The sequence below is a fragment of the Cytobacillus sp. FSL W8-0315 genome (assembly GCF_038002905.1).
Lineage (GTDB): Bacteria > Bacillota > Bacilli > Bacillales > Cytobacillaceae > Cytobacillus > Cytobacillus pseudoceanisediminis.
Window position 1 is genome coordinate 1,211,545 of record NZ_JBBOOC010000001.1, and the last position, 230,686, is coordinate 1,442,230.

Annotated in this window: 235 protein-coding genes, 1 tRNA gene, 1 other RNA gene, 2 pseudogenes and 7 riboswitches (2 of these 246 running past the window's edge); of the genes and pseudogenes, 177 read left to right on the top strand and 62 right to left on the bottom strand. The window is 42.6% G+C overall.

The genetic code is table 11. The features are described from left to right. From MKY20_RS06215 to hpf, 16 genes are all read left to right on the top strand, one after another. Positions 1 to 131 carry the end of a TIGR03826 family flagellar region protein gene (locus MKY20_RS06215; RefSeq protein ID WP_251266843.1) on the top strand. Its footprint begins 301 nt before the window's first position, so only the last 131 of its 432 coding nucleotides appear in the window; its start codon lies beyond the left edge, outside the window; it ends in the stop codon at positions 129 to 131. Between the two features lie 143 nt (positions 132 to 274). Then, a complete protein-coding gene (gene flgM, locus MKY20_RS06220; RefSeq protein ID WP_019380809.1) occupies positions 275 to 541 on the top strand; it encodes a flagellar biosynthesis anti-sigma factor FlgM in 267 nt (88 codons plus the stop codon). Between the two features lie 15 nt (positions 542 to 556). Beyond that, a complete protein-coding gene (locus MKY20_RS06225) occupies positions 557 to 1,036 on the top strand; it encodes a flagellar protein FlgN (RefSeq protein ID WP_217026393.1) in 480 nt (159 codons plus the stop codon). 18 nt (positions 1,037 to 1,054) lie between these two features. Further along, positions 1,055 to 2,617 carry a flagellar hook-associated protein FlgK gene (flgK, locus tag MKY20_RS06230; RefSeq protein ID WP_217026395.1) on the top strand — a complete coding sequence of 521 codons (1,563 nt, stop codon included), beginning with the start codon at positions 1,055 to 1,057 and terminating at the stop codon, positions 2,615 to 2,617. A gap of 13 nt (positions 2,618 to 2,630) precedes the next feature. Then, positions 2,631 to 3,491, top strand: coding sequence for a flagellar hook-associated protein FlgL (gene flgL, locus MKY20_RS06235; protein WP_251266844.1), 861 nt, complete (start codon positions 2,631 to 2,633; stop codon positions 3,489 to 3,491). Between the two features lie 55 nt (positions 3,492 to 3,546). After that, on the top strand, positions 3,547 to 4,110 hold the full coding sequence (locus MKY20_RS06240) for a DUF6470 family protein (protein ID WP_251266845.1): 564 nt from the start codon (positions 3,547 to 3,549) through the stop codon (positions 4,108 to 4,110). A 15-nt stretch (positions 4,111 to 4,125) separates the two neighbouring features. Continuing rightward, on the top strand, positions 4,126 to 4,566 hold the full coding sequence (fliW, locus tag MKY20_RS06245) for a flagellar assembly protein FliW (protein WP_251266846.1): 441 nt from the start codon (positions 4,126 to 4,128) through the stop codon (positions 4,564 to 4,566). After that, positions 4,566 to 4,796: a carbon storage regulator CsrA gene (gene csrA, locus MKY20_RS06250; protein WP_251266847.1), complete on the top strand. Its 231-nt coding sequence runs from the start codon at positions 4,566 to 4,568 to the stop codon at positions 4,794 to 4,796. The genes fliW and csrA overlap by 1 nt, the downstream gene beginning before the upstream one ends. Positions 4,797 to 4,943: 147 nt before the next feature. Continuing rightward, positions 4,944 to 6,185, top strand: a complete 1,242-nt coding sequence (locus MKY20_RS06255; protein ID WP_251266848.1) for a flagellin N-terminal helical domain-containing protein — start codon at positions 4,944 to 4,946, stop codon at positions 6,183 to 6,185. Positions 6,186 to 6,334: 149 nt separating this feature from the next. Continuing rightward, positions 6,335 to 6,694 (top strand): flagellar protein FlaG, encoded by a 360-nt coding sequence (gene flaG, locus MKY20_RS06260; RefSeq protein ID WP_251266849.1) that lies wholly within the window; start codon positions 6,335 to 6,337, stop codon positions 6,692 to 6,694. Between the two features lie 14 nt (positions 6,695 to 6,708). Beyond that, entirely contained in the window at positions 6,709 to 8,832 is a 2,124-nt protein-coding gene (fliD, locus tag MKY20_RS06265) for a flagellar filament capping protein FliD (RefSeq protein ID WP_251266850.1), read from the top strand. An 18-nt stretch (positions 8,833 to 8,850) separates the two neighbouring features. After that, entirely contained in the window at positions 8,851 to 9,252 is a 402-nt protein-coding gene (fliS, locus tag MKY20_RS06270) for a flagellar export chaperone FliS (protein WP_251266851.1), read from the top strand. Beyond that, a complete protein-coding gene (locus MKY20_RS06275) occupies positions 9,252 to 9,596 on the top strand; it encodes a flagellar protein FliT (protein WP_009331962.1) in 345 nt (114 codons plus the stop codon). Before fliS ends, MKY20_RS06275 begins: the two co-directional genes overlap by 1 nt. A gap of 43 nt (positions 9,597 to 9,639) precedes the next feature. Next, entirely contained in the window at positions 9,640 to 9,993 is a 354-nt protein-coding gene (locus MKY20_RS06280; RefSeq protein ID WP_251266852.1) for a hypothetical protein, read from the top strand. A gap of 35 nt (positions 9,994 to 10,028) precedes the next feature. Then, positions 10,029 to 10,229, top strand: coding sequence for a YjfB family protein (locus tag MKY20_RS06285; RefSeq protein WP_251266853.1), 201 nt, complete (start codon positions 10,029 to 10,031; stop codon positions 10,227 to 10,229). A gap of 228 nt (positions 10,230 to 10,457) precedes the next feature. Further along, the gene (gene hpf / locus MKY20_RS06290) at positions 10,458 to 11,015 is read left to right on the top strand and encodes a ribosome hibernation-promoting factor, HPF/YfiA family (RefSeq protein WP_009331959.1); all 558 of its coding nucleotides are present in this window, start codon (positions 10,458 to 10,460) and stop codon (positions 11,013 to 11,015) included. A 214-nt stretch (positions 11,016 to 11,229) separates the two neighbouring features. Here hpf and MKY20_RS06295 read toward each other — a convergent pair whose 3' ends face one another. From MKY20_RS06295 to MKY20_RS06310, 4 genes are all read right to left on the bottom strand, one after another. Then, positions 11,230 to 12,891, bottom strand: a complete 1,662-nt coding sequence (locus tag MKY20_RS06295) for a methyl-accepting chemotaxis protein (protein WP_251266854.1) — start codon at positions 12,889 to 12,891, stop codon at positions 11,230 to 11,232. Between the two features lie 13 nt (positions 12,892 to 12,904). After that, positions 12,905 to 13,879: a BMP family lipoprotein gene (locus MKY20_RS06300; RefSeq protein WP_251266855.1), complete on the bottom strand. Its 975-nt coding sequence runs from the start codon at positions 13,877 to 13,879 to the stop codon at positions 12,905 to 12,907. Positions 13,880 to 14,009: 130 nt separating this feature from the next. Continuing rightward, positions 14,010 to 14,288: a YkvA family protein gene (locus MKY20_RS06305; RefSeq protein ID WP_009331956.1), complete on the bottom strand. Its 279-nt coding sequence runs from the start codon at positions 14,286 to 14,288 to the stop codon at positions 14,010 to 14,012. A 236-nt stretch (positions 14,289 to 14,524) separates the two neighbouring features. Next, positions 14,525 to 14,914: a sporulation protein gene (locus MKY20_RS06310; protein ID WP_251266856.1), complete on the bottom strand. Its 390-nt coding sequence runs from the start codon at positions 14,912 to 14,914 to the stop codon at positions 14,525 to 14,527. A gap of 478 nt (positions 14,915 to 15,392) precedes the next feature. Between MKY20_RS06310 and MKY20_RS06315 the strand changes: the two genes are divergently transcribed. The 6 genes from MKY20_RS06315 (at position 15,393) to prfB (ending at position 23,976) form a co-directional block, all read left to right on the top strand. Next, positions 15,393 to 17,003, top strand: coding sequence for a gamma-glutamyltransferase family protein (locus MKY20_RS06315; RefSeq protein ID WP_251266857.1), 1,611 nt, complete (start codon positions 15,393 to 15,395; stop codon positions 17,001 to 17,003). A gap of 158 nt (positions 17,004 to 17,161) precedes the next feature. Continuing rightward, positions 17,162 to 17,737, top strand: coding sequence for a chromate transporter (locus tag MKY20_RS06320; protein WP_019380010.1), 576 nt, complete (start codon positions 17,162 to 17,164; stop codon positions 17,735 to 17,737). Next, positions 17,734 to 18,264: a chromate transporter gene (locus tag MKY20_RS06325; RefSeq protein WP_009331952.1), complete on the top strand. Its 531-nt coding sequence runs from the start codon at positions 17,734 to 17,736 to the stop codon at positions 18,262 to 18,264. The genes MKY20_RS06320 and MKY20_RS06325 overlap by 4 nt, the downstream gene beginning before the upstream one ends. 326 nt (positions 18,265 to 18,590) lie before the next feature. Then, positions 18,591 to 19,646, top strand: a complete 1,056-nt coding sequence (locus MKY20_RS06330; RefSeq protein WP_251266858.1) for a YecA family protein — start codon at positions 18,591 to 18,593, stop codon at positions 19,644 to 19,646. A gap of 358 nt (positions 19,647 to 20,004) precedes the next feature. Beyond that, the gene (secA, locus tag MKY20_RS06335; RefSeq protein WP_251266859.1) at positions 20,005 to 22,515 is read left to right on the top strand and encodes a preprotein translocase subunit SecA; all 2,511 of its coding nucleotides are present in this window, start codon (positions 20,005 to 20,007) and stop codon (positions 22,513 to 22,515) included. A 347-nt stretch (positions 22,516 to 22,862) separates the two neighbouring features. Then, positions 22,863 to 23,976 (top strand): peptide chain release factor 2 gene (prfB, locus tag MKY20_RS06340; RefSeq protein ID WP_251266860.1). Its coding sequence is split into 2 segments (ribosomal slippage): positions 22,863 to 22,934 and positions 22,936 to 23,976, totalling 1,113 coding nucleotides; the frame shifts between segments, so codons are not numbered across the junction. A gap of 180 nt (positions 23,977 to 24,156) precedes the next feature. Here the strand turns inward: prfB and MKY20_RS06345 are convergent. Continuing rightward, complete coding sequence (locus MKY20_RS06345) at positions 24,157 to 24,645, bottom strand: hypothetical protein (RefSeq protein WP_251266861.1); 489 nt, start codon at positions 24,643 to 24,645, stop codon at positions 24,157 to 24,159. Between the two features lie 293 nt (positions 24,646 to 24,938). Between MKY20_RS06345 and MKY20_RS06350 the strand changes: the two genes are divergently transcribed. From MKY20_RS06350 to MKY20_RS06370, 5 genes are all read left to right on the top strand, one after another. After that, positions 24,939 to 25,805 (top strand): YitT family protein, encoded by an 867-nt coding sequence (locus tag MKY20_RS06350; RefSeq protein ID WP_251266862.1) that lies wholly within the window; start codon positions 24,939 to 24,941, stop codon positions 25,803 to 25,805. A 52-nt stretch (positions 25,806 to 25,857) separates the two neighbouring features. Next, a complete protein-coding gene (gene cccB, locus MKY20_RS06355) occupies positions 25,858 to 26,211 on the top strand; it encodes a cytochrome c551 (protein ID WP_019383351.1) in 354 nt (117 codons plus the stop codon). Between the two features lie 589 nt (positions 26,212 to 26,800). After that, complete coding sequence (gene ftsE / locus MKY20_RS06360; RefSeq protein WP_009331896.1) at positions 26,801 to 27,487, top strand: cell division ATP-binding protein FtsE; 687 nt, start codon at positions 26,801 to 26,803, stop codon at positions 27,485 to 27,487. Continuing rightward, complete coding sequence (gene ftsX / locus MKY20_RS06365) at positions 27,477 to 28,370, top strand: permease-like cell division protein FtsX (RefSeq protein WP_009331895.1); 894 nt, start codon at positions 27,477 to 27,479, stop codon at positions 28,368 to 28,370. Before ftsE ends, ftsX begins: the two co-directional genes overlap by 11 nt. Positions 28,371 to 28,528: 158 nt before the next feature. After that, complete coding sequence (locus MKY20_RS06370) at positions 28,529 to 29,878, top strand: murein hydrolase activator EnvC family protein (protein ID WP_251174155.1); 1,350 nt, start codon at positions 28,529 to 28,531, stop codon at positions 29,876 to 29,878. Positions 29,879 to 29,961: 83 nt separating this feature from the next. Here MKY20_RS06370 and MKY20_RS06375 read toward each other — a convergent pair. Then, positions 29,962 to 30,766, bottom strand: a pseudogene (locus MKY20_RS06375) (manganese catalase family protein). A gap of 198 nt (positions 30,767 to 30,964) precedes the next feature. Between MKY20_RS06375 and MKY20_RS06380 the strand changes: the two are divergent. From MKY20_RS06380 to mgtE, 4 genes are all read left to right on the top strand, one after another. Beyond that, the gene (locus MKY20_RS06380; RefSeq protein WP_251174154.1) at positions 30,965 to 32,416 is read left to right on the top strand and encodes a S41 family peptidase; all 1,452 of its coding nucleotides are present in this window, start codon (positions 30,965 to 30,967) and stop codon (positions 32,414 to 32,416) included. A gap of 176 nt (positions 32,417 to 32,592) precedes the next feature. After that, positions 32,593 to 33,786 carry a PDZ domain-containing protein gene (locus tag MKY20_RS06385; protein WP_251266863.1) on the top strand — a complete coding sequence of 398 codons (1,194 nt, stop codon included), beginning with the start codon at positions 32,593 to 32,595 and terminating at the stop codon, positions 33,784 to 33,786. A gap of 336 nt (positions 33,787 to 34,122) precedes the next feature. After that, a complete protein-coding gene (locus tag MKY20_RS06390) occupies positions 34,123 to 34,722 on the top strand; it encodes an undecaprenyl-diphosphatase (RefSeq protein ID WP_019383347.1) in 600 nt (199 codons plus the stop codon). Between the two features lie 103 nt (positions 34,723 to 34,825). Then, positions 34,826 to 34,991, top strand: a riboswitch (M-box (ykoK) riboswitch). A gap of 200 nt (positions 34,992 to 35,191) precedes the next feature. Next, entirely contained in the window at positions 35,192 to 36,550 is a 1,359-nt protein-coding gene (mgtE, locus tag MKY20_RS06395; protein ID WP_251266864.1) for a magnesium transporter, read from the top strand. A 178-nt stretch (positions 36,551 to 36,728) separates the two neighbouring features. Here mgtE and MKY20_RS06400 read toward each other — a convergent pair whose 3' ends face one another. Further along, positions 36,729 to 37,976 (bottom strand): MFS transporter, encoded by a 1,248-nt coding sequence (locus tag MKY20_RS06400; RefSeq protein ID WP_251266865.1) that lies wholly within the window; start codon positions 37,974 to 37,976, stop codon positions 36,729 to 36,731. Positions 37,977 to 38,724: 748 nt separating this feature from the next. Here MKY20_RS06400 and MKY20_RS06405 point away from each other — a divergent pair. The 3 genes from MKY20_RS06405 to MKY20_RS06415 all read left to right on the top strand — a co-directional run bounded on the left by MKY20_RS06405 (position 38,725) and on the right by MKY20_RS06415 (position 41,345). Beyond that, the gene (locus MKY20_RS06405; RefSeq protein ID WP_192907887.1) at positions 38,725 to 39,510 is read left to right on the top strand and encodes an alpha/beta fold hydrolase; all 786 of its coding nucleotides are present in this window, start codon (positions 38,725 to 38,727) and stop codon (positions 39,508 to 39,510) included. 434 nt (positions 39,511 to 39,944) lie between these two features. Beyond that, on the top strand, positions 39,945 to 40,631 hold the full coding sequence (locus tag MKY20_RS06410) for an MBL fold metallo-hydrolase (protein ID WP_009331883.1): 687 nt from the start codon (positions 39,945 to 39,947) through the stop codon (positions 40,629 to 40,631). A 180-nt stretch (positions 40,632 to 40,811) separates the two neighbouring features. After that, the gene (locus tag MKY20_RS06415) at positions 40,812 to 41,345 is read left to right on the top strand and encodes a helicase (RefSeq protein ID WP_251156254.1); all 534 of its coding nucleotides are present in this window, start codon (positions 40,812 to 40,814) and stop codon (positions 41,343 to 41,345) included. 234 nt (positions 41,346 to 41,579) lie between these two features. On the opposite strand, the gene MKY20_RS06420 is transcribed toward MKY20_RS06415, so the two are convergent. Further along, on the bottom strand, positions 41,580 to 43,136 hold the full coding sequence (locus MKY20_RS06420; RefSeq protein ID WP_217026448.1) for an amidase family protein: 1,557 nt from the start codon (positions 43,134 to 43,136) through the stop codon (positions 41,580 to 41,582). Positions 43,137 to 43,584: 448 nt separating this feature from the next. Between MKY20_RS06420 and MKY20_RS06425 the strand changes: the two genes are divergently transcribed. From MKY20_RS06425 to MKY20_RS06435, 3 genes are all read left to right on the top strand, one after another. Continuing rightward, positions 43,585 to 44,052 (top strand): hypothetical protein, encoded by a 468-nt coding sequence (locus tag MKY20_RS06425; RefSeq protein ID WP_251266866.1) that lies wholly within the window; start codon positions 43,585 to 43,587, stop codon positions 44,050 to 44,052. Positions 44,053 to 44,365: 313 nt separating this feature from the next. Beyond that, positions 44,366 to 44,995 (top strand): TetR/AcrR family transcriptional regulator, encoded by a 630-nt coding sequence (locus MKY20_RS06430; protein WP_009331878.1) that lies wholly within the window; start codon positions 44,366 to 44,368, stop codon positions 44,993 to 44,995. 21 nt (positions 44,996 to 45,016) lie between these two features. Beyond that, on the top strand, positions 45,017 to 45,190 hold the full coding sequence (locus tag MKY20_RS06435; RefSeq protein ID WP_019383338.1) for a hypothetical protein: 174 nt from the start codon (positions 45,017 to 45,019) through the stop codon (positions 45,188 to 45,190). Positions 45,191 to 45,454: 264 nt separating this feature from the next. On the opposite strand, the gene MKY20_RS06440 is transcribed toward MKY20_RS06435, so the two are convergent. Continuing rightward, complete coding sequence (locus MKY20_RS06440; protein ID WP_252245522.1) at positions 45,455 to 45,592, bottom strand: hypothetical protein; 138 nt, start codon at positions 45,590 to 45,592, stop codon at positions 45,455 to 45,457. A 263-nt stretch (positions 45,593 to 45,855) separates the two neighbouring features. Here MKY20_RS06440 and MKY20_RS06445 point away from each other — a divergent pair, with 263 nt between their 5' ends. Continuing rightward, a complete protein-coding gene (locus MKY20_RS06445; RefSeq protein WP_009331877.1) occupies positions 45,856 to 46,956 on the top strand; it encodes an AI-2E family transporter in 1,101 nt (366 codons plus the stop codon). Positions 46,957 to 47,175: 219 nt separating this feature from the next. Next, entirely contained in the window at positions 47,176 to 47,931 is a 756-nt protein-coding gene (locus MKY20_RS06450) for an NRDE family protein (protein WP_251266867.1), read from the top strand. Between the two features lie 30 nt (positions 47,932 to 47,961). Here MKY20_RS06450 and MKY20_RS06455 read toward each other — a convergent pair whose 3' ends face one another. Together MKY20_RS06455 and MKY20_RS06460 are read right to left on the bottom strand one after the other, a co-directional pair. Then, complete coding sequence (locus MKY20_RS06455; protein WP_019383335.1) at positions 47,962 to 49,377, bottom strand: PAS domain-containing sensor histidine kinase; 1,416 nt, start codon at positions 49,375 to 49,377, stop codon at positions 47,962 to 47,964. A gap of 125 nt (positions 49,378 to 49,502) precedes the next feature. Further along, on the bottom strand, positions 49,503 to 50,927 hold the full coding sequence (locus tag MKY20_RS06460) for an aminotransferase-like domain-containing protein (RefSeq protein WP_217026074.1): 1,425 nt from the start codon (positions 50,925 to 50,927) through the stop codon (positions 49,503 to 49,505). A gap of 131 nt (positions 50,928 to 51,058) precedes the next feature. Between MKY20_RS06460 and MKY20_RS06465 the strand changes: the two genes are divergently transcribed. From MKY20_RS06465 to MKY20_RS06485, 5 genes are all read left to right on the top strand, one after another. Then, positions 51,059 to 51,973, top strand: a complete 915-nt coding sequence (locus tag MKY20_RS06465) for a DMT family transporter (RefSeq protein ID WP_435370411.1) — start codon at positions 51,059 to 51,061, stop codon at positions 51,971 to 51,973. 74 nt (positions 51,974 to 52,047) lie between these two features. Beyond that, positions 52,048 to 52,147, top strand: a riboswitch (SAM riboswitch). Positions 52,148 to 52,248: 101 nt separating this feature from the next. After that, positions 52,249 to 52,349: riboswitch (SAM riboswitch) on the top strand. 109 nt (positions 52,350 to 52,458) lie between these two features. Continuing rightward, the gene (locus MKY20_RS06470) at positions 52,459 to 53,490 is read left to right on the top strand and encodes a methionine ABC transporter ATP-binding protein (RefSeq protein WP_009331872.1); all 1,032 of its coding nucleotides are present in this window, start codon (positions 52,459 to 52,461) and stop codon (positions 53,488 to 53,490) included. Next, the gene (locus MKY20_RS06475; protein WP_071156401.1) at positions 53,480 to 54,130 is read left to right on the top strand and encodes a methionine ABC transporter permease; all 651 of its coding nucleotides are present in this window, start codon (positions 53,480 to 53,482) and stop codon (positions 54,128 to 54,130) included. Before MKY20_RS06470 ends, MKY20_RS06475 begins: the two co-directional genes overlap by 11 nt. 18 nt (positions 54,131 to 54,148) lie before the next feature. Further along, positions 54,149 to 54,976, top strand: coding sequence for a MetQ/NlpA family ABC transporter substrate-binding protein (locus tag MKY20_RS06480; protein WP_009331870.1), 828 nt, complete (start codon positions 54,149 to 54,151; stop codon positions 54,974 to 54,976). Positions 54,977 to 55,003: 27 nt separating this feature from the next. Next, positions 55,004 to 56,212, top strand: a complete 1,209-nt coding sequence (locus MKY20_RS06485) for a M20 family metallopeptidase (RefSeq protein WP_251175530.1) — start codon at positions 55,004 to 55,006, stop codon at positions 56,210 to 56,212. 159 nt (positions 56,213 to 56,371) lie between these two features. Here MKY20_RS06485 and MKY20_RS06490 read toward each other — a convergent pair whose 3' ends face one another. Beyond that, positions 56,372 to 56,647, bottom strand: a complete 276-nt coding sequence (locus MKY20_RS06490) for an alpha/beta-type small acid-soluble spore protein (protein ID WP_009331868.1) — start codon at positions 56,645 to 56,647, stop codon at positions 56,372 to 56,374. A gap of 149 nt (positions 56,648 to 56,796) precedes the next feature. On the opposite strand from MKY20_RS06490, the gene MKY20_RS06495 reads away from it, so the two are divergent. The 9 genes from MKY20_RS06495 to MKY20_RS06535 all read left to right on the top strand — a co-directional run bounded on the left by MKY20_RS06495 (position 56,797) and on the right by MKY20_RS06535 (position 66,240). Next, a complete protein-coding gene (locus tag MKY20_RS06495) occupies positions 56,797 to 57,033 on the top strand; it encodes a DUF2198 family protein (RefSeq protein WP_009331867.1) in 237 nt (78 codons plus the stop codon). A gap of 394 nt (positions 57,034 to 57,427) precedes the next feature. Beyond that, positions 57,428 to 59,407, top strand: a complete 1,980-nt coding sequence (uvrB, locus tag MKY20_RS06500) for an excinuclease ABC subunit UvrB (RefSeq protein WP_009331866.1) — start codon at positions 57,428 to 57,430, stop codon at positions 59,405 to 59,407. A gap of 7 nt (positions 59,408 to 59,414) precedes the next feature. Next, entirely contained in the window at positions 59,415 to 62,291 is a 2,877-nt protein-coding gene (gene uvrA / locus MKY20_RS06505; protein WP_251175531.1) for an excinuclease ABC subunit UvrA, read from the top strand. Between the two features lie 132 nt (positions 62,292 to 62,423). Next, on the top strand, positions 62,424 to 63,137 hold the full coding sequence (locus MKY20_RS06510) for a DUF459 domain-containing protein (protein ID WP_251175532.1): 714 nt from the start codon (positions 62,424 to 62,426) through the stop codon (positions 63,135 to 63,137). A 207-nt stretch (positions 63,138 to 63,344) separates the two neighbouring features. Beyond that, the gene (locus MKY20_RS06515; RefSeq protein ID WP_009331863.1) at positions 63,345 to 63,689 is read left to right on the top strand and encodes a hypothetical protein; all 345 of its coding nucleotides are present in this window, start codon (positions 63,345 to 63,347) and stop codon (positions 63,687 to 63,689) included. A gap of 355 nt (positions 63,690 to 64,044) precedes the next feature. Then, positions 64,045 to 64,359, top strand: coding sequence for a DUF4870 domain-containing protein (locus MKY20_RS06520; RefSeq protein ID WP_217026078.1), 315 nt, complete (start codon positions 64,045 to 64,047; stop codon positions 64,357 to 64,359). A 23-nt stretch (positions 64,360 to 64,382) separates the two neighbouring features. Next, complete coding sequence (locus tag MKY20_RS06525) at positions 64,383 to 65,492, top strand: DUF4097 family beta strand repeat-containing protein (protein ID WP_009331861.1); 1,110 nt, start codon at positions 64,383 to 64,385, stop codon at positions 65,490 to 65,492. 190 nt (positions 65,493 to 65,682) lie between these two features. Next, complete coding sequence (locus MKY20_RS06530; RefSeq protein ID WP_009331860.1) at positions 65,683 to 65,877, top strand: PspC domain-containing protein; 195 nt, start codon at positions 65,683 to 65,685, stop codon at positions 65,875 to 65,877. A gap of 3 nt (positions 65,878 to 65,880) precedes the next feature. Continuing rightward, on the top strand, positions 65,881 to 66,240 hold the full coding sequence (locus MKY20_RS06535) for a phage holin family protein (protein ID WP_009331859.1): 360 nt from the start codon (positions 65,881 to 65,883) through the stop codon (positions 66,238 to 66,240). A gap of 39 nt (positions 66,241 to 66,279) precedes the next feature. On the opposite strand, the gene MKY20_RS06540 is transcribed toward MKY20_RS06535, so the two are convergent. From MKY20_RS06540 to MKY20_RS06570, 7 genes are all read right to left on the bottom strand, one after another. Next, positions 66,280 to 66,945, bottom strand: coding sequence for an N-acetylmuramoyl-L-alanine amidase (locus tag MKY20_RS06540; RefSeq protein WP_251175533.1), 666 nt, complete (start codon positions 66,943 to 66,945; stop codon positions 66,280 to 66,282). Between the two features lie 107 nt (positions 66,946 to 67,052). After that, a complete protein-coding gene (locus MKY20_RS06545; RefSeq protein ID WP_009331857.1) occupies positions 67,053 to 67,784 on the bottom strand; it encodes a GntR family transcriptional regulator in 732 nt (243 codons plus the stop codon). 32 nt (positions 67,785 to 67,816) lie between these two features. Beyond that, positions 67,817 to 68,551, bottom strand: coding sequence for a glucosamine-6-phosphate deaminase (gene nagB / locus MKY20_RS06550; protein WP_251175534.1), 735 nt, complete (start codon positions 68,549 to 68,551; stop codon positions 67,817 to 67,819). Further along, positions 68,548 to 69,738, bottom strand: a complete 1,191-nt coding sequence (nagA, locus tag MKY20_RS06555) for an N-acetylglucosamine-6-phosphate deacetylase (protein ID WP_009331855.1) — start codon at positions 69,736 to 69,738, stop codon at positions 68,548 to 68,550. The genes nagB and nagA overlap by 4 nt, the downstream gene beginning before the upstream one ends. Positions 69,739 to 69,924: 186 nt before the next feature. Then, positions 69,925 to 70,830, bottom strand: coding sequence for an N-acetylmuramic acid 6-phosphate etherase (gene murQ / locus MKY20_RS06560; RefSeq protein WP_251156261.1), 906 nt, complete (start codon positions 70,828 to 70,830; stop codon positions 69,925 to 69,927). Positions 70,831 to 70,832: 2 nt separating this feature from the next. Continuing rightward, positions 70,833 to 71,900, bottom strand: coding sequence for a DUF871 domain-containing protein (locus MKY20_RS06565; RefSeq protein WP_251175535.1), 1,068 nt, complete (start codon positions 71,898 to 71,900; stop codon positions 70,833 to 70,835). A 464-nt stretch (positions 71,901 to 72,364) separates the two neighbouring features. Further along, complete coding sequence (locus MKY20_RS06570; protein ID WP_251175536.1) at positions 72,365 to 73,744, bottom strand: PTS transporter subunit EIIC; 1,380 nt, start codon at positions 73,742 to 73,744, stop codon at positions 72,365 to 72,367. 358 nt (positions 73,745 to 74,102) lie between these two features. Here MKY20_RS06570 and hprK point away from each other — a divergent pair, with 358 nt between their 5' ends. The 13 genes from hprK (at position 74,103) to hisIE (ending at position 85,206) form a co-directional block, all read left to right on the top strand. After that, the gene (gene hprK / locus MKY20_RS06575) at positions 74,103 to 75,038 is read left to right on the top strand and encodes an HPr(Ser) kinase/phosphatase (protein ID WP_009331851.1); all 936 of its coding nucleotides are present in this window, start codon (positions 74,103 to 74,105) and stop codon (positions 75,036 to 75,038) included. 291 nt (positions 75,039 to 75,329) lie between these two features. Further along, positions 75,330 to 76,154 carry a prolipoprotein diacylglyceryl transferase gene (gene lgt / locus MKY20_RS06580; protein ID WP_009331850.1) on the top strand — a complete coding sequence of 275 codons (825 nt, stop codon included), beginning with the start codon at positions 75,330 to 75,332 and terminating at the stop codon, positions 76,152 to 76,154. A 19-nt stretch (positions 76,155 to 76,173) separates the two neighbouring features. Further along, entirely contained in the window at positions 76,174 to 77,121 is a 948-nt protein-coding gene (locus MKY20_RS06585) for a nucleoside recognition domain-containing protein (protein ID WP_009331849.1), read from the top strand. Beyond that, positions 77,111 to 77,758, top strand: a complete 648-nt coding sequence (gene ppaX, locus MKY20_RS06590) for a pyrophosphatase PpaX (RefSeq protein ID WP_019383318.1) — start codon at positions 77,111 to 77,113, stop codon at positions 77,756 to 77,758. Before MKY20_RS06585 ends, ppaX begins: the two co-directional genes overlap by 11 nt. Next, positions 77,755 to 78,306, top strand: a complete 552-nt coding sequence (locus MKY20_RS06595) for an acyltransferase (protein WP_251175538.1) — start codon at positions 77,755 to 77,757, stop codon at positions 78,304 to 78,306. Before ppaX ends, MKY20_RS06595 begins: the two co-directional genes overlap by 4 nt. 271 nt (positions 78,307 to 78,577) lie before the next feature. After that, on the top strand, positions 78,578 to 79,762 hold the full coding sequence (locus tag MKY20_RS06600) for an ATP phosphoribosyltransferase regulatory subunit (protein WP_251175539.1): 1,185 nt from the start codon (positions 78,578 to 78,580) through the stop codon (positions 79,760 to 79,762). Continuing rightward, positions 79,759 to 80,403, top strand: coding sequence for an ATP phosphoribosyltransferase (gene hisG, locus MKY20_RS06605; RefSeq protein ID WP_341000784.1), 645 nt, complete (start codon positions 79,759 to 79,761; stop codon positions 80,401 to 80,403). Before MKY20_RS06600 ends, hisG begins: the two co-directional genes overlap by 4 nt. Before the next feature lie 162 nt (positions 80,404 to 80,565). After that, positions 80,566 to 81,837, top strand: coding sequence for a histidinol dehydrogenase (hisD, locus tag MKY20_RS06610; protein WP_251175541.1), 1,272 nt, complete (start codon positions 80,566 to 80,568; stop codon positions 81,835 to 81,837). 15 nt (positions 81,838 to 81,852) lie between these two features. Then, on the top strand, positions 81,853 to 82,440 hold the full coding sequence (hisB, locus tag MKY20_RS06615; protein ID WP_009331843.1) for an imidazoleglycerol-phosphate dehydratase HisB: 588 nt from the start codon (positions 81,853 to 81,855) through the stop codon (positions 82,438 to 82,440). After that, the gene (gene hisH, locus MKY20_RS06620; RefSeq protein WP_009331842.1) at positions 82,441 to 83,079 is read left to right on the top strand and encodes an imidazole glycerol phosphate synthase subunit HisH; all 639 of its coding nucleotides are present in this window, start codon (positions 82,441 to 82,443) and stop codon (positions 83,077 to 83,079) included. Next, on the top strand, positions 83,076 to 83,813 hold the full coding sequence (gene hisA, locus MKY20_RS06625; protein WP_009331841.1) for a 1-(5-phosphoribosyl)-5-[(5-phosphoribosylamino)methylideneamino]imidazole-4-carboxamide isomerase: 738 nt from the start codon (positions 83,076 to 83,078) through the stop codon (positions 83,811 to 83,813). The genes hisH and hisA overlap by 4 nt, the downstream gene beginning before the upstream one ends. Then, complete coding sequence (hisF, locus tag MKY20_RS06630; protein WP_009331840.1) at positions 83,807 to 84,565, top strand: imidazole glycerol phosphate synthase subunit HisF; 759 nt, start codon at positions 83,807 to 83,809, stop codon at positions 84,563 to 84,565. The genes hisA and hisF overlap by 7 nt, the downstream gene beginning before the upstream one ends. Next, positions 84,562 to 85,206: a bifunctional phosphoribosyl-AMP cyclohydrolase/phosphoribosyl-ATP diphosphatase HisIE gene (gene hisIE, locus MKY20_RS06635; RefSeq protein WP_019383313.1), complete on the top strand. Its 645-nt coding sequence runs from the start codon at positions 84,562 to 84,564 to the stop codon at positions 85,204 to 85,206. The genes hisF and hisIE overlap by 4 nt, the downstream gene beginning before the upstream one ends. Positions 85,207 to 85,251: 45 nt before the next feature. Here the strand turns inward: hisIE and MKY20_RS06640 are convergent, their stop codons facing one another. The 4 genes from MKY20_RS06640 to MKY20_RS06655 all read right to left on the bottom strand — a co-directional run bounded on the left by MKY20_RS06640 (position 85,252) and on the right by MKY20_RS06655 (position 88,778). Then, entirely contained in the window at positions 85,252 to 86,490 is a 1,239-nt protein-coding gene (locus MKY20_RS06640; protein ID WP_217026091.1) for an NAD(P)/FAD-dependent oxidoreductase, read from the bottom strand. Continuing rightward, positions 86,487 to 86,819 carry a (2Fe-2S)-binding protein gene (locus MKY20_RS06645; RefSeq protein ID WP_217033779.1) on the bottom strand — a complete coding sequence of 111 codons (333 nt, stop codon included), beginning with the start codon at positions 86,817 to 86,819 and terminating at the stop codon, positions 86,487 to 86,489. The genes MKY20_RS06640 and MKY20_RS06645 overlap by 4 nt, the downstream gene beginning before the upstream one ends. Next, positions 86,812 to 87,087: a (2Fe-2S)-binding protein gene (locus tag MKY20_RS06650; protein ID WP_071156423.1), complete on the bottom strand. Its 276-nt coding sequence runs from the start codon at positions 87,085 to 87,087 to the stop codon at positions 86,812 to 86,814. Before MKY20_RS06650 ends, MKY20_RS06645 begins: the two co-directional genes overlap by 8 nt. A gap of 77 nt (positions 87,088 to 87,164) precedes the next feature. Then, a complete protein-coding gene (locus MKY20_RS06655) occupies positions 87,165 to 88,778 on the bottom strand; it encodes a sigma-54 interaction domain-containing protein (protein WP_341000798.1) in 1,614 nt (537 codons plus the stop codon). A 215-nt stretch (positions 88,779 to 88,993) separates the two neighbouring features. Here MKY20_RS06655 and MKY20_RS06660 point away from each other — a divergent pair, with 215 nt between their 5' ends. From MKY20_RS06660 to MKY20_RS06720, 13 genes are all read left to right on the top strand, one after another. After that, positions 88,994 to 90,169: an NAD(P)/FAD-dependent oxidoreductase gene (locus MKY20_RS06660; protein WP_341000801.1), complete on the top strand. Its 1,176-nt coding sequence runs from the start codon at positions 88,994 to 88,996 to the stop codon at positions 90,167 to 90,169. Beyond that, complete coding sequence (locus MKY20_RS06665; RefSeq protein ID WP_251175544.1) at positions 90,169 to 91,206, top strand: proline racemase family protein; 1,038 nt, start codon at positions 90,169 to 90,171, stop codon at positions 91,204 to 91,206. The genes MKY20_RS06660 and MKY20_RS06665 overlap by 1 nt, the downstream gene beginning before the upstream one ends. Then, positions 91,203 to 92,156 carry a proline racemase family protein gene (locus MKY20_RS06670; protein WP_251175545.1) on the top strand — a complete coding sequence of 318 codons (954 nt, stop codon included), beginning with the start codon at positions 91,203 to 91,205 and terminating at the stop codon, positions 92,154 to 92,156. Before MKY20_RS06665 ends, MKY20_RS06670 begins: the two co-directional genes overlap by 4 nt. A gap of 31 nt (positions 92,157 to 92,187) precedes the next feature. After that, positions 92,188 to 93,081: a 4-hydroxy-tetrahydrodipicolinate synthase gene (gene dapA / locus MKY20_RS06675; protein WP_009331831.1), complete on the top strand. Its 894-nt coding sequence runs from the start codon at positions 92,188 to 92,190 to the stop codon at positions 93,079 to 93,081. A 20-nt stretch (positions 93,082 to 93,101) separates the two neighbouring features. Next, the gene (locus MKY20_RS06680) at positions 93,102 to 94,604 is read left to right on the top strand and encodes an aldehyde dehydrogenase family protein (protein WP_071156429.1); all 1,503 of its coding nucleotides are present in this window, start codon (positions 93,102 to 93,104) and stop codon (positions 94,602 to 94,604) included. A gap of 164 nt (positions 94,605 to 94,768) precedes the next feature. Further along, complete coding sequence (locus MKY20_RS06685) at positions 94,769 to 96,232, top strand: alanine/glycine:cation symporter family protein (protein ID WP_009331829.1); 1,464 nt, start codon at positions 94,769 to 94,771, stop codon at positions 96,230 to 96,232. Positions 96,233 to 96,703: 471 nt separating this feature from the next. Beyond that, positions 96,704 to 98,203, top strand: a complete 1,500-nt coding sequence (locus tag MKY20_RS06690; RefSeq protein ID WP_071156431.1) for a tetratricopeptide repeat protein — start codon at positions 96,704 to 96,706, stop codon at positions 98,201 to 98,203. 129 nt (positions 98,204 to 98,332) lie between these two features. Further along, positions 98,333 to 99,283 (top strand): thioredoxin-disulfide reductase, encoded by a 951-nt coding sequence (gene trxB, locus MKY20_RS06695; RefSeq protein WP_071156433.1) that lies wholly within the window; start codon positions 98,333 to 98,335, stop codon positions 99,281 to 99,283. Positions 99,284 to 99,667: 384 nt separating this feature from the next. Next, positions 99,668 to 100,126, top strand: a complete 459-nt coding sequence (locus MKY20_RS06700; protein ID WP_019383301.1) for an 8-oxo-dGTP diphosphatase — start codon at positions 99,668 to 99,670, stop codon at positions 100,124 to 100,126. A gap of 28 nt (positions 100,127 to 100,154) precedes the next feature. Beyond that, positions 100,155 to 101,048, top strand: a complete 894-nt coding sequence (gene rapZ, locus MKY20_RS06705) for an RNase adapter RapZ (protein WP_009331825.1) — start codon at positions 100,155 to 100,157, stop codon at positions 101,046 to 101,048. Continuing rightward, on the top strand, positions 101,045 to 102,022 hold the full coding sequence (locus tag MKY20_RS06710) for a gluconeogenesis factor YvcK family protein (RefSeq protein WP_009331824.1): 978 nt from the start codon (positions 101,045 to 101,047) through the stop codon (positions 102,020 to 102,022). The genes rapZ and MKY20_RS06710 overlap by 4 nt, the downstream gene beginning before the upstream one ends. Before the next feature lie 119 nt (positions 102,023 to 102,141). After that, entirely contained in the window at positions 102,142 to 103,092 is a 951-nt protein-coding gene (gene whiA, locus MKY20_RS06715) for a DNA-binding protein WhiA (protein WP_009331823.1), read from the top strand. A 29-nt stretch (positions 103,093 to 103,121) separates the two neighbouring features. Then, positions 103,122 to 103,379, top strand: coding sequence for an HPr family phosphocarrier protein (locus MKY20_RS06720; protein ID WP_009331822.1), 258 nt, complete (start codon positions 103,122 to 103,124; stop codon positions 103,377 to 103,379). Positions 103,380 to 103,422: 43 nt separating this feature from the next. Here MKY20_RS06720 and clpP read toward each other — a convergent pair whose 3' ends face one another. Next, the gene (clpP, locus tag MKY20_RS06725) at positions 103,423 to 104,028 is read right to left on the bottom strand and encodes an ATP-dependent Clp endopeptidase proteolytic subunit ClpP (RefSeq protein ID WP_009331821.1); all 606 of its coding nucleotides are present in this window, start codon (positions 104,026 to 104,028) and stop codon (positions 103,423 to 103,425) included. 305 nt (positions 104,029 to 104,333) lie between these two features. Here clpP and MKY20_RS06730 point away from each other — a divergent pair. The 9 genes from MKY20_RS06730 to eno all read left to right on the top strand — a co-directional run bounded on the left by MKY20_RS06730 (position 104,334) and on the right by eno (position 113,900). Further along, positions 104,334 to 104,405, top strand: a tRNA-Arg gene (locus MKY20_RS06730). Between the two features lie 359 nt (positions 104,406 to 104,764). Continuing rightward, entirely contained in the window at positions 104,765 to 106,096 is a 1,332-nt protein-coding gene (gene rpoN / locus MKY20_RS06735) for an RNA polymerase factor sigma-54 (RefSeq protein WP_071156640.1), read from the top strand. Positions 106,097 to 106,113: 17 nt separating this feature from the next. After that, positions 106,114 to 106,362: a glutaredoxin family protein gene (locus MKY20_RS06740; protein WP_251175546.1), complete on the top strand. Its 249-nt coding sequence runs from the start codon at positions 106,114 to 106,116 to the stop codon at positions 106,360 to 106,362. Positions 106,363 to 106,497: 135 nt separating this feature from the next. Continuing rightward, the gene (locus MKY20_RS06745; protein WP_009331818.1) at positions 106,498 to 107,520 is read left to right on the top strand and encodes a sugar-binding transcriptional regulator; all 1,023 of its coding nucleotides are present in this window, start codon (positions 106,498 to 106,500) and stop codon (positions 107,518 to 107,520) included. Positions 107,521 to 107,565: 45 nt separating this feature from the next. Then, on the top strand, positions 107,566 to 108,573 hold the full coding sequence (gene gap, locus MKY20_RS06750) for a type I glyceraldehyde-3-phosphate dehydrogenase (RefSeq protein WP_009331817.1): 1,008 nt from the start codon (positions 107,566 to 107,568) through the stop codon (positions 108,571 to 108,573). Positions 108,574 to 109,036: 463 nt separating this feature from the next. After that, positions 109,037 to 110,221, top strand: a complete 1,185-nt coding sequence (locus MKY20_RS06755; protein ID WP_009331816.1) for a phosphoglycerate kinase — start codon at positions 109,037 to 109,039, stop codon at positions 110,219 to 110,221. A 62-nt stretch (positions 110,222 to 110,283) separates the two neighbouring features. Beyond that, positions 110,284 to 111,045: a triose-phosphate isomerase gene (tpiA, locus tag MKY20_RS06760; RefSeq protein ID WP_009331815.1), complete on the top strand. Its 762-nt coding sequence runs from the start codon at positions 110,284 to 110,286 to the stop codon at positions 111,043 to 111,045. Beyond that, entirely contained in the window at positions 111,038 to 112,573 is a 1,536-nt protein-coding gene (gpmI, locus tag MKY20_RS06765; protein WP_009331814.1) for a 2,3-bisphosphoglycerate-independent phosphoglycerate mutase, read from the top strand. The genes tpiA and gpmI overlap by 8 nt, the downstream gene beginning before the upstream one ends. A 31-nt stretch (positions 112,574 to 112,604) precedes the next feature. Then, positions 112,605 to 113,900: a phosphopyruvate hydratase gene (gene eno / locus MKY20_RS06770; protein WP_019383296.1), complete on the top strand. Its 1,296-nt coding sequence runs from the start codon at positions 112,605 to 112,607 to the stop codon at positions 113,898 to 113,900. A gap of 124 nt (positions 113,901 to 114,024) precedes the next feature. Here the strand turns inward: eno and MKY20_RS06775 are convergent, their stop codons facing one another. Together MKY20_RS06775 and MKY20_RS28650 are read right to left on the bottom strand one after the other, a co-directional pair. After that, a complete protein-coding gene (locus tag MKY20_RS06775; RefSeq protein ID WP_192907868.1) occupies positions 114,025 to 114,486 on the bottom strand; it encodes a hypothetical protein in 462 nt (153 codons plus the stop codon). Positions 114,487 to 114,637: 151 nt separating this feature from the next. After that, positions 114,638 to 114,838, bottom strand: coding sequence for a nuclease-related domain-containing protein (locus MKY20_RS28650; protein WP_083390467.1), 201 nt, complete (start codon positions 114,836 to 114,838; stop codon positions 114,638 to 114,640). Positions 114,839 to 115,159: 321 nt separating this feature from the next. On the opposite strand from MKY20_RS28650, the gene secG reads away from it, so the two are divergent. The 9 genes from secG to MKY20_RS06820 all read left to right on the top strand — a co-directional run bounded on the left by secG (position 115,160) and on the right by MKY20_RS06820 (position 123,379). Continuing rightward, the gene (gene secG, locus MKY20_RS06780; protein ID WP_009331810.1) at positions 115,160 to 115,393 is read left to right on the top strand and encodes a preprotein translocase subunit SecG; all 234 of its coding nucleotides are present in this window, start codon (positions 115,160 to 115,162) and stop codon (positions 115,391 to 115,393) included. A 210-nt stretch (positions 115,394 to 115,603) separates the two neighbouring features. Next, the gene (locus tag MKY20_RS06785; RefSeq protein ID WP_009331809.1) at positions 115,604 to 116,350 is read left to right on the top strand and encodes an alpha/beta hydrolase; all 747 of its coding nucleotides are present in this window, start codon (positions 115,604 to 115,606) and stop codon (positions 116,348 to 116,350) included. A gap of 36 nt (positions 116,351 to 116,386) precedes the next feature. Further along, positions 116,387 to 118,711 (top strand): ribonuclease R, encoded by a 2,325-nt coding sequence (gene rnr / locus MKY20_RS06790; RefSeq protein ID WP_341000835.1) that lies wholly within the window; start codon positions 116,387 to 116,389, stop codon positions 118,709 to 118,711. Positions 118,712 to 118,867: 156 nt separating this feature from the next. Beyond that, positions 118,868 to 119,335 (top strand): SsrA-binding protein SmpB, encoded by a 468-nt coding sequence (smpB, locus tag MKY20_RS06795; RefSeq protein ID WP_009331807.1) that lies wholly within the window; start codon positions 118,868 to 118,870, stop codon positions 119,333 to 119,335. A 143-nt stretch (positions 119,336 to 119,478) separates the two neighbouring features. Further along, positions 119,479 to 119,838, top strand: a transfer-messenger RNA (tmRNA) gene (ssrA, locus tag MKY20_RS06800). Between the two features lie 551 nt (positions 119,839 to 120,389). Next, positions 120,390 to 121,106 carry an MOSC domain-containing protein gene (locus tag MKY20_RS06805; RefSeq protein WP_251175548.1) on the top strand — a complete coding sequence of 239 codons (717 nt, stop codon included), beginning with the start codon at positions 120,390 to 120,392 and terminating at the stop codon, positions 121,104 to 121,106. Between the two features lie 209 nt (positions 121,107 to 121,315). Next, a riboswitch (Fluoride riboswitch) is annotated at positions 121,316 to 121,376 on the top strand. Between the two features lie 60 nt (positions 121,377 to 121,436). Continuing rightward, a complete protein-coding gene (locus tag MKY20_RS06810; RefSeq protein WP_192907863.1) occupies positions 121,437 to 121,814 on the top strand; it encodes a fluoride efflux transporter FluC in 378 nt (125 codons plus the stop codon). After that, positions 121,811 to 122,179: a fluoride efflux transporter CrcB gene (crcB, locus tag MKY20_RS06815; RefSeq protein WP_192907862.1), complete on the top strand. Its 369-nt coding sequence runs from the start codon at positions 121,811 to 121,813 to the stop codon at positions 122,177 to 122,179. The genes MKY20_RS06810 and crcB overlap by 4 nt, the downstream gene beginning before the upstream one ends. Positions 122,180 to 122,278: 99 nt before the next feature. Beyond that, the gene (locus MKY20_RS06820) at positions 122,279 to 123,379 is read left to right on the top strand and encodes a mechanosensitive ion channel family protein (protein ID WP_192907861.1); all 1,101 of its coding nucleotides are present in this window, start codon (positions 122,279 to 122,281) and stop codon (positions 123,377 to 123,379) included. A 34-nt stretch (positions 123,380 to 123,413) separates the two neighbouring features. On the opposite strand, the gene MKY20_RS06825 is transcribed toward MKY20_RS06820, so the two are convergent. Further along, a complete protein-coding gene (locus MKY20_RS06825) occupies positions 123,414 to 123,953 on the bottom strand; it encodes a flavodoxin family protein (protein ID WP_009331802.1) in 540 nt (179 codons plus the stop codon). 179 nt (positions 123,954 to 124,132) lie between these two features. On the opposite strand from MKY20_RS06825, the gene MKY20_RS06830 reads away from it, so the two are divergent. The 4 genes from MKY20_RS06830 (at position 124,133) to MKY20_RS06845 (ending at position 130,168) form a co-directional block, all read left to right on the top strand. Beyond that, positions 124,133 to 125,509: an alkaline phosphatase gene (locus MKY20_RS06830; RefSeq protein ID WP_192907859.1), complete on the top strand. Its 1,377-nt coding sequence runs from the start codon at positions 124,133 to 124,135 to the stop codon at positions 125,507 to 125,509. A gap of 66 nt (positions 125,510 to 125,575) precedes the next feature. Continuing rightward, positions 125,576 to 126,211 (top strand): DUF4352 domain-containing protein, encoded by a 636-nt coding sequence (locus MKY20_RS06835; protein WP_251175549.1) that lies wholly within the window; start codon positions 125,576 to 125,578, stop codon positions 126,209 to 126,211. A 222-nt stretch (positions 126,212 to 126,433) separates the two neighbouring features. Continuing rightward, entirely contained in the window at positions 126,434 to 126,883 is a 450-nt protein-coding gene (locus tag MKY20_RS06840) for a MarR family winged helix-turn-helix transcriptional regulator (RefSeq protein ID WP_009331792.1), read from the top strand. Between the two features lie 156 nt (positions 126,884 to 127,039). After that, the gene (locus MKY20_RS06845; RefSeq protein ID WP_251175550.1) at positions 127,040 to 130,168 is read left to right on the top strand and encodes an MMPL family transporter; all 3,129 of its coding nucleotides are present in this window, start codon (positions 127,040 to 127,042) and stop codon (positions 130,166 to 130,168) included. Positions 130,169 to 130,277: 109 nt separating this feature from the next. On the opposite strand, the gene MKY20_RS06850 is transcribed toward MKY20_RS06845, so the two are convergent. Beyond that, positions 130,278 to 130,994, bottom strand: coding sequence for a 3-ketoacyl-ACP reductase (locus MKY20_RS06850; RefSeq protein WP_009331790.1), 717 nt, complete (start codon positions 130,992 to 130,994; stop codon positions 130,278 to 130,280). A gap of 141 nt (positions 130,995 to 131,135) precedes the next feature. On the opposite strand from MKY20_RS06850, the gene MKY20_RS06855 reads away from it, so the two are divergent. After that, positions 131,136 to 132,143, top strand: a complete 1,008-nt coding sequence (locus MKY20_RS06855; protein WP_071156648.1) for an LLM class flavin-dependent oxidoreductase — start codon at positions 131,136 to 131,138, stop codon at positions 132,141 to 132,143. A gap of 229 nt (positions 132,144 to 132,372) precedes the next feature. On the opposite strand, the gene MKY20_RS06860 is transcribed toward MKY20_RS06855, so the two are convergent. Then, the gene (locus MKY20_RS06860) at positions 132,373 to 133,065 is read right to left on the bottom strand and encodes a C39 family peptidase (protein ID WP_251175552.1); all 693 of its coding nucleotides are present in this window, start codon (positions 133,063 to 133,065) and stop codon (positions 132,373 to 132,375) included. Between the two features lie 127 nt (positions 133,066 to 133,192). Then, positions 133,193 to 134,047 (bottom strand): LiaG family protein, encoded by an 855-nt coding sequence (gene liaG / locus MKY20_RS06865; protein WP_251175553.1) that lies wholly within the window; start codon positions 134,045 to 134,047, stop codon positions 133,193 to 133,195. Positions 134,048 to 134,317: 270 nt separating this feature from the next. On the opposite strand from liaG, the gene MKY20_RS06870 reads away from it, so the two are divergent. The 5 genes from MKY20_RS06870 to MKY20_RS06890 all read left to right on the top strand — a co-directional run bounded on the left by MKY20_RS06870 (position 134,318) and on the right by MKY20_RS06890 (position 138,167). Further along, positions 134,318 to 134,860, top strand: coding sequence for a GNAT family N-acetyltransferase (locus tag MKY20_RS06870; RefSeq protein WP_251175554.1), 543 nt, complete (start codon positions 134,318 to 134,320; stop codon positions 134,858 to 134,860). Positions 134,861 to 135,363: 503 nt separating this feature from the next. Then, complete coding sequence (locus MKY20_RS06875) at positions 135,364 to 136,854, top strand: potassium/proton antiporter (RefSeq protein ID WP_251175555.1); 1,491 nt, start codon at positions 135,364 to 135,366, stop codon at positions 136,852 to 136,854. A 234-nt stretch (positions 136,855 to 137,088) separates the two neighbouring features. Further along, entirely contained in the window at positions 137,089 to 137,280 is a 192-nt protein-coding gene (locus tag MKY20_RS06880; protein WP_009331775.1) for a helix-turn-helix transcriptional regulator, read from the top strand. Then, positions 137,273 to 137,851, top strand: a complete 579-nt coding sequence (def, locus tag MKY20_RS06885) for a peptide deformylase (protein WP_019383279.1) — start codon at positions 137,273 to 137,275, stop codon at positions 137,849 to 137,851. The genes MKY20_RS06880 and def overlap by 8 nt, the downstream gene beginning before the upstream one ends. A 103-nt stretch (positions 137,852 to 137,954) precedes the next feature. Next, a complete protein-coding gene (locus MKY20_RS06890) occupies positions 137,955 to 138,167 on the top strand; it encodes a hypothetical protein (RefSeq protein WP_071156650.1) in 213 nt (70 codons plus the stop codon). A 252-nt stretch (positions 138,168 to 138,419) separates the two neighbouring features. Here MKY20_RS06890 and MKY20_RS06895 read toward each other — a convergent pair whose 3' ends face one another. Beyond that, on the bottom strand, positions 138,420 to 138,551 hold the full coding sequence (locus MKY20_RS06895; RefSeq protein ID WP_019383278.1) for a hypothetical protein: 132 nt from the start codon (positions 138,549 to 138,551) through the stop codon (positions 138,420 to 138,422). A gap of 128 nt (positions 138,552 to 138,679) precedes the next feature. On the opposite strand from MKY20_RS06895, the gene MKY20_RS06900 reads away from it, so the two are divergent. The 5 genes from MKY20_RS06900 (at position 138,680) to MKY20_RS06920 (ending at position 142,756) form a co-directional block, all read left to right on the top strand. After that, positions 138,680 to 139,507, top strand: a complete 828-nt coding sequence (locus MKY20_RS06900; protein ID WP_009331772.1) for a DUF2935 domain-containing protein — start codon at positions 138,680 to 138,682, stop codon at positions 139,505 to 139,507. A gap of 106 nt (positions 139,508 to 139,613) precedes the next feature. Next, on the top strand, positions 139,614 to 140,435 hold the full coding sequence (locus MKY20_RS06905; protein WP_009331771.1) for an amino acid ABC transporter substrate-binding protein: 822 nt from the start codon (positions 139,614 to 139,616) through the stop codon (positions 140,433 to 140,435). Next, positions 140,422 to 141,123, top strand: a complete 702-nt coding sequence (locus MKY20_RS06910) for an amino acid ABC transporter permease (protein ID WP_009331770.1) — start codon at positions 140,422 to 140,424, stop codon at positions 141,121 to 141,123. The genes MKY20_RS06905 and MKY20_RS06910 overlap by 14 nt, the downstream gene beginning before the upstream one ends. Positions 141,124 to 141,141: 18 nt before the next feature. Further along, complete coding sequence (locus tag MKY20_RS06915) at positions 141,142 to 141,876, top strand: amino acid ABC transporter ATP-binding protein (protein WP_019383276.1); 735 nt, start codon at positions 141,142 to 141,144, stop codon at positions 141,874 to 141,876. Positions 141,877 to 142,120: 244 nt separating this feature from the next. Then, positions 142,121 to 142,756: a histidine kinase gene (locus MKY20_RS06920; protein WP_009331766.1), complete on the top strand. Its 636-nt coding sequence runs from the start codon at positions 142,121 to 142,123 to the stop codon at positions 142,754 to 142,756. 31 nt (positions 142,757 to 142,787) lie between these two features. On the opposite strand, the gene MKY20_RS06925 is transcribed toward MKY20_RS06920, so the two are convergent. From MKY20_RS06925 to spoIIP, 3 genes are all read right to left on the bottom strand, one after another. Next, positions 142,788 to 143,534, bottom strand: coding sequence for a (S)-benzoin forming benzil reductase (locus MKY20_RS06925; RefSeq protein WP_019383275.1), 747 nt, complete (start codon positions 143,532 to 143,534; stop codon positions 142,788 to 142,790). Positions 143,535 to 143,601: 67 nt separating this feature from the next. Further along, complete coding sequence (locus MKY20_RS06930) at positions 143,602 to 143,784, bottom strand: hypothetical protein (protein WP_019383274.1); 183 nt, start codon at positions 143,782 to 143,784, stop codon at positions 143,602 to 143,604. Beyond that, on the bottom strand, positions 143,771 to 144,904 hold the full coding sequence (gene spoIIP, locus MKY20_RS06935) for a stage II sporulation protein P (protein ID WP_071156654.1): 1,134 nt from the start codon (positions 144,902 to 144,904) through the stop codon (positions 143,771 to 143,773). The genes MKY20_RS06930 and spoIIP overlap by 14 nt, the downstream gene beginning before the upstream one ends. A gap of 301 nt (positions 144,905 to 145,205) precedes the next feature. Here spoIIP and MKY20_RS06940 point away from each other — a divergent pair, with 301 nt between their 5' ends. From MKY20_RS06940 to rodA, 3 genes are all read left to right on the top strand, one after another. Further along, a complete protein-coding gene (locus MKY20_RS06940; protein WP_157380177.1) occupies positions 145,206 to 145,970 on the top strand; it encodes a FixH family protein in 765 nt (254 codons plus the stop codon). A gap of 783 nt (positions 145,971 to 146,753) precedes the next feature. Then, a complete protein-coding gene (locus tag MKY20_RS06945) occupies positions 146,754 to 147,536 on the top strand; it encodes a DUF4931 domain-containing protein (protein ID WP_341000853.1) in 783 nt (260 codons plus the stop codon). Positions 147,537 to 147,788: 252 nt separating this feature from the next. Further along, complete coding sequence (rodA, locus tag MKY20_RS06950; protein ID WP_009331760.1) at positions 147,789 to 148,961, top strand: rod shape-determining protein RodA; 1,173 nt, start codon at positions 147,789 to 147,791, stop codon at positions 148,959 to 148,961. A 33-nt stretch (positions 148,962 to 148,994) separates the two neighbouring features. Here rodA and MKY20_RS06955 read toward each other — a convergent pair whose 3' ends face one another. From MKY20_RS06955 to MKY20_RS06970, 4 genes are all read right to left on the bottom strand, one after another. Next, positions 148,995 to 150,053 (bottom strand): Ger(x)C family spore germination protein, encoded by a 1,059-nt coding sequence (locus tag MKY20_RS06955; protein WP_251175018.1) that lies wholly within the window; start codon positions 150,051 to 150,053, stop codon positions 148,995 to 148,997. Next, positions 150,050 to 151,150, bottom strand: coding sequence for a GerAB/ArcD/ProY family transporter (locus tag MKY20_RS06960; protein WP_009331758.1), 1,101 nt, complete (start codon positions 151,148 to 151,150; stop codon positions 150,050 to 150,052). The genes MKY20_RS06955 and MKY20_RS06960 overlap by 4 nt, the downstream gene beginning before the upstream one ends. 35 nt (positions 151,151 to 151,185) lie before the next feature. Next, complete coding sequence (locus MKY20_RS06965) at positions 151,186 to 152,679, bottom strand: spore germination protein (RefSeq protein WP_009331757.1); 1,494 nt, start codon at positions 152,677 to 152,679, stop codon at positions 151,186 to 151,188. A 225-nt stretch (positions 152,680 to 152,904) separates the two neighbouring features. Further along, positions 152,905 to 153,873: an ABC transporter substrate-binding protein gene (locus MKY20_RS06970; RefSeq protein WP_251175019.1), complete on the bottom strand. Its 969-nt coding sequence runs from the start codon at positions 153,871 to 153,873 to the stop codon at positions 152,905 to 152,907. A 224-nt stretch (positions 153,874 to 154,097) separates the two neighbouring features. Here MKY20_RS06970 and MKY20_RS06975 point away from each other — a divergent pair, with 224 nt between their 5' ends. From MKY20_RS06975 to MKY20_RS06995, 5 genes are all read left to right on the top strand, one after another. Then, positions 154,098 to 155,099 carry a FecCD family ABC transporter permease gene (locus tag MKY20_RS06975; RefSeq protein ID WP_192907844.1) on the top strand — a complete coding sequence of 334 codons (1,002 nt, stop codon included), beginning with the start codon at positions 154,098 to 154,100 and terminating at the stop codon, positions 155,097 to 155,099. Continuing rightward, entirely contained in the window at positions 155,099 to 156,154 is a 1,056-nt protein-coding gene (locus tag MKY20_RS06980) for a FecCD family ABC transporter permease (RefSeq protein ID WP_009331754.1), read from the top strand. The genes MKY20_RS06975 and MKY20_RS06980 overlap by 1 nt, the downstream gene beginning before the upstream one ends. An 88-nt stretch (positions 156,155 to 156,242) precedes the next feature. Continuing rightward, the gene (locus MKY20_RS06985; protein ID WP_009331753.1) at positions 156,243 to 157,067 is read left to right on the top strand and encodes an ABC transporter ATP-binding protein; all 825 of its coding nucleotides are present in this window, start codon (positions 156,243 to 156,245) and stop codon (positions 157,065 to 157,067) included. Continuing rightward, complete coding sequence (locus tag MKY20_RS06990) at positions 157,064 to 157,813, top strand: IucA/IucC family C-terminal-domain containing protein (protein ID WP_251175020.1); 750 nt, start codon at positions 157,064 to 157,066, stop codon at positions 157,811 to 157,813. Before MKY20_RS06985 ends, MKY20_RS06990 begins: the two co-directional genes overlap by 4 nt. Before the next feature lie 55 nt (positions 157,814 to 157,868). Continuing rightward, positions 157,869 to 158,114 (top strand): DUF2573 family protein, encoded by a 246-nt coding sequence (locus tag MKY20_RS06995; protein ID WP_019383264.1) that lies wholly within the window; start codon positions 157,869 to 157,871, stop codon positions 158,112 to 158,114. 64 nt (positions 158,115 to 158,178) lie between these two features. Here the strand turns inward: MKY20_RS06995 and MKY20_RS07000 are convergent, their stop codons facing one another. The 3 genes from MKY20_RS07000 to MKY20_RS07010 all read right to left on the bottom strand — a co-directional run bounded on the left by MKY20_RS07000 (position 158,179) and on the right by MKY20_RS07010 (position 159,103). Continuing rightward, positions 158,179 to 158,526: a spore coat protein gene (locus MKY20_RS07000; protein ID WP_009331750.1), complete on the bottom strand. Its 348-nt coding sequence runs from the start codon at positions 158,524 to 158,526 to the stop codon at positions 158,179 to 158,181. Between the two features lie 15 nt (positions 158,527 to 158,541). Beyond that, complete coding sequence (locus MKY20_RS07005; protein WP_009331749.1) at positions 158,542 to 158,814, bottom strand: hypothetical protein; 273 nt, start codon at positions 158,812 to 158,814, stop codon at positions 158,542 to 158,544. 157 nt (positions 158,815 to 158,971) lie between these two features. Further along, positions 158,972 to 159,103 carry a YuzL family protein gene (locus MKY20_RS07010; RefSeq protein ID WP_019383262.1) on the bottom strand — a complete coding sequence of 44 codons (132 nt, stop codon included), beginning with the start codon at positions 159,101 to 159,103 and terminating at the stop codon, positions 158,972 to 158,974. 266 nt (positions 159,104 to 159,369) lie between these two features. On the opposite strand from MKY20_RS07010, the gene MKY20_RS07015 reads away from it, so the two are divergent. The 26 genes from MKY20_RS07015 to MKY20_RS07140 all read left to right on the top strand — a co-directional run bounded on the left by MKY20_RS07015 (position 159,370) and on the right by MKY20_RS07140 (position 186,760). Next, on the top strand, positions 159,370 to 161,751 hold the full coding sequence (locus MKY20_RS07015; protein ID WP_034296266.1) for a 3-hydroxyacyl-CoA dehydrogenase/enoyl-CoA hydratase family protein: 2,382 nt from the start codon (positions 159,370 to 159,372) through the stop codon (positions 161,749 to 161,751). 40 nt (positions 161,752 to 161,791) lie between these two features. Then, positions 161,792 to 162,967: an acetyl-CoA C-acetyltransferase gene (locus MKY20_RS07020; protein WP_009331747.1), complete on the top strand. Its 1,176-nt coding sequence runs from the start codon at positions 161,792 to 161,794 to the stop codon at positions 162,965 to 162,967. A gap of 65 nt (positions 162,968 to 163,032) precedes the next feature. Further along, positions 163,033 to 164,817: an acyl-CoA dehydrogenase family protein gene (locus MKY20_RS07025; RefSeq protein ID WP_251175021.1), complete on the top strand. Its 1,785-nt coding sequence runs from the start codon at positions 163,033 to 163,035 to the stop codon at positions 164,815 to 164,817. A 213-nt stretch (positions 164,818 to 165,030) separates the two neighbouring features. After that, positions 165,031 to 165,390 (top strand): arsenate reductase family protein, encoded by a 360-nt coding sequence (locus tag MKY20_RS07030; protein ID WP_026041835.1) that lies wholly within the window; start codon positions 165,031 to 165,033, stop codon positions 165,388 to 165,390. 88 nt (positions 165,391 to 165,478) lie between these two features. Then, complete coding sequence (gcvH, locus tag MKY20_RS07035; protein WP_251175022.1) at positions 165,479 to 165,862, top strand: glycine cleavage system protein GcvH; 384 nt, start codon at positions 165,479 to 165,481, stop codon at positions 165,860 to 165,862. A gap of 556 nt (positions 165,863 to 166,418) precedes the next feature. Then, positions 166,419 to 166,658, top strand: a complete 240-nt coding sequence (locus MKY20_RS07040; protein ID WP_009331743.1) for a YusG family protein — start codon at positions 166,419 to 166,421, stop codon at positions 166,656 to 166,658. A 517-nt stretch (positions 166,659 to 167,175) separates the two neighbouring features. After that, positions 167,176 to 167,529: a toprim domain-containing protein gene (locus tag MKY20_RS07045; RefSeq protein WP_034296067.1), complete on the top strand. Its 354-nt coding sequence runs from the start codon at positions 167,176 to 167,178 to the stop codon at positions 167,527 to 167,529. Between the two features lie 15 nt (positions 167,530 to 167,544). After that, positions 167,545 to 167,853, top strand: a complete 309-nt coding sequence (locus MKY20_RS07050; RefSeq protein ID WP_217033893.1) for a thioredoxin family protein — start codon at positions 167,545 to 167,547, stop codon at positions 167,851 to 167,853. Between the two features lie 152 nt (positions 167,854 to 168,005). Next, the gene (locus tag MKY20_RS07055) at positions 168,006 to 169,277 is read left to right on the top strand and encodes an MFS transporter (protein WP_251175023.1); all 1,272 of its coding nucleotides are present in this window, start codon (positions 168,006 to 168,008) and stop codon (positions 169,275 to 169,277) included. Positions 169,278 to 169,478: 201 nt separating this feature from the next. After that, on the top strand, positions 169,479 to 169,817 hold the full coding sequence (locus MKY20_RS07060; RefSeq protein WP_217026113.1) for an SCP2 sterol-binding domain-containing protein: 339 nt from the start codon (positions 169,479 to 169,481) through the stop codon (positions 169,815 to 169,817). Between the two features lie 51 nt (positions 169,818 to 169,868). Next, positions 169,869 to 169,970, top strand: a riboswitch (SAM riboswitch). A 152-nt stretch (positions 169,971 to 170,122) separates the two neighbouring features. Further along, complete coding sequence (locus tag MKY20_RS07065) at positions 170,123 to 171,439, top strand: O-acetylhomoserine aminocarboxypropyltransferase/cysteine synthase family protein (RefSeq protein ID WP_251266884.1); 1,317 nt, start codon at positions 170,123 to 170,125, stop codon at positions 171,437 to 171,439. Positions 171,440 to 171,578: 139 nt separating this feature from the next. Continuing rightward, a riboswitch (SAM riboswitch) is annotated at positions 171,579 to 171,682 on the top strand. A 153-nt stretch (positions 171,683 to 171,835) separates the two neighbouring features. After that, complete coding sequence (locus MKY20_RS07070; protein WP_009331737.1) at positions 171,836 to 172,861, top strand: methionine ABC transporter ATP-binding protein; 1,026 nt, start codon at positions 171,836 to 171,838, stop codon at positions 172,859 to 172,861. Beyond that, the gene (locus tag MKY20_RS07075) at positions 172,854 to 173,522 is read left to right on the top strand and encodes a methionine ABC transporter permease (protein WP_009331736.1); all 669 of its coding nucleotides are present in this window, start codon (positions 172,854 to 172,856) and stop codon (positions 173,520 to 173,522) included. The genes MKY20_RS07070 and MKY20_RS07075 overlap by 8 nt, the downstream gene beginning before the upstream one ends. A 12-nt stretch (positions 173,523 to 173,534) precedes the next feature. Next, on the top strand, positions 173,535 to 174,380 hold the full coding sequence (locus MKY20_RS07080; protein ID WP_009331735.1) for a MetQ/NlpA family ABC transporter substrate-binding protein: 846 nt from the start codon (positions 173,535 to 173,537) through the stop codon (positions 174,378 to 174,380). A gap of 221 nt (positions 174,381 to 174,601) precedes the next feature. Continuing rightward, positions 174,602 to 174,973: a carboxymuconolactone decarboxylase family protein gene (locus MKY20_RS07085; protein ID WP_009331734.1), complete on the top strand. Its 372-nt coding sequence runs from the start codon at positions 174,602 to 174,604 to the stop codon at positions 174,971 to 174,973. A gap of 290 nt (positions 174,974 to 175,263) precedes the next feature. Beyond that, complete coding sequence (locus tag MKY20_RS07090; protein WP_009331733.1) at positions 175,264 to 175,416, top strand: hypothetical protein; 153 nt, start codon at positions 175,264 to 175,266, stop codon at positions 175,414 to 175,416. Between the two features lie 335 nt (positions 175,417 to 175,751). Then, a complete protein-coding gene (gene sufC, locus MKY20_RS07095) occupies positions 175,752 to 176,537 on the top strand; it encodes a Fe-S cluster assembly ATPase SufC (RefSeq protein WP_009331732.1) in 786 nt (261 codons plus the stop codon). A gap of 17 nt (positions 176,538 to 176,554) precedes the next feature. Beyond that, positions 176,555 to 177,865, top strand: a complete 1,311-nt coding sequence (sufD, locus tag MKY20_RS07100; protein WP_009331731.1) for a Fe-S cluster assembly protein SufD — start codon at positions 176,555 to 176,557, stop codon at positions 177,863 to 177,865. Then, the gene (locus MKY20_RS07105; protein ID WP_251175025.1) at positions 177,865 to 179,094 is read left to right on the top strand and encodes a cysteine desulfurase; all 1,230 of its coding nucleotides are present in this window, start codon (positions 177,865 to 177,867) and stop codon (positions 179,092 to 179,094) included. The genes sufD and MKY20_RS07105 overlap by 1 nt, the downstream gene beginning before the upstream one ends. Further along, positions 179,084 to 179,533, top strand: coding sequence for a Fe-S cluster assembly sulfur transfer protein SufU (sufU, locus tag MKY20_RS07110; protein WP_009331729.1), 450 nt, complete (start codon positions 179,084 to 179,086; stop codon positions 179,531 to 179,533). Before MKY20_RS07105 ends, sufU begins: the two co-directional genes overlap by 11 nt. A 108-nt stretch (positions 179,534 to 179,641) precedes the next feature. After that, a complete protein-coding gene (gene sufB, locus MKY20_RS07115) occupies positions 179,642 to 181,039 on the top strand; it encodes a Fe-S cluster assembly protein SufB (protein ID WP_009331728.1) in 1,398 nt (465 codons plus the stop codon). Positions 181,040 to 181,236: 197 nt separating this feature from the next. Further along, on the top strand, positions 181,237 to 182,082 hold the full coding sequence (locus MKY20_RS07120) for a DUF72 domain-containing protein (protein WP_009331727.1): 846 nt from the start codon (positions 181,237 to 181,239) through the stop codon (positions 182,080 to 182,082). A gap of 77 nt (positions 182,083 to 182,159) precedes the next feature. Next, entirely contained in the window at positions 182,160 to 182,462 is a 303-nt protein-coding gene (locus MKY20_RS07125; RefSeq protein ID WP_009331726.1) for a YunC family protein, read from the top strand. Positions 182,463 to 182,825: 363 nt separating this feature from the next. Further along, on the top strand, positions 182,826 to 183,920 hold the full coding sequence (locus MKY20_RS07130; protein ID WP_009331725.1) for an HD-GYP domain-containing protein: 1,095 nt from the start codon (positions 182,826 to 182,828) through the stop codon (positions 183,918 to 183,920). A 71-nt stretch (positions 183,921 to 183,991) separates the two neighbouring features. Beyond that, positions 183,992 to 184,738 (top strand): sporulation protein YunB, encoded by a 747-nt coding sequence (gene yunB, locus MKY20_RS07135; protein WP_009331724.1) that lies wholly within the window; start codon positions 183,992 to 183,994, stop codon positions 184,736 to 184,738. A gap of 65 nt (positions 184,739 to 184,803) precedes the next feature. Then, a riboswitch (Lysine riboswitch) is annotated at positions 184,804 to 185,010 on the top strand. 172 nt (positions 185,011 to 185,182) lie between these two features. Beyond that, positions 185,183 to 186,760, top strand: coding sequence for a Na+/H+ antiporter NhaC family protein (locus MKY20_RS07140; protein WP_341000854.1), 1,578 nt, complete (start codon positions 185,183 to 185,185; stop codon positions 186,758 to 186,760). 88 nt (positions 186,761 to 186,848) lie between these two features. On the opposite strand, the gene MKY20_RS07145 is transcribed toward MKY20_RS07140, so the two are convergent. Beyond that, a complete protein-coding gene (locus MKY20_RS07145) occupies positions 186,849 to 187,730 on the bottom strand; it encodes a YsnF/AvaK domain-containing protein (protein ID WP_251175027.1) in 882 nt (293 codons plus the stop codon). A 463-nt stretch (positions 187,731 to 188,193) separates the two neighbouring features. Between MKY20_RS07145 and MKY20_RS07150 the strand changes: the two genes are divergently transcribed. Together MKY20_RS07150 and MKY20_RS07155 are read left to right on the top strand one after the other, a co-directional pair. Continuing rightward, complete coding sequence (locus MKY20_RS07150; protein WP_251175028.1) at positions 188,194 to 189,711, top strand: sodium-dependent transporter; 1,518 nt, start codon at positions 188,194 to 188,196, stop codon at positions 189,709 to 189,711. Then, a complete protein-coding gene (locus MKY20_RS07155; RefSeq protein ID WP_019382719.1) occupies positions 189,711 to 189,818 on the top strand; it encodes a methionine/alanine import family NSS transporter small subunit in 108 nt (35 codons plus the stop codon). The genes MKY20_RS07150 and MKY20_RS07155 overlap by 1 nt, the downstream gene beginning before the upstream one ends. Positions 189,819 to 189,873: 55 nt before the next feature. Here MKY20_RS07155 and MKY20_RS07160 read toward each other — a convergent pair whose 3' ends face one another. Next, on the bottom strand, positions 189,874 to 190,866 hold the full coding sequence (locus tag MKY20_RS07160) for a M23 family metallopeptidase (RefSeq protein ID WP_009331719.1): 993 nt from the start codon (positions 190,864 to 190,866) through the stop codon (positions 189,874 to 189,876). Positions 190,867 to 191,179: 313 nt separating this feature from the next. Between MKY20_RS07160 and lipA the strand changes: the two genes are divergently transcribed. After that, entirely contained in the window at positions 191,180 to 192,097 is a 918-nt protein-coding gene (gene lipA, locus MKY20_RS07165; RefSeq protein ID WP_192907833.1) for a lipoyl synthase, read from the top strand. A gap of 56 nt (positions 192,098 to 192,153) precedes the next feature. Here the strand turns inward: lipA and MKY20_RS07170 are convergent, their stop codons facing one another. Continuing rightward, the gene (locus MKY20_RS07170; RefSeq protein WP_009331717.1) at positions 192,154 to 192,840 is read right to left on the bottom strand and encodes a YhcN/YlaJ family sporulation lipoprotein; all 687 of its coding nucleotides are present in this window, start codon (positions 192,838 to 192,840) and stop codon (positions 192,154 to 192,156) included. 167 nt (positions 192,841 to 193,007) lie between these two features. Here MKY20_RS07170 and MKY20_RS07175 point away from each other — a divergent pair, with 167 nt between their 5' ends. Next, positions 193,008 to 193,283: a YutD family protein gene (locus MKY20_RS07175; RefSeq protein WP_009331716.1), complete on the top strand. Its 276-nt coding sequence runs from the start codon at positions 193,008 to 193,010 to the stop codon at positions 193,281 to 193,283. A 65-nt stretch (positions 193,284 to 193,348) separates the two neighbouring features. Here the strand turns inward: MKY20_RS07175 and MKY20_RS07180 are convergent, their stop codons facing one another. Continuing rightward, the gene (locus MKY20_RS07180; protein WP_009331715.1) at positions 193,349 to 193,636 is read right to left on the bottom strand and encodes a hypothetical protein; all 288 of its coding nucleotides are present in this window, start codon (positions 193,634 to 193,636) and stop codon (positions 193,349 to 193,351) included. 99 nt (positions 193,637 to 193,735) lie between these two features. After that, entirely contained in the window at positions 193,736 to 194,002 is a 267-nt protein-coding gene (locus tag MKY20_RS07185; protein ID WP_009331714.1) for a DUF3055 domain-containing protein, read from the bottom strand. A gap of 233 nt (positions 194,003 to 194,235) precedes the next feature. Here MKY20_RS07185 and MKY20_RS07190 point away from each other — a divergent pair, with 233 nt between their 5' ends. The 5 genes from MKY20_RS07190 to MKY20_RS07210 all read left to right on the top strand — a co-directional run bounded on the left by MKY20_RS07190 (position 194,236) and on the right by MKY20_RS07210 (position 197,941). Beyond that, on the top strand, positions 194,236 to 195,552 hold the full coding sequence (locus tag MKY20_RS07190; RefSeq protein ID WP_009331713.1) for an EAL domain-containing protein: 1,317 nt from the start codon (positions 194,236 to 194,238) through the stop codon (positions 195,550 to 195,552). A gap of 15 nt (positions 195,553 to 195,567) precedes the next feature. Then, positions 195,568 to 196,008 (top strand): DUF86 domain-containing protein, encoded by a 441-nt coding sequence (locus MKY20_RS07195; protein ID WP_009331712.1) that lies wholly within the window; start codon positions 195,568 to 195,570, stop codon positions 196,006 to 196,008. 202 nt (positions 196,009 to 196,210) lie between these two features. After that, the gene (locus MKY20_RS07200; RefSeq protein ID WP_071156680.1) at positions 196,211 to 196,423 is read left to right on the top strand and encodes a hypothetical protein; all 213 of its coding nucleotides are present in this window, start codon (positions 196,211 to 196,213) and stop codon (positions 196,421 to 196,423) included. Continuing rightward, positions 196,374 to 197,000 (top strand): helix-turn-helix transcriptional regulator, encoded by a 627-nt coding sequence (locus MKY20_RS07205; RefSeq protein ID WP_009331711.1) that lies wholly within the window; start codon positions 196,374 to 196,376, stop codon positions 196,998 to 197,000. The genes MKY20_RS07200 and MKY20_RS07205 overlap by 50 nt, the downstream gene beginning before the upstream one ends. A gap of 173 nt (positions 197,001 to 197,173) precedes the next feature. Beyond that, positions 197,174 to 197,941 carry a TIGR01457 family HAD-type hydrolase gene (locus MKY20_RS07210; RefSeq protein WP_071156718.1) on the top strand — a complete coding sequence of 256 codons (768 nt, stop codon included), beginning with the start codon at positions 197,174 to 197,176 and terminating at the stop codon, positions 197,939 to 197,941. A 31-nt stretch (positions 197,942 to 197,972) separates the two neighbouring features. Here the strand turns inward: MKY20_RS07210 and MKY20_RS07215 are convergent, their stop codons facing one another. Beyond that, entirely contained in the window at positions 197,973 to 198,476 is a 504-nt protein-coding gene (locus MKY20_RS07215; RefSeq protein ID WP_009331709.1) for a phosphatidylglycerophosphatase A family protein, read from the bottom strand. A 256-nt stretch (positions 198,477 to 198,732) separates the two neighbouring features. On the opposite strand from MKY20_RS07215, the gene yutH reads away from it, so the two are divergent. The 5 genes from yutH (at position 198,733) to thrB (ending at position 204,270) form a co-directional block, all read left to right on the top strand. Beyond that, positions 198,733 to 199,740, top strand: a complete 1,008-nt coding sequence (gene yutH, locus MKY20_RS07220) for a spore coat putative kinase YutH (RefSeq protein WP_009331708.1) — start codon at positions 198,733 to 198,735, stop codon at positions 199,738 to 199,740. Between the two features lie 72 nt (positions 199,741 to 199,812). Further along, entirely contained in the window at positions 199,813 to 200,775 is a 963-nt protein-coding gene (locus tag MKY20_RS07225) for a 2-hydroxyacid dehydrogenase (RefSeq protein WP_009331706.1), read from the top strand. A 206-nt stretch (positions 200,776 to 200,981) separates the two neighbouring features. Continuing rightward, on the top strand, positions 200,982 to 202,280 hold the full coding sequence (locus tag MKY20_RS07230; protein WP_019380026.1) for a homoserine dehydrogenase: 1,299 nt from the start codon (positions 200,982 to 200,984) through the stop codon (positions 202,278 to 202,280). After that, on the top strand, positions 202,277 to 203,338 hold the full coding sequence (gene thrC / locus MKY20_RS07235) for a threonine synthase (protein ID WP_217026122.1): 1,062 nt from the start codon (positions 202,277 to 202,279) through the stop codon (positions 203,336 to 203,338). Before MKY20_RS07230 ends, thrC begins: the two co-directional genes overlap by 4 nt. Beyond that, positions 203,335 to 204,270 (top strand): homoserine kinase, encoded by a 936-nt coding sequence (thrB, locus tag MKY20_RS07240; protein ID WP_217026123.1) that lies wholly within the window; start codon positions 203,335 to 203,337, stop codon positions 204,268 to 204,270. The genes thrC and thrB overlap by 4 nt, the downstream gene beginning before the upstream one ends. A 46-nt stretch (positions 204,271 to 204,316) precedes the next feature. Here the strand turns inward: thrB and MKY20_RS07245 are convergent. Continuing rightward, positions 204,317 to 204,538: pseudogene (locus tag MKY20_RS07245) on the bottom strand (NifU family protein); the annotation flags it as partial. Between the two features lie 182 nt (positions 204,539 to 204,720). Between MKY20_RS07245 and MKY20_RS07250 the strand changes: the two are divergent. Then, positions 204,721 to 205,044 carry a YuzD family protein gene (locus MKY20_RS07250; protein ID WP_009331693.1) on the top strand — a complete coding sequence of 108 codons (324 nt, stop codon included), beginning with the start codon at positions 204,721 to 204,723 and terminating at the stop codon, positions 205,042 to 205,044. A 253-nt stretch (positions 205,045 to 205,297) separates the two neighbouring features. Here MKY20_RS07250 and MKY20_RS07255 read toward each other — a convergent pair whose 3' ends face one another. Then, positions 205,298 to 206,365 (bottom strand): NAD(P)/FAD-dependent oxidoreductase, encoded by a 1,068-nt coding sequence (locus tag MKY20_RS07255; RefSeq protein ID WP_009331691.1) that lies wholly within the window; start codon positions 206,363 to 206,365, stop codon positions 205,298 to 205,300. 276 nt (positions 206,366 to 206,641) lie between these two features. Here MKY20_RS07255 and MKY20_RS07260 point away from each other — a divergent pair, with 276 nt between their 5' ends. Next, on the top strand, positions 206,642 to 206,881 hold the full coding sequence (locus tag MKY20_RS07260; RefSeq protein WP_009331689.1) for a YuzB family protein: 240 nt from the start codon (positions 206,642 to 206,644) through the stop codon (positions 206,879 to 206,881). Between the two features lie 104 nt (positions 206,882 to 206,985). On the opposite strand, the gene MKY20_RS07265 is transcribed toward MKY20_RS07260, so the two are convergent. Beyond that, positions 206,986 to 207,681 carry a DUF2225 domain-containing protein gene (locus MKY20_RS07265; RefSeq protein ID WP_009331688.1) on the bottom strand — a complete coding sequence of 232 codons (696 nt, stop codon included), beginning with the start codon at positions 207,679 to 207,681 and terminating at the stop codon, positions 206,986 to 206,988. 194 nt (positions 207,682 to 207,875) lie between these two features. Here MKY20_RS07265 and MKY20_RS07270 point away from each other — a divergent pair, with 194 nt between their 5' ends. After that, positions 207,876 to 208,238: a HesB/IscA family protein gene (locus tag MKY20_RS07270; RefSeq protein WP_009331687.1), complete on the top strand. Its 363-nt coding sequence runs from the start codon at positions 207,876 to 207,878 to the stop codon at positions 208,236 to 208,238. Between the two features lie 164 nt (positions 208,239 to 208,402). On the opposite strand, the gene MKY20_RS07275 is transcribed toward MKY20_RS07270, so the two are convergent. Beyond that, the gene (locus MKY20_RS07275; RefSeq protein ID WP_009331686.1) at positions 208,403 to 209,401 is read right to left on the bottom strand and encodes an NAD(P)/FAD-dependent oxidoreductase; all 999 of its coding nucleotides are present in this window, start codon (positions 209,399 to 209,401) and stop codon (positions 208,403 to 208,405) included. 384 nt (positions 209,402 to 209,785) lie between these two features. On the opposite strand from MKY20_RS07275, the gene MKY20_RS07280 reads away from it, so the two are divergent. From MKY20_RS07280 to MKY20_RS07300, 5 genes are all read left to right on the top strand, one after another. After that, positions 209,786 to 211,003, top strand: a complete 1,218-nt coding sequence (locus tag MKY20_RS07280; protein WP_009331685.1) for an NAD(P)/FAD-dependent oxidoreductase — start codon at positions 209,786 to 209,788, stop codon at positions 211,001 to 211,003. Between the two features lie 102 nt (positions 211,004 to 211,105). Next, positions 211,106 to 211,597: an NUDIX domain-containing protein gene (locus MKY20_RS07285; RefSeq protein WP_071156686.1), complete on the top strand. Its 492-nt coding sequence runs from the start codon at positions 211,106 to 211,108 to the stop codon at positions 211,595 to 211,597. Positions 211,598 to 211,753: 156 nt separating this feature from the next. Continuing rightward, positions 211,754 to 211,879, top strand: a complete 126-nt coding sequence (locus MKY20_RS07290) for a YuiA family protein (RefSeq protein ID WP_019380032.1) — start codon at positions 211,754 to 211,756, stop codon at positions 211,877 to 211,879. A 235-nt stretch (positions 211,880 to 212,114) separates the two neighbouring features. Further along, the gene (locus MKY20_RS07295; protein ID WP_009331683.1) at positions 212,115 to 212,438 is read left to right on the top strand and encodes a YuiB family protein; all 324 of its coding nucleotides are present in this window, start codon (positions 212,115 to 212,117) and stop codon (positions 212,436 to 212,438) included. Positions 212,439 to 212,631: 193 nt separating this feature from the next. Next, entirely contained in the window at positions 212,632 to 213,348 is a 717-nt protein-coding gene (locus MKY20_RS07300; protein WP_009331682.1) for a 3D domain-containing protein, read from the top strand. Between the two features lie 51 nt (positions 213,349 to 213,399). Here the strand turns inward: MKY20_RS07300 and MKY20_RS07305 are convergent, their stop codons facing one another. The 3 genes from MKY20_RS07305 to MKY20_RS07315 all read right to left on the bottom strand — a co-directional run bounded on the left by MKY20_RS07305 (position 213,400) and on the right by MKY20_RS07315 (position 215,470). Further along, entirely contained in the window at positions 213,400 to 214,185 is a 786-nt protein-coding gene (locus MKY20_RS07305) for a cobalamin-binding protein (RefSeq protein WP_009331681.1), read from the bottom strand. Between the two features lie 14 nt (positions 214,186 to 214,199). Next, positions 214,200 to 214,676 (bottom strand): divergent PAP2 family protein, encoded by a 477-nt coding sequence (locus MKY20_RS07310; protein WP_251175029.1) that lies wholly within the window; start codon positions 214,674 to 214,676, stop codon positions 214,200 to 214,202. Between the two features lie 128 nt (positions 214,677 to 214,804). Further along, positions 214,805 to 215,470 (bottom strand): hypothetical protein, encoded by a 666-nt coding sequence (locus tag MKY20_RS07315; RefSeq protein WP_071156688.1) that lies wholly within the window; start codon positions 215,468 to 215,470, stop codon positions 214,805 to 214,807. Between the two features lie 135 nt (positions 215,471 to 215,605). On the opposite strand from MKY20_RS07315, the gene MKY20_RS07320 reads away from it, so the two are divergent. The 4 genes from MKY20_RS07320 to MKY20_RS07335 all read left to right on the top strand — a co-directional run bounded on the left by MKY20_RS07320 (position 215,606) and on the right by MKY20_RS07335 (position 219,872). Further along, positions 215,606 to 215,983: a DUF309 domain-containing protein gene (locus MKY20_RS07320; protein WP_009331678.1), complete on the top strand. Its 378-nt coding sequence runs from the start codon at positions 215,606 to 215,608 to the stop codon at positions 215,981 to 215,983. Positions 215,984 to 216,074: 91 nt separating this feature from the next. Then, positions 216,075 to 217,577, top strand: a complete 1,503-nt coding sequence (locus MKY20_RS07325) for a leucyl aminopeptidase (RefSeq protein WP_009331677.1) — start codon at positions 216,075 to 216,077, stop codon at positions 217,575 to 217,577. Between the two features lie 292 nt (positions 217,578 to 217,869). Continuing rightward, positions 217,870 to 219,180: a Na+/H+ antiporter family protein gene (locus MKY20_RS07330; protein ID WP_009331676.1), complete on the top strand. Its 1,311-nt coding sequence runs from the start codon at positions 217,870 to 217,872 to the stop codon at positions 219,178 to 219,180. A gap of 95 nt (positions 219,181 to 219,275) precedes the next feature. Beyond that, on the top strand, positions 219,276 to 219,872 hold the full coding sequence (locus tag MKY20_RS07335; RefSeq protein WP_026041571.1) for a sulfite oxidase-like oxidoreductase: 597 nt from the start codon (positions 219,276 to 219,278) through the stop codon (positions 219,870 to 219,872). A gap of 41 nt (positions 219,873 to 219,913) precedes the next feature. Here the strand turns inward: MKY20_RS07335 and MKY20_RS07340 are convergent, their stop codons facing one another. From MKY20_RS07340 to MKY20_RS07360, 5 genes are all read right to left on the bottom strand, one after another. Further along, positions 219,914 to 220,435, bottom strand: coding sequence for a MerR family transcriptional regulator (locus MKY20_RS07340; protein WP_019380038.1), 522 nt, complete (start codon positions 220,433 to 220,435; stop codon positions 219,914 to 219,916). Positions 220,436 to 220,536: 101 nt separating this feature from the next. Continuing rightward, positions 220,537 to 221,067 (bottom strand): phosphatase PAP2 family protein, encoded by a 531-nt coding sequence (locus tag MKY20_RS07345; protein WP_019380039.1) that lies wholly within the window; start codon positions 221,065 to 221,067, stop codon positions 220,537 to 220,539. 331 nt (positions 221,068 to 221,398) lie between these two features. After that, entirely contained in the window at positions 221,399 to 222,424 is a 1,026-nt protein-coding gene (locus MKY20_RS07350; RefSeq protein ID WP_251175030.1) for an alpha/beta fold hydrolase, read from the bottom strand. Continuing rightward, complete coding sequence (locus MKY20_RS07355; RefSeq protein ID WP_019380042.1) at positions 222,425 to 222,826, bottom strand: hypothetical protein; 402 nt, start codon at positions 222,824 to 222,826, stop codon at positions 222,425 to 222,427. It abuts the gene before it with no gap. A 39-nt stretch (positions 222,827 to 222,865) separates the two neighbouring features. Next, the gene (locus MKY20_RS07360; RefSeq protein ID WP_009331670.1) at positions 222,866 to 223,639 is read right to left on the bottom strand and encodes an SDR family oxidoreductase; all 774 of its coding nucleotides are present in this window, start codon (positions 223,637 to 223,639) and stop codon (positions 222,866 to 222,868) included. 179 nt (positions 223,640 to 223,818) lie between these two features. Here MKY20_RS07360 and MKY20_RS07365 point away from each other — a divergent pair, with 179 nt between their 5' ends. Beyond that, positions 223,819 to 224,070 (top strand): hypothetical protein, encoded by a 252-nt coding sequence (locus tag MKY20_RS07365; RefSeq protein WP_009331669.1) that lies wholly within the window; start codon positions 223,819 to 223,821, stop codon positions 224,068 to 224,070. Positions 224,071 to 224,128: 58 nt separating this feature from the next. Here MKY20_RS07365 and MKY20_RS07370 read toward each other — a convergent pair whose 3' ends face one another. Further along, complete coding sequence (locus MKY20_RS07370; RefSeq protein WP_009331668.1) at positions 224,129 to 225,538, bottom strand: alanine/glycine:cation symporter family protein; 1,410 nt, start codon at positions 225,536 to 225,538, stop codon at positions 224,129 to 224,131. Positions 225,539 to 225,817: 279 nt separating this feature from the next. On the opposite strand from MKY20_RS07370, the gene MKY20_RS07375 reads away from it, so the two are divergent. From MKY20_RS07375 to MKY20_RS07385, 3 genes are all read left to right on the top strand, one after another. Next, positions 225,818 to 227,074, top strand: coding sequence for a PucR family transcriptional regulator (locus tag MKY20_RS07375; RefSeq protein ID WP_251156291.1), 1,257 nt, complete (start codon positions 225,818 to 225,820; stop codon positions 227,072 to 227,074). A 116-nt stretch (positions 227,075 to 227,190) separates the two neighbouring features. After that, positions 227,191 to 228,321 (top strand): alanine dehydrogenase, encoded by a 1,131-nt coding sequence (gene ald / locus MKY20_RS07380; protein WP_019380047.1) that lies wholly within the window; start codon positions 227,191 to 227,193, stop codon positions 228,319 to 228,321. A 580-nt stretch (positions 228,322 to 228,901) separates the two neighbouring features. Next, positions 228,902 to 229,144: a hypothetical protein gene (locus MKY20_RS07385; RefSeq protein ID WP_019380049.1), complete on the top strand. Its 243-nt coding sequence runs from the start codon at positions 228,902 to 228,904 to the stop codon at positions 229,142 to 229,144. 46 nt (positions 229,145 to 229,190) lie between these two features. On the opposite strand, the gene MKY20_RS07390 is transcribed toward MKY20_RS07385, so the two are convergent. Continuing rightward, entirely contained in the window at positions 229,191 to 229,607 is a 417-nt protein-coding gene (locus tag MKY20_RS07390) for a hypothetical protein (RefSeq protein WP_009331663.1), read from the bottom strand. 273 nt (positions 229,608 to 229,880) lie between these two features. Between MKY20_RS07390 and MKY20_RS07395 the strand changes: the two genes are divergently transcribed. Next, the gene (locus MKY20_RS07395; RefSeq protein ID WP_009331662.1) at positions 229,881 to 230,504 is read left to right on the top strand and encodes a DedA family protein; all 624 of its coding nucleotides are present in this window, start codon (positions 229,881 to 229,883) and stop codon (positions 230,502 to 230,504) included. Between the two features lie 37 nt (positions 230,505 to 230,541). On the opposite strand, the gene MKY20_RS07400 is transcribed toward MKY20_RS07395, so the two are convergent. Next, positions 230,542 to 230,686, bottom strand: the 3' portion of a protein-coding gene (locus MKY20_RS07400) for a hypothetical protein (RefSeq protein WP_009331661.1). It continues 38 nt past the right edge of the window; only the last 145 of its 183 coding nucleotides appear in the window; its start codon lies beyond the right edge, outside the window; the stop codon is at positions 230,542 to 230,544.

A 230,686-nucleotide genomic window follows, 5' to 3' on the forward strand; every position in this document is an offset into this window, starting at 1 on the left:
GCTGTGCGGGTGATCTGAGGAAAGATCTTCAGCAGTTTACCGCTGAGGAAGAACGAAGAAAAGAAGCAGTCCAAAGAGAGAAACACGGTACTTATTTTGCCGTCAATGAAAAAATTAATAGTCGTTTCTAAGCTATGTGTCTCATTCACATAGCTTTTTCTATAGGCTTATAGATGTATTTTTTCCCAAACTTAAATTAACATTTAAACATACCGCCACATTAGCCGATAATAGACTTAGGTTAAATCGACCGGAAAGAAAGTGAGGGGTACACATGAAAATCAATAACTTTGGTCCTTCAGGCGTGAACCCATACAAACGCCAAATGAATAAGCTTGAACATGCAGGAAAGCCAGCCAGAACGGCATCAGATAAAATTGAAATCAGCTCTACTGCAAAGGAAATGCAGCAGGTATCCCAGCTAAGCGAAAACCGTAAAGCAAAAGTAGAAGAGCTTAAAATTCAGGTAGAGAACGGGACTTATAAAATTAATCCAAAAGAAGTGGCGAAAAGCATCGCTGATTTTTATACAAAAAAATAATGAGGAGGGATTGGCATGTCAGCCGAAGCACTTACTGCAACGATGGAAAAGCTGCTAAAGCTTCATAAAAGCCTATATGAACTCGCAGTTAAAAAGACAGACATTATTAAGACCGGCGACATGGACGGCCTGAATCAGATGCTGAAGGATGAGCAGGCTCATATTGCGGCTATCAGCAGATTGGAAAACGAGCGGGAAAAGGCAGCAAATTCGATCGCACCCATGCTGGAAAGCCCTACAGTATCAGATTGTTTAAATATCCTTACGCAGCCTGATCGCCTTAGGCTTGAGGCCATCACGAAGGAGCTTGCTGAGCTGGTATATGAACTGAAAGAGCAGAACTTCCTAAACCAGCAGCTTGTCCATCATTCCCTTCAGTTTGTAAATGTATCTATGAATCTTTTACGGCCGCAGCCTGAATCGATGAACTACGGCCCGCCAGCCAATAAGAAATCGGAAAAGATGAATCCAGGAATTTTCAACTCGAAAGTGTAGCAGAACGGAGGAACAAACATGCGTTCAACTTTCATGGGACTTGAAACAGCCCGCCGCGGCATGTTCACCCAGCAAAGTGCTTTATATACAACCGGACATAATATTTCAAATGCGAATACGCCAGGATACACCAGGCAGCGGATTAATTTCGCGCAAACCGAGCCTTATCCAGGCGTTGGTATGAATCGTCCGCAGATACCCGGACAAATGGGAACAGGTGTCGAAGCGGGGACAGTCCAGAGAATAAGAGAATCATTTTTAGACCTGCAATATAGAACCGAAAACACAAAAATGGGTTACTATGGAGCCATGAGCGAGTCTCTGACTAAGATGGAAGAAATCATGAATGAGCCGTCAGAGAATGGATTGCACAGTACCCTGGAAAAGTTCTGGAACGCCCTGCAGGATTTATCAAGCCACACCGAAAATACCGGAGCCAGGGATGTAGTAGCTGCTACTGGTCAGATGGTTGCGGATACACTGAATTATTATCATAATTCCCTGTCGCGGGTTCAAGAGGATATCGGCAATCAGGTTGATGTGAAGGTTGATGAAATTAACGCAATCGTCGCGCAGATTGACCATCTGAATAAGCAGATCGCCTCTGTTGAGCCGCACGGATACCTCCCAAATGACCTTTATGACGAGCGGGATTTATTGGTAGACAGCCTTTCACAATTGGTTAACGTGAAAGTGACCAGTGTGGTCCCGAATACATATGGAGATGCCAAACCGATGGCATCGGGCCTTTATAATATCGAGATTGTCCAAAAGGATGGAAAATCCTATAATCCGCCTATTAACCTCATATCTGCTACAAAAGAGAGCGGCATTGTTGGCACAAACAAGGTGGAGCTTGAAAAAAGCGAAGAGAGCGGACTTGTAACAGGACTAAAGATCGGATCCACTTCCTTTACGCAATTTGAGACTTTATCCGGTGAACTTACCGGTTTAATTAACAGCTATGGTTATGAAGCAGGCGGTTCTGCTAAGGGTGCTTATCCTGAAATGCTGGAGAAGCTGAATAGAATGACAGCTGCTTTTGCCAAGGAATTCAATGAAATTCATAAAAACGGGTATGCCTTGGGAGCGGATACAATCTCAGGCCTGGACTTTTTCCAGTTTGATGAGGATAATCCTGCACAAAGCATTAAAGTAAATCAAGAGCTGCTGGATGACTCTTCTAAAATTGCCGCAGCTGCAGAAAAAGGCGGAGCTTCCGGAGATAACCACAATGCTCAGCTTTTGGCTGATTTAAGAAAGAAAAGCTTTAGTGATTACACCTCCTTGTCTGATGATGAAAAATCAAAGCTGAACGGAAGCCTTGATTCCTATTATTCCGGAATCATTGGACGATTAGGCGTAGACTCTCAGAGTGCCAAAAAGGACCTGAAAAACTCCCTTGTGCTGGCAGATTCAGTAGACCGGAACAGGCAATCGGTGAGTGCCGTGTCATTAGACGAAGAAATGACCAATATGATTAAATTCCAACATGCATACAATGCTTCAGCAAGAAACATAACTGTGGTTGATGAAATGCTCGATAAAATCATCAACGGCATGGGCGTTGTAGGCAGATAAAGGGTGAAATAAAGTGCGCGTAACACAATCAATGCTATCAAATAACATGCTTCGCAATTTAAGCAACAGCTACAGCAGGCTGGACAAGCTGCAGGATCAAATTTCTACGCAGAAGAAATTTACCAAGCCGTCGGATGATCCGGTTGCTGCGATGATGGGAATGAACTATCGTACGGATTTGAACCGGATTCAGCAGTTTACCCGCAACATCGGGGAAGTGAGAAATTGGGTTGATAGTACGGATGATGCCCTGGATAAGGGTGTTTTGGCTCTGCAGCGAATTAGGGAGCTGACTCTCCAGGCAAGCAATGGCACACTGGAAGAAGATCAGCGCAAAGCGGTTGCTGAAGAGGTCAAACAGCTTAAAGAGCACTTACAGAATATCGGGGATACACAAGTTGGCGGTAAGTATATTTTCAATGGCAATCAGACAAATGTACGGCCATCTGAATCAGGTTTTCAAAGCGGAACCATCGAGCTTGAGGTTTTTTCAGGCATCAAGATCCCTGTCAACACGGAAGGAAAAGCTTTATTTGGGGACATGCTCAGTGACGAAGGCGATATCCAAAAGCTAATCACAGCACTTGAAACGAATGATCCAGCCGTTGGGGATATGCTAGAGAATGTTGATAAAAACATAGATAATTTCTTGTCTGCACGTGCCCTAATTGGGGCCAAGCAGAATCGGGTCGAACTGATGGAGGACCGTCTTTCCCAGCAGGAAGTCTTCTCAACCAGAATTCTTTCCGATAATGAAGATATTGATTTGGAAAAAGCCATTATCGAGCTGACAACCCAGGAAAGCATCCATCGTGCCGCACTAAGTGTTGGGGCAAGAATCATTCAGCCGAGCTTAACCGACTTTTTAAGATAATCAGTGAAAAGCTATCCATCAGTGATAGCTTTTTTTCATAAGAGAGGTGTCTAACATGAATGTTCCGCAAATCAGACTTGAATCCAACTTTATCAAGATCGGATTAAAGATAGAAAAGCCGGTTCAGGAAATCGAACAGCCCCCTGCCGTCCAATCCATCCAGCAGCCTAAAGCCATACTGGAAATCGATACAATCCCAGGAAAGCTGACGATCGACCAGACCAAAGCACGCGAAGACGTCGACCTGAAAAGTGTCGGCAGAAGAATAGAGGAGTTTGCCCAAAATGGGTACCAGGATTGGTTAAAAGGGATGGAGAGAAGAGCTGCACAGGGAACAGAACTTATGAAAATTGAAAACGGCGGCACTCCAATCGCCTATCAGGCAAAGGAAAACAGTGAAGGTCCTCCCAAGCAGTTCAATATTGGCTGGGTGCCATCTCATAATAGTGTAAAGATTCAATACGAACCTGCCAAAGTCAACATTGAAGCTCAGCCGCAAAAGCCGAAGATCGAGATGGAAATCAGAAAGCCGATTCATACCTATACACCTGGAAATGTCAGCACAGAAATTCTTGAGAAAAACAGCCTTAATATTGATTTTATCAATCTAACCATATAGCAATGAGGTGAAAAGATGAATATCCAAACAAAGTTTCACGGTGTGCAGGAAATAAATCAGGATGATATTATTAATTTTCCATCTGGGATTCCGGGTTTTTTAGAGGAAAAGGAGTTTTATATATTACCTCTTGAAGGGACAGACTTATTTGTACTTCAGTCAGTAAAAACACCTGAGGTAGCTTTTATCGTGACAGATCCATTTGCTCTTTTTCCTCAGTATGAGTTTGATTTGACAGAAGAGGCATTAGAAAAATTAGAAATCCAATCAGATAAAGATGTGGCTACCTTTGCGATTTTGACAGTAAGGGATCCATTTGAGGAAACAACCGTTAACCTGCAGGCCCCTTTGATCATTAACCAAACAAAAAAAATAGGCAAACAAATTATACTTAATCAAACACCTTACCAGACCAAGCATAAAATCATAACACCTCAAGAACAGGGGGAGAGATAATGCTTGTACTTACAAGGAGACTTAAAGAATCGATCATGATTGGTGACGATATTGAAATCTCAATCCTCTCTATTGATGGTGACCAGGTAAAGCTAGGCATCAGCGCGCCAAAAAATGTGGATATTCATAGGAAAGAAATATACTTATCTATTCAGCAGGAAAACAGCAGCGCAACTCAAACTGAAGCAAGTGCAATCGAAAGCCTAAGCAGCTTTTTTAAAAAGAAATAAAAAATTTTTCCAAACCATTAAACACCTGTCAAAATAAGTCGATATAACCAGTGTAAAGCTGAACAGCAAAAAGGCGGCCGACTTTTCTGCTGGTTAGTAAAGTAAACCACATGGATGTGGGATATATACTCAAGGAGGAAATTAATAATGAGAATTAATCATAATATTGCAGCATTGAATACTTACCGTCAGTTGAATAGTGCTTCAACAGCTCAAAGCAAATCAATGGAGAAATTATCTTCTGGTCTACGTATTAACAAAGCTGGAGATGACGCAGCAGGTCTTGCAATCTCTGAAAAAATGCGTGGACAAATTCGCGGATTAGACCAAGCATCTAAAAACTCTCAAGATGCAATCTCTTTAGTTCAAACAGCTGAAGGTGCTCTAAATGAAACTCATGATATTCTTCAACGTATGCGTGAATTAGCGGTACAAGCTGGTAATGATACAAACACTACTTCTGACCGTGAAGAAATCCAAAAAGAAATCAACCAAATGACATCTGAAATTAACCGTATTGGTAATACAACTGAGTTTAATACTCAAAAATTATTAAACGGCTCAAAAGATGTAGCAACTACAGCTGTTGCTGCAAGTGCAACAACAGCAATTGGAGGGGTTGCAGGATTCAATATTAGCGCAGGTGCAGCTAATACTACTTTAGCAAACGGAATAAACATTACTTTTACTAAAGGTGCTACTGCTGGTGCTGCTTTTAATGCGGCTGGTGATACACTAACAGTTACCCTTGACCAGGCTGATGCAACTATTGCAGCAAGTGACATTGAAGCCTTAATTCAAGGGACTACTACTAATGTGCCTACTGGACTTGATATGTCGGAGTTTACAGTTACTGGTGGAGCTAACATCGATGGTACTGCTGCAACTGTTAATGAAACAACTTCTTTAGCTGGAGGAAGTGATGCAGGTGCATCTCTTCAATTTCAAATTGGTGCTAATGAAAACCAGAGTTTAACACTAGATATTTCTGATATGAGAGCAAAGGCTTTAGGTATTTCTACTGAAGGTACAGCTGATGCAAAACGTGCTGTTACTGATGGAACTAGCAGTACAACGACTGAACAAGCACTTAGTGTTCTTACACATGAGGATGCAGCAGCAACTGTAACAACTATTCAATCAGCAATCGATAAAGTTTCTGCTGAACGTTCTAAACTTGGTGCTAATCAAAACCGCTTAGAGCACACTATCAACAACCTAAGTACATCTTCAGAAAACCTAACTGCTGCTGAATCTCGTATCCGTGACGTAGACATGGCGAAAGAAATGATGAATCAAACTAAGAATTCTATTCTTTCTCAAGCTGCACAAGCAATGTTGGCTCAAGCGAATCAACAACCACAAGGAGTATTACAGCTTCTTCGTTAATATAAGTATAATTGAAAGGGACTCTAGCCTTGCTAGGGTCTTTTATATATACACATAAACTTCCTTCCCTGCTAAACTCCTCCTTAACTATTCTAAAATTATTCCGATATATAAACTAAAGAAGAAATTTATATAGGTAGGAGATTAAAATGATAGATCATATATCATCTAAAAATATTTCTCTTCCAACTAGAACAGTACATACAAATGAAAATTCAAGTGAGTTCCGCATTCAAGAAGTAAATAAAGACGTGCCTGTTCAGCCAAAACTGACTGGCCAAATAAAGGAAGAACAGCTAACAGAGGTAGTCGATAGCATGAACGAGTTCCTACAAGCTTCTCACACCTCATTAAAGTTTGTTCTCCATGAAGAGCTAAATGAATATTACGTAACTCTAGTTGATGATCTAACCCAGGAAGTCGTAAAGGAAATTCCATCAAAAAAAATGCTGGATATGTATGCAGCAATGACAGATTTTGTTGGACTAATGGTAGATAAGAAGATTTAAAGGAGGAGTTCTCATTGGTTAGAATCGGAGGTCTGGCGAGCGGGATGGATATTGACCAGCTTGTATCAGATCTAATGAAGGCAGAACGGATGCCTCTAGATAAATTAAAGCAGAAGAAACAAGTATTGGAATGGCAGCGGGATGATTACCGTGCAATGAATTCATTACTATTGGATTTTCGAAGTGAATTGACGCAGATGAAGCTGACTACACGTTATCGTGCCCGCTTGGTAACTTCTTCAAATGAAGCAATGGTTACTGCTACAGCAAGCGGTGCAGCCAGCCAGTCTTCTTACTCGATTTCAAAAGTAACACAGCTGGCAAGTGCGGAGACCCGTGTAAACGGCGGCAGTATTTCTGCGGATGGAAAGTCCATAGACCCAAGCAAAAGCCTTTATGCACAGGAAAGCAGCTTTATGTATAAAGGCAATCATACAGATTCAAATGGAAGCACTGTCGCTAGTGCTTGGAAAAATGGTGCCGTTTTAAGTAAAAATATTGATGTGACCGATCCGGCAGCCATTAGCTTCGGAGATATGTCCAAGGTGGATCTAAGTGAACTTAGCTCCTGGAGTGTAAAGGTTAATGGAGTAGGATTTAATGCGATCAGTGAGGCAGAACTGAGTGCGGCGAACCGTCCCTTAAAAGAGAATGAAGTGCTGGTAAAAGAAGATGGAACGCTGCAATTCGGCAAGGAACCTGCAAAGGGAAGTGTCATTAAGATTGATTATGTGGCTACTGAACGGACTGGTTCACACGCTATTACAAGCAGCACTTCCTCCATTCAATTGGCTCAAGGTGCCCTGAATGAAGTGAAAAGCATTAAGATAAAGGAAACAGCGTCCGGAACGACCACTGAGAAAACTTTTTCAATGGGCAATATCGTGAATGGGGAAAGAGAAATACTCGATGATGCCAATAAAGTGGTAGGCACCATTAACTACGAAACAGGGAAAATCACATTTAATGCTGATATGCAAAAGCCGGCAGAGGGATCTAATACAACGATGAGCATGGAGATTGCCTATGACCACAAATACACTGCTTTTTCAGTAGATACCTCAACTTCTAAAGGGGAGCGTCATGATTCTTTCCTTATTTCAGGCAGTGAGTCTCTCAATAATGTCATCAGTAAAGTAAATGCTTCAAGCGCTGGTGTGAATATGTTCTTTGACAGTGCTACTGGCCAAATGACGATGACCCGCACAGAGACGGGTGATTTTAATAAAGGCGGGGCTGAAATCACGACAAGCGGCAGCTTTCTGAATGATGTTCTGCGCTTTAAAGGGGCTGCGGTCAAAGAAGAAGGAAGAAATGCTGAATTCATGATTAATGGATTGGCTACTAATCGGAGCTCAAACACATTTGAAGTGAACGGCGTTACCTTTACTCTTAAGCAGACGTTTGAAGATCAGCCGGTCAGCATCAATGTCAGCAATGATTCCACAAAGGTTTTTGATAATATTAAGGCATTTGTGGATAAATACAATGAAATGATCGATAAAATCCAGAAAAAAACCGGTGAAGAACGCTATAGAAGCTACACCCCATTAACAGATGAACAGCGTGAGCAGTTATCGGACAAGCAGCAGGAGCAATGGGAAGAGAGAGCTAAAAGCGGTCTCTTGCGCAAGGATTCTACGCTTCAGTCTGTCTTATCTGGGATGCGGATGAACTTTTACCAGCCCGTAACGAATGATCTGGTTTCTCCGCTTTATAATCAGCTGGCCAGTATCGGCATTAAAACGACCAGCAATTATTTAGAAGGCGGTAAGCTGGAAATTGATGAAGCCGCCCTGAAAAAGGCAATCGAAGATGATCCTGTGTCTGTTGAGAATCTTTTTAGAGGAGAAGGACAGACAGACGGGCAAAGAGGGATCGCCCACAGGCTTTATGATACCGTGAACGCTGCAATGGACAAATTGAAGACAAAAGCCGGAAACAGCTTTTCAACCAACCAGCAGTTCACTATCGGCAGGGAATTGAATGATGTAGGCAAGCGGATTGATAGCTTTGAAGATAAATTAAAGCAGGTTGAAGACCGCTACTGGCGGCAGTTCACCGCCATGGAAAAAGCGATTCAGCGTTCCAATGAGCAATCCATGTTCCTTATGAACCAATTTGGCGGCGGCATGTAATAAAAAGGAGTGTTACAAATGGCAGTAAGCAATCCATACCAATCTTATCAGCAAAACTCAGTGAATACAGCATCTCCTGGAGAGCTGACACTAATGCTATATAACGGCTGCCTGAAGTTCATCCATCAGGCGAAAAAAGCCATCATGGACAAAAACATTGAGGCGAAAAACACTAATATCCAAAAGGCGCAAAATATTATTCAAGAGCTGATGGTGACGTTGAATATGGATGTAGAGGTATCTCAAAACATGATGTCTTTATATGATTATATGAACCGGAGACTGATGGAGGCGAATATCAAGAATGATACAGGTATTCTTGATGAAGTCGGGGGCCTTGTAACCGAATTCCGAGACACATGGAAGGAAGTCATTCAGGTCAATCGCCAGAAGCAATTCTCCCAAGGCGGTACAGTGTAGTGAGTTCGGTTCAAAGGTTTTATGATTTAACACTTGAGCTAATCAAAACTCTGGAACATACTAAGCTTGACCGTGATGCGAAAATGAATGCCGTCGAAATACTGCTTGAAAAACGCCAGCAAGAAATGACTGGCATGGCTCCTCCATATTCAGACGCTGAAAAGGATCTGGGAGCCAGGCTGATCAGCCTCAATGCAAAAGTCACCCAGCTAATGACAAGGGAAAAGCTGTTTATTCAAAAAGACATCAAAGACTTAAGCGTTAAAAAGGAATCAACCGGAAAATATGCTAATCCCTATCAATCCATGGCAACGGACGGTATGTTTTACGATAAAAGAAAATAGGTGACTAATGTTGATGACCCTGACCGAAAAGCAGTACCTTTTTATGAAGGATTACAGCGATCTTTTATATACCATTGATGAAGCGTTTGATTATATAGTAAAAAGCTTTAGTGATTTCAGTAAAACAGAGGGAGATCGCCTTCTTAGTGATGTTTTTCAGGCGTTCCCTCAAGTCGCTTCAGCTCATGAACAGCTTAGCCATCTTGTTCAAGGCAATCACACGATGCTAAAGGCTATTGCTGATATTAGTGCAGTAGCCGATCAGGCTGAACTGCTTATTCAGAACTTTGACGATCTTCCTGTTAGACAGGAGATCATTTCGAAAAAGCTCTATCCTGCATTTGCAGGGTGGCATAAAAATATTCAGCAGGAATTAAATCCATATATACAGTCCTAAATAGGATCAGGCTTAAATAGCCAGGAGGTGTTCCCTTGGATATCCCATTAATGTCCATGGTCTTATCCCAAGGGCAGGTCCAGCGGCAGGCATCCATCTCAGTCATGAAGAAAGCCATGGATCAAGCGGAGGGAAATGCAGAATTTATTCATAAGATGATGAGCGGGTCTCAGATACAGGCCCTCCAGCACGCAGCCCAGCCCCACTTGGGCGGCAATATTGATATAAAAGGATGAGCAGCCAAAGAAGCTGCTCGTTTTTTTATATACGTCACCAATTCGACAAATATTCTCAATCTTTTTACCAGTTTCAGCAGGAGTTTTTAGGGGTAAAATAGAAATATAAATACATAGTCTTAATATACTTTTAAGACTAGGCATTCCTTTTCAGACATTACTGGTGATTTTCACAGTAAACGCTAATGAAAAGGCTGTCATTGTATAATGAGAAGGAGGAGTTCACGTATGAATTACAACATTCGTGGTGAAAACATTGAGGTAACTCCAGCAATTAGAGAGTACGTAGAGAAGAAAATTGCTAAGTTAGAAAGGTATTTTACTGAAACTCCTGATGCAAATGTACATGTAAATTTAAAAACGTATAATAATAACCGTTCTAAAGTGGAAGTAACGATTCCGATGCCGAATCTGGTACTTCGTGCAGAGGAAGATCATGATGATATGTATGCAGCGATTGATCTGATCACAGATAAATTGGAGCGCCAAATCCGCAAGCATAAAACAAAAGTGAACCGCAAATTCCGCGAAAAAGGCAATCTGACTGCTGTTTTTGCAGCGTTGGAAAATGAGATAGAGGCGCCAGAAGCGGAAGAGGAGGATAACGACCTTGAAGTTGTCCGCCAAAAGAGCTTCGATCTGAAGCCGATGGACAGTGAAGAGGCGATCCTGCAGATGAACATGCTGGGCCACAGCTTCTACGTGTTCACGAATGCAGAATCTAACTTAACAAATGTAGTGTACAAGCGTAAAGATGGCCGCTATGGTCTGATTGAAGCGCAATAATAAAACGTGAAAACCCCGCTGCTGAGGCGGGGTTTTCGTTTGTTTGGGTTCACTATTGGGCTATTTGCAGGAATTGGTCTGCTATTTGCAAATTCGCCGTTTTATTTGCAGAAATGCCGAAGTTATTTGCAAGAATTATACTTCTATTTGCAGGTTTTCCCGACCTAATTGCATCGTTCACAATTTCAGTAAAACGACACCTCCAAAAATCCGCCTAAACCGTAAACTTCTCCAATTCCCTCTCCATAACACCAGTCATTTCTTTCAGCTGTTCCACCTTCACCATAACCTGCTCAAACGCGCGAAGCTGTTCCTCCGTAGAAGCGGAGATTTCTTCAGTTCCGGCAGCCGTTTCTTCTGTTACGGCCGAAATATTTTCCACAGCGCTAATGACCTGCTGGCTCATATCACTGGAGGTTTTCATATCTTCAACCAATCTTTCCAGATGACTGTGAATGCCGGACACATGCTCGGAAATGGTTTCAAAAACTTGTTCCGTCTCGCTCATCGATTGGGATTGCTCTTTTGAAAGTGCATGTCCCTGTTCAGTAGCTGTGTATATATTGCTGATCCCATTTTGGATATTGCTGACCATCGAGGCGATCAAATCTGTTGCTTTTGAAGAAGAATCGGCGAGCTTCCGTACTTCTTCTGCCACAACCGCAAATCCTTTTCCGGCTTCACCGGCACGGGCTGCTTCAATAGCCGCATTTAAGGCAAGCAGATTGGTTTGATCCGCAATATCTTTAACCGTGTTGGCTGCCCCTTCAATTTCCTTGGTGAACTGGGCAAATTCACTGACTGAACTTCTAATATGGTTCGACGAACTGGAGATCTCTTCAGCAAGTTTCATTTGTTTTTCTAAAGACACTCTGCCTTGATCAACAGATTCCAATGCTTGTGTGCTTTGTGTGGCACTTTGCTCGCTGGAATGATGGACCGCTGAAAATTGCTCCCCCATTACGCTCATTAACTCAGCGGTAGCCTGGACGTCTTCAGAGATGGCCTGGCTGCCTCTCGCCAGTTCATCAGTTGAAACAGCCACCTGGCTGCTGCTTTCATTTAAGCTGGTCATATAAGAAGCCACATCTTCGGCAAATCCTTTTACATTTTGGCTGACTTCTTCAATGGATTGCACGGTTCCTTTTAGATTCACAACCATTTTTGAGAAAGCTTCCGTTAGTTTATCCACTTCATATCGGCTGTTCTCTTTAAAAGTAAGCTGCGATAGGTCTGCTGTTAAGTCTCCCTCTGAAATTTTCTCTGCTTTATCCACGATCGCATTAATTGGTTTTGTAATCTTTCTCGCAGCCATCCATGAGAAAATAGCTGATAACAAGATTAGCAGTACGCTTCCTATTAGGGAGGAATTCGTGATAAAGGCGATTTTCTGGCTGGTTTCCTGAAGAATGCCTTCATACCATTCATTTGTGCGCTTCTTTAAAAGGTGCATATCATTTAAAATACCGGATATTCTTATACTCTGGCGCTTGATTTCCGCTTTGTTTCCTTTTTCAAAGGCTTTGGTGGATACATCCGACAGCTCTGCATATTTTCCTTCAATGCTGCCGATAATTTTTTTATGCCCGGGAACTGAGGCAACCGAAGAGAGGGCAGCCAGGTTTTTCTGGACTTCTGTCATCATGGTTAGTGCCTCGTCTTTGTTGGCATCACTGGAATTATAGGTATAATTGGCAAGTGACTGGCTTGTCACAACAAGGCTTTGCTCCAGGTCCTTCACTTTCAGTAAAAGGTCCACATCATCTTTAGCGGAGCTTTGAATGTGTAACGTTTGGTATATGATAAAGCCTATCATGCTGACTGATAGCACAAGTGGGATCAGCGTGACAATAATAAGGCGGTTTCGTAATGTCATCTTGGATGCTCCTTTATTCAGCTGTTACTGTGATTTTTCCATTGATTATGTCTTCAGTTGCTTTTTTCATTGCTGCTTTCTGCTCCTCTGTTAAGGAAATGACGCGGATTTCAGAAAGACCGACACCGTTTTCTGCCAGTCCCCATACATAGGATGAAGCTTCGATTTTTCCGCTCTCCGTCAATTCTTTTGCCAAGTTAAAAACAGCAATATCGATGTTTTTGACCATCGATGCGGCAACGGCTTTTTCGGCAACAAAATACTGGTCGGAATCGACACCGCCGGCAAGCACGCCTTTTTCTTCGGCTTTTTTCAGTGCGCCAAAACCGGTGAATCCGGCAGCAGGGTAGATAAAATCAGCACCTGCCGCAATTTGCTTCTCGGCGACTTTTTCACCGAGAGCCGCATCCCCAAAGGTTCCGGTATATTCTGTTAAAATTTCTATTTTCGGATTGAAGTGCTTGGCGCCTTGAATGAATCCATTTTCAAAATGATGGATGACAGGTACATCAACACCGCCGATAAATCCCAGCTTGTCTGTTTTGCTTGTCATGGCAGCGAGCATCCCGACAAGGAAGCTGCCTTCATGCTCCTTAAACGTAAGTGAGACCACATTATCAAGCTCGGAAACGGCATCAATCAGCAAAAACTGCTGCTGGGGATATTTCTTTGCCGTCTTTTCGAGTGCTTCCTGTGCGGAAAAGCCCAGCCCGATGACAAGGTCATTATTTTCTTTGACAAGCTCTTCAAGAGGCTTTTCAAAATTTCCGTCGGGGGCTTCTTTATAATCAAAAAGAATGCCCAGCTCATCACGCGCTTTCTCAAGTCCCCGGAAGGCAGAGTCGTTGAAAGACTCATCCCCCAGGCCTGTATCAGATAGGAGAATGCCAATTTTATATTCTTTATTTTGGTTTGTGCTTTGTTCAGAGGCAGAGCAGGCTGCCAGAAGTAGACTGAATAGAAGCAGAATAGGTAGTAGTTTTTTCAAGGTAGACCTCCATGTTGTTGTATTTCGCCTTACCTATTATCGGCAGAAAGGCGGAGGTCTTAAGTCTGAAGTCAGACCCTGACTCGAAAAAATGGCAAAATAAAAAAGCCTGCATTCGCAGGCTTCAACATCATTCCTCCAGGACCTTATATTTTCGCTTCAATGATTCCGGTGCCATTTTCACCATTTGCTGAAGAACAAACGATGTAATCACAATATCGTCCGTAAAGCCGAAGATCGACAGGAAGTCGGGTACAAGATCGAGCGGCAGAAGGATATAAAGAAGTCCGGCCGCAACAGGGAAAAGCTTTTTACCGGCCGTTACTTCCGGTGATAGAAAGTAATCCTTTAAGAAGGGCAGGAACTTCCAAAATTTTAATACAAATTTGATGCGTTTGAGAAACTTCATTTAGTTCACCTTTTTCTAGTTCATTCGCTGAATGGGAACTGACACCTGAATGCGCGGCGGGTTTTTCACCTCAAGTGTGGCAGCTGATAGATAGCTTGTTTCAAGTATGCTTCAAAAAGTAAATAAAATTAGCCACTTTTGCAAAGTGTTCAATTAGGTATGAATCTCCTCTTTTTATAAATTTCTATAGGTTAAGAGGGGATATGTTACACTCGTTTCTTCCTCCTTAGGATTGGTTATCGAATAATAGTGATTTTATCCAAGTCGGCGCTTTTGACGCCTTCGTTAAAAATCAGTCTTGTTTTAAATTGAAAAATCCGGTCTGGTGCAGAGCAGGGAATGTCTTCAGGAAGCTGGAAGTTAAAGTCCATTTTGTTGGTTTCTTCTGATTCAATGACCTTGGTGGATAGAATGGTCGATGTCCCGATCACTTCCTCCTTCTCTTCTTCAAGCGACGCCATGACCAGGTCACACTCAATCCGCTTAATCTGCTGATCAATGGTTCCTCCTTCAATCAGGAAGATTCCGCTCACATTTTCCCCTGGCGTATATTGAAGCTTTGGCAGCTGCAGATCAATTTTTGCAGAGCCTATTCCAAGCATTGACATGTATTTTCGTAAAATCAACAAAGATCTCTCCTCTAATTTTTTAGGGGGAGCTGCTCGCTCACACCACAGTTTTGCTGTTTCCTTCTTTACGTGCTACTCATGATAAAGTTTCAAGAAATTTTCCTTCTACCTATTCCTCCATTTTATAAAGTAAAACGTGTGGCGGTGCGGGCCTGTATATAAAAAGGGCCTTTACCGCGGTGGTAAAGGCCCATAAATAAAGACCTCTACCGAATTTGGTAAAGGTCTTGCTAACAATTGTTTAGATTGCCAACAAAGCCGAGAGCATTTGCTCCGTAATGACGACTCTGCTGTAAAAGCTACTCCCCTTTAGGAGAAACTATTCAATTTATAGCTAAATCATATTGTATACCCCGGACTTTGTCAATATTTCATCATTAATTTAGTTTTCCGAAATAAATACTAACATAATATTTATATAATTTGATATAATCAGAATTAATTATTTTAACACTCTAATACAGAGGTGAACTCCATGAACTTTGATTTCCACAGCCACCCATACACATCACAGCGAACGACCGTCATGGCGAATAACGGCATGGTGGCTACTTCCCAGCCGCTTGCTGCACAGGCTGGATTAGATATGATGAAAAAAGGCGGAAATGCCATAGATGCAGCAATTGCAACAGCGGCTGCTCTTACCGTGGTTGAACCGACATCAAACGGAATCGGCGGCGATGCATTTGCACTAGTCTGGATAAAAGGGAAACTGCATGGATTAAATGCAAGCGGCCCTGCTCCAAAGTCCATTTCCATAGAAGCATTAAAGGAAAGAGGCATCGAAAAAATGCCGACGCACGGCTGGATGCCGGTTACGGTGCCTGGTGCTCCATCCGCGTGGGCTGAGCTTTCCAGGCGTTTTGGCAGGCTTCCGTTAAAAGATGTCCTCCAGCCCGCAATTGATTATGCTGAAAAAGGCTATCCGTTAACACCGATACTCGGCAAGTACTGGCAGTATGCTTATAATAGGTTTAAACAGATTCTGACGGATGACCAATTCCAGCATTGGTTTGAAACCTTTGCTCCAGATGGAAGGGCTCCTGAAATTGGAGAGATCTGGCGCTCTGAAGGGCATGCAGCCACTTTAAGAGCCATTGGCGAAACAGATGGCGATAGCTTTTACCGCGGGGAAATTGCTGAAAAAATCGATGCTTTTTCAAAAAAATACAATGCATTCCTATCCAAGGAAGACCTCGAAGATTACAAGGCGGAATGGGTTGATCCCATCAAAGTTCATTACCGCGGATATGATGTCTGGGAAATCCCTCCGAACGGCCAGGGTCTCGTCGCTCTCTTGGGTTTAAATATAGCAAAAGGGTTTGAATTCCGCGATAAAGACACGGTGGATACATATCACAAACAAATTGAAGCGATGAAGTTAGCTTTTACAGACGGCAAGGCATTTATTACAGATCCTGCGGAAATGAAAGTGACAGTTGAAGAACTGCTCTCAGAAGAATACGGTGAATCGCGCCGCAGTGAGATTGCCGGCGAAGCTCTGACACCTGAGCCTTACCAGCCGCCACGTGGAGGTACTGTTTATCTGGCGACAGCAGACAGCGAAGGCAATATGGTTTCCTTCATCCAAAGCAATTATATGGGCTTTGGATCCGGTCTTGTCGTTCCTGGAACGGGAATTGCCCTTCAGAATCGCGGACACGATTTCTCTCTTGATCCGGAGCACCATAATGCACTGAAGCCCGGCAAGAAAACGTACCACACGATAATCCCTGGATTCCTGACAAAAGACTGCGAAGCGGTTGGGCCGTTCGGTGTGATGGGAGGCTATATGCAGCCGCAGGGGCATATGCAGGTGGTCATGAATACAGTGGATTTCCACTTGAATCCGCAGGCAGCCCTTGATGCGCCAAGATGGCAGTGGATTGAAGGGAAAAAGGTTCAGGTTGAACCGCACTTCCCTAATCATATTGCCCAGGCTTTGGTGCGCAAAGGCCATCAAATCGAGGTAACCGTTGATACAGGCGGATTCGGACGCGGCCAGATTATCTGGCGTGATCCAAAAACAGGCGTGCTCATGGGCGGAACGGAAGCCCGAACAGACGGATCGATTGCCGCCTGGTAATAAAAATTGAGGAAAGCAGCACGCATATTAGAGTAAAATAACCATATAAAAGATACTGGGGAGCGGAAAAAAATGGCCGCTCCTTCATCTGCTTTTTCGGATGCAAGATGAAAAGGGGCATGGCTTGTCTCTGCAATTGGTGAAGAGGATGTGAACACATGAAACAAAAGGAGATTTTCATTGCGTTTTTTCGGTCCGGCATTTTGGGTTTTGGCGGCGGGCCTTCTGCCATTCCGCTGGTCCATAAAGAGGTTGTGGATACCTTTAAATTTATGGATTCAGACGAGTTTGGAGATATATTAGCCCTCGCCAATGCGCTGCCTGGACCTATTAATACAAAAATGGCGGGATATATCGGCTATCGGGTAGGCGGGTTTCTGGGAATGCTGAACGCACTGATAGCTACAATGGTTCCAACCATCATCCTTATGATTGTTCTTTTAACGGCATTAAATAACTTAAAGGATCAGCCATGGGTTGCCGGCATGACGAAGGCGGTCGTTCCCGTTGTTGCTGTTATGCTTGCTACTTTAACTTGGGATTTTATTAAAAAGTCTACAAAGTCATCACTCGGCTGGGCTTGGACATTTCTTTTTGTAGCGGCCAGCCTGGTTCTTATCGAATTTGTGAATATTCATCCTGGAATTATTATATTTATTGCACTCGTGACTGCCCTTCTGAAAAAGGATGCTGCAGAAAAAAATGAAGCTAAAAAGGAGAGGAACCCCGCATGATATATGTGCAGATTTTCCTGGCATTTTTCATCCCCGGGATCCTTGGATACGGCGGAGGACCTTCATCCATTCCCTTGATTGAACATGAAGTGGTAGATAATTATGAATGGATGACAACGAATGAATTCAGTGAAATGCTGGCAATGGGCAATGCCCTGCCAGGTCCGATTGCAACAAAAATGGCAGGCTATATTGGCTATGAGCAGGGAGGGGTTCTTGGATCTATAATTGGTGTATTTGCAACAGTAGCACCTTCCATGATCTTAATGCTCGCTCTGCTTGGGCTGCTGATGAGGTATAAAGAATCCCCCCGTGTTAAACGGATGACCAATTATATTCGGCCGATTATCGCTGTTTTGCTGGGCGTTATGACTTATGATTTCCTATTTTCATCCTATGATGGAATTGGGATCTGGCAGACGCTTTTCATTGGGCTGCTTAGTTTTTTCCTTTTGGAAAAACTAAAAGTGCATCCCGCTTTTGTCATTGCAGGAGCGCTTGTTTATGGGGGGATTTTCTTAGCATAATCGGCAAAAAAATAAAATGAACGAAAACGGTGAGTTTTGTGGACTCTCCGTTTTTTTTATTTTGGCCTGATGGAAAGCTGTTAGGACGTGAACTGACCGATAAAATGGAAAATGTGACCGATATCCATTGAAAGTGATCGATAAAATAAAAAAACTGACCCGATAAAACTGATGAAGTAACCGAAATCGGCTAACCCATACAAAAAAGCACGCAATCCCGGCTTCCTTAACCTGCCAAATGTTTAAATCCGCTGGATTAATGCCTAAACTGCTGATAAATGTTAGGATAGTAGAGTTAAACGAATTTTGTAGGAGAGATTTAGAAGATGTCAACAGTAAAAGTAAGCAGAAACGAACCGTGTCCATGCGGGAGCGGAAAAAAATATAAAAAGTGCTGCGGCAGCAAAGATGCTGTATCAATTAAGGATGTTTTGAATCACGAAGTTCTTGAGCTTCAAAAGGAAGTAAGGGCCTATGCGCTTACTCATTTTGCAGATGACATGAAAGAAGATTTCATGGATCTTCTGGATATCCTTGAAGACATTGAACCAGAAGAAAAAGAGTTTTATGAATTTGTACACTCTTTCTGGTACATTCTATTTGGAACGCTGGAAGATATGGACTCCATTATGGATGAGTTCATTCATGCAAAATTCCCGGCCGTTGCTCGCCCGCGCTTAAAAAACATCTTAAAATCGTGGGGAGACAGCAAAGCGGCAGCTGGGATACTGACCGAGGTGACTGAAGATAAAGCAGCCATTAAAGATTGCCTGACCGGGAAGGTTTACAATATCTCCCTATTTGGTGATATGGACGTTCATGAAGAAAACTTTGCCTTTGCCATGCTTCTTCCTTATGGAGAAGAATATGTAGCGTTTCCGGCGATTTTCGACCTGCCAGGAGAAAATGCTGCAAAGTTTGCAGACTATATTCAGTATTCCTTCGAAGATGCAAAATACGATGATCCTGAAGAATACCTGGCTGAATACTTCATTGACCTCATGAATGACACACCAAAATCATTGGCAGTTCCATCTATGGACAATTTCGATTGGCCATCCAAGGGTGCAGAGCAGGTTGCCAACATGTTCCGGGACGACATGACAGAAGCCGGCGAAGAACCATGGCTGATCGGTATGGGGATTTCACTCTGGATGGAGTATCTGACGAAAACGGGCAAACAGGTCAAAAAGCCTGACAACTATGTTGCGGGTCTTCGATACCTTGTGAGCACGATAGCGCCAACTAAGGAAAATCTCACTCAGAAGGAATTCGGAGAGAAATACGGAATCAATGCGAACCGTGTCTCTGCTTATTATGGTGAAATTTATGATGCAGTTGAGAAAACCATTATTGAACTGATTGAATCGTCGAATTCATAAAAAGGAGAGCATTTTTGCTCTCTTTTTTTTGCATAATGTGGATCAGGCGCGGACTGACCGGTAAAGCGGATAGCTAGGCAGTATTCAAAAAAGAGAAGAGTGTATTTACCGAAACCCAACTATCAGCAAATTAAAGATCTGGAATGGCGCGCATGCGGCATAAGTTGTCACCCCCCTCCCAAAGTGGTAATATTAATAAGAAATAATGTGAATTTTCATGGGAGGATTCCGCCGGGAAAGAGCGAATCTTTAACTACCTATGCTTAAATAGACTTTGAAATTAGATATGCATAGTTCCGGGCCTTGAGTCATCAACAAGGCACTTGTGCTGTCATATCCAACATAAAGGAGCGTTTTTATGCTTGGGATTTTAAATAAAGTGTTTGATCAAAATAAACGCGAATTAAAACGCCTCACCAAAATGGCAGAACAAATTGATGCACTTGCATCTGATATGGAAAAATTATCGGACGAGCAGCTGCGCGAGAAAACGGAAGAATTCAAAGCCCGCTACCAAAAGGGCGAGACAGTCGATGATATGCTGACTGAAGCTTTTGCGGTTGTCCGCGAAGCAGCAAAGCGCGTTCTTGGCTTATATCCTTATCCGGTTCAGTTAATGGGGGGTATTTCCCTTCATGACGGAAATATTTCTGAGATGAAAACGGGTGAAGGTAAAACGCTGACTGCAACTATGCCGGTTTACCTCAATGCCCTAACCGGCAAAGGCGTTCACGTTGTAACGGTCAACGAATACCTTGCGAGCCGTGATGCCACTGAAATGGGCCAGCTTTACGAATTCCTTGGACTGACTGTCGGCTTGAACTTAAATGGGCTTTCCAAAGAAGAAAAGCAGGCAGCATATGCTGCGGATATCACATACAGCACAAACAACGAGCTTGGATTCGATTACCTTCGCGATAACATGGTTCTCTACAAAGAGCAGAAGGTTCAGCGTCCGCTGCACTATGCCGTAATCGATGAAGTGGACTCCATCCTCATTGATGAAGCTCGTACACCGCTGATCATTTCAGGTTCAGCACAAAAGTCCACTCAGCTTTATATCCAGGCTAATGCCTTTGTCAGCCGCCTGAAAAAAGATGAAGACTTCACATATGATGAAAAAACAAAAGGGGTACAGCTGACAGAAGAGGGGATGACCAAAGCAGAGAAGGCTTTTGGAATCGATAACCTTTTCGATATCTCTCATGTTGCACTTAACCACCATATTACACAGGCATTAAAAGCACATTCCAGCATGCATCTGGATGTCGATTACGTTGTTCAGGAAGGCGAAATCGTCATTGTTGACCAATTTACCGGCCGTCTGATGAAGGGCCGCCGCTACAGTGATGGACTTCACCAGGCTATCGAAGCTAAGGAAGGCCTGGAAATCCAGAACGAAAGCATGACACTTGCAACGATCACATTCCAGAACTATTTCCGTATGTATGAAAAGCTTGCCGGTATGACTGGTACGGCGAAAACGGAAGAAGAGGAATTCCGCAATATCTATAATATGAACGTTATTGTGATCCCGACAAACCGCCCGATCGCCCGTGATGACCGTCCGGACTTAATTTATGCAACAATGGATGGGAAATTCCGTGCGGTTGTGGAAGATATCGCTGATCGCCACAAAAAAGGACAGCCTGTGCTTGTCGGTACAGTGGCTATCGAAACATCTGAAATCATTTCTAAATACCTGACCAAAAAAGGTGTTCCGCATAACGTCCTAAATGCGAAGAACCACGGCCGTGAAGCAGAAATCATCGCGGACGCAGGTAAGCCGGGTGCCGTGACAATCGCGACTAACATGGCAGGGCGCGGTACGGATATCAAGCTCGGAGAAGGTGTGAAGGAACTTGGCGGCCTATGCGTTATTGGTACAGAACGCCATGAAAGCAGACGTATCGATAACCAGCTCCGGGGACGTTCCGGACGTCAGGGAGACCCTGGTGTCACGCAATTCTATCTTTCCATGGAAGATGAATTGATGCGCCGCTTCGGTTCTGACAATATGAAATCGATGATGGAGCGCCTTGGAATGGATGACACTCAGCCAATCCAGAGTAAAATGGTTTCAAGAGCCGTTGAATCTGCACAAAAACGCGTTGAGGGCAACAACTTTGATGCTCGTAAGCAGCTTCTTTCTTACGACGATGTTCTCCGTCAGCAGCGTGAGATTCTTTACGGTCAGCGTAATGAAGTTCTGGAGTCTGAGAACTTGAGAGAAATTGTTGAAAAGATGATCATGACCAGCATCCAGCGTAATGTGGAAGGGTATGCACCTGGACATGAAGACGAGGAAAACTGGAACCTGCAGGGCATCATTGACTACGTAAATGGAAACCTTCTAAATGAAGGCGACCTAACCGTAAATGATATCCACGGCAAGGATACGGAGGAAATTGCCGAAACCATTTTTGCCAAGGTTAAAGAACGCTACAATGAAAAAGAGGAAATGCTTAGCCCTGAGCAAATGCGTGAATTTGAGAAAGTCATCGTGCTTCGTGCGGTTGACTCCAAATGGATGGATCACATTGACGCAATGGATCAGCTTCGTCAGGGAATCCACCTGCGTGCGTATGGCCAGACAGATCCGCTGCGCGAGTACCAGGGAGAAGGCTTTGCAATGTTTGAAAACATGATCGCTTCCATCGAAGAAGATGTTGCGAAGTACATCATGAAAGCCGAAATCCGCAACAACCTCGAGCGCCAGGAAGTGGCCAAAGGCCAGGCCGTCAACCCGAAAGAAGACGGTGAAAAGGTTAAGAAAAAGCCTGTCGTCAAGCAGATGGACGTTGGACGCAACGACCCATGCATCTGCGGCAGCGGCAAGAAATATAAAAACTGCTGTGGTGCAGAATAAGAAAAGCGGAAGCGCCTTGCCCTCGAAGGAACGCAGACTAAGAACGCCACGTCCTGTGGCAACGTCTGCATGACCCCCATCCTGGGGGCCCCAAGCACAAGACGAGCCTCCCGGAAGGCGTTCTTTGCCTTTTTGGGAGGATTGGCTTGTGACCTCGAGGGGGTAGGCGCTGGAGCTAGACAATTATCGACGTTAAAAGTTTATTTATCACTTAAAATAAACAATTGAGCCGGCAACAGCTTTGCCGGCTTCTCTCTTGGAGAAAATTGAGATAAACCTAATAGGAAACTTGGTTTTACAGATAATCAAGCTATAATATGAAAAAAATAATTTTTGAGGTGACGGAAATGGAATTAGCAGATATTCGCAATGAACTTGAAAAAACAGCTAAGATTTTAGCGGACTTTAGGGGGTCTCTTTGACTTAGAAAACAAAGAGGCGCGCATCGCTGAGCTTGATGATGTCATGCTGCAGCCTGGATTTTGGGATGACCAGCAGGCGGCACAAGTCGTTATCAGCGAATCAAACTCACTGAAAGAACAGGTAGTTGAATTCCACGATTTATACGAAACGTTTGAGAATCTGGAATTAACTTACGAGCTAGTAAAAGAAGAGAGTGACGCAGAATTGCAGGCAGATCTTGAGGAAGAACTCAAGGACTTGGTTAAGCGTCTGAACGATTTCGAGCTTCAGCTTCTTTTAAGCGAGGAATACGACAAGAACAATGCCATTCTTGAACTGCATCCGGGTGCAGGCGGAACCGAGTCACAGGACTGGGGCAGCATGCTGCTTCGTATGTATACACGCTGGGCAGAGAAGAAAGGCTTCAAAGTTGAAACACTTGATTACCTGCCAGGAGATGAAGCGGGCATCAAGAGTGTTACCCTTAGCATTAAGGGCCATAACGCATACGGCTACCTAAAGGCGGAAAAAGGTGTACACCGTCTGGTAAGGATCTCGCCATTTGATTCATCAGGACGCCGCCATACTTCATTCGTTTCCTGTGAAGTGATGCCGGAATTCAATGATGAAATTGAAATCGACATCCGTACCGAAGATCTGAAAATCGACACATACCGTGCAAGCGGAGCAGGCGGTCAGCATATCAATACGACTGACTCTGCTGTCCGTATCACTCACTTGCCGACCAATGTCGTGGTAACCTGCCAGACAGAGCGTTCCCAGATCAAAAACCGCGAACGTGCCATGAAAATGCTGCAAGCTAAGCTTTATCAAAAGAAAATCGAAGAGCAGGAAGCAGAATTGGCTGAAATCCGCGGTGAGCAAAAAGACATCGGCTGGGGAAGCCAGATCCGCTCCTATGTCTTCCATCCGTATTCCATGGTAAAAGACCACCGCACCAACACTGAAGTCGGCAACGTCCAGGGAGTTATGGACGGTGACCTGGATATGTTTATTAACGCATATTTGCGTTCGAAATTGATTTTTCCTCAGGATTAATGCGTAAAATAGCCTATGCTGGCATAACCGGCATAGGCTTGTTTTTTTATGGAATTATAACTGAGCTAGCCGGTGAATGGGGAGTGCTCTAGGAGTGGATGCGCTTTTTGAGCTGGTTTATTTCCATTTCTTGAACCCCGCTCTTTTCACTGAGGTGAACGATATCAATTTTTGTGCCTTTTATTGCGTCAGAGATGACTTAAAAGTCTCTTCATGCTGTTCTAACTTCGTTTCAATATGCTTAAAATGACTTCTGAATTCTGTGGCATTGCTCTCAATCTGTTCAGAAAGTCTTTCAATTCTATTTCCAACAATTCCCAGATCATTATCAACAGTATCTATACTGTTTTCAACGTTCCCAAGCCTGCTATTAACATCAGAAATATCATGATCAATGGAATCAAATCTCTGATCAATGGAATCGAACTTCTGATCAGCCGAATCAAATCTCTGATCAATGGAATCAAACTTCTGATCAACCGAATCAAATCTCTGATCAATGGAATCAAACTTCTGATCAACCGAATCAAATCTCTGATCAATGGAATCAAACTTCTGATCAACCGAATCAAACTTTAGATCAATGGAATCAAACCTCTGATCAACCGAATCAAATCTCTTTGAATGTTCCTTTAAGGTACTTAAAATTTCATTAAGTATCTTCTCCATTTTTCTCACCTCCTTTTCGACATTATACCACATGCCGCTGTATTTCATGCTGCTGAGAAAGCAGTACAAATGGACCCCGGAACCAAGCTTATAAACATTTCATACAAAAATCGGCATGATAAATTGACTGTTTTTGTCACAACATAATGAAAGGCAGAGGTAGGGAACTACAGTCTTTTAATACGGCAGTTTAATGGCATTTACAGGCTCAAGACTCCATGCTATACTCACTGACGGTAAAAATGGAATATGACTTAATTCTGTATAGATCGGGGACACCGGAGGGAGAAGAAATGGGCAAGAATAGAAGAGGATATACTTATAGTAAAAAAGCGGAGAGATTGCTGGAGTACATATATGTTTTAATAGGATCTGGAATTGTCGCCATTGCATTTAACGTGTTTTTGCTGCCCAATCGAATTGCATCAGGAGGGGTGAGCGGGATCAGTACGATCCTGGATGCGGTTGCTGGCTGGGAGCCCGCATACGTGCAGTGGGCATTTAATATACCGCTTTTTATTGCAGGCGTACTTTTGCTCGGCAAACAATTTGGGGCAAAAACGCTGGCAGGAACAATCTTTCTGCCCTTAGTTGTTTTCCTTACAAAAGAATATGAGCCATGGACATCAGATCCGCTGCTGGCTTCTCTGTTTGGCGGAATTGGCGTTGGCCTGGGTTTAGGCATCGTTTTCCGGGGTAAAGCATCAACAGGAGGGACAGACCTTGCAGCACAGATTATTAACAAGTATACAGGTTTGTCTCTTGGAACCTGTGTTGCGATAATCGATGGATTGATCGTACTGTCAGCTGCGATTATTTTCGACATAGAGCAGGGGCTGTATGCCTTAATTGCTTTATATGTAACAAGCAAAACAATCGATCTCATACAGCTTGGATTCAGCCGGACAAAGATGGCTTTAATCATTACTGAAAAACAAAATGAAGTTCGTGAAGGAATTTTGAATAAAATTGACCGAGGTGTGACAAAACTATCAGCATACGGTGGTTATACTGACCATGAACGCCCAGTCCTCTTGTGTGTGGTGGACCAGACGGAGTTCACAAAATTGAAACAACTGGTTCAAACCATTGATCCTACTGCATTTATCATTGTTACGGATGCTTCCGAGGTGTTGGGCGAGGGTTTCAAACGAGCATAGTGTTGGTATAATATAGCTGTACTTAGTATTTTTTCCTGAGGGGGAATTATAGGTGAAAAAGAAGCTACTAGCATTACTGATGGGTACATCTTTAGTTCTTGCAGCCTGCGGCGGCGGAGACGATGCTGCTGAAGACAAGGACACTGCTACAAACGGCGGCGGTGAAACAACGACTGATACTGCTGATGCTGGTGATGCACAAAAGCTTTATGAACAGAAATGTTCAAGCTGCCACGGTGCAAACCTTGAAGGCGGTGTAGGACCTGCACTAGATAAAATTGGTGCCAGCCTATCACAGGAAGATATTGAAAACACAATTGCTAACGGTAAAGGAGCTATGCCTAAAGGATTGCTTCAGGGAGAAGAAGCTTCTGCAGTAGCATCCTGGCTAGCAGGCAAGAAATAATAGGGTTCTAAATAAAAACGTTCTGTTCAGCAGGGCGTTTTTATTTTTTCTGTTATCGTTAGGTATGCTGTTACTGATTTGATTGGAGCGGAAGGTGCGAGACTCCACGGAGCAGCGGGACAGAAGATGAGACTCCAAGACGAGAAACGCCGAAGATGCTCAGCGCCCGCCCCACGGAAAGCGAGCATACTGAAGCGCAAATCAACGGACTGCACTAAGGTGCAAAAACAACGAGGCTATTTTCTTTACAGCTTGGCTGAGGAAAGACAATATGTGACAAATATCGAGTGAATGCAATATGCAAAAAGAAGGAAAAATTCTTCGATTGAGCGAATAAAACCCAAGAATATTAATGAAACTCAGGAAAAAAGTAACAATAGTTAAGGGATTGAAAAGAAACTGTAATAATTTTTTCCGTTATTTTGACAACTTATGATGTTATAATGGGTTGTGTGAGAATTTTAGATGGCTAATTAGGCAGTATTTACAAGTATTTTGTCATCCTCTATGTCGAAAGGATGTCGTTTTTTAGCGAAAAAAGCCGTCTGTTATTTAATTCTTAATACACACTAGATGCTAGGTGATATATATGATCGATATGAAAGACGTCTATAAGAGATACCCCAATGGCGTTACAGCAGCCAGCGGGATTGATGTGCATATCAAACAAGGTGAGTTTGTTTATGTAGTAGGACCGAGTGGTGCCGGTAAATCCACTTTTATCAAAATGATGTACCGGGAAGAAAAGCCTTCGAGTGGAACGATAACTATTGACGGAGTAAATCTGGCTACATTAAAGAATGCAAAGGTACCGCTAATGCGACGTAAAATCGGTGTCGTTTTCCAGGACTTTAAGCTACTCCAGACACTGACTGTCTATGAGAATGTTGCTTTTGCTCTTGAGGTTATTGAAGAGCATCCGAAGAATATTAAAAAACAAGTCATGGAAACTTTGGACCTTGTAGGTTTAAAGCATAAGGCAAGAATGCTTCCGACCGAATTATCAGGCGGGGAGCAGCAGCGTGTTTCCATCGCCAGATCCATCGTAAATTCTCCAAAGGTCGTGATTGCGGACGAGCCTACAGGAAACCTTGACCCGGATACTTCATGGGAAATCATGAACATTTTCGATGAAATCAACACGAGAGGAACGACTGTGGTCATGGCAACTCATAATAAAGAAATTGTTAACACGATTAAGCACCGCGTAATTGCCATTGAAGGCGGAAGGATTGTGCGTGACGAGCAAAGAGGTGATTACGGCTATGAAAGCTAGAACATTGGGCCGGCACTTCCGTGAAAGCTTTAAGAGCCTCGGACGAAATGGATGGATGACGTTTGCTTCGGCAAGTGCGGTGACAGTAACGCTCATTTTGGTTGGCGTATTTTTCGTCATTATGATGAATCTCAACAAGGTGGCTACAACCATTGAAGAGGACGTGGAAATCCGCGTTCACATCGATGTTGCTGCAAATGAGCAGGATCAGGAAGTTTTACGGCAAAAAATCGAAGGAATATCCGAAGTTAAAACAGTTGAATATTCAACTAAGGAAAAAGAGCTTGATAGTTTAATAGACAGCCTTGGTGAAGAAGGAGAAGCCTTCAAACTGTTCGAACAGGATAATCCGCTGAACGATGTATTTATCGTAAAGACGAAAAACCCGGCAGATACAATGAAGGCTGCGAAACAGATTGAAAAAATGGAATATGCCGCAAAAGTAAAGTATGGCCAGGGGCAGGTTGAGAAGCTATTTAACTTTATCAATGCCGGCCGAAATGTTGGCCTTGTATTGATTATCGGCCTATTATTTACTGCTATGTTCCTGATTTCAAATACGATTAAAATTACGATCATGTCTCGAAGAAAAGAAATTGAGATTATGAGATTGGTAGGAGCAACCAATTCCTTCATCAGATGGCCATTTTTCCTGGAAGGCTTATGGCTTGGATTGCTTGGATCGATTATTCCGATTGCACTTGTTTCGACAGCCTACTATTATGCCTTTGATTATTTGGCGCCAAAGCTTGAAGGACACTTTATCAAGCTGCTGGAATTTAGTCCGTTTGTCTATCAGATCTCCGGACTTATTATCCTGATGGGTGCACTTATTGGTGTATGGGGAAGCTTGATGTCAGTCAGAAAGTTCCTGAAAGTATAAAACCAGCTTAGAAGGCCCTGCGGGGGGAACCTGTCCAGGCGCCTTCAAGCCTCATAATAATAGACGATTCAGCAGTGTTAAATGTTTCAGAGATAGTTAAAAAAAATAGAACGATTGACCTGTACATATGGTGTTCATTGAAAGGAGAAATCGGAAAATTGAAGAAATCCATCATCACATTATCATTGGCTGCCATTTTGGGATTTGGCAGCGCAACAGTCGGACTGCCTCTTGAAAAGGCGTCTGCAGAAAATAAACTAAACGATCTAAACAGCCAAAAGGACAAAATTAACCAGCAGCGTTCAGGAGTAGAATCGAAGATTACTGATACAGATAAAAAGATTAACGAAAATCAGGGCGAGCAGCAGTCTGTACAAAGTGAGATTGAGCGCCTTGATAAAGCGATCAGTGATGCTTTAGCAAAGATTGAAGAGAAAAACGGCCAGATTGCAGAAACAAAAAAGGAAATTGAAAAATTAGAAGCCGAAATTGAAGTATTAGTAGAGCGCATCAAAAAGCGAAATGAACTATTAAAAGATCGCGCCCGCAACTATCAGGAAACTGGCGGAATGGTGAGCTATATTGATGTTTTAATGGGCGCGCAAAGCTTTGGAGACTTTGTTGAGCGCGTTGGAGCAGTTGCAACAATCGTAGAAGCTGACCAGGATATTCTAAAAGCGCATCAGGCGGATAAAGACGAGCTGGAGAAAAAACAGGCTCAGGTAAAAGAAGAGCTTGCCTCTTTAGAAAAGATGCGTGCCGAGCTTGAAGGCATGAAAAAAAGCTTAAATGCCCAAAAGGCAGAGAAAGATAAACTGCTTAAATCCCTAAAGCATGAAGAAGAGGAAATGCATGCTCATAAACTTGAATTAGCAGAAGAAAATGAAATTCTTGCAGCCCAGGAAGCAGCAATTCAAAAAGCGATCAAGCTTGAGCAGGAAAGACAAGCTGAGGCAGCAAGACAAGCTGAATTGGCAAAACAGAAAGCTGCTCAGGAAGCGGCTAAAAAGAGCAGCTCTTCATCAGCAGGAAGTTCATCAGCAGGAAGCGGCTCATCATCTGACAGCGGTTCATCAAGCAGCCCGCAGGTTACACCACCTTCAGTATCAAGCGGAGCCTGGACAAAACCGGCTGCAGGAAGACTTTCTTCAGGTTTTGGCGGACGTTCATTAGGTGAGCACTATGGTGTTGATATTGCTGCAGGCGGAACAGTACCGATCGTGGCAGCGGCAGACGGTGTTGTAATCCGTTCATACTACTCCAGCAGTTATGGAAATGCGATATTTATTGCTCATTCTATTGGCGGACAAACTTACACAACTGTATACGCTCATATGAGAAGCCGTTCTGTAGGCTCTGGCCAGACTGTTTCTAAAGGCCAGCAAATCGGCATCATGGGTAATACTGGACAATCTTATGGCCAGCATCTGCACTTTGAACTTCACAGAGGTTCTTGGAATGCAGCAAAATCAAATGCGATTAATCCTGTAGGCATTGTGCCTCTATAAAAAATAGTGAAAGTGGAAGGAGCTAAGCTTCTTCCACTTTTCTTTTACCCGTAAAGCAGGTCTTTAATCCTATTATCAGCGTTTTATTTTACGCTTGGAGGAGTGTCATGAATATATGGAGGAGCCGGCTTCAGCTTAGGTGCTGGAGCAAAAGGCGGAACTTCCTGCTTGTATTGGAAGGTTCCCTGGCCATCCATGTTCCGACCTTGAGCCCATCGGCCCTGGCTGCTTTCATCTCCTCTTGAAAGGTTCATAAATACATAGGAAAACTCTTCTTTTTCAACCTCCTTCGGGAATGTGCTTGGCACGGTTTTCCCTTCCTGGGCTTCAAGCTCTTTTATCGCAGCAAGCCATTGGTTTTGATGCATGCGGTCACGGGCAATTAAGAAGTCCAGCATGTCCTTGACACCGCGGTCATCAGTCATTTCATACAGACGGACAGCCTGCAGACGTCCCCGGGACTCGGCATTCAGGTTTGCACGAAAATCAGCCAGCAGGTTTCCGCTGGCTACGATGTAACCACCCTGCCAAGGGACCCCGACACCACTGACAGGCATGGCACCATGACCGGAAACAATCACATGCTGCGGGTTCATTCCGCCCAAAATCGCAGCAAGAAGCGGATCCTGGACAGCTTTTTCCTGCTCTTTTTTACAGGAGCGCCATCCATCAGGAGGGCAATCATGGTGGCAAGCATTTCAATATGGGCCAATTCTTCGGTCCCCGTATCCATTAATAAATCCCGATATTTACCATACTTTCGTGCACCCCAGCCCTGAAATAAATACTGCATGGCCACAGACATTTCCCCAAATTGTCCGCCAATCAGCTCCTGGAGCTTTTTAGCATACACCAATTATATTGAAGTTCTTTGATGGGATAGAACATTTGCACACACCCTTTATGTGAAAATCCCCTTAATATATTCTTAAATTGAGATATTGTGCATATGCCTAACCTGATTATTGAAAACATAACTTGTCCTTATCCTGCATAGGATGTGATGAGCAAGGTCATTCATCATTCATGATGGAAAGTTACTATAAAGGCCTAAGAGACCGCTGCAAAATAGAAAGGGAGATGAAGATGAGCAGAAAATGGATCGCCGTTCTGATGACGGGATCTTTGCTGACAGGAGCTGGCGGTACATATGCAGGCATGCAGTGGCTGGCAAAGGAAGCTCCGCAGACAGGGGCAGGAAATCAATTAATAGATTCTAAGGAAAACGGAACACAAATTGAAAAAGAGAAAATCGAAAAGATGGAAACGGCCTATCAGTTAATCTTAAATAGCTATGTGGAAAAAGTAGAGGAAAAGCAGCTCGTGGAGGGAGCCATCCAGGGCATGCTTGCAACCCTTGAAGATCCTTACTCTGTTTATATGGATGAAGAAACAGCAAAACAATTCAGTGATACACTGGAATCTTCTTTTGAAGGAATCGGGGCAGAAGTCAGCATGGTGGAAGGTAAGATCATCATTGTTGCACCGTTTAAAGATTCACCAGCTGAAAAAGCAGGGCTTAAGCCAAAAGATGAAATTTTAAAAGTGGATGGGGAAAGTGTGGAGGGTCTTGATTTATATAAAGCTACCATGAAGATTCGCGGGAAAAAAGGAACAAAGGTAGAGCTTGAAATTGCTCGCCAGGGACTGAAGGAACCTTTAAAGGTAGAGGTAAAAAGAGATGAGATTCCACAAATTACAGTATACTCGGAAATCAAGAAGCAAAGAGGAAAGAATGTAGGATATTTGGAAATCACCTCCTTTTCCGAAGAGACATCCAAGGAATTTGCCAAACAGCTGAGTGAAATGGAGAAAGAGGGAATTGATGGCCTTGTAATCGATGTGCGCGGAAATCCCGGAGGCCTCCTGACATCAGTACAGGAAATCCTGAAGGAATTGGTTACAGCTGATAAGCCATATCTGCAGATAGAAAAACGGGATGGAGAAAAAATGAGGTATTTCTCCACGCTTGAAAAGCCTAAAAGCTATCCGATTGCTGTACTTGTTGATAAAGGGAGTGCATCTGCATCGGAGATTCTTGCCGGCGCTTTAAAGGAAGCTCAAGGGTACGCCATAATCGGTGAGAATTCATTTGGGAAGGGCACTGTTCAGCAGCCTGTTCCGATGGGAGATGGCAGCAATATCAAGCTCACTTTGTTTAAATGGCTGACACCTGACGGAAACTGGATCCATAACAAGGGAATCAAGCCAACTCTCGAGGTTAAACAGCCAGACATCTACCAAACACATCCTTTGCAGGTGGAGAAGCCTTTGGCAATCGATATGAATAATGAAATGGTGAAGAATGCACAGGGAATTCTGGCGGGCCTTGGATATGCTCCAGGAAGGACAGATGGCTACTTCAATGATTCCACTGCAGCCGCTGTAAAAGCATTTCAGAAGCAAAAAGAGCTTGAAGCATCCGGCCGGATAGACAAGAAAACAGCAGCAGCGCTTGAACAGGCCGCCATCGAGGAAATGAGGAAAGAGCAGAATGACCTTCAGCTGCAAACGGCTCTGAGATATATTGCAAGATAGCGAATTTTGTAGAATGTAAACTTTCATTAGCAGGAGGGATTTTCCTTCTGCTATTTTTGTATTTGAGCCAGATTGTGATAGGTTTTGGAAGACGCTTTTGGTAGAATATAGAGTAATAGAGTTTTCTGTTTGTTACATAATTCATGAGAATTTATTAATAGAGGCTGGTGGCAAGTTTGATAGAGGAGTGGATTTTTGAGTTTTTAAAAGGAACAGGAAAGCTACTGCTGAATCCGGTATTTTATTACCTGTTTTTTGTAGCTGCATTTTTGGGGGTTTCCCGTGTAAGGCGTGAGCGCAAAGACTTTTCTGTTCGTGCGGAAAATGCTTATTTTGAGCTGAGGCAGCTGCTGCCTCTGGGTATCCTGGCAGGTCTATCAGTGAGTGTTGTGATGGTTGGAGCAGGACTTGTCGTACCAGTGGAAACGATTGTTCTTACTGCTGCTCTTACGTTCCTGTGGAGCTTTACGGCAAAAGTGAGATGGATGGCGCCTGTTTATACGCTGGGCTTTGCATTTTTCGCAACAATGTTTGCTGCTGAACAGAAATGGCCATTGCCATCATTCGCCCAGTCGGCAGCGGACCTTGACTCTTCCATCTTTCCGTCCATCGCTGTTCTCCTGGCTCTTCTTGTTATTGCAGAAGGCTTCCTGATTATAAGAAACGGCCGGAAAGGGACATCTCCCAGGCTTGTAAAGAGTAAACGGGGCCAGACGATCGGCATTCATGAATCAAAAAGAATCTGGATGGTGCCTGTGTTTTTGCTTATTCCCGGTCAGGCACTGCAGCTGCCATTTGATTGGTGGCCAGTGATTCCAATCGGCGGGGAAACGTATTCGCTCATTCTTGTCCCTTTTTCGATAGGCTTTTACCAGCGGATTCAGGGCACGCTTCCTAAAGCGGCAACAGCATTGCTCGGACAAAGAATCTGCGTGTTTGGCGTACTTCTTTTGCTGATTTCATCTGCAGGCTACTGGTATCCGCTTGCTTCTGTGGGTGCAGCCGCACTGGCTATCATCGGGCGTGAATTCATCTCTCTCCGCCAGAGAATGGCAGAGGACCAGGCACCGTCTTACTTTTCCATGCGCAATCAGGGAATCATGGTGCTTGGAGTAGTTCCGGATTCACCAGCTTATAAAATGTCTCTGCAAGTGGGAGAGGTTGTTACAAAAGTCAATGGTGTGAAGATCCATAATGAAAAAGGCTTCTATGAAGCGCTGCAAAAGAACGGGGCTCACTGCAAACTTGAGGTTCTTGATGTGAACGGCCAGGTGCGGTTCGTCCAGCGCGCTCTTTATGAGGGCGACCATCATGAACTTGGATTGCTTTTTGTGCAGGAAGAGAAGAAATGGGATAGTGAAGCGGTGTAAGTGTTACTTTTCATTAACAGCCGGAATACGCACTTAATCCTCCGGAAAGATTTTCATAACATTTATAGAGACCCTTCATTAATTATATTGAAGGGTCTTTTTTGATTAAAAAAATGTGAAGTTTTCTGAAACTCACGGGGCGGTTAGATAAATAACTAGAAGAGACTTTACTCAAAACGTTTTGTTTTGATCATCCCTAAAGTCCAGTTCACTGACTTCAGCAGCTGCTTTCATATTACATAATTGTTAGATTCATGTAAGATAAATCGATTTTTAACTAATAAAAGATTGTCTATACTTCTTTCATAGTGATAAAACAGGAAGGGAGTATATATTATGGATTTATCTCAAATGAACGTGGAACTGTTTAGGATCATTAATGACTTTGGTAAAGAACATACATATTTAAACCATACTTTCATATTTTTAGCCGAGTATATGGTATTTGTCCTTGGATTAATGGCTTTAATTTTCTGGTTTACCAGGAGAAAAGAAAATAGGTTTATGATCATCTCGGCTGCTGCCGCCTTTATCATGGCTGAGATTATCGGTAAAATTGCTGGAAAGTTGCATTCAAACAATCAGCCATTTGCAGAATTGTCTAATGTAAACAAATTAATAGAGAAAGCAGTAGATAATTCCTTTCCAAGTGACCATACCATTTTATTCTTTGCATTTTGTACGACTTTTTTCATCTATCAAAAAAGATGGGGATACCTTTGGATCATCATTGCCCTTTTGGTTGGCGTTTCCCGTATATGGGTGGGGGTACACTATCCTGCAGATGTCTTGGCTGGAGCGCTAATAAGCATTGTTTCGGCAATAATCGTTTCTTACATTGTCCCCCGTCTCAACTTTATAAGAAAGTTTCTATTGCTTTATGAAAAAGGGGAAAAATATATTTTTCCTGGCAGGGACAGGTCCAGAGAATTATAAAAGAATGCTATGATACGCTCAATTAGAAAGAATTAGAAACAGATAATTTTATAAAAAGTGTTTACTTTTAATGAAAAATCCATTAGATTGAATTTTGTAAACTGAATATCCTCGTTAGGTGAGGCTCCTGTGTTGGAGATATGCTGCTGCCCAAAAATGTCGAAAGACGCCAATGGGTCAACAGAAACCATCGACTTAAGGTGGTTTTTAATGTAGCTGGCTTTGTCCTATGCCACACAGTGCTAAAGCTCTACGAATGGAGGAACAGAATAACCAGGTTTGTTATTCTTATTTTTGTCATCTTTAAACCTGCACCTTCATTCGAAAATGAAGGTGTTTTTTTATCTTTCCGGGAGGTGAGGAGTAATGGAAAATGACCCCTGCTCAAAACATCATGAAAATAGAATGCATCTAACAGAATATGATAAGGGACATGATCCCTTGTTCCTTACAGAAGGAGTGACAAAAAATGAAGATAAATATGCCAGCAGATCAAATAACTCTTCAAATCATAAAGTCTTTAAAAGAAGGAAAAAAGGAAGAATTTCATGGAATCTTAGAAGAACTCCAGCCTTATGATATTGCAAGAGTATTCGAGGGACTCCCAGAAAAACATCACACACGCTTCCTGTTATTGCTTTCTCCTAAACAAATCGCTGACTTAATACAGGAGCTGGAAAAACCATATCAGCTGGAGATTCTCACTAAATTAGGATTAGAAAAGTCAGGGCACGTTATGGACTTAATGGAAAATGATGATTTGGCTTCTTTACTTGAAGACTTATCCCCTGACAAATTAGAGGAACTCCTTTCAGGTATGAAGGAGGAAGAGTCCCAAATTGTTCAAAACATCATGAACTATCCTCCTGAAACGGCAGGGCGATTGATGACTAACCGTTTTGTCTGGATACCTCAGCATTTCACTGTTCGAGAAACAGTAGACAAACTTAAAGTGTTTGCTGAGTACTCAGAAACCATAAATTACTTATATGTCATTGATCACGATAAGAAGCTTGTTGGAGTTGTATCCTATCGGGATTTAATCCTGGCCGATGAAAAGGAAAAAATTCACGATATTATGTATAGCCGAGTCATTTCTGTTTCAGCGGATTCTGACCAGGAAGAAGTAGCCCGCATGATTGAGCGATATGATTTTTTGGCAATTCCTGTTGTGGAAAGTAATAACCAGCTGGTAGGGATTGTGACAGTAGACGATATTATTGATGTGGTTATAAGAGAGGCAAATGAAGATATTGAGAAGCTTTCAGCATCAGGTAAAGCCATTGATTTTGAGACGAAGGCATTTGTTGCTGCCTATCGCCGTCTTCCCTGGCTCATTTTACTTTTATTTATTGGTATAGTTTCCGGAACAATAATTAGCGGTTTTGAAGAAACGCTGTCAAAAGCGGTGGCTTTAGCATTCTTTATGCCCATGATAGCAGGTATGACAGGAAATACAGGCACCCAATCTTTAGCTGTTGTCGTAAGAGGGCTGGTTTCCCGTGATATTGACAAAGGGGTGGTTTTCAGGCTTATTTTTAGAGAGTTAAAAGTCGGTCTGATCATTGGATTTACTTGCGGAACATTAATATCCATCATTGCACTCGTTTGGCAAGGAAATGCCGTTTTAGGGGTAGTGGTTGGAAGCTCTTTGGTTATGACACTGATCATTGGAACTTTAGCTGGCACTATCATACCAATCATTCTTTATAAATTAAATATTGACCCTGCCGTGGCTTCAGGTCCATTGATTACAACACTAAATGACATACTCTCGTTACTCATTTACTTTGGAATTGCCACAATGTTTATATCAAAATTGATGTAGGTAAATGCATTGTCAATTCAAGATCAGCTGCCGAAACAGGTAGCTTTTTCTTATTCTATAAAAGGGGCAGGTTAGCGAAAAAATCAAAAGCCAATAATGAATAAGTTACGAATAAAAACTTGTTTATATTAATCGATGTTTTATATTTTTATTATGTAGTCAGTCAAATCTTCTTATTTTAATGCATTTTAATTTCGTCATCTTCTATTCGAGCATTTCGCATCGATGAAAGACTGAACCACAGTCCGCATAAAGCTAGTCCAGCTATTGAAATCCATAAAGCCGTTATGAAACCTAGTCCGTCAGCGAGGGTACCTCCTAGTGGAGCGCCGATAACGACTGCACTACGATTGATGGATCGAAGTGTGGCATTCATACGACCTTGCAGGTGAGATGGCGTGACATACTGTCGATATCCCATTTCAAGAGGACCTTCGATTCCCATGGCAAAGCCGTAAAAGAACTGCCCAACAATCACAAAAATGAGAGCTATGTACTGCGAGTCGGAGTTGTTAGTTGCTGGAGCTAGAGCCATCAAGATAACTGCTGGAGCATAGAGAATTCGAGAAAAAGCCATTGCACGTCCGACGCCAAAGCGCACGCCGGCTTGAGGAGATAAAGAGTTTCCTGCGACAGCACCAACACCTGCAGCGGCGAGGACATACCCAAGGAGTGAGGCATCGAAGCCAAGCTCAATTAAAAAAATGGATACTAGGATCGTCATGGTCATGCTATGAAAGAGAAACCAGGCGTGCGTGTTTAAAGCGAGTGTATGAAGGTATTGGTGTTGATAGACCCATCGCAAACCTTCCTTGATTTGCTGACCAAGTGGTCCAGTCTTCACTTTTTTTGAGGGCTGGTGTTTAATCGATGCCATTAATACACCTGAAAACAAATATGATAAGGCATCAAAAAGAAGGGCAAATGGTGCACCGATCAATGAGACGAGTCCACCTCCAATGGCTGGACCGCTCGTTTCCGCGACAGCTGAGCTTTGTTCTAATCGTGCATTTGCACGTGTTAATAAATGACGAGGGACGATTTGTGGCACAAAGGACTGGTAGGCAGTATCATTAAAAAGAGACAAAGCACCAAAGAGCACCAGCAGGAACATTAGCCAGCCAATACTGATTACTCCTGTGATAGACATTAAGCAAATGAAGACAAGTATAATGCTGCGCCCCATATCTGTTACCGCCAATACAGTCTTTCGATGAAAGTGATCAACCAAAACCCCCGCTATTAATCCCAACAGTACATACGGAAGCCATCTAGATGCTGAAACCCAGCCAACATCAACAGCACTGCCTCCCATATTACCAACCACTAATACCTGAAGAGCGAGAGTTGTAATATATGTGCCAAAGCTTGAAGTTGTCGAGGCAATCCAAAAACGAACAAAGCTTCTGTGCTCCCTTAATTTCATCGGGCTTCACCTCTTTTGCCAATTTATACAACTTATAAATATAGTAACTATACTGACTTTCAAAAAAGTGTAAACATAGAGTTTTATATGGGACGGACCTTGGGGGAGTAGTGGAAGGCTAACATTGGTTATTTATAAAAAAATCTTAACAAAGAGATGAAAAGAACAAAATCGAAATGGTCAATGACATGAAGGGAAAATTAGGAGTCAAGGTTCTTAAATTTTTTTCTATAAGAAGGGTAATTCTCTATTTATCACAAAAATCCTCTATAAGGCTGCCATTCTCTAAGGCAGCTTTCTTCATGTCAAACGGGGCAGTTTAGCGGAAGAATAATGTTATAATTTGGATGTGAAATATGTGTCTACTTAAACAAACAGAGATTTAGTGAATGAAATGAATGGACTATTGCTACTCACTGAGGGTGTATAAAAAGGAGTTGAGGGGTCTTGATATTTTATGCAGAAATCTTACGTACAATTTCCATTGTAATACTTATTATTAGTTCTTCTATCTACCTTCGGCTTTTGGAAAAACCAAAAAACAAAGGAAACTTTCATCCTATGAACTTACAATGTATACCATCACCCAGATAGCATATATCTTCTTTGCAATTAGTTTATTGATTCCTATATTTGTGTAATTGAGAAGTGGGCTTATGTTCAAGTTCAGCTGCTAATCGAGCAGCTTTTTTCTTCTTCAAATTAAAAGAGCAGGATGAGCAATATTCATTTAGAGAGGTGGATACGTTTGAGTCTATATTATCACGAGTATGGAGATAAAAATGCCTCATTAATGGTCTTTTTGCATGGAGGTGGTGTAAGTAGTTGGATGTGGAATAAACAGATTAAACACTTTAGTCATTATCATTGTCTTGCAATAGACTTACCAGAACAAGGGAAAAGCAACGATGATAATATAGGGAATTTTACTATTAAATATAGTGCTGAGAGGGTTATTGAAATAATAGAAAAAAAGGCTTTTGAAAAAGAGGTAATTGTCATCGGATTCTCTTTGGGAGCACAAGTTATAGTTCAGATGCTGAGTATGAAACCCAATATGGTTAATTATGCAATCATAAATAGTGCGTTAGTTAGGCCTTCTCCATATATAAAAACAATGATTGCTCCTTCAATTAAATTAACATTTCCACTCATTAAGAATAAATTATTTTCAAAACTTCAAGCTAAAGCACTTTATCTCGATGAAGAATATTTTGAAACCTATTATAAAGAAAGTTCTTTAATGAAATCAGGTACACTTATTAGGATATTGGAAGAGAACATGTCTTTTGAGATACCAAGAGGCTTCGAAAAAGCGGAGTGTAAAATATTAGTGACTGTTGGTGAAAGAGAAAAGGCAATAATGAAAAAATCAGCAGCAGACATTGTTTTACATAATTCTAATTGTGAAGGAATAATCATACCTAATGCTGGTCACGGAATCTCATTAGCTAATCCTGATTACTTCAATGGAATAATTGAAAATTGGATTCAGGATGGCGTTCTGCCACTAGATGTAATGCCAATTAAGTGAAGAAAGCGGCAGGTTAGTGGAAAAAGGGATTGTTTTAAAGAGAGAAGAATTATTAATCTTGATAGATAAAAACTTCAATTATAAAGGGGAATAATATGAATACCAGTCCATTTAAAGAGACAAATAAAGATTTTCTTTTAAGTCTTTCAACACGATTTGCCTATTAGGTTGGCTTGATGCTCAAAAAAATGGAGAAGGCAGAAGAATGGGCGCATCAAAAAGGTACAATAAACTCGCCCTAAACTTTGCCAGGGATCATAGTGCAGTAAATTGCTATAAGCATTTTACTGCGAAACTGAAGTTCTAAAAATGGTAAAAGAGATTTAGTGCCAGGGCTGTACTAAAGAATTTCACTTCCAGAAATAAGAAGTGACCGGCTTGAGTTAACGAGGGAGAAAAGATGAAATTATATAGGAAACTATGGAGGAAGAAAAATGAAGATAATAGAACTACCAATTGAATTTGAATCTAATGGGCAAAAAAATTACATTTATCCTAGCTTAATTATATTGAATAATGAACTAACCTTGGTCGATACAGGGTATACAAATTTTTTTACCTTAATTGAAAATGAAATTTTAAAAAATAGACATGAAATAAAGAATTTAAAGAATATAATCATTACTCACTACGATGATGATCATATAGGTTCTTTATATGATTTTAAAGAAAGGTGTCCTTGGATTAACATTATAGCTAGTGAAATTGAATCAAAGTACATTAGTGGTGAAATAAAGTCAGAGAGATTGGTTCAAGCAGAAGAAATGCTAGAAAACATGCCAAATGAAGAAATGGAATTTGGTAAATGGTTTATACAGCAATTAAAGAATTTAAAGCATGTTTCAATTGATGAAAAGGTAAATGATGGTGATATGATTTTAGATAATAAATGTAAAGTAATATCAACACCAGGGCATACTTCAGGGCATATTTCATTATATTTTCCAAGTTTAAAAAGTGTAATTACAGGTGATGCAGCTGTTAAAGAGAATGATGAATTAGTCATTGCTAATCCACAATTTTGTTTAAATGTTGAGAAAGCAGAACAGTCTTTGACAAAGATTAAAAATCTTAAAGCTGAAAATTACTATTGTTATCATGGTGGGAAATTAACTTTATAATTGAGGGCTAAACACAAATATTCGAATTTACACTCATTAATTCTTTATTTTATCGGAGATTTTCAAGGGGTTAGACATTTGTACTTCACAACGGGAACCGGTTTATTTAGGAAATTTATTGGTGATTGCAGAATATTTATATGTTCTTCAAATGTGCCAATATGATAGGAGTGACTGCGATTGCGTTTTGAAAATGAGAAAATACACTCTAAAGTTATTACCAGAAAAATAGAAGTTGGTGGACTTACGAAATCGCAGCTTATCCAGAAATTGCAACAATACTCTATCTTGATGAATGAGTATGCAGAAAAACTATTAGCTGATGATAAATTTACTACCTCTGATACAAAGTACAACCTTCAGACCGTAGAACTAACGGCAGGCAATCTTGGCTTCCCTGATGGAGCTACTACGGATCAACTCTTTAAAAAAGCAAACAAACTAGGTTTGGAATTGTGTCCGCTTGAACTGGGACCTTATCTAAGACTGGAATATCTGGATCAGCCTGAGGGTTATTCGGGGAATTCTTTGCAGCGGAATGAAGCTCCATCTGGCTCTATCACAATAGCCTCGGAGACACTATCTGAAGACGCTGATTTTCCAAAAGGCTTTTATCTTAGACGAATTAACGGCGTGTTGTGGCTGCGTGGGTACAATGCAGATTATCTGCACGTTTGGAATCCTAATGATCATTTTATCTTTTGTCAAACTTAGATCAAAGAGGGATCTTTTTTTAATTGAAGGGCAGTATACCCTGGTGCTTACGTTCATGATCAGCTGCTAATCAGGCAGCTTTTACCTCGATTATTCAATAAGAATGAGCGCCTTTTCCTTATTCAACGGGTGCTAATGTTAAGAGAAGGGGGATCGCTGCAGCAATCCCTATTCTTATGTTTAGGAAAAAGCGATTCTTCTTTATTGAAGATAGCCTCTTTTCTTTGAAGATTCTTATTTTAGTTCAGGCGCTATTCGATGGTTAGTTCCTTCTTGATAAGCATAGGCTAGTTTAATCAAAGTTGGCTCGTCGAATTCTTTTCCTAGCAGCTCTAGCCCGACTGGAAGGCCGTTGTCACTGAAGCCGGCAGGAACCGAGATTGCAGGAAACCCTGAATAAGGACTTAAGCGATTAGCATTCCCTGCACCTTGGCTTTTGCCCACCTGTGCCGGTAAAGCACTCGAAGTTGGATAGAGTAGTGCATCAAGGTCATGTTCATTAAACGTTACCATTAAGCTTTCCCTTGCCATTTTAGGACGATTGGTAATAATGTCATGGTATTCCTCATTATTCTCTAATGATTCTCTTTCATTTCGGGATTTTAATCCACTTTCCAAACTTGGATGGAACTTCCCGCTTTCGATAATATCTGATAAGGTTCTTACAGGTGCATCCGGCCCAAGGGTAGCCAAATAATCATTTAACTGAAATTTAAATTCGTATCCGCTTAAGCTTGGATACGAAAGAATTGGACTAAGACTGGGAACTGTTACCTCGAACACTTCTGCTCCAAGCGCTTCCATGTCCGCAATCACTTGATCCATCACTTTATTGACTTCAGGATCATTCCCAAACAGGTCGCGAATAACGCCTATCCGAGCTTTCTTTAATCCATTTTTCTTAAGATAATGAGTATAGGTTTTTGGAACTTTCCCGATACTCGCTTCAGTAACTGGATCTGCTGGGTCATAGCCAGCAATTGCATCGAGCACAACAGCCACATCTTCAACCGTACGTCCCATCGGTCCGCCGACATCCTGTGATAGTGCAAGTGGAATGATTCCATCTCGGCTGGCAAGTCCCATAGTAGGGCGAAGTCCAACCAGATTATTAAAGGACGATGGTATTCGGATGGATCCACCAGTGTCTGTCCCTAATCCGACAGCGGCAAAGTTGGAAGCAACCGCTGCTGCCGTACCACCGCTTGAACCACCTGGGTATCTTGTTAAATCATATGGATTATATGTTTGTCCACCAAGGGAACTAATTGTTTGGAATCCGAAAGCAAATTCATGCAGGTTCGCTTTCCCTAAGATGATTGCACCTTGATCTCTTAATCTTTTTGTTTGATAGGCATCCTTTAGAGGGATGGAACCTTCAAGTGACAGGGATCCTGCAGTGGTTTGCATATCGTATGTATCATAGTTGTCTTTTAATATAACCGGAATTCCATGCAAGGGACCGCGAACGTTTCCCGCTTTACGCTCTTTATCTAGTTGTTTCGCTTCCTCTAATACATTTTCGTTAACCGTAATGATGGAGTTAATGCTGTCATCGTACTCCCCAATTCGATTGAGATAGAATTGAACCAATTCCTCAGAGGTTAACTCCTCCTTCTGCATCTCATGCTGCAATTCAAATATCGTCGCTTCCTCAATCTCAACAGATAAACCTCTTTCAGCGACGGGGCTCGCTAAATTAGAAACAGCACCTGCTGGATCTGCGTACAGTCCCAAAGCCATTACTAGAGCAGTGAAGAAAACTATAAATTTGTTATACCATTTTTCCATTTCGAACCCCTTTCATTTTTTGGAATAATTTGAATATACCAATCTATATTTATACTGTATATAAGAGGAATGTCATGAAAGACTAGGTTATATAGGGAGTATTAACCAATTAGAAGGTTTCATTTTATTCCACTTGAACAAGCAGTATAATTTCCGGTGCCTGGAACCGCTTTAAGTTAAGGTTCTTAATGATACAAGTTGGAAAAATTGGTAGAATTAGGGGTGTTCAACATTTAATTGACATAAATATTCGCTAGTGGATTTGATTAAACTACATAACTGTACTCATGGAGACATGGAGAGCACGAGTATATTGGAAGCCTATATTCCTTATTTAACAACAGGGGCAGGCTTGTTGAAGAGTGTTGTTTTTCTTAATTCCACAATCGGACCATTTTCTGAGATAGTATTCGATAAGGAATTTGAATAGGTAGAGGAGAAATTTTCAATGAAGTATTTTGTAGATGATGACCATTGGGATGTAATGGGCTATGTTAAGGAATTAAAAAGACTATTACCCAGATTTAATAAAGAGACATCAAATTTTTTAAAAAACCACTCATTCCATGATGGTAAAGTAGTTTCTCTTACGGTTTTGAATCAAGAGAATGGGAAAACAAAGGACCCGACCACAATTAAAATGGTCATTGAGCAATATGAAGAGGGTGCGGGGATATATGAAATACAATGGTTAAACGTTCGTAAGTTCTTAATGGATTTTGATATTAAAAGAAATGTTGATGGTAATAAGCCTAATGAAATTGTCTTCGGTGGTAGAAAAGGACTTGATGATTGGGGCTACGATGAAATCCTTCCATTGAGTAAAAGGAAATTGCAACATGAAATTCTTTTATTTTCACAAACAAAGATACTTATACATTGCTCGGATATTAAGATTAGAAAAATAAAAACTTAGAAAACAAGATGATATAAGATATTTCCTTCCAGACAAGAAAGGTAAAATTATTTAATTGTAAAGAAGTGTACTTAAACTATTTGGTGCTTATATACAAGATCAGCTGCTGAATCGGTAGTTTTTCTTATTCCATAAAAGGGTCAGTTTAGTTGAAGATCGATGTTCAACTTGTGTTCAACAATCGGGCCAGATTATGGAGTAAGGTATTATTGAACTAATGGTGCAGGATATTTGCATAAAACCATTTAGATAATCTTCAACTAAATGGTTTTTTTTGTTTGAATTGTTTGTACGACTGTACTAAAATAAGTACATGAGTAAAAAAAACAAACCAACTAACCAAAAAGAATTATCATTCATCGAAAAAGCCCGCAGAGCTCAAATTGTGGAATGTGCGATTGAAACAATCGCAGAAGTAGGTTACGCTCAAGCCTCTATAGGACAAATTGCAAAGCGTGCAAATATCAGTAAGGGGGTTATTTCTTATCACTTTGCAAATAAAGAGGACTTATTGGAGCAAATACCTATCGAATACTATTTGGCTTGGCAAGCCTATATTGCTCCAAGAATAGAAGCTCAAAAGTCTCCTAAAGACATGCTTCGGGTGTATATTGAATCCAACCTTACATTTATAGATGAAAATCGCCAGCATGTTTTCGCTGTTATTGAAACGGTTTCAAATAAGAGAACTGCTGATGGTAAACTTCAGTTTGCAGCAGACCATGATGAAGCTATTCTACTTCCGATTGAAAATATTCTTACCCTAGGGATGCAGGAAGGAGTTTTCAGAGAATTCACCAGATCATCAGCAAGGGTGATGGCGTTAACAATAAGAAGTGCCATTGACGGGTTCACCCTTGAATTAACGAGAAAGCCTCATTTAGATGTTCAGGAATATACTAGGGAATTGGTTACAATCTTCGATAAATCAACTAAAAAGTAATGTGTCGCTTAGGAGGATTTAATGATTTACTATGAGGTACTTTGTTATAGTTGTAAAAGGATTTTCAGAGTATACGAAGGTTCACTAAATTATAAACAATTTAAGGAAAATAAAGCTAAGATTTTTTGTTGCGAGGATTGTAGTCATAAGATACGTATGGATGCAATTAAAAATTTCTTTAGATACTTAAACTAACGGTTGAAGAAGGTTGTTACTAAAGGTTTATTCCGTTTCTTTTTGACAAACTATTTGATCCAAGTTACAGGTATCTAATTCCGCGAAATTAAGAAAAACGATATAATATAAAACAGGGATATTATAGGGGCCATTCCGGGAAATGCCAGGAAATTAAAGTAAGCTTGAAGATAACTTCTAAAACCAGTATTTCAGCCAATGGATGCTGGTTTTTTGTTCTTCAAGTGAGGAAAGAAAGCAGCTGGAATCTAATTTATGAGCAGATTAAAGTAAGTTCTGGACTGCATTCTGGATGAGAAGGATATCATTAAAAATTTGTTTTTTTATCTTTTCATTCTTACAGCGATTCATTTCGCTTTTCAGTAATAGGAGTTCCTTCTTGAAAATGTCTATTGTACTCATGTGTCTGTTCACTCCTGGCTTTAAGAGGGGAAAAGCTTGTTATTTATAGTCTTTTATACCCTGTATGGGATTGATGAAACCAAAAAATGAGATATTTATGAGTAAATATATCCACTTGCGGATTGTGTGATTTTTAATTATATGGATTGTTTTTTCCGAAACCTTTTCAATTCCGAATCGTAATAGAAGTAGCATCTTCTTAGGAGTAAACACACGAATATGGTATTCTTTAGTTAATCCAATTCAAAGAAAAAGGTGACATTGTGGCAAAGAAAAAACTGCAATACTGGACTTTGCAATTGCTGCTTATCTTAACAATTATTTATGTATCAACTAAAATTTCTTTTTTGTTTGAACCAGTGGGCATTTTTGCATCAACATTATTTTTTCCAATTATTATTTCAGGATTTCTCTATTTCCTATTGAACCCGCTGGTAAGATTGCTGCAGCGCTACAAGGTGCCGAGAACGGCAGCGATATTGATCATCTATGCAGCTGTTATCGGTTTAGTAATGCTGATTATTGGCAACATTGCTCCGCTTATCAGCAGACAGGTGACTGAATTATTCAACGACCTGCCGGGGTATGCGAAGACGACAAGAGACTTTGTTAACTCCATGTCCAGCACCGAAGAGTTCAAATGGTTTTTGGAGCAGGACTACATATCGATTGAAGAAATTGAAGCACGCATTATGGAATATGCCAATACCCTGCCAAGCCGTGTGACACAGGGGGTAGCTGGAATAGTCAGCCTGGTCACCAATATTGCGATTACAATAGTAACGGTGCCATTCCTGCTTTTCTATATGTTTAAAGACGGAGATAAGTTCCCTGCTGCCGTTTCGAAGTTCCTTCCTGCTTCTTACAGGGAAGAGGGGGTTAAAACGCTTAAGGAAACAGGAGAGACACTTTCTTCCTACATTCAGGGGCAGATTACAGTAGCATTATTTGTTGGGACACTTTCATTTATTGGCTATTTAATCATCGACTTGCCATATGCGCTAGTCATGGCGCTTATTGTTGCCATAACCAATATCATTCCTTATGTTGGGCCGTTTCTGGGCGGTGCACCTGCCGTAATCGTTGCACTTTTTGACTCGCCGACTAAAGCCTTTCTGGTGGTCGTAGTCATTGTGATTGCTCAGCAGATTGAAGGAAATGTGCTGTCGCCGCTGATTCTCGGAAAAACCTTGAACACACATCCGGCCACCATCATCATCCTATTGCTGGTTGCAGGCAATCTTGCCGGTATCCTCGGCATGATTCTGGCAATACCTACCTATGCTGTGACCAAAACGATCGTCTTAAATACAGTTAGATTTTTAAGGGCGAGGAAGACAGCGAGGGAAGAAGCGGTTACTTAAATTGAAAAAGCTCCTTTTAAAAAAAGGGGCTTTTTCTATTGCTGAATTTATTTAACATAATTCATCAAATAGGTTACAGCTTGTTGGGCTTTTCTAGCCTTTAAAAAGATTAAGGCATGATCCCTTCTTATCTAACATTTCACATAATTAAAGCGGGTATTTTTTGTTTTTCCCTCCCGAAAAGTTAAAATAATAAATAAAACGAAAGCAGTGATCCGAATGTGTTTAATCCTTTTCGCATATAAGGTTCATCCGGCATACAAGCTTATCGTTGCTGCCAATCGCGATGAATTTTATGGGCGCCCGACTGCACCGGCCCATTTTTGGGAGGACCATCCTGCCATTCTGGCTGGACGTGATTTAAGCAAGATGGGGACATGGATGGGTGTCACAAAGAATGGACGATTTGCAGCTCTTACAAACTACCGTGATCCGAACGCAGTGACAGATGGCAAAAGATCAAGAGGAGATCTCGTAGCGGATTTCTTGAAAGGCAGTGCTTCGCCTTCTAGATTTATGAAAATAGCATCTGAACACCGCAACAGCTATCCCGGATACAATCTGCTTGCGGGCAATTTGGAGGAGCTCTTTTATTACTCGAACGTGGAAGATAGAATAGAACAGCTTGGACCAGGAGTGTACGGGGTGAGCAATCATGTGCTGAATACCGAGTGGCCAAAGGTGAAAAAGGGGAAGGAAGGGTTATCTAAGATAATAGATCATGCAGCAGGGGATTTTACGGAAGCCTTGTTCACACTTCTCCAGAATGCAGACCCTGCCCCTGATGACATGCTTCCGAAAACAGGAGTTTCACTGGAGTGGGAGCGGATGTTGTCTCCTTTATTTATCAGAAGTGAAGGCTACGGAACCAGGAGTTCAACTGTGATGCTGATGTCAGAGGATGAGATTTTTTATAAGGAAAGGGTACATATAGGGGATAGCCCGCAGGAACAGGAGTTTATTATTCAAAAATAAGAAGCCAGTTCAGGCATCTGGCTTCTTTCATTAGGCAAGCGGTAAAGTAATCCGCACCGTTGTTCCTTCATTTTCCCTGCTGTGGATGTAAAGATTTCCGCCATGGTTTTTAATGATTTTTTTGCAGATCATGATGCCAAGGCCTGTGCCTTTTTCTTTTGTGCTGTAAAACGGCTCTCCCAGTTTGGCGAGGCGTTCTTCGGGTATGCCAATTCCCTCATCCTCGACACTGATGATGACAGAATGGTCCTCCTGGCGGATATCCACGTTTATTTTTCCGCCCGCCGGCATGGCTTCAATCGAGTTCTTAATGATGTTAATCAGCACCTGTTTAATTTTATCTTTTTCACATTTCACATAAAACTCGCCTGGTGACTGTGTTAGTTCGATCACGATATTCTCCATAACAGCCTGGCTGTTTAAGAGAGTGATTACACTTTTTACAACGTTTGTCAGGCAGGTTTCTTCCATTTCGGTTATTTGAGGTTTGGCGAGAACGAGCAGGTCATTGACGATGCCTTCAATCCGTTCCAGCTCACTTAGGATGACCTCCGCGAAATCTCCTTTATGTTCTTCATATAATAACTGTGTAAAGCCTTTTATGGCTGTAAGCGGGTTGCGGATTTCATGGGCAATGCCTGCGGCAAGCTGACCGACAACGGAAAGTTTTTCGGCATTCTGCAGCTTTTCCTCTGTCTTCTTTTGTCCGGTCACGTCTTTAATAATGATTTGGTAGACCTTTCTGTTCTTGAAAGTGGTTGGAATCAGCTGGACTTCGGCTTTTCTCGTTTGTCCGTCAGTCCGGATCAGATTAAGCTCAAAATTCACACTTAGCTTTGTTTGCAGAAAATCATCGAGAGTGGAATGTTCTGAAGGAGGAATGTAGTCGTGGAGGGAGGTGCCGATCATCTCTTTGATGCTCGTGAATCCAAAAAGCTTTTTTCCTTCATTATTGATGTAGGTCCAAATCCCCTTTTGTGTGACCATTCCTATCGTATCCTTGGAGAACTCCACCAGAAAGCGGTACTTCTCCTGTGTTTCAAGAATCTCCTCTTCCATGATAATTCTCTGTGTCATATCCCGGATGATGCACATCATTTCTTTATCGTCATTAATGACTGAAAAATTGGCTTCAAGCCACAGATAATGCCCCTCCTTATGCCTGAAGCGAAAGGTCTCCCGTTTATGCGGAAGCTGTTCAAGCTCGGCCAAAGCATCTCTTAAGAGGTCCCGGTCATTTGGATGGCAGTATGTATAAAGGCTGCTTCGATAAAAGTCCTGCTGTGAGTACCCCAGCATCGGCAAGCAGGAAGGGGAGACATATAAAGCAATGCCTTCTTTGGTTACTCTTGCAATCACATCGCTGGAATGCTGAATGGCCAGCTGCAGATTCCTCGCTTCGACTTTATCCGCGAATAAATCTGCGGGATTCTCGGTCATGATCATTTTCTGTCCCTCCTTTTTGAAAAATGGCACTTTTCCATCATTATACAATACATGTTTGGATTGACATATAGGATAAATTTCACTCTATGCAAACTGTGAAAAGGATCCCTTGTCAGGTATCAAACTCATAGGAGCTTTCTAATTTCCTCTCCAAGGATGAATATGCCTTCCTGCAGTTCCCCCAGCGAGGCATAAGCATAGGAAATTCGTATAAAATGATTCGGCCCGTCACTGTATATGCTGCCGGGATTAATCAGCAGTTTTCTTAAAATAGCCTGCCGATAGAGGCTTCGAATTGGAATACTGGACGGTACTTTCAGCCATATAAAAAAACCTCCTTCCGGAGAATTCCATTCTGCTATCCCGGACAAGTGAGCATCTAATGTATTCAGGGCAGTATTACGACGAATTCTCAGCTGCTCACGTACCCTTTCCATATGCTTTTGATAGAGGCCGGTGGACAGCCATTTTTCAGCTACCCTTTGTGAAAGTGAACTTGAACCATAGTCAGTCTGCATTTTAAGATCTGCAAGCCGGTCGATAACAGGTTCAGGTGCTGCTACCCAGCCTATTCGAAGTCCGGGACTCAATGTTTTTGACAAGCTTCCCATATAAAGGACCTGGCCGTTTTTGTCCATTGCTTTTAATGGTGGAGGGGGCATTTCATCAAGCCATAGCTCACGATAAATATCGTCTTCCACAATTGGCAGCTGTTCTATTCTGCAAACATCAAGCAGTTCCCTCCGTCTTTTTTCTGTCATTAAAATTCCAGTCGGGTTATGGTAGGAAGGAATCGTATATAAAATGGATTTCCCTTTTTCATATTTCTTCAAAGAGATGCTTTTCGTGATAACTCCCTCTTTATCCATCGGCAATCCTTTTAAATTCATGCCTGATGACCGGAAAAGCTGTAAAGAATATAAGTAAGAGGGCTTTTCCAGAAATACGGGTGCCCCTCTTTGCACAAGGCCCAATGAAACAAGCTGCAGGGCTTGCAGCCCTCCAGAAACAATAAGTATCGAGGAAGGAGAAGCGTCTATTCCAGATGCTGCCAAATATTCACTAACTGCCTGTCTTAATGGCAAATACCCCTTTGGTTCCTCATAACCGAGTTCACTCAATTCATCAGCAGCTTCCTTTAGAACTTTCTGCATCGTTTGCACAGGGGAAATCTCAGGGGAAAGCTCTCCTTTGCTGAGCTGTATAAAAGCGGGATCCATTTCTAAGTCATTAATTTCCTGAACGATTTTTTCGCTGGCTCTGTGTATCCCTGTATCGATATATTCACTCCAGTTGGCAGACTGCCTTGAAGCGAGCAGAGTCCAAGTATTATTAATAACCTTAGTGCCAACTCCCGTTTTCCCTTCTATTAGTCCATCTGCAGAAAGTTCTTCCAGAGCAGTGATAATTGTGCTTCGGTTTACTCCAAACTCCTCAGCCAGTTTCCGCTGGCTTGGAATTTTACTTCCGATTGGCCATTCCCCTTTGGAAATCTTTCCTTTAATAGTCTCAATAACTCGCTGATATTTTGGCAATTGTGCTGTATCCATCCATATAACCGCCTTTATGAAAATTGGCTGGCAAAATTCTTTCCTAATTGGTTGAGGACATTGTATCAGTTATTGATTATCCTGAAAAGCAGCACAGATAATGGCTGGAAATGTTGATAAGGGGGATGAAGTTGGCAAATAAGAAATTTATGATTATCGGGGCGCATAGTTCTATCATCATTCTTTGGGCATCCGCATTCCCGGGAATTCGGGCTGGGCTTGAATCGTACTCCCCTGAGCACCTTGCCCTTTTTAGACTTTTAGTTGGTTCGGCTGCACTTGGTGTCTTAGCACTGCTGACAAGGATGCGTCTTCCGGATATAAAAGATCTTCCTGCTATTTTTATGCTTGGATTCCTTGGTTTTACGGTTTATCATACAGCTCTCAACATTGGGGAAAAAACAGTAAGCGCCGGACCGGCAAGCTTGATTGTATCAATGACTCCGATCTTTTCGGCTGCTTTGGCTGCTTTATTTTTAAGGGAAAGGTTTGGAAGGGTCAGGTGGACTGGTTCAGCAGTCAGTATTGCTGGTGCCGCACTTATTTCGCTTGGTGCAGGAGGAGGGTTTGAAATCCAAACCGGTATTTTATTTGTCCTGCTTGCTTCCATTTCAGAAAGCATCTATTTCGTGTTTCAGACTAAATACTTTAATAAATACGGATTTTTGTCATTTACATCCTATACGGTATGGGCAGGGACTGGTTTTATGCTGATTTATCTTCCTGGGCTTGGTAATGAGATCTTTCATGCATCGGCCGAATCCACTTTAAGTGTCATCTATTTGGGGATTTTTCCAACGGTAATTCCATATATTGCCCTAGCTTTTCTTGCGTCCATAGGAGGGACTTCTGAAGCGACAAGCTCTCTTTATCTGACACCAGCAATAGCATTTGTCATTGCTTGGGTTTGGCTGGGAGAGGTGCCGACTATGTTATCCATTGCGGGTGGTATAATCGCTCTGGCAGGTGTGATGATTATTCACCGTAAAGACAGCTCTGTTAAAGTAACGGAAATTTTTGAAAATGGCCCAAGTGAAAATATTTGAAAAATAATGATTGACATCCTTTTCTTTATGGTGGTAAAGTAATAAGCATATTAAACAACCGAATAATAAAAATCTTCTTATCCAGAGAGGTTGAGGGACTGGCCCTATGACACCTCGGCAGCGGACAAAAGTGTACCGTGCCAAATCCAGCAAGCGTAGCTTGAAAGATAAGAAGAGGACCATTGATAAATGCCGCCCTCTTCTTTCTTTAGAAGAGGGTTTTTGTTTTTATCCGAAAAAATGCATCAAGATTCTATTCATAAACATATGAATAATTCTTATCGAGAGAAGCAGAGGGACCTGGCCCAATGAAGCTTCGGCAGCAGGCAGACTGCACTGTGCCAAATCCAGCAGGCGATAGCCTGAAAGATAAGGAGGGGACTTCAAAAAACCTCTTCTGTTAGAAGGGGTAAATTTCAGGATATAATTCTTAGTTTTCCCATGGGATTAATTATATATAACATTTAGAAAAGGAGAGATGCTGAATGATAGAGTTTCAGAATTTAAAGAAAATCTATGAAAGCGGAGGACAGCAGGTAGCTGCTTTAAATGGAATAGACTTAAAGATTAACAAAGGTGAGATTTTCGGTGTGATCGGCTTCAGCGGTGCGGGAAAGAGCTCTTTGATCCGCTGTGTCAATTGGCTGGAGAAGCCGACTTCAGGAAAGGTCATTGTCAGTGGACATGATCTGACGGCTTTATCTGTAAGAGAAATTCGCGAAGTGAAAAGAAACATCGGGATGGTCTTTCAGCATTTTAATCTTTTAAATTCGAAAACAGTGTTTGCCAATGTGGCGATGCCGCTCACACTGGCTAAGATCCCTAAAGATGACATCAAAAAGCGTGTCCATGAACTATTAGAATTCGTGGGGCTTGCAGACAAGGCAAACAGCTATCCCGATCAGCTGTCAGGCGGGCAAAAGCAGCGGATCGGAATTGCCAGGGCGCTGGCGACCCAGCCTTCCATTCTATTATGTGATGAAGCAACTTCAGCGCTGGATCCGCAGACAACCAGCTCTATCCTGCAGCTGCTGAAAAAAATAAATAAAGAATACAACATTACTATACTGATCATTACCCATGAAATGTCTGTAATCAGAGAGATCTGTGATCGTGTCGCTGTAATAGAGGCAGGAAAAATTATCGAAGAAGGAACCGTCTTCAATGTCTTTTCATCACCAAAGACACAAACAGCGAAAAACTTTGTCAGCACTGTCATGAATGATCAAATACCTGACTCCATTAAAGAAGTGATTGAAAAACAGCAAGGGCTTCAAAAGGTATTTAGAATCAACTTTGTTGGAAATTCTGCCGGGCAGCCGCTCCTCTCGCAGGTTGCCAAAAAGTTTAATATCGACTTCAACGTCCTGTTTGGAAATATTACTGAACTTCAGGGAACACCGTTTGGCAACCTGATTGTCGAATTCCAGGGTCCGGACAGTGAAATCAGACGTGCTATACAGTACATCAGCCAGGAAAAAGTTTCAATAAAGGAAGTGACAACACGTGCTAGTTAATCAGGAAAAAATCATCGAAGCCTTAATCGAAACGGTTCAAATGGTGGCATTCTCATTGCTGTTTTCAGCTATTATCGGACTGCCGCTTGGTATATTGCTTGTCGTAACAAGGAAAGGGCATCTGCTGGAAAACCTCGTTGTTTTTAATATCATAAACAGCATTATTAATATTTTCAGATCAGTTCCCTTCATCATTTTAATGGTGGCCATTATCCCCATTACCAGGCTGATTGTCGGAACATCGATAGGTACGGCTGCAGCCGTAGTGCCGCTAGTCTTTTATGCCGGGCCATATATTGCAAGATTAATAGAAAACTCATTGCTTGAGGTAGATCCGGGAGTCATAGAAGCTGCAGAAGCAATGGGAGCAACACCAGGCCAGATAATATTAAAATTCCTGATTCCGGAAGCACTTAGTTCGCTGGTATTAGGCTTTACAATTGCAACAATCGGATTGGTCGGAGCATCAGCCATGGCCGGGGCAGTCGGAGGCGGCGGGCTTGGTGACCTCGCCATTACCTACGGCTACCAGAGATTCGATACAACAGTCATGCTGATTACCGTTGCGATCTTAGTTGTCATGGTTCAGGGCCTGCAGTCATTCGGAAATATCTTATCCAAAAAAATCAGAAGAAGATAAATAAGGAGGAAATACATCATGAAAAAACTATTCTTAACATTCATTATTTTAGCATTGGGTGTGTTCACTGCAGCATGCTCAAGCACAACTGGAGGAGAAGAAACAAAGAAGATTAAATTAGGTGTAAGCGGTTCTGATACACGCATCTGGGACTTTATTGCAGAAAAGGCTGAAAAGGAAGGCATTGAAATTGAAGTTGTGACATTCTCTGACTATGTGCAGCCAAATGTTGCCCTTGCAGAAGGCGATCTTGATGTGAATGCATTCCAAACAGTCGCTTATTTTGACACTTTTATTAAAGAGCATAATATGGATCTTACCCCAATAGCGACAACTGTTTTAGCACCAATGGGGCTTTATTCTGAAAAAGTAAAATCGGCAGAAGACATTCCGGAAGGCGGCAAAATTGCCATTCCAAATGATGCTTCAAATGGCGGAAGAGCCCTTCTTTTACTGGAGGAAGCCGGCCTGATTAAATTATCCGAGGACTATGACGGAAACCTGGACTTGAATAAAATCGTTGAAAATCCGAAGAACCTTGAATTTGTAGAAATGGTATCAGCGCAGACACCGCGTGCACTTCCGGATGTCTCTGCTTCTGTAATCAATAACGGAATTGCCGTAGATGCAGGCTTTAACCCAACTAAGGATTCAATTTTTATTGAAAGTGAAACCGCTACTCCATACGTAAATATCATTGCTGTCCGAACAGAAGACAAGGATAACAAAACGCTTAAGAGAATTGCTGAACTTTACCAGGAAGATGATGTAGCTGATTTCATTACGAAGGAATATGACGGAAGCATGATCCCGACTTTTATTCCTTTAAGTGATATTGGCTGGTAAAAAATTATTTATAAAGGAGGAACAATGATGGCGGCACCTGTAAAAGCACTATCTGAACTGAAAGAAGCAATCAAGAAAAATGTTGAGGGAAATAAAGAACTTTATCTTTCCGCAAGCCACCGGATCCATGCGACCCCGGAAATAGGAAATGAGGAGTTTTTTGCCTCTGGCTTGCTTTCAGGCATCCTTGAGAAGGAAGGTTTTGAAGTTGAGCGGGCAGTGGCCGGGCATGAAACAGCTTTCCTTGCCCGGAAAAAATCCGATAAACCAGGGCCGTCTATTGCATTCCTTGCAGAATATGATGCCCTTCCCGGGCTGGGTCATGGATGCGGCCACAATATCATTGGCACAACAAGTGTGGCAGCAGCCATTGCATTGAGCAAGGTTATTGATGAGACCGGAGGAGAGGCAGTAGTATTTGGAACCCCGGCAGAAGAAGGCGGGCCAAATGGAAGTGCAAAAGGCAGCTTTGTGAAGCATGGCTTACTTGAAGGCATTGACGCTGCCCTAATGGTTCATCCATCAAACCATACCCGCCTGACCAGTTCATCACTGGCAGTTGATCCGCTTGACTTCGAGTTTATCGGTAAGCCTGCCCATGCGGCAGCTTCACCGGAGGAAGGAATCAATGCCCTTGATGCAGTTATTCAGCTATTTAACGGAATTAATGCCCTTCGTCAGCAATTAAAGGATGATGTACGAATCCATGGCATTATTACTCATGGCGGGGATGCTCCAAATATTATCCCTGAGTATGCAAAAGCCAGATTCTTCATCCGTGCTACAACCAGAACCAGTCTTAATGAGGTAACACGGAAGGTTAAAGCTGTCGCTGAAGGCGCCGCATTGGCAACCGGAGCAAAGCTCAATGTTATTGCTTTTCAAAATGAAGTTGATAACCTGCTGTTAAACAAGACATATGACCAAGTGTTTAAAGAAGTGATTGAAGACTTGGGAGAAACGGTCGTTGAAGGGGACAGAGATGGAATCGGCTCGACGGATGCAGGCAACATCAGCCAAGTGGTGCCAACCATTCATCCTTATATTAAAATTGGTGCAGATGATCTTGTTGCCCATACAGTTCCGTTTCGTGAGGCTGCAGCATCTGTAAAAGGAGACGAAGCACTGATAACCGGGGCAAAAGGGCTCGCACTCACTGCCTTCCAGCTGGTAACAGACCAGGAGCTGCTTAAATCCATTAAACAGGAATTTCTAGAGCGGAAAGCCGCTGAATAAGAACAAAAGCTATCCTCTTTGCGGGATAGCTTTTCCTTATTCAGTGAGTCTTTTCCTCAAATTGGAGGTTTCTTTCCCTAATTTGCTGAATAATATTTTCCGTAAATTTAGTCTGCGTTTCCCCAATTTTCTCATTCTTTTCCCGAAGTTCACGATTACCTACTGTTCCTTCATCTGTTCCTGTGCCATCCGAATAAGCTCCTTCACCATACTTCCGCCAATCTTCCCGCCCACTGTTCCTGCCTGTTTGGATGTAAGACGGCCGTTATATCCCGGCTTCAATGGCACACCGGCCTCCTCGGCAATTTCATATTTCACGACATCGGGATTTTCATTGTCAACATGGTATCCCTGGTTTGCCATTACCTGATTTTTAAGCTGGTCTAATGCCGCTCTTGATTCCGGCACAAGCGGGCGTCTTTTTCTTCTTGCCATGATGCATTCCTCCATAATAAGTACTTTTTCTTATTATGTGATAGAACATAGGGAATAACACTGAAAAAACTTGTACATCTTCTTATGAAAAGATATTCTAATGTTAGAAACCCTGAATCATTGTGAATAAACAAAAGAAGGTGTTTTGGTTGGCATTAAAATACTTGTCAGCTCTGCTGCTGCCCGGCCTGCTGGTTTTGCTCTTTACGAGAGTAAGCTATAATCGTGTGATTGGGCTTGTATTGACGGTGGGACTGATTGCTGCTTCTGTCTATAAAGGGTATACAAATTCATTTGCCTTGATTGTTATAGACGCACTTTCATTGACTGTCGGGTTTTGGTACGCTCAAAAACTGAAGCCCAAAACAAAGCCAAGTGCGGAATAATTTTTGCGGAACCTGTCGATCAAACGTATCGACAGGTTTTTTGTAAAATGAAATTTCAGCTGTATTTTTGCTCGCATAAAATCAGCTATTAATCAATATCAATCAAACGTTTGATTTAATTTCAGGAGGTTAATCAAACGTTTGATTAACCTTGCTTCGACACCACCCTCAAGAATTCGGCATATTTCCCAAGCAATATTTACCCGGCAAAAATAAAAAAACGAATATCCGTTCGTATATTGTTGGTTTGTTTTAGGCTCTTTGTGGTAGAATGATGATATGAGTTTTGAGTAAAAAACTGACAAATCAGCCATGCATCCCGGATCTTAAATTCTTTCAATGCTGGTTTGTGATTAATATATAGATAAAAGTAATTTGAACGGGAGGCTTATAGGTGAAGGATCAATTTGAATTAGTCTCAAAATATTCCCCTCAGGGCGATCAGCCTGGGGCAATCAAAAAAATTGTGGAGGGAATTAATTCCGGCAAGAAGCACCAGACGCTTTTGGGTGCAACAGGAACGGGAAAAACCTTCACAGTTTCAAATGTTATACAAGAGGTTAACAAGCCGACGCTAGTCATTGCGCATAATAAGACACTTGCAGGGCAGTTATACAGTGAATTTAAGGACTTTTTTCCAAACAATGCTGTTGAGTATTTTGTCAGCTATTATGACTACTATCAGCCGGAGGCATATGTGCCTTCTACAGATACCTTTATTGAAAAAGATGCAAGCATCAATGATGAAATTGATAAGCTCCGCCACTCGGCGACTTCTTCATTATTTGAGCGCAAAGATGTCATTATAATTGCCAGTGTGTCTTGTATATATGGTTTGGGTTCTCCTGAAGAATACAGTGAAATGGTGCTATCCCTCAGAACCGGCATGGAGATTGAGAGGAACCAGCTTCTTCACAGGCTCGTTGACATTCAGTATGAACGCAATGATATCGACTTCCAGCGCGGCACCTTCCGTGTACGCGGGGATGTAGTAGAGATTTTCCCGGCATCACGGGATGAGCATTGTATCCGTGTAGAGTTTTTCGGGGATGAGATAGACCGGATCCGTGAAGTAGATGCCCTCACCGGAGAAATTATGGGTGAACGTGAGCACGTTGCGATCTTCCCGGCATCCCACTTCGTAACGCGTGAAGAAAAAATGCGGATCGCCGTCCAGAACATTGAAAAAGAACTGGAAGAGCGCCTTGCTGAATTAAGAGAAAACGATAAGCTGCTTGAAGCCCAGCGCCTCGAGCAGCGGACCCGCTATGACCTTGAGATGATGAGGGAGATGGGTTTTTGTTCCGGCATAGAAAACTACTCCCGCCACCTTACATTAAGGCCGCCTGGTTCAACACCGTATACCCTTCTGGATTATTTTCCGGAAGACTTTCTAATTGTGATTGATGAGTCGCACGTAACTCTGCCGCAAATCCGCGGTATGTTCAATGGTGACCAGGCAAGAAAATCCGTGCTTGTGGACCATGGTTTCCGTTTGCCTTCAGCCATGGATAACAGGCCGCTTACGTTTACCGAGTTCGAAAAGCATGTGAAACAGGCTGTCTTTGTTTCGGCAACACCTGGCCCTTATGAGCTTGAGCATACACCGGAAATGATTGAGCAAATTATCCGCCCAACCGGTTTGCTTGATCCTACTATTGATGTCCGTCCAATCGAAGGGCAAATTGATGACCTAATCGGTGAAATCCAGGATCGCATTCAGAAAAATGAACGTGTGCTTGTCACTACATTAACAAAGAAAATGTCTGAGGACTTGACAGACTACTTAAAAGAAATCGGCATTAAAGTGCAGTATCTGCACTCAGAGGTAAAAACGCTTGAGCGGATTGAGATTATCAGAGAGCTTCGTCTAGGTAAATACGATGTGTTAGTCGGAATCAACCTTCTAAGGGAAGGACTTGATATACCGGAAGTGTCTCTCGTTACTATACTTGATGCTGATAAGGAAGGTTTCCTCCGTTCGGAACGTTCACTCATCCAGACGATTGGACGTGCAGCGCGTAATGCGAATGGCCATGTCATTATGTACGCAGACCGGATCACTGACAGCATGGAAAAAGCCATCAGTGAAACAAAGCGCCGCCGGTCCATTCAGGAAGAGTACAATAAGAAGCATGGCATCACGCCAATGACTATACAGAAGGATATACGCGATTCAATCCGTGCAACACATGCGGCAGAAGAGCAGGAAGAATACCAGCCGTCAGCAAAGCTCGGCAAGCTGAACAAGAAGGAGCGCGAGAAGCTGATCGGCGATATGGAAAAAGAAATGAAGGAAGCGGCCAAATCCCTGAATTTCGAAAGGGCTGCCGAGCTTCGTGATCTAATATTAGAGCTGAAAGCGGAAGGATGACGTAAAAATGGCGATGGATAAACTGATTGTAAAGGGTGCCAGAGCCCATAATCTGAAAAATATAGATGTCACCATTCCGAGAGATAAGCTTGTCGTCCTGACAGGACTTTCAGGTTCAGGAAAGTCCTCACTGGCATTTGATACGATTTATGCAGAAGGGCAGCGCCGCTATGTGGAATCATTATCTGCTTATGCCCGGCAATTCCTCGGCCAGATGGATAAGCCTGACGTGGATGCGATCGAAGGTCTGTCTCCTGCCATTTCAATTGACCAAAAGACGACAAGCAGAAATCCTCGTTCCACAGTGGGAACGGTGACAGAAATTTATGATTATCTGCGATTATTATTTGCAAGGGTGGGGCGTCCAACCTGTCCGATTCACAATATTGAAATCTCCTCACAGACCATAGAGCAAATGGTTGACCGGATTATGGAGTACCCTGAAAGAACAAAACTCCAGGTTATGGCTCCGCTTGTATCCGGCCGAAAAGGGACACATGTAAAAGTGTTTGAAGATGTCAAAAAGCAGGGGTTTGTCCGTGTCCGTGTCGACGGAGAAATGATGGATCTCGGTGATGAGATTGAGCTGGAAAAAAATAAAAAGCACTCTATAGAAGTAGTAATCGACCGGATTGTCGTAAAAGAAGGCGTAGCACCAAGGCTTGCAGATTCATTGGAAACCGCGTTGAATCTGGGCAATGGCAAGGTGCTTGTGGATGTAATCGGGGAAGAAGAACTGCTGTTCAGCGAGAACCACGCATGCCCTCAATGCGGGTTTTCAATCGGCGAACTTGAGCCAAGAATGTTCTCTTTTAATAGTCCGTTTGGTGCCTGTACGGAATGTGACGGATTGGGCTCAAAGCTGGAGGTAGATATTGATCTGGTCATACCCAATAAGGATCTTTCATTAAAGCAAAATGCTATTGCCCCATGGGAACCGACCAGCTCTCAATATTATCCTCAGCTGCTGGAGGCGGTATGCAATCATTATGGAATTGATATGGACGTTCCGGTTAAGGATATTCCTGAACACTTGCTTGAAAAAGTTTTATACGGATCCGCCAAGGACAGCATTTATTTCCGATATGAAAACGATTTTGGCCAGGTGCGGGAGAATTATATCCATTTTGAAGGTGTCATCCGCAATGTGGAGCGCCGCTATAAAGAAACAAGTTCTGATTATATCCGGGAGCAAATGGAAAAATACATGGCCCAGCATCCATGTCCTTCCTGTAAAGGCTACCGTCTGAAGCCGGAAACGCTTGCGGTGCTTGTATCAGGAAAGCATATCGGCCATGTGACAGAATATTCGATTGAGGAAGCATTCAGCTTCTTTGAGAATCTGACACTGTCTGAAAAAGAAATGAAGATTGCCAAACTCATTTTCCGTGAGATTAAGGAGAGGCTAGGCTTCCTCATTAATGTCGGGCTGGATTACCTGACATTAAGCCGGGCAGCGGGAACTTTGTCCGGCGGTGAAGCCCAGCGTATCCGCCTGGCCACACAAATCGGTTCGCGCCTGACAGGTGTACTCTACATTCTGGATGAGCCTTCCATTGGTCTCCATCAGCGTGATAATGACCGCTTGATTGATACACTGAAAAATATGCGGGATATCGGCAACACCCTGATCGTGGTGGAACACGATGAAGATACAATGGTGGCAGCTGACTATTTAATTGATGTAGGTCCGGGAGCAGGGGTTCATGGCGGACAAATCGTTTCAGCTGGTACCCCTCAGGAGGTAATGGATGATCCAAACTCCCTGACAGGGCAATATTTGTCAGGCAAGAAATTCATTCCGCTTCCAATTGAGCGCCGCAAGAATGACGGGCGCTTTATCGAAATTAAAGGGGCTAAAGAAAACAATCTTAAAAATGTGAATGTTAAGTTCCCGCTCGGTACTTTTATTTCCGTTACTGGTGTATCAGGTTCGGGCAAGAGTACATTGATTAATGAAATTCTTCATAAAGGGCTTGCCCAAAAGCTTCATAGAGCCAAATCAAAGCCGGGTGAGCATAAAGAAATTAAAGGTGTGGATCACCTCGACAAAGTCATTGATATCGACCAATCTCCAATCGGACGGACACCTCGGTCCAACCCGGCAACATACACCGGAGTGTTTGATGATATTCGTGATGTATTTGCTTCAACCAATGAAGCAAAAGTTCGAGGCTACAAAAAGGGGCGCTTCAGCTTCAATGTAAAAGGCGGACGATGTGAAGCATGCCGCGGAGACGGGATCATCAAGATTGAAATGCACTTCCTGCCTGATGTGTATGTGCCATGTGAAGTATGTCATGGCAAACGCTATAACAGGGAAACACTTGAAGTGAAGTATAAAGGGAAGAATATTTCGGAGATTCTCGATATGACAGTGGAAGATGCACTGGAGTTTTTCGAAAATATTCCTAAAATCCGCCGCAAGCTGCAGACGATTTATGATGTTGGCCTGGGCTACATCACTTTGGGACAGCCTGCGACAACATTGTCCGGCGGTGAAGCGCAGCGTGTCAAACTTGCTTCCGAATTGCACCGCCGTTCAACGGGCCGCTCCCTGTACATTCTTGATGAACCGACAACAGGTCTTCATGTAGATGATATCTCAAGACTGCTCGTGGTCCTTCAGCGTCTTGTTGAAAATGGAGACACGGTACTGGTTATTGAGCATAATCTTGATGTCATCAAGGCAGCCGACTATATAGTGGACCTGGGACCTGAGGGCGGAGATAAGGGAGGTACCATCTTAGCAGCCGGTACACCGGAAAAAATTGCCGAAGTCCCGGAATCCTACACAGGCAAATACCTCAAACCAATCCTGGAAAGAGACCGCCTGAGAATGAAACAGCAAATTGAAGAGAAAGAGGGCGTGACAAACGCTTAATTAGGAGGAAGCAGTACCGTTTTGGTACTGTTTCTTTTTTATGTAAAAGAGATTAATTCTTCTGGATGAGGGGTATAGAACATGCGTCTGCAGCAACCCTCAATAATCTCAACCAAGAAAGGAACATTCACTATGAAAAATAAAATCTACCTTTTGGCAGGCCTTATTTTGCTTGGGTTCGGCATCTATCTATCCATCACATTTCTTGGAGAGGAAAAAAAGGCTGAAAGCAATCAATCGATTGTAGCTTTTGGCGATTCGCTCACCTACGGATATGGAGATGAAACTGAGGAGGGGTACATTGGCAGGCTGCAGAGCAAACTGGATCGGACATTTCCGGAGAAGAATTATACAATAACAAATCATGGAGTGTATGGCTTTAAATCTTCGGATGTCCTTCAGCAAATGCTCAAACCGGAAGTGGCACAGGATATTAAAAATGCAGATATGTTTATCGTATATATTGGAACAAACGATTTGCTGAAAAGCAACGGAGGGGATCTTTATCCGCTCCATCACGAAAAACTGGTTGAAGCTAAAGACATTTATGAGGATAAACTGAATGGAATCCTGGAAACACTGGAAACCGCCAACAGTGATGCACCTGTTATCCTTCTCGGACTATACAATCCCTATCAGGACGGTGACCAGATTGAAAAATATATTGACCATTGGAACAATTCCATAAGAAAAAAAGCAGCGGAAGATAAAAATATCACCTACATTTCTACCAATGAACTATTCAAGGGAAAAAACAAGAAACAGTACTTCGCTGATTCCCTTCATCCGAACGGAAAGGGATATGAGATGATTGCGGATAGGATTATGGAAGGCTTTTCTTTTTAATAAAATTTAAAGCTTACTAAATTGATTTTAGCACCCTGTTGCCTGGAGCGGAAATCAACAGGTCAAATCAAAAGAACCATTTGAAGTTCCTTCCTTTCTGACCATTTGATAACACAATGTAATGTTCCAGCAAAATCGATGTAACCAAGCAGCGTTATACTCCTATATAAGGGAAGCTATTGCCTGGAAACAGAAGGGGAGGTCATTATGGAGGATTATTTAGAGAAGTCTCTGGAAGAATGGAAAGAAGATATTTCTGAGGTTTTGGATCAGATTAATAATGAATATGAGGATGTTAAAAAAGAGCTTAAAGTATATTCCTACAAATATGGAATTACAAAGCAGGTTATCCAGTCTACTGTGAACGAAGAGATTATTGATAATATCCGCGAAATGTATCATAAGCCTTTTGAAGAGAAGTATAACGAATTGAAAGAATACATACGTGATTTGGATGAAAAACGAAAAGTTTTCCAAATGTTTGTCAATAAAATCGACGAAGTGAAAAAGAAGGAAGCGCCTCGCACTGACCTGGCAGCTGCCTATAAATAGGACATAATCATAAAACCGTCTTTTCAAGAAAGGCGGTTTTTAATATAGAAAAAAGCTATGCGACTTGAGGCTATGGAACCCCTCAGCCTGCAGATGTATTTTTAGAAATATGAAGGAAAATACTCCTTTGATTTTCTATAATGAAGAAGAGGCTGAAACTTTTAGCGCTCCATTTCCGTATGACAGATAAGGTGAAACTTCAATCAGTGGGGTTTTTTTATCCCCATTGATTGTTAGTTGAACCAATCGGGCCTTTACGGGCAGTTTGCCCCCCCACTTATCCTCCATTGGTTTCTCTGAGTCTTGAAGTGGGGGTCTTACTGCCCGTTAGACTGCGATAAAGGAGCTGAAAACAATGGAAACAAGAAAGGTTCTGTCTGCCTTAAGCTATTTTAGCATTATGTTCGCAGGATTTATTTTTCCGCTCATTGTATTTTTTGCATCAGAAGACACGGAAGTGAAGCGGCATGCCAAGAGTGCATTCTTATCACATTTGATTCCGCTGGTTCCTGTTCCGTTTATTGTTTTTGCTGGGGTGACCCAGTTCACAGTAAATGATCAGGAAATCCCGGTCCTATTTCTTGCAGCTGTGGGCATCACGATCATTCTGCTATTAATTGTACTTATCTGGAATATCATTAAAGGGGTAAAAGTCCTGATGCAAGAATAGAAATAATAGAGGAGGGCCAAAGAATGAAAGAGGAACGCAAACGTATTTTGAAAATGGTCGAGGATGGAAAGCTTACGGTTGACGAAGCTTTAACTCTGCTGGAGCAGCTTGAAAAAACAAACCAGACGATGGAACAGAAGCAGGAGGATTTAATTAAGGAGCTATCTGCTGAGGTTAAGTTTGAAGAAGCTAAAAAGGGTGAGCCATACAGCTCAAAGCAACAAAGTGCCAAGGAAAAAATCATTGATTTTGTAGATTCAGCATTTAAGAAAGTGAAGGATCTCGATCTTGATTTTAATTTTGGGAAAAGTGTTGAGATCTCTCATATATTTCAGCATGCAGACGCATACTTAAAAGATCTGGACATTGATGTTGCCAATGGGACAGTTAAGGTGATTCCATGGGAGCAAAGTGATGTCCGCGTTGAATGCAAAGCTAAGGTCTATCGTGTGGATAATCAGGATGAAGCACGCAGAAATTTCCTGAAGGATGTTATTTTTGCCATTGAGGGGCAAAGGCTGAGATTTTCCAGTCAGCAAAAGTGGATGAAGCTTGAAGCAGTCATCTATATTCCAAGATCTGAATATGAAAATGTGAAAATCCGCATGTTTAATGGCCCGATTGAAAGTCAAAACTTAACAGTGGAAAACTTTAAAGCGAAAACGGCCAATGGAAAGATTACGGTTAGTGATTTAAACAGTAAAAATGTTGAGGCTGAAACCGCCAACGGGCAGATTACCATTCAAAAAAGCCGAATTGATCATGTAGAAGCCGAAACGTTGAATGGTGCAATTCTGGCTGAAGGAGACTTCAAAAAAGCCGAACTCCAATCGTTTAATGGAAATGTAACATGCAGGGCAGAAAATGAACGCTGCGAATGGATCGAAGCGAAGGCAGCGACGGGCAGCATCGACTTGTTTGTTCCGGATTTCGCTGCTGTCAGCGGAGAACTTCGCACCAATCTGGGCAGTTTCCACCCTGATATTGAGGGTATTGAAGTTATAGAAGAAAAGAGCGAAGTGATTCAGAAAATGCTGCGCTTCAAGTCTGTAAAAGAAAGCGGCAGCGGACTCAAGCTGAGGGCTGACTCAAAAACAGGTACGATCACGATCAAGCGGTCAACTGCCTGGTAAAGCGTAAGGAATTTGGCTGTTGATAGATAGTATAAAATTTTGAACATTACTGTCTAGCTCCACAAGGAACGCTCGACAGCTTTATCATCGCACGACTAAAAGCGCCAGCTTTTTAGGAGGAGCGCCTGCCCCCTCGAGGGGTCTGGGGTGGGCAAGGGGCTTTCGCTTTTCTTGATAGGAGGGATTCTTTGTGAATAAATTGGTTCGCTCCCGCAGCAACCGGAAATTAGCGGGGGTATTGGGCGGCTTATCAAAATCGATCGGTATAGATCCTACCGTACTCAGGGTGATTTTCATTGTTTTATTATTTACAACAGGCGTTTTTCCAATGACACTCATTTATGCTCTGCTTGTGTTCTTGCTTCCTAATGAAGAGGTGCTGTAGAAAATGAGATGGATTCTGGGAATATTGATTAATGCGGTCCTATTTGTAGCGATCGCCGGTTTTTTTAAGGATTCGTTTTACTTATCGGGATTTGGGGCTGCCATCGGTGCCAGCTTCATGCTTTCCATCCTGAACATTCTCGTGAAACCAATCCTGATTATATTAACTCTGCCAGTCACTGTTTTAACGCTCGGTCTGTTTTTGTTCGTCATCAATGCTGTTACATTAATGATTACAGATGGCTTTATGGGGGATTCTTTTGAAATTGACGGGTTTGGCACAGCGATTCTTGTGTCTGTGATTATGTCAATTGTTAATCTGATCATTCAAAAAGCGATCCTCGAACCGGCAAGGGAAAAGTAAATGCGTTAAAAAGCCAGCATCCGTGATGCTGGCTTTTTTCTATTCAATGATGGTGGCATTAAAGCCGTCCCTCTTCAGACTCCCGGCAAGTTTCTCGGCAAGCTGCTTTTCTGAAAATGCAACTTGAACTTTATATTGTTTGATTTTATCATTCTTTCTCAAGCCGTATTGTTCGGCGATTGCTTTTACTATGGCTTGTGCACAGCGTTTTCGATAGAGAGGGGTCCGGAGAAGGGAAGCTTCTTCTTTATTGGTCATAAACCCGCATTCCACAAGTACAGCAGTCATTTTTGTCTCACGAAGAACCTGGAATTCAGCTGTTTTGACTCCCCGGTCCCGCAAGCCTGTAGAACTGATTAAGTTTCGCTGTATCTTTTGGGCTAATGCCAGCGCTTCCCGAGGTTTTGAAGGGTAGACATATGTCTCAATTCCGCCTGCACTGTTCCATCCGCCTGTTCCGTAAGCATTGGCATGGATGGACACATAGCAGTCCGCGTTTTGTTTATTTGCCAGCTCGGTCCTTTCGGCAAGCGGCACGTCCCGTACATCCGAGTGTGCAAAGGAAACCACTGTGGTTTGATAGCTTTCCAGCATCTCCTTTGCTAGTTCGGCAACAGCCCGATTGAATTCATATTCTCTCATTCCGTTAGGGCTCCGTTTGCCGGAGGTGCTGTATCCATGCCCGGCATCCAGTATGATTTTCATCTAATCGCTCCTTTCAATAAAAAATATTCTCATGTATATAATATGGACAAACCTTCCAAAAGGACATGGTAAAATGAAAATAGGAGAAAACCCTGATGGGCTTTCTCCTATTTTGCGGCGCGCTGCATCGTATGAACAAATTTATAGCGGTCTGCGCGGTATGCTGATTTGACAAGCTCAAAAGGCGTGCCATCCTCTAAAAAGGAAGTTCGGACAATAAGCAGTACAGGCGATCCGGATTCGACCTGCAAGTGGTTTACTTCCGTTTCCTTAGCGATGGAAGCTTCAATTTGCTGGGTTGCTTCACTGATGGTCAGGGACAATTTTTCTTCAATATGCTGGTAAAGGGACTTGTTGATGATTTCTTCTGTAAGCCCTTTAACGAGATTAGCAGGCAGGCAGGTAGTTTCCAGCGCCATTGGCAGATTATCTGCCATACGCACCCGTTTAATTTCATAAACAGGTGTGTTTTCTTTTATATCAAGCTTTCTCGCCAGCTGCGGCTCGGCCGGGATGATTTCAAATGAAATCAGACGGCTGCTCGGCACCATGCCGCGCTCTTTCATATCTTCAGTAAAGCTGGTCAATCCCTGAAGCTTTTGTTCGACCTTCTGCTTGTTGACGAAAGTTCCGCGCCCTTTTTGCCTGTATAGATAGCCATCATTGACAAGGTTGTTTAATGCCTGTCTGACTGTCATGCGGCTAATCTGGTATTGCTCAGAATACTCGCGCTCAGAAGGGATTGCTTCATCAGGCTTTAATTTGCCGCTTTCTATTAATTGTTTAATATACTCTTCCAATTGGTGATATATCGGGATGGGTGATTGCTTATCGATCATGGGAATTCTCCTATCACTATTAGTAGTGCTCATCAATCCTTACTGACAAGACTAAGTGCTTCTTCATCGGCTATGATTGTCACATTCTCATGAAGCTTCAAAGCTGATGCGGGGAACTGTTCATCAGGTTCTCCATAAACCAGTTGCCTGATAGCTTCTGCCTTGGCTGAACCTGAAGCGAGCAGGATGATTTCCCGGCTATCAAGAATCGAAGCGATTCCCATAGTAATCGCTTGGGCTGGAACGTCTTCAATAGAATTGAAAAACCTTGCGTTCGCCTTACGTGTACTTTCAGCCAGGTCCACGACATGCGTACGGCTTTGAAAAGACGTGCCGGGTTCATTGAAGCCGATATGTCCATTGCGTCCAATTCCCAGCAGCTGCAGATCGATATCTGCCAGATCCTTGATCAGCTGCTCATACCGTTCGCATTCCTGTGGCATATCTTCTGCTGCTCCTTTTGGAAGGTGAGTGTTTTCCAGCCGGATGTCCAGATGATCAAATAGTTCACTATTCATGAAATGCCTGTAGCTATTAGGGTCGAAAGGAGGCAGGCCGATATATTCGTCCAAATTAATCGTCGTGATTTTATCATAAGAAGTGCCATTTTTTTGATGATCTTTAAAAAGTTCAGCATAAACTCCTTTTGGTGTGCTGCCGGTTGCAAGCCCTAATGTCAGATCCGGCTGCTGCCGGATTTTTTCAATCATCATCTGGGCAGCTTTTTGGCTCATATCGTTATAATTGGCTGTTCGAATGATTTTCAAGGTCTTTTCACCTCGCGTTCAAAGGCTTTGACGCCTCTGCAGAAAGTCATGGCAACCTCAAGGTTCTCATCGAGTACAACCAGGTCGGCATCCTTTCCTTCCGAAATGCTGCCTTTCCGGTCAAATATATTGAGCTGTCTGGCCGGGTTGCTGCTTGCAAGCTGGACAGCTTCAGACAGCTGAATATCAGTAAAATCAATCATATTTTTAATGGAATCTTTCATTTTCAAAATACTTCCAGCCAGTGTGCCGTCAGCAAGCAGTGCCTGGCCATTTTCAACCTTTACATCCTGTCCGCCAAGATCATAATGGCCATTTTTCAGGCATTTTGCTCTCATGGAATCGGTTATCAGGATCATTCCATCCGGGCCCTTGGCGTTTAGTGCAAGCTTGATCATTTCAGGCCGGACATGGATTCCATCAGCAATCATTTCAACTATCAATTCTTTGAATAAAAGCGAAGCGCCGGCTACTCCAGGTTCACGGTGATGCATGCCTCTCATTCCGTTAAAAAGGTGAGTCACCTGCTTAGCTCCCGCCTGAACAGCTTTCTCCATTTCTGTAAAAAGGGCATCGCTATGGCCGATTGAGGGGACAACACCGTTTTCACTCAAGTAGCGGATAAATTCATAGCCATTTGCTTTCTCAGGTGCAAGTGTAATCAGCTTGATGGTTCCATTTGCTGCTTCCTGCCAGCGCTTAAAAAGTTCAATATCAGGCTCGAGTATATGATCCTTCGGCTGGGCTCCGCCTCTTGCTTCGTTAATAAACGGGCCCTCCAGGTGGATTCCGATTACTTCCGCCTGGCCAGGAGTATTTTGTTCTTTTTGAAAGTGGGCTGCATTGATCAGCGCGCCTTCTATTTTTTCCTTTTCCTGTGTGATAGTCGTGGCCAGGAAGCTGGTGGTCCCTTCTTCAGGCAGCACGCTGGCCATCGTGTTAAGTGCTTCAAATGTTGCATCCATTGTATCGGCACCGCCAGCGCCGTGAATGTGAACATCAATAAACCCCGGACTGATTGTATGCTCAGGGGAAAGTTCTATGATTTCTGTATCCTGGCCGATGGCAGGAAGCTCCTCCAAAGTTCCAGTTTTTAAGATTCGGTCTTTCTCTATTAGAATAAACCCTTGATCAATCATGCTGTTTTCCAGAATAATTCTAGCGTTTTTCAGTAATAGACGGCTCATTTTAGTTCATCTCCGTTTGAATGATACTTTTATTATAAAAGGTTTGTGTTTAGATGTCTATACCAGTTGGGATAATTAACTCTATCTGGTGTTTTGGTCTATACAACTAAAATAGGATAGAAGGCGGGTGGACGCTTTCTATCCTATTAATTTGAGTTTTAAGGGAATTTCATACAATATATCTGATTATTTAGTATGATATTCCGCAATGGCTTCCCGTAAATAACCATTATGCTTTTTCAGAAGCCTGGCGGCTGCTTCACCTTTTAATCCTGTTAAAATTTGAAGAATCGCAGCCTTTGTATTATGGTTTTGTTCTTTGAGAGCGGCCTGGGCTTCTTCATCAGATGCACCTGTGGCCATTTTGACGATATTTTCAGCACGTTTAAACAGCTTCTCATTTGTCATCTGCACATCCACCATCAGATTGCCGTATACTTTTCCGAGTTTGATCATGGAAGCTGTTGTTAACATGTTCAGGACGAGCTTTTGTGCAGTGCCTGCTTTCATTCTTGTAGAGCCTGTAACCACTTCGGGCCCTGTGATAGGTGCTATCGTATATTTTGCAATTCTCCCCATTTCGGAGTCTTTAGTGCAGGCAACAGCAACAGTAACAGCACCGACTTCATTTCCATATTGAAGAGCACCGATCGTATACGGCGTACGGCCGCTCGCTGCAATGCCGACAAGCACATCCTTGTCCGACAATTGAATATCTGCGACATCCTGGCGTCCCTGTTCACTGTCATCCTCGGCGCCTTCAACTGCCTCGGTCATGGCTTCTTTGCCGCCGGCAATAATGCCGACAACCATTTCCGGGTCCGTTCCATAAGTGGGCGGACATTCTGAAGCATCGATAATGCCAAGGCGTCCTGAGGTGCCTGCACCAACGTAAATCAAGCGGCCTCCTTTTTTAAAACTATCCGTAATTTCATCCACCACTTTTACAATGTGAGGAATTTCTCTTGCAATGGCATTTGGAACAATCGCATCTTCCTGGTTTATGATTGTAATAATTTCTTCGGTTGTCATTAAATCTACTTCCATTGTTTTAGGGTTTCGCTGCTCGGTATTTAGCTTTGTAATATTCATTGTTAATCCCTCACTATTAATTGAAATTTAGTTCCTGCCTTGATCTGGTCAAGGAGTGGCAGATCCTCATCCATAACTCTTGCGATCACATTCACGCGTTCATCCCGGGGGAGATCTGCTAAAGTAATCTGCATCTCGCCTGCGTAGCGGCCGTATAGGATATTATCAACTGTGACACTCCCTTTTTTACGTTCCAGCTGGTTCATAGGTTCCCATTTATTTGATCCCTGGCCAGCATATGACCTTGATTCCACTGACCTTACAACATCCCGGGCAGGATCCATCCGATTTGTATGAGGTTTGTTAAAAAGCTCCTCATAGGTTTGTCCGCCAATTAGCTCGATTCGGAGAGGCACAGTAGCATTGGCGATTTTCGCCAGTTGTGCAAGAGTCCCGTCTTTTACTGAATGATCACCGATCAGCACCTTGTCTGTATAGCAGCTGTTCATCAATTCAGCCGCCGCCGCAGCGGGTGGATAGCCCCGGTGCTTCTCAAGAGTAGGAAGCCCTGCGAAAATGGGTCCGCGATGTTCAGCGTCACCAGGCGCAAACGCCATGGTGGTTATCCCCATGCTTTTAAGGAACCGATTTCGCTCTATAAAAAAGTCTTTATCCAAACCCGTTTCAGGCCGCGGATAAAAATTATGCCAGGCTTCAACATTATGGGCGTTTAATCCCGCTTCCATCCACTCCTGCAGTTCTGCAGCAGAGATAGTGCTCGCATTGATTCCAAGTTTCATTTTTTTAGAGAGTTCAACAATCTGCTTAGAAGTAAAGCCGTAGTCTGCCCGGATTCCGGAGAGACCCCATTCAAGAAGAGTATCGAGCGTTCCCCAGTCCAATCCTAGATGGTCCAATGACTGAGGGGAAACGTCGGCGAGGAGTTCCATTTGATGCTGCTTTGCAAGAGCACCGAGGTTCTGAAGCAATTGTTTATATGTGCTGTGGTCATCTTCGGGAATATGGAGGGAAGTGAAGATGGATGTGAAGCCGTGAGAAGCCGCCCGCGCAATCCATTTTGCATTTTGAAGCTGGCGCTCCTCTGATAGATAAACTGATATTCCAAGCATCATAGTCACCTCTATAAGTCTGAATTTTTCAAAAATGCGACTTCATAAGTAAAGAAGGAGGAATGCTCCTCCTTCTCCTAAATTAGAAAATATAAAATCTTGAATATAGATAACTGCCTAGCTCCAGCGCCTACCCCCTCGAGGTCACAAGGGCTCCTATGGACTCGGGTCATAAGCCGTTTCCTTTCAGAAGGAAGAACGCCTACTTACAGAAACCGTCTTATGCCTGTCGTCCCTGGGCTGTCACCTCCACATTTCTGGCAATCCTCCCAAAAAGGCAAAGAGCGCCTTTCCGTGAGGCTCGTCTTGTGCTTGAGGCCCCCAGGACAAGGAAGGCCTCGTCAGCATAAACATCGCACGACCGAAAGCGACAGCTTTTGGGAGGAGGGGGGCATGCAGACGTTGCCACAGGACGTGGCGTTGGTTAGTCTGCGTTCCTCTGTGGACAAAGCGCTTCCGCTTTTCTATATGTTTTTAGCCATTTCCTCTTTGAATCCGAACATCCATGTGAACAGGAAGCCAAACGCATAGGCAATTAAAAGGCCGATCAGATACAGTACGATTTGATTTGTGTGAACGAGGAAGGCAAGCGGTATGCCGGAAACCCCGATGGCTACTGTAGCAATCTTGAAGAACGCCTGGAAAGCACCGCCCACAGCAGCTCCTAGACATGCTGTTAAGAAAGGACGTCCCAGCGGCAGTGTCACCCCGAAAATAAGCGGCTCACCAATACCGAGCATTCCAACCGGAAGTCCGCCTTTAATCACTTTCTTCAGACGGGCATTTTTTGTTTTGAAGTAGATGGCGAATGCCGCACCTACTTGGCCGGCGCCTCCCATTGCAAGAATCGGCAGGAGCGGATCGTCACCGATTGAGTTAATTAATTCCATATGAACTGGAGTTAAACCTTGATGCAGCCCAGTTACAACAAGCGGAAGGAAGGTTCCGGCAAGTACTAAGCCAGCCAGGATGCCGCCAACATCCAGAACGCCAAGGAGACCTTTTGTGATAATGTCAGACAGGAATCCGCCAACAGGCTGCAGGACAAAGAATGTCGCAAAGCCTGTAATTAATAATGCCAGTGTCGGTGTTACAATAATATCAATTGCTGATGGAACGACTTTGCGGATTCTTTTTTCCAAAAAGGCCACAAGCGCAGCAGCGAGCATGACTCCAATCAAGCCGCCCCGGCCTGGCACCAATGCTTCACCGAAAAGAGTTATATTGGCAAGGCCGGGATTGATTAATAGAATACCGGCTGCACCGCCTAGAGCAGGAGACCCTCCAAACTCCTTCGCTGTGTTAATACCTACAAACACGCCCAGGTAACCGAATAAACCCCAGCCAATCAAATCAAGCATTTGAACGAGCGTGGATTCCGGGTCTCCGCCTGATTTGATGATTACATTATTGATCCCTGCAATCAAACCGGAAGCAACGATAGCTGGAATCAGCGGGATAAAGATACTTGCAATTTTTCTTAAAAATAACTTGAAAGGAGTAGCGTTTTTCTCATTGAGTCCGGCTTTCGTCCGGGCTGCCAGTCCTTCCAATGAAGTGTCAATCTCTTCATCATCATCAATGGATGAAACATTTTTGCCTGTCATCCTGGAAACTTCGTCAGCTACCTTGGTGACGATCCCGGGTCCGAGGATGATTTGGAGTGTTTCTGCTTCCACCACACCCATAACGCCATCAATATCCTTGATGCCATTCAGGTTGACTTTGCTTTCATCGACCGGCTTCACGCGAAGGCGGGTCATGCAGGAGGCCAGTTCCGCGATATTGCCGGTGCCGCCCAACTGCTCCGTAATCTCTTTCGCCAAGCGTTCTTCTTTACGCATGAGTTTTTCCCCCTCTTTTTTTAAAAATGAATGAACGTAATAAAAGCTAAAAAATGTAAATGAATTCGCTTACATAATCATATTACCAAGGTTTAGTATAGTTGTCTATACCATCTGAATATTTTTACAAAAAGCATATCATCATATTTATACGCAGAATATCCCTGAAAATTGTCCCTGTCGAGAAGGATTAAGCATATGGGCCTAGTGTTAATTTTGTAAAAATCGTTTTCAGAAATTTGGTTCTGCGTTAAAAAGTGCTAAAATAGAGTGAAACTTCAGAGTGAATTTTTTAGAAATTATAAGTTACATATAAAGAGATCATCCAGAAGTGCCAGCATTAAAGGAGGAACCTATTTTGGTAAAAGTGCGCACAAAAGATATTATAGAAAAATTTGGGCTCGAATTGATTGCCGGAGAGGAAGGCATTAACCGGCCGATTACGACGAGTGATATTTCCCGTCCGGGCCTGGAGATGGCTGGTTATTTTGATTACTATCCGGCTGAACGTATTCAATTGGTCGGGAAAACCGAGCTGTCTTTTGTTGAAAAGTTAAATAATTCCGAGCGGGAGATCCGGCTTGAACGGCTCTGTACAGATATTACACCCGGCATAATCGTCACGAGAGGACTGGATATACCTGACGAACTGATTGAAGCGGCAGAGAGAGAATCGGTTCCGCTGCTCCGCTCCAAACAGAAAACGACTCGTTTTTCCAGTTTGCTGACCAATTTTCTGGAAAGCAAGCTTGCTCCAACCACAGCTGTACATGGCGTCCTTGTCGATATTTATGGGGTAGGGGTACTGATAACTGGAAAAAGCGGAGTTGGTAAGAGTGAGACGGCGCTTGAGCTAGTTAAGCGGGGACACCGCCTTGTTGCGGATGACTGCGTGGAGATCAGGCAGGAAGATGAAGATTACCTGGTCGGAAACTCACCGGAATTGATTGAACATCTGCTTGAAATCCGCGGCCTCGGCATTATCAATGTCATGACCCTGTTTGGTGCTGGAGCAGTCCGCAGCTATAAGAAAATCTCTGTGGTCATGAATTTGGAGCTGTGGGATCCGAAAAAGCAGTACGACCGTCTTGGCCTTGATGAAGAAAAGATGAAAATCATCGATACAGAAGTTACAAAGCTGACCATTCCGGTAAGACCCGGACGAAACCTGGCTGTCATCATTGAAGTGGCTGCCATGAATTTCCGATTAAAAAGAATGGGGATGAATGCAGCGGAACAGTTCACGAACCGCCTGTCGGATGTGATTGAGGACGGAGACCATGATGATCGTTAAAGAGGGCAAAACACTTTCAATCAAACGTTTGATTGAAAGCTGATAAGCCTGACTAGCTTAGGATCTATAGCGCGTGTGGCAAAAACCACCCCAGAGGTGCATGCGCTTTTCTTGCAATAATAGAATTTATATCTTTGAACTTAGATAACTGTCTAGCTCCAGGCGCCATCGGCTCTCAGGTCTAAGCCAATCCGTCACAAAGGTTAAAAAACAGCCTTCATGCCGGCTTGTCTTATGCTTGCCGCCGATGAGCGGGCGCCTTGCGCTTTTCGATGAGAAGGAGAAGTGATCATGGAAAAAAATATTCAGCCGTTAGATCCGATTGCCATATCCCTTGGGCCAATTCAGGTCCACTGGTACGGCCTGATTATCGGTGTTGGCATTGCACTTGCACTCATTATCGCGATGAGAGAAGGGGAGAGAAGGGGACTCCCTAAAGATATTTTTGCCGATTTGATGCTGTGGGCCATTCCCATTGCGATTATTTCTGCAAGAATCTATTACGTTATTTTTCAATGGGATTTTTACTCGCAGAATCCGGGTGAAATCATTAAAATTTGGAATGGCGGAATTGCCATTCATGGAGCTTTGATTGGTTCTGTCATCACAGCTTATGTTTTTGCAAAGAAAAGGAAGATATCGTTCTGGAAGCTGGCTGATATTGCAGCGCCAAGCATCATCTTAGGGCAGGCAATCGGGCGCTGGGGCAACTTCATGAACCAGGAGGCTCATGGCAGGGAAGTCAGCCGGGCATTCCTGGAAAATATGTATTTGCCTGAATTTATCGTTGACCAGATGTATATTAACGGTGCCTATTATCATCCGACGTTTTTATATGAATCAATCTGGAATATCATTGGGTTTATCATTCTTATATTATTAAGAAGAGCAAACTTAAGGCGCGGGGAACTTTTCCTCTCGTATGTAATCTGGTATTCGATCGGCCGTTTCTTTGTAGAAGGCCTGCGGACCGACAGCCTGATGCTTACTGAGAATTTAAGGATTGCTCAGACGATATCTATCGTTCTTATTATTGGTGCGCTAGTCCTGATTTTTTATAGAAGAGCAGAGGGTCTTGCCAAAGCTCGTTATTTGGATAAAGCCGAGGGGAAATAACGGACAGGGGAGAGTAGAGATGCTGGTTGAATCTTGCAAACGGGGGCTGATGGCCGGCTTAAAGACAACATGGACACTCGGGAAAGTCATTTTCCCGGTCACGCTGATTGTGGCACTGCTTCAGCATACGCCAGTGCTTCCATGGGTAATCAAGCTGATCACGCCCCTTATGAATCTGATTGGGCTGTCAGGAGATGCAGCCATACCGCTTGTATTGGGGAACTTCTTAAATTTGTATGCGGGGATTGGAGCCATTTTAACGCTCGATCTCTCGGTTAAAGAAGTATTTATTATTGCCGTCATGCTGTCTTTTTCACATAATATGCTGATTGAAACCGGAGTGGCATTGAAGGTCGGCGTTAAGCTTTGGGTCGTTCTGGCAGTACGCATCGGACTGGCGCTTTTAAGCGCGATTGTGATCAACCTTGTTTGGCAGGGAGGATCCGAAACTGCTAAGTACGGATTTATTCCGGCAAAAGAAGAGCTGGTATCCGGTGCATTGCCCATCCTGCTGGATGCACTGCAGACTGCATTGCTCGGTATTCTCCAGCTTGCCATCATCGTCATTCCACTGATGATTATTATTCAAATCTTAAAAGATAAGCAATGGCTTGCTGTTTTTTCAAAATGGATGGCGCCTGTGACCAGGGCACTTGGAATGAAAGAAAATACGTCTACAACTCTTGCAGCCGGCTTGCTGATTGGCCTTGCCTATGGGGCGGGCGTCATGATTCAGGCAGTAGAGGAAGATGGCGTCAGTAAACGAGATGTAACGATCGCATTTATTTTCCTCGTTGCCTGCCACGCAGTCGTTGAAGATACTTTGATTTTTGTGCCGCTTGGCATTCCGGTGTTACCGCTTCTGCTGATTCGCCTGGGTGTGGCAATTATCCTGACATTGGCAGTGGCAGCGATCTGGAAGCGTGCTGATCTGGCAAAAAGAAAGGAAGCAACATATGAGCATTAACACACTATTATTTGACTTAGATGGAACATTGATCGACACAAACGAATTGATTATTTCCTCATTTTTGCATACGCTGGGAAAATATTATCCAGACCGCTATCAGCGGGAAGATGTTCTCCCATTCATGGGGCCGACCCTGCATGAAACATTCGAGTCCATCAACCCGGAAAAAGTGGAGGAGATGATCTCGGTTTACAGGGAGTACAATATTAAGAACCACGACGTGCTTGTGAAAGAATTTGCTGGCGTATTTGAAACGGTTCGGACTTTAAAAGAATCGGGATATAAACTGGGCATTGTTACGACAAAAGTTTCCAATGTAGTTGAAAAGGGCTTAAAGCTGACAAATCTTGACCAGTTTTTCGACGTGGTTGTTACGCTCGACCACGTGGATAAGCCAAAGCCCGATCCGGAGCCAATCTTGAAGGCATTAAGCCTGCTGGATGCGAAGCCGGAAGAAGCTATTATGGTCGGCGATAATTCGCACGATATCGATGGAGGAAAAAACGCCGGCACAAAAACGGCTGGTGTTGCCTGGACAGCGAAAGGCCGTGATTTCCTCGCGCGCTTTGAACCGGATTATATGCTGGACAATATGGCTGACCTGCTCGATATTCTTGAGGCAGAAAACCAATGAGAAAAACGGAGCGTTTTCCGGTAGAGGGAGGCAATTCTCTCTGGCATGTGTATAAAACGGTTCCGTTCTTGAAGGTGGTCAAAAACTTTATTGTGATCCAGCTTGCGCGCTACACGCCATTTCTGGGTATGAAAAATTGGCTCTATCGTAATTTCCTGAGAATGAAGGTGGGGGATCAGACATCATTCGCACTCATGGTTATGCTGGACGTCATGTTCCCGGAAAAAATATGTGTCGGCCGCAACACGGTCATTGGATATAACACTACGATCCTCGCCCATGAATATTTGATTAAGGAATATCGCCTCGGGAGGGTTGAAATTGGCAGCGAAGTCATGATTGGCGCCAATTCAACCATTCTTCCCGGCGTCACGATCGGAGATGGTGCGATTGTTTCAGCTGGAACGCTTGTTCATAAAGATGTCCCGTCTGGCGCTTTTGTTGGCGGCAACCCGATGCGTGTCATCTATACAAAGGAAGAACTTGCCGCACGCTGGGCGGATGATCCGATATATGGCATTAATAAAGACCAAACTCCGTTAGCTTAGGCTGGCGGTTTTTTTTATTATTGTGAGATGTTGGATAGATTCCAAAAGATGCTCGATATATTTAGATGCAAGTCTTTAACTCAAATAACCTTTCCAAAAAAGTACAAACTATATGAAAGCTCGTTTTTAAAAAAAGGGAGTCTTTTTTATTTTTCTGATTCTTTTGGTTGACGGCATAGAATTTGCGCGTTAAACTACATATAACTTCAATTTGCTACCATATTAGCGAACTAAAGGATTCGGAATTTTTAAGTCATAGAGGTGAATACTTTTGAGCCGATTATTTATGTTTGAAAAGCCGTTAGGCATGAGAGATACATTACCAGATTTATATGAAAGAAAGGCAGCAGTCCGGTCATCCATCCAGGAGGAAATGAAACGGTGGGGCTATCAGTTTATCGAAACGCCTGCACTCGAATATTACGAAACAGTTGGAGCGGCATCAGCAATACTTGATCAGCAGCTGTTCAAGCTGCTTGATCAGCAGGGCCATACCCTTGTGCTGCGGCCGGATATGACAGCGCCGATCGCAAGGGTGGCAGCATCCCGTCTTTTAAAAGACGAGCTGCCTATAAGGCTTGCATATTCTGCCAATGTATACCGCGCCCAGCAGCGGGAGGGCGGCAGGCCAGCTGAGTTTGAGCAGATCGGTGTTGAATGCATTGGCGACCATACGATCAGTGCGGATGGCGAAGGGATGGCGATGATGATCTCTGCTTTAAAAGAAGCTGGTCTTCAGAACTTCCAGCTTTCCGCCGGCCACATCGGTTTTGTCCGGGACTTCTTCCAGCAGATTTTAGGAACGGAAGAAAGAGTGGAAAACCTGACAAGATTTTTATATGAGAAAAATTATGTCGGGTACAGAGAACATGTTAAGAGCCTGGCTCTTTCATCCATTGATAAACAAAGGCTTCTCGATTTCCTTAAATTAAGAGGCGGGGAAGAAGTCATTGAGATTGCTTATGGCCTTCTGGAAAACGGCACAGGAAAAAAAGCATTAGCCGAGCTCGAACAGCTTTGGGGCATTATGCAGGACTACGGCCAGGAAGGGACAGTTAAATTTGATTTAACGCTCGTCAGCCATATGAGCTACTACACGGGCATTCTTTTTGAGGTATATGCGGAAAATGTTGGTTTCCCGATCGGAAATGGCGGCCGCTATGATCTGCTGCTCCAAAAGTTCGGAAAAGATACGGGAGCAACCGGCTTTGCCATCAGAATGGACCGCCTGCTTGAGGCTCTGGAAGACAGCATTGCGGCTGAACCTGTGTACTGCGTTCTATACAGTCCGGAACGCCGCAAAGAGGCATTCGATTTTGCGAAGAAGGAACGTTCTGCCGGAAAGAAAGTGGTTCTGCAGGATATTAGCGGTGTCAAGGACATCGATGCCTGCACCAGCCAATATGAGGATATTACCTTTTTAGTCGGAAAAGCTGGAAAGGAGAGCATAAAATGAGTGATGTTTTAACGATTGCGATGCCAAAGGGCCGCATTTTTGAAGAAGCGGCTGAATTGCTCCGCCAGGCAGGCTTTCAATTGCCTCCGGAATTTGATGATTCACGTAAATTGATTATAGATGTACCTGAAGAGAATTTTCGCTTTATCCTTGCAAAGCCGATGGATGTGCCAACTTATATAGAGCATGGTGTGGCAGACCTTGGGATTGCGGGGAAGGATGTAATGCTTGAAGAAGAGCGGGATGTTTACGAGCTTCTTGATTTAAAGATCAGCGCCTGCTATCTCGCGGTCGCAGGACTGCCAAATACCAGGCTGAACGATGTTGCTCCTAAAATTGCAACGAAGTATCCGCAGATTGCGGCAGCGTATTTCCGTGAGCAGGGGGAGCAGGTGGAGATCATTAAATTGAACGGTTCCATAGAGCTTGCGCCTATGATCGGGCTGGCAGACCGGATCGTGGACATCGTATCAACCGGCCGAACGTTAAAAGAGAACGGGCTCGTTGAATACGAAACCATCGTCGGCATCACTTCAAGATTGATTGTCAATCCTGTCAGCTACCGCATGAAGGATGAACGCATAAGCGAGCTGGTTGGACGTCTTACGGAAGTAATAGCTGGAGAAGAAATTCGTACTTAAAGTGAAACTTCCATCAGTGGTGTTCTTCCACTGATGGTTAGTTGAACCAATCGGGCCTTTATGGGCAGTTTATCCCTACCTGATTTCTAATTAGGTCTTGATTGAAAATATGAGGTAGGGATATTACTGCCCGTTAATCTGCGATAAAGGATGTAGAGGTCTATGAAAATTTTAAAAGTAATTGACCAGATTTCAATTAAACGGTCTGTTGATAACGGAACAGAAGAACAGCGGGCGATTGTAAAAGATATAATTGAATCAGTCCGCCAAAACGGAGATCAGGCATTAAAAGATTACACAGAAAAATTTGATGGCATATCCCTGGATGATTTCAAGGTATCGCAGGCTGAAATAGAGGAAGCTTTTAGTCAAGTGGATGGAAAAATCCTGGAGATCATTAAAGAAGCTGCCGAGAATATCCGGTCTTTTCATGAAAAGCAGCTGCGTCCTTCCTGGATGACAACAGAAGAAAACGGCACAGTGCTTGGCCAAAAGATCACACCGCTTGATTCAGTCGGCCTGTATGTCCCAGGCGGTACGGCTGCCTATCCATCATCAGTACTTATGAATGTGATCCCGGCAAAAGTTGCGGGCGTCAAACGGATCGTCATTACCTCTCCTCCTGATAAAAAGACTGGAAAGCTGCCTCCTGCGGTCCTTGCTGCGGCCAAAATTGCAGGAGCAGAAGAAATCTATAAAGCAGGCGGTGCCCAGGCAATTGCCGCTCTTGCATATGGAACCGAAACGATAGCTCCTGTTGATAAAATTACAGGTCCCGGAAATATCTTTGTCGCTCTTGCAAAGCGTGAAGTTTTCGGGGACGTTGATATTGATATGATCGCAGGCCCCAGTGAGATTGCGATTTTAGCAGATGATACGGCACACGCAGATGAAGTGGCTTCAGATCTTTTATCACAGGCCGAACACGACCCTATGGCAAGTGCAGTCCTTGTGACACCATCATCAGCGCTTGCAGCGCAGGTCTCAAGAGAAGTGGACCGCCAGCTGGCTGAGCTGCCAAGGCAGCAAATTGCCTTTCAATCAATCGAAAACTATGGTGCTGTCTATGTGGCGGAAAACATGGATGAAGCTATTGAAACGGTGAATAGTCTGGCTCCTGAGCATCTGGAGATTTTAACGGAGAATCCGATGGAGCTTCTCGGACGGATTCGTCACGCCGGAGCAATCTTCCTCGGGAGGTTTAGCCCTGAACCGGTCGGTGACTATTTTGCCGGCCCGAACCACGTCCTGCCGACAAACGGAACGGCCCGTTTCTCAAGCCCGCTTAATGTGGAGGATTTTCAAAAGAAATCAAGTATTCTTTTATACAGTGAAAAAGCATTAAAGGATAATGGCGAAAAAATAGCGGCCTTTGCGCGTCTGGAAGGCCTTGAAGCCCATGCCAGATCCATTGAAACAAGACTAAGAAAATAAGCTGGAGGAATAATCATGGCCAGAACTGCTGAAATTTCACGTAAAACCAATGAAACGAATATCACTCTATCCTTAAATATAGACGGCGAAGGCAAAAGCGATCTGGAAACAGGGGTGCCTTTTATGACGCATATGCTGGACCTGTTTGCCAAGCACGGACAATTTGACTTGAACATCGTTGCAAATGGCGATACAGACGTGGATGATCACCACACAACAGAGGACATTGGCATCTGCTTAGGCCAGGTACTGAAGGACGCTTTAGGCGATAAGAAAGGCATTAAGCGCTATGGAAATGCTTTCGTTCCGATGGACGAAGCATTGGCTCAAGTTACAGTTGACCTCAGCAACCGCCCTCACTTGGAGATGCGTGCCGAGTTCCCGAGCCAAAAAGTCGGTACATTTGATACCGAGCTTGTTCACGAGTTTCTTTGGAAACTTGCACTTGAAGCCAGAATGAACCTGCATGTCATCGTCCACTATGGACAGAATACACACCACATTATCGAAGCGATTTTCAAAGCACTCGCTCGTGCGCTTGATGAGGCAACAACGATTGATCCAAGGATTAAGGGAGTTCCATCAACGAAAGGGATGTTGTAAATGATCGGCATCATCGATTACGGAATGGGGAATTTGTTCAGTGTCAGTAAAGCGCTTGAACGGTTGGAGGTTCCTTATTTCCTTTCTGAAAATAAAGACGAGCTCCTTAAAGCAGACGCCTTAATTCTGCCGGGTGTCGGCTCTTTCAAAGATGCCATGACCATCTTAAATTCTACAGGTCTGGCAGATCTGGTAAAGGAGTTTGCTGATACAGGCAAGCCGCTTCTTGGCATTTGCCTTGGCATGCAGCTTTTATTTGAGAGCAGTGAGGAGAATGGCATGACGGAAGGCCTGAAGCTTCTCCCTGGCCATGTGAGGCGTTTTCCCGGTGCAACAGCAGAAGGCGAAACGTATAAAGTTCCGCATATGGGCTGGAACCGTCTTGAATTCTTACAGGGTTCGCCAATTTTAAAAGGACTTAATGAAGATTATGTCTATTTCGTCCACTCCTACTTTGTAGATACAGATGATAGAGAAGTTGTTATCAGCAGAAGTATGTATGATGTAGAAGTGCCGGCAGTTGCCGGAAGGGGCAATGTGTTCGGCATGCAGTTCCACCCTGAAAAAAGCAGTTCGCTCGGCATGGCGCTTTTACGCAATTTTACCGAGCTGGTTGAAGAAAGGATGTCTGTGAAATGAGTTTTACGATCTATCCGGCAATCGATATGAGAGGCGGCAAGTGCGTCCGGCTGCTGCAGGGGGATTACGATAAGGAAACGGTGTATGGCGACTCTCCGTTTGATATGGCCAAAAAGTTTGCTGATGAAGGAGCAGACTGGATTCATATGGTAGATCTAGACGGGGCAAAGGATGGGAAGCGGGTTAATGATCAATATGTCATTCAGGCTTCCCGCGAACTTGGCGCCTCCGTCCAGATCGGCGGGGGAATCCGTACGGAAGAAGACATCCTGCATTATCTGGATAATGGCGTAACACGCGTAATAATTGGAAGCATCGCCGTCTCCAATCCTGAGTTTGCTATTGAAATGATCCGCAAATACGGCAAAGCCATTGCAGTCGGCCTTGATGCGAAAAATGGCTTTGTGGCCACACATGGCTGGCTGGAAACGTCTGAAGTGAGGGCAGTTGACTTAGGAAGGCGATTTGCCGACGCAGGTGCGGAAACTTTTATTTTTACAGATATCGCAACAGACGGAATGTTATCGGGGCCAAATATTGAAGCTGTTCGTCTGCTTGCAGGGGAAACCGGAAAAAGTGTCATTGCATCTGGCGGCGTCAGCCAGCTGGCTGATTTGGCGAAGCTGCGGGAGTATTCTTCAGAAGGTGTTGCTGGCGCCATTGTCGGAAAGGCCATTTATGAAGGCCGTTTTACCGTAGCGGAAGCTCTGAAAGAGGTGAAGGAATCATGCTGACGAAACGCATCGTTCCCTGTCTGGATGTAAAAGACGGCCGTGTGGTAAAAGGGGTCCAATTCGTGCAGCTGCGTGATGCCGGAGATCCGGTTGAGCTTGCCCGATTTTATGATGAGCAGGGAGCTGACGAGCTGGTCTTCCTCGATATCTCCGCTTCACATGAAGGTCGGAAAACTATGGTTGAGGTTGTAAAGGCTGTTGCGTCTGAGCTTGCCATTCCATTTACAGTCGGCGGCGGGATTAACGCGCTGGAAGATATGAAACGAATTTTGCGGGCAGGGGCTGATAAGGTTTCTCTCAATACAGCTGCCGTAAACAATCCTGATTTAATTACAGAAGGGGCAAATTTTTTCGGATCACAGTGCATCGTTGTTGCGATTGATGCAAAATACGATGAAGACCTTGGTTCCTGGCGCGTGTACACACATGGCGGACGGACACCGACTGACCTTGAGGTCATCGCTTGGGCCCATGAAGCAGCGGAGCGCGGGGCCGGAGAAATTTTACTCACAAGCATGGACTCTGACGGTGAGAAAAAAGGCTTCGATATTAAGCTGACAAAAGCAGTCAGCGAGGCGGTTTCGATTCCGGTAATTGCTTCAGGCGGTGCCGGAAATGCTGATCACTTTGCTGAAGCATTTATCGATGGAAAAGCGGATGCCGCATTGGCTGCATCGATTTTTCACTATAAAGAAACGTCTGTTGCAGAAGTAAAGTCATATATTGAGGAAAAAGGGGTGGTTGTCCGATGAATATTGAAAGTGTAAAGTTCGATGAAAAGGGACTGATCCCTGCAGTTGTACAGGATGCAAAAACAAAAGAAGTATTAACGTTAGCATATATGAATCGGGAATCCCTTTTAAAATCGGCGGAAACAGGTGAGACCTGGTTTTTCAGCCGTTCCCGCAATGAGCTTTGGCACAAAGGGGCAACAAGCGGCAACACACAGAAAATTGTTGAAATGAAGCTTGACTGTGATCAGGATGCGATTGTGGTTATGGTTGAACCAGCAGGTCCTGCCTGCCACAATGGAACAGTCAGCTGCTTTGAGGAAAGAGTATACGGGGAAGGGTCAGGCGGCTTATCTGAGTACGAAATCCTTTATACACTTGAAAAGGTCATTGAAGAACGGGAAAAGACACGCCCTGAAGGAGCATACACGACATATCTTTTTGAAAAGGGCGTGGATAAAATCCTGAAGAAGGTCGGCGAAGAATCCGCAGAAGTCATCATCGCTGCGAAAAACCGTGATAAGGACGAACTGAAATGGGAAGCAGCCGACCTGATTTATCATTTGATGGTGCTGCTGCGGGAGCAGGAACTGCCTTTTAATGAGGTATTAAAAATACTGAATAAACGGCATGACAAGAAAAGCGAACCGGCCTCCGAATAGGGAGGGCGGTTATTTTACGAAAATTTGCTATTGGATCATTACATTTTATCCTATTTCCTTTAAAGAATCCTGTTCTTTCCTATAAAGATCCTCCCAAAGTTCATAGATTTTCCTCCGGCCGTTTGCAATTTCAGGGTTGAATTGGATGGCAGCGTTTTGACGGACAGTATGAACATTTTTCAATGCCTGTTCAAGCTTCTTGTTGATGTCGGTGCTGCCCTTTCCAGCGTGTTTAGCAATCGAAATGCCTGCTGTTGTTCCTTGGGCCATGGCGATTTTTCCGCTTTCAATGCCGGTGATATTCCCGGCAACAAATAATCCTTCGAGCGGAGTTTCCATTTTTTCAGAATGAAGCGGAACATGTCCCCCAAGTTCTGGAACGTATTGGAATGGGCATCCGGCAACTGCTGTAAGCTCTGCTAACGGATACAAGCCGCCTGCGATACACACGAAATCTGCTTCGTAAATTTTTTCTGTACCTTTGATTACGTTACCATTCACATCTATTTCTGCAGTGAGTACGCCTTCTACCTGATCCTTTCCAAGAATTTCAAGTGCTGCTTTTCTAAGCTGCAATGGTGTTCCATTCACCTTAACGCCGCTTTTAGGATAAAATTTCATCCCTAATTTGCGGAATCCTCTATTTCTCATAAAGCGACTGCCCAGCCGCAAAATGGGTGACGGGGCAAGATGGGCCGCATTTAGAAGTGACTTCAAGACTTCCTCAGGTTCTCCCGCTTTTTGGCTAAGCGGACTCTTTTCTGGCAGTACAATATGTTCCACATTAATTCCGGCTATTTGGAGCTCGTTTAAAATCGCAAATGCTAAAATGTTAGCACCAATGATGATGCCTTTTTTGCCAACCTCAACACGATGAACATTCGTCATGACCTGTGCAGCCCCGATGGACATAACACCTGGAAGAGTCCAGCCTGGCACAGGAATAGGGAACTCAGCTGCACCAGTTGCTACCAGCACATAAGGAGCTATCAGTGTTCCTATATTAGTATGAACATTCCAGCAATCCTTATCTTTTTCAAGGTTATATACAGAAACGCCGCAGCGGATATCTACAGAGAGTTTCTGTGCTTCGTTATGCATACGAGTGGATTCTTTTATTCCATTCCACCATTCTCCAGACGGTTCCTGGTGCAATTGACCGATTAATCTTCCGCCTGGCCTGACAAATTCATCAATGACGGTAACTTTTAAGCCGTATTCAGCACAGGTTATGGCACCAGCTAAACCGGCTGGTCCAGCTCCAATAACGATTACATCTATCATAGATTCTCCACCATCCTTTTAACAATATTAGGATGCTGTTTTCCTCTTTCAACAACCATATTCTCCTTCACAACAGTTAAACAGGCTCTTATATTGGCCTGCCCATTAACATTTACACGGCATTCCATACAGTGGCCGATATTGCAATAAAACCCTCTTGGTGTTCCACTTTCCTCATGAACACGCAGTGTTCTCACACCGTTTGCCAGCAGAGCTGCCGCGATTGTTTCAGTTTCAAATGCTTCATATACTTTCCCATCAAAAGTGAATGGAATCTTTTTTCTATCATCTAATTTTCCTAAAACCGGATGATCTATAATTCTAGTCATTCTTTTCACCTGCCGTTCCAAAAGTTACAGGGCGAATTGGAGGCTGATATTTTAAAGGAATTTCACCTTCTCCTGTATTAGGTACGATACTTTCAATAATCCGATCGACCATGACCCTGCAAGTGCGTCCTCCACAAAACCCCATTCCAGCTCTTGTTCTAAGCTTCAGTTCCCTGGATGTACATTGATGTTCTTTTGCTGTTGCGAAAAGCCGCCCATAGGTAACCTCTTCACAACGACAGATCATAAGTGCCTCATTGTTATTCATTTGGAAATCCCTCCTCTTCAGGTACATGTAAAAATATAATGCAAAAATCGTACCAACTTTGAAGCCAGTATTTCAAATTAGCTTAAGCCAAGATGTTTTAGACGATTGTAAAGGGTCGCCCGGGTGATTCCCAGTTTTTTCGAGCATTCTAATTTGTTGCCGCTGGTTAATGCCAATGCTTTTTCGAGTACCTTCTTTTCGTGCTGGTCCATTTCCTCCTGAAGAGGCACAATGACCGTTTTCATTTCTATGTTGTTTTCCTGAAGGTCCGTATCAGATACAGCTGAATAGCTCATTGCTGAGTGAAATGGCAAATATTCTTTTCGAATGACTCCATCTGTTGCAAAAACAACCAGACGTTCAACGACATTACGCAGCTCCCGAACATTGCCCGGCCAATCATATTGAAGCATCTCTTGCATAACTTCCTGTGAAAAATGATGGATCGGCCGCTGATAGCGCAGTGAAAAATCATTTAAAAAGTAATGAATTAGTTCAACGATATCTTCACAGCGTTCTTTTAAAGGAGGAATTTTTAAACTGACAACATTTAGCCGATAATATAAATCCTCCCGGAATTGGCCTTCTTTTATTAATTCTTTTAAATCCCTATTTGTTGCAGCAATTACCCGGAAATTAGCCTCAATTTCTTTTTCACCGCCAACCTTGTAATATTTTCTTTCTTGAAGAACACGAAGCATCTTGACCTGCATTTCTAAAGGCATTTCACCAATTTCATCCAGAAAAAGAGTGCCCCCTTTAGCAAGCTCAATTTTTCCTTTTTTTCCTCTATGATCCGCACCGGAAAAGGCGCCGCGTTCATAGCCAAATAATTCGCTTTCAAATAATGAGGCTGGAATAGCACCGCAGTTAATTGAAATAAATGGAGCTTCAGGTCCTTCAGTTGCCTCATGAATGGATTTGGCAAAGACCTCCTTGCCGACTCCGCTTTCTCCTAAGATCAATACAGTTGAACGGACAGAGCACACCTTTTTTGCCATTTGCACCGTCTTTTCCATCACAGCGCTTTTCCCTTTAATGTATCTGAAGGGATCTGAAGGTCTGTATTTCGCCATCTCCTGTTCTAAACGATGAACCTCAGTCGACATATTAAATAATTTTTCATTAAGAACAACCTGGCTTGTCACATCAGTTTCCGACACAACTGCCCCGATAATGCGTCCATTAAAGTAAACAGGGTTTGAATTTATTAGGACAAAGAGATCAGATCTTGGCTGGTGATGCTTTCCTTGTATTCTCTTTCCTTTGTATAAGGATTCTAAGATTTGCAGATTCTGATGTTCAAAGAATTCTATTATTGGTTTGCCCACAATCTCATCTTTTTTTACAGAGAAAATTTTTTCAGCTCCTTCGGTCCATGTGCGGACACGTTCATCAGCATCAATCACTGTGACTGAAGCGTCCGATGTTTTGATGACAGCCTCATAGAAAGCCTTTAATTGATTGTAGGAATCATACAAAAAATCAATGATTTGTTCATTTGTGATGCAGCCGAGTACTTGGCCGCCTGAATTTACAACGGCAACGGCTGCATAGCGCTTGCAAGCATCAGCTAATGCAGCAAAGGAATCATCCAAATAAACTTTTGGTAAAGCGCCTTCATTATCAACTTGGTTCAGACAGATAAAATTACTTTCAATTATTTCTTTGACTGACGGAAATTCAAACATGACAGCCTCCTGAATGTAAAATTTTTTATACACTGTTCAATATTTTATACACTATTTTATCAAATTTTTTGACAATTAAGAACAGGTCAAAAAAATCTATATTTGGGTTAGCAGCAAAATTATTAGAAGGTTCTTATTTCTGCGTAAGATATAAAAAGTTGGCATGTTATTTGCATTAATAAAATGATGTAACAAGACGAAGGGAAGTTGGTTTTGTGAAATATCATTGTGACGTTTTGGTTATAGGCGGGGGAATCATAGGCTGTGCAATTGCCTATTATACTTCTAAATCTGGAAGATATGTAACAGTTATTGAAAAAGGTGAATTTGTCAGTGGCACGTCTTCCCGCTGTGACGGAAATATTTTAGCTATTGATAAAGATCCTGGCTTCGATAGTCAAATGTCACTTGTCAGTCAGAAATTAGTAGATGAATTAAGCAGAGAATTGAAACAGCCTTTTGAATATCGGGCTCCCGGAAGCATCCTTGTATGCGAGACAGAAGAAGAAATGGAAGCAGCACAAAAGTGGGTTGACCGTCAGAGTGAGGCCGGTTTGCCGTTCAGGATGCTGGACAGACAGGACATCCGCCAAGACTCCAAGTATTTTGCTGATGATTTATTAGGCGGCTTAGAGTGTGCAACAGATTCTACAGTCAATCCATATCTACTTGCCTTTAACCTTCTTGAGGGGGCAAAGGAGATGGGCGCTAAAGCCCATAAACAAACTGAGGTTACCGGAATGAGAAGGAAGACGGACGGTACATTTAGCGTTGAAACATCCAATGGGACCTTCACCGCTAACTATGTCATTAATGCGGCAGGTGTATGGGCTCCATATATCGGTGAGATGCTGGACTTGTCTATTCCAATTAAACCAAGAAAAGGCCACATTATGGTCGCATCACGCCAGGATTTTGTTGGGCCAAGAAAAGTCATGGAATTTGGCTATTTAATATCAAAATTTGGCGGCAAGCGCCAGGTTGACCCGATTACTGAAAAATACGGAGTAGCACTTGTTTTTGAACCGACTGAAAGTCAAAACTTCCTGATTGGAAGCAGCCGTGAATTTGTTGGGTTTAATACAAAAATCAATAATGAAATTATTAAATGCATTGCCAATAGGGCCATTAGATTCTATCCGAAAATGGCTGACATGATGGTCATACGTACTTATGCTGGCTTACGGCCCTGGACGGAGGATCACTTGCCAATTGTGTCAGAAGTGGAAGGAATTCCTAACTATTATATTGCAGCTGGTCATGAGGGAGACGGAATTAGCCTTGCCGCTGTTACTGGAAAAGTGATAGAGGAAATGCTTAATGAAAAGGAAACTTGCATCCCAATTGAACCGCTGAGATTTTCTCGATTTAAGGAAAGGGAGAGGAGCTGATGAAAGCCAATCGGGTTTTTACAACCATTGATACACACACGGGCGGAAATCCGACAAGGACATTGATTAGTGGACTCCCAGTACTAAAAGGAGCGACAATGTCCGAAAAAATGCTTCATATGCAAAAGGAATATGATTGGATTCGTAAGCTCCTGATGAATGAACCAAGAGGGCATGATGTAATGTCAGGAGTACTTTTAACAGATCCATGTCATCCGGAAGCAGATATCGGTGTTATATATATCGAGACCGGCGGATATTTGCCAATGTGCGGCCATGACACAATCGGAGTTTGTACAGCATTAGTGGAAGCAGGGCTATTCCCTGTTCAGGAGCCAGTTACTACCATCAGGCTTGATACACCAGCAGGTCTTGTTAAGGCAGAGATAAAGGTAGAGAACGGTAAAGCAAAAGAGGTTTCCTTCTGTAATGTCCCTGCGTTCCTGTTAAAGAGTGTCTCTGTTGAAGTTGAGGGAATCGGAACCGTTGATGCAGACATTGCTTATGGGGGCAACTTCTATGGAATCATTAATGCCCAATCTGTTGGATTAGAACTGACACCGGAGAATGCTTCAACAATCATTGAAAAAGCTATCAAAATTAGGAATACAATTAACGAAAAAACGGATGTCATTCATCCGCAATATCCATTTATTCGCGGTTTGACCCATATTGAATTTTTCACTGTGCCAACCCATGAAGAAGCTGATGTAAAAAATACAGTTGTTGTCCCTCCAGGCGGGATTGATCGTTCACCATGCGGTACAGGTACTTCGGCCAAATTATCTGTCCTCTATGCCAAAAAGGAGATTGGTATCAAAGAAGAATTTGTACATGAGAGTATTGTCGGCTCTTTATTCCGCGGAGAAGTCCTTGAAACAGCAGATGTTCTGGGTGTGGAGGCTGTTATTACAAGAATCACTGGTTCAGCATGGCTAATGGGAATGCACCGGTTCTTTTATAACGAGGAGGATCCGCTTAAAGAAGGCTTCTTACTTATTCCCCCAATGAAACATGAAATGGAGGATGTGAAATGATAATTCAAAAGACGTATACAGCAACCGATGTACACGTAGCAGGTCAGGCTTATCGTATTGTTAAGGATGGACCATTTGTTCATTATCAAAGTATACAGGAGCTGAATGAGCAGTTTTCGCTTGCCTATCAGGAGGAAATTAAACTTCTATTAAATGAGCCCCGCGGATTTGCTGGATTAATGGGTTGTTTGATCGTCCCGCCTTTTAAAAGCGATGCCGATGCAGCTGTAATCTTTTTCGATCATTACGGAACCGTACCGGTGCAATATGGCGGAATTGTTGCTGTCATAACCGCATTGTTAGAGTGCGGCCAATTAAAGGCCAGGCCTTCAAATGTATACAGAATTGAAACAATTAACGGTGTTGTTTCTGTTACTGCAGCAATTAAAGATGGTGAAGTGAAATCAGTTAAGTTAAAAAGCGGGTCTTGCCAGGTTGTACAGGTCAATGCGCCGGTGTCTTATTTTGATTTAAATACCGAAGTATCTCTAGTCCAAGCCGATCATATTTATGCCATTTTTGATAAAGCAGAGCTGCCTTTTGAGATTGAGATGGAGAACCTTCCAGTTATTAATCAATGGGGGCAAAAGGCAATTGAAGCATTAGAAGGCAAATATGCTTTCAGCAGAGTGATATTGCTGGATCATTCGCAAAAAAGTGAAGGCAAAATCAAAACGGTAACCTTCCGTCCGGATCGTTATATTGTGCGTTCTCCGGGATTTGGCACTCTGGCTGCCTGCAGTAGCTATTTATTAAGGAATGGCGATATATCTGCAGGCAGCCCAATTGAAAATGAAAGCCTTTTCAAAGGTAAATTAAGAGCCGAGTATTCAGCACAAATTGAAACCAGTTACGAGTTTAGTTTTTCAGCCCGCGGATTTATTACGGGTATGCAGACATATTTATTAGACCCGACAGATCCATTATTCGCAGGGTTTTTATTAAAATAAAAAACTATTAATTATAGGGAGGAAAATTAAAATGACTAGAATTAGAGGAGCTTATCCAGTATTAATTACACCAATGACACAGGAGCAGGAGATTGATTGGGGCGGTGTAAAGAATAATGTTAATTACTTTGTGGATCAAGGTGTGGCAGGTATCGTCATCAATGGGAGTACTGGTGAATTTGTCAGTCTATCAAGAGAAGAAAAATTCCAGATGGTAGAAACTGTTATGAAGGAAGTAAGCGGCCGCATCCCTGTTATTGTGGGGACAGCTGCTGAAACAACAAGGGAAACAATCGAGTATACAAAGCAAGCTGAAGTACATGGAGCGGATTGTGCTCTAATCATTAACCCTTTTTACATGAAGCCAAAGGAAAATGAAATCTACCATCATTTTAAAGAAGTATCTGGCAGTGTTAATCTTCCAATCATGCTTTATAACAACCCATTTACTTCTGGCGTTAATATGAGCGCAGATTTAATGCTTCAAATTGGCAAGGATTGTAAAAATGTAACTCACATTAAGGAATCAAGCGGTGAAATTGGCAAGGTAAGAGATCTTGCAAGAAAAGGAAAAGGAGACTTTGAAGTATTCTGCGGTGCTGAAGAGCTTGTAATGGAGTCTTACTTAGTTGGAGCAACCGGGTGGATTTCTGTTGCAGGAAATATTGTGCCAAAGCTGGTTACAGATATGTATAACCATTTCCAAAACGGTGAGTTAGAAGAAGCTTGGTCAATCAATGATCGTATTTTACCACTGTGCGCGTTCCTTGAAGGATCTGGAAAGTATGTGCAAATTGTGAAGAGAGCCATGGAATTAACCGGCCAGGCTGGCGGACCTGCGCGTTACCCTCGTCTAGGCCTATCACCTGAGGAGGATCAAAAGCTAAAAGACCTGCTTGCAAGTTTAGAGACAGTAAAAAACTAAAAAAGTGAAGGAGTGAGGATATGCAAGCGACAAAATACAATTTAAAACCGAAAGTTCAAGAATTCCTGGAAGGTGTGAAAGGGCTATATATTAACGGTAAATATGTACCGGCGATCAGTGGTAAAAGGTTTACCGTCGTTAATCCTGCAAACGAAGAGGTGATTGCAGAAGTAAGTGAAGCGCAAGAGGAAGATATTAACGCTGCGGTAGCTGCTGCAAGAAAAGCATTTGATGATGGCCAATGGACAAAAATGGATGCCGCTGAACGCTCCCGCCTAATCTATAAATTTGCGGATCTCTTAGAAGAAAATCGAGAGGAACTTGCACAACTGGAATCATTGGATAACGGAAAGCCCTATAAGGTCGCCTTGGCAGATGATGTCGACGGAACAATCCAGCATTTTAGATATTACGCAGGCTGGGCCACAAAAATATTTGGTAAGACAACTCAGGTTTCAAAGAATTATGTAACCTATACTGTACACGAGCCGGTTGGGGTTGTAGGCCAAATTATTCCATGGAACTTTCCGCTCGCCATGGCTGCCTGGAAGCTCGGATCTGCACTCGCAGTCGGCTGTACGATTGTGATTAAACCGGCAACTGAAACACCATTATCTCTTCTCTACGCAGGAAAGCTATTCAAGGAAGCCGGGTTCCCGGATGGTGTTGTAAATATTGTGCCAGGAACGGGCAGGGTTGCGGGAGAAGCAATTACTGCACATAAAGATATCGATAAGGTAGCATTCACAGGATCAACTGCTGTCGGAAAAGAAGTAATGAAAAAAGCTGCAGATCAAATTAAAGGTGTTACGCTGGAGCTTGGCGGAAAATCGCCAGCCATTGTCTTAGATGATGCTAATCTTGAGGAAGCAATTGAAGGGGTATTTAACGGAACAATGTACAATCATGGGCAAAACTGCAGTGCTTGTACACGTGTATTTGTACAGAGAAACATATATGATCATGTAGTAAAAGCCTTAGCAGAACGAGCGAATGCAATGAAGTTAGGTGATGGAATGAACCCCGAAACGGAAATGGGCCCGCTTGTTTCAGCAAAACAGCATCAAACTGTTCTTAAGTATATTGAACAAGGGAAGAAAGAAGGGGCGCGCCTCGTGGCAGGGGGCGAAAAAGGATTTGAAAAAGGTTATTTTGTACAGCCAACCATTTTTGCTGATGTACAAGATCATATGGTTATTGCTCGTGAAGAAATCTTTGGTCCTGTAATGTCCATTTTCGTTTTCGATACGATTAATGAGGTCATTAAACGCGCGAACGATAGTGAATATGGCTTAGCTGCAAGTATCTGGACAGAAAGTATGAAAAAGGGACATTATATTGCAAGCAAGCTGCAATCAGGTACAGTCTGGATTAATGATTTTGGTCTTGAATGGGAAACTATGCCTTTCGGCGGCTACAAACAATCAGGCATCGGCCGCGAAATGGGTGGAGAATATGGCTTACAAAACTATACGGAAGTGAAAAGTGTATTTGTTAACATCAAGCATGATGAGAAATTTTAAGGAACAATTGGACAATCAATCCTGTGTACTAATTGGATGGGAGTGGGACAGCGTTTTGTTACAATGTCCCATTTTGCACATTTATATGTCTGAATATTATTAATATTATAAATTAAAACAGAAACGGAACTATCTACTTAAAGTTTGAAAATAGGTGGGATAAGATGGAAGAATTAGTGAATAAAGCGTCGGGTTTAGTTTGGAGTCTTGGATTGGTAGCGTTCGCGCTTGGTGCTGGATTGTTCTTTTCCATTATGACACGTTTTGTGCAATTTAGATATTTTAAGGAAATGATTAAACTTCTTTTTGAAAAGGGTAACCCGGAATCAGGTGTATCCTCTTTCCAGGCATTTACAATGGCTTTAGCTGGCCGGGTCGGTATTGGCAATATCGCCGGGGTTGCTACTGCGATTGCATTCGGAGGTCCGGGAGCGGTTTTCTGGATGTGGATTATGGCTTTATTAGGTGGAGCAAGTGCTTTTATAGAATCTACTCTTGCTCAGGTCTATAAAGTAAAAGATGGTAATCAATACCGGGGCGGAACTCCTTATTTCATTGAAAAAGGTTTAAATATAAAATGGTTCGCGGTATTTGTTGCGATTGTTGTTACCCTCTGCTACGGAATTTTAGTTCCAGGTATTCAGGCAAATACGATTGCTGTTGGGTTCGAAAACACAATTGGCCTCAATAAAAGCATCACTGGAATCATTCTTGTTGTATTACTTGGCATCATTATTTTTGGCGGCGTTAAGCGAATTGCTACTGTTTCGGAAAAAGTTGTCCCTTTTATGGCCTTAGGATATGTGGTTATTACTTTCGTTCTTTTATTTGCCAATGCAGCAGAAATTCCAGCCATGCTTTGGCTGATTATTTCAAGTGCATTTGGTGCAAATGAAATGTTTGGCGGTATTATCGGTGCAGCGATTGCATGGGGCGTTAAGAGAGCGGTATTCTCTAACGTTGCTGGTGTAGGGGAAGGAACTTATAGTTCAGCTGCAGCAGATGTATCCCATCCGGCAAAACAAGGTCTTGTTCAAGCATTCTCTGTTTATATTGATACTATCATTGTTTGCACAGCTACTGCACTTATGATTCTAATCACCGGTATGTACAGCGTTACACCAGAAGGAAAGCAGCCGATTGTTGAGAACATCCCAGGTGTTGAAGCTGGACCAATGTGGACACAGGCGGCCGTTGAAAGCGTTATCCCTGGATTTGGCGGTTTTTTCGTAGCTATTGCTATCTTCTTCTTTGCCTTTACAACCCTGTTGGCTTACTACTATATTTCTGAAACAACCCTCGTTTACCTTGGCAGAAAGAGAAATCTAAAAGGGCTAAAAGCAGGCTTAATGATTCTTTTCTTAGGAATGATCTACTTAGGCAGTGTTGAAAATGCATCCCTATTATGGGCGCTCGGAGACTTTGGCTTCGGAAGTATGGCCTGGCTTAACTTAGTCGCTATTCTATTTTTGACTAAAACAGCCTTAAAAGTATTTAAAGATTATGAAGAACAGAAGAAAGCGGGCATTGAACCAGTCTTCGATCCTGTTAAACTTGGCATTAAAGGTGCTGATTTTTGGGAGGAGAAAGTGAAAGAAAGCAATTCAAAAGGCAAGAAGGTAATTTAAGTGCAGCCGGAAACAGAGAACACTTCCCGCTTTTACTTCTAAAATCCTTATTGCATGTGGTGGCAGCTTCTTCACCAACTGCTGGAGCCCAAATGGCCAGTACTCCAGGCTGTCACCATCTTTATGTTCAGCAACTAGATCCGAAACCCCACTTACAGACTCCGATTGCGAATAAGGACTTTCGGGAGCTCCTTCACTGAAATCTCCTCATATATCCAGAAGGTTATTCGATTCCCTCATCCCCCACACCGGCACCACCAGAGGCCGCTGCTATCACCCGGCGCGAAGCGAGCAGTTTATCTCCTAATTTAGCTCCCCTATTAAACCACCGCAACAACCCTTTAAAACATAACCGCGATAAGATTTCCAATAAAAAATTCCGATGGGAAATAGTATTGTCATTTCTTCCCTTCTCCACAGGCTTGTTCGTGTGATATACTACTTTAGTTACTAACATTTATGGAGGATTTCATGAGTAAAGACTCTAAAGCTAGACACCAAAAGGGAAAGTTACTGTCATTTATCCCGAATGGTGAGTACTATTTTTCCAAAGGGATTAAGGCGTACCACCGCAGGGATTTTCATAAAGCAAAGAAATATTTAATGCGGGCGATGCAGCTTGAGCCGGGTGAACCGATGATTATCTGTCAGCTTGCAATTGTCCATTCAGAAATGGGTGAGTATCAGGAGTCGAATAAGCTGCTTCATATGATATTGGAAGAGCTTGATGAGGATATGGTGGAATGCCATTATTTCCTTGCCAACAACTATGCTCATATGGGCCTTTTCAAAGATGCTTACACGCATGCAAATACGTATCTGGATTTGGATCGGGACGGAGAGTTTACGGAAGATACAGAGGATCTGCTGGAACTTCTGACGCTTGAAGGGGAAGATTTGGATGATGAGCTCTACGAGCAGGATGACCTGATAACGAAACAGGAACACGCACGGGAATTGCTGGAGTCCGGTCATTTTCCAAAAGCGGTTGAGATACTGAACTCTGTGATTGATGAGTATCCGGAGTACTGGTCCGCATACAACAATTTGGCCTTGGCGTATTTTTACCTTGGAGAAGTGCAAAAGGCAGCAGATATTTTAGAGAAGGTGCTGGAAGAAAATCCGGGTAATCTGCACGCTTTGTGCAACAAGCTTGTCTTTGCTTTTTACGAGCGGGATTTTAGGCAGGTGCGCTTGTTGAAAGAGGCTCTGAAAAAAATTAAGCCGCTTTCAATTGAACATCAGTTCAAGCTTGGTGCCACTTTTGCTTTGACCGGCGAATATGAGGCTGCCTTTGCATGGCTTCGCAAGCTTCAAAAGAAAGGCTTTGAAGGGGACGGACCATTTTATTACTGGCTATCCTATTCCGCATATTTTACCGGACGTGAAGAAATGGCGAAATCAGCATGGAAGAAAGCCATTGAGATTAATCCGGAAAAAGAAGGCTTTGAGCCCTGGAACGATGAAAAAGTAACCAGCAGCGGCTTTGAAGACCATTATTCATCCATTCTAAAAAAGCTGGAAAGCGACTATATTGAAGAGCGGTTATTCGGCCTTTTCCTTACGTCAGTATCCAGCAGAAGAGATGAAATTTTGATCTCTGAAGCAATTGTACGAAACAATAAGTTTTCAGCTGTGGAGAAGGAATATCTCTCTTTTGTGAAAACAGACCAGGAAGCGCCTGCCCAGGTTCAGGCTGCGCATGAGACAGCTGAACTGTTTTATGAAAACTACCATCCGATTGGCACGGTGGAAGCCGGCCTGTATTTAATGTGGTTTACCATTTTTGCTGAATTGACAAATAACTGCCAGAATATAAAAAACAATAAGGCTTGGGCTGCAGCAATTGAGTATGTCTGGCATAAGCTTCGAAACGAAAAGGTTTCCCAATCAAAAATTGCAGGAAGATACGGGATTTCCGCTTCAACGATGGGTAAATATGTAAAATCGGTGAACGACCGCCTTCAGTGAGCAGATGTATGGACGAAACACGCGCCAATTTTATAGGATAACAGTAAGAAGGTCATACTATAATATGCGTATTTATAGAGTGTTTTATTTAAAATACTGGATTTCTGATTACTGAAGGAGTGAATCGCTGTGACTGAAGAAAAAATTTATGATGTCATTATCGCTGGCGCAGGTCCGGCAGGGATGACGGCAGCTGTATATACATCTCGTGCAAATCTGTCTACACTAATGATTGAACGCGGTGTTCCGGGCGGACAAATGGCCAATACAGAAGAAGTTGAGAACTATCCTGGTTTTGACCATATTTTAGGCCCGGATTTATCCACCAAAATGTTCGATCATGCGAAGAAATTTGGCGCTGAATATGCGTATGGAGATATTAAAGAAATCATTGACGGCGAAGAATATAAAACTGTTATTGCTGGATCGAAGCAATATAAAGCACGCTCAGTAATTATTTCTGCTGGTGCCGAATACAAAAAGCTTGGCATTCCTGGTGAGAAAGAGCTTGGCGGACGCGGTGTATCCTATTGTGCAGTTTGTGATGGAGCATTCTTTAAAGGCAAAGAGCTTGTTGTAGTCGGCGGCGGTGACTCTGCTGTTGAGGAAGGCGTATATTTGACCCGTTTCGCCTCTAAGGTGACAATCGTTCATAGACGGGACCAGCTTCGTGCGCAGGCGATTCTTCAGCAGCGTGCGTTTGACAATGAAAAAATCGACTTTATCTGGAACACTACAGTGAAGGAAGTTAATGATAAGGACGGAAAAGTAGGCAGCGTAACGCTTGTGTCTACTGAAACAGGGGAAGAAAGAGAATTCAAAGCAGATGGTGTCTTCATCTATATCGGCATGGTTCCTCTTTCCAAGCCATTTGAAAGCCTTGGCATCACGAACAGCAATGGCTATATTGAAACAAACGACCGAATGGAAACAAGGGTGGAAGGCATTTTTGCAGCCGGAGATATCCGCGAAAAATCCCTTCGCCAAATCGTTACAGCAACAGGTGATGGAAGCATCGCTGCCCAAAGCGCCCAGCACTATGTTGAAGAATTGCAAGAACGCCTTAAAGTGAAGAAATAATGGGAACAGGCATATGGTCCTAGGGGCTGTATGCCTTTTATTTTAGTAAAAAAAGCCACTGGTTGAAAAGTTTTACAAAAAGTCATGTGGTTTTAATTCTCCTGTAACCTTCATGAAATAAATTTCGGGTAGTATAGGAATAGAAATTGACCCCCTTTTAAAGATATAATCCTTTTAAAGCACAGGCACATGCCTGTGCTCTTTTTTTGCATAAATACAGTATGTTTTGAAGAATGTTTTTTGGAAACCTGTATTCATTGTGGCTGTAAGCCAAAAATAGTATAATGAAATGAATAAGAAAAGAACGTTAGCCGGACTTTACTTTAAGCGATTTCATGAAAAGGCGGCAGCGGTATGATTTCGGAAAATTAGAGGTGAAATGTGTTGCAGCGAGTCACGAACTGTGTGTTACTGAAAGACGATAAAGTATTGCTTTTACAGAAGCCGAGAAGAGGCTGGTGGGTGGCTCCGGGCGGAAAAATGGAGCCGGGTGAATCAGTGAGGGACTCGTGCATCCGTGAGTTCAGGGAAGAAACAGGCATTTATCTGCGAAATCCGAATATTAAAGGCATTTTTACGTTCATCATGAAGGATGGCGATAAGGTTGTACAGGAGTGGATGATGTTTACTTTCCTGGCTACAGCTTCTGATGGGCTGAACCTGGAGGAATCAGATGAAGGCAAACTTCGCTGGCATCCGTTTTCAGAGGTTAAGAATCTGCCGATGGCTGCCGGAGATTCACATATTTTGGAGTATATGATTCATGGACAGGGCATGATTTATGGAACGTTTACGTATACGCCTGATTTTGAACTGCTTAGTTACAGGCTGGATCCAAGCTGAATTTGACAGAAACAGGGGGAAATTATAAATGAGCACGGGTGCAGTTAATGATACTCAAATGGTGATTATTACGGGAATGTCAGGGGCAGGGAAAACAGTAGCCATCCAAAGCTTTGAAGATCTTGGCTTCTTCTGTGTAGACAACTTGCCGCCGACACTGCTGCCGAAATTCCTTGAACTTATGAAGGAATCAGGGAATAAAATGAATAAGGTGGCATTGGTGATGGATTTGCGCGGCCGTGAGTTTTTTGACCACTTATTTAAAGCGCTGGATGAATTATCCGAGACATCCTGGGTCACCCCGCAAATTTTATATCTTGATGCTGATGATTCGACGCTCGTCAGAAGATATAAAGAAACAAGACGATTCCATCCCCTTGCACCATCAGGATTACCTCTTGAAGGCATAAAGCTTGAACGGGAACTGCTTGAAGAATTAAAAGGCAGGGCCCAGCTTATTTATAACACATCACAAATGAAACCAAGGGAATTGCGAGAGAAAATTCTCACAGAATTCTCATTGAATAAGAAAACTATATTTACGGTTAACGTCATGTCTTTTGGCTTTAAGCATGGAATTCCAATTGATGCCGACCTGGTGTTCGATGTCCGGTTCCTTCCGAATCCGCATTATATTGAGCATATGAGGCCGAAGACAGGATTAGATGAAGAGGTATCCAGCTATGTGCTGAAATGGACTGAAACAAGTAAATTTCTCGAGAAGGTTACGGAGCTGCTGAGCTTCATGCTTCCGCATTATAAACGGGAAGGGAAAGCTCAATTGGTCGTTGCAATCGGCTGTACGGGAGGCCAGCATCGTTCGGTAGCGCTGACAGAGTATATTGCTGACTATTTCGGCAAGGATTACCATACGGCAATCACGCACCGTGACATCGAGAGGAGAAAGGAAAACATCAAATGAACCGACAGCCAAGAATCGTCATCATCGGTGGAGGAACAGGGCTGCCTGTCCTCTTAAGGGGATTGAAACAATTCCCTGTTGATATTACTGCCATTGTGACAGTTGCCGATGATGGCGGCAGTTCAGGAAGATTGAGAAATGATCTTCATATCCCGCCGCCCGGTGACATCCGCAATGTACTGGCAGCTCTTTCAGACGTGGAGCCGCTCATTGAGGAGATGTTCCAGCACCGCTTTGCGACATCCAATGAGTTATCCGGGCATTCGCTTGGCAATCTGATTCTAGCGGCCATGACCTCGATAACAGGAAACTTTGTTCATGCGATTCAGGAAATGAGCAAGGTGTTAAACGTAAGGGGAAAGGTATTGCCGGCTGCAAACCAGAGTGTGGTCCTTCATGCAGAAATGGAAGACGGGACCATAGTATCGGGAGAATCAAAGATTCCCTATTCCGGCAAAAAAATTAAACGGGTATTTTTAACCCCTAAAAATATCAAAGCCCTGCCTGAATCACTGCAGGCAATCAGACAGGCTGATATGATCATCATAGGGCCTGGAAGCTTATATACCAGTATTCTTCCAAACCTGCTTGTCCCTAGGCTGGGACGTGAGGTCTGTCATTCTAAGGCGAAAAAGGTGTATATATGCAATTTAATGACACAGGCAGGAGAGACGCTCGATTACACGGCAAGTGATCACGTAAAAGCATTGTATGATCATATGAGCTGTGCTTTTATCAATACCATTCTGGTAAACAATGAGGAAATTCCTCCTCATATTCAGGAGAGGTACAGCGAGGAAATGGCAAAGCCTGTTGTGTATGATACAGGTGCTCTTACCGAACTGGGCCTTGAAATAATGCACGGTGAAATTGTCAGCCACGAAGGCGGGATCATTCGCCATGATACAAAAGAAGTTGCCCAAATGCTATATAATTTACTTTTACATGAAACCAATAGGCGTTTTAACGCGTAGTATACAGGTGTGAAAGGGCTTTTGCCGGTAAAAAAATAAACTGTGCATACGTTTGCTCAGTAAAGAATATCTTTTTATATGCTACTGGCTTAGCGCTTTTGCGGATAGGAGGTGAAGGGATGTCTTTCGCTTCGGAAACGAAAAAAGAATTGACGAACCTGGAAATAAAAGACTGCTGCGGGAAGGCGGAATTGTCCGCCTTAATCAGGATGAATGGTTCACTTTCTTTTTCCAGCCGGAAATTGATTGTGGATATACAGACGGAGAATGCAGCAATTGCAAGAAGGATTTACACTCTGATTAAAAGGAATTACAACGTTCAGGTCGAGCTCCTGGTCCGGAAAAAAATGCGGCTGAAAAAGAACAATGTTTATATTGTCAGGCTAACGGAACAGGCCAGTATGATTCTTGATGATCTGAAAATTTTAAGCGAGGGATTCGTATTTACACACGATATTTCCAATGAGCTCATAAAAAAGAAATGCTGTAAGCGTTCTTATCTGCGCGGTGCATTCCTTGCCGGGGGATCGGTAAATAATCCGGAGACCTCCTCCTATCATTTGGAGATCTTTTCACTTTACAAGGAGCATAATGACTCCCTGTGTGAATTGATGAATACGTTCGGGCTGAACAGCAAAACGCTTGAACGGAAAAAAGGCTATATCACGTATTTAAAGGAAGCCGAAAAAATAACGGAGTTCCTAAATATTATCGGTGCACACGCAGCTCTGCTCCGGTTTGAAGACATCCGGATTGTCCGCGATATGCGAAACTCGGTCAACCGGCTCGTAAATTGTGAAACAGCGAACTTAAACAAAACAATTGGAGCTGCTTTGCGCCAGGTGGAAAATATCCGGTTCATCGATCAAACTGTCGGACTTCAGGTTCTTCCTGACAAACTGCGGGAAATTGCCGAATTGCGTGTAGCTTACCAGGATGTCACTTTAAAAGAGCTTGGGGAAATGGTCTCAGGCGGAAATATCAGTAAATCGGGTATTAATCACAGATTAAGAAAAATAGATGAAATCGCTGAGAAACTCCGGGCAGGCGACACTATAGATGCTCACTGATAGAGGGATCAGCAGGGAGGAGATATACAATGGCGGAAAAACAGGTTGAAGTTAAGCTGAAAACAGGATTACAGGCACGTCCGGCGGCATTGTTCGTACAGGAGGCCAATCGGTTCTCATCCGATATTTTTCTGGAGAAGGACGGAAAGAAGGTAAATGCCAAAAGCATAATGGGGCTGATGAGTCTGGCAGTAAGCTCAGGATCAGTCATTACCCTCAAGGCTGAAGGGAACGACGAAAACGAAGCTCTTGAGGCACTTGCGAACTATATTCAAAAGGAAAACTAAAACAACTCGCATCGGGAAGATGCGAGTTGTTTTTTTATGCTTATTATTTATCTTTCTTCTCATCCAAAGAGTTTCTGGTAATGATTTGGTCAACCAAACCGTATTCAAGAGCTCTTTCAGCTGTCATAAAGTTATCGCGGTCAGTGTCTCTCGCAATGACTTCAAGCGGCTGTCCAGTGCGCTCTGAAAGAATTGTGTTTAATTTTTCGCGAAGGAAAAGAATGCGCTTTGCAGCGATTTCAATTTCAGTCGCCTGTCCCTGAGCTCCGCCTAGTGGCTGATGAATCATGACTTCACTGTTTGGAAGGGCAAAACGCTTGCCTTTCTCACCAGCAGCAAGAAGGAACGCACCCATGGATGCTGCCATACCGATACAGATCGTTTGTACCTTTGGCTTGATAAATTGCATCGTATCATAAATAGCCATACCAGCTGTAATGCTACCGCCCGGGCTATTAATGTAAATGGAAATGTCTTTTTCAGGATTTTCTGCTTCAAGGAATAAAAGCTGGGCAACAATTGAGTTTGCCACATTGTCATCGATTGCGCTTCCCAGCATAATGATGCGGTCTTTTAAAAGGCGGGAGTAAATATCATAAGCGCGCTCCCCGCGGTTTGTTTGTTCAATAACTGTAGGGATTAAGTTCATTTTCCAATTCCTCCTTCAAGATAAGGTCAACACACAAGATGAACAAGCATGTTCTTCCAAGTAAAGAAAATTTTTTAACTCCTATGTATTATCATGATACACTGATGGTCAATTAAGGTCAAACAAATCGCATAGAATTCGTGCTTGATTCGTTCGACACTTTTTTCTGTGCTGTGCTATCTCATTCCATGATACCCATTGTTCCAATTTTTAAACTAAAAGGAGGCTTGCAAAGTGAATAAACTTATCATATAATTAGTTATCGTAGCGGCTGAGCGCTTGGTCAGCCACCTATTAAAATATCTGCCCTCGTGGTGCAACGGATAGCACGTGAGATTCCGGTTCTTAAGATGTGGGTTCGATTCCTGCCGAGGGCGCTGCCAAAACTCCTTGTCTGATATGGACAGGGAGTTTTTACTTTTTACGCTATCCGCAAATAAATCCAGCCTATGCGCACACAAAAAAATTTATCCGCAAGTAAATTGGCCCTATACGCAAATAAAATTCCTCTATCCGCACATAAATCTAAAAAACTTCCTAAACTTAAGCCTGAATTTCAAAAAAATCCTTAAAATCCACAGTTTTCACCATAAAAAATGAATATTCTTCCCTCTTCCATGCATATTGTGAAGTATTCAGAAAGATGGTAAAGTGCCCGTGCGATTGGCATTTGCCAAGAAATTTCCATACAACATTTACCTGGAATATTGTAAAATGGGGACAGGGGGAATGTACGATGAATTTGAAAGCTGGGTTATGGCAGCAGCAGACAATGAAATTAACAATGACACAGGAGCTGACGCAGGCGATTGCCCTTCTGCAATACAGCACACAGGAGCTTTCTGCTTTTTTGGAAAGCAAGGCGCTTGAAAATCCCCTTTTAAAAGTAGAGTCCGGTCAAGTCCAGACGATGGATCCCCGTTATGACCGTGTCAAACCGACGAGAATAAAAGTCGAAAAAGATAAAATAAATTGGATTGAGCAGATTGGCTGCGGAAAGACGATGAAGCTGGATGAATATTTGAAGTCGCAGCTTCATTTGAAATTAAACAAGGACGAACAAAAAGTAATTGAGCATCTTATTGAGAGCCTTGATGAAAACGGTTACTTGCGAGCGGATTTGCAGACAGCTGCCAAGGCGCTCCAGATGCCTCTTGAAAATATGGAACAGATGCTTGAAGAATTGCAGGAACTCGAGCCTGCTGGTGTTGGCGCGAGGAATCTCCAGGAGTGCCTTTCCCTGCAGATTAAGAGATTGCCAGAGAGAAATGAACTCGCTGAAATTATTTTAGATGAATACTTTACCTTTTTTGCGGAGAAGAAATGGAAAGAGATTTCCAAGCAGCTTGGTGTGGGGCTAAAAGAGATTCAGGAGGTATTCGACCTTGTGCAGACCTTGAATCCTAGGCCGGCTTCATCCTTCCAAAGCGAGAAATCGGCATATATAACACCGGACGTGATAATTAAGTGGGATGGAAGCTCCTTTTCTGTAAGTGTTTTTGATGAAGTGCTTCCTAAAATCAGTTTTAATGAAGGTTATTATAAAAAGTTTGCGGCCTCTGGAGACCGGAATGTCAGCCGCTTCCTTCAGGAAAAGCAGCAGGATTATCAATGGATCATGAGGAGCATAGAGCAGAGAAAAGAGACTCTTGCGAATGTGACCCTTAAAATCGTTGAAAAACAGCAGGACTTCTTTATAAAAGGACCTTCACATCTGAAGCCGATGACCATGAAGGAAATATCAGATGAACTCGATATTCATGAATCAACTGTCAGCCGTGCTGTCCGGGAAAAATATGCGCAAACGCCATATGGGACCTATGAGCTGAGGTCGTTTTTCTCAAGCACGATTAAAACAACATCCGATGAAAATACGTCTTCACAGCAGGTCAAGACGATAATTGGTAAAATGATAGAAAAGGAAAATAAGCAAAAGCCTTTATCCGACCAGGAGCTTGTGAAGCTGCTGAAGGAAGAAGAGGGGATGGTTGTCAGCAGAAGGACGATAGCAAAATATCGGGATCAGCTGGGCATCCCATCATCATCTAAACGGAAAAGGTATGACTGATAAAGGAGATTTGCTGATTGAAACAGCCAGAGGTCGTGTTTTATACACGCAGCAGTTGCCCGCTGTGTGATAAAGCCAAGGATGTAATAATGGAATTAAAGAAAGAGTACGAATTTATCTTAATTGAGAAAGACATTGATGGTAGCGATGAACTGACAGAGAAGTATGGGCTCATGATCCCGGTTGTTGAAATTGATGGGTATAAAGTGCAGTTCGGGCATATTGATGCCATTACGGTAAGTGAAGCGCTTACAGAAAAAAACTGAGTTTTATCAGTTGATTTCACTACTCACTCTTGCTATTATTGAAGAGAAGCAAGGGTGATTTTTTTTGTGGTAAGTGGGACATAATATGTCTATGCGGGACAAAAAATGACCACATATGATTAAGGAGCTATCCGGATGTACTCACTAATTGATATTCAAAAAAGATTATTGCCTGATATGCTTGCGGTTATGCAGAAGCGCTATGGGATCCTTCATTACATAGGGCTGATGGAGCCGGTTGGAAGAAGGAGCCTTGCAGTAAGTTTGGGCCTGACGGAAAGAGTGCTGAGAAGTGAGGTTGAATTTTTAAAAGACCAGAATCTGATCCGCATTTCAAGTACGGGGATGAGCCTTTCTGCCGATGGCAGGGATTTGCTTGAAGCTCTTGAAGGAATAATGAGGGATATATCGGGTATAGCCGTAATGGAGCAGGAATTATCCCGAAAACTTGGCATTCGCCAGGCGATCATTGTTTCGGGCAACAGCGATGAATCTCCATGGGTAAAGCAGGAGCTTGGCAGGGCAACAGCGATGTGTATGAAATCAAGGCTCAAAGGCAAAAATATCATCGCAGTTACCGGCGGATCCACAATGGCAGCCGTAGCGGAGATGCTAACCCCTGATCTTGCTGAACGGGATTGGCTGTTTGTGCCGGCACGGGGCGGAATTGGGGAAGATGTTAAAAATCAGGCTAACACCATTTGTGCAAAAATGGCTGATCATACAGATTCCAGACACCGCGTCCTTTATGTACCGGACCAGGTGAGCAGGGAGATGTATGAAAGCATTATTAAGGAACCCAATATTAAAGAAGTAATCACCCAGATCAAATCTGCTAGCATGGTTTTACACGGGATTGGGGACGCTATTACAATGGCGGAACGCCGCAAAACCAGTGAAGAAGATTTTGTTAAAATCAAGCATGCCCAAGCAGTAGGAGAATCCTTTGGTTATTACTTCAATGAAGGCGGCGAGGTTGTACATAAGGTTCAGACCATCGGCCTTCAGCTGGATGACCTATCCCATATTGAACATGTCATTGCAGTGGCAGGCGGCTCTTCAAAGGCAAAAGCCATTGCTGCATACATGAAACGGGCACCATCCTCTACCATTTTAGTGACAGATGAAGGTGCAGCAAAACAGTTGTTAAAAGGGTAATCCCTTTTCAAATATTAAATCTACCTTTCTAAGGAGGAAATAATCATGGCAGTTAAAGTTGGTATTAACGGATTTGGAAGAATCGGGCGTGTTGTTTTCCGTGCAGCTCTTAAAAACCCTAACGTAGAGGTTGTAGCAGTAAATGACCTTACAGATGCAAACATGCTTGCACACCTTTTAAAATATGATTCCGTACACGGAACATTAAATGAAGAAGTAACAGTTGATGGCGATTACCTTGTTGTTGGCGGCCATAAAGTAAAAGTACTTGCTGAGCGCGATCCTGCTCAATTAGGATGGGGAGACCTTGGCGTAGAAGTAGTAGTAGAATCTACTGGCCGTTTCACAAAGCGTGCTGACGCTGCGAAACACCTTGAAGCTGGTGCGAAGAAAGTAATCATTTCAGCTCCTGCAAGTGACGAAGATATCACAGTGGTTATGGGTGTTAACCATGATAAATATGACCCTGCAAACCACCATGTAATCTCTAACGCATCTTGTACAACAAACTGCTTGGCTCCATTTGCAAAAGTATTGAACGACAGCTTCGGAATCAAGCGCGGTATGATGACAACTGTTCACTCATACACAAATGACCAGCAAATCCTTGACTTGCCGCACAAAGACTACCGCCGTGCCCGTGCAGCAGCAGAAAATATCATTCCAACAACTACTGGCGCTGCAAAAGCAGTATCTCTAGTATTGCCTGAACTTAAAGGCAAATTGAACGGTGGAGCTATGCGTGTTCCAACTCCAAACGTTTCTCTTGTTGACCTTGTTGCTGAGCTTGACAAAGATGTAACAGCAGAAGAAGTAAACAGCGCTCTTAAAGCAGCTGCTGAAGGCGAACTTAAAGGCATTCTTGCATACAGCGAAGAGCCATTAGTATCTGGCGACTACAACGGAAACCCAGCTTCTTCTACAATCGATGCACTGTCTACAATGGTTATGGAAGGCAGCATGGTAAAAGTTATCTCTTGGTATGACAACGAGTCTGGTTATTCTAACCGTGTAGTTGACCTTGTTGACTACATCGCTCAAAAAGGACTTTAAAAAAGAAAACTTCCATCAGAGGGGAATTAGTTCTTCTCCTTTGATGGTTAATTGAAGTTACCGGGCATAACGGGAAGTTACTCCTCGTTTTACTCCAGGGGGCTACTGCCCGTTAATCGCGGCAATTGAGAAATCTTTACGAGAAAAAAATTCGTTTTGCGAAGCATTCTCAAGGTGAATTTTTTCTCTAAAAAAATACCTCATCTTGTTGGATATTAAAATCTCTAACGTCTATAATGGATAAGGGTAAAAGGGGAGCAGGGAAACAATCCCTCTCCCTTTTGTTTTAAAGCAAAAAGTAAAAATAATTGACTAGGTTGGTGTCTAGCTCCAGCGCCTGGGGTCTCGAGTCATAAGCCAATCGCTTCTGAAGGCAAAGCACGCCTTCTGCCAGCGCTCGTCTTATACTTGTCGCCCCTGGGCAAGGCGCTTCCGCTTTTCCTGGTAAGGAGGTCCTTTTGCTGTGAACAAAAAAAGCGTAAAAGATGTGGAGTTAAAAGGCAAACGAGTTTTTTGCCGCGTTGATTTCAACGTACCTATGAAGGATGGACAGGTTACAGATGAAACTCGTATCCGTGCAGCTCTTCCAACTATTGAGTATTTGACTAACCAGGGTGCTAAAGTAATCTTAGCAAGCCATTTGGGCCGTCCGAAGGGTTCAGTTGTTGAAGAATTGCGTTTAACACCAGTAGCAAAGCGTTTGTCCGAGCTTCTTGGCAAAGAAGTGAAGAAGGCCGATGAAGCATATGGCGATTCTGTAAAAGCAATGGTTGACACGCTAAGTGAAGGAGATGTTCTTCTTCTTGAAAACGTGCGTTTCTATCCTGGAGAGGAAAAGAATGATTCTGAACTTGCAAAGGCATTTGCTGAGCTTGCTGACGTGTATGTGAACGATGCCTTTGGAGCAGCACACCGTGCACATGCCTCAACGGAAGGAATTGCGCATCATCTTCCTGCAGTATCAGGACTATTAATGGAAAAAGAACTGGATGTACTTGGAAAAGCTCTTTCAAATCCTGAGCGTCCATTTACAGCCATTATCGGCGGCGCAAAGGTTAAAGATAAGATCGGTGTAATAGAAAACCTTCTTGAAAAGGTAGATAACCTGATCATTGGCGGCGGACTGGCCTATACATTTGTAAAGGCACAGGGCCATGAAGTAGGGAAATCCCTATTGGAAGAAGATAAGATTGAACTTGCAAAGTCCTTTATGGAAAAAGCGAAAGAAAAAGGCGTGAACTTCTACATGCCTGTTGATGTCGTGGTAGCAGACGATTTTTCCGAGGAAGCCAATATTAAGACAGTAGCAATTGAAGAAATTCCTTCTGATTGGGAAGCACTTGATATCGGACCTAAAACGCGCGAAATCTACAGTGATGTAATCCAGAATTCCAAGCTGGTCATCTGGAATGGGCCAATGGGTGTGTTCGAATTGAAAAAATTCGCCGGCGGAACAAGAGCAGTGGCTGAGGCTTTAGCAGAAGCGAACGATACATATTCAGTCATTGGCGGCGGAGATTCTGCAGCTGCAGTTGAGAAATTCCATCTTGCTGACCGCATGAGCCATATCTCAACAGGCGGCGGCGCTTCCCTTGAGTTTATGGAAGGAAAGGCTCTGCCTGGCGTAGTGGCTTTAAACGATAAATAATTTAACCAGGGCTGTTTAGCCCTGTCTTTTGACAATAATAAAAGCATGAAAGGACGTGCAACATGCGTAAACCAATTATCGCAGGAAACTGGAAAATGCATAAAACACTTCCGGAAGCGAAAGTATTTCTTGAAGAAATCAATGGCTTAGTACCGGGGAAGGAGCAGGTAGAAACAGTTGTATGTGCCCCTGCACTATTCCTGGAACGCCTTGTGGATAGCGCAAAGGGTTATGATGTTGAAATCGGCGCGCAAAACATGCACTTTGAAGAAAGTGGTGCTTTTACAGGCGAAATCAGCCCTGTGGCACTTGAAGACCTTGGGGTAAAATATGTAATCCTTGGTCATTCCGAGCGCCGGGAAATGTTTAATGAAACAGACGAGGCCGTTAACAAAAAAACTCTGGCTGCTTTTAAATACAATTTAACTCCTATCGTTTGTGTCGGTGAATCGCTTGAACAGCGTGAAAAGGGCGAAACAATGGATCTTGTAGGCTCTCAGGTGGAAAAGGCTCTTAATGGTCTAACTGAAGAGCAGGTAAAGCAGACTGTTATTGCGTATGAGCCAATCTGGGCAATCGGAACTGGCAAGTCTTCAACATCGGCAGATGCGAATGAGGTATGTGCACATATCCGCTCTGTAGTTGCGAAGCAATTTTCCCAAGTTGCAGCAGATGCAGTCCGCATTCAGTACGGCGGAAGCGTAAAGCCTGCAAATATTAAAGAATATATGAGCCAGCCTGATATTGATGGAGCTCTTGTAGGCGGCGCAAGCCTTGAGCCGCAATCATTCCTTCAATTATTGGAGGCAGGCAAGAATGAGTAAATCTCCAGTTGCATTAATCATCTTAGATGGCTTCGCATTGCGTGGAGAGCGGATGGGAAATGCCGTTGCCCAGGCAAAGAAACCAAACTTCGAACGCTACTGGAATACCTACCCTAACGCAACTCTGACAGCCAGCGGCGAAGCAGTAGGTCTTCCAGAAGGGCAGATGGGAAACTCTGAAGTAGGCCACTTAAACATTGGTGCAGGCCGGATTGTTTATCAGAGCTTAACAAGAGTAAACGTGGCCATTCGTGAAGGACATTTTGAGAAAAACGAAACGTTCCGTTCTGCTATTGACCATGTCAAAAAGAATGGCACGGATCTTCATTTGATGGGACTTCTTTCAGATGGAGGCGTTCACAGCCATATTCAGCACTTATTCGCACTGCTTCGCATGGCTGCTGAAGAAGGCGTGAAGAATGTCTATGTTCATGGGTTCCTGGATGGACGTGATGTTGGCCCGCAAACAGCAGCAGGCTACATTAAAGAAACGCAGGAAAAAATGAAGGAATACGGAGTCGGCGAATTTGCGACGATTTCTGGACGCTATTATTCCATGGACCGCGACAAACGCTGGGAGCGAGTTGAAAAGTCATACCGTTCCATGGTGTATGGCGATGGCCCATCATACAGCGATCCCCTGGATTTAGTTGAAGATAACTATAAGAATGGTATCTTTGATGAGTTCGTCATTCCATCTGTCATAACAGCAGAAGATGGTAAACCGGTTGCAACAATTAAGAAAAATGATGCAGTCATTTTCTATAACTTCCGTCCGGATCGGGCAATCCAGATTTCGAACACTTTTACAAATAAAGACTTCCGTTCATTTGATAGAGGGCCAGGACATCCTGAGAACTTGTTCTTCGTTTGTTTAACCCACTTCAGTGAAACAGTTGACGGATATGTTGCGTTCAAACCGACCAACCTTGATAACACCCTTGGTGAAGTTCTAGCGCAAAATGGAAAAACACAGCTCCGCATTGCGGAAACAGAAAAGTACCCTCATGTGACGTTCTTTATGAGCGGCGGACGTGAAGAGAAATTCCCTGGCGAAGAGCGGATCCTGATCGATTCACCGAAAGTAGCTACCTATGACCTTAAGCCTGAAATGAGCGCTTATGAAGTAACGGACGCGTTGCTGAAGGAAATAGAGGCTGATAATTTCGATGCGATCATCCTGAACTTTGCCAACCCGGACATGGTGGGGCACTCAGGCATGCTTGAGCCAACGATCAAGGCGGTTGAAACAGTTGACGAATGCCTTGGCAAAATTGTTGATTTGATTATTTCTAAAGGCGGAAAAGCGATTATCACAGCTGACCATGGCAACGCTGATGAAGTTGTTACCTTGGAAGGCAGCCCAATGACCGCTCATACAACAAACCCAGTTCCAGTCATCGTTACACAGGATGGTGCAGAGCTCCGTACAGACGGAATTTTAGGAGACCTTGCTCCAACTGTCCTGGACCTGCTTGGATTGGAAAAACCTGAAGAAATGACAGGAACCTCTTTATTGAAAAAATAAAAGATTTTCTATAAAAAAGGAGAGAATTACTATGCCATTTATCGAACAAGTATATGCTCGTGAAGTATTAGATTCCCGCGGTAACCCAACAGTTGAAGTTGAAGTTTTAACAGAATCAGGATTTTTTGGCCGTGCCATCGTTCCTTCTGGAGCGTCCACTGGTGAGCACGAAGCAGTAGAACTTCGTGACGGCGACAAGTCCCGTTACCTTGGAAAAGGCGTTCAAAAAGCAGTAGACAACGTAAACAACCTAATTGCTGACGCTGTTATTGGTCTAGATGTAACTGACCAGGTTGGCATCGACCGCACGATGATCGCATTAGATGGAACTGAAAACAAAGGCAAGCTTGGCGCGAATGCGATCCTTGGCGTATCCATGGCTTGTGCACATGCTGCTGCCGAGTCTGTAGGACTTCCGTTATACCGTTACCTTGGAGGCTTCAATGCGAAGCAGCTTCCAACACCAATGATGAACATCATCAACGGCGGATCTCACGCTGACAACAACGTGGACTTCCAGGAATTCATGATCATGCCTGTAGGAGCTCCTACTTTTAAAGAAGCAATCCGTATGGGTGCTGAAGTTTTCCATTCATTGAAAAAAGTTTTATCTGGCAAAGGCCTGAACACAGCTGTAGGTGATGAAGGCGGATTCGCTCCAAACCTTGGCTCTAACCGTGAAGCTCTTGAAGTCATCATTGAAGCTATCACAAATGCTGGCTACGAAGCAGGCAAAGACATCTACCTTGCAATGGATGTTGCTTCTTCTGAGTTCTTCAACAAAGAAACTGGCAAATACGATCTTGCAGGCGAAGGCCGTACTGGCTTAACTTCAGAAGACATGGTTAACTTCTACGAAGAGCTTGTAAACGAGTTCCCAATCATCTCAATTGAAGATGGTCTTGACGAAAACGACTGGGAAGGACACAAGCTGTTAACTGATCGCATCGGCGGAAAAGTTCAGCTTGTTGGTGATGACTTATTCGTTACAAACACGAAGAAGCTTGCTCAAGGAATCGAGCAGGGCGTAGGCAACTCAATCCTGATCAAAGTAAACCAAATCGGTACTTTAACGGAAACATTCGAAGCAATCGAAATGGCGAAGCGTGCCGGCTACACAGCAGTTGTATCTCACCGTTCCGGTGAAACAGAAGATGCTACAATCGCTGACATCGCTGTTGCAACAAACGCTGGCCAAATCAAAACTGGTTCAATGTCACGTACAGACCGTATTGCTAAATACAACCAGCTTCTTCGCATCGAAGACGAGCTTGGCGATTTAGCTGTATATGATGGATTAAAATCCTTCTATAACTTGAGCAAGTAATCTTGCTTGTGAAGCCGTCCCGCGTGGGGCGGCTGTTTTTTTGATGTTGGCCGGTAAATAGGACAGTTTGGCCGGCATTTTCCCGGTTTTGGCCGGTAAAAATCAAATATTGGCCAGTAAATATTCATTTTCGGCTGGTAAAATGGAGTCTCTCAAAAAAATCGGCAGATAATTGATAGGTTCGGTCTTTATATGAACTGGAAAAGGGAAGTTTCAGCGCAGTAAGCAGCTTTTTGGCAATATTTGAGGAAGATAAATGGGTGAATTCCCGAAATTGCTGATTCGTAATGGAGGAACTAATCGAAAGAAGGTAATCATGGAGGGTTCTAATATGTGCTTCCTTATCAGCAGTATGGCAATTACTGCATTTCCAGGTGCCCAGCATCCTTTTCATTGAAAATCTGCTGCATTCAGGACATTGAATGCCGGTAATAATCTCTTTTATATCAATGTCATAGTATTTTAGGACATTGTAATTCGCAGGGATATTCTTTTTTGTAATAGCTCTGCTTAACTTTCTGATCTCTCTGTCTGTTAATGTCTCTGCCGGATAGTTCTCCTTTAGTTTATCTATCCTTTCTCTCAAATGGCTCGCATGCAGCACCTTTTCTATGGCCAATTTGTGATAAGAGGAAGTCTTGATAACAGTAGAAGGATTACTGATTACAACAAGATATTCAATGGGTGTGTGAATCTTATGATCAGCCAGCCATTTTCCAAGTTCCTTTTGCTGCCTTTTAGCTTGTATTAAAGGATCGAAAACCTCTTTCCTTTTCTTGCTTGCTCATATTCAGCTGGTTAAATGCGGGGTCAAAATAAAGAGTGCCGGAGATGTTCTTAATTTCGAGGATAAGAAGGAAGTTTGGGCATAGGAGAAGCATATCGATTTGAAAGAAGTCTCCGTTTCCATTGGAAAGCCGAGTATCTTTAACGATTATGAACTCAGGTTAATCTTTTAAAAAGTAATCCACAGCCTCTTCTCCGCGAATACCTGCTTTTCCGCTTTGTTAAATCATTTTCGATGAGACCCCTTTTTGGCTGTGATAGCGGGAGTCTACTCAGGCATTAATGCTTAGAATAAAATTTGATATTTTCCTCTCTTTTATGATCAACGGCATCATTCCTTTCACAATATAAATTCTCTCAGCTGCTATAAAAGTCCTTCCAACTAACAGGTCCTGCCAAAATCTTATTGTTTATGCAATAAAAATGTGATAAATTAAGAATAATGTGATTGTACGTTTTCAGGAGGTGGCTTCATGCATACATTATTGATTACCCTTTTAGTCATAGTTTCGATTGGCCTAATTGTAGTTGTACTCCTTCAGTCTGGTAAAAGCGCAGGTCTTTCCGGTGCCATTTCAGGGGGAGCTGAGCAGCTTTTTGGAAAGCAAAAAGCACGCGGGATTGATCTGATTCTTCACCGCATCACGATCGTTCTTTCTGTTTTATTCTTTATCCTTACTGTTTTAGTTTCTTATTTCGCGATATAAATGAATGCAGCGCCTGGCCTTCAGAAGGTCAGGCTTTTATTTTTGGCTCTGTACATTTGCCTATTTTGGCTAACGTTCACATTTTTTACATAAGAAAGCTTTTTTATTGGCATGTTGCCCCGCTGTTTGCTAAAAATAAGGAATGCAGATTTAATCACACGTTTGATTAATAAAAATATAGGAATTATAAAGGTAAAAGGAGTTTTATCAATGAGAGTTGTGGCGCCAAAACCGTTTACATTTGGAAATGGAAAAAGAGCAGTCCTGCTGCTGCATGGTTTTACCGGAAATACAGCAGATGTAAGAATGATGGCAAGATTTCTTGAAACGAAGGGATACACCTGCCATGCCCCGCAGTATAAGGGACATGGAGTTCCGCCAGAAGAGCTGGTTCATACAGGCCCGGAAGACTGGTGGAAAGATGTGGTGGAAGGGTATGAATTTCTAAAAAACAAGGGACATAAAGAAATTGCAGTGGCCGGACTTTCCCTTGGCGGCGTATTTTCCCTTAAATTGGGTTACACTGTACCTGTAAAGGGTATTGTTCCGATGTGCGCACCTATGTACATAAAAAGCGAAGAAGTCATGTATGAAGGAATTCTGAGCTACGCGAGAGAATATAAGAGACTTGAAGGTAAGCCGGAAGAACAAATTGAACAGGAAATGGAAGAGTTCCAAAAAACACCGATGAATACATTAAAGGCACTCCAGGAGCTGATCGCGGATGTGCGAAATCATGTGGATATGATTTACTCCCCAACATTTGTTGTACAGGCACGACATGACCATATGATCAACACGGACAGTGCTAATATCATTTTTAATGAAGTGGAGAATGACTTAAAGCAGCTGAAGTGGTACGAAGAATCCGGGCACGTGATTACTCTCGATAAAGAGCGTGATCAGCTGCACGAAGATGTGTATGGGTTTTTAGAAAAGCTTGATTGGGAAGAATAATACCAGAAGAAAAACTCCCCAAGGAGGGATGAAGATATGGAAATTAATATACAACAACTGATCGACAAGCTGCTTCATTATATGAAAGATGAAGCGTATAAGCCATTGACGGTTCAGGAGCTTGAAGCTGCGTTTGGAATAGAGGATTCCACAGGCTTCAAAGATTTCGTCAAGGCACTTGTTGTCATGGAGGAAAAAGGGCTTGTCGTCAGGACGAGAAGCAATCGCTACGGCTTGCCGGAAAAAATGAATCTTATCCGCGGCAAGCTTTCCGGCCATGCAAAGGGATTTGCCTTTGTCATTCCGGAAGAGCAGGGAATGGATGATATTTTTATCCCGCCCAATGAAACGAATAATGCTTTAAATGGCGATATCGTTCTTGCGCGTGTGACGACTGAGAGTTCAGGGCAGAGGCGGGAAGGTACAATTGTCCGCATCTTAGAGCGCGGTGTGACACAAATTGTCGGAACTTATACGGAAAGTAAGCATTTTGGATTTGTTATCCCGGATGATAAAAAGTTTGCCAGTGATATTTTTATCCCCAAAGCAGCATCAAAAGGCGCTGTTGAAGGGCACAAGGTCGTTGTAAAACTGACCACTTATCCAGAAGGCAGAAAGAGTGCAGAAGGAGAAGTTATTGACATTCTCGGGCATAAAAATGACCCGGGTGTGGATATTCTATCTGTTATTCACAAGCATGGCCTTCCGCTTGAGTTTCCGGATGAGGTGCTTAAGCAAGCTGAAGAAACGCCGGATACGATTGATCCAAGTGAATTGGAAAACCGCCGGGATCTTAGGAACGAAGTCATCGTTACCATTGACGGTGCTGATGCGAAAGACCTTGATGACGCAGTAATGGTCCAAAAGCTTGAAAACGGACATTACAGACTGGGTGTCCATATTGCAGATGTAACGTATTATGTACGCGAAGATTCACCAATCGACCGGGAGGCTGAAGAGCGGGCAACCTCCGTGTATTTAGTGGACCGGGTGATCCCGATGATTCCGCATCGCTTATCAAACGGCATCTGCTCTTTGAATCCGAAAGTGGACCGTCTTACCCTTTCTTGTGAGATGGAAATCACACCGGATGGGGAAGTGGTGAATCACGAGATTTTCCAGAGTGTGATCAAAACAACGGAACGGATGACTTATTCAGATGTGAATAAGATTTTGGAAGAGCAGGACGAAGAACTTATCGACAGGTACCAGCCGCTTGTGCCGATGTTCGAGCTGATGAAGGAGCTTTCTCTGATCTTGCGTAATAAGAGAATGCATCGCGGAGCCATCGACTTTGATTTTAAAGAAGCGAAAGTCATTGTGGATGAAGAGGGCAATCCGACAGAGGTGGCATTGCGCGAACGCTCGATTGCGGAGCGCCTAATTGAAGAGTTTATGCTCGCAGCCAATGAAACCGTTGCTGAGCACTTCCATTGGATGGATGTACCTTTCATTTACCGTATCCATGAAGATCCGAAGGAAGATAAGCTGAGAAGATTTTTCGAGTTCATCACGAACTTTGGCTATATTGTAAAAGGAACAGCCAATTCCGTTCACCCGCGTGCTCTTCAGGAAATCATTGAAGAGGTTCAGGGAAAGCCGGAAGAAATGGTTGTATCCACAGTGATGCTCCGCTCCATGCAGCAGGCGAAATATTATGAAGAGAGCCTGGGCCATTTCGGGTTATCAACAGAGTTTTACACACACTTCACATCACCGATTCGCCGTTACCCGGACTTAATTGTCCACAGACTAATCCGCACCTATTTAATTGAAGGCAAGCTGGATCAGGCGACAAGGGAAAAGTGGAATGTACAGCTCCCGGATATTGCTGAGCATTCTTCCAATATGGAGCGCCGTGCAGTGGAAGCGGAACGCGAAACAGATGAGCTTAAGAAAGCGGAATATATGGCTGATAAAATTGGCGAAGAATATGATGGGATCATCAGTTCTGTTACGAATTTTGGAATGTTTGTCGAGCTTCCAAACACAATTGAAGGCCTTATTCATGTCAGCTATATGACGGACGATTATTACCGCTATGACGAGCGCCAGATGGCGATGATTGGCGAGCGTACGGGCAATGTGTTCCGCATAGGCGACGAGATCACTGTTCGTGTCGTCAATGTAAATAAAGACGAACGCTCGATTGATTTTGAAATCGTCGGCATGAAGGGAACCCGCAGACGGGAACCACGTGAAGCACCAAAGGTGTTCAAGACAGGCAGCACCGAAAAAAAGCCGCGCAGAAGTAAGACTGACCAGGGAAATGGAAACAGTTCAGGCGGCCCGAGAAAGAAAAAAGAGAAAAAGCATTACGAAAATGCGCCAAAAGCAAAGCGGAAGAAAAAGAAGAGGTAAAGAAAATTAGGAGGGCCGAAAAGGCTCTCTCTTTCCCTTCACAGCAGGGCTACTCGTTGAGAGGGGCACGCAATTTTGCTATAATAGAGAGACCGCTATAGTAGACGGATGCTGCATTTCCTGATTTCAGGAAAGAGGAGCAAAGGGGGATTCAACATGCCAAAAGGAACTGGCAAAATGGTTGCGCAAAATAAAAAGGCCTATCATGACTATGCTATAGAAGAAACATATGAAGCAGGCATTGTTCTGCAGGGGACGGAAATTAAATCGATCCGTGCGGGCAAGGTGAATCTTAAGGACTCATATGCCAGAATTCAAAACAATGAAATCTATCTTTTCGGCATGCATGTCAGTCCTTATGAGCAGGGAAACCGCTACAATCACGATCCGCTAAGGACAAGAAAGCTTCTTTTGCATAGAAAAGAAATCAGCAAGCTGATTGGCGAGTCAAAGGAAGTCGGCTATTCGATCGTTCCATTAAAAATGTATCTTAAAAATGGTTATGCAAAAGTTTTAATTGGCCTGGCAAGGGGTAAAAAGAAATATGACAAGCGTGAGGATCTGAAGAAGAAAGAAGCCAAGCGTGAAGTAGAGCGTGCTTTCCGTGAAAGGCAGAAAATGTAAACCCAGAACCTTACAATTGAAAAATTAGTTCAGTGTGCTATAATAGTAATTGTCACAGCGAGTGACACAATCTTTAGCTCATCTATTCGAGCTTATCCGAACGTCAGCGTACTGAATAAGATTCGACGCAGACCTATTATAATGGGGACGCTACGGATTCGACAGGGATAGTTCGAGCTTAGGTTGCGAGTCGAGGGGATCGGCCTCGTTAAAACGTCAAAGCCAATAACTGGCAAAACTCAAAACAACTTCGCTTTAGCTGCCTAATAGGCCTTTAGCGGTTCGCCCCTCCATAGCCCATGTGGTAGGGTAGCGGACTCACTCTTAGTGGGCTACGCCGGATTCCACCGCCTGAGGATGAAGGAAGAGAACAACCAGGCTAGCTGGCCGGACGCCCGTCGATAGGCATAAGGATCAGCGAATTGCGAATATATCGACTACACTCGTAGAAGCTTAAGTGCCGATATTTCTGGACGAGGGTTCGACTCCCTCCGTCTCCACCAAATACATATTTGGTGGTTTTTTATTTGTTGTAACTTAAACTATATGATTCTTTAAAGTGTTTTTGACAATGTTATGCTTTAAATGCATTGAATAAAGTTAAGTGTAACTCTATCTTTCGAAACAAAGAGAAGTGGCTAATGCATTTCGAGAAGTCACTTTAATGATTGGGGACATTGCAATATGGTGTCCTCTTCCAATCGTAAAAATTTGAAGTTACATTCTTAAAACCCACAGTAATATTCCGCAGACAAAATCACTGGCTGTTGTGTTTGTATAAATATTTCAACACGCTTTTTAAACCCGCATCAATTACCTGATACTGTTTTTTCCTTACTTACCTAACGGTGTTTTTCTTCAATAAGATTGGTCTTGCCTTCTTATCTCACTTTTTAATAAATATAAATAAGTTACGGTTCCCGTTGATCCAAAAAGGGTTAACGCTCTTTTTTGTCGAACTTGCTATTGATCAAGTTTAAAGGGATACGAAGTAAAATGAAGGAGAGTTAATCTTACGAACTGCAGGTTTAGGCCAAATACGGGGGGATAGACTTTGAATCAAAAGAATGAACGTATTGGAAGAGTCCAAGAAATCAATAGGTTTCCAGTGAAATCAGTTTTGGGGGAGTCTTTATCCTCTGCCCCAGTTGATAGTCGAGGTATACTCGGAGACCGTTTATGGGCAATTAAAAATGAGGATGGAAAATTTGGCAGTGGAAAGACTACACGGCGCTTTCAGCAGATGGAAGGCTTGTTTAACTTTAAAGCAAAATATGAGCGGGACACCCCCCTTATCACTATGCCCGATGGAACAGAATATCGAGGTGATCAGGAAAGGGTAAACAAGGCACTAAGTGAGCTGTTAGGGTTTCCAGTAATATTGGCAAAGGAAGAGTCAATATCACATTTTGATGAAGGGCCCATAAGTATCATCACAACCTCTGCGTTAAAAATGTTAAGTAAGGATTTAGCGGAAATAGCAGACTCTCGCCGATTTCGGGCAAACCTAGTAATCGAAACAGAAGCAACAGGGTATCTTGAGGATGAATGGGTGGATCAGCTAATTCAAGTAGGAGAAAGTGTTACCCTGAAAATTGTTGCCCCGCTTCAAAGGTGTATTATGGTAAACAATCCTCAAGAGGAACTAAAGCAGGATGCTCGTATATTGAAAACCTTGGCAACTCACCATGCTGCAATGTTTGGGGTTTGGGCAAAAGTTGAACGATGTGGTGAGATAAGAGTTGGGGATGAGGCAATATTACTTAAATAAAATGTGCTGAGTATTTGTTCTGCTAGAATAGTAATTCAATACTTTTGCTCCAAGAAATTTAACAGGAGGACATATAAATTGACCGAAACCAATATGAGGTGGATGACGAGACCAGGATTTTCGCCGTGATAGTGATGATGTTGTTAAAGAAGATTTTTTAAAGGTCTTTTAATCCCTGTTCATATGTTTTATAGTGTTAATGAAGATAAAAAGTAATAGGTGATGGAGTTCACCTTTAACCGCCTTTAGGCTAATGACTCCTGTCAGTTGTGAGGTAGCTGGCAGGAGTCTTTTTATATTGGACAAACTAAGAAAAAAGGGAGGGATAGGGTGGTTTATTTATTAGTTGGGGCTGCAGGATTTCTTGGAGCCTCTTTGAGGTACTCCATTGGTATTTTCCTCTTTCATGAGAGTGCGGTTTTTCCATTTGCTACTTTGATGGTTAATTTGCTGGGAAGTTTTCTTCTCGCTTGGCTTATGACGGGTCTGCTTGTGCGTTTTTCCTTGCCAGCCCATTTAAAAACAGCTCTGGGAACTGGTTTTGTTGGCTCCTTTACGACTTTTTCAACCTTAAGTGTTGAAACGGTAACACTCTTTCTCGATGGAAAGACAGCACTGGCAGTTTTGTATGTTGCAGCCAGCATTTTTGGCGGATTATGGATGAGCCGACTAGGATTCCGAGTCACGAAAGGAGAAGAAGCAGAATGAGTATGTTTCATTTTCTGATGGTGGGGATGGGCGGTTTCTTTGGAGCGATATGCCGGCTGTGGGTCAGTCAGGTTATAAATAAAAGGATTGTGTCGAGGTTCCCTGCAGCTACGCTTGTTATTAACTTAAGTGGTTCCCTTCTTCTTGGAATCATGGTGGGCTCAGGAATAGAAGGCAGTCTTTTTATGCTGATCGGCACTGGTTTTATGGGAGCTTTCACTACTTTTTCTACATTTAAGCTGGAAGCAATACAGCTCCATATGGATAAAAGGAAAAAAGAGCTCATTCTTTATAATGTATTGAGCTATGGCGGCGGAATACTCTTGGCTTTGCTGGGTATTGAACTGGGCAAGCTCTTCGGATGAAGAAAGGTTTTTCCAATGCGTTTTTTAGGGAATTTCGTATGATAACCTGTCTTATAGAATTATGTTATGATAACAAATAGCATCAAGGAGGTTATTCATATGTTCTGGGAAACTTACATGAAAGAAGATATATTGGTGGATCTGGGAATATCAATTGGGATTTTCCTGCTGTTTCTCCTTTTCCGGAAGCTTTTCACCAAATATATATTTACACTATTATTAAGGCTTAGCAGAAAAGCGCCAAATGACTTTTTCTCACATATTTTTGTTTCATTTCAAAAGCCGATTCAGTGGTTATTTATCATTATAGGAATCTATGTTTCTGTCGGTTATTTTCCTCACTTAAACCAGCATAATTCCTTGTTTTTAGATATTATTAGAGCGTCTGTTATCATTATGATTACCTGGGGCTTGTACAACATGGCAGCTGCATCATCTGCCCTTTTTACCAGTCTAAAGGTTAGGTATAATCTGGAAATTGATGATATTCTCATTCCATTTATCTCAAAGTCCTTGAGAGTTGTTATTGTGGCGATCAGTATAAGCGTGGTTGCCCAGGAATTTGATTATGATGTTAATGGCTTTGTTGCTGGACTTGGATTAGGCGGAGTCGCCATTGCTTTTGCTGCCAAGGATGTACTGGGCAATTTGTTTGGCGGATTTGTCATCATTACTGAAAAGCCGTTCACGATTGGCGATTGGATTATGACGCCAAGTGTGGAGGGAACAGTTGAAGATATTTCTTTTCGAAGCACCAGGGTAAGGACATTTGCCCAGGCGCTGGTCACAGTTCCTAATGCTACTTTAGCCAATGAATCGATTACAAACTGGAGCAAGATGGGGAAAAGGCAAATCAGCTTCAGATTGCGTGTTACTCATGATACAACGAAAGATCAAATGGCGAATGTGGTAGGGCAGATCGAGTATCTGTTAAAAAATCATCCCGATATACACCCGGAAACCATTCTTGTGACCTTTGACGACTACAAAGAAAATGGACTCGATATCTTCCTTTATTTCTTTACCAAAACGACAAATTGGGGAGAATTCCTGAAAATTAAGGAAGAAATTAATTTTGAGATCATGGACATTCTTGAAAATGAGCGTGTTTATGTAGCTATGCCAAGCAGGAAATTATATTTAGACCCTGATGGGGAAAATCAGCTGAATAAAGATTCCAGGGTAAGACAGGAATCGTGATATGAAAAAAAGGCGGACCGGTGAGTCCGCCTTTTTATTTTGAAAACAATGTATTCCACTGTTCGGCCTTGGCTAAAGCAAGAGTGTCCTCTTTAACTTCTCCCGGCTTTACTCCGCTTCCAATGATATAGTCAGCAAACTCCATGCCTACAAACTCGAAGATATATTGAAATTGCTGAACAAGGGGAAGTCCTTTTACTTTCGCGCTGCTGCCGCCTGTAATAACAACGTAAGCTTTCTTCTTTGCCAGCTCTTCTTTCAGGTTAAAGCGTTCATCCCTTAGATACTGTGACCAGCGATCAAAGAAATCCTTCATCGGACCGCTCATCCCATACCAATACAGAGGCGTGGCAAATAGAAAAACATCATGTGACAGCATATGCTGAATTAATTGCTCATAATCGTCTTTTACCGGTGAAAAACCGCCTGCTGCATGCCTCTTATCAATAATCGGTTCAATATGCATTTCAGACAGCTGAACAAGGGTATGTTCAGTGCCTTCTACTATTTTTTTTGCCAGGAATTCGGAGTTGCCATTTTCTCTTGTGCTTCCCAGCAGGGCCAAAACTTTCATAAAAAATCGCTCCTTCAACACTTTCATTTGTTAATGGATTTTACACAAAAAATTCCAAGAAAGCAAAGACCAGGTCTTTACATAAGTGCCCTCTAATCTTTACATTCTATTAATCTTCCATTTACACACTGTCACTATACTTTTAATTGTGGTTAAAAACAACAGGGAGGATTACTAGAATGAGATTAAAGAAATTGACAAAAAAAGCAATTCCGGTTCTTGCTGCTTCTGCAGTTGCGTTTGGAGGACTGATGGGTACAGTTCAGCATACAGAAGCAAAAGGGAACGAAGATAATAGAAAAATTAAGAATGTAATTTTCCTTATCGGTGATGGAATGGGAGTATCTTATACATCTGCATACCGTTATATGAAAGACGACCCAAGCACAAAGTTTGTTGAGCGTTCCGAGCTGGATAAATATTTGGTCGGCCAGCAAATGACTTACCCGGAAGATCCGGAACAAAATGTAACAGACTCCGCATCTGCAGCAACAGCAATGTCTGCAGGCATTAAAACTTATAACAATGCGATTGCCGTAGATAACGATGGATCAGAAGTGAAAACCGTTTTGGAAGCTGCAAAAGAGAAAGGAAAAGCAACAGGACTTGTGGCAACGTCTGAAATTACGCATGCGACTCCTGCATCATTCGGCTCCCATGACGAAAGCCGCAAGAATATGAATGCCATTGCGGATGATTACTATGATGAGCTTATCAATGGCGATCATAAGGTAGATGTACTTCTAGGCGGAGGTACAGATTTATTTGTCCGCAATGACAGAAATCTTACAGAAGAGTTTAAGAAGGATGGATTCAGCTATGTAACAGACCGGGACCAGTTATTTGCGGATGACAATGAGCAGGTTCTTGGTTTATTTGCAGAGCGCGGCTTGCCAAAAATGATTGACCGCACAGAAGACACTCCTTCATTGGAAGAAATGACGAGTTCTGCAATCCAGCGTTTGAACAAGGATAAAGACGGTTTCTTCCTGATGATAGAAGGCAGCCAGGTAGACTGGGCTGGCCATGATAATGATATAGTTGGGGCAATGAGCGAAATGGAAGACTTCGAAAAGGCATTCAAAGCAGCTATTGATTTTGCAAAAAAGGACAAGCATACCCTTGTTGTTGCAACTGCTGACCACTCAACTGGGGGCTATTCCATCGGTTCTGACGGCATCTATAATTGGTTCAGCGAGCCAATTAAAGCAGCAAAGCGTACACCTGACTTTATGGCAGCGGAAATTGTAAAAGGTGCAGATGCAGAAAAAACTTTGAACCAATATATCGACCTTGATCTAACTGGTGAAGAGATCCAATCTGTTAAAGATGCTGCCGAAACGAAGAATGTAACAGATATTGATAACGCGATTGAGGAAATCTTTAATGAGCGATCACATACTGGCTGGACAACTGGCGGCCATACTGGTGAAGACGTGCCGGTATATGCATTTGGCCCTTCAAGCGACCGCTTTGCAGGGCAAATCGAAAATACAGACCATGCTAAATTGATTTTTGAAATATTGAAGTCCAATGTAAAAGTTGAAGATAAATAATGTATCATCTCCCGCTGCTTTCAAGGAGCAGCGGGAACTTTTTACACCAATGGAAGGGGGATCATCATGAAAAAACTGATAACAATGATTGCTCTCTTATCGTTTGTTTTATTTGGATGCTCAAACGCGCCGGAACAGCCTTCTGATGTCAGTGCTGAAGCTCCGGAAAAAAGTGAAACTGTGAAAAATTATGCACCAAACCCTCAGGTTCCGGATGATCGGCAGTTGGAAAAAGCAGGACAGACTCACCTGGACGAAAAAGGTGAACTTACTTTGAAAAAAACAAAAAACGTTAATGGTATTCATAGTATCGGCCCAATTGAAATGAAAGTGACAGATGCAAAAGTAATGCATTTGAAGCCAGACTACAGCTTAGTGGATTATTTTCATACCCTGACGCATGACGAGGAATTTGATTTTGTTAAAGTCTTTGTTGAAATAAAGAACACTTCAGATCAAAAAGTGAACTTTGCCCCGGCAGCCATCCTTGAAACAAGTAAAGGTGAGCAAATCACCTGGGAAAAGGATATTTACCTTGATGGGCTAACAGAAGAAATTGGGCCAAACGAAACCAAAGCTGGCAATGTTGGCTTTATTATAGAAGAATCGGATTTGACAAATTTCGAAATCACCACCAGCGATGTGTTTAGTGCTGATGGGAAGAAGATTCAAGATGCGGAAAAGATTCAAATCGAATTTTAACGGACAAGGCTCCAGAGATGGGGTCTTTTTTGCTGGAAATTATATTTGCTGATCAGGGCCCTGGGTACAGTGCAGGAAATAAAAAAGGAAAACGTTATTTTATTCCTTTTGATGAAGTTTAATTGACAACCATCTTCCCCTGTATTAAAGTTAACTACGTTAATAGTTAAACAGTTGAACAGTTAAACGATAGAATAATTACTTTGTGAGGTGAATATATAAGTGAATGTGCCAAATATTAAGGATTTGGTCGACCGGTATATTGCCGTTTCTTTTTCCGTTGAGAAAAAGGCTGCGTCACTTGTGAAAAATCAAATAGGCAGCGATCTGACCAATGACCAGCATTTTACACTGAGGTACATAAATCAGGTGGGATCTTGTACTTCGTCAGAGCTTGCAGAAGTGTTTGACGTGAAAAAGAGCGCGATTACGGCGATGATCACGCGCATGTGGGAAAAAGGGCTGATTCAGCGAACACGAGATGAAAATGATCGCAGGGTTGTCTATCTGACTCTTACCGAAAAAGGGAATGAGTTGTACGTCAAAGCAGAAGAAAAGATTCATAACCTTGTAGAATCGCTGATAAACAGATTTGATCAGGCCGAAATCCAGCAGTTCATTGAAACCTTTGAAAAATTGGATAAAGTACTATCGCAGTCTAACGGGCAGTAAGGCTCCCGTTCTAGACTCAGGAGCAATCGAAGGAGTATGAGCGGGAGTCAAACTGCCCGTATAGGCCCGATTGGTTCAACTAACAATCAGTGGGGGGAGAGAACCCCCACTGATTGAAGTTTCACTTTATCAGAAAACAAAGCGGGGGATTAAAGAGTGTATTCAATTATTAAAAGAAAATGGCTTGTCATTGTCGTTTGGATCGCAGTGGTTGCCGGCTTGTTTATGGCAGCGCCAAACATGGCAGATCTGGTCCGTGACAAAGGGCAGATTACTGTGCCTGAAGAGTATTCATCCACACTTGCCGGGGATATCATGCAAGAAGTGCAGAAGCAGGAAGGCGGCGGGGATGAGACCCAGGTCGCACTTGTTTTTCATAATGATAAAAAGCTGACAGAAGAAGAAATCCAAGAAGCGGAGAAAGCTGTCCGAAAGCTTGAAGAAAAAAGCGGCGAAATGGGAATTACGGAAATTCTTACCCACTTTAATGAAGAAAGCTTGAAAGAACAGCTTGTTTCAGAGGATGGCAAGTCCATTCTGACTTCTGTCAATGTAAGCTGGAACGACCGTGAGCCAGCTGAGCTGAGTGAAGAGCTTTACTCAGCTATTGATGATGCAAAGGTAGATCATTATTATACGAGTGAATGGCTGATCAATGAAGATCTCATGAACAGTTCGCAGGAAGGACTGAAAAAGACGGAAGGAATCACAGTCGTCTTTATTCTGGTTGTTTTGCTGCTGGTATTCCGATCAGTGGTTGCGCCAATTATCCCGCTGCTGACAGTTGGATTTACCTATCTTGCCTCACAATCCATTGTGGCATTTTTAGTGGATAGACTGGATTTTCCAATTTCAAACTATACTCAGATTTTCCTTGTGGCGATTCTGTTTGGGATTGGAACAGACTATTGTATCCTTCTGCTAAGCCGCTTTAAAGAAGAACTTTCCTATAATGAAAGCACAGCGGATGCCATTGTGGCAACATACCGGAATGCGGGCCGCACAGTATTTTTCAGCGGCTTGGCTGTTATGATTGGCTTTGCTGCAATTGGCTTCTCGCAATTTATTCTTTATCAGTCAGCAGCAGCTGTGGCCATTGGTGTAGCAATATTATTAATTGCTTTATTTACCATTGTGCCATTCTTTATGGCGGTGCTGGGGCAGAAAATTTTCTGGCCTTCGAAAAAGAGTGCCGAGCATGGAGAAAGCAAGCTATGGGGTACAGTCGGGCGATTCTCTCTTGCGCGTCCATTCGTGGCATTGCTTATAGTGGCAGCCGTTTGTGTGCCGTTCCTGGTGACATATGACGGAGAACTTTCTTACAACTCCCTTGAGGAAATCGGAGGAGATGTTAATTCCATTAAAGCGTTTAATGCCATTGCTGACAGCTTTGGGCCAGGAGAATCCATGCCAACGCAAATCGTCTTGAAAAACGATGAGGAAATGGATTCCGCAGAATATGTAGGCCTGGCTGAAAAAATCAGCCGAGAGGTTGAAAAAGTAAATCTGGTGGATACAGTCCGATCTGTCACAAGACCAACTGGAGAGCCAATCGAAGACTTCTTTGTTGCCAAACAAGCTGAGACTCTTGAAGAAGGCCTTGGAGAAGGTAAGGACGGATTAAATAAAATTTCAGACGGCTTAAATGAAGCAAGCAGCGAACTGTCCAAATCAGAGCCTGAGCTGCAGAATGCCACAAAAGGCATCAACGATTTGATCTCTGGCACCAATGAAATCAAGTCCGGACTTGGTGAAATTCAGACGAACCTTGCAAAAATTGAAGATGGAATTCGCCGGGGGTCTGTGGGTTCAGATCAAATTAAAGATGGCTTGGAAAAATCCAAGGCTGGTGCCGAAGAGCTTCTTGCCGGATACCAGAAGCTGCTAGTTGGATATCAGTCAGCGGAACAGTTAATTCCTTCACTAATTGCAGGTTATAAAGAAATCCAGACGAATGTAAATCAGCTATCGGATGGCATCAAACAGGCGAATGATGCACTGTTTGGCTATGTTGAAACAAATGACCCAGCATTGGCCCAAGATCCCCAGTACCAAGCTATTAAAGGTCAGGTTGCAGGCCTGCAGCAGCAGCTTCCAAAGGTTTCCGAAGGGATTAATGCTGCTAATGGTGGCTTAACAAAGCTGCAGACTGGCTTGGCCGAAGCGAATAGAAACTTTGGAACTGCCATATCGGGCCAAAAAGAATTAGCTGCAGGCCTCCAGAAGCTAATAGACGGAATTGAAGCCCAGCAGGCTGGCCTCAATCAGCTTGCTGACGGGCAGGGGCAAATCGTCGATAATTTTCCGAAGCTGACAAATGGTTTAGCAGGAATCAATGGCGGGCAGGAACAGCTGCTCGCAGGATTCAGCGGTCTTGGCGGACAAATCAGCCAGCTGACAGATGGTCTTGGCCAGAGTGCAGATGGGCTGGAACAGGTGTCTGAAGGTCTCGGTTCGGCACAGGATTATCTGGCAGGTCTATCAAATTCGGAAAATATGGATGGTTTCTATCTGCCGCCTGAAGTTCTGGAGGATGAAGAGTTTGCCCAGGTGTTTGATGTCTATTTGTCGGAGGACCGAAAAGTCATGACAATGGATGTAGTGCTAGAAGCAAATCCTTATTCCAACGAAGCCATTAACCAGGTGGATGAAATTAAAGAAGCGGTGGAAAGAGCGACAAAAGGGACCAAGCTTGAAAATGCGGTTGTCGCAGTAGGAGGGATAACAAGTACGAATGCTGATTTGAGCACGATGTCAGATCAGGATTATTCCCGTACAGTTGTATTGATGCTGCTTGGTATTTCGATTATTCTTGTGTTCCTTTTCAGGTCTATTATCATGCCAATCTATTTAATTGGTTCATTGATTTTGACCTACTATACAAGTATGGCAATGAATGAAGCGATTTTTGTAAACCTGCTTGGATATTCGGGCATCAGCTGGGCGGTTCCATTCTTTGCATTCGTTATTTTGGTCGCACTTGGCGTTGATTATAGCATTTTCTTAATGGACCGCTTTAATGAATATCGTGACCTTTCAATTGCAGATGCAATGCTGTTGTCCATGAAAAAGATGGGCACAGTTATTATCTCAGCTGCTGTTATCCTTGGCGGAACATTCGCGGCCATGATGCCATCCGGGATGCTGTCGCTATTGCAGATCGCGTCTATCGTTCTGGTCGGATTAATGCTTTATGCACTGGTAGTGCTGCCGCTATTTATTCCGGTTATGGTCAAGAACTTCGGCCAGGCAAACTGGTGGCCGTTTAAAAGAAGTGCAAATTAATGTATGTCGAGACTGTCTTTAAGGCAGTCTCTTTTTGATGGAGAAAGAGTTTAATTCAAAAAGAAAAATAAAGCCCCAATCATAAAGCGATAGGGGCTCCTCCAAAATCTTACGGATTTGTCGACCACATGCCTGCTGTCTTCACAAACACCCGAGGGTTCAATTTCAGCTGTGCTACCATGAATTCTGCGAGGTCTTCCGGCTGCATAACCTTTTCCGGGTTGCCGTCTGTCAGGTTTGTTTCAATCGCAAGATCAGTGGCAACCGTGCTTGGAGTCAATGCGCTAACTCGAATATTATGCTTTCGAACCTCAAGCATCAGGGATTCTGTTAAGCCTAAAACGGCAAATTTGGATGCGCTGTATGCACTAGTGACAGGTGCGCCTTTTTGGCCGGCTGTGGATGCAATGTTGATAATGTCTCCGGACTTCTGTTCGATCATTTCAGGAAGAACGGCTCTTGTAACATTATAAACACCCATCAAGTTGACCTGGATGATGCTTTCCCACTCATCAGGAGATAGCTCCAGGAATCCTCCAAACTTGGCAATTCCGGCATTGTTGATCAGGATATCCACAGAGCCAAGGTCTGACTTAATATGCTCGACTGCATGAGTAACGGCTTCAAGGTCGGCAACATCGGCTGCAGCAGCAGATACATTCACATCGTACTGGCTAAGTTCATCCGCCATTTTTTCAAGATTTTCAATCGTGCGGCCAAGCAAACCAATATTGACGCCTTCTTTCGCAAGCGCGATAGCTGCTGCACGCCCGATCCCTCTGCCTGCTCCTGTGATTAGAGCTGTTTTGCCTTTTAATGTATGCATCGTTTTTCCTCCTTAAAAAAAATCATTCATATACTACCAGAAAGGCTGTAAATTTCCTAATAAATCGCTTGCGCAGCCGGGACATTTGAGGAAACTGCATCCCTTGTGATAAGATCATCTTCAATAAAAGGGGGAGTTCTAATGAAGCTCAGTGTTTTGGATCAATCTGTCGTGGCAAAAGGGGATACTGCAGCTGAAACTTTTCGTAAAACAGTCAAGCTTGCCCAAGTGGCAGAAGAGCTTGGCTACACCCGTTTTTGGGTGGCTGAGCATCATAATTCGAATGGAATGGCTGGCTCCTCACCGGAAATTCTTATCTCCCATATTGCATCAAGCACCAGCCGAATTAAGGTCGGTTCAGGCGGAATCCTTCTGCCGCAATACAGCCCTTATAAAATTGCCGAAAATTTTAATGTGCTCCAAACTCTATTTCCAGGACGAATCGATCTGGGCATTGGGAGGTCTCCCGGAGGATCCGCATCCACCCGGCTTGCCCTGACAGATGGAGTAAGGAAAAGTCTGAATGAGTTTCCGAGACAGCTTAGGGATTTGCAGGGGTTTTTGAACAAAGAGCTTCCAGAAGGCCATCCTTATCAGCAAGTAAAAGCTTTTCCGCAGGCTGAAGATCCTGCATTATTATGGCTTCTTGGAATCACGCATCGCGGAGCAAGACTGGCAGCAGAACATGGAGCTGCCTTTACGTATGGCCACTTTATCAATCCCGCCAATGGAAAGAGAGCAATGGATACATATTTCAGCCAATTCCAGCCTTCAGCAGCTTTGTCTGAGCCGAAAGCAAATGTGTGTATTTTTGTTGTATGCGCTGAGACACAGGAAGAGGCCGAGAAGCTGGCTTTGAGCCAGGATCTGTGGCTTCTGGCAGTTGAAAAAGGGAGAGATACGAGATTAATCCCAAGCATAGAAGCTGAAGGTATCCAGCTCACACATGTGGAAAAAGAAAAAATTACTGAAAACCGCCAACGGATGATAGTTGGTACCCCAGCAAAAATAAAAGAGGAATTGAAGCTGCTCAGCGAAATCTACGGAACAGATGAGTTTATGGTCATTACCAATATTCATGGCTTTCAAGACAAGCTAAATTCTTACAAACTGCTGGCCGAAGCTTTCGGCTTAGTTAAAAATTTGTAATTCACAAATCATCCGCGGATTGAGGATGATTTTTATTTTAGAGCTTCCCATATTTCAAAATGTGCATAACTAATTCATTGACTTTTTCAATTTTTCAGAAGTATCCACAATATAAGGTGTTTTTTGTCCGATTCATCCACATTAAGTGGATAATCCAAGGAAATAATAGAGTTATCCACATAGGTAATCTTGATCGAGACAAAAAATTATCCCCATACATTCGCGGTTTTTATTTATCCACATAAGTGATTGCCTGTCTTCCCATCTGTTCCCATCCGGCAATGAACTTGTCCTTTTGGTATTGGGTATTTTTCTCCTTAAGCGGATCATTTGCATAGATATGATCTTCATCATAGCCTGTGGCTAATACAGCATGCATTCGGTAGGTTATTTTGACCGGGCCATCTTTAGTTTCCCAGGTTTCCCATTCTGAATCAGGCAATACGTCGTAAGTGCTGGTGATGATCACCCAGACTGGTCTCCCGTCATCAAGCTGCTCGATTACTTTGTCGAACCCGCTGCCTGTCAGGTCTTCAATTTTTCCGGGCAAATGGCTTTCAGCCAGTTCTGCAACGGGTTCATGGTAGGCACCGAGTCCAGGTTCATCCAATGTCTGCATATTGCCAACAAAGCCTTTATGAATGTTTCCCCTATAGCCATCCATTTCGAAAGGAACACGGTTTATTTTTTCGGCTAATTCCATTTTACTGGTCTCTTCTCCTGCATGATTCAGGAGCATGGCAAGACTGGTTACTTCACATCCTCTTTCAAGCTCAGGCTTTTGCGAATAATGAGGGGCATCAATTAACACTTTGCCGTCCTCCTGCTCTGCGGATTCAGTTTCACTTTCCTGGCCGGGAATCCAGGATGGTGAAGAGCAGCCTGACAACAGAATGGATGCCAGTAAAATAGCTTTCTTCAAGATTCACACTCCTTTGTGAGATTTCGCTTGTCAAAATGATGGTATAAGACTATTTCCCCATGGTGTCGAGTCTTAATCCTCATTCAGCATTAAAAAAAGCCCGGTTTCCCGGACTTCAATGCAGCAGTTAATTAATTTCAGCTTTTCCGCTGGAGACAGAGATACGGATGTCATGTTCTCCAGATCGATGTTTGCCGGAAATATCATTTTTATCGCGTTTCTCATCATCCAATTCAATATTGCTGCTGATATGGCCGCTGCTTGCTTTGCCCTTTAAGGTGAAGCCCGCATCATCAGGCAAATCAAGACGGACAAAGCCTGAACTTGCTTCCACTTTAATTGAGTCAATCAGTTTGCCGACCATTATATCCAGCTGTCCCGACGATACTCCGGCATCAAGCTTGCCCTGGTAGTTGCGGATCTTTACTTTGCCGGAACTCATATCTATTTCTCCTGCACGGGTAGTTATATGATCTGCTTCCATCATCCCTGATGACCCTTCATGCTCAAATTCATCAGTCTTAATGTTGGCAAGGCTGACTTTGCCGGAGCTCATATGAACATCCAGACTCTCAAGCTCGAAAGGCTTGCTTTTAGATTCACCGGCAAAATTCAGACGGCCTGAACCAATGTCAATTGACATGGACTTATTGAAATCTTCAGGAATGTAAATCCTCAGATTGCTTTTATTATTGAAAAACTGAAAGCCGTCCAGCCATTTTCTTTTGTATTCTACACGAACTTCGTTTCCTGACTTATTTACGGTCACTTTCCCTTTACCGTCAAGCACTGCTCTAACATCATTTCTCTTTTCAGGAATAATGACTGTATCTGAACTTGATACATCTATGCTGATATGATCTGTCCTCTTGCTGAGAGAAGCTTCGGTACTGTTTCCTCCAGAACTGAGCCAGCTGTTTACGCCGGTAAAGAGCAAATAAGAACAGATTAAAATGATAAAAATGGCGAAAATCCTTTTCACTATGAACCCCTGCTTTCCTTCATAAATTTCTTAATTATATTTTATGTTAATCCCAATTCATGCACATTGAGCCCCAGCTTTAAATTCAGCTAAGACTTGAGGCGTACGGAATAAAGTATAACGTTTTTTTGTCCGGCGGGGATGCGCAAACTGGAATGTATTCAGAGCAGCAAAAGTTCTAGAGAGAAGCTCCGCTTATTTTAACTTTCTAAAAAGAATTTTCTTTTTACTGCTAATATCTTATTATAAAAGGAAAAAACAGGAGAATCTATGAAAACCACTACTGTCAATGGAAAAACAATTAATGGCGGTATGCCTGAGGTATGCGATAAAAAACTGGCTGCTGCTGAGCTGAAAATGATTAAATCGGATTTAAAGATTGTACAGATCTCAAAAGATCACGAGACTGCTGCAAAAGAATTAATACTGAATGGATTCCAGGAACGCTTCGGATTTATTGACCATTCGTTAAATTCTGATTTGAATTACCTTACAGAAACATATAACGGTGAGGGTATCCTTTTTCTGGCTGGTTTGATTGAAAATGAACTGGTGTGTACGGGTGCGATGACCAATGAAGGCAATGGGGAATGCAGGCTGCAGCGAATGTCTGTAAAAAAGGAATTCCGGGGTCAGGGCATTGCCAGTATGATGGTACGGCAACTGGAGGAACGCGCCAAAGCAGCCGGTTACAGAAAAGTTGTCCTCGAAACAAATATTGCCTGGAATAGTGCGGTAAACCTCTATAAACGCTGCGGATATAAGGAGTATAAACTGGAAGATGAGATGATTCATCTATCTAAAGAAATTTAGCGGATTTGCCTAATGGCAAGTCCGATTTTTATTAAAAGCATGCATATGAAGTGCAATGTTACATAATATATGTTATGATGTATTTATGTTACATTAAAAAAACGATAAAGACAGCGGAAGCGGCAAAAGATAATCTTATGCTGGAAACCAAGCTCGCGGCTCACTGTCACTTCTTTTCTAACAGCAGCTCTTCACCATGCTAAAGATCCGTCATGAACTGTTGTCATCACTTCTCCGGGCATTACACTGGCTAACATTAAATTCTGCCTTTTTCGTAAAGAACACAAGTCATTCTTCACTTTAAAAGAAATTGTTCAAAAGCAAGGCAAATTCTCCGTTGTAAAAAAGTCACTTAAGTCTGAACAAACTGAGACTTAATTTTGCATGATATTGTCTCCTTCATACAGCTTTACTGATTCATAAAAAGAATTCCTCAACAATAATAAAACATTTTTTATAACCTATATCCTTTAATTAAATCTAAATAAAGAAGGTGATTCGTATTGGCTGAATTTATTTGGCACACAGATGCACTTATCCTATTGGCTGCTATTCTGTTTATTACTGGAGTTATGACAACTAAATTTTCTGCACGGCTTGGCGTGCCGGCTCTTGTTCTCTTTATCGCGGTCGGGATGGGATTAGGGCAATTCATTTATTTTGATAATGCGAGAATTGCTCAGATGATTGGGGTTTTGGCCTTTATCATTATTTTGTTTGAAGGTGGACTGCAGACGAACTGGAAAACAGCTCGGACGGTCATTGCACCTTCCTTATCATTGGCAACCTTAGGTGTTGTGATTACCACTGGTCTTGTTGCTGTGGCTGCAAAGTTTATTCTTGGGGTGGATTGGACTGTCGCGGTGCTTTTTGGCGCGATTGTCGGATCGACTGATGCAGCTGCCGTTTTTGCTGTATTGAAAGGGCAAAATATAAAATCCAGGATTTCCGCAACATTGGAAGCCGAATCTGGCTCCAATGATCCTATGGCAGTATTCCTGACAGTTGCCATGATTGAGTTAATCATGACTCCCGGCTCCGGCATTTTCTCGCTTGTTGGTTCCTTCTTTATCCAAATGGGAGTGGGAGCAATAGCCGGTCTCCTGTTTGGCAAATTGGCAATATGGTCATTGAATAAAATTAACTTGGATTCAAGCGGGCTTTATCCTGTGTTTGCAACAGGATTTGCCATGCTGACATATGGAATAACAGCTTATCTGGGAGGCAGCGGCCTTCTTGCTGTATATGTGGCGGGTATTATGATAGGAAACGCAGACATTGCCTATCGCCACTCTGTTTTCCGTTTTACAGAAGGGTTTGCCTGGATGATGCAAATTGCGATGTTCGTTATTTTGGGTCTCCTGGTCTTCCCGAATGAGCTTTTCCAATCTGACATTTTGCTAAAAGGACTGGCTCTTTCAGCTCTTCTTATATTTGTTGCCAGACCTGCTGCTGTGTTCTTAACCACCATCAAGATGGGCTTCTCAATGAAGGAATTGATCTTCTTATCTTGGGCAGGATTAAAAGGAGCTGTGCCAATCGTGCTGGCCACTTTCCCGCTGCTATCCGGTGTGGAAGGAAGTCACGAAATTTTCAATGTTGTCTTCTTCGTTGTCCTGACAAGCGCTCTTATCCAGGGGTCAACGATTACATTGTTAGCCGAAAAGCTCGGTCTTACTGGGCCTGAGAAGGCTACTCCCATGCATTCCCTGGAATTGGTTTCCCTTGGAAAAGCAGATGCTGAAATGATTGAATTCGAAATAGAAGATGATGCATTCATTATCGGGCAAAATCTGATGGAGATCCCGTTTCCTGAAGGCGCACTCGTCAATGCAATCATTCGTAAAGATGAGTTAATTACTCCGACAGGCAACACCCAAATTGAGCAGGGAGATTTTCTTTACATCCTTACTAAGAGAAAATATAAAAGAGAGCTTAAGCTGCTGCTGAAAAAGAAAAAACCAGCTGAAACTCTGGTAGAAGCAGAGGCGTAGTCAAATAAGGAACCAGTGTGGAGAAAGATCTGCACTGGTTTTTTTGCAATTTCACGGATATTTGTGTTTTTTCGCGGATAAACCAAGTAAAATCGCGGATAAAATCAAAATATCGCGATTATCTTCTGTTTTTCGCGAAAAAATTTCATGGGCATCAACTAATGTCCAAAGTATTGGACATCCTGCCGTCTGAAATGCTACCATAATAATAGTTTCAGCCCAAAAGGTGATAGGATGAAAAATAAAATAAAGGAAATACGAAAAAAGCTGGGAATAACACAGAAAAGGCTCGCTCAAGAATGCAGTGTGGCCAGGCAGACAATCAATTGCATAGAAAATAATAAATATGATCCCACACTGGAGCTCGCTTTTAAAATTTCTAAAACATTAAAAGTAAAGGTAGATGAATTGTTTATTTATGAGTAAATTTAATGCTGATACAATCATTACTATGAAAGATATTGTGCGGGAAGGGGATCCGATCCTGCGGGAGGTAACAAAAGAAGTCACAGTGCCTTTGACTGAAGAAGATCGCGGAACGCTGATTGCGATGATGCAATATTTGAAGAACAGCCAGGACCCTGCCATTGCAAAGAAATATGGCTTACGTCCGGGCATTGGGCTATCTGCCAACCAAATCGGCCTTAACAAACGCATGTTTACCGCCTATTTTACCAATGAAAAAGCTGAGCCTCAGGAGTATTTCGTAATTAACCCGAAAATCATCAGCCACTCTGTCGGTGTCATTTTCCTGCCGGAGGGAGAGGGCTGCCTGTCAGTAGACCGTGACGTAAAAGGGTATGTGCCCCGTTATGAGCGCATTAAGGTAAAAGCCCATAATCTTGAAGGCGAAGAAGTGACACTCCGATTCAAGGGGATTCCGGCCATCATTATGCAGCATGAAATCGACCATCTGAACGGAATAATGTTTTATGATCGAATTAATAGAAATGATCCGTTCAGAGTTCCGGAAAACTCGGTTATGGAGAACTTTTAGAAGCATAGACCATGGGTTTATGCTTTTTGTTTTGTGGGAACAGGATGTGGTAAATAATTTATAACCGATTATAACAAACTATAACAAAAGGAGGATTAGGCAAATGGATGATAAAACTGCTGAAACCAATATCAAGCTTAATGAAAAGCTTGAGGATCAGACTGTTCACTTCCAAACGAACAGCAAGACAGAAACAGAGGATGCTAATCTAAAATTGCAAGAAGCTATGAATAATCGTGATCAGACACAAAACATGGCTCCAACCTATCTTTATAACAACACGCCTGCAATTAAAATTTCAGGAGATGACGAATAGAAACCGGCTTTGATAAGGAAGCCGGTTTTCTCTTAAAAGATTAAAAGTATAACTTTGAACTTCGATAACTGTCTAGCTCCAGGCGCCATAGGCTCTCGGGTCTAAGCCAATCCGTCCAAAAGGTTAAAGAACAACCTTTCAGCCGGCTTGTCTTATGCTTGAGGCCCGCAGGATGCGGGTCATGCAGACGTTGCCACAGGACGTGGCGGTTTTAGTCTGCGTTCCTAGGTAGGCGGGCGCCTTGCGCTTTTCTTAATCCAAATCAGTCTTATCCTTTTGATCTTTATTCCTCTTATTGCCCTTGCTGTTATCTCCGCTGATGGCTGATTGATTTCCTCTTGGTGAGTTTTGATTATTACTGCCTTTATTGAACTTTTTTGTCATAGCGATTCTCCTTTCTTATAAATGCTTCCTTATTTTTTCTAAAGCGCCCCTTTTTTATCCGGACCGGCCTTCATCTTTCCTTTATGAATGGCATATACATCTAAAAGGATTATAATGGGGGGATCTAAATGAATGAGATAGGATTGACACCTTGGGAGGAGCATGCCTTTTGGCTGGAGATTCTTGAAGACCATGCAATTTTTGTCAGGGACAATCTTTCTCCAACAGAAAGCAAGTATGTAAAAAGAGCGGATGAATACAGACAAGCCTTCCGTAACCTTAGAAATAGGCTTAATCAGTTATCTCCATCTTCAGAAGCAAACACACAGGGGGCAATCGCCATGGCCATGGAGATATGGCCAATTGCAAACGGCTATTTTCAATTTGAAGGAAAGCTTCAGAATCTGAGAATCAATAATTTAATCAATCTTAATCTCTCGCCAACATATTTTAACGGCACATTAAGTGAAAATGAGGAATATCTGCGCTTGCTGTCCTATTATGTAAAAGGGCTTATACCACAGCCGCAATCCCTATTTGATTTGCTGGATTTGTGGCTTGAGGATCAGCTGGGGCACATCATTCTTCTGAGAAATTCAATCGATCCCATTGAGGTATTTGTAAATGAACAGGCAGAAATTTATACCCGGATTTTTCAGGGTTTCCTGGTGCAGAACCGACATATGAAAGGATATCTCCGGTTTACGCAGCCAGGATTTCCGCGGCAGCAGGAAATGGCCAGGGATGTAGGGCTGGCTGTGATTGAAATGAATGAATACATTAAGGGGATAGTCCAGAAATACGCCGGCAAAAGGATTCTCAATAAGACAACCCTGAGGTTTCTCGAACATCATTTCCCTGAAGCCTGCTATTTAATTAAAAAGCTCAGCTACTATGCACCTGAACTGGCGGAAGAAGCTTCTAAATGTTCTTTGAAAAAACCATCTTATACTTAGTATCCTAAGCCTTCTTTTAGAAAGAGGGTTTTTTTCTTTGACCTCCTATAAACTAAGCACTTTAGGAAAAGATAAAATAAAATCATTTCTCAAACAGGAGGCAAACATGAAAAAGACTCTTTTTACTGCTGTTCTAATCTGTTTTGTTTTAATCATTTCAGGGTGCGGAACGAATAAAGCAAACCCGGACAATCAGGATCAGCCTGCGTCAGAAGAGCAGGAGCAGGACTTATGGAAAAAGGTCCAGGATGAGGGGAAGCTGCTAATTGGAACGGAAGGCACTTATCCGCCATTCACGTTCCATGACGATAAAGGCGAGCTTACCGGTTTTGATGTGGAAATCTCAAAGGAAGTGGCCAAAAGGCTTGGTTTAAAGCCGGAATTTCTGGAAACACAATGGGATGCCATGTTCGCCGGATTGGATTCAAAACGATTCGATATGATTGCAAACCAGGTGGGGATTCGACCTGATCGCCAGGAGAAATATGATTTCTCGGATCCCTACATTTCTTCTGCTGCTGTTTTGATTACTCATGAATCAAATGAATCAGTTTCAAGCTTTGAAGACATAGAGGGTTTGAAAGCCGCACAGTCCATGACAAGCAATTATGCTGATCTGGCAAAGTCTTATGGAGCAGAAATTGTAGGAGTAGACGGATTTAACCAGGCGATTGAGCTGATTAATTCAAAGCGAGCAGATGTTACACTCAACGATAATTTGTCTTTTTTGGACTTTAAAAAACATAAGCCTGATGCTCCAGTCAAAATCGCGGATGAATCCGAAGATGCTTCCCAAAGCGGCCTAATGTTCAGGAAGGGAAGCGATACATTGGTTAATGAAGTTAATAAAGCTTTGACCGAAATGGTGGAGGATGGCACTTACTTGAAAATTTCGGAAAAATGGTTTGGCGAAGATGTACTTAAGTAGTATTTTTGCCAACCCGGAAAGGGTCGAAAGACTGATAGAGATTGGGAAGAATTCATTCCAGCCATTGCTGGAGGGGGCCATTGTTTATACCATCCCTTTAACATTGATTTCATTTATATTCGGGCTGGCATTGGCAATATTTACGGCACTTGCGCGAATTTCGGGTAATAAGGCACTGGAGACGATAGCGGGAATATATGTATCAGCAATAAGGGGAACGCCGCTTCTTGTGCAGCTGTTCATCATTTTTTACGGGCTCCCGACGATTGGTGTCATTATTGATCCTTTCCCTTCGGCGATTATAGGATTTTCGCTGAATGTAGGGGCGTACTCCTCAGAAATTATCCGGGCAGCCATCCTTTCGATCCCAAAAGGACAATGGGAAGCGGGGTATTCCATTGGCATGTCTTATTCGCAGACGCTTAAGAGAATTATTCTTCCGCAGGCATCCAGGGTATCGATACCGCCGCTATCCAATTCATTCATCAGCCTTGTAAAAGATACCTCTCTGGCTTCCATGATTTTGGTTACAGAGATGTTCCGAAGAGCACAGGAAATAGCTGCAACCAATTATGAATTTTTACTTCTCTATACACAGGCTGCCTTCATATATTGGGTGATTTGCTTCATGCTCTCGATCTTGCAGGGGAGGCTTGAACGCCGTCTTGACAGATATATTTCTTCATGAAAAGAGGCAGTGCTATAGATGATTAATATAAAGGATTTGCATAAGCAATTTGATCAGCTGAAAGTACTGAAAGGAATTAATTTGGAAGTGAAAACAGGGCAAGTGGTTGTAGTGATTGGGCCATCCGGCTCCGGAAAAACAACCTTGCTGCGGTGCATAAATGTGCTGGAGCAGCCTACTTCAGGACTGCTTGCCATTGGCGATCAAGTCCTCGACTTTTCTCAGCAGGTCTCGAAAAGGCAAATTCCTCCCTTCAGGCGCCTTACAGGAATGGTTTTTCAGAACTATAACTTATTTCCGCATATGACTGCACTGGAAAATGTCATGGAAGGGCCGGTTACAGTTAAAGGCGAATCAAAGGAAACTGCAAAGGAAAAGGGGGAGCTGCTTTTAAGAAAAGTTGGTTTAGCGGATAAAGCCGGCTATTATCCTTACCAGCTTTCAGGGGGCCAGCAGCAGCGGGTTGGGATTGCTAGGGCTCTTGCTATGGAGCCAAAGGTTATGCTTTTCGATGAGCCTACTTCGGCACTGGACCCTGAACTTGTTGGAGAAGTGCTGAAGGTGATGAGGGACCTGGCCGCTGAAGGAATGACAATGGTGATCGTTACTCATGAGATGAGATTTGCCAGGGAAGCAGCGGATGAAGTCATTTTCATGGACGGCGGTATTATAAAAGAACGCGGCAAGCCTGAACAGATATTTTCCAGTCCAAAAGAAGCGCGCACCAGCCAGTTCCTGAATTTAATTCAATAAAAAGACCTCTGCATACTGGCAGAGGTCAATTTTTATCAAAAAAAATGCTTCCTTAACAGGAAGCGGAAAAAAAGGGGGATTTACACTTGTAGGATTAGTATGCCCGGGCAGAGATATTCTTATTCATATTTTCTAAAAATTATTAATTGATTTTAACACATTCTCATGGAGCCCTTTTGCCGCGGGGTTTATTCCATGGTATTCGTGCTATACTGAATATAGAATCCGTGGGAGAGGTGTAAAAATGAAGGAAAATATTCTAATATGTGTAAGCAATCCCAATCATGCGGAGATACTGGCCCATAGAGGCAAAAAACTGAAGGAAGCATTTCAGGGGGATGGCTATATTCTCTACGTGGAAAACCGGAAGCAGGAAGAGCTTGACTTTAACGAGCTTCAGACAAAATATTTGTTCGAAAGTTTGGCAGAGAAATACGGGCTAAATATGCTCTCCAAGTATGCTGAGGGCAAAAAAGTCGCCAGGGTGATAGCTGATGTGGTACAGGAGCATAAAATTACCCAGATTATCCTTGGGCAGGCTGTTCAAACCAAGCTGGAGCGGATGGTAAAGCATTCGCTGATCAATGATTTATTCCAGCTGCTTGAAGGGGTGGACATACATGTCGTTGAAGTTTCAAGAAAGGTTCATGATCCCTCTGACGACTGGGATAAAGGGCTCCCGGCCCAGATAGTCAAAAAAGGCTCCGATTATCACCTGATCATTGGGGAAGATCAGGAAAATGGAATAAAGGGCATCTTCTTTAAAGAATTATCCTCCGACTTCTCGAACGGTTTTTTTGTTATACAAAAAGATAATAATCATGAAGTGCTCCGTATTCACCATGGTGTTGTAGATAGTAATATATTGGGAGATAAATAAGCCGGCTCATTTAGCCGGCTTTTGTTGCCTTTTAGATTAAGTCATTTACATAATAAACTTTTCCGCTCTCAATTTCCTTCTGGAGCAGCAAATCGACTAGTGCATTAGCCACAGTTTCCGTATCCCGCAGCATTCCTTTCTCCTTGTATGCCTGGAATTTCTCAAGATCATGAAATGCTTCCTTCGCTGAAGAACGTATGGTTCCCTGCATAGCGGTATCCATAACACCGGGACTAAAGGCAATAACCTTATGGCTGCTGCCTGCTGTCTGCAATTCCAATGCTGCTGTTTCCGTGAACATATTTATTCCGGCTTTAGTGCTGCAGTAAGCACTCCACCCCTGTATGGGCCTTTCAGCAGCACCTGAAGTAATGTTGACAATGGTCATTTCACTTGAAACCTCACGCATCAGGATGTTGGAAATCATAATAGGAGCAATCAGATTAACGTGGGCATTTTGAATTAATGCCGCATGATCAAGATTTCCGGCTGTTCCAATGGGGTCTATGACCCCTGCGTTGTTAAATACATATAGGGTTTCCGGCTGTTTTTCCTGCAATAGTGCTGTCAGTTCGCTGAAAGCAGATTCAAGCTCATCCGGTGAGGAGAGATTGCAGAAATATTGCGCAAAAAAAACTTGATTCTCTGCAGCAAGTTTTGCCAACTCAGGGTTTTCAGTCCTTGATACAGATATGATGCCAGTTCCTTCTGTTATCATTCTCTTGGCGATGGAAGCTCCTAAACCTTTGGATGCACCTGTTATGATAGCTAATTTCACTTTGATCACTCCTATTTCCTGTTTCATTATCTTCTATTAAAACAGAAAATAATCATTTTTTCTTTTATCAGCCATTATGGTCCTTTCTGAATGCCATCATTTCATCTTCTATTAAATTGATGATTGAGAGGATAATTCCTGAAAACAGGCAGGAAACCGTAATAGTGCTTATGCCAAACAGAAGGTAAAGAATAAACGTGATGAAAAAAGTAAACAGCAGACAATAATGGCAAGCTTTAATTTTCCGCATTGACTGGCTCTGCCTTCCAATAATAATCACTAAATACATCAGCAAATGCTTTTATGGAGTTATTTAGTTCATCCAGATTGTTTTCCACACCTCCGAATTCCAGCAAAAGGGCCCGCTCGGAAAGATCCTGGTTGTAAATGCCGTTGCCTTCACTTTTTCCTTTAACAAATACTCCTCTGCTTATTCCTTTATATTTTGCTTCCAGCGCTTTATGGAGCTCGGTAGCCACTTTTAAATTCTGTTCATAGTTTTTGTGCTCTTTGCCGACGACAAAAAATAGTCGCGCGTATGGTTCCTGGCCAATTACTGCGGTTGTTTTCCCTCGGGGCAGCGAATCCCTATGGATATCAATTAGGAATTTAACATCCTTATTCTCTGTCATGGCGGATTGTACAGTCTCTCTGGACATGGCATAGGAATTTTCCCAGTTCCAGCCCTTCTTTTTCAGTTCTGCGGCAATATTGGTTTTATCATGCTCAGCACCTATGCCTTTTCTCGCCAGCTCTTCACTAAGCTTTTTCCCGACAGCAATTACATTCACCTGCTCATTTGGACTAACGGCCTCATCTGTATCCGTTACATCTTTTAAAAGCGGAGCGAACGATTCCCAGCTGTGGGAATGGTAAATAAGGACCCCTTTCTTGTCCGGAATAACTGGAGGAGCCGTATTTTCTTCATTTTGACCGTCATTCATAGCAAGTTCTTTTTCTTTTAAAAGGACTTCAAGGGGAGGGGCAGATTCCACTGGCAGGTTGGTAAAGTCGGTACCCTCTCCGGCAACAGCAATACCGGTGTCAAAGATTGAAAAACCAGGCAGCTCCCGGCCAAGGAATGTTCTGATATCCTTCGGCTGTGTGTTGGTTGCCAGCTTAAAAAGGGTTCCGGATAGGGAGTAGCTTTCAGCAGGAACATCCTTGTGAAAATAATGGTTTTCAGCTTTCAAAAAGTGAATGAAGAGCTGGTCGGCTTTAATGTCCTTAAGCAGCACATTCATATGTGATGAAGAGAAGGCAGCCGGATAAAGCGTAACAATTCCAGCGATCGCGACTACTGCACAAATACTGAAAAGCCAGCTGTTTATATAAAAGAAAATAGAATGGATTGTTAATTTAGAATTCATATAAATCCCTCCACTCTCTAAATATATGACGGATAAGCTGATTTAGAAGATGGGGGATTCCCTTAATATGAAAAGAGGCTGCAGAAGAGATCTCGAAAGAAGGGGGCAAAAAAGCGGTCCTGAATGATCTTGCGTCCATCTGGTATAAAACACATTATAAAAAGCAATCCTTTTTACTAAATCTCAAAAGGCCTGAAAAGGAGGGTCTTTTATTTTTTGAAAAAATTTCATTGTTTTATCACAATTGGCTTTTATATTGATAATATCAAAAGACAATATAGATAAAGAGAGGGACACTAAATTGAAAAAGATATTATTCAGCATAATGGCGAGCTTGCTTGTTCTTGGCGGATGCAGCCAATCAGAAGAAGAAAAGCCCGCAAAAAACGACGAAGTGCCGCAAATCATTGAAGCCGTCATCCAGGTGCCTGAAACCATTAATCCTGGAGAGGAGGCAACCCTTGCCGTCACTGTAAGACAGGGCGATGAGGCCGTAACGGATGCGGATGAGGTGAAATTTGAAATATGGCAGGAAGGACAAAAAGAAAACGGTGATATGGCAGAGGCAAAGCACGATTCAGAGGGGAAATATACCGCTGATCATATATTTGCAGAAGAAGGCCTATACTATGTTCAGTCCCATGTAACGGCTAGAAGCCAGCATACAATGCCAATGGTTTCCGTACAAGTTGGCGAGGCAAAAGCGGAGGACTCAGGAACGGGGCATGAACAAGAAAATGAGGGACATGAAGAAGGCCACTCTCACAGTCATGGCGGAGAGGTATCCATTGAGCTGCAGGCATCTGACCAAATTTATGCAAACGAACAAACAGCTTTATCTGTCAAGGTTGATAATGAAGGGGAACCGCTGGCGGAGGCTAAAGTAAAGCTTGAAATTGCACTTAATGGCGAAACACCTCAATGGGTGAACATGTCTGAAACAGAACCGGGCAAATACACTGCCGACCATCAGTTTACCGAACCGGGCACATACACGATCACAACCCATGTTGAAAAAGGCGACGATATTCACGAGCACACAGAAACTGAATTAACGGTGCAATAAAGCATTAATCAGCGGGGTTTTTCATGCCCTGCTGATTTTTTGTTGGGTCAGACAGGAAATATTTAATTAAACAGATGAACTTTAGCTGTAGTTTTAAATAATGCGGGGTAAGGTTCGGACAGGAAAGGCAGGAAATTGCCTGTTGTTGTCCGAACCCAGGGCAAGTTCGGACAGAAAAGCGAGAAAAAGGCCCCAGTCTGTCCGAATCCAGGGCAAGTTCGGACAGGGAAGGCAGGAAAAGTCCAGAGTTCTGTCCGAACCCGGGGCAAATTCGGACAGGAAAGGCAGAAAAAGTCCAGAGTCTTTCCGAACCTGAGGCAAGTTCGGACAGGAAAGGCAGAAAAGGGCCCGAGTCTGTCCGAACCTGAGGCAAGTTCGGACAGGGAAGGCAGGAAAAGTCCAGAGTCTGTCCGAACCCGGGGCAAATTCGGACAGGAAAGGCAGAAAAAGTCCAGAGTCTGTCCGAACCTGAGGCAAGTTTGGACAGGCAAGGCAGGAAAAGTCCAGAGTCTGTCCGAATCCCGGGCAAGTTCGGACAGAAAAGACAGAAAAAGGCCAGAATCTGTCCGAACCCGGGCCAGGTTCGGACAGGAAAGGCAGGAAAAGTCCAGAGTCTGTCCGAACCTGAGGCAAGTTCGGACAGGAAAGGCAGAAAAAGTCCAGAGTCTGTCCAAACCCGGGGCTTCTTCGGTCAAAATCACCCAAGAAACTGCCTGAGGTACTTCGCTGCCATTTTCATGATAAAATAAAAGGAGAGATTACAGAAAAGCAGGTGTCAAAGAGATGTCAGATACACATTTGCATTTTAATACGGGGATTGGGGTCCAAAAGCCTAATAGCATTCGGAATAAGGATATAAGCTGCCCTTTTTGTGCAAGGGAGGAGCTGACGGATATCATCGCCGTTGAGGATTCAATCATTCTGCTGAAAAATAAGTTTCCTGTTCTTGAAAGTTCCTATCAGACCGTGCTGATTGAAACGGATCAATGTGACGGAGAGCTGTCCATTTATTCAGAGGAGCATTTGGTCAGGCTGATTTCATTTGGGTTGAAGCATTGGCTTCAGATGGAAAAGAGCGGAGAATATGAATCTGTGTTATTTTTCAAAAACCACGGCCCATTATCCGGGGGGAGTATCGCCCATCCACATATGCAAATTGTCGGATTGAGAAATATTGATTACAAGGAAAAAATTCAGGCAGAGGACTTTGAAGGTCTCCTTATTCATCAGGAAAGCAATACGGTGTTCACTTTATCGACTTCTCCGAGAATCGGTTTCTATGAATTCAACGTTAAGCTTGCCGATCAGGATGATATTCCGCACTTTGCAAAATGCATCCAGACAGCTGCTCATTATATTCTGAATGCCTTTCCTTTTCCGAGCAATAGCTATAATTTGTTTTTCTACAAGCTGGGCAGGGATATTTACGCAAAAATTGTTCCACGCTATATTACCACGCCAATTTTTATTGGCTACAGCATCCCTCAGGTTCCTAATAATCTTGAATGGATGAGAGATGATATAAAAGTGAGATATTTCAGCGGGGAATTTAAAGTCAGGCCTTAATGCCTGGTATACCCGATTGATGGGTACCTTCGACGGATGCCGGATATGGACGGAAATAACCATTCTCAGTAATCGTAAAAATTTGAAATAATAACCATTCGCTTTTAGAAGTTGTGATTTATCTCTATAAAAAATATAATGAAATATTGTAGTGAGAAATTATATGAAGTACATATTTTATTTCTTGCGCTGTGCTCCGTTATGCCTTAAAAGATAAAGGCAAATGGTTTTGTTTTTTAAAGGAGAATGATCATGACCTCAAATCGATATACACCTCCTAAGCTGGATTGGGGCTTAGTATTAATATTGATGCTTTTATTCCTGGTAAGCGCCATTTCCATTTACAGCGCACAGACAACAGGTCAATATACAGAAAACTTCCTTTTGAAGCAGGTTGTCTGGTATGCTGTTGGAACAGGAATCATAGCTGCGGTAATCACACTGGATTCCGATCAGCTGAAGAAGATATCCTGGTATGTGTATGGCCTGGGGATTGTACTGCTTGGATTCCTGATTGTGGCGCCATCAAGCATTGCCCCTGTCATTAATGGGGCAAAGGCATGGTACAAGGTTCCGGGTATGGGCTCACTTCAGCCTGCCGAGCTTGTTAAAGTGTTTATTATTCTGGTTTTGGCAAAAACAATTGACGAGCATCATCAAAAAAATGTATACAAAACCATGCAGACTGATTTATGGCTGCTCATTAAACTGGTTGGTTTAACTATGGTGCCTCTGCTGCTTGTTATGCAGCAGCCCGATTTAGGGACAAGCCTTGTATTTCTGGCAATCATGCTTGGCATGATATTCATTTCAGGAATCAGCTGGAAGCTTCTGGCGCCAATATTTGGAACAGGGGCGGCTCTGGCTGGCACTATTTTGTATTTTGTTTTATGGCATCCGGATATTCTTGAGAAGTATCTAGGGGTAAAGGAATATCAGTTTGCGCGTATTTATTCCTGGATTGATCCTTATAACTATCAAAGTTCAACCGGATTTCAGCTGACACGCTCACTCCTCGCCATTGGATCAGGGGAAACAAGCGGGAAAGGATATGGAACGAGGGAAGTCTATCTGCCTGAAAGCCATACCGACTTTATTTTCAGTATCGTAGGGGAAGAGTTTGGCTTTGTAGGCGCAAGTATTGTCGTCAGCCTTTTCTTTCTGCTGATTTACCATATTACTAAGATCGGCATGGAAACCAAAAACAACTTTTATACCTATATTTGTGTAGGTGTCATCAGCATGGTTACATTCCATGTCTTTCAAAATATCGGGATGACTATCGGCCTTTTGCCAATCACAGGCATACCGCTTCCTTTCATCAGCTATGGAGGAAGCTCGCTGATGGGGAATATGCTGGCCATGGGGCTGATTTTCTCGATTCGTTATCACTATAAAAAATATATGTTCTCGACAAATGATTAAAATTGAAAGAGCGGGCTGTGAAAGCCCGCTCTTTTACTCAATTACGCCGGTTTCCTCAATTGTTACATTGCATTTTACATCAAAACTCAGCGTTTTATAATCATCTTCCCACTTTTTAAAATCAAAATTCCGATGCTTGGATTTTTTCATTTGGCCGAGCCCAATTGGATCAATTCCGAGTTCCTGAAACTGTTTTAGTAGTCTGAGGCATTCCTTTTCGACCTTTTTCTCCAGTTTCTTTTGAACGGCGCCAACAACCTCTGATGCTAACTTATCTCCGGTATACTCACGAATAATCCCTTCAATGTTAATGGTTATGGAAGCATGATGATCAGTTATCTTAATTTTATGCTTGGACCTTAAACTCTTTACAGCAGCTAACTCGTCCTTTTTTAACTTAACATCGAAGTTTCCTTCGCTATATTTATCGACCAGCAATTTAAAAAAGAACATGTCTTTCACAGGAAGGACCTCTACTTCCCTATCCTTGCTGAAAAGGCTGATGCCGGCTATTTCCACTTTATCATCATCTAATTTTTTAAGACGCGGCAGAAATGGGTCCTTGCCTTCCTGGTAATAATCATTGGCTAGGATATGCAAGTTGGTTTTAGGAATATCCCGATGTTCAATATTATGCTGGATTAGATTGTAGATGTAGGTTGAGTTTCCTCGTGTTCCATACTCACCATTTAACATGTCTTCTGCCTTCCCTTCCGAAGTTGCAACAAATACACGTGCTCCGATACTTGCGTCTCTTTGAAAGGAATCTACAAGATCATAAATTCCTTTCTTGGAAAGTTCAGGTCCAAAGACTGCCAGTTTTAACCCTCCTGTTACGACTGGCTCTGATGATTGTTTAGTCACTTCGAGCAGAAGGTCCTGGCGCAGTTTTCCACTTCCAGAAAATGTCCGATTAATCACACTTTTATCAGGCTGAAATTCCTGAAATAATACAGTACCTCTATACTTGTCTTTTAAATCATCTGCTAAATCGTAGCCCACTCCTACTTCAATATTAATATCATCTAGTATTTCTTTATCCACACAGCCGGAAAGCAGCAAGACGAGACAGAGCAGTATTAGCTTCTTCATTTCTTCTTCCCCTTTTTTAGCTTCTTGGCGATCATTACAGCAGCGAAAAGCAAAGGAATATAAAGAAAGGTAAAAGCAAATCCCATTTTTCCAACATAGTTATTAAGCATATTAATTTTTTCTCTTGTGTCCAGAAAATGTATAACGGAAAGCACTGCTGCAACAACAAAAAACACTCCCACTTTCTGGCGGATGTTAAATACCCTTTTAATAAGTCTGGAGGCGATCCAAATGGAAATGCAAACATTAGGAAGGATGATTAAGTTCCAGTTGGCTATCCCGATATATTCAAATCGTTCAACAAAGGGCATCTCAACTATTTTCCACATCGTTAAGCTGGCCCAAATTTGTTTAGCCAGCTGGTCTTCAGAAAAATAGGCAAAAGTAATGATGGCTAGAATAGTGTAAATAAGAGTAGTTGTTAATACGGCCAGATGAGCCCATTTCTGCGATTTTTTTGGTTCTTTAATAAATGGATAGAAAAAAAGGATGATCTCAAACCCAATGAAAGTAAGGGACATATGATAAGAAGCTGTAAGCAGTTCTTTAATGGAATGATCCCAGATGGGCAACAGATTGTAAAAGTTGGAGAATTTAATCGCCCAGCCGAATGTGAGGAGGAGGTAAGCCGGCAGAACAAGCCCGAAGAAGGCTGTACCGACTACCGTTCTAAATCCTCCAAAAATAATATAAACACAAAGAATCATAAAACCGAAGGAGAACCAGAAAGTGCTTAATTCAGGGAACATCCAAACCTGTATGACTTCAATAAATGTCCTTACTACTGTTAAGGAATACAGGATAAAATAGCCAATAAAAATGAAGCAGAGTGCCTTGCCGAGAAAGTTACCCACGACGTATTTATGTGCTGTTACAATATCGCCGCCAACGGTATCGCCAATTTTATAGATCATCCAAACAATTACATGAATGCATGCGCCGGCAAATAATATGGAGATCCAGGCATCGTATCCTGCATCCATTGCGATAATCCTCTGATAGCCTAACACACCGATCCCAATTTGCATGGACATGACCAAGTAAAATACTAAAAAGGGAGATATCTGCAATCTCTCTGGTACTGGCTGTTCCTTCATCTGGTTCACCTCCACTTAAGTTGGTACATTGGGCATTACTCGTCGATATCTTTTTTCTCTTTGGCCTTTTTCCTACTGAAACGGATTGGATTTTTTGTCCGTAAAAATATCGGCCTTTTGGATTGCTTTTCAAATGGAAGCCTGATAAGGGCATCTTTCATATCCATAACCCGAGGCGGATAGAGCGGCTCAAGGAATGGCCTTCCAAGTGAAGTCAGCCTTATTAAATGAGTCAGCAGTACACAGAAACAAAACACAATCCCGAGCAGGCCCCATAGTTCTGCAAAAAACAGGAAAGGGAAGCGAAGCAGGCGGATCGTATTGCCCATCCTGTATACAGGTGTTGTAAAGGAGGCGAGAGCGGCGAGAGCTACAATAATGAGCAGGACGTTACTCGTCAAGCCTGCTTCTACAGATGCAGTCCCGATTACGATTCCTCCAACGATACCGATTGTCTGGCCAACCTTGGTCGGAAGGCGGGCTCCTGCCTCACGCAGCAGTTCAATGGTCAGCTCCAGAAATAATGCCTCCAAAATGGGAGGGAGCGGAATTTCCCGTCTTGATGTAATTAATGTGCTCAGCAAGTCTTTTGGAATAAGTTCATAATGATATGAAAGGGTTGCTACATAAATAGGTGTAATGAGAATGGAAAACGCAACCGCGAACAACCGGATCAGCCGGAAAAAAGAAGACAAAATCCAATTTAAAAAATAATCTTCAAAAGAACTGAAAAATTCAACAAGCGTGGTTGGTGTGATTAACACATGGGGTGAGCCGTCAACCACAATGGCTATTTTTCCCTCTGCCAAAATTCCCGCGACCCTATCAGGCCGCTCCGTATCAAGCAGCTGAGGAAAAGGGGAATTGGAGTTATCACTAATCAGCTGTACAATATAAGAACTGTCTGTAATGGCATCAAACTTCACGTTTGTAAGTCTCTGCCTGACAGTATTTACATTATCCTCATTTGTGATATCTTCCATATAAAGCATGGCTACAGCGGTTTTTGACAGGCTTCCTAGCTTAAACTCTTCAATAATCAGTTCTTTTACCGGAAGACGTTTCCTGATTAAGTTTAAATTTTGGCCCATTGACTCTACAAAAGCTTCTTTAGGGCCGATAACCGAAAATTCAACTTCAGGCTGGCTTAACCCCCTGACGATTTCTTTTTGCGCAGCTATAAAGCCGAAATGTTTAAGTTCTGTCTCAATCGTCAGCATGACGTAGCCATTTAAAAGCTTTTGTTCGATTAGAGAAGGGTCATCACAAATCTGTACATCGGCCACAGGGACAAGCTGCTTAATATCCTCTATTTCCCGGAATTCTTCTTCCAGAAGATTAGGGAGAACACCATCCTGAATAATATTTTCATCAATTAAAGTAGCCATGAAAGTAAGTCCAAAGCGCACATTTGTTTTTTGGTTATAATAAAATATTTTTTTGAAGTCTTTGGATTTAATCAAGGATTTTTCCCAATCCTTATGCTGGATATCCTCTTTAATCCGTTTGTTTTTCAACCAGTTTCTCATAGGAAAATCACCATCATTTTCGGCATTACGCTTATTGTTGCCGGTTTTGGAAAACTTATGAATGGAAGGCAATAAAAAAAGAAGGGTTTGGATGTACGGCAGGTAAGATCGGGAAAATGTAATATGGAAAAATAAAAAAGGAACCTGGTTGGTTCAGGTTCCTTTTAATATATTTGAGCTCCTATAAAAGAGGGGGTATTATGGGAGCGCAATCACGAGTTGAGATTACTTGGAAAAATATTTTTCGATATCATCCAGAAGCAGGTTTGCAGCTATGACTCCGCCGGCAGTGTTCCAGATTGTGTCATTAACCTTGTGGACATTGCCGTCCTGGGATACCTTTAAGTTTTTGAATAGTGGATCTTCAATCCATTCTTTCTCAAGCTGGCTTGCTTCACCGTCGCCAGTTTCATATGTGAAGTAGAATAGGATATCTCCATCCATGGCAGGAATTCGCTCTTTTGTAGCATTTTTTTCTGCAAAATCATCAACATTCTGGCTTTCAGGTCTTGCAAAACCGATTTGGTCAAGGATTACACCAGAGAAGGTATCTTTATGGTAGATGCGGACATCTCCAGCCATAAAGCGGACAATGGAAACTTCCTGGTTTATTTTGTCGCCAAGGCTTGTTTTGATTTCCTGGATGCGGCTGTCATAATCAGCAAGGACTTTTTTGCCTTCTTCTTCTTTATTCAGTGCTTTAGCGTAAAGCTCAAAGTTTTCCTTCCAGTCTCCGCGCAATGTTTCAGCAAAAACAGTAGGGGCAATATCATTTAATTGATCATAGATTTTTTCCTGGCGCATCTTGTTTCCGATGATAAGGTCCGGCTGCAGCGCTGCAATTGCTTCTACATTGACTTCGCTTTCTGTTCCCACAACCTGAACATCTTTCATATCTTCTGCTATATGTTCATACCATGGATCGCCAGTCCAGGACTGAACGGCACCGACTGGAGTAACACCCATGGAAAGTAATGCTTCTGTACCTTCGTTTGTCAGAATTACTACCTTTTCAGGTGTTTTATCAAGCTTAGTTGTGCCCATTGCATGCTCTACTGTGTAACCTGTATCTTCTGTTTTGCTTCCTTCTTTTTCTTTGTCAGCTGTCTCATCCTGTTCATTGTTGTTCCCGCAGGCTGCCAGGAACAAGATTGTGAAAACTGAAAGAATGGCAAGTAAAGATTTGAATTTCATTATGTACTCCTCCATCGCGTTGTTAATGATAATCATTTTCATTTGACATTTTTATAGTAATGTGGCCACGGTAAAATGTCAATAGGTAATTGAAAATCATTTTCATTTAATTTTTTCAAATCATCACTGAAAATGATTTTCAAACTCATTGACAGCTAATCCTCTGTACAATAGACTGAAAATGTAACTAAACCTTATTAAATAGACGCAAGAAGGGTCTCGCTATGCTATTAAAAACAAATTCTCTGAGGTGGGCTGGGCTATTTGCAGCTATGCTCCTATTATTAGTATTAATGTCTTTCAGTATTGTATACGGGTATACCGACACAACCTGGAAGATGGCACTTGATGCCTTTACCCAATTCGATGGAACGAATGAACACATAATCATTCAATCAGTCCGTCTGCCGAGAGCATTGATTGCGGCGGCCGTAGGGGCAAGCCTTGCGATTGCGGGTGTACTGCTCCAGACATTGACAAAGAATCCCCTTGCTGCTCCTGAAATTTTTGGAATAAACGCAGGTGCTGGATTTGCAGTCGTTATTACAGTAACGCTTTTTTCAATTAGTAATCTTCAGGTCTTTACATGGGTTTCATTTCTGGGAGCTGCTGTTTCATTTATATTCGTATATATAATTGGGTCTATCGGCAGGGAAGGGCTGACCCCCATGAAATTGACCCTTGCCGGTGCAGCGATGAGTGCCATGTTTGCTTCGATGACACAAGGCTTCCTCGTTATTAATGAGACTGCCCTGGAACAGGTGCTATTTTGGCTGGCAGGATCGGTATCGGGAAGGAAGCTGGACACCCTCGCAGCTGTATTTCCATATTTATTAGCCGGCTGGATCTTTTCCCTGATCATTGCGGGGAAATTGAACGTCTTATCAATGGGCGAGGATGTCGCAAAGGGGCTGGGCTTGAAAACAGGATTGCTGAAATTGGGTGCGGGCATTGTTATTGTGCTTCTGTCAGGAGGAGCGGTAGCTGTTGCTGGTCCTATCGGCTTTTTAGGCATTGTCATTCCCCATTTAACCCGGGCGGTTGTCGGCATTGATCATCGCTGGGTCATTCCTTATGCGGGTCTATTCGGGGGGATGCTCCTTCTTGTAGCGGACATAGCATCAAGGTATATCATCATGCCGCAGGAAGTTCCTGTTGGCGTCATGACAGCTGTAATTGGAACTCCTTTCTTTGTGTATATTGCCAGAAGGGGGTTCAATCAGTAATGAAAAAATATTATAACTTGCGCCTGTTTGGCGATAGAATTTCTTTTTTAGTAAACCGGAAAGCACTTATCACTTTTTTATTATTGGCAGCAGCTGCTGCCGGAGTATTTGTCATCAGCACCGGCACGGGTGAAATGAAAATCAGCCCTCTGAAGGTAGTGCAGGTTTTCTTTGGCGGGGGTTCGGATATGGATAGACTGGTCATTCAGTCATTCAGACTTCCAAGAATTATCGTTGCCTTAATGGTAGGAATGGCGCTTGCTGCAGCCGGGGGAATCCTGCAGGGGATAATCAGAAATCCGCTTGCATCTCCTGACATAATCGGGATTACAGGAGGGGCCTCTGCAGCAGTTGTAGCATTTCTTGCTTTTTTTAGTGATAAAAATAATGCATTAACTGTAAGTATTAATTGGATGCCTCTTGCAGCTTTCGCGGGTGCTGCTATTTTGGCCTTCCTTGTTTATTTTCTCGCCTATAAGGATGGGGTATCACCAGTACGGCTTGTTTTAATCGGGATCGGGCTTGCAGCCCTAATGAAGGCACTCACCACCTTGATGATGGTCTTTGGGCCGATTTACCAGGCAAGCCAGGCAAATATTTGGATAACCGGGACTGTTTACGGTTCAAATTGGGATAATGTCACAATTTTGGTCCCTTGGACCATCGTGTTTCTGATACTTGCCTTTGTTTTAGCACGAAATGTCAATATCCAGGAACTTGGCGATGATATTGCCAAGGGTGTAGGGAGCACAGTCCAAAAATACCGGTTTCTTCTGCTCATGGTCAGCACAGCATTAATTGGCGGAGCTGTTGCATTTGGCGGCGGGATAGGCTTTGTTGGATTGATGGCTCCTCATATGGCCCGCAGGCTGGTTGGCTCTGCTTTTGGCGCTTTGCTTCCGGCTTCTGCGCTGATTGGAGGAATCCTTGTGATGGCAGCCGACCTGATAGGCAGGACTTTGTTCTCACCGCTTGAAATCCCGGCGGGTGTATTTACAGCCAGCATTGGAGCACCTTACTTTATTTACCTGCTTTTCAAGACAAGAAACGCATAATCTGGAAAAGCTTGAAACTCGTATCGTACTGGTAAATGGATAGCCTATAGATATAGATATAGATATTAAGGAAAAGGAGAGGGCAGAAATGACAGCAGGGCAAGCGATCGCAACAAAAGACTTAACCTTGTCATATGGGGAAACCATTATTATTAATGAATTGGACCTGGAAATTCCCAAGGGAGAAATCACAGTATTTATTGGTGGAAATGGCTGCGGAAAATCGACATTGCTAAGGTCCATTGCCCGGCTGCTAAAGCCGAAATCAGGTGCCGTTTTATTGGAAGGTGAGGCTATAGCCAAACTTTCAACCAAAGATGTTGCCAGAAAGATGGCGATTCTGCCCCAATCCCCTTCTGCTCCAGAAGGACTCACAGTGCTTCAGCTTGTCAAACAGGGGCGGTACCCTTATCAAACTTGGCTGAAGCAATGGTCAACTGAAGATGAAATAAAGGTCAGAAATGCATTAAAGGCTACAGGCATGGAGGAATTGAAAGATCGGACAGTGGATTCATTATCGGGCGGACAGCGCCAGCGCGCCTGGATTGCCATGACGTTGGCTCAGGATACTGATACGATTCTGCTTGATGAGCCTACTACGTATTTAGATATGACCCACCAAATTGAAATACTGGATTTATTATTTGAATTAAATGAAATTGAAGAGCGTACCATCGTCATGGTGCTGCATGATCTGAATTTAGCCTGCCGCTATGCCCATAATATTGTTGCCATAAAGGATCAGAAGGTTTTCGCTCAGGGCAAGCCTGAACATGTCATCAATTGCGGATTAGTCAAAACCGTATTTGGCATGGAATGCGAGGTTACGATAGATCCATTATTCGGCACGCCGCTTTGCATTCCTTATGGGAAGGGCAGATGTATTTTAAAAGGGCAAGGATTCCAGGAATGATTAAATTAACTGGAGAACAGGCAGAAGCTCTCGGGCAGTTCAGACTTGTCCTGGATTCAGGAGAAGGTTCTCCTTTAACAATTGAAGTGAAAAAGCTGCTGGATTCGAGTCAGACAGGTCCATACCTGGATAAAGTGAAAAATCATATAGGAGCAACTGACAAGAAAACGGCTGCTTCTATTTTAATTAAAAGATATGCCTTTCTGCCTGTAATTTACTTGTATAGCATGACATCCTGGAACATCAAATTAGATATAAGGCCTGAAAATATAACATTTGTCAGTCAGGAAAAAGATGGACTATGGCTTCCATGCTTTAGTTTTATTCACCTTCAAGGCCAAGAAATTGAGGAGGAAAGGGAAAAATGGAGAGAAGATGCTTTGCGGACTCTTTTTAATGGCCATATTTTTCCGGTGCTGAATAGAATAGCAATCGAAGCAAATGTTTCTAAACTAATTCTTTGGGAGAATATAGCGATTTATCTCTTCTGGCTTTACGAGAAGATTTTGCCTTTGGAAACACATTCTGAAAGGGCTGCTGAAGATTTTGAGTTTATCCTGGAAAAGGCTTCAGGCAATTTGTTCGGCTGCGAAAAAACGAATCCCTTAAAGAAATTTGACAGTACTAAAATACTGATTGAAAGTACCGGCCAAACGGTGAGGCCAAGAAAAACATGCTGCTATTCCTATTTGACCAGCAGCGGAAAACGATGCGGGACATGTCCTCAGGCCTGCAGGATAAAATGAAACTTCGGCTTTATCCCAATGATTGATAGCTGAACTAATCAAAGGAGGAATCGCAATGAATGAGGAGTTGAAGGAACAGCTGGATGGCCTGCTTGAAAAATATACCGAACTCCTAATTGGAGAGACCTCCCCGGAGTTAAAGGAAAAGGTTGAAGCTTGGGTGCTGTACTCTTTTATTGCGAAATCCATGCCGCCTCTAGCCAAGCACTGGAATGATACATACCCTTCTGCAAAAGAGGAAATGAAGGCTCTGGTCGCTGAAATTAAAACAATGAATGAAGAGATGAGAAGCAAAAAATAAAAATTTGTAGAATCTAAAAAACCGCTGGAGATAAAAACAGCGGTTTTTTGTTTGGCACTCCTTCTTATTGCATCTGACCATTGCCATATGGCAATTGATTTGTATAGCCCTGGAACTGCTGATAAGATTGCTGAAGCTTCTGCTGGTCAGCCGCTTCAACCTTATACCAGCCTTTTTTGAACATTAGGTTATAAAATTCTCTCTGCTGGTTTTGTGTTTCGTTAAAAGCCGCAAGAATATCCTGATACAGGCTCTGATGGCTTGCCTCATTTAGGGCGACAGAATATGCATCTGTCATATATTTTTCTGTAGATAAAATATCATTTGTAAAATCCCGATCATTCATTTGCGGAGTTTTATTTACCTGTGTCTCGGGATTTTGAATCGTATTTGGATTCTGGTTCTGGTTCATTTTCAAGACTCCTTTCTATTGCATTCCCATAAAGTTCTGCTGATTTTGCTGGTTTAAATGAGCAAGCAGCTGTTCGTAGTGACGCTGATGCATTTGGCCGCATTGCTCGAAGTGTGTTTTTAGCTCCTGGTCCTGGCATTGCTGCGCGTAAAAATGCGCTTTTTTACAGGCGAGAAGGTTCCAGGTAAGCATATCTGTTAAGTAAAGAGCATCCTTAGTGGAAATAACCGCAGGAGGCTGCTGCATAATGCCCTGCTGGTTCTGCATATTCATATTTTGCTGTTGCATTAATTGTCCCTCCAATTCTTTTAGCCTATAATAGCTTCAATTCTTTTCGAGGATATCTTTCCTCTGAAAAACGTTTGCTATTCTGCAGAAGATGAATTACCTATATACATAATGGAAACTATAAAAGGCTGACGGCAGCCAGCCTTTAAACAGCGTGTTACCGCTTATATTGATTATTTTGGCTATTCCTTTTTTTAGGCCCTTGCCTTTCAACGGTAGGACCTGCATCTCCCTGGACACTTGCAGCGCTGACTCCTGCTTTGGAAGGATCTTTTTTCATTTTTCCCATTTCTTTCACCTCCGTAACGAACAAAAAATGTTTCCTTTTTAGAGTGTCCAAAACACCTATTTACATTTCGCATAAAATATATAAATTACTTTGAGCCATGAAAAATTTCAAAACATTTTTAAATTTCCGCTTAAAATCATTGCGTAAATTTTGCAAATATTTTATAGTTATAACTAACAGAACTCATTCAGAAGAGATGCATATTTTTTTTGAGAATAAAATGAATGAGTATTCATTCAAAAAAGTTAAAGGGGGAAATAAAGTTGATCCAACAAATAAAGAAGGCGGCAGTTTTAGGCTCAGGGGTCATGGGTTCAGGGATCGCAGCCCATCTGGCCAATATCGGGATCCCGACATTATTATTGGATATCGCGCCTCGCGAATTAACGGATGCTGAAAAGGCAAAGGGGCTTACTCTTGAAGATAAAGCAGTCCGCAATCGAATCAGTGAAGGAAACCGCCAAAAATTATTAAAACAAAAACCGGCTCCATTAACTTCCAAAAATAATATTGCGTTAGTTGAGGCAGGAAACTTTGAAGATGACATGGAGCGTCTAAAGGATGTCGATTGGATTATTGAAGTTGTTGTGGAGAACCTCGCCATTAAGAAGCAGGTTTTTGAAAAGGTGGACCAATCCCGCAAGCCAGGAAGCATCGTCAGCTCCAATACGTCTGGAATATCTGTAGAAGCAATGTCAGAAGGGCGCTCGGAAGATTTCCAAAAACACTTTCTTGGAACACATTTCTTTAATCCTCCTCGTTACTTAAAACTTCTCGAGGTCATACCTACTAAAAACACTTCTTCCGAAGTGCTGTCATTTATGAAGCAATTTGGAGAAGATGTACTGGGAAAAGGAGTAGTTGAAGCTAAAGATACACCAAACTTTATCGCCAACCGAATCGGCACTTATGGCCTGCTGATTACAGTGCAGGAGATGCTAAAGGGCGGGTACAGTATCGGTGAAGTAGATTCCATAACTGGTCCGCTGATTGGCCGCCCGAAAAGTGCTACATTCAGAACACTTGATGTAGTAGGGCTTGATACATTTATACACGTGGCAAACAATGTTTATGACCAGGTAGACGGGAAAGAAAAGGAAGTATTTGAAGTTCCGGGCTTTATGAAAGTTATGCAGGAAAAAGGCTGGCTTGGAAGCAAGTCAGGGCAAGGATTTTTCTTGAAAAAGGGCAAAGAGATTCTTGAACTGAATCCTGAATCTCTGGAATACGGTCCGCGCAAAAAGCTTAAGACAGCTTCGACTGAATTGAGCAAGCAGGAAAAAGGCACTCCTGGAAAATTGAAAGCGCTTGTATACTCAGATGACCGCGCAGGCCAATTATTGTGGAACATCCTGAGTCCGGCTCTTCTTTACTCGGCGCAATTACTCGGCGAAATAGCTGATGATGTAACAGCAATAGACAAAGCGATGAAATGGGGCTTTGGCTGGGAATTGGGGCCATTTGAAACCTGGGATGCCATTGGAGTAGGGAAATCTGTCCAGAAGATGGAAGATGCAGGTGAGGAAGTGCCGGCATGGGTAAAGGATATGCTGGAAAAAGGCTTTGATTCTTTCTATAAAGAAGAAGAAGGCAAGCAATATTTCTATCACAATGGCGAGTACAGATTAATCGAGGAAAACCCTAAAGCAATCAACTTGAAACAGATTAAAAAGCAAAAAGGTGTAATTAAAAAAAATACCGGTGCAAGCCTGATTGATTTAGGCGATGGTGTTGCATTGCTTGAATTCCATTCGCAAAGCAATGCCATTGGACTGGATATTATCCAAATGATCAATTTTGCAGTGGATGAAGTGGAGAAGAACTACAAAGGACTTGTTATCGGGAATCAGGGCAAGAATTTCTGTGTAGGCGCCAACCTCGGAATGATCCTCATGGAAGCGCAGGATGACAATATTTATGAATTGGATATGGTAGTCCGTCAGTTCCAGAATGCCATGATGAAAATTAAGTACAGTGCGAAACCGGTAGTTGCTGCTCCATTTGGCATGACACTTGGCGGCGGGGCTGAGGTTTGTCTGCCGGCAGCACATATTCAGGCATCAAGCGAAACATATATGGGACTTGTTGAAGTGGGGGTAGGCCTGATTCCAGGAGGAAGCGGTAACAAAGAGCTCTACATTAAGCATCTTAAAAATATGCCAAATGGTGTGGAATTTGACCTTCAAAAGGTTGCCAATAAAGTATTTGAATCGATTGCAATGGCAAAGGTTTCAACATCAGGCGAGGAAGCTAGGGATAATAACTTTCTGAACCTGGCAGATGGCATCAGTGTGAATGGTGACCATCTCCTTTATGATGCAAAGCAGGCAGTTCTTGCTCTGCACAAAAAAGGCTATAAGCCTCCTGTAAGGAAGAAGGTGCCGGTTGTCGGCGAAACAGGATATGCAACACTCCTGCTTGGAGCGCAGGCAATGCTCTACTCAGGGTATATCTCAGAGCATGATCTAAAAATCGCGAAGAAGCTTGCTTATGTAATCGCAGGCGGAAAAGTGCCATACGGTACAGAAGTGGATGAGCAATATTTGCTTGACTTGGAGAGAGAAGCATTCCTAAGCCTTGTAGCTGAACCGAAATCACAGCAGCGGATGCAGCACATGCTCTTAAAAGGGAAACCGTTGCGTAATTAAAGTAATAGTTTGAGACATTAAGAGAAAGAGAGGGAAAATAATGAGAGAAGCGGTAATAGTTGCAGGTGCCAGGACACCGGTCGGAAAAGCCAAAAAAGGTACGCTTGCAAACGTCAGGCCGGATGACTTAGGTGCACTTGTAGTAAAGGAAACCCTTAAGCGCGCAGGAAATTATGAAGGAAACATCGATGATTTAATTATCGGCTGTTCTATGCCTGAAGCCGAACAGGGGCTGAACATGGCAAGGAATATCGGAGCTCTTGCCGGACTTTCACATGAAGTGCCGGGAATAACCATTAATCGCTATTGTTCTTCAGGCCTGCAGGCAATTGCTTATGCAGCTGAAAAAATCATGATTGGCCATGCTGATACAATCATTGCAGGCGGAGCGGAATCTATGAGCCTTGTGCCGATGATGGGGCATGTAGTCCGCCCGAATGCCAAACTTGCCGAAACAGCCCCCCAATACTATATGGGTATGGGACATACAGCTGAAGAAGTTGCAAAGAAGTATGGCATTACACGAGAAGACCAGGATGCATTTGCGGTCAGAAGTCATCAGAGAGCTGCACAGGCAATCCAGGATGGCAAATTTGAAGAAGAAATTGTGCCAGTAGACGTAACGTTTAGATCCGTTGGAAAAGACAATAAGCTTAAAGAAAAAACAATCCAGTTCCGCCAGGATGAAGGCGTCCGTTCAGATTCCACAGTTGAAACACTCGGAAAACTGCGTCCGGCATTCTCGGTAACCGGCAGTGTCACAGCTGGGAATTCATCGCAGACAAGCGATGGAGCTGCAGCAGTAATGGTAATGGACAGGGAAAAGGCGGAGTCTTCTGGGTTGAAGCCAATGGCTAAATTCAGAAGCTTTGCAGTAGGCGGTGTTCCTCCTGAAATCATGGGTGTCGGTCCAGTTGTGGCCATCCCTAAAGCATTAAAGCTTGCAGGGCTGGAGCTTTCTGATATCGGTTTATTTGAATTGAATGAAGCTTTTGCGTCCCAATCCATTCAAATTATCCGTGAGCTGGACTTAGATGAAGAGAAAGTAAATGTAAATGGAGGGGCCATTGCACTTGGACACCCGCTGGGCTGTTCCGGTGCCAAGCTCACTCTATCTCTAATTCATGAAATGAAGCGCCGCAATCAGCAATTTGGAGTTGTAACAATGTGCATCGGTGGCGGAATGGGCGCAGCCGGAGTATTTGAACTTTTATAAATTGAGCAGGAATTTGGAGAGAAGCCAAAGGCTTCTCCGCAAAACAGAATGGAGGAAATAAGAAAATGTCAAACCAAACTGAAAACCTTATCAAAGGCGGAAGCTTTTTAATCGAAGATGTTTCCTATGACCGGGTTTTTACGCCTGAAGACTATACAGATGAGCAGGTTATGATTGCTAAGACGACTGAAGATTATGTTGTAAATGAAGTTGTTCCGCAAATTGAGCATCTGGAAAACCACGAATTTGACCGTTCGGTAAAGTTATTGAAGCAAGCTGGAGACCTCGGACTATTAGGCGCAGATGTTCCAGAGGAATACGGCGGACTTGCTTTAGATAAAGTTAGCTCTGCACTTATAGCCGAGAAAATGGCGCGTGCAGGCGGCTTTTCCATCTCGCATGGTGCACATGTTGGAATTGGTTCCCTTCCAATTGTTCTTTTCGGAAATGAAGAGCAAAAGCAAAAATACCTTCCTGCATTAGCTACCGGCGAAAAACTTGCTGCTTATGCATTGACGGAGCCAAGCTCAGGTTCTGATGCTCTTGGAGCAAAGACGACTGCCAAGCTGAATGCAGAAGGTACGCACTATGTATTAAACGGGGAAAAGCAATGGATAACGAATGCAGGCTTCGCAGATGTATTCGTAGTATACGCAAAAATTGACGGTGAACACTTCTCAGCATTTATCGTTGAAAGGGAGTTCCCGGGTGTTTCTGTAGGAGCAGAAGAAAAGAAAATGGGAATTAAGAGCTCTTCTACCCGTACGTTAATTCTTGAAGATGCCCAGGTGCCAAAGGAAAACCTTCTTGGTGAATTTGGCAAGGGACATGTGATTGCATTTAATATATTAAATATTGGCCGCTATAAGTTAGGTGTTGGAGCAGTCGGCGGTGCGAAGCGGGCATTCGAACTTGCTGTTCAATATGCCAATCAGCGCCAGCAGTTTAAGACACCAATCTCTCAGTTTAATTTGACAAAAGAGAAACTGGGAACAATGGCTTCTAAGATATATGCCGCTGAAAGTGCAGTATACCGGACTGTAGGCTTATTCGAGGACCGTATGAGCAAGCTTTCGGACGAAGAAGTGAAAGATGGAAAAGAAGTGGCGAAGTCAATCGCTGAATATGCTATAGAGTGCTCCATGAATAAATTCTTTAATACGGAAGTCCTCGACTATGTAGTAGATGAGGGTGTTCAGATCCACGGAGGCTACGGTTTCATGGCTGAATATGAGATTGAAAGAGCTTACCGTGATTCACGCATTAACCGTATTTTCGAAGGAACAAACGAAATCAATCGTCTATTGGTGCCGGGCACGTACCTCCGCAAAGCATTAAAAGGAGAGCTTCCATTATTCCAGAAAGCCCAGGCACTGCAGGAAGAGCTTATGATGTTGATGCCTGAAGAGCCTGGTGACGAGCCGCTTGCACAGGAAAAATATCTGGTGAAAAATGCAAAGAAAATCGGCTTGCTTGCAGCTGGTTTAGCAGCACAGAAGTACGGAAAAGCTCTTGAAAAAGAACAGGAAGTGCTCGTGAACATTGCGGATATTATATCAAATGCTTATGTAATGGAGTCGGTTGTTCTCCGTACGGAAAAGGCTATTGAAAAGGCAGGGCTTGAAAAGAACAAGCAAAAACTTCTTTACACTCAAATCTTCTGCCAGGAAGCATTTAACAAAATCGAGCAGGATGCAAAAGAAACACTTGTGGCAGTAGAAAACGGCGATGCTCTGCGCATGATGATGTCAGCACTTCGCAAATTTACCCGCCACACCCCAATCAACGTCATTGCAAAGAAGCGTGAAGCATCAGAAAAACTGATCGACGCGGAACGTTTTACAGTTTAATTGATCTTAGGCTCTCTTCATCATGAAGGGAGCTTTATTTTTTGCCAAAAATAACCCTTCAAAAAATTTTTTTTGCCAGAAGGATAATATAGAAATTTGTCGAATATAAATTTGGAGATCAATGTTATGCTTTGTCATCCATTTATGTTACTATTCAATTAAAAGGCAGCAATTTTGGATAAGCCTGAATTTGCTAAAATGGGTGGTGAAAAAATGGCGTTGACTTTTTATTGGTATCCTAAATGCGGGACATGCCGAAAGGCCAAGAAATGGCTTGATGAACATAATCTGTCCTATGAAGAAATACATATAACAGACAATCCGCCTTCTCGAAGCGAACTTGAAACGCTTTATAAAAAGAGCGGTTTAGAACTGAAAAAGTTCTTTAATACGAGTGGTCAAAAATACCGGGAACTCGGACTGAAGGACAAGGTGAAGACCTCTATGGAAGAAGAACTGCTCGATATTTTGGCAACAGACGGCATGCTGATTAAGCGTCCGCTGCTGACAGATGGAGAAAAGGTAACAGTGGGCTTCAAAGAAGAGGAATATGAAAAGACATGGCTTTCCTAAGCGCTGGACTTTAGCCTTTTAAGCCATATTTAACCATGAGATCGATTTACTGATCATAAATTGAAATATTAATTTGGAGGGATACATAATGAGCACACCAAAAGAATTACGTTATTCAGAAGAGCATGAGTGGGTAAAAACAGAAGATGGGAAAGTACGTATCGGGATTACGCATTTCGCGCAATCAGAACTTGGTGACATCGTATTTGTTGAGCTTCCTGAAGTTGGCGATGAGCTAAATGCAAACGAGCCATTCGGAAGCGTAGAATCTGTAAAAACAGTTTCTGAACTTTATGCGCCATTAAGCGGTAAAGTGGTTGAAGTAAATGAAGACCTTAACGACAACCCTGAATTCGTAAACGAATCCCCATATGAAAAAGCATGGATGGTTGTGGTGGAGCCTTCAGATTTAAGCGAAGTAGAGAGCTTGATGACTGCTGAGCAATATGAAGAAATGACAAACGAAGACTAATGTATGAAAGCCGGTTCTATAAGAACCGGCTTTCATGCTGTTTATGTAACTGAGGGGCTGATCAAGGGTTCTGCTATTAGAATTTGTATCTATGTACTTCGAGACCTGTCTAGCTCCAGCGCCTACCCCCTCGAGGTCACAAGCTTGTCTAGTTGCGGCTCCTAGGGACTCGAGACATAAGCCAATCCCTTCCAGAAGGAAAGAACACCTTCTTGCAGGGCTCGTCTTATGCTTGTCGTCCCTGAGCAATCGCCTCCACATTTCGGTTTGTCTAGTTGCGGCTCCTGGGGACTCGGAAGCATAAGCCGATTCCTTTCAGAAGGAAAAACGCCTTCTTACAGGAACCGTCTTATGCCTGTCGTGCCTGGGCAGTCGCCTCCACATTTCAGGCAATCCTCCCAAAAAGGCAAAGGACGCCTTTCTGTGAGGCTCGTCTTGTGATTGTCGGGGTGGACAAGGCGCTTGCGCTTTTCTAACTGGCTTTAATTGCTATTTTTTCTTTTGCAGAGAAAGGGCAAACTATAGATACCCAAAAGCATGAAAGGATTGGTTACCCATGACATTGAATCAGCAGAAAATCGATATTACAGATCGGGTTGTCGGCAAGCTTAAAAGTAATGGGATTGATCTTTATCTTGAGAACGAAAAAATTGGCCAAATCAGCCTTCCTGAAGGCTCTTCCTTTAACCTGGCCCATCATTTTGAGACCGACCACCAAAAAATATATCAGAATGTCTCCGTTCCAGATAAAGCGCAAGAGCGCTACACAGACTGTGACGAAGGCGGCTGGTGCTGACTACTGTAAACAGCGGAATGGATTCCGCTGTTTATTTAATAGGATAAAGCAATATTACCGGGCATACAATGAAATAGGCTGTTTAAGAGTACTACAATGATTATTTTTCTTCAAAAATATTTCCTTTATCAAGCTGTAGAATAATATGTAAAATCAGCGCAGTCCTAACCTCCAATATGGGCAGGAGATTCACACCATAACCGAGAATATTGAATATATTAAGATAAGTACCAATGTAAGACTGGTTTTTTAAATTTGGCTGTTTTGTAAACTTTGCTTACGATAAACTAAGTTTGTCAACTGAGTTGATTGGGGCGGAGGGCACTTGATCCTCGAAAAAGCTTCCGCATTTTCTTTGTACAGATGCTAATTCAGGAAGCTTATTCAATATCCTGCAGGAGGCTCTCATTTCTCCCAGCGGAAATCAACGGGATATTTACAATCTAAGATCAATCTCATGAGTAAACAGCTAACATTAAAGCAACAGTTTCAAAATAACTCCTTTCAGGTGATGACGATGAACGAGGGAATTCCGGAAAAAGTTATTATTGTCGAGGGAAAGTCAGATAAAACGAAGGTTAAAAACATAATAAGAGAACCTGTAGAGATTATCTGCACAAATGGAACAATAAGCATTACCAAGCTGGATGAATTAATTGACACACTGTTTGATAAGGATGTATATATATTGGTGGATGCCGATTCAGCCGGTGAAAAGCTGAGAAAACAGTTTAAAAGGGAATTTCCAGAGGCAGAGCATCTATACATCGATAGAATGTACAGAGAAGTAGCGACAGCACCGGAACATCATTTGGCTACAGTGCTGCTGGGAGCTAATATTGACGTTTATACACAATATTTAGACAGATAAAGTAAGGATGATAAAATGCAGGAATGGTCGCAGCTGGAGATTGAGGAAGCGGTTAACGGGCAAGAAACTGCCCTTATCTATTTGTACACGCCTATGTGCGGAACCTGTCAGATGGCAGGAAAGATGCTGACAGTTACAGAACAATTGCTGCCTGATCAAAAGATTGGGAAAGCGGACTTAAATTATATGCCGCAATTGGCTGAACAATGGGGAGTGGAAAGCGTACCTTGTCTTCTCATCTTTAAAGAAGGAAATTTACAGGAAAAATTATATGCATTCCGATCAGTTCCCTATTTGTTGGATAGAATCAGAAGCATCTATTGAGAAAGCCAGGAGCAAAGCTTCCTGGTTTTTTGCATTTTAAAAAAATATAGAAATTCGCCTTTTCAATATTCTAAATATATTTACAAAATCCTTTTGAAAGAGTATGATACTTAGGGAATCGAAATAAACATACAGTGCAGGAAGGGATCCGGATGGCATTTTACAAGGAGTGGGCAGGCCAATTTAAAGGCTATAACCGCAATATAAAATTGGCTTTTATGGCGAATATCCTTACACAAATAGGCTTTGGGATATTCATGGTAATCTATAATTTTTACATAAGGGAGCTTGGCTACTCCGAAAGTGTGAATGGGCAAATCATATCTATGACTGCACTCGCCACAGCACTGATTCTTGTGCCGGCAGGAATCGCAAGCGACCGAATTGGAAGAAAAAGAGCGATGCTGTTCGGGGCTGTTGCAACGGGTGTCGCTATGCTTTTCAGAAGTATGGTTGAAATGCAGGAACTCCTGATTTTATTTGCCTTTTTTACAGGGCTGACTACAGCATTTCTGCAAGTATCCGGCATACCATGGCTGGCTGAGAATTCTAAGGCTGACCAAAGGGTTCATTTATTCAGCATCCATTTTGCCATTATGACGGGTGCAAATGTAATCGGAAACTTAAGCGGAGGCATCTTTACGGATGTATTTTCTTTATTTGTGGACCAGCTCACCAGCATCCGGATTACACTTCTGATTGCAAGTGTTTTCTTCATAGCAGGCCTTGTTCCCATCCTTCGTTTCGCAGAAGCTCCGAAAGATAAAAACGATGTAAGAGGCATAAAAGGTTTTTCGTTCAAAAACCTATCCGCTAATAATGAAGGCGTCAAAATTATCGCCATGTTTGCTTTTGCGCAGCTGCTGATAGGAATTGGAGCAGGACTGGTTATCCCTTATCTAAATCTATACTTCGCAGACCGTTTTGAAGCTTCCAATTCAGCCATTGGCATTATTATTTCATTAGGGCAGGCTGCCACAGCTTTTGCTATGATTATCGGCCCGGTTGTGGTAAGGAAGGTGGGAGAAGTCAGAGCAGTTGTAATCCTGCAGCTCATGTCACTTCCTTTTCTGCTTTTAACTGCTTATACAGAGAATCTTTGGCTGGCTGCCATCGGCTTTTTGTTCCGGCAGGCATTAATGAATGCTGGAAACCCAATACAAATGTCGCTGATGATGTCTAGGGTAAATGATTCGATGAAAGGGCTGGCAAACTCCGTTAATCAGATGGTTTTCAATCTGGGCTGGGCTGTAATGGGGCCTATTTCAACAGGAATTGTCATGAGATATGGAGATTATTGGGGATATGCACTCGTATTCTCCATTACAGCTTCTTTATATTTGATTGGCTCTCTCTATTTTTTCTTTGTTTTCAAAAACTATAAAAAGACAAAAACTGCATCACCTTCCGTAAAAACAGTATAATCTGACATATTTCTCGGGAAATGAAAGACAATGCCTAATAAACAGGTATTGTCTTTCTGGTTCTTCCAGAATTAATAAATTTGAAATGCGAGAACTGTCTGGCTCCAGCGATCTTCTGATTTTGTCGAAAGAAAATTAAAGGATTGAAGCCATTTATTACTGAATATTAAAGATGATAAACCCATTAAAAGAGGTGAGGCTGTGAAGGATTTACCTGATGTATTTATCCGGGAATTAAAGTCTAAAGGTCATCTTGGATACTTTTTAAGAAAATCAAATTTCTCTTTGCTTATTAAGGCGGGAAATATAAGCATTCCTCTGGAAATTATGAATGGGGAAATCCGGAAGGCCAGTCACACCAGTAATTTTGATGTGGAGGTCTCGGGCTCTGAAGAAGCTGTGCTGTCACTGATTTCAGGCGAGTTAAAGTTAAGGGATGCTATTTTCCAAAATAAAATAAAGATGGAAACCACCTTCAGAAAAAAATTGCTCCTCGAATCCTTTTTCTGTTTAGGGAAAATTTCATATCACAATACTTGACCATTTTTTAAATAGTATGATAATATCGTTTTAATATCAATTAACTGAATATTCTTATCAAGAGAGGCGGAGGGACTGGCCCAGCGAAGCCCGGCAACCGGTAAAGTACACGGTGCTAAATCCAGCAGAGCGGGATGCTCTGGAAGATAAGAAGAGACGATAAAACCCTCTTCTTATGAAGAGGGTTTTTTCATAATATCAGACTTTTTTCTTTGAAATTTGATAACTGTCTAGCTCCAGGCACCTTGCATTTTTCTTAGTTTTTCGATAAGAAATACTAAAATTTTTATAGAGGAGAGAAAGCAATGACTGATAAACAAAAAAAATACCGTTTTGAAACAATTGGAGTGCATGGGGGACTGAAGCCAGACCCTGTAACTGGCGCAAGGGCGGTACCGATTTACCAGAACAATGCTTACCAGTTCAAGAATACAGATCACGCTGCAGATCTCTTTGCTCTTAAAGAGCCAGGATATATTTATAGCAGGATACATAATCCGACTGTAAGTGTATTTGAGGAAAGAGTGGCCTTGCTTGAAGGAGGAGTTGGTGCCCTGGCTCTTGCAAGCGGACAATCTGCCATTACGCTTGCCATTTTAAACATAGCTGAAGCAGGGGATGAAATTATTGCTGCGTCCAATTTATATGGCGGTACTTATAATTTGTTTGCAGTCACACTTCCCAAGTATGGAATTAAAGTGAAACTGGTTGATCCAAAAGAGCCGGAAAATTTCCGTAACGCGATTACAGATAAAACAAAGGCCATCTTTGCCGAAACGATAGGGAACCCAAGCTTAAAAATCCTGGATATTGAAAAGGTAGCAGCAATTGCACACGAGAATGGTGTGCCGCTGATTGTCGATAACACTTTTGCTACACCTTATCTATGCAGGCCGATCGAACATGGGGCTGACATTGTTATACACTCTGCGACTAAATGGCTGCTCGGCAATGGAACAACAATGGGAGGAATTATTGTAGACGGAGGAAAATTTGACTGGAATTCCCATAAGTTCCCGGGCTTTACAGAGCCAGATCCCAGCTACCATGATATTGTCTATAGCGAAGCAATTGGCGAGGCGGCTTATATTATCAAAGCACGCGTACAGCTTTTGAGAGACTTAGGGCCTGCTATGAGTGCGCAAAGTGCATTTCAATTCACATTGGGGCTTGAAACTTTGCATGTACGGATGAAAGAGCATGTTGCCAACACGAAAAAAGTAGTGGAGTATCTAGAGGCGCATCCAGCTGTTAATTGGGTCCTGTATCCTGGAAATGAAAGCCATCCGGATAAAAAATTGGCGGATAAATACATGCCGAAAGGAGCAGGAGCTGTGGCTGTGTTTGGAATTGCTGGCGGAAGAGAAGCAGGTGCCAAGCTAATAAACAGCCTGAAGCTTTGGGCACATGTGGCAAATGTCGGGGATGCAAAGAGCCTGATTATCCACCCTGCAAGTACAACTCACCAGCAGCTTGATGAAGAAGGTTTAAAAGCTGCGGGAGTGCCGGAGGATCTAATTCGAATTTCTATCGGAATCGAGAATGCGGAAGATTTGATTGAAGATCTGGAACAGGCGATCGAAGCAGCTGCAGGCATTACATCACTTTCTGCAAAAGCATAAAGGAAAATTTACCATTCATTTTTTTCCGAAAGTTTAAAATTTCTTCGTTGACACCTTTTTGATGGCTATGATACGATAGCAAACGTAATTAATAAACTGCTTAATTTATTAAAATATTAATTGAATATAAATCGTTACGCTCTTATCAAGAGAGGTGGAGGGAAGTGCCCTATGAAGCCCGGCAACCGTCAATTATTTGAAATGGTGCCAATTCACTCAAAGCATAGCTTTGACAGATGAGAGAAAGGACTTAATTTTTAATGCCTTTCTGCTCATGTGCAGAAAGGCATTTTTGCTTTTAGCGCATGAAAGCCTATAAGGAGTAAAAAATAGGGGAATATAAGCAGTCTAATAATTATAATCTGTATCTTTCGATTAAAGAGGTGACAATTCACGTTGATTTCTATAAAAGATGTACAGAAGATTTTCTCTTCAAAAAAAGGCCAGGTAAAAGCTGTTGACAATGTAAACCTGGAAGTAAAGGAAGGAGAAATCTTCGGAGTTATCGGATATAGCGGTGCAGGTAAAAGTACCTTGATCCGCATGCTGAATGGGCTGGAGCTTCCTACCCATGGCAGTGTGACAGTTGCAGGAAATGAGGTTTCAAAGATAAAGGGAAGCAAGCTAAGAAAAGCGCGTCAGGAAATAAGCATGATCTTCCAGCATTTCAACCTATTATGGTCGAGAACGGTAAGAGAGAATATCGCTTTTCCGCTTGAAATTGCTGGTGTTTCCCGGCAGGAAAGGCTGAAAAGGGTAGACGAGCTCATTAAACTCGTTGGCCTCGAAGGAAGAGAAGATGCCTATCCTTCCCAGCTCAGCGGCGGTCAAAAACAAAGGGTTGGAATTGCTAGAGCCCTTGCCAACAATCCAAAAGTACTGCTTTGTGATGAGGCGACATCTGCACTTGATCCGCAGACTACAGATTCCATTTTGGAGCTGCTTGTTGACATCAATGAGCGTCTGGGCTTAACGATTGTCCTAATTACTCATGAAATGCACGTTATCCGTAAAATCTGCCATCGGGTTGCAGTCATGGAAGGCGGCCGAATTGTTGAAATCGGGCCTGTATTGGATGTATTTAGGAATCCCAAAGCTGTGATTACAAAGCGGTTTGTACAGCAGGTGACAGAGCCTGAAGAAACTAAGGAAACGATTGATCATCTGGTCGATTTGTATCCAAAAGGAAAAGTAGTGCAATTAGGGTTTGTCGGCGAATCAGCTGAACAGCCGTTGATTACAAACCTGATCCGTAATTTCCAGGTAACCGTAAATATCCTTCAAGGAAAGATTTCCCAGACACAGAATGGTTCTTACGGTACTTTATTCATCCATGTTGATGGAGAAGCAGAGGAAGTTGCAAAAGCCATTGAATTTATTCATTCTCAGCAGGTTGGCGTGGAGGTGATTTCCAATGCTTAACGAATGGTTTCCAAATGTGAAATGGGATTCCATGTGGGAAGCTACAATGGAAACCCTATATATGACAGCTATTTCTGTTCTCGCAACTTTTATTTTAGGTGCAATTCTGGGATTGCTGCTCTTCCTGACTTCCAAGGGTAACATCTGGGAAAACGCAGCAATTAATAAAGTTATTTCTGCTTTCGTCAATATATTCCGCTCAATTCCGTTTATTATTCTGATCGTGTTATTGATTCCATTTACCAAGTTTCTTCTAGGAACAATGATCGGGGAAGATGCAGCACTGCCTGCATTAATTATTGGTGCCGCCCCTTTTTATGCCCGTATGGTGGAAATAGGCTTGAGGGAAATAGATAAAGGTGTAATTGAAGCGGCCAAGTCTATGGGGGCAAAAACAAGCACGATTATCTGGAAGGTTCTGCTTCCGGAATCAATGCCCGCCCTTGTTTCAGGAATTACCGTTACAGCCATCGCGCTTGTTGGCTACACGGCCATGGCCGGTGTCATCGGTGCTGGCGGACTTGGAAACCTTGCTTACCTGGAAGGATTCCAGAGGAGCCGCAGTGATGTGACGCTTATGGCGACTGTCATTATTCTAATCATCGTATTTATCATCCAGTTTATTGGAGATATCATAACAACTAAATTAGACAAACGTTAAGGAGAGATTCATATGAAAAAATGGTTATCACTTGCTCTTGCACTTGCAGTAGCACTTGTTCTTGCAGCTTGCGGAACGTCAGAAGAAGACGGCAATGCCGGTGAAGGCGGAGAAAGTAAAGAAAGCACTAAAATTACAGTAGGGGCTTCCAACGTCCCACACGCTGAAATCCTTGAAGAGGCAAAGCCATTACTTGAAGAAAAAGGCTTTGAACTTGATGTTGTACCATTCCAGGATTATGTATTGCCAAACCAGGCTCTTGAGTCTAAGGAGCTGGATGCAAACTATTTCCAGCACATTCCTTACCTTGAGTCACAGAAAGCTGAACATGGATATGATTTTACAAATGCAGGCGGAATTCATATCGAGCCAATCGGAGTATATTCTCAAAAATATAAGAGCCTTGACGAACTTCCTGAGGGTGCATCTATCATCATGAGCAACTCAGTAGCAGACCATGGCCGTATACTTTCCATGCTTGAAGCAGAGGGACTTATTACTTTAAATGAAGATGTAGAAAAAACCGAAGCAACTCTGGAAGATATTAAAGACAATCCTAAAAAGTTAAAGTTTGATACTGAATATGAAGCTTCACTTCTTCCTCAAATCTACAATAATGAAGAAGGGGATGCAGTCCTGATCAACTCCAATTATGCAATTGATGCCGGATTGAATCCTCTTAAGGATTCAATTGCAATTGAAGACAAAGATTCCCCATACGTAAATGTAATTGCTGTCCGCTCAGGCGATGAAGAAAAAGAAGGAATTAAAGCTCTTGTAGAAGTGCTTCGTTCTAAAGAAATTCAGGATTTCATTCTTGAAAAATATGAAGGTGCCGTTGTACCGGTATCTGAGTAAGAGTTAAAAAAGCAGGCGTCTATGCGCCTGTTTTTTTTATAGTATAGGTATAATTTTTGAACGTCGATAACAGTCCAGTTCTAGCGCCTGCCTCCTCGAAGGTCGGGAGTGGGCAGGGCGCTTCCGCTTTAATTGCCATATCTCAGGCCCGCTTCCCGTATAGATTGAATAGTAATCAAACATACTAACCTTGAAACTATTTCGAAATGGAGTGAAGCCGAATGGAACATTATCATGAACCTTCAAACTCGATAGAAGCAGCCCTTCATGACTATAAAGTTGGATTGGGTGTTTTCACTGAAAAAATGCCTGATTTAGCACAGCATTATAATGCTTTTACAGAAGCCTGTTTTAAGGAAGGGGTTTTATCCCAAAAGGAGAAGCAGCTGATTGCCCTTGGAATCAGCTTATATTCTCAGGATGAATATTGCATTATTTATCATACGAAAGGATGCATCGATCAAGGTGCGTCAGAAGAAGAAATTCTAGAGGCAGTAGGAGTTACTGCAGCTTTTGGCGGCGGTGCCGCAATGAGCCAGGCGGTTACGCTTGTCCAGGAGGCTATGACAGAATTAAATCAGCAAAATCATTAATAAGCAGCTCCTGCTCAATAGCAGGAGTTTTATTTTTTTTATGGTAATTTCAGAAAATTATTGAAACAACCATTAATCCAGAGGATATGGCCAGTATTTTAAGAATGCGCATTATGAAAGCGCCTCATGGGTTCTCGTTCCTTATTTTGCTAAAAAAATCAGGTTTTTTCCGCTTTGTGCGGGGTATATGGTGAGTGTTAAGATTTTAGATGTAAAACTAAATGCGAAAGCATAAAAACCGAAAGGATTGATTCATTATCAGTCAGTTACAGCTGAACTACACGAGTGAAATGGAAAAAGCTATGCAAGCTGCCCATGGAGTTGGATATGAAGTGTACAGCCGGAAACATGATATTCGAATGGAAGTTGAAAAAAAACGCGAAGAAGATTATCTTCAAAGCCAGCGCTTAGTTGCAGATCTTGAAAGAAAAATTCATTCCTAGGTTAATGGTATATATAATAATGAAGAAAATAGAAACCAGTGCCAATTATGCACTGGTTTTCTTTTTTGCAATACATGAAATTACAGTCCCGGGAAAAAATAGATAGGACATGCCAGGTTCCCGGTTATTTTCACTTTGATGCCATTAAGTTAATATGATAAAATCTATATTTACAGGCTTTCTAAACATTTTTGTTTGAAAAGTTTGTTAATGGTCTTAAAGAGTTGCTATGACATTTGATTTGTTATAAGATTGTAATGAGAATAAAATGAGAATAGAGATTTGCGGCTGCAGGCCGATTTACAAATCTTCTTTTATTGACGGAGGTATATATTATGGCAGGATCAGTACTTACAATTAAAGACCTTCATGTTGCTATTGAGGGAAAAGAAATATTAAAAGGTGTAAACCTTGAAATCAAAGGCGGAGAAATTCACGCCATTATGGGGCCGAACGGTACAGGTAAATCAACTCTATCTTCTGCAATCATGGGCCATCCTAAATATGAAGTTACACAGGGAAGCATCACATTAGATGGTGAAGATGTTCTTGAAATGGAAGTTGACGAACGCGCACGAGCGGGCCTATTCCTTGCAATGCAATATCCAAGTGAAATCAGCGGTGTAACAAATGCCGATTTTTTACGTTCTGCAATTAACAGCCGCCTTGAGGAAGGCAATGAAATTTCTCTTATGAAATTCATCCGCAAAATGGACAGCAAGATGGAATTTCTTGAAATGGATCTTGATATGGCTCAGCGTTATTTAAATGAAGGCTTCTCAGGCGGTGAAAAGAAGCGCAATGAAATTCTTCAATTAATGATGATTGAGCCTAAAATTGCGATCCTTGACGAAATTGATTCCGGTTTGGATATCGATGCATTGAAGGTTGTTTCTAAAGGAATCAATGAAATGCGCGGCGAAGAGTTTGGCTGCTTAATCATCACACACTACCAGCGCCTTCTAAACTACATCACTCCTGACCATGTTCACGTGATGATGCAGGGACGCGTTGTAAAATCTGGCGGTCCAGAGCTTGCACAGCGCTTAGAAGCTGAAGGGTATGACTGGATTAAAAAAGAACTGGGCATTGAAGACGAAACAGTTGGGCAAGAAGCGTAAGCGTTAGGGGGATCACTATGACAACGGAAATAAAATTACCATTTGATAAGGAATATGTTAGTTCCTTTTCAAAAGATATGGGCGAGCCGGCATGGCTGACAGAACTCCGTCTAAATGCGCTTGCAAACGCGGAAAACCTGCCAATGCCAAAGCCTGATAAAACCAAGATAGATAAATGGAACTTTACACAGTTTGAAAAGCACATCGTTGGAAGCGAAGATTTTTCTTCATTAAACGACCTTCCTGAGGATGTCAGAAATCTGATTGACACTGAAGCCGGCGATCAGAACCTATACATTCAGCGTAATAATAGACCAACCTATTTGGCTGTTTCTAAAGAGTTGCAGGAAAAAGGTGTTATTTTCACAGATATCTTTACGGCGGCAAGAGAACATGGCGACCTGCTTCAGAAGTATTTTATGAAGGACGGCGTCAAAACGGATGAACACCGTTTAACTGCATTGCACGCGGCACTTTTTAACGGCGGAGCGTTCTTGTATATTCCGAAAAACGTGGAAGTTTCGGCGCCTATTCAGGCTGTATATATTCATGATGATAAAGAAGCCAACTTATTCAACCACGTATTGGTTGCAGCTGATGATAACAGCTCTGTGACGTATGTAGAAAACTATGTTTCTACAGTTGAGGAAGCAAACGGCATATTCAATATAGTTACAGAAGTAATTGCCAATGCAAATGCAAGCGTTCAGTATGGTGCTGTTGACACACTTGCTAAAGGAACAACAGCTTATGTGAACCGCCGTGGTGTTGCAGGACGTGATGCCCGCATTGAATGGGCTCTTGGCCTCATGAATGATGGCAATACAGTATCTGAAAACACAACCAACCTTATTGGAGACGGGTCTTTCGGAGACACAAAAACAGTTGTTGTAGGTCGCGGGGAACAGACTCAAAACTTTACAACGAAGGTTGTTCATTTCGGAAAGAATTCTGAAGGATACATCTTAAAGCATGGTGTTATGAAAGACTCTGCATCATCCATCTTTAATGGAATCGGCAAAATTGAGCATGGAGCTTCTAAGTCAAATGCTGAGCAGGAATCACGCGTACTGATGCTAAGCGAAAAAGCCCGCGGCGATGCAAACCCTATCCTATTAATTGATGAAGATGATGTAACAGCAGGACACGCAGCTTCAGTTGGCCGTGTGGATCCATTGCAGCTTTACTATCTAATGAGCCGCGGTATCTCGCAAAAAGAGGCAGAGCGTCTTGTTATTCACGGCTTCTTAGCGCCAGTTGTGAATGCTCTTCCTATCGAAGGGGTTAAAAAGCAGCTGACAGCCGTTATTGAAAGGAAAGTAAAATAATGAATGCCCGTGAGATTCGGCAAATGTTTCCCATTCTGGACCAGGAAGTCAATGGAAAGCCTCTTGTTTATTTGGACAGTTCCGCTACTTCCCAAAAACCTGTTCCGGTGATTGAAGCGCTTGACAAATACTACCGGGAATACAACTCGAATGTTCATAGAGGAGTCCATACCCTGGGTACTAGAGCGACTGATGGCTATGAAGGCGCCCGGGAAAAGGTGCGTAAATTCATTAACGCTAAATCGACTGAGGAAGTTATTTTTACAAGAGGAACAACAACTGCACTCAATACTGTAGCAGCAAGCTATGGGCGTGACAACCTGAACAAAGGCGATGAGATTGTTATCTCTTATATGGAGCATCACAGCAATATCATTCCCTGGCAGCAGGTAGCAAAACAAACGGGTGCCACCTTAAAATACCTTCCTCTTCAGGAAGATGGAACAATATCTCTTGATGATGTTAGGGAAACTGTGACAAGCAATACGAAAATTGTGTCTATCATGCAAGTATCGAATGTACTTGGTGTGATAAATCCAATCAAGGATATTGCGAAAATTGCCCATGAAAATGGAGCAATCATGGTTGTAGATGGTGCACAAAGTGCTCCACATTTGAAAGTTGATGTTCAAGACCTGGATTGTGATTTCCTTGCTTTTTCCGGCCATAAGATGTGCGGCCCTACAGGCATTGGTGTTCTGTATGGAAAGAAAAAGCATCTTGAAAAAATGGAGCCGATTGAGTTTGGCGGTGAAATGATTGACTTTGTAGGCCTTTATGAATCAACTTGGAAGGAGCTTCCCTGGAAATTCGAAGGCGGTACGCCAATTATTGCAGGTGCGATTGGATTAGGAGCAGCCATTGATTTCCTGGAGCAGATCGGCCTGAATGAAATTGAAGCCTATGAGCATAAACTGGCTGCATATGCCTTGGAAAAAATGTCTGCTATAGACGGAATGACCATATATGGTCCAAAAGAAGCGTCAAAGCGCGCCGGAGTAATTACTTTTAATATAAATGTTGTCCATCCTCATGATGTGGCTACTGTATTGGATGCAGAAGGAATTGCAGTCCGGGCCGGCCACCATTGTGCACAGCCGCTGATGAAGTGGCTCAAGGTGTCGGCAACTGCACGTGCAAGCTTCTATCTGTACAATACGGAAGAAGATATTGATAAGCTTGTTTCAGGGCTTGTCAAAACAAAGGAGTATTTCAGCGATGTCTTCTAAAAATTTAGATACCCTTTACCGCCAGGTTATAATGGATCATTATAAAAACCCTCGTAATAAAGGGGTACTTGAAGATGACAGCCTGACGATCAATATGAATAACCCTACTTGCGGAGACCGGATTCAATTGACGCTGAAGCTTGAAGATGGCAAAGTGGCAGATGCGAAGTTTGAAGGCGAAGGATGTTCCATTTCCATGTCCTCGGCTTCCATGATGACTCAAGCCATCAAGGGCAAAAATATTGAAGAAGCATTAAAGCTTTCCAAAGTTTTCTCAGACATGATGCTGGGAAAAGAATATGATGAAGACGACCTGGATCTTGGCGATATCGAAGCTCTCCAGGGAGTTTCCCAATTCCCTGCCAGAATCAAATGCGCTACATTGGCATGGAAAGCAATGGAAAAAGGCGTTAGCACGGAGAAAGAAGAACAGGAATAAATCAATCAAACGTTTGATTAAAAATTTTTTCATCTGCCTTGTGTGCTAAAATATAATGAAATGATGGGGTGTGAAGACCCTTTCTCATACGAATGGAGGAATACGACGATGGCAAAAAAAATGCCTGAGATCGGCGATTACAAGTATGGTTTTGCCGATAAAGACGTTTCCATTTTCCGATCAAAACGCGGTTTGACAAAAGAAATTGTTGAAGAGATTTCAAAATTGAAGGAAGAGCCACAATGGATGCTTGACTTCCGTTTAAAATCATTGGAGCATTTCTATAACATGCCTATGCCGCAATGGGGCGGAGATTTAGCGTCATTAAACTTTGATGAAATTACGTATTATGTAAAGCCTTCTGAAAAAACTGAACGCTCTTGGGATGAGGTTCCAGACGAAATTAAACAGACATTTGATAAATTGGGTATTCCTGAAGCAGAGCAGAAGTATCTTGCAGGTGTTTCTGCCCAGTATGAATCAGAGGTTGTTTACCATAACATGCAGGAAGACCTTGAAGCGAAAGGAATTGTGTTCAAAGATACCGATTCCGCTCTTCGCGAAAATGAAGATATTTTCCGTGAGCATTGGGCAAAGGTTATCCCTCCAACAGATAACAAATTCGCTGCATTAAACTCAGCGGTTTGGTCTGGCGGATCGTTCATTTATGTTCCTAAAGGGATTAAGGTTGATACGCCGCTGCAGGCATATTTCCGCATTAACTCTGAGAACATGGGGCAGTTTGAGCGTACATTAATCATTGTTGATGAAGGCGCACATGTACACTATGTAGAGGGCTGTACAGCACCTGTTTACACAACAAACTCACTTCACAGTGCGGTTGTTGAAATCATCATTAAAAAAGACGCATACTGCCGTTATACAACCATCCAGAACTGGGCGAACAACGTGTTTAACCTGGTTACGAAGCGTGCTGTTTGTGAATCAAACGCAACAATGGAATGGATTGACGGAAACATCGGTTCAAAACTGACAATGAAATATCCGGCAGTTATTCTTAAAGGGGAAGGTGCACGCGGCATGACCCTTTCCATTGCATTAGCAGGTAAGGGACAGCACCAGGATGCAGGTGCGAAAATGATCCACCTTGCACCAAACACTTCTTCGACGATTGTATCGAAATCGATTTCCAAGCAGGGCGGTAAAGTAACTTACCGCGGAATCGTTCACTTCGGCCGCAAAGCGGAAGGTGCACGTGCCAACATCGAGTGTGATACTTTAATCATGGATAACCAGTCAACTTCAGATACGATTCCTTACAATGAAATCCTGAACGACAACATCTCTCTTGAGCATGAAGCGAAGGTTTCAAAAGTATCAGAAGAACAGTTATTCTATCTAATGAGCCGTGGAATCTCAGAGGAAGAAGCAACAGAAATGATCGTAATGGGCTTCATCGAGCCATTTACGAAAGAACTTCCAATGGAATACGCAGTAGAGATGAACCGCCTGATTAAATTCGAAATGGAAGGTTCTATCGGTTAATAAATATTTTATGAAAACCCGTTTACCGGCCATGGTAAGCGGGTTTTTTAATGGTAAGAGGCTGAGAAGGGCAGAAACTGTTTAAATTTTGGAAAATTAATGATTTAATTGCTAAAGTGAAGATATAACCCTTTGTGAAAAACGGTTTTAAATTATTATTCTTAAAATACTTATGGCAAAAAAACGGAGGTGTTTTAATGATTATTATAGGCGTAACAGGGTGGGGCGACCATGATAGCCTTTATACAGGCAATATATCGCCGAGAGATAAATTAAAGGAGTACGCCGGCCATTTTCCAACTGTCGAGGTGGACTCTGCTTTTTATGCGGTGCAGCCAAAGCGCAACTCTTCCAAATGGGTAAAAGACACACCTGAATCTTTTCAATTCATAGTAAAAGCCTACCAGGGCATGACCGGCCATCAGAGAGGCGAAATCCCCTTTGAAAGCAAAGAAGAAATGTTTGCAGCTTTCAAGGACTCATTAGAGCCTTATATCCAATCCGGCAAGCTGGCTATGGTGCTGTTTCAATTTCCGCCATGGTTTGACTGCAAAAAAGCCAATGTCGACTATCTTCGCTGGTGCAAAGGGCAGATGGGGGATATCCCTTGTGCCCTGGAATTCAGACATCAATCCTGGTTTCGACCGGAGTTAAAGGAAAGTACATTAAGATTTATGAGAGAAGAAGGCTGGATTCACAGCATCTGTGACGAGCCGCAAGCCGGTGAGGGTTCTGTTCCAACTGTCCTGGAATCAACCAGTCCTGATAAGGTGCTTGTTCGGTTTCATGGCCGGAATTTTCATGGCTGGCAGAAAAAGAATGGAGATAACTGGCGAGAGGTCCGATATCTTTACCGCTATAACGAAAAAGAACTGGCTGAATGGGCAGAACATCTAAAACAACTTGAGAAAAATTGTAAAAATGTATTCGTCGTCTTCAATAACAACTCTGGCGGTGACGCTGCAGACAATGCTAAACAAATGATCGGACTTCTTGATATCGAATACCAGCAGCTCGCTCCCAGACAGCTTGATTTATTTTAAGCGATGCCAGGCACTTTCACCCTTTTCCTTGTCCTCACATATTGTGTTAATGGAAAAGGAAAGGAGTGGCGGCAAGTATGATTGATTTAAAACCGATTGATATAGATGGCCATACTTTTTTGAGTGTATCGGTGCAATTGCCGAAGACCAATCTGCTGGTGGTAACGAATGATAAAGGGTATATCATGTGCGGCGCCCTTGATGTAGCTTTGCTGAATGAGAAGCTTAAGGACCGCAAAGTAATTGCCGGCAGGGCGGTCGGCGTAAAAACCATAGAGCAGCTGTTAAATGCCCCCCTTGAATCTGTCACATTTGAGGCAGAGGAACTGGGCATTGTTAAAGGGACGATAGGAAAAGAAGCACTTCTTAAAATGATCTAAAGGCATGCCTTGACAGGGCTGTCTTTTTTATTGGATCTATATTAAGAGCTTACTTCGGACATAAATTTTTTTAATACGGGTTATCCGCACATAAAGTATTTTATCCGAACATAAAAAACGGTTATCGGCACATAAATTTTTTTATCCGCATGTAAAAATTGGCTATCCGCACACAAAAAACATAAATTGAAGAAAAAATCTCCCTGGAATGAAGGCGAGCACCCTATGTTATCCTTAAAAATCAACTTTCATAAAAAATTAGAGAGCATCGGCCAATGCCGGAATTTTGTCGTATAATGTAAATAAAACCAAATTATACCCGAAATATAAAGTAGCACTGAAAAAAGGATATGGGAGATACATATGAGATTAGCAGCAACCAATACAATTGAGACTGGCAGCGTTTTGGCCAAGGCAATATATAATGACAAGGGTCAGGTCCTCTTGCATGAAGGTGTGGAGCTGGCTGATAAATTGATACATAAATTGCAGGAAATGGGTATTACGTATGTGTATATCAGGGATTGGCGCACTGAAGATATCCAATATAAGGACCCTCTGTCTGCCAAAATGCGAACGATGGCTATCCAAACCATAGAATCGGTTCTGAAGGAAGTAGGAGCAAATAAAGATTTATCAGGCTCTTTAGTGATTGAGAAAGCCTCTAAACGGCTATCAGGGCTAATTCGTCAGCTAATCGATGAAATAAGGGGAAATAGAGAGCTGCTTACGATCTTATCAGATGTTTATACATATGACCACTATATTTTCACACACTCCCTGAATGTAACCCTTTATTCTCTGGCAATCGGGATGAAGCTTCAGCTCCTGCCAAAGGAACTTGAAATCCTGGGGCTAGGTGCTATTCTCCATGATGTAGGAAAAATGAAGGTGCCGGCAGATATTCTTTTGAAACCGGGTAAATTGACAGTGAAAGAATTTGAATCAATAAAGAAGCACCCTGAAGATGGATTTAATATATTAAGAAAAGTAGAGACGATTCCGCTCCTTGTTGCACATTGTGCCTTTCAGCATCATGAGCGTTTGAATGGTACCGGCTACCCGCGCGGCCTTGAGGGAGACGAGATACATGATTTCGGCAAGATTATTGCGATTGCCGATGTGTTTGATGCAGTAACATCTAATCGCATTTACAGACAGGCTATGCTTCCGCATGAAGGTCTGGAGATTTTGTATGCAGGGGCAGAAAAGTTATTTGATAAGAGGATAATCGAAGTTTTTCGTCAAGCGGTCGCTGTATATCCTGTGGGTGTTACAGTTGAGCTGAATGATGGCAGGAAAGGCGTTGTCTGCCGGCAGAACGCGGGTCTGAGTGATAGGCCTGTCATCCGCATACTTGAAGAAAAGGGCAGGAATGTCGAGCCATATGAAGCAGATTTGAGGATTGAATTGAATTCTGTCATTATAGGATGCGATACGACTTTTGTACAACAATAAACTATTTTGGATTTTTGAGCCTAGTTCCCTCCTTTACAGCATACATATAGCTTGTAAAGGGGGGATTTGTTTTGGCAAAATTTCGCGGCCGGCTGCCCCGGAAAGGTCCTCTGCCATTTCGCTATGTATTTCTATTGACCTTTATATTTTTCGTCATCTCAACTGCTGCCGGCCTATGGATTATCAACGAAGGGCTTAAGCCCACACTTATGAGCTATGCCGATTCACAGACAAGGAAAATCGCATCATTGGTGATAAACAATGCGATTAATAAAAAAATTACCAATGTGATGGATTTGGAAGATATGTTTGAAGCAAGTGAAAGCGGTGTTGTCAGCATCAATGTTGAAAAGCTGAACAGGGTCAAAGCGGAAGTAACCGAACTGGTTCAGGATAATATTAAGAAAGCGGAAAAGGGCGATTTGGATGCTTTGGAGTCCTTTACAGACGTGGAAATCAACACGGAACAAATGGAGAATACAAATGGAATTGTTTATTATGTGCCGCTTGGCCAGGCAACCAATAATGCGCTTCTCGGAAACTTGGGTCCCCGGATACCGGTAAAATTTAATGCAGTGGGCTCTGTTACCTCCAATTTTATAACTGAAACAAAGGATCATGGCATTAATAATGTTGAAGTAAAGGTTCTGGTACGCCTGGATGTGCAGGTTCAAATCATTATTCCTTTTGCCACCAAAATTATCACTGTACAGGAGGATGTGCTTGCCGCTTATGGTATTTACCCAGGAAAGGTCCCGCAATTTTATAATGGCGGAGGGGGCACCTCACCATCAATAGAAATACCGGCCGGCCAATAACACTTGCAAATAGATTAGTATTTTGATAAAATTTCAATATAATTTCATAAAAACCTTATCATATCCGATGGGGTAGAGGCGCAAGATTCAAGAGTACGCTGTGCGAGGATGACAACTAAGACCGCAGCCGAAAGGGAATGTTGCCGAAGCATGATTAGTGAGTCAGAACTAATCTTGCTGGGGTTACTTCGAATAGGAGTAACACTGTCATTATGAGGGGAAAGTATGAATATACTTTGTCAAAGCCTTCATAATGGGGAGCTACAGATCGTGATGGAGAAACTAATTACTTCAAAAGAGTAATGATAGATTTTTCTCTATCGTTACTCTTTTTTTATTTTGACTCTGTCATCATCCTTGTTGTTTCCCCTACGAAAAGCGGAAGGCGCCCGCTTATCGGCGCCTGTAGCTGGACACCAATCAAATTTCAGAGGAGGACAAGTAATGGCAAACACGATTTTCTCCCTGCTTCCGCCTTTGGTAGCAATCGCCATGGTTATCCTGACCAGGCGTGTATTGCTGTCATTGGGAGTGGGAATCGTAACAGCCGCACTATTGCTGGCTGAATTTAGCATCACAGAAACATTCAGCATCATTTGGGATGCTGTAAAAGGAATTTTTGTTTCAGACGGAGAGCTGAACACCTGGAATGTATATATTATTTTATTCTTGCTTGTATTAGGAGTTATTACTGCATTTATATCTATTTCAGGCGGAAGCCGCGCATTTGGAGAATGGGCGATGAAGCGGGTCAAGACCCGTGCAGGCGCACAGATTGTCGGAGCTGTTTTAGGTATTATCATATTCATTGACGACTATTTCAATGCTCTGGCAGTCGGACAGATTTCACGTCCGATTACTGACAGGCAGCGCGTTTCCCGTGCGAAACTTGCCTATTTGATTGATTCGACTTCAGCACCTGTTTGTGTGGTTTCACCAGTATCAAGCTGGGGAGCTTACATCATTGCGCTGATTGGAACTATCCTTGCTGCCCATAATGTTAGCGAGTATTCAGCTTTCTCGGCATTTATTCAAATGATTCCAATGAATCTTTATGTATGGGCTACACTTGCTATTGTGTTTATTGTTGCAATAAGGGGCATCGAAATTGGGCCAATGAGGGTACATGAGAAGCGGGCAGTTGAAGAGGGACTTGTAATGGATCCTGAGAAGCCTGCACCTGGTGAGCTTAAAGACGACCTTCCAACAAGTTCAAAAGGATCAGTCGGAGATCTTGTGTGGCCGATTATTGCCCTTGTCATTGGTACAGTTGGTGCGATGCTTTGGACGGGGTCACAAGCGGTTGAAGGAAATGCGACGATCCTGCAAATTTTTGAAAACACAGATGTATCGAAGTCACTTATCCTTGGCGGCCTCGTAGGTCTAGTGGTTTCAATGGGATTATTCTTCCGTCAGGCCTTTGTTTTGAAAGGTGTTAACGCAAATGTTTTTGGCAAAGGGGTATGGGAAGGCGTAAAATCCATGCTTCCAGCTGTTTATATCTTGCTGTTTGCCTGGGCGATTGTTGATCTGATCGGCCGTCTGGAAACTGGAAAGTATTTGGCAGGTATTGTGGAAAGTTCCAATATGAGCACTTCATGGCTTCCGCTTTTACTTTTCCTCATCGCGGGAATTATGGCATTCAGTACTGGAACCTCATGGGGATCTTTCGGCATCCTGCTTCCGATTGCTGGAGACATTGCTGCTGCAACAGATATCGCGCTGTTATTGCCGGTTATGTCAGCGGTCCTTGCCGGAGCGGTTTTCGGAGATCATTGTTCACCTATTTCCGATACAACGATTCTTTCCTCAACTGGAGCAGGGTGTAACCATATAGACCATGTGATGACGCAGCTTCCATACGCCTTGATTTCAGCGGGTATCGCAGCTGTTGGTTATTTAATCGTCGGGTTTACTGGAAGCACTGCTATCGCATTACTCACAGTGGCTGTTCTTGTTGCGGCATTTGCTTTCGTTGGCCGTGGCAAAAAAGAAGCCTGGCAGGAAAATAAGGCTAGTTAAAACCTATAGAAAAAGGCTTTCTCTTTGAGAAAGCCTTTTGGTGTTCATCCATCATATTAAAGAGGTCCCCCGGAAGGGACCTTTTTAATTATAGGTTGTCATTATTTTTTCTATTAAGAGAACGATTTAAGTCTTCATCGTCAGTAACATATTCTTGGCCGCCTTCTAGATGCACTTCTTCTTTCTTGAGGTTTTCTTTAACCTGCTGGGTTTCCTGAACTTCCCGTTTGCCTACGACAATTTCTTCGGTGACAACAGGCCTTTTGGAGACTTCTACACGCTCTTCTGTAATTGGGATCCTGATTGTTTCCTCATCTGATATAGGTGATGTGCTTGCACCAGTTGGATCATCCACTCTTCTTCTTTCTACATACACTTCTTCATGCTCTACCGGTACATTAATTGCTTTTTGTTCTTCCACAACATCTTTATGGATTTCAACTTCTCCGGCTTGAACACGTTCTTTTGACACATCCAGCTGTTCTTCCCGAAGTTTTAATGATTGTTCATCTTCTTCAGCGGGATTCCTCTGCTGGCTATATCCCCCATTGTAAGTGCTGTCCACATTGGCTTCAGCAGTTCCGGCATTGGTAAAGCCTGTTGCAGTATCCATTCTATCACTGTATAAAATGATTTTTCCCTCGTTTACATAAGCTTCATACTTGCGTGCTTCATCATCTGACATGCCCAGTTCCCTGAACTTTTCACCTGCAGAGTCGCTGCTCATGCGATCATCATCAAACCATGATGCCAGACTATTTAAGAATCCCGCGCTCTCGCTGCTGTCTCTATCTTTAGTCTCGAAGGTCTCTGTATGAACACCGGTTTTATCTTCAAGAGACGTATCCAGGTGTTCTGTCTGTCCAATGATGGATAGATCCTGAACAGGGTATCCGTCATTCTGCAGTTCTTGAATGGCATTTACTACTTCCCTTTGTGAATTATAAACTCCGATAATATTGGCATCCATTTGTAAAAACCTCCTTTGTAGTGCTTTATGCTATATTTGGTAATGGTTAAGCACATTGATTATATTCCCGGGTCTTAGAAGAGCAAACAAGGTTAATTTTGGCATCTTACCAATTTTATTTTGAATTTTCTGAATAAAAAATGAAAGTTTTTAGCTTTTAAGAATAAATTTTACTAAGGGGGTGAGGACAAAGAATATATTGATCAGCTTTGGTGGAATAACTCCTGGCCGAGTTGAATTCTAATGATAATTAAAATACGAGTATACTAATTTTTTATGTGCTTTACTCTGGCAATGTACTAAAATAAATTATTTCGAAAAATAATACTATTAGGAAAATAATGTTTTGACAGATTATCAAAAACTAGCTATACTAGGCTTAGTTAGATTTAATTATCTGAAAATATAAAAAGTTCCCATTGTTCTTTTTAATTGGGAATATTTACAGGGGGTAGTAATTACTATGGAGAATCGTCCGCAGTGGGGATCCAGAGCTGGCTTTATAATGGCAGCAGTGGGTTCTGCAATTGGTCTAGGAAACATTTGGCGTTTCCCTGCAGTTGCATATGAAAATGGAGGGGGAGCATTCTTTTTTCCGTATTTATTTGCTCTGCTGACAGCAGGTATACCGCTTCTGATTATGGAATTTACAATTGGCCATAAGTATCGGGGTTCAGCACCACTGTCTTATGCTAGATTAAGTAAAAAATACGAATGGTTAGGCTGGTGGCAGGTAGCCATCTCATTTGTCATTTCAACATATTATGCGGTTATTATCGCATGGGCGATGTCTTTCGCAGGCTTTTCGTTTAATCTCAAATGGGGTGACGATCCAAACGGATTCCTCTTTGGAGAATATTTGAAGCTTTCTGAAACGCCAGGAGATATTGGCGGGATTGTCCCAGGAGTTTTTATTCCGTTAGTTATTGTTTGGGCAGTAACACTTGGCATCCTGTTCAAGGGAATTAAAAAAGGCATCGAAATCGCGAACAAAATCTTTATTCCTGTCCTTGTAGTTTTATTTTTAATTATTGTTGTTCGCGCATTGACGCTTGATGGAGCTATTGCCGGCTTGGATGCATTCTTTAAGCCGAACTGGGAGATGATTGCAGAACCTAAAGTTTGGGTTGCGGCATATGGCCAGATCTTCTTTAGTTTATCAATTGGATTTGCCATCATGGTAACATATTCAAGCTACCTTCCTAAGAAAACGGATCTGACAAACAGTGCTTTCATTACAGGTTTTGCAAACTCTGGATTTGAACTTCTTGCAGGGATCGGAGTTTTTGCCGCATTAGGATTCATGGCTGCACAGCAGGGTGTGGGTATTAATGAAGTTGTATCATCCGGTGTAGGATTAGCATTCGTGGTATTCCCGCAAATCATTAACGAATTCCCTGCTTTAAATGGGTTATTCGGGTCTTTCTTCTTTATCTGTTTAACACTGGCGGGCTTAACTTCGCTAATTTCAATTGTTGAAACATTTGTTGCCGGAGTACAGGATAAGTTTAATGTATCACGTAATAAAGCTGTTCTTGTTGGCGGCGGTTTATCTGCTGTTATTTCCATCCTTTTTGCTACACAGGGCGGTTTATACTTCCTTGATGCAGCTGATTACTTCATTAACCAGTTTGGAGTTGCTTTGGCAGGACTTGTCCAGGTTGTAATTGTTGGATGGGTTTTAAAAGAATTGAAAAATCTTCAAAACCATGCAGATGCTGTTTCCGATATAAAACTTGGGGCATGGTGGAAAGTGTGTTTAATTGGAATTACACCAATCGTGCTTGGTTATATGATGATTCAAAACATTATTACGAATGTTAAAGATAATTATGAAGGATATCCTACAAGCTTCCTGCTCTATTCAGGATGGGGAGTAGCAATTGGAGCCATTATCTTAGGCTTTGTGTTTATGGCAATTAAAAAGAACGAAACACAGACTAAGCTTACGATCCCAAATGATAAGGAGGTATCTCAATAATGTCTGGTGGCGCAATTACAATGATGGTGGTTGGGATGCTCATTATCTGGGGCGGTCTGGCAGCAAGTATAATGAATGCAGTATCTAAAGCTAAAAAAGCTAAATAATAAATAATAAATAATGAAGGACTGCCTGGTTAAATAGGCAGCCCTTTATTTATGTTTATTTTCTTCTTGCTTTTATCCGATCCTGTCTTTCCCATAATCTTAAATGAGGATATGGATCATAGGACCACTCAGTATAGCCATTGTCTTTGTATATGCCATAATGGAGATGGGGAGGGAATTTACCTGATGTACCCGGAGGCCCGTAGCCGGAGCTTCCTACCCCTCCTATCATCATCCCGGGCTCAACGATTTGCCCAACTTTCAGATCTTTTGCAAATCCGCTTAAATGGGCAAAGTAATGATAGTTATTATTAATATCACGTATGCCGATTCTCCATCCTCCATATTTGTTCCAGCCTTTCATTTCCACTATTCCATAAGATGTAGCCCGGACGGGCACCCCGTAATCAGCGAAAATATCTGTTCCTTCATGAATCCGCCTTCCTCCCCATCCTCTGGCGTCACCCCAGGTATTTCTGTAGCTGTAATTGCTCCTCAAAGGGACAGGGAAGGTGTGATCATCAAGATCAAGGCGGCCGAACTGCTTATAAATTTGGGCTTTGCCGATAATGATGCCGACAGCTTTATCGCGTTTATAATAATTCCACAATCCAATTTTTAAATTATCATGGTCTGTACCATATGAGAGAAGGAATTTGGCAAAGGAATGAAGAACATCTTCATCACTTTTCAAGCTGGCTTTTCCGTCCCCGTCCCCGTCCATTCCTATTCCATTGAAAAATTGTATGGATGTAGGATTCTCATCGGATGGATCTGGGTTCAATATTCCCGCCCACTCTTCAGGTTTGAAATAGATGCCTGTAATGCCTTCTGCTTTGGGAATATCCCTTCTGGACTGCCGGACATTCCGTTCATACTGATCAATCCCCGCAAGGTAATACCAGGGGATGTTCGTAACAGCTTCAACTTTTTTATATAAGGTCATTCTTTGTTTATATACATCAGCTTGATTTTCTTGGGCGCTGACTGTGCATAAGGAAATCAGAAATAACGATAAGGCCGCAGCTGCGGTAAATAATATCCGCACGGAAATCCTCCCTTCTTTTATGGTCTGCTTATTTAGTTTGTGAGGAATGGATAATTTAATAAATATCAATTAATGGTAATACCAGAATCTTCGGCTTGTCCTCTTCAATTCATTATGATAAAGTGGCATCAGGTGAAGCCTAATCAGCTTAGTCGGAATTTGCTTATGACAGGCTTTTTTAATAGGCAGGAATGTATTAATTCTGAAGTCAGATAACTGTCTGGCTCCAGCGCCTACCCCCTCGAGGCCTCAAGCCAAGGGAAAGGCGCTTGCGCCTTTCTTTCCGTCTAGCTTCAGTTTAAGGAGTGGGAAAATGAGCAAAAAAGAAGAGTACTTGCGCAAGCCTGAATGGCTGAAAATAAAGTTAAACACAAATGAAAATTATACTGGCCTAAAAAAAATGATGAGGGAAAAAAATCTGCATACTGTTTGTGAAGAGGCTAAGTGCCCCAACATTCATGAATGCTGGGCAGTAAGAAGAACGGCCACGTTCATGATTCTTGGGGATGTTTGTACGCGTGCCTGCCGTTTTTGTGCTGTCAAAACGGGCCTGCCAACTGAATTGGATCTTCAGGAGCCGGAACGCGTAGCAGATTCCGTAGCGCTAATGAACTTAAAGCATGCAGTGGTAACAGCTGTAGCAAGAGATGATTTAAAGGACGGCGGTGCTGCTGTTTTCGCAGAAACGGTCCGTGCCATCAGAAGAAAAAGCCCGTTCACTACGATTGAAGTATTGCCCTCAGACATGGGCGGTGTGTATGATAATCTGAAAATGCTTATGGATGCCCGGCCTGATATTCTTAACCACAATATCGAAACAGTTGAGCGCCTGACTCCAAGAGTAAGAGCGCGTGCAAAATATAAGCGCTCTCTTGAATTTTTAAAGCGTGCAAAAGAGATGCAGCCAGATATTCCTACAAAATCCAGCTTGATGATCGGGCTTGGCGAAACAAAAGAGGAAATAATTGCGGTAATGGATGATCTGCGTGCCCATGATGTTGATATTATGACAATAGGGCAGTATCTTCAGCCATCCAAGAAACATCTTAAGGTTTTGAAATACTATTCACCTGAAGAATTCCAGGAGCTGAAGGACATTGCAATGAGCAAAGGATTCAGCCATTGTGAAGCAGGCCCGCTTGTCCGCTCTTCCTATCATGCTGATGAACAGGTAAATGCGGCATCTAAACAAAAGCAGCTTCTGGGAGAAAAGGAAATCCAGGAAGCATAAGATAAAAAAAAGAGTTCAGCGCCATCGCTGGACTCTTTTTTCATACTGCTGAATGATTAACGGTTACCTGCTTTCTTGACGTTTTCCCCAAGATCATCTTTATCCATATCATCGTTTCTTTCGCCTTGCATTTCACCGTTTTCATTTTCACTTTCACTCATTCTTTCTCCTTGAGGAGAATTAAGCATTTGTTTAATTAACTGGTTAATGCCATTTTCAGCATTACGTCCATCAGAATCAACTGTTGCATAGTTTTCAACATTTTTCCTTAATGAAGTATCATCACTTACATAGACATGATACCATCTTGGGACTACAGACATAGCCATCTTCTTCACCTGATCAGCTGTCTGATTGCGATTTTTTGTGTCAGTGTTATACACGATCAGGACTTCTTCATCTGTTACAAGAGTTGAAATATCGTCCACGTTCGGAACTTCAGTACAATATTTTCCGATAATATCTGCAACCTGCTCACGGTCAATGGCAGCATAGTGATCCGCTGAAACGTTGTCTCCCATAATTGGGCTTTTTTGATGGCGCACATATCCGAAGTCTTCACCGGTATTGTTTCGGCCGTTTCGCCCATTGCCCATATCCCTGTTGTATAAATCAGCACGCTGGTCATTTACATTTATGGTGTGACCGGTTTCTTCATAGATATCTTCTTTTGCGGCATTGTTTTGACAGGCAGTCAGTGCAGCCATGCCGCTAATGCCAAGAATGATTAGTGATTTTTTCACTATAAACACCTCCTCATCTATAGAATTGCCACTGCTGAATTTTTTTCTCTTAGTAATTGATGGGGAATCAGTTATAATTTAATTAGGACAAATATTGGTTTGTTTTCATATCCTGTGATTTCCAATATAATACTGGTACATATGCTTTTTAAGTTGAGGTGAATAAATTGGTCTGCATTAATAATATCTGCTATGAAGTGATTCAGGAAGAACGGGATGGTTTTAATGAGGAAGCATTTCGCGGGAGATACAGCGAAATTTTATCCAGGTATGACTATATTGTTGGCGACTGGGGATATGGTCAGCTTCGTCTCCGCGGCTTTTTCGATGATCAGAACCAAAAGGCTTCATTTGATACAAAAATAAGTACTCTGACCGAGTATCTTTACGAATTCTGTAATTTCGGATGTGCCTATTTTGTTGTGAAAAAAGTGAAAAGCTAAAAAGGGCAGGGGGGTAACCCTGCCCTTTTTTTGATGCTGCCTGCCCTTTGTTGGTGTACGCTTTTTTAAGTCTCTGTATATGGCGGTTCTTCATTTTTATCAGGGTCATCATGCGGCGGATGCGCCCCTGGCATTTGCCTCGGCAAGTTCTGATGGAGGGACTTGAACTCATAATTGAAGGCACTGTAATAGCGCTGGCCCTCCTGCCATGGGGTGCTTTTGTTCTCTACCGGCTCATCCGCATTTCTGGGAGAGCCATAGGCACCTTCAGGCAAGTCCTCGGGAATAAGGAAATTCCTTTGCGTTTCCACATTTGAGAAATCGGTGTATGTGCGTCTTTCTTTATCGTCCATGCTATCACTCCTTAGGAAGTTTATATGCAGCAGGGTCTTTAAAGAAAAAGGAGAACCCACAAAATAGGTTCTCCCTTAGTATCTGTTTATTATCGTATATTAAACGATTTCCATGAGAAATGACTTAAGCTCCTCTGCATCTTCCTCAGAAAGCTGAAAAACATGCTCAAGATAGCCTTCTTCCTTTAAATCATCTTCTCCAATAATGGCAAATCGGCTTCCCTGGATATCAAGGACCAATTGTTTGCCGTAATAGCGATCGGAACGAACAATAGCCAAATCGAATCGCTGGTTTTCTCCCATAAAGCTGACAAATCTGGTTTTTGTTTCTTCGAGATCATCATATAAGAAAAAGCGTTCTGCCAAATATAACACTCCTCAGTTGTTTTATATACCGATTATAGCATGTCCTTGTTGGGTTTATGTTCGAAGGGGATGAATCTTTTTATTCTCTTTTCACCCTTTAATGGCTAAATATATATTTTTTCTATTAAAGGAAAAAATACTCAATTCAAAATATTGTGATACAATAGCTGGTAGGGTAGCATAGTAATAAAGGCTTATAGTCAATACAAAAATAAAGCTGGCAGCTGAGAGGAATGAAAGGTATGGTCCACCATTACATAAAAAGATTTAAGCCGGTTGGAAATTGGGGCAAACTTATGCTTCCTTTAAATAAGATAAAGTATTTCCCTCCCCAATTCATTATCCGTGACCCGATTGCAGAAGGAGTAAATCTGGCGCTGAAACAAGGGTTTGAAGTGGCCGTTGCTGTTTTTAATTTTAAAAATTGGCAAGACCTGTCCGAACAGCTGGGTGAGCTTTCTTTCAGACAGTTTATAAAAAACATTAAGATCATATTTTTGGCAGTCATTCAGCGGGAACTTGAAGATAATCAAATCATTATCGTGCATGATCATTATAGCGATGGCCTTGCCTTGATAATGAAAGTGGACCATAGCAGGGATTGTGTGACAGAAATTGATCAAACACTGAAAAAAATTGTCAAAGAAGCTGAAAAATACATACATAGTGATACACCTCATATAAAGCCGGTTATTGATACGGGATATATGTTTGTTGAAAAGAAGTATTATTCGTCTGTTCAGGAAGCAGTCTACAAAGCCCATCAGCATGCACTCGCAATGGCCGAAAAAAGGGTCAGATCCGAGTTTAATGAAATGATGTACAAAATAAATAAAATTGTAGCGAAAAAGGATATTAAAATGCTGGCACAGCCGATTATTAATGTGGCTACAGGCGAGATAAAGGCTTGGGAAATGCTCACAAGAGGTCCGAGCGGCACTTCCCTGGAAAGCCCTCTACAGCTTTTTAGCATTGCTCGGCAGACGGGAAGCCTTTATGATCTGGAGCTAATCGTACTTGAGAAAACACTTCAACAGATAACAAAGACAGACTGCAATCAGGATATATTTATTAACTTCACCCCGATTACAATAGGGAATGAAAGGTTTGTGAGGGATGTAAAGAAAATGCTCACCGGCTATAAAAATATTCCCCCTGAACAGATCACACTTGAAATTACTGAACGTGATCCCATTGAAGGTATTGAAAACTTTATATACAATATAAAGGTATTAAGAACATTAGGATTTCGGGTGGCTGTGGATGACACCGGTGCAGGTTATGCCAGTTTAAATTCAATAAGTGAGATTATGCCGGATATTATAAAAATCGACCGTTCCGTCATTAAAGGCATTGATACGAACAGGGTAAAAGAATCCATGCTGAAGGGTCTCCTTTTAGTGGCGAAAGAAGCGGGTTCACTGGTGGTTGCCGAGGGAATTGAAAGTGAAGGGGAGGCATCGGTTCTCTCCAGAAACAATGTCGATTTAGCTCAGGGATATTTCTACGCTCGGCCGGATACTTTAACCAAGAGCCTGAAATCTTCATAGGAGGAAGGAAGCATTATGTATTTCGTAGACAGGGAAAAGATCGAAGACACACTTAGTTATCTGGAACAGCAAATCTCCCTTTTTGAAGAAGTGAAAGAGTGGACATCCCCTATTGAAAAGGCAGCCTTGGAACGGATTGCCCAAATTATGATCGAAGCTATCCTTGATACTGGTAATACGATGATTGACGGCTTTATCATGAGGGATCCAGGCAGCTACGATGATATCGTGGATATTCTTGACGACGAAAAGGTCATCAGCAAAGAAATGAGCAATAGCTTTAAACAGTTCATTACATATCGTAAAATGCTCGTCCAAAATTACACAGACGTCAATCATGAGGGGCTAATAACAGCTATAAGCAGTCATATGTCCATGATTAAAGAGTTTCCGGGCAGGGTCAGGGAGTATCTAACCAATGAACTGGGGCCGGTTTCTGCTTTTAAACCTCAATAAAGATCGGAGAAATCCGATCTTTTTCTCTGTATGGGAAACTATGAAATGGAACTGTATGAATAACTCTGTGGAAAGGCTGTCTGCATCTAGCTCCAGCGCCTAGCCCCTCGGGTCATAAGCCAAATCACTCAAGAAATCGGGCAAGGAACGCTTCGTCAGCGATTCATCGCCCGACCGAAGCTTGCTTTGGGAGGTTTCCTGCTTGATTCGTCTTATGCCTGCCGGACTTGCACTGGATGTGCTGGCTTCAACGTTCACCACAGGACGGTGGCGGTTTTTAGTTGGAGTTCATCTGATCAAGATGCTTCCGCTTTTGTTCCTAGGGAGCATATTAGGCTTGAATAAAGAGAAGGGCGGTGAATGTCATGCATGTTGGAGAAAATTCAACAAAAGAAGAGATCTTGAGGTTAATTAAAACAACCGGGAAGCTTTCCATACTGGAAATGGCCAGAGAGCTGGGAATAACAGAAATGGCCGTCAGAAAGCATATTCAGGCTCTTGAAAAAGATGGCTTTATTAGATCTGCAATCCAGAGGCAAACAAAAGGGCGCCCTTCAAAGCTTTATCAGCTAACAGCAAAGGGCGAAGATCTGTTTCCGAAAAAATACAAGCAGTTAAGTGTTGAATTATTAACAGAACTTAAAAGCATGGGGCAGGGCCATTTAATTACAGAGTTGTTTTCAAGAAGGAAAAACCGCCTCGTACAGCAGTATGAGATTCAGACGGCCGGGAAATCTTTTTCAGAAAAGCTTCAAGTTCTTGAGGACCTTCTCCTGCTTGAAGGCTTTATGCCGGAATTGCTAATAGAGGAAGGCCAAGTCCACCTCAAAGAGTTTAATTGCCCATATATTGAAACAGCAGAAGAATTTAAACAAATCTGCAGGTCCGAAAAAGAGTTTATCAAAGATTTTCTTTCTGCTGATCATGTTGATATCAAATCCTGTATGGCTGCAGGTGATGGGTGCTGTCATTATATAATAAAGCAAGATTAGGCGGGGGCCCCTGTTCAAGGAGTTTTTTTGCGGGAATTACTTTATTATTCATCCTTGCAATCGTGAAAAATTGCACAATTCACCACGTTCCTTTAAGATAGCTTTTATGGGCGATAGCTCAGTTGAAAAATAGGGATATTAATAAAAGCATAGATCATTTGGGAGTGATGGCTGTGAAAAAATATAAAGGATACTTAATCGATTTAGATGGCACCATGTATCGCGGGACAGAGCTGATCAGTGAGGCAGCTGATTTTGTCAATAAGCTTAGGGAACTGGATCTTCCCTATTTGTTTGTGACGAATAATTCTTCCAGAACACCAGCCCAGGTAGCAGAGAAGCTTGTGAAGTTCGGCATTCCTGCCGAAGAAGAGCAGGTCTTTACAACGAGCATGGCTACTGCCAACTACATATATGAACAGCAAACCGATGCTTCAGTTTATGTGATTGGAGAAGAAGGAATACGGGAAGCGCTGGCTGAAAAGGGGCTAAGCTTTGCTGAGGAGCATGCGGACTACGTCGTAGTGGGGATTGACCGCTCCATTAACTATGAAAAGCTATCCATCGCCTGTCTGGCTGTCCGGAATGGAGCAGCATTCATTTCCACGAACGGAGACATTGCTATTCCGACAGAAAGAGGGCTGCTTCCGGGTAATGGGTCACTAACCTCTGTCATTACTGTATCGACACAAAAAGAGCCGGTGTTTATCGGAAAACCGGAATCGATCATCATGGAGCAGGCTTTAAAGGTGCTGGGAACAGCTAAGGAAGAAACCCTGATGGTTGGGGATAACTATGATACGGATATTTTAGCAGGAATGAATGCCAGTATGGATACCTTGCTTGTCCATACAGGTGTAACAACGAAAGAGCTATTGAAGGGTTATGACAAAAAGCCTGACTTTGTGCTCGATTCATTAGCGGATTGGGACTTTAAATAGAAAAGGATGGAGAAAAGCTCTCCATCCTTTTTTATTCCGCATTTTCGGCACTGTGTGCCAGCCTGCTCGAAGCGGCTGCAGCGATAGCTCCGACAATATCATCGAGGAAGGTATGGCATCTTCCTGAACTCTTATCGTTCAGATCCTTCAGGATGCCAGGCTTCAATTTATCGATATATCCAAAATTGGTAAATCCAATGGAACCATATACGTTTACAATGGATAATGCCAGTACTTCATCCGCTCCATATAAACCCTCATCTGTAGCGATAATCGACTGCAGCGGCTCTAAGAGTTTCTTTTCCTCGGCCAGCATATCAAGCTGAATGCCCGTTAAAATGGCGTTTTGAACTTCTCTTTTTGATAAAACACGCTCAACATTATGAATGCAATCTTTCATTTGTAAATTGGGGTGATATTTCTCTTGGAGGAAGAACACTAAATCAGCTATATCCTGAATTTCTACCCCTCTTTCATGGAGCCATTTACGTGCTGTCTGCTCTGTAACGTTAACTGCTTTTTTTTCTTCATTCATTGGCTTCACCTTTTCTGGTTATTAAATAATTGCGGGAATGTCCAGGCCTAGCTAAGGTCCTGTGTTATGCACTTTTAGATTCTTTTCACTATGTATATACCCTTTTTTTATCAAATATGCCCGATGCCGCTGAAACGGAAAAATTTCATTTCCTGTATTATTTCCATGGTACACAGTCTTATCCAAGAAAACAACAAGTTTTAAAGTCTTCTATCATATATATTCCATAAGGATCTCTCTAAAATGAGGTGGTATAATGTTTAGAAAACTTTTGAAAGAACAATTTGGGATAGAAGCAGAGGATACGATGAGAATCGGAAAATATGATGCATGCCGAAAGCAGGGACAGCTTTATTTGCTTGTGCCTGCGGGGCATACAGATGAAGAAGAACTCGAAGAACTGGACCAAATGGCAGAACACCTTACCAATTGCGGGGATAGGAACATAAGCACTTTTATGAAAACAAAGGAAGGTAAACAATCAATTGATTGGAACGATAGCCGCTTTTGCATTCTGGTTAACCGGCATACACTGAGCAGAAAACAAAGTCAGTTTGGACGAAAGCTGGCAAAGTTCCATTACAGAGGCAGGAGCATTTCGTTTCCCGTGAAAAAAACAAGCAGAATCGGGCAGTGGAAACAGCTCTGGGAACAGCGGCTGGATCAAATGGAAAAGGTATGGAATGAGATGCTTTTCCAAAAGCCTGAAAATGATTTTGAGAGAATGTTTTTAGAGTCGTTTCCATACTATATGGGGCTTGCTGAAAATTCAATCCAATATCTTGTGGATACTGAGCTTGATGACGAACCAGAAATGGCAGACAGCGGAACCGTTTGTCATATAAGACTAACATCTGCCACCTGGGGAGACAGTTATTATATGAAAAATCCATTTGACTGGGTATTTGATCATTCATCCAGAGATTTGGCGGAATGGACGAGAGAGAAATATTTCCATAATATCAAAACGTATCAGCCGGATCTGCGCCAATTTTTATCGGAATATCAAAGTGTAGGGCCATTATCCTCCTTCTCATGGCGGCTATACTATGCTCGTCTATTATTTCCTCTCCATTATTTCGAAACAATAGAAAATTATTATGGTGCAGATTCTGAACAGCAGAAGCTTGTGCTTCAGGAGCGCCTGCAGAAGTATCTTTGGCAGTCTGACGATCATGAGCGTTTTCTGGGGGGATTTTTCGAATTTGCCGAGGTCCCCATCAAAAAACTCAGGATTCCTCTGGTGAATTGGATCAAGAGCTGAAAATAGGCAGGGAAATTCCCCTTACTTGGCGAATGGAACATAAGCTTGAGAATGTAAAGAGGGGATATTTTAATGAAACCATACGTATTTATCAGCAGGAAGCTGCCTGAAAATGTTATTGCCATTTTAAAAGAAAAGTACACAGTTGAAATGTGGGATCGGGAAGATGTGCCGGTACCTTACGATGTATTCTTACAGGAGGCGAGAAAAGCAGATGCCCTTTTAACTATGCTATCAGAGCCGGTGAATGAGGAAGTTCTGGAAGCAGGAGGGAAGCTGAAGATCATAGCCAATATGGCTGTCGGCTATGATAATGTGGATGTTGAGACAGCAAAAAGGCTCGGAATCACGGTGACCAATACACCAGAGGTATTGAATGATTCAACTGCCGACCTGACGTTTGCGCTTGTGCTCGCTGCTGCGCGCAGAATGGTGGAGGCTGCTGAGTTTGTGAAGAAAGGCAATTGGAAGAGCTGGAGTCCGCTGCTTTTAGCAGGGCAGGATGTACATCATAAAACAATCGGGATTGTAGGGATGGGGAATATCGGAAAAACAGTTGCAAAGCGTGCAGCTGGATTTGATATGGAGATTTTATATCACAATCGTTCGAGGAAGCCGGATGCGGAACAGGAACTGGGAGCCCAATATGTCAGCTTTGATGAATTGCTCGAACGCTCAGATTTCGTTGTCTGCCTGACGCCCTTGACAGAAGAAACAAGGAATTTATTTAACCGAAATGCATTCCAGAAGATGAAAGGCAAGGCTGTTTTTGTAAATGCCTCAAGAGGGCCGGTTGTAAATGAACATGATTTATATGAAGCACTGAAGGCAGGAGAGATTGCAGCGGCAGGATTGGATGTTTTTGCGGAGGAGCCAATTGGCGAAGACCATCCTCTGCTGGAGCTGAAAAATGTAGTGGCTATGCCCCATATCGGAAGTGCCAGCATAGAAACGCGCTATGCCATGATGCAGCTGTGTGTGGAAAACATTGATCTAGTCCTTTCAGGAAAGAAACCAAAAACACCAGTCGAATAGAAGTGATGAAGGCACCCCAAAGCAGGGTGCCTTTATTTATAGATAAAAAAATTTAAAAAATAAAATCGCAATAAATCAGTATGTGAAGCGCTTCCAGTCATTATTTTCGGAAAATTGCCTATTGTAAAAACGCCGCTTGACCCCTATAATGTCTACTATACAAATACAAATGTACTTTCATAGTGAACACTAAAGGGGGAGCTAGCGTGGAATCAATCTCAATCGGTTTATTAGGATTAGGAACAGTTGGATCGGGTGTGGTGCAAATCATTGAGAAACATCAGGATAAACTCATGCACCAAGTCGGCTGTCCGGTTGTTGTAAAGAGAGTTCTTGTTAAAGATGCAGATAAAGAAAGAGCAGTTAAAGTGGACAGGAATTTGCTGACGCTAAATCCTGAAGACATTTTAAATGATGCTGATATAGATGTTGTAATTGAAGTAATGGGCGGCATAGAAGAAACAAGAAATCATTTAAAGAAAGCTTTGGATAATGGCAAGCATGTGGTGACGGCAAATAAGGACCTAATGGCTGTTTATGGACCCGAATTGCTGGCTGCTGCTACGCAAAACGGGTGTGACCTCTTTTATGAGGCAAGTGTGGCCGGCGGCATTCCCATTTTAAGAGGGCTGGTAGATGGTTTGGCTTCAGACAGAATTACAAAAATGATGGGAATTGTGAATGGGACAACAAACTTTATTTTGACAAAGATGAGCAAGAATGGGAGCGCTTATGAGGAAGTTCTGAAAGAAGCCCAGGAGCTGGGATATGCGGAAAGCGATCCGACTGCAGATGTGGAGGGCCTTGATGCAGCAAGGAAAATGGCGATCCTGTCAACACTTGGTTTTTCCATGAATATTGACCTTGATGATGTAAAGGTTAAAGGCATTACAGATATTACAGAAGAGGACCTGCAGTACGGCAAGCAGCTTGGATACACCATGAAGCTGATCGGGATTGCTCATCGGGAGGGGGAGAAGGTGGAAGTAAGCGTTCAGCCGACTTTGCTGTCCGAGTCTCACCCGCTTGCATCGGTTCAGGATGAATACAATGCTGTATATGTATACGGTGAAGCGGTAGGGGAAACGATGTTCTACGGACCTGGGGCGGGCAGTCTGCCTACAGCTACTGCAGTGGTATCGGACCTCGTGGGTGTCATGAAAAATATGCGTCTTGGGGTAAATGGTAAGAGCGCGGTAGCCCCTCAATATGATAAGAAATTAAAAGGTGCAGATGAAATTTATTCGAAGTATTTCTTAAGATTGCATGTTAAAGATGAGGTAGGGACTTTTGCCAACATCACATCCATATTCTCAGAGCACCATGTCAGCTTCGAAAAAATCCTGCAGCTTCCTTTAAAAGAAAAAGGGCTTGCTGAGATTGTACTGGTTACCCACCAGGCATCTCTTAAGGATTATGAGGATATATTAGTAAGTTTAAGAGATTTGCCGGCAGTCCAAACAATTAAAAGTTCGTATCGTGTGGAAGGGAGCGCCAGAGTATGAGATGGGAAGGCCTTTTAAAAACATATAAAGATTTACTGCCTGTTAATGAAAATACACCAATGCTTACCTTAAATGAGGGCAACACTCCCCTGATCAGGCTGGATAAACTTTCAAGAGACTGGGGCATTGACCTCTATGTGAAAACGGAAGGAGCTAATCCAACCGGGTCATTTAAAGATAGAGGCATGGTTATGGCTGTTGCAAAGGCGAAAGAAGAAGGAAGTGATGCCATTATCTGTGCTTCCACCGGCAATACCTCTGCAGCAGCTGCTGCATATGCAGCCAGAGCCGGCATGAGATGTGTGGTTGTCATCCCTGAAGGAAAGATCGCCATGGGAAAGCTGGCGCAGGCTGTTATGTATGGAGCGGAAGTTGTATCTATTGAAGGCAACTTTGACCAGGCACTGGCAATGGTTCGGAAAATAAGCGAAACAGAACCTATTACTCTCGTAAACTCGGTTAATCCATATCGTCTTGAGGGCCAGAAGACAGCGGCCTTTGAGATCTGCGACCAGCTTGGAGGCGCCCCGGATATCCTTGCCCTGCCTGTGGGCAATGCAGGCAATATTTCTGCCTATTGGAAAGGGTTTAAAGAATATAGTGAAGTACGCGGCACTGATCTTCCAAAAATGCATGGAGTACAGGCCGAAGGTGCAGCGGCCATCGTTCATAACCGTGTGTTTGAAAATCCCGAGACGATTGCTACAGCCATCCGAATCGGAAATCCTGCGAGCTGGCACTTAGCCAATGCAGCATTGTCAGAATCAAATGGGAAGATTGATGAAGTCAGCGATGAAGAGATTCTTTGCATGTATCGTAAACTTGCTTCTTCTGAAGGGATTTTTGCTGAGCCAGCTTCGTGTGCTTCGCTTGCGGGAGTATATAAACAGCTTCGCAATGGGGAGATTCCGCATAAAACAAAGGTTGTGGCCATCCTGACTGGGAACGGACTTAAGGATCCTAATACAGCCATTGATTGCAGCCCTGTGAAGCCAGTTTTGCTGCCTAATGATGAAAAAGCAGTAGCGGATCATATCAAGGGAGCCGTTCACACATGAGCGAAGGTGAAATGGTTGTCATCAAAGTACCGGCCAGCACTGCAAATCTCGGGCCAGGCTTCGACTCGATCGGCCTCGCATTAAATTTATATTTGACGCTTGAAGCCGAGAGGGCAGATAAGTTTGAAATGATTCCTTTATCAGAGCCGCTAAGCATCTACCCTTTAGATGAATCGAATTTTATTTTTCAAGTTGCAAAGGGTACGGCAAAGAAGTATGGAAGAGAGCTTCCAGGATGCAAAGCCCGGATTTCAAGTGATATCCCCCTTACACGCGGACTTGGATCAAGCGCTGCTGCCATTGTAGCGGGAATTGAATTAGCTGACGCGCTTTGTGATCTTCAGCTGAGCCAGTATGAAAAGCTGGAGCTGTCATCACGAATGGAGGGGCATCCGGATAACGCAGGAGCTTCCCTTCTCGGAGGCCTTGTCATTGGCTGCATGTCAGAGGAAGAGGTTTCTGTCCAAAGCATTAAAAATATAAGTTTTGATGTTATAGCAGTGGTGCCAAAAGAAGAGCTCCTTACAAAGGAATCCAGAGGCGTCCTGCCTGAAGCATGGTCTTTTAAAGAAGCCGTACAGGCTGGGGCAGTCGGCAATGTCATGGTTGCAGCACTGCTTAGCGGGAATTATTCCCTGGCAGGCAAGATGATGAGTGCTGACTTATTTCATCATCCTTACCGCAAGAAAATGGTTCCCCATTTGGAAGTTATTGAAAAGGAAGCACCTCGTCTAGGAGCATTTGGAGTTGCCTTAAGCGGTGCCGGACCGGCGGTTCTCTGCCTTGCAGAGCCAGAAGGTGCTCCTGCAGTGGCTGAAGGGCTTCAGCGGATTTTTCCGGAAATGGAAATCCTTTCCCTCAAAATTGATCAGGTAGGCGTCACTGTTTTAAAAAAAAGCCTAGCTGAACTGGAAATAGGCCATACAGTATAAATAAAAAAAGCGATGTCATGCCGACATCGCTTTTTGTAAGGTAAAATTAAAATACTTGTTCTACTTCGACTACACCAGGTACTTCTTCTAAAAGAGCGCGCTCAATACCGGCTTTTAACGTAATCGTTGAACTTGGGCAGCTGCCGCATGCACCAAGAAGGCGCAATTTAACGATGCCATCTTCAACATCCACCAATTCACAGTCCCCGCCATCGCGAAGAAGGAATGGGCGCAATTTATCTAATACTTCCTGAACTTGTTCAGTCATAGTCGTTTGTTCTGCCATGTGAAATCGACTCCTTTCCATATATTTATTATAATCAAATCAGTCTTAAAAATCTATTCCAAGAGCGTAATTTCCACTCATTAGGAGAATATTTTATTAGGTTTGCTCTTTGTTAATGTTGTAAAATGAAGGTAAGAACAAGTTTTGCATAGGGGGAGAGAAGATTGAAAAAAGAAATTGAAATCACTGTGTATGGTGCAGAACAGCTTTGTCCAAGCTGTGTGAATCTCCCATCATCCAAGGAGACATATGAATGGCTGGAAGCGGCAGTATCCCGCAAATTTGCCAACCAGCCTTTTAAAATTGTGTATGTTGACATTCATAATCCGCCCGAAGAAGAGAACAAAAAAGAGTTCGCCTTGAGAGTGATTGAGGAGGATATGTTTTACCCGGTTGTCCTGATTGAGGATGAAATTGTTGGTGAAGGCAATCCGAAATTAAAAACAATCTATGCGGAAATGGAAAAGTACGGATACCAGGCAGTTTAATAAAAAATGAGCATCGAAAGGGATGCTCATTTTTTTATTTGGTAAGAGTTTCAGCTGATTCAGCTGGATATTGAAGTTGAATTTTCATCTCTACAGTATTTATACCAGAATATCGGTCAGATTTTTACTTTATCGGTCACTTCCTTTCAAATTAATTTTTCAGCAAAGTAATGGCGCAAATATAAATCAATCTCTATCGTTATCCGCGCTACTTTGGTTCAAACGTAAAAAAAAGAGCCCGCAATGGGCCCTCTTATCCGTTATGGTATTTATACATCCATAAAATCCCCGATTTTAGCAGGCGGGCAACACGTCCTGTGATAGGGCGTTCTGCGACTAGACCGAATCCGTGCTTTTTGCCCAATGATCCAAGAACTCCTTTAAGTTTGATTACTGGCAATGTTTCAGGGAGTTCCTCACCTTTCCAGCGTTTCAATAGGATTTGAACGATTTGCTCTGCCTGCCCTTCAGCAAGCTGGGCACTTGGTGCATGCGGAAGGCTTGCACAATCTCCTACGACATAGACATGTTCATTTCCAGGGATATTGTGATGCTTCGTTAAAACTACCCGTCCTTGCTGATCCTTTTCCACATTCATATCGCGAACCACTTTGTTCGGCTGGATGCCGGCTGTCCATACGATGGCATCACAGTGGATGGCTTCGTCATGATTATAAAGGGTTTTTTCTTCTACTTTAGTAATATTTGATTGGTTAATAATTTCTACATTATGTTCTAGAAACCAATTTTCTACATATGTGCTTAATCTTTCAGAGAATGCAGAGAGTATATGCTTCCCTCTATCGAACAATTTGACTTTCAAATCCGGACGGCTTTCATTTAATTCTGAAGCCAGTTCTACTCCGCTTAATCCTGCACCCACAATTCCAACAACAGAGCCTGGTGATAGATTATTTAAAGCTTCATACGTTCTTCTGGATTTTTCAATTGTTTGAATGCTATATGTGTGAATGTCGGCTCCCGGAACATTATGATACTTATCTTCACAACCAAGGCCTATTATTATATCATCATATAAAACAGGCTCCTCGCCTTGAAGATAAACCTTGTTTTCCTCTATGCTGATTTTCGTCACTTCACCGTATTTAATGGTCAATCTTTGATGTTCAGGGAATGATACACGCACATGCTGATCGGAAATGGTGCCTGCAGCAAGAGCGTAATATTCAGTTTTTAAACAATGATAAGGAACACGATCTATTAGTGTAATGGAGACATCATCAGGAAGCTGATTAGGCAAAAGGCGGGCAAGCGCCCTCATACCGCCATAACCTCCGCCAAGTATCACAAGATTTTTCATAGTATATTTCCCCTTTATGTCCGTACTGTTTACTTTCGCCGAACTCAAATAACGTTAATTAGTTATCTTAAAAAAATAAATAAATGATATTAATAACCTCAAACCCATAAAAAGTATAACGAAATTGTGTCAAAATCACAACACATATCAGCAGGAAACTTGACAATAAACGACATGAAGTGGTAAATATGTGCACTTTAAAGGAGAGAATGGAATCCATTTCTTGCAGAATTCAAGTAAAAAAGGTAGCATTAACAGGGTAGAGAGGTGAAAGATGTGATTAAGCCAATCATCGAATTTTGCATCAGCAATTTGGCCAGCGGCTCTCAAAAAGCGCTTGAAAAGCTGGAAAAGGATTATGACCTGGATGTCATAGAATATGGCTGTCTTGGGTATTGCGGCAAATGTGCAAGCACTCTTTTTGCGCTTGTGAACGGAGAAGTGGTTACTGGAGAAACGCCAGATGAACTGGTTGAAAATATATATCAATATCTGGATGAAAATCCAATGTTTTAATAAAAGGAGCGATTAAATTTCGCTCCTTTTTCTTGTGTCAAAAGTAACAAAGTAACCACTTGAATAACTGTCTGGCGCAAGCGGGCAAGGTTCTTCTGCTTTCCTTAGTTGCCGGCAGTTTTTTGTTCCTGTCTCATCTCATGCCAGCGTTCTCTTGCCATTTCAATTAATTTAGGCTCAGTGGAGCGGCTTTGCAGTTCAATTACTTTTGAAAAGTATTTAACAGCCTGTTCAGACTGATGTGTCCTTCTGGATAACTCTCCGATCAGATAGAAAATCCTCGTTTCAGAAATAGATGATCCTTTAAAATCATCTGACATATAAGACTCCGAATATTCTTTTAGAGCAAGTTTCAAAAATCTCTGTTCTTGATTATCATTTTTTATACTCCGGAAAAGCCAGGCCAGCCTGATATATAAACCAGCCATAATAATATGCTTCTCCCTTTTTAAAGTACCGCAATAAATAGCCAGCTTATAGGCGTTGATTGCAACAGGGATGGTACGGTCCTGGCAATAATCCTGGGGTATCCAGGCATCTACAACTTTAGAATTAATCATGTCCAGGGCTCCAGGCGGAAAATAAGGGGAAAAGTCCTCTGATTCTGAGTAGCCGCAATGTGGGCAAGTGTTAATATAATATAGAAGAGGATTCATGCTTTCATCAGAATAAATTGGGCAAAAATCACTGTCATAATTAAATACTTTTACAAATCGGGTGCGGATTTTTTTTGTGGTGAAACTCTCTCTGCAGACTCTGCATCCGCAATTTTTATCATAAGTAGGCTTTAATTGCTGCATAGAATGCCACCTCCGAATATAATGAATATGACTATTGTATCATGCATTGTTTGGTTTAGGGGCATAAAGAACTATTCGTTAAACAGTGTTCTGAAAAGGCAATAAAAAGAAAAAGCCTCTTAAGTTGAGCACATACCTTTTACTGTATATACTATATATATAGAAATATCCTTACGTGTACAGGAGGGAATAACATGGAACAAGTTGTGGATATAACAGAAGCAGCAGCTTTGCATATAAAAGAAATGATGAAACAAAATGAGGAAGAAGATGCATTCTTGCGTGTAGCCGTTAAAGGAGGCGGGTGCAGCGGACTTTCCTATGGAATGGGGTTTGCCCATGAAGTCGAGGAGGGTGATATCCAGTCAGAGCATTATGGTATCCAGGTTCTTGTCAGCAAGGAAGACGCCCCTATCTTAAAAGGCACAAAAATTGATTACAAACAATCGATGATGGGCGGCGGATTCACAATCGATAATCCTAATGCAATCGCAAATTGTGGTTGTGGGTCATCTTTCCGTACCGCTTCAAATACAGGTACTCCGGAAGAGTGCTAAATACTGCCTTTAACGCTTCTAGACAGTTACTGGAATAATTTCGAACTATATCTTTGTAATCTCAAAAAAGGACGGTCCCCGAAGGGCCGTCCTTTTTTATCGAAAGAAAGCTGATAGCCTGCCTCCTCGATGTATCTGGGTAAGCAAGGAGCTTCCGCATTTCTTTATTTGCCAAACATGGAAGAGCTGTGCATTGGCTGGACTTTCGCTTTTGGATCGATGTAGGATTTTGCGTGGTTCACTGCAGTTGGCGCTTCACCGAAACCGCAGGCAATAAGCTTCACTTTTCCATCGTATGTGCAGATATCACCGGCAGCATATATGCCTTCGATATTTGTTTCCATTCTTGAGTTAACAACAATGGAGTTCTTTTCAATTTCAAGACCCCATTCTTTAATTGGGCCAAGGGAGGAAACGAATCCGTAGTTTACGATCACAGCATCAACATCGAATACCTCTTTTTCCTTTGAAGTAACACCTTCGAGGACAACCTGTTTGATTCCTTCGCTGTCACCGATAAGCTCAGCAGGCACATAAGGTGTTTTGATTTCGACCTTAGAGTTCTGCAGATTTTCTACACTATGCTCATGCGCGCGGAATTTATCGCGGCGGTGTACAATCGTTACTTTTTCAGCGATAGGCTCAAGCATTAATGCCCAGTCTACTGCAGAATCCCCGCCTCCGAATACAACTGCTTTCTTGCCGGCGAATTGACTTAAATCATCAATAAAGTAATGAAGGTTCGTGCCTTCGTATTGAGCTGCGCTTTCAAGTTCTAGACGGCGAGGCTGGAACGCGCCATTGCCGGCAGTGATAATGATGGTTTTTGAGTAATGCACTTCTTTATTGGTCGTAAGCTTAAATGTTCCATCAGCTTGTTTCTCTAATTTTTCAACAGATTGTTCAAGTGATACAGTAGGCTCGAATTTAGCCATTTGTTCCTTAAGGTTATCAATTAATTCCTGGGCGCGGACTTTCGGGAAGCCGGCAACATCATATATGTATTTTTCAGGATAAAGAGCAGATAACTGTCCCCCAAGCTGCGGCAAGCTCTCAATAATCTTTACTGATGCTTGTCTCATGCCTCCGTAGAAAGCAGTGAATAAACCAGTTGGCCCCCCGCCAATGATGGTTATGTCATACACCTTTTGATCTTCTTTCATGCAATATCCCCCCGCGTATGTATTGAAATTCCACTCTTTATTCTAACATAAATCGTTTAAAACCTCATCAATCGAGGTAAATATTATGAATAATTGGAAGATTTCAAATGGAGATCCTGAATTAAAAACACGTATATTTCTTTAGGTTTTCTTAAAATTTTTAAGTTTTTCGTCTATTTTTTTAGGCTTGAAAAACTATATGAAGTAGAATAAGATGTAATGGAGGAATAATGTTAATATTTTATGACAATTTTGTTGAGTTTTTTTAAACTAGTTCGTGAATAACATCACAAAGTTTTTTTATGTTTTTTGCTATAAAAAATATAAAGCAGTGGAAGATAAGAAAACATTAGAAAATACTTAAAAAAGGTGGAAGTGATACACTTGAGAAAGCCAAAGATTGTTATCCTCGGTGCAGGCTACGGCGGTTTGATGGTTGCAACCCGTTTGCAGAAATCTGTAGGAACAAACGAAGCAGAAATCGTTTTAGTGAACAAGAATGACTACCATTATGAAACAACATGGCTGCATGAAGCATCAGCCGGAACACTTCATCACGATCGTGTACGCTATGATATAAAAGATGTTATTGACCGCAACAAAGTTGAATTCGTTCAGGGAACTGCTCTGGAAATTAAAACAGAAGAAAAGAAAGTCATTTTGGAAAGTGGCGAAATTGACTATGATTATCTAGTTGTTTCCCTAGGAGCTGAGCCGGAAACATTCGGTATTAAAGGACTTAAGGAACATGCATTTTCTATTGTCAATGTAAATGCTGCGCGTCAGATCCGCGAGCATATTGAATATCAATTTGCTACTTACAATACAGACGCTGAGAAAAAAGACGAGCGCCTGACAATTGTTGTCGGCGGAGCAGGCTTTACCGGCATTGAATTCCTTGGAGAATTGGCAAACCGTGTTCCTGAGCTTTGCAAAGAGTACGATGTGGACTACCACAAAGTGAAAATCATTTGCGTAGAAGCAGCGCCAATGGTTCTTCCTGGCTTCGATCCTGAGCTTGTTAATTACGCTGTTTCTCACTTGGAGAAAAAAGGCGTACAATTCATGATTGGAACAGCTATTAAGGAAGCTACTCCTGAAGGCATCATTGTTGGCAAGGGCGAAGATGAAGTAGAAGAAATCAAAGCTGCAACTGTTGTCTGGGCTGCAGGTGTACGCGGAAATTCTATTATTGAGAATTCCGGTATTGAAGCAATGCGCGGACGTGTAAAAGTACAGCCTGATTTGCGTGCTCCTGGCCATGATAATTTATTTATCATCGGAGACTGCTCATTAATCATCAATGAAGAAATTAACCGTCCATACCCTCCTACTGCGCAAATCGCTATGCAGCAGGGTGAAGTGTGTGCAAGAAACATTACTGCTTTAATCCGCAATAAAACTGAACTTGAAACATTTACTCCAGATATTAAAGGTACTGTATGTTCTCTTGGTGAACACGATGCCATCGGTGTTGCATTCGGCAAGAAAATGGTTGGTACAAAAGCTTCATTCATGAAGAAGATGATCGATAACCGTGCTCTTTACATGGTTGGCGGGCCTTCACTTGTATTGAAAAAAGGTAAATTCAACGTTCTTTAATAAATCGGCTATCATATATAGTAATGGGATGGACTATTTAGTCTGTCCCTTTTTTAATGGACAAATTTTCGTGATAGAATTAGTTAAAAAGGAGGTTATCGGATGGGAGTGGAACATAAACGGGGAAAGGTCTGGCTGGCGGTTTCAGGGCTCGTTATTTCACCTGAAGGTTATTGGCTTGTCGTTAAAAAGAAATACGGAGGCCTTAAAGGCAAATGGTCTCTGCCTGCCGGATTTGTCGAGCCGGGCGAAACAGCTGATGAAGCTGCAGTTCGTGAAGTTGAAGAAGAGACAGGAATTAAATGTTCAGTGAAAGGCTTGCTTGGATTGCGTACAGGTGTTCTCAAAGGGGAGGTCAGTGATAATATGGTTATGTTTTTGCTGGAAGCTGAGCCTGGACAATCATTAAAAGTTCAGGAAAGTGAACTTTTTGATGTGCAGTATCGCGATCCGAAAGAGCTTGCTGAAGACCCGGATGCATCAGTTCTTTTAAAATACATATTAGATCCTTCTGATTCCTCCATAAAACCTTTAATTAACGGCATTAATCCCGGAGATACTTTTGGATACACTGCATATAAACTATTTTTATAATTTTCTGAAATTTTAAGATAGAACGAGAAATATGAAGCAAACTATGCTTGTATGCGTTTCCAACGGTAGTTTTTCATGAAATATGGTGCTTTTCATTTCTTCATATCCTTGGTATATTATCAGAAAATTCAGTTACGAAATAAGGAGATGAATGAAATGACAGCTAAGAATTATGAAAATAAAGAGTGTATGTATTGTTCAGGGAAAGGGTATTTCCAATTATTGTTAGGTGGATCTGAAACCTGCAGCTGCTGCGGTGGTACAGGAAAGAAAAAGGAATAAACCAAAAACTTCGCGGAATGCGAAGTTTTTCTTTTCAAAGGATAAGAATGTATAATTTCTGAAGTTAGATAACTGTCTAACAAAAGTAGACTACCCCCTCGAGGTTTCGGGGATGGGCAAGGCGCTTCCAGTTTTCTAAATAGCGGGTGTGCTGGCCCGCCCACTTTTCTTGTTGACTCCCTAATCTACATTAAAGTACACTAAATATTGATGTGCTAAGGGAGGAAATAAGTTCATGCAAATGACGATTTTCGTTTTGCCTATTTCAATGCTTCTATTTTTTGTGCTGTTTTTTGGGATAGGTTTTATATTAAATATGCTGTTAAGAATGTCCTGGATCATGGCCATTATTTATCCAATTATCGCTATCTTTATCATCGATAAAGTTCGTTTTATTGAGTATTTTCAGGACCCGGGAGAATCGTTTTCCAGTCTTGGCGTTGAGTTGTCCAGCCTCGCTCTGGCTGACATCCTCATATTAAGCAGCGGAATGGCAGGCGCCATCGTTGCCGGAATTACCATTAGGCTGCTCCGTAAAAAAGGATATCGGATGTTTTAAATTTGATGTGAAATCTCTGCTGACGGCAGGGATTTTTTATTTTTTTTGATTAGTGTGATCAAATCGCCCAACCCTATGCTATTACTGGCTTTAGCCCTGTCTAAAAACGGATGCCCGGAGGCTTCCGCTCCCATAAGTTATGAATATTTCTCTCGAAGATGGGAAATGAATAACTTTGGGAGGAGTGTAATAGATGAGCAAATTAAAAATATGGATGAAACGTTCGGTAATGTCAGCCTTATTTATAGGCGCGTTATTGACAACATTCCATTCGATTTCCGGAGTGGAAGCCCGATCAATTGTTCAGCTGCATCAAAGTGATGCTGAACAAGCTGGCGAAGATGGAAATTCAAAGTTTGACCATACATTAAAATCGGTTGGCGTAGCATTTAAGTTTTTGAAGCAGGCAGTGAGTCTGGAACCTAAGATTTCTGCGAGTGAAGCTGTAGCAATTGAGCAGCCGCCGACACTGGAAGAATCGATTGACTGGTCGCAGTATCAGAAAAAACAAGTAATAGCTACTGGATATACGGCATTTTACGAGTCGACAGGCAAAAATCCGGATCACCCGTCCTTTGGAATTACATACTCAGGAGTTAAAGTTAAAAGAGATTTATACTCTACAGTTGCAGCAGATTTAAATGTTTTTCCGATTGGAACGATCCTGTTTGTCCCGGGTTATGGGTATGGTGTTGTAGCCGATAAAGGCGGTGCTATTAAGGGGAATAAATTGGATCTCTATTATGAAACGGTAGATGATGTTTATAATAACTGGGGAAAGAAAACACTCGATGTTTACATCGTTGAAATGGGCGATGGTACCCTGACTGAAGAAGAATTAATGTTACTGAATGAAAATGAATCCATGCAGGTTTTTAGACAGCAATATATTAAATCTGAGAAAAAATAAATACGGAATGCAGGCAAATCCGCGGGAATAATCGGATTTGCCTTTTTATTTTTATATCTTAGAAAATGCCTGCGGGTGGATTTTTTTAGCTAATTTTATGGCTCCTTCAATCAGCCGAGGTGAAGGCCTGCAAAAAAGTTCTTCTTCCAGAACCAGAATTCTGTTCTGCTTAACTGCTTCCATTTCACTCCAGCCTGGACGTTTCAGGACAATATCCGGATTAACCTTTTCTCTTCTGACACCGACCCAGGCGAGACAGATATAATCCGGCTGCCGATTCAGGACATCTTCCCAATCGGTCTGGACACTCGCAAGCTCAATATCCCTAAATAAATTCATTCCACCGGAAATTTCACTGATTTCCGTCAGCCAATTGACTTTGCCGGGTGTAAATACAGGCTTGGGCCACCATTCCCAATAGAGGCTCGGTTTATTTTCAATTCTGCTTGAGATGAGCTTAAGTGCCTCAATTTTTGCCGCAAACTCTTCAGCAGCCAAAATACCTCTTTCTGGCTTTCCGATTTTCTCTGCAGTCAGAATCAGGTCCTGTTCAATATCTGCCAGGCTTTGAGGATTTAAAACAATGTGGGGAATCTGCCTTTTTTCAAGCTCTGCTACATTCTTTTCCATGCCGGGTACACTAAGGGATGCCAGCACAAGATCAGGCTCTAATTTCTCCACTTTGTCCATATTAATAGACAAGTCAGGGCCCAGCCGGGGCAGCCTGGATATTCGGTCCGGCCAATCCGAATAATCGTCCACCCCCGCGAGCATATCAGTAAATCCCAAGTATTCCACTAATTCCGTGTTGCTTGGGCATAAAGAAAGGATTTTCAAAATAAATCACACCCTCACGAAAATAAATAATGAAGAGCTAAAGTCAATAGGATTCCAGTCAGGCCGCCAAATAGAACTTCTATCGGCTTATGGCCAAGCAGCTCCTTCAATTCTTTCTGTTTTTCTTGGCCTTCTTTCTTCTGCCATGTCTTTGCTTCTTCAACGAATTTATTGAAGTCGGCTACAAGCTGGTTTAGTACAATCGCCTGTTCACCAGCCTGACGCCGTACTCCGGTAGCATCAAACATTGTGATAATGGCAAAAACGGCTGAGACAGCGAAAACAGCGGATTCCATTCCGGTCTCTAGTGCAACCCCGGTTGAAAGGGCAGTTACTGCTGCTGAGTGTGAGCTGGGCATCCCTCCAGTACTTGTCAAAAGGGACCAATTCACTTTTCGGGTGGCAATAAATTGAATGGGCACTTTTACAAATTGGGCAAAGAAGATGGCTGCCAATGCAGACCATAAGGGAAAATTTGTCAATAACTCCATGTGAGACCACCTCTTGAGTGTATGATACTCCCGCTGCAGCTTCGAATAGGCATTTTTTAAGGAACTGCCGAAAGCTATACTAACTAATATTCTCCAACAGATTGTTCCTTCCTGCAAGCTGATCTATTTTAAGTTTTTGTTAAACGATGCTTTTTTTGAAAATACGAAGTTGCTGTCAGGGAAAACAAAAGAAGCCACTCAAAGGCATTCACTGCAGCTGCACTTTCAATTGGAATATCAATGGCGCTTCCGATAATCATCAATACAGCTCCGGCAAAAAACCAGAACCAGCCCTGTTTGCGCCAAATAACAACAGATGCCGCCAGCAGCACAGCAGATACGATCAGTACCATAACGGGAGGGCCGCCTGGTGCCTCTGTACCTGAATAGCTGAGAACACCATATTCCCGCCTTGCTTCCAGTTTAAGTCCGAATACCTCAGCAGCAAGTTCCAGAATAATTAATCCTGCAGTAAGCAAATAGGCAATCCATTTAAATGTGCCTGTTTTGGCCCATTCTAGATCTGCTTGTTTTAAAGTATTCCAGGAGTAGAGTACAAGCAGTGGCGTGAAAAAAGCGTGAATCCAAAAACGGGCATAATTCAGATATTTTAAAGTGCTGCCCTCCCCGATAAAACGGCCAGCAGCCAGAATTCCGTTATCGTAAATTAACCCCAGAAGTACAGGAAGCAGGAAGACAGCACTAATGAGGCCGCTATCCTTAACAGTGCTTAGCGCCCAGAAGAACAGCAGGATATATCCTGCTGAGAAGGCGGCAAATAATAGAGGATCCATAACATTCTCCTTTCTGTCTCTATTTTCTTTACCCAATAATTAAAGAATATACTTAAGGATTTGTATATATAGGATAGTCTCTATTCTTTTTGTTAAAATGATAGTGATAGGAAGTCCTGAATATGGGGTGGTTTCATGGAAGATTATCCTCTTGAATACTACGAATTCTTTGTCAGTTTCAATGAAGGTGACTATTACACATGCCATGATCTTCTTGAGGAAATGTGGATGACGGACAAAGGCAATTTATTTCTGAAAGGCCTGCTGCAAATGAGTGTCAGCATTTATCATTATGAATACGGCAATGTAAAAGGAGCAAGGCTGATGATGCAGGCGGCACAGGAATACTTGCAGTCTTACCGCCCTAAACACTGGGGGATTAATCTTGAGCATGTGTATGGGTTTATTGAAGAATGCCTTACTATTTTTCCGGAAAATATCGATCGGCTGCCATTTGAAATGATAGAAACTCTTCCTAAGCTGCCGCAGCTGGTCCTGTATTTGGAAGATTAGCAAAAATAGAAATGCCATAAAATTAGATAGTCGAAATAATTCAGTATTTTCGATATAATAAGATGAAAAAGATACTATGGGGGTGCCAGAAATGTTTTCAGTAAAGAAAGAATTTGACTTCTCAGCCGAACAGGAATGCCTGATCGTTGGTGTCTTCGATAAACCAGCCAGGCTTGAAGGTGTATTGGCCCGTGCAGATGACCAATTTGACGGCCAGCTGACAGATTTGGTGAAAAGCGGAGATATTTCTGCCAAGAAAAAAGCCATTGCAAAAATACATACTTTTGGAAAAATTGGGGCCAAACGATTAATTACAGTAGGCCTTGGAAAAGAAAAAGAATTCAGCTTTGAAGGGTTACGTGAAGCATTGGGCAGGGCATTTAAGGAAGTGAAATCGTCCAAGCTTCAAAATGCGGGTGTTTACCTTGATACATTTATCGGAGGAAATGTAGATGCGCTTGATGCAGCCCATGCAGCCAGCGAGGCGTTTGCGCTTTCCACCTATAAGTTTGAAGATTACAAACAGAAATCGAACGAACCCGAAAAAGATATTGAAAGTATTGCTGTTTATTGCGAAGCCGCAGATGAGGAAGATGTAAAGGCCTCCCTTACAGTAGGGTATGCACACGGAAAAGGAACGAACTCAGCCCGTACATTAGTCAACCTGCCAGGCAATATGCTGACCGCCACTGATCTGGCAAATTACTCTTCTGAACTGGCATGGAGATACGGATTTGAAGTGGAAATACTTGAAAAAGAGGATATGCTTAAGCTTGGCATGGGTGCTCTATTGGCAGTAAATCAGGGATCAGCAGAGCCTCCTAAGATGATTGTCATTAAATATCAGGGCAAGGAAGAATGGAAGGATGTCATCGGCCTGGTGGGCAAAGGAATTACCTTTGATACAGGAGGCTATTCCATTAAACCAAAGGACGGCATTGTCGGTATGAAAACCGATATGGGCGGAGCGGCGGCTGTGCTTGGCGCAATGGAAGTCATCGGCGAACTGAAGCCTGAACAAAATGTTGTCGCTGTTATTCCTTCTACAGATAATATGGTGAGCGGAACAGCGTTTAAGCCGGATGATGTCATCACATCCATGAGCGGGAAAACCATTGAAGTTCTTAACACGGATGCAGAAGGGCGTCTGGCTCTTGCTGATGCGGTAACATATGCAAAGCATCATGGAGCGGACTACCTGGTGGATGTTGCCACTCTGACTGGCGGTGTCATTGTTGCACTGGGGGAAGAAACAACAGGTGCATTAACCAATAATGAAGAGTGGTTTGAGCAGGTGCTGGAAGCATCCTATGAAGCTGGCGAACCAATCTGGCGCCTGCCTCTCTTTGAAAAAGATAAAGAAAGAATCAGAAGCAGCAAAGTTGCGGATCTTAACAATTCGCCAGGACGTGCCGGCCATGCCATTATGGGCGGAGGATTTGTCGGCGAATTTGCCGAGGACACACCATGGGTGCATCTTGATATTGCCGGTACAGCCACAACATCAAAAAGCCATGATCTTGGACCAGACGGCGCTACAGGCGTTATGGTGCGTACTTTAGCACTGCTTGTTGAAAGATTTGAAGTAAAATAACGATGAAACAGACTCTGGAGAGATCCGGAGTTTTTTTATGCAGTTTTTTAGCCTAAATTGACTTGGCACTGTAAAAATGAACTTTACCGGCCGGTTTACCAAAAATACGGGGCTAAAACCGTCGATTTATCGGCCAAAACAGCGTCTTGGCGTAAACTCCCATTTCTGAATCTGCCTTAAATCATTGACACAAAATGTGGAAATATGATAGTTTAATAATTGTGTTTTAGTTCTCTACCAATTTAGCATAGTAAAGTATAATGGGACATAAGTACAGAAAGAGGGTATCATCATGAATGCAGTTATACTTGCAGTTTTAATCATGCTTGTTCTCAGCCTTCTGCGTGTCAATGTGGTTCTTGCCCTTGTGGCTGGTGCATTGGCAGGCGGGCTGGCAGGCGGTTTAAGCATAGATAAAACCATTGAAGTTTTTTCAAATGGGCTCGGCGGCAGTGCAGAGGTTGCATTAAGTTATGCGTTATTGGGCGGATTTGCCTTAGCCATTTCCGCAACCGGACTTCCGAATCTATTAGTGGACTGGGTCCTGGCAAAGGTCGGAAAAGACGGGGAATCCAGAGGGAAAACCTTATCAAAAGCACTCATCATATTTTCCATTTTATTAATGTCTATTTTTTCTCAGAATCTGATTCCAATTCATATTGCGTTTATTCCGATATTAATTCCGCCTTTATTGAAGGTTATGAATGAGCTCCAAATGGACCGTCGGCTGATAGCATCTGTATTGACATTTGGTTTGACAGCTCCGTATATTTTGCTTCCTGCGGGATTTGGCCAAATTTTCCACGGGATACTCGCAGAAAATATGGAGAATAGCGGATTGGCAGTAGAGATGGCAGACATTCCGAAAGCCATGCTTATTCCTGTAGCCGGCATGGCAGCTGGTCTTTTAATTGCATTATTTGTTTACCGTAAAAAAAGGGATTATCGTCCATCAGAATTAATGGAGACGGAGAAAGGCAATTACTCAAAAAAGGGCATTATTTTTTCTCTCGTTGCGATTGCAGCAGCTCTCATTGTACAGCTGCAGCTGGATTCAATGATCTTTGGGGCGCTGACAGGTATTTTAGTTATTTATATCAGCGGTGCTATTAAATGGAACGAGGCAGATCAGCTTTTAACAGAGGGCATGAAGATGATGGCATTTATTGGATTTGTCATGCTGGCTGCATTTGGATTTGCAGATGTATTAAAAGAAACAGGCGATGTTGAAAGCCTGGTTGAACAGGCGGCAGGAATCATCGGCGATAATAAATCACTTGCTGCATTGCTTATGCTCCTTGTCGGCTTACTTGTTACAATGGGAATTGGATCTTCATTTTCAACCATCCCGATTATTGCAACCATATTTGTGCCTCTTGCACTAGAGGTTGGCTTCAGTCCGATGGCAACTATTGCTCTAGTAGGGACAGCCGCTGCTCTTGGAGATGCCGGTTCGCCTGCGTCAGACAGTACATTGGGGCCAACAGCGGGCTTGAATGCAGATGGACAGCACAATCACATCTGGGATACTTGTGTACCAACATTTCTTCACTACAACATTCCGCTCATCCTGTTTGGATGGCTGGCGGCGATTATCTTATAAAATCAGCAGCTTCCATAAAGGGGGCTGTTTTCTCATTGCTTTTATCAGTCCGAAAAGTAGGGTACGATAAAGGAAAAAGAACTGAGGTGGCTTCAGTGTATTTCGGGAAAATCAGAAAACAGACCTCAAGCCGGGTACCGCCAAATCAAAATGTGACGACTGCCTTTCCTGTACTGCACTATGGAAATGTTCCGCACTATAAGGATATGCAGGAATGGAGTCTGCAGATATTTGGGGAAGTGGAAAAGGAATTATCCTTTTCGCATGAGGAGGTAATGAACCTTCCTCAGACACAGTACAAAAATGATATCCACTGTGTTACGGGCTGGTCAAAGCTTGATAATGTTTGGGAGGGAGTCTCCGCCACGGAAATTGCCAGGCGGGCAGGCGTAAAAGAAATCGCCCAATTTGTAATTCTCCATGCGGAAGAAGGGTGGACAACGAACCTCCCTATTAAAGATTTTTTAAAAAGCACCAGTCTGCTTGCCCATACTCATAACGGTGAGCTCCTGACTCCTGAGCATGGATTTCCACTAAGAGCCGTGATTCCGCATCTTTATTTTTGGAAAAGTGCAAAGTGGATTAGAGGCATCGAGTTTTCTGAAACTGACAAACCTGGTTTTTGGGAGAAAAACGGCTATCACAACTATGGTGATCCCTTCCGTGAGCAGCGATTCAGCTGGGATGATTAATCAACATAAAAGCGTTACATGCCGTAACGCTTTTATGCCCATTAAAATCCAAATAGCATAGTAAAAATATTTTTCTTTTTTAATTTTTTTCTGGGCTTCTCCTGATCAAAAACCAAAAGGGTATCAGCGGGGAGGCTTCGGCTTTTTACAGCTGTCCTGGCTTCAAGAACCTCAATCCGTTTAAGCAAGCGTGCATTCTCTTTTTGCAGCTCTTCTATTTCGCTGCGGTGCTGCAGCAGCTGATAGGAGACAACATCATCCGCTTTTCCGTTCAGCCGCTGCTCAAGCTCGCTGATCTTCAAATAAATTTTCTCCATGGCTGGTTCAGCTGTTTCGCCCTGGACCGTACCTTTTCTGGTCTTTTTGCCATTTACCGTAACGTCCTGCAATATAATCCCCTGGTTAAGCTGGTCCTGCACCTGCTTTAGCAGGTTAATGTCTTCTTCGCTAAATAAGTAATGGCCTAGTTCATTCCGTTCCGTCCGGAGTCCCAGTTGTTTAACCCATCGCTGAATAGTGCTTGGCGAAACTCCTAACAACTTGGCTGCAGCACTTGTATTCATTCTGAATCCCCTCCCGTTTTCACAATGGATTCTATCCGGATAACGGGAAGTCCTTCCCAGCTGACAAAACAAGTTTTCATTCGGCAAAGAAAGTGAGGATTTTACATTTTTTTATCATCCTGATTTCCTTCTTTCAAATTCAAATGTAAACATTTTTCTGTCATCCAGCCTATTGTTCCGCCAATAAGGGCACCGCCTATTACATCGGAAGGGTAATGGTGGCCAGCCCAGATACGCGCGAAACCTGTAAGAGCTGAAACCCACAGCAAAATACGACCTATAAATCGATTGCCGTAAAAAATGACGATAGAAGCAGCAAACGACACCACTGTATGTTTGCTTGGAAAACTGGAATCTCTTTTGGCTGGGATCAATATGCCAACCTTGTTTTTTATGAAGGGGCGGGGCTTAAAATAACAAATTTTAATGATCTTGTTAACCAGGATAGCGATCAGGGAAGCTGCAGCAGCTTTTTTTGCGGCTGTTTTGGAGGAACCTTTTGCCAGCCACATGCATACCAGTACGAATAAAAATAAATACCTTGCCCTATTTGATATAAGAATCATTAAAAAGTCCATGAAAGCAATACGTCCGGACATTCGGTTGATTGCCTTAAAAATCTTCATGTCCATTATTAGTCTCCTTCTGTTCTTGTCATTGGGCAGATTTCTCTCTCATGCGCTCTTTATGGAGAGGACTTCTGCCTTTTGTTCATTTTTTATTATTTGCAACCCAGAACTTAAAAACACAATTTAGTAAAGATATTAAAATTAATAAAACCATGCAGCAATTGCATGGTTTTTAAAAGCTATACATAGAATAAATCTTTAAACACATATGAAGCAAAACCCATATAGGCACTGATAGTGTGGTCGCTTATAATATAACTTGGATAATTCCATAAAATCATTAAGATACCTCCTTTAAAAGTGAATCCCCTGCAGAGACAGGGGAAATTGAATATTATATTTGTCCCGAGCGCGATGCCAGCCATTTGTCCAGATAGTCAGGAACTTTTCCCTCTGAAGTCAGATTGGCATGCCCCCCTTGAAGCAGATGGAAAGTTTTGTCAGTACTTGAGGTCAGGTTCATGACCGGAAAAATCTGTTCTTTTGGTACAAGGCGGTCAAGATCCGAAGCAACAGCGAGTAAATTGGCTTTGATATTGCTTAGCACCGCCTTCCTTTCACCGACGGTTAAGGTCCCATTCACAAGCTTATTTTCTTTCAAAAGGTCATAATTGATTTGCTTTAGTGCTGCCCCTGCAAATGGAATATGGCCATCGGTCCAGTGGCTGAAACGTTTCCACCGGGAGGCGTATGCTTCATCGTCAGCCCTGGCCAGAAGCGACAAATAAGGGGAGTAATAAATGGGTGAAGTAAAAAGCCGCATACCTGATTTGATGGCAAAGGGTGGTATAAGTCCCCATGCTTCAAAAATGGAGTCCAGGCTGCCTTCTCCATTCCGCAATTCTTCTGCCCATTTATCAAAGACAGGGACGATGCTGAAGTCAACCGGTGCGACAGATAATACTAAGTTTTTGACCGGCTCATCCGCAATGGCCGCATAAATGGCTGCAAAAGTGCCGCCCAGGCAAAAGCCCATAACGGTTATTTCTTCTGCTTTGGCGTGATATAAAGCTCTTTTTACCCCCTTCTGGATGTATTCAGTAATATAATCGTCCATCGTAATCTCTTTGTCCTCATAACCGGGAATCCCGAAATCCAGCAAGTAAACATCGTATCCGCTGTTGGTCAAAGCCTCAATTAAACTGTTCTGCGGACAAAGATCTAGAATAAAGGGCTGATTGACGAGCGAATATACAAGGAAAACTGGAATTTTGTATTTTTTACTGGAAGGGGCATAGTGCCAGAGAGTAGCCTTATTTCTTTTCCAAACTGCAGTCCTTGGAGTTGAATGGGTCTCCGGGGGCTGGAGAATGGTCTTAAAGAATCCATGCAGTTTTTTGGAAGCTGTATTTTGATCCATTTATTTTCCCGCGCTTTCACTGCTGCTGGAAGATTGCAATTCCTGATCCAGCGACTGCTTTAAATCAGGACTGCCAAGTGCCTTTTTTATTTCCTCTAGTGATTGAGCCAAAGCTATGACTTTTTCGTCAATCAGGTCCATTTTTTCTTCCGCCTGCACAGTTAATTTTGCTGCATTTGCCACGTCAGTCTTGGTAGGGAAATTAAGAGGGATGGATAGTGTCTCAATGGCTTCCTGGAGTTTTTTCATGCTTGCTGCGGTCACCTCGGAACGGGTGATTAGATTTTTAAATATTTCTTCTTTGTTGATAGAGTTCTGAATGGATTCATTCAGTTCTCTTTCCACTTTTGTCCCTAACTTTTTTATTGCCTGTAATAGGGCTTCAGTATGGTTAATAGACATAAACATTCTCCTTTCTATGAAGTCAACCAATCAACGGACTTAGAGGGATGCTGTCATTCCTCCATCTACGACTAAAACCTGTCCAGTCATGTAATCAGATGCTTTGGAGGATAAAAAGACAGCTGCTCCTTTTAAATCATGTTCACTTCCAAACCTTCCGGCAGGAATTTTTCCAAGAATAACTGGACTCGATTTTTCCAGGACCTTTGTTATTCTTGTAGGAAAGAATCCTGGAGCAATAGCGTTTACTTGAATGCCGGCAGGTGCCAATTTTACAGCTAAATCCTTTGTAAGTGCAATAACAGCTCCTTTACTTGTATTGTAGGCAATTGCATCAAGAAATGCGGAATGTGTACCCCTCATTCCATTTACAGAAGAAATATTAATGATTTTGCCGCTGCCCTGCTTCGTCATCACTTTTGCCGCAGCCTGTGAAAATAAAAACAGCCCCTTTAGATTCACATTCATGACTTTGTCCCATTTATCAGCAGGCAGTTCAAGAAATGGCGCAACCCAGGATGTCCCGCTATTATTAATGAGAATATCGATGCTTCCAAATGTCTCTAAGGTCTTGCTGATGACGATTTGGATGTCTTCGTCATTGGTTATGTCACATTCAATCGCCAGAGATTTAATTCCCTTTGCTTCAAGGCTTTTTCTGACATGCTCACATGCTTCAATGCTGCGTGAGCAGATGACTACATTTGCTCCTGCTTCCCCAAGTGCATTTGCCATTTGCTCGCCGAGTCCTCGGCCTCCTCCTGTTACAATTGCTGTTTTATTGCCTAAATGAAATAACTCGTTCAATTCCATCGTTATCCCTCCCTTAGTCTTTTTAAAAATCAATCCTTCTGAATAAAATAGACTTCGATATAGTATAGACAAGTTAACCCCATGTGGTGCTAAAATTGTATATTTGCCTTGTCCCAAAATGCATAAAGAAGTTAAAAACAGAAAAGGATGGATAACATACGAGAAGGGAGGCTTAAAAGGTGGAAAGGGAGCAAATAGAGGAACTTTTTGAAGAAAGCGGATATCACGCTTTAAACAGCAAACTTGCCTATAAAGTCTGGTTGACCGGGGTATGGGATGAAGAGGATGAAGACAAAATAGAAGCTTTTATAGATGCTTATTCTTTTGAAGGAGAAGGAATAGTAACTGACGATTTTCTCTATCACTATCGAATATTTGCCTATATTCACGAAAAAAATGAATGTTTGGGATTCCAGCGGGAGATATTTTAGGAACACAGCTTAAAACAAAAACAAACACAGATCCAGGACCTGTGTTTGTTTTAATATATCAGCCAGCATTCTTAAGCTGCTTATTAGCCGCTTTATAGTGGTTTTCAAAGAATTCATTAGTATCTTTAACAACCACTTTGCTTAGAAGGATTAATGCAATCAAGTTAGGAATCATCATTAATGCATTTGCCATGTCAGCGAAAGCCCAAACGGTAGTTAAGTTGGCAACCGCACCGATTCCAGTCGCAAAGATGTAGATGGCACGGTATCCCATAATTCCTTTTGTGCCAACCAGGTACTCAAAGCATTTTTCGCCGTATACATACCAGCCGACGATTGTTGAGAAACCGAAGAATATAACAGAGAATGCAACGATATATTCACCCGCTGTTCCAAGTACATGGGCAAAGGCTGCACTTGTTAATGCCCCGCCGTCAAGGCTGCCGTCATGAGCCACACCAGAGATCAATCCGCCAGTTGTGTCCCAGAAACCAGTCATGATAAGCACTAATCCAGTCATCGTACAAACAACAATTGTAACAATGAATGTACCAGTCATTGCAACAAGAGCCTGTTTTACAGGGTGGTCTGTCTTTGCGTTGCCTGCGATAAGCGCTGCTGTACCAAGACCGGCTTCATTAGAGAAAATCCCCCTTGAAACACCATTCTTGATCGCTTCAGATACAACAACACCGACAAAACCGCCAGTCGCTGCAACCGGATTGAAGGCATAGTAGAAGATAGTCTGGAAACCAGGAATGATTTGATCATAATTAACTGCCAGGATAATTAAAGCACCGCCAATATAAAGCACCGCCATGACGGGTACAAAGAATCCAGCAACTGTACTTATACGCTGAATGCCGCCAAAAATGATTAAAGCAGCCAGTACAGCAAGAATAACGCCTGTAATCCAATTATTTATTCCAAATGAAGTGTCCATAACAGCTGCAATGGTATTCGATTGAACACTGTTGCCGATTCCAAGTGCTGCAAATGCTCCGAAGATTGCAAATGCAACTGCAAGCCATTTGAACTTTTTGCCAAGACCGCGTTCTACATAATACATCGGTCCGCTGGAGTACTCTCCATTTGCGTTTTTCACTCGGTATTTCATTGCCAGTAATGCCTCAGCATATTTGGTTGCCATTCCCAGCAGACCAACAATCCACATCCAGAAGATGGCCCCTGGTCCGCCAAGTGTAATCGCAGTGGCAACACCGGCGATATTACCATTGCCAATTGTTGCTGCGAGAGCTGTCATAAGCGCCTTAAAGTTACTGACATCGCCCTCATCATTAGATCCAGCCTGACCTTCTTTGGTAAACCCTAATTTAAACGCATATATCAGCCTTCTGAATTGAAGGCCTTTCAGCATGAATGTTAAAAGAACACCAGTACCAAAAAGCAAAATCAAACTTGGTGTGCCCCAGAGCACCCCGTTAATTTTATTAAGCGCCTCAAGCATAAATTTCATCGCCTCCCAGATGTTAACGCTTTCAATTGCTGTGAACAAACCTATTAAAATATGATTTTTTTGTGAACATGTCCTATTGTAAAATTATCTGAATATAACTTCAAGTCAAATAGGAGAAGTAAAACTATTGGGAATCTTTCAAAAAAAGTTTAAAGGTACCGCCCGAATTTTGTCGAATGGCTTGTAGGCTTTGGTAGAGTACCGGGTGGGACCTGAGGTATAATATAATAGGATAGAAAAAGTGAATTGCCGTTCAAAGGAGTTTTACGATTGGGTGATGATAAAATGGAAAAAGATCCGTTTAAGAGGGCATTCAGTGATCTGGAGGAATTGGTAGATAAGATCCGCGATGTCCTGGAATGCCCTGTTACAATAGAAGATGTTAACCATCGCCTGCTGGCCTACAGTACACATGATGACCAGACAGATACTGCAAGAATTGCAACGATTATCAGCAGAAAGGTTCCTGAAAAAGTGATTAATCGTTTATGGAAGGAACGTGTGATTCCGCAGCTGATGCAAAGCGGAGAACCGCTTAGAATCCCTGAAATAAAGGAAATAGGACTTGGAAATCGGGTAGCCATTTCCATACGCAATCATAATGAAGTATTAGGCTACATATGGGCAGTTGAAGAAGAAACCCTCTTGACAGAAAGCAAGCTGAACCTGCTTAAGCTTGCTGCACAGTCTGCAAGGACGGAAATGCTTAGATTAAACGCCCAAAAGAAAAAAAGAGCTGAGGGATACCGGGATTTTTTCTGGGAGCTGTTAACCGGCCATTTCCAAAGCCATGATGAAATTGCAGAAAGGTTTGAGGAGTTAAGCATTAAACCGCCATCGCCGTTTGCTGTACTTGTCTTTAGGTTTAAAGAAGAAGTTACCTCTAAAATAGAACAAAATATCATTTATCTGATCACGACGAGCCAAAAGGTTCATATAACCTTTCATGCAGCGATGGGAAATGAATTTATTATTCTGGCAGCGCCTCCAGATCCTGCTTTTTCTGAAAGTGCTTTTATAGAATTTATCCGTTTTTTCATCGATCAAATGAATACGCGGTTTAGCATTGGTTATATTAGCGGGGCAACTGGAACAACTTATCAACACTATGAAAAAGTTGAAAAAAGCTATCAGGAGGCACTGCAGGTCCTGCGCCTTAAAGAACAATTTCCCGAAGAGATTCATCATGTTTATAGCTATCAGCAGCTTGGCATTTTTCGCTATCTTGATGCCATACTCGAAAAGAAACGGCTGGAACCATATGAGCATCCGGCTATCGAAAAGCTTAAAAAATATGATCTTGAGCATCGGACCAATCTGCTGGCTACTCTGGAAGCCTTTATTGATCATGACAGCAATGTGAATGAAACAGCTAAAAAGCTGCATATCCATATGAATACATTGAATTATCGCTTAAAGAGGATAACCGATATCGGGGAAGTGGATCTGAAGAATACAAATACAAAACTTTCTTTATATCTTGAACTTAAAATCCGGAGAATCGAAAAGAAGAGCCCCCATTTGTAGATTTCCACAAATGGAGGCTCTTTTATTTTATCAATTCAACAATGACAGCGCTTTACAAAAATTATTATACTGACAATAGTAAATATCAATTTGATAGATTGAAAGGGGATTTTTCCATGATTATTGGAGTACCTAAAGAGATTAAAAATAACGAAAATCGTGTTGCTGCGACACCAGCAAGCGTTGATGCATTAGTAAAAGCCGGACATAAAGTACTTGTAGAAATTGACGCAGGTATTGGAAGCGGTTTCACAAATGAAGATTATACAGAAGTAGGAGCTGTTATTGTAGATACAGCTGCAGAGGCATGGAATGCTGAAATGGTTATGAAGGTTAAAGAGCCTCTAGCTTCTGAGTATGGTTATTTCCGTGAAGGTTTGGTTCTTTTCACATACCTTCACCTTGCAGCAGAGCCTGAGCTTGCAAAAGCATTAACTGAAAAAGGTGTTACAGCTATTGCGTATGAAACAGTAGAAGTGAACCGTACATTGCCTCTTCTTACTCCAATGAGTGAAGTAGCAGGACGCATGTCTGCTCAGATTGGAGCTCAATTCCTTCAGAAGACAAATGGCGGAATGGGTATTCTTCTGGCAGGTGTTCCAGGCGTTTCACGCGGAAAAGTTACCATCATTGGCGGCGGTGTAGTTGGAATCAACGCAGCGAAAATGGCAATCGGGCTTGGCGCGCAAGTTACGATCATCGACTTAAGCCCAGAGCGTCTGCGTCAGCTTGACGATATCTTCGGAAACAGCATCCAAACTTTAATGTCTAATCCTTTCAACATTGCACAAGCTGTTAAAGATGCTGACCTGGTAATTGGTGCGGTTCTAATCCCAGGAGCTAAAGCGCCTAAGCTTGTAACGGAAGAAATGATTAAAACAATGAAGCCTGGTTCAGTAGTTGTTGACGTGGCGATTGATCAAGGCGGTATTTTCGAAACAGTTGATCATATTACAACTCATGATAACCCAACTTACGATAAGCATGGCGTTGTTCACTATGCAGTTGCAAACATGCCTGGTGCCGTTCCAAGAACATCTACAATTGCTCTTACAAACGTTACAATCAATTACGCACTGCAGATTGCAAACAAAGGTGTTGTTAAAGCTATTGAAGACAATGCAGCACTTAAGCTTGGCGTTAACGTCGTAAACGGCAGCATCACATATCCAGCGGTTGCGAAAGATCTTGGCTATGAGTATGTTTCTGTCGAAGATGCATTTGCTAAAGTAAAAGCAGCTAACTAATAGATCAAATCCCCTTGGCCAAAAGGCTAAGGGGATTTTGTTTTACCAAGGCTCCTTCCGCTTTTCTAATGCTGTCCAGCTCCAGCGCCTACCCCCTCGAGGTCACAAGCTTGTCTAGTTTCGGCTCCTAGGGACTCGGGGTCATAAGCCGTTTCCTTTCAGAAGGAAAAAACCCCTTCTTACAGGGGCCGTCTTATGCTAGACGTCCCTGGGCAGTCGCCTCAACATTTCTTCAATCCGTCCAAAAGGTTAAAGAACAGCCTTTTAACCGGCTCGTCTTATGCTTGAGGCCCGCAGGATGCGGGTCATGCAGACGTTGCCACAGGACGTGGAGGTTTTAGTCTGCGTTCCTTTAAAAGCGGGCGCCTTCCGCTTTTCTAATGCTCTCCAGCTCCAGCGCCTACCCCCTCGAGGTCACAAGCCAATCCTCCCAAAAAGGCAAAGGACGCCTTTCCGTGAGGCCGGTCTTGTGCTTGTCGGGGGTGGGCAAGGCGCTTCCGCATTTCTAGTAGCCCACTCAAAATGCGGACATCTGCATATTAAATAGAGAAGGCATTGAAAATTAAGGAGGTTACCCTGCATGTATTATTATAGAGGCCCATATAGAAACGGGGGCGAAAGGTTCTTCTTTTTAGGAGCTCCTTTTGTCGGCGGCCTGCTCGGCGGTTTCCTGGGAGGGGGGCTGGGAGCAGCATTATTTGCTCCCCGTCCATTTTACGGCCCTCCGCCGCCATTCTATGGCCCGCCAGCTGCACCATATGCTCCTTATGGCGGAGGCGGATACCCTGGCTATGGACCATATGGAAACCCTTATTATCGCTGAACAGGTAAAAGCTCTCTTGATTGAGAGCTTTTTTATTTATGTTTTCTTACATCCATCTCAGCTTTAATGTAAGATCACAGCATTTCTGGGAATCCTCCTTATCAGACTCGAAATGGAGGCTGAGCCCGTCAGGTGTATAGGACACCGCAGGAATTTGGGAAATTCCTGTTGATTTTATCATTTTTTCGACTGCATCCTTTTTTGACTGCTGAGCGGCTGACATCAGTTCATAAGAAAACTTTTTTGACTCTGCCATATTTACAAGCAATGTACTGGCGTCCCTCATGAGGACTTCCATTTTTTTAGCGGAGCTCATGAACATTTGAGGATCGACAGCTGGAAAGGTTCTATAGAAATGGACAGGATGATAATAAGACTGATATGCATGCGGATAATTCCAGCAGTTTTGAAGCTGAGGGTTGTATCCAGGCTTTGGGTAGCGAAAATAATAATAGGGGTACATCCGGATCTGCCCCTTTCGATTAATAATTAATGCACGCATTCCCAATATATGAAACGAAGGCTTTTCCTATGAGAAAACAAAATGAAATGCTTTCTCGCAAAAATGTGGCTTGCACCCTGCATAGATAAAATGGGTTTGCATAAGGTGCATTAGAAAGGCAATTTTTATAAGGATTGATCTAATTAGAAAAGGGGTAAAAGAACCGCATGAAGAATATATTAGTGTAATGAATATAAATAAGTGAGCACTGCTTACATAGATGGGAGGCCCCGGATGGAACTGGAACTGATATTGGAAATTATTGAGAATAACGGATATTTGGGGCTGTTTCTTTGGCTTTGGGTAGGGGTCTTTATTTTTCCTGTGCCAAATGAATTGATCGTGATGACTGTTGGACTTTCTTCCTCTTTAAAAACACTTCACCCTGTGCTTGCTTTCATTGTCATTTATCTTGGCATCCTGGCTGCACTGTCAACCTGTTATACAATCGGACGTTTGATCGGCAGGCCATTGCTGAAATACTTTCAAAAAAGTAAAAGAATGTCTAAAACGATTGATGCTTCTTTAAAACTAATGGAGAAGTATCATGCCTTTTCCCTCTCCTTCAGTTATTTTGTTCCGGGTATCAGAAATTTCCTCCCTTTCTTATACGGCTTCAGTAAATTGCCATTTAAAAAATTCGCTTTGTTTGCATATAGCGGCGCCCTGTTATGGCTGTCTGTGACTTTTACGATCGGCTATGTATTTGGAGATCATATTGATGCCATCATCAAACATGAAAAAGAATTACTGCTTAGCCTGGCAGGCTTGACTTTGCTCTTCCTCATTTTTCGCTTCACCAGAAGAAAGCGCGGGAAGGAGCAAGAAAAACTGCATGATCAGGGGTTGGGACTTTAAATATAAAAAGGCAGCCTGGAAAGCTGCCTTTTTTTATTTAATACTGATTGCGGTGCTCTACCAGGTCGATGGCTCCCAGTACAATATGGGCGAGCCCGAAACCAACGATGGTATCTGATAACATGTTATTGGTTCTGCGGTTTTGTTTCATTGCATATCCAGCCGCAGTAACAGCGGTGCCG

Coding starts and splice junctions, on each gene's coding strand:
- MKY20_RS07370 (WP_009331668.1), bottom strand. CDS start 225,538: ATGCTTGAGGCGCTTAATAAAATTAACGGGGTGCTCTGGGGCACACCA.
- rnr (WP_341000835.1), top strand. CDS start 116,387: ATGGAAATTAATATACAACAACTGATCGACAAGCTGCTTCATTATATG.
- MKY20_RS07360 (WP_009331670.1), bottom strand. CDS start 223,639: ATGGAATTGAACGAGTTATTTCATTTAGGCAATAAAACAGCAATTGTA.
- MKY20_RS07265 (WP_009331688.1), bottom strand. CDS start 207,681: ATGCAGCAATTAAAGCCTACTTATGATAAAAATTGCGGATGCAGAGTC.
- MKY20_RS06720 (WP_009331822.1), top strand. CDS start 103,122: ATGGCGGAAAAACAGGTTGAAGTTAAGCTGAAAACAGGATTACAGGCA.
- ppaX (WP_019383318.1), top strand. CDS start 77,111: ATGAGCATTAACACACTATTATTTGACTTAGATGGAACATTGATCGAC.
- MKY20_RS07145 (WP_251175027.1), bottom strand. CDS start 187,730: ATGGATGCCAATATTATCGGAGTTTATAATTCACAAAGGGAAGTAGTA.
- hisA (WP_009331841.1), top strand. CDS start 83,076: ATGAGTTTTACGATCTATCCGGCAATCGATATGAGAGGCGGCAAGTGC.
- MKY20_RS06710 (WP_009331824.1), top strand. CDS start 101,045: ATGAACCGACAGCCAAGAATCGTCATCATCGGTGGAGGAACAGGGCTG.
- MKY20_RS06570 (WP_251175536.1), bottom strand. CDS start 73,744: ATGCGTAAAGAAGAACGCTTGGCGAAAGAGATTACGGAGCAGTTGGGC.
- MKY20_RS06325 (WP_009331952.1), top strand. CDS start 17,734: ATGATATATGTGCAGATTTTCCTGGCATTTTTCATCCCCGGGATCCTT.
- MKY20_RS07180 (WP_009331715.1), bottom strand. CDS start 193,636: ATGGACGATAAAGAAAGACGCACATACACCGATTTCTCAAATGTGGAA.
- MKY20_RS07155 (WP_019382719.1), top strand. CDS start 189,711: ATGTCTGGTGGCGCAATTACAATGATGGTGGTTGGGATGCTCATTATC.
- MKY20_RS07140 (WP_341000854.1), top strand. CDS start 185,183: ATGGCAAACACGATTTTCTCCCTGCTTCCGCCTTTGGTAGCAATCGCC.
- MKY20_RS06785 (WP_009331809.1), top strand. CDS start 115,604: ATGAGAGTTGTGGCGCCAAAACCGTTTACATTTGGAAATGGAAAAAGA.
- yutH (WP_009331708.1), top strand. CDS start 198,733: ATGTTTAGAAAACTTTTGAAAGAACAATTTGGGATAGAAGCAGAGGAT.
- MKY20_RS06565 (WP_251175535.1), bottom strand. CDS start 71,900: ATGCTTGGAATATCAGTTTATCTATCAGAGGAGCGCCAGCTTCAAAAT.
- MKY20_RS06985 (WP_009331753.1), top strand. CDS start 156,243: ATGACAGCAGGGCAAGCGATCGCAACAAAAGACTTAACCTTGTCATAT.
- fliW (WP_251266846.1), top strand. CDS start 4,126: ATGAATATCCAAACAAAGTTTCACGGTGTGCAGGAAATAAATCAGGAT.
- MKY20_RS07190 (WP_009331713.1), top strand. CDS start 194,236: ATGAAAGGTATGGTCCACCATTACATAAAAAGATTTAAGCCGGTTGGA.
- MKY20_RS07105 (WP_251175025.1), top strand. CDS start 177,865: ATGAATGCCCGTGAGATTCGGCAAATGTTTCCCATTCTGGACCAGGAA.
- MKY20_RS06435 (WP_019383338.1), top strand. CDS start 45,017: ATGATTTACTATGAGGTACTTTGTTATAGTTGTAAAAGGATTTTCAGA.
- MKY20_RS07325 (WP_009331677.1), top strand. CDS start 216,075: ATGTTTTCAGTAAAGAAAGAATTTGACTTCTCAGCCGAACAGGAATGC.
- sufC (WP_009331732.1), top strand. CDS start 175,752: ATGGCAGGATCAGTACTTACAATTAAAGACCTTCATGTTGCTATTGAG.
- MKY20_RS07330 (WP_009331676.1), top strand. CDS start 217,870: ATGAATGCAGTTATACTTGCAGTTTTAATCATGCTTGTTCTCAGCCTT.
- whiA (WP_009331823.1), top strand. CDS start 102,142: ATGTCTTTCGCTTCGGAAACGAAAAAAGAATTGACGAACCTGGAAATA.
- MKY20_RS07255 (WP_009331691.1), bottom strand. CDS start 206,365: ATGAAAAATCTTGTGATACTTGGCGGAGGTTATGGCGGTATGAGGGCG.
- MKY20_RS07030 (WP_026041835.1), top strand. CDS start 165,031: ATGGCGTTGACTTTTTATTGGTATCCTAAATGCGGGACATGCCGAAAG.
- MKY20_RS07120 (WP_009331727.1), top strand. CDS start 181,237: ATGATTATTATAGGCGTAACAGGGTGGGGCGACCATGATAGCCTTTAT.
- MKY20_RS07300 (WP_009331682.1), top strand. CDS start 212,632: ATGAGCAAATTAAAAATATGGATGAAACGTTCGGTAATGTCAGCCTTA.
- hisH (WP_009331842.1), top strand. CDS start 82,441: ATGATCGGCATCATCGATTACGGAATGGGGAATTTGTTCAGTGTCAGT.
- MKY20_RS06400 (WP_251266865.1), bottom strand. CDS start 37,976: ATGAAATTAAGGGAGCACAGAAGCTTTGTTCGTTTTTGGATTGCCTCG.
- MKY20_RS07080 (WP_009331735.1), top strand. CDS start 173,535: ATGAAAAAATGGTTATCACTTGCTCTTGCACTTGCAGTAGCACTTGTT.
- spoIIP (WP_071156654.1), bottom strand. CDS start 144,904: ATGAATTCTAAATTAACAATCCATTCTATTTTCTTTTATATAAACAGC.
- MKY20_RS06485 (WP_251175530.1), top strand. CDS start 55,004: ATGGCGGCACCTGTAAAAGCACTATCTGAACTGAAAGAAGCAATCAAG.
- hisB (WP_009331843.1), top strand. CDS start 81,853: ATGGCCAGAACTGCTGAAATTTCACGTAAAACCAATGAAACGAATATC.
- MKY20_RS06240 (WP_251266845.1), top strand. CDS start 3,547: ATGAATGTTCCGCAAATCAGACTTGAATCCAACTTTATCAAGATCGGA.
- MKY20_RS06490 (WP_009331868.1), bottom strand. CDS start 56,647: ATGGCAAGAAGAAAAAGACGCCCGCTTGTGCCGGAATCAAGAGCGGCA.
- MKY20_RS06595 (WP_251175538.1), top strand. CDS start 77,755: ATGAGAAAAACGGAGCGTTTTCCGGTAGAGGGAGGCAATTCTCTCTGG.
- ald (WP_019380047.1), top strand. CDS start 227,191: ATGATTATTGGAGTACCTAAAGAGATTAAAAATAACGAAAATCGTGTT.
- MKY20_RS07045 (WP_034296067.1), top strand. CDS start 167,176: ATGAACGAGGGAATTCCGGAAAAAGTTATTATTGTCGAGGGAAAGTCA.
- MKY20_RS06305 (WP_009331956.1), bottom strand. CDS start 14,288: ATGAAGTTTCTCAAACGCATCAAATTTGTATTAAAATTTTGGAAGTTC.
- MKY20_RS06835 (WP_251175549.1), top strand. CDS start 125,576: ATGAAAAAACTGATAACAATGATTGCTCTCTTATCGTTTGTTTTATTT.
- smpB (WP_009331807.1), top strand. CDS start 118,868: ATGCCAAAAGGAACTGGCAAAATGGTTGCGCAAAATAAAAAGGCCTAT.
- MKY20_RS06900 (WP_009331772.1), top strand. CDS start 138,680: ATGAATGAGATAGGATTGACACCTTGGGAGGAGCATGCCTTTTGGCTG.
- flgK (WP_217026395.1), top strand. CDS start 1,055: ATGCGTTCAACTTTCATGGGACTTGAAACAGCCCGCCGCGGCATGTTC.
- MKY20_RS07285 (WP_071156686.1), top strand. CDS start 211,106: ATGGGAGTGGAACATAAACGGGGAAAGGTCTGGCTGGCGGTTTCAGGG.
- MKY20_RS06280 (WP_251266852.1), top strand. CDS start 9,640: ATGAAGGATTACAGCGATCTTTTATATACCATTGATGAAGCGTTTGAT.
- MKY20_RS06350 (WP_251266862.1), top strand. CDS start 24,939: ATGGGCAAGAATAGAAGAGGATATACTTATAGTAAAAAAGCGGAGAGA.
- MKY20_RS06645 (WP_217033779.1), bottom strand. CDS start 86,819: ATGACTAGAATTATAGATCATCCGGTTTTAGGAAAATTAGATGATAGA.
- MKY20_RS06650 (WP_071156423.1), bottom strand. CDS start 87,087: ATGAATAACAATGAGGCACTTATGATCTGTCGTTGTGAAGAGGTTACC.
- MKY20_RS06515 (WP_009331863.1), top strand. CDS start 63,345: ATGGAGGATTATTTAGAGAAGTCTCTGGAAGAATGGAAAGAAGATATT.
- MKY20_RS06320 (WP_019380010.1), top strand. CDS start 17,162: ATGAAACAAAAGGAGATTTTCATTGCGTTTTTTCGGTCCGGCATTTTG.
- MKY20_RS06295 (WP_251266854.1), bottom strand. CDS start 12,891: ATGACATTACGAAACCGCCTTATTATTGTCACGCTGATCCCACTTGTG.
- MKY20_RS06665 (WP_251175544.1), top strand. CDS start 90,169: ATGAAAGCCAATCGGGTTTTTACAACCATTGATACACACACGGGCGGA.
- flaG (WP_251266849.1), top strand. CDS start 6,335: ATGATAGATCATATATCATCTAAAAATATTTCTCTTCCAACTAGAACA.
- MKY20_RS06670 (WP_251175545.1), top strand. CDS start 91,203: ATGATAATTCAAAAGACGTATACAGCAACCGATGTACACGTAGCAGGT.
- MKY20_RS06975 (WP_192907844.1), top strand. CDS start 154,098: ATGCTATTAAAAACAAATTCTCTGAGGTGGGCTGGGCTATTTGCAGCT.
- MKY20_RS07350 (WP_251175030.1), bottom strand. CDS start 222,424: ATGGATCAAAATACAGCTTCCAAAAAACTGCATGGATTCTTTAAGACC.
- MKY20_RS07340 (WP_019380038.1), bottom strand. CDS start 220,435: ATGAATACAAGTGCTGCAGCCAAGTTGTTAGGAGTTTCGCCAAGCACT.
- MKY20_RS07205 (WP_009331711.1), top strand. CDS start 196,374: ATGCATGTTGGAGAAAATTCAACAAAAGAAGAGATCTTGAGGTTAATT.
- thrB (WP_217026123.1), top strand. CDS start 203,335: ATGAGCGAAGGTGAAATGGTTGTCATCAAAGTACCGGCCAGCACTGCA.
- MKY20_RS06345 (WP_251266861.1), bottom strand. CDS start 24,645: ATGGAGAAGATACTTAATGAAATTTTAAGTACCTTAAAGGAACATTCA.
- MKY20_RS07075 (WP_009331736.1), top strand. CDS start 172,854: ATGCTTAACGAATGGTTTCCAAATGTGAAATGGGATTCCATGTGGGAA.
- rodA (WP_009331760.1), top strand. CDS start 147,789: ATGACCTCAAATCGATATACACCTCCTAAGCTGGATTGGGGCTTAGTA.
- MKY20_RS06990 (WP_251175020.1), top strand. CDS start 157,064: ATGATTAAATTAACTGGAGAACAGGCAGAAGCTCTCGGGCAGTTCAGA.
- MKY20_RS07040 (WP_009331743.1), top strand. CDS start 166,419: ATGACATTGAATCAGCAGAAAATCGATATTACAGATCGGGTTGTCGGC.
- MKY20_RS06510 (WP_251175532.1), top strand. CDS start 62,424: ATGAAAAATAAAATCTACCTTTTGGCAGGCCTTATTTTGCTTGGGTTC.
- flgM (WP_019380809.1), top strand. CDS start 275: ATGAAAATCAATAACTTTGGTCCTTCAGGCGTGAACCCATACAAACGC.
- MKY20_RS07295 (WP_009331683.1), top strand. CDS start 212,115: ATGCAAATGACGATTTTCGTTTTGCCTATTTCAATGCTTCTATTTTTT.
- MKY20_RS06390 (WP_019383347.1), top strand. CDS start 34,123: ATGGATTTATCTCAAATGAACGTGGAACTGTTTAGGATCATTAATGAC.
- MKY20_RS06655 (WP_341000798.1), bottom strand. CDS start 88,778: ATGTTTGAATTTCCGTCAGTCAAAGAAATAATTGAAAGTAATTTTATC.
- MKY20_RS06825 (WP_009331802.1), bottom strand. CDS start 123,953: ATGAAAGTTTTGGCCCTGCTGGGAAGCACAAGAGAAAATGGCAACTCC.
- MKY20_RS06820 (WP_192907861.1), top strand. CDS start 122,279: ATGTTCTGGGAAACTTACATGAAAGAAGATATATTGGTGGATCTGGGA.
- MKY20_RS06880 (WP_009331775.1), top strand. CDS start 137,089: ATGAAAAATAAAATAAAGGAAATACGAAAAAAGCTGGGAATAACACAG.
- MKY20_RS06255 (WP_251266848.1), top strand. CDS start 4,944: ATGAGAATTAATCATAATATTGCAGCATTGAATACTTACCGTCAGTTG.
- MKY20_RS07385 (WP_019380049.1), top strand. CDS start 228,902: ATGTATTATTATAGAGGCCCATATAGAAACGGGGGCGAAAGGTTCTTC.
- MKY20_RS07005 (WP_009331749.1), bottom strand. CDS start 158,814: ATGCAACAGCAAAATATGAATATGCAGAACCAGCAGGGCATTATGCAG.
- MKY20_RS06545 (WP_009331857.1), bottom strand. CDS start 67,784: ATGATCGATAAGCAATCACCCATCCCGATATATCACCAATTGGAAGAG.
- hisD (WP_251175541.1), top strand. CDS start 80,566: ATGAAAATTTTAAAAGTAATTGACCAGATTTCAATTAAACGGTCTGTT.
- def (WP_019383279.1), top strand. CDS start 137,273: ATGAGTAAATTTAATGCTGATACAATCATTACTATGAAAGATATTGTG.
- dapA (WP_009331831.1), top strand. CDS start 92,188: ATGACTAGAATTAGAGGAGCTTATCCAGTATTAATTACACCAATGACA.
- MKY20_RS06830 (WP_192907859.1), top strand. CDS start 124,133: ATGAGATTAAAGAAATTGACAAAAAAAGCAATTCCGGTTCTTGCTGCT.
- MKY20_RS06225 (WP_217026393.1), top strand. CDS start 557: ATGTCAGCCGAAGCACTTACTGCAACGATGGAAAAGCTGCTAAAGCTT.
- MKY20_RS06525 (WP_009331861.1), top strand. CDS start 64,383: ATGAAAGAGGAACGCAAACGTATTTTGAAAATGGTCGAGGATGGAAAG.
- MKY20_RS06910 (WP_009331770.1), top strand. CDS start 140,422: ATGTACTTAAGTAGTATTTTTGCCAACCCGGAAAGGGTCGAAAGACTG.
- hisG (WP_341000784.1), top strand. CDS start 79,759: ATGAGTGATGTTTTAACGATTGCGATGCCAAAGGGCCGCATTTTTGAA.
- MKY20_RS06920 (WP_009331766.1), top strand. CDS start 142,121: ATGAAGGAAAATATTCTAATATGTGTAAGCAATCCCAATCATGCGGAG.
- MKY20_RS07310 (WP_251175029.1), bottom strand. CDS start 214,676: ATGGAGTTATTGACAAATTTTCCCTTATGGTCTGCATTGGCAGCCATC.
- fliS (WP_251266851.1), top strand. CDS start 8,851: ATGGCAGTAAGCAATCCATACCAATCTTATCAGCAAAACTCAGTGAAT.
- MKY20_RS07010 (WP_019383262.1), bottom strand. CDS start 159,103: ATGGGAAAAATGAAAAAAGATCCTTCCAAAGCAGGAGTCAGCGCTGCA.
- MKY20_RS06685 (WP_009331829.1), top strand. CDS start 94,769: ATGGAAGAATTAGTGAATAAAGCGTCGGGTTTAGTTTGGAGTCTTGGA.
- MKY20_RS06960 (WP_009331758.1), bottom strand. CDS start 151,150: ATGAAGGAACAGCCAGTACCAGAGAGATTGCAGATATCTCCCTTTTTA.
- MKY20_RS06520 (WP_217026078.1), top strand. CDS start 64,045: ATGGAAACAAGAAAGGTTCTGTCTGCCTTAAGCTATTTTAGCATTATG.
- MKY20_RS06470 (WP_009331872.1), top strand. CDS start 52,459: ATGATAGAGTTTCAGAATTTAAAGAAAATCTATGAAAGCGGAGGACAG.
- csrA (WP_251266847.1), top strand. CDS start 4,566: ATGCTTGTACTTACAAGGAGACTTAAAGAATCGATCATGATTGGTGAC.
- MKY20_RS06980 (WP_009331754.1), top strand. CDS start 155,099: ATGAAAAAATATTATAACTTGCGCCTGTTTGGCGATAGAATTTCTTTT.
- MKY20_RS06995 (WP_019383264.1), top strand. CDS start 157,869: ATGAATGAGGAGTTGAAGGAACAGCTGGATGGCCTGCTTGAAAAATAT.
- ftsE (WP_009331896.1), top strand. CDS start 26,801: ATGATCGATATGAAAGACGTCTATAAGAGATACCCCAATGGCGTTACA.
- rapZ (WP_009331825.1), top strand. CDS start 100,155: ATGAGCACGGGTGCAGTTAATGATACTCAAATGGTGATTATTACGGGA.
- MKY20_RS07320 (WP_009331678.1), top strand. CDS start 215,606: ATGGAAGATTATCCTCTTGAATACTACGAATTCTTTGTCAGTTTCAAT.
- MKY20_RS07345 (WP_019380039.1), bottom strand. CDS start 221,067: ATGGACATGAAGATTTTTAAGGCAATCAACCGAATGTCCGGACGTATT.
- MKY20_RS06965 (WP_009331757.1), bottom strand. CDS start 152,679: ATGAGAAACTGGTTGAAAAACAAACGGATTAAAGAGGATATCCAGCAT.
- MKY20_RS06745 (WP_009331818.1), top strand. CDS start 106,498: ATGTACTCACTAATTGATATTCAAAAAAGATTATTGCCTGATATGCTT.
- MKY20_RS06870 (WP_251175554.1), top strand. CDS start 134,318: ATGAAAACCACTACTGTCAATGGAAAAACAATTAATGGCGGTATGCCT.
- murQ (WP_251156261.1), bottom strand. CDS start 70,830: ATGAATATTACAAAGCTAAATACCGAGCAGCGAAACCCTAAAACAATG.
- nagA (WP_009331855.1), bottom strand. CDS start 69,738: ATGAGCCGTCTATTACTGAAAAACGCTAGAATTATTCTGGAAAACAGC.
- MKY20_RS07355 (WP_019380042.1), bottom strand. CDS start 222,826: ATGTCTATTAACCATACTGAAGCCCTATTACAGGCAATAAAAAAGTTA.
- MKY20_RS06455 (WP_019383335.1), bottom strand. CDS start 49,377: ATGATCATGACCGAGAATCCCGCAGATTTATTCGCGGATAAAGTCGAA.
- mgtE (WP_251266864.1), top strand. CDS start 35,192: ATGAAGATAAATATGCCAGCAGATCAAATAACTCTTCAAATCATAAAG.
- MKY20_RS07055 (WP_251175023.1), top strand. CDS start 168,006: ATGGCATTTTACAAGGAGTGGGCAGGCCAATTTAAAGGCTATAACCGC.
- MKY20_RS07150 (WP_251175028.1), top strand. CDS start 188,194: ATGGAGAATCGTCCGCAGTGGGGATCCAGAGCTGGCTTTATAATGGCA.
- hpf (WP_009331959.1), top strand. CDS start 10,458: ATGAATTACAACATTCGTGGTGAAAACATTGAGGTAACTCCAGCAATT.
- MKY20_RS07125 (WP_009331726.1), top strand. CDS start 182,160: ATGATTGATTTAAAACCGATTGATATAGATGGCCATACTTTTTTGAGT.
- MKY20_RS06945 (WP_341000853.1), top strand. CDS start 146,754: ATGTCAGATACACATTTGCATTTTAATACGGGGATTGGGGTCCAAAAG.
- gap (WP_009331817.1), top strand. CDS start 107,566: ATGGCAGTTAAAGTTGGTATTAACGGATTTGGAAGAATCGGGCGTGTT.
- MKY20_RS06425 (WP_251266866.1), top strand. CDS start 43,585: ATGAAGTATTTTGTAGATGATGACCATTGGGATGTAATGGGCTATGTT.
- lgt (WP_009331850.1), top strand. CDS start 75,330: ATGGAAAAAAATATTCAGCCGTTAGATCCGATTGCCATATCCCTTGGG.
- sufB (WP_009331728.1), top strand. CDS start 179,642: ATGGCAAAAAAAATGCCTGAGATCGGCGATTACAAGTATGGTTTTGCC.
- MKY20_RS06955 (WP_251175018.1), bottom strand. CDS start 150,053: ATGAAGAAGCTAATACTGCTCTGTCTCGTCTTGCTGCTTTCCGGCTGT.
- MKY20_RS07270 (WP_009331687.1), top strand. CDS start 207,876: ATGGAACAAGTTGTGGATATAACAGAAGCAGCAGCTTTGCATATAAAA.
- MKY20_RS07315 (WP_071156688.1), bottom strand. CDS start 215,470: ATGGATCCTCTATTATTTGCCGCCTTCTCAGCAGGATATATCCTGCTG.
- MKY20_RS06430 (WP_009331878.1), top strand. CDS start 44,366: ATGAGTAAAAAAAACAAACCAACTAACCAAAAAGAATTATCATTCATC.
- MKY20_RS06640 (WP_217026091.1), bottom strand. CDS start 86,490: ATGATAGATGTAATCGTTATTGGAGCTGGACCAGCCGGTTTAGCTGGT.
- MKY20_RS07215 (WP_009331709.1), bottom strand. CDS start 198,476: ATGAATGAAGAAAAAAAAGCAGTTAACGTTACAGAGCAGACAGCACGT.
- MKY20_RS07390 (WP_009331663.1), bottom strand. CDS start 229,607: ATGTACCCCTATTATTATTTTCGCTACCCAAAGCCTGGATACAACCCT.
- MKY20_RS07020 (WP_009331747.1), top strand. CDS start 161,792: ATGAGAGAAGCGGTAATAGTTGCAGGTGCCAGGACACCGGTCGGAAAA.
- MKY20_RS07275 (WP_009331686.1), bottom strand. CDS start 209,401: ATGAAAGAAGATCAAAAGGTGTATGACATAACCATCATTGGCGGGGGG.
- secG (WP_009331810.1), top strand. CDS start 115,160: ATGCATACATTATTGATTACCCTTTTAGTCATAGTTTCGATTGGCCTA.
- MKY20_RS06460 (WP_217026074.1), bottom strand. CDS start 50,927: ATGGATACAGCACAATTGCCAAAATATCAGCGAGTTATTGAGACTATT.
- MKY20_RS06930 (WP_019383274.1), bottom strand. CDS start 143,784: ATGCGGAAAATTAAAGCTTGCCATTATTGTCTGCTGTTTACTTTTTTC.
- hisF (WP_009331840.1), top strand. CDS start 83,807: ATGCTGACGAAACGCATCGTTCCCTGTCTGGATGTAAAAGACGGCCGT.
- MKY20_RS06680 (WP_071156429.1), top strand. CDS start 93,102: ATGCAAGCGACAAAATACAATTTAAAACCGAAAGTTCAAGAATTCCTG.
- MKY20_RS07000 (WP_009331750.1), bottom strand. CDS start 158,526: ATGAACCAGAACCAGAATCCAAATACGATTCAAAATCCCGAGACACAG.
- ftsX (WP_009331895.1), top strand. CDS start 27,477: ATGAAAGCTAGAACATTGGGCCGGCACTTCCGTGAAAGCTTTAAGAGC.
- MKY20_RS07085 (WP_009331734.1), top strand. CDS start 174,602: ATGGAACATTATCATGAACCTTCAAACTCGATAGAAGCAGCCCTTCAT.
- lipA (WP_192907833.1), top strand. CDS start 191,180: ATGAGCAAAAAAGAAGAGTACTTGCGCAAGCCTGAATGGCTGAAAATA.
- crcB (WP_192907862.1), top strand. CDS start 121,811: ATGAGTATGTTTCATTTTCTGATGGTGGGGATGGGCGGTTTCTTTGGA.
- sufU (WP_009331729.1), top strand. CDS start 179,084: ATGTCTTCTAAAAATTTAGATACCCTTTACCGCCAGGTTATAATGGAT.
- tpiA (WP_009331815.1), top strand. CDS start 110,284: ATGCGTAAACCAATTATCGCAGGAAACTGGAAAATGCATAAAACACTT.
- MKY20_RS07290 (WP_019380032.1), top strand. CDS start 211,754: ATGACAGCTAAGAATTATGAAAATAAAGAGTGTATGTATTGTTCAGGG.
- MKY20_RS06690 (WP_071156431.1), top strand. CDS start 96,704: ATGAGTAAAGACTCTAAAGCTAGACACCAAAAGGGAAAGTTACTGTCA.
- hisIE (WP_019383313.1), top strand. CDS start 84,562: ATGAATATTGAAAGTGTAAAGTTCGATGAAAAGGGACTGATCCCTGCA.
- MKY20_RS06420 (WP_217026448.1), bottom strand. CDS start 43,136: ATGGAAAAATGGTATAACAAATTTATAGTTTTCTTCACTGCTCTAGTA.
- MKY20_RS06480 (WP_009331870.1), top strand. CDS start 54,149: ATGAAAAAACTATTCTTAACATTCATTATTTTAGCATTGGGTGTGTTC.
- MKY20_RS06440 (WP_252245522.1), bottom strand. CDS start 45,592: ATGAGTACAATAGACATTTTCAAGAAGGAACTCCTATTACTGAAAAGC.
- MKY20_RS06410 (WP_009331883.1), top strand. CDS start 39,945: ATGAAGATAATAGAACTACCAATTGAATTTGAATCTAATGGGCAAAAA.
- MKY20_RS07130 (WP_009331725.1), top strand. CDS start 182,826: ATGAGATTAGCAGCAACCAATACAATTGAGACTGGCAGCGTTTTGGCC.
- gpmI (WP_009331814.1), top strand. CDS start 111,038: ATGAGTAAATCTCCAGTTGCATTAATCATCTTAGATGGCTTCGCATTG.
- MKY20_RS06330 (WP_251266858.1), top strand. CDS start 18,591: ATGTCAACAGTAAAAGTAAGCAGAAACGAACCGTGTCCATGCGGGAGC.
- MKY20_RS07225 (WP_009331706.1), top strand. CDS start 199,813: ATGAAACCATACGTATTTATCAGCAGGAAGCTGCCTGAAAATGTTATT.
- gcvH (WP_251175022.1), top strand. CDS start 165,479: ATGAGCACACCAAAAGAATTACGTTATTCAGAAGAGCATGAGTGGGTA.
- secA (WP_251266859.1), top strand. CDS start 20,005: ATGCTTGGGATTTTAAATAAAGTGTTTGATCAAAATAAACGCGAATTA.
- MKY20_RS06535 (WP_009331859.1), top strand. CDS start 65,881: ATGAGATGGATTCTGGGAATATTGATTAATGCGGTCCTATTTGTAGCG.
- MKY20_RS06915 (WP_019383276.1), top strand. CDS start 141,142: ATGATTAATATAAAGGATTTGCATAAGCAATTTGATCAGCTGAAAGTA.
- sufD (WP_009331731.1), top strand. CDS start 176,555: ATGACAACGGAAATAAAATTACCATTTGATAAGGAATATGTTAGTTCC.
- MKY20_RS07050 (WP_217033893.1), top strand. CDS start 167,545: ATGCAGGAATGGTCGCAGCTGGAGATTGAGGAAGCGGTTAACGGGCAA.
- rpoN (WP_071156640.1), top strand. CDS start 104,765: ATGAATTTGAAAGCTGGGTTATGGCAGCAGCAGACAATGAAATTAACA.
- MKY20_RS06855 (WP_071156648.1), top strand. CDS start 131,136: ATGAAGCTCAGTGTTTTGGATCAATCTGTCGTGGCAAAAGGGGATACT.
- MKY20_RS06380 (WP_251174154.1), top strand. CDS start 30,965: ATGAGCAGAAAATGGATCGCCGTTCTGATGACGGGATCTTTGCTGACA.
- MKY20_RS07065 (WP_251266884.1), top strand. CDS start 170,123: ATGACTGATAAACAAAAAAAATACCGTTTTGAAACAATTGGAGTGCAT.
- clpP (WP_009331821.1), bottom strand. CDS start 104,028: ATGAACTTAATCCCTACAGTTATTGAACAAACAAACCGCGGGGAGCGC.
- MKY20_RS06850 (WP_009331790.1), bottom strand. CDS start 130,994: ATGCATACATTAAAAGGCAAAACAGCTCTAATCACAGGAGCAGGCAGA.
- MKY20_RS06905 (WP_009331771.1), top strand. CDS start 139,614: ATGAAAAAGACTCTTTTTACTGCTGTTCTAATCTGTTTTGTTTTAATC.
- MKY20_RS06890 (WP_071156650.1), top strand. CDS start 137,955: ATGGATGATAAAACTGCTGAAACCAATATCAAGCTTAATGAAAAGCTT.
- MKY20_RS07195 (WP_009331712.1), top strand. CDS start 195,568: ATGTATTTCGTAGACAGGGAAAAGATCGAAGACACACTTAGTTATCTG.
- MKY20_RS06895 (WP_019383278.1), bottom strand. CDS start 138,551: ATGACAAAAAAGTTCAATAAAGGCAGTAATAATCAAAACTCACCAAGA.
- MKY20_RS06585 (WP_009331849.1), top strand. CDS start 76,174: ATGCTGGTTGAATCTTGCAAACGGGGGCTGATGGCCGGCTTAAAGACA.
- MKY20_RS06540 (WP_251175533.1), bottom strand. CDS start 66,945: ATGAAAATCATACTGGATGCCGGGCATGGATACAGCACCTCCGGCAAA.
- MKY20_RS06450 (WP_251266867.1), top strand. CDS start 47,176: ATGTGTTTAATCCTTTTCGCATATAAGGTTCATCCGGCATACAAGCTT.
- MKY20_RS07025 (WP_251175021.1), top strand. CDS start 163,033: ATGTCAAACCAAACTGAAAACCTTATCAAAGGCGGAAGCTTTTTAATC.
- MKY20_RS06315 (WP_251266857.1), top strand. CDS start 15,393: ATGAACTTTGATTTCCACAGCCACCCATACACATCACAGCGAACGACC.
- thrC (WP_217026122.1), top strand. CDS start 202,277: ATGAGATGGGAAGGCCTTTTAAAAACATATAAAGATTTACTGCCTGTT.
- eno (WP_019383296.1), top strand. CDS start 112,605: ATGCCATTTATCGAACAAGTATATGCTCGTGAAGTATTAGATTCCCGC.
- MKY20_RS07090 (WP_009331733.1), top strand. CDS start 175,264: ATGGAAAAAGCTATGCAAGCTGCCCATGGAGTTGGATATGAAGTGTAC.
- MKY20_RS06970 (WP_251175019.1), bottom strand. CDS start 153,873: ATGAAATTCAAATCTTTACTTGCCATTCTTTCAGTTTTCACAATCTTG.
- MKY20_RS07395 (WP_009331662.1), top strand. CDS start 229,881: ATGGAACTGGAACTGATATTGGAAATTATTGAGAATAACGGATATTTG.
- uvrA (WP_251175531.1), top strand. CDS start 59,415: ATGGCGATGGATAAACTGATTGTAAAGGGTGCCAGAGCCCATAATCTG.